Genomic DNA, 230,686 nt, shown 5'->3' on the forward strand with positions numbered 1-230,686 from the left:
CGTTAGCGCGTTGCGCGTCAATTTCTTCACGGGTGGGACCTGCTTTTGCTTCTGCTAAAGTTGCTTCTGCGGCTAGCCGTTCGCCCTTTGCATTATCCAATGCGGCTTGAGCTTCTACTAACAATCTTTTAGCAAGAGCTCCTTGTTGCACGAGGTCGGTGGAACGTTGTAAGTTATCTTGTGCTTCTTTTTCCCGTGCTACAGCAGAACTTAAGGCTGCTTGACGCTGAGCAACAATCTCAGGACGAGTCCCTACTTCCAGTCTTGCTAGATTGCTGCGCTGTTGTGCTAGCTGTGCTTGTGCTTGTGAAATTGCCAAGCGCTGGTCGGTATCATCTAATATAGCCACAGTCATTCCGGGAGTGACGCGATCGCCAGGTTGCACCAAAACTTGTCGAATCACACCGCTTGTCTGTGCTCTAATAGTTGCTTGTTGGGTAGATTCTACTTGACCTAAAAGCTGAATGCGTCTTGTTCCAGTCCCTGGAGAGAGTTGTACAACCTCTACGGGACGGGGCGGTGGTGTTTTAGCTGTTGGTTTGGGTGCAACAGTTGGCGGAGAGAACACTCGCCAAAGCGCAATACCAGATGTTGTGAATGAAAGTACTAGCACTATCCAAAGCCAGTTTTTTTTAGGACGAGCAGACTTTGGGTCTGGTTGTCCGGGAGTGTCTGGTTTATTATCTGTAGTAGTAACTTCAGGTTCAAAAGTTTTCATAATTTGTGAGTAGTTAGTGGTTGGTGGTTAGTTGTTAGTGGTTAGTAGAGCAACTAACCACTAACAACTAACCGCTAACTGCTAGGATTTTCTTGGGGGTTAGTTGTGCTTTTAGCTGGAATTGTCCAGAAGTAAACGGTTCTACCGTCTACTTGCAATGTCTTCTCTGGTTTCCAGTCACCCATATCGAAGGCATGAGATACAATTCGCGTACCGGGTTTGAGTTGCTTAAACAACTGAGGTCTTAACTTAACATTCAGTTCGGGTAACAAGTAAAGAGTTACCACTGTTGCTTCACTAAAGTCAGTGGTAAAAAGGTCTTGTTGGCGGAACGTTACTTTGTCGGTGACTCCTGCCTTTTTCGCGTTCTCGTTAGCCTCTTTGATCCGTTCTGGGTCAATATCTATACCAATGCCTCTGGTGCCAAATTTTTTGGCGGCGGTAATGGGAATTCGTCCATCACCACTGCCAAGGTCATACAGAACGTCATTTTTAGTTACCTTGGCGACTTCCAGCATTTTATCTACGACTTCTGGTGGTGTCGGTACATAGACCACATCAGGTTGCTTTTGTGCTGTTTCAGTTGTGGGAGAGGACTGCTGAACTTCAATAGCAGAAGAAGAGGTTTCGCTTTTTTCTTGAGAACTAACGGATTGCGGGCTACAACTAGCTAGTAACAGGCTGCTGACACTAACGGTTGTTAAGAAGACTTTGAAGAACGATCGCGATTGTCCAAAAGACAGCAGCAAAGCTGAGCGCATAATACTTTCTCCATTCACTTACAAGTTTGTGGAAGTAGAACGTTTGCGGTTAAAAAACAGCAAAGGAATACCCGTTAATAGGACTACGACTCCAATGCTGCCTCCAATACCTGCGTAAGTTACGCTTGAGTAAAGTAGATAACCACAAATGATGCAAAATAGCAACGGTATTAAGGGATAAGCTGGTACGCGAAACGGACGGGGTACATTTGGTTCTCGAGAACGCAGGACAAGCAGTGCAATTCCAGACAGCAGAAAAAAGAACCAAAACACTGGAGCTGTATAGTCTACCATTGTTGCAAATCCTTTGCGCGTTACAGCACCAAGTATGACTAGCCCTACAGAAATTGCCCCTTGAACTAATAAAGCATTAATTGGGGTACTTCCGCGCTCCTGCCACCTTCCCATAAAGCCAAATATGGAAAAGTCCTGTCCTAAGGCATAGTTAGTCCGTGCCCCAGTAAAAATAGTTGCATTGGCAGCACCTAAAGCTGAGACAGCAACGATAACACTCACAAACCTTGCGCCATTTTCTCCTACAGCGCGACGCATCAAATCAGCTGCAGGTGCTTCCGATCCTGCCAAGCCTGTCAATCCCAAACCATGTAGATATGCGAAATTAATCAATACGTAGATCGCTGTGATGAGAGCAATACTGCCCAGTAGCACCCGTACCATGTTGCGTTTGCCTTGGCGTACTTCTGCTGAAATGTAGGCTGCTTCATTCCACCCACCATAGGTCAGGAGTACAAAGACCATTGCCAACCCTAATTGCGTTTGGGGAGGTGCAGCTGTTGGATTACTCACTTCTACAGGCTGAGCGAAAGCAGTACCAAAAATGACAACAAGTAGCAAGCCCAAAACTTTTGCTATTGTGAGCCAGTTTTGCGCCCGCTTGCCTTGCTGCACCCCAAGAACGTTTAAACCTGTAAGACAAAGGACTACCCCGGCGGCGTAAATTGCTGAAGAGTATTCTCCCAAACGGAGCAATTGTGAAGCATAATCTCCAAATACAAACGCCATGAGAACAATGGAACCTGTTTGGATAACAGTCATTCTTGCCCAAGCAAAAAGAAACGCGGGAATTTTACCAAAAGCACGCAACAAGTAATGATATGTTCCACCAACATGGGGATAGGCTGTTGTCAATTCCGCGTAGCAAAGCGCACCTATGAAGGACATCGCCCCACCAAGTAACCACACGAACAGTGCAACTCCTGTATTTGCTGTATTTCCCGCCACTAAGGCTGGGGTTTGAAAGATGCCTGCACCTACAACCATACCTACAATCAAGGCGATCGCATCAATGGTTGAGAGTGTAGGTTTTGGCGCTGATACTTTTGTTACCATAAAATCCATAACCTGGATATTTCCCGTCGTTAGCCAGGAAAAAACATCTTTAAAGCTTAGGTTGCAATGGGACTCGTTTGCAATCTATCTGGATAGAGGTTAGGGGTTAGAGTTTAGCGTAAGAACAACCAATATTCATTTTTCTTTACCTTGGTGTATAAAGGTCGCTCGTAATTGCTTAAGTATGGTTAAGCTATATGAATTTGTAGTGAAAGTTTTGTGAAAAAAAATTTATATTTAAATTATACTTCGGTTGGGTAATAGGACCGGAGACAAAAGGTACTACTACCCCTTCTCCCCCAGTCCCCAATCCTCAATCCCCAATCGCTTGTTGATTTTTCAAAAAGTTCAAAAACCTGCGACAGTTCGCTCTCACAACTTTCCACTGGCTCGCAGTATGTAAAAGGATAAATGCTAAAAATGTGTAAGCAACCCAAAAATGCGAACTTCTTCCTAAACTGACAAGTTCGGAATTTTGTGGGAACAAGTCTGGTAACACGAAACCAAAAAATTTGACATTATTATTTTTGTATGAGTTAGAAAGAAAAAAACCAGTTACGGGAACCGCCCACATAAAAATATAAAGGCTGGTGTGGAGGGAGACTGTTTTCAACCATTGTTTGCTGAACTTTGGGGGGCGCTTTGTGTACTTGTTCCACCAAACCCGCAGCAGAATAAATATTCGTAAAGTCAACAATGCCATCGTTAGAACTGCAATAGATTTATGAAAATCGTAGAGAGAATTTCGGAACAACAGTTCTCTCGGTAATCTTGCCATAAACGAACCAGTGACAAATAGCACTAAATAGCTACTTGCCATGACCCAATGCAAAGACATCAGTTGTTTAAACGCAGAGTTGACTCTAGATGGAGCTATATTTTTTTTGGCTGGCTGTAGCGTGCTCATAAATTCGGAGATTATTGCTTGTATGCAGTTGTGCGTTACATTTCTTAGTATGTTCGCGCTGCATGAACGAGCTATGAAACTTTTATGAACACTTTTTTAGAATTCCTTTACAAATTATTGGTTGATTGTTCGATCTTCTCCATCGACTGGGTTTTCTTCAGGTGCTTCCTCTTCTGGCTTCCCAGAAACCATAACAAATTCAGTTTCTCTAATGGAATCTTTGCCCCATCGATCCAAAACGTCTTTAATCAGGACTTCTTGCACCCATATTTTAGCAACAACAGTTAGGGGGAGTGCCAAAAACAAGCCCAGAAAGCCAAAAAATGTGACGAAAAACAACTGGGATATTAAAGTGATCGCTGGTAGTAGCGACACTTGATGCGCCATGACAACAGGCGTGATAAAGTTACTTTCTACTTGCTGAATGATAAAATAAAGGATGAAAACGGCAAGGACTTTCCACGGAGCATCTAGCAGAGCGATCGCCATTGCTGGCACAACACTTAGAGTTGGACCGAGATTGGGGATTAAATTTAAAAATCCTGCTAAAATACCCAACGCAAGAGCCGATCGCACGCGAAATATTGATAAGCCAATCACACTCATCAGCCCTACGACACTCATGGCAATGAAAGCACCCGTAACCCATCCCTCTAGAGAGACTTCACATTGATCTAAAATTCCATCAACGCGCCGTCGATAAAAAGAAGGAAACACCCTGACAAAAACTTTGCGGTAAGCCAAAGGATCGGATAAAAACATCCCTGTTAAAACTAAAACCAGCAAAATCTTCAGTACAACTTCCAAAGAACCTGAGACAAAAGCGAAGGAACTTCCTACCACACGGTTAATTATGGGCTGTGCTTCTTTAATTAAGGTATTAATGTCAGGTATATACTGAGTCAGTTGTTGGGGAAGGCGATCTCTCAATTGATCCAACCAGGTATTAAAAAGCTCCAATCCTCTGGGAACTTGTTTTGTCAGTTCTTGAAATTGGTCGGCAAATGGTGGCACAATCAGCCAGAAAAAGCTGATGACTAGAGCGATAAAGACACCAACAGAAAGCAGTACAGAGATTCCGCGTTTGAGCCCTAACTGTTGGAATCGTCGAGCCAAACGATTTAAGGTAGTTGCCAATACAACTGCAGCAAATATCAGTAACAGAGCTTCCCGAATTTGCCATAAAATATACAAAGCAAGAACGATGGCAAGTAAGCCAATCCACTGACCTAAATTCACGCCTGACTCCTGGCTCCTCACGAGCTGCGGTACCTTGAAGCAGTTAGTTTTCCAATTATCAGCTTTTTGCTGACAGCTTGCAAACAAGCTAGCTGATTCTAGCAAGTTCTGTGCTTTCAGGTTGATAAGCTAATTTTGTTTTTGCTTCCAGAGTAAAAGACCCGCCATGATGACCGATGGCAAGAAAACGATAATCAAAGCATTGGTCACTGTTGCTGGAATGAGCGGACTTCCAGGAGCGTACTTAATCAAAACAGAGAGCAAGGCAGAGAAGAAGAATACCTTAAACACAAATCCAAGCTGATTTTGCATAATCATGGCACAAGTACGGCAATTTGTATTGATTTTGTCGTGAAGATACTAAATAGGAGCCGAGCACCCTGTCTTTACAATAATGGTTAATGGTTAGTAGGAACAATATAAGAATGCCAGTAGAAACTAATAAAAAACGTCAAATCAAACCACCAAGGATACGTCAATTTGGTGGTAGCTTGTTGATTCTTTTGACTCTTCTTTTATTACTTAACTTTATTGTTCCCAACTTTTTTGGTCCTAGGTTACCACAGGTACCCTACAGCGACTTTATCACCCAGGTACAAGCAGGTAAGGTCGATCGCGCAATTGTGGGTAATGAGAGCATTGAGTATGTACTTAAAACTCAAGACTCGGATGGGAAACCAGTTCAACAGGTACTTGGTACAACACCAATTGCGATCGACTTGGACTTACCAAAAATTCTTCGTGACAATCATGTAGAGTTTGCTGCACCACCACCCAACCAAAATGGTTGGATTGGAACTCTCCTCAGTTGGGTTGCGCCACCGTTAATTTTCTTTGGGATTTGGGGCTTTCTACTCAATCGTCAGGGAGGTGGTCCCGCAGCGCTTACAGTAGGTAAAAGCAAAGCTCGGATTTATTCGGAAGGCAGCACTGGTGTAAAATTTATTGATGTTGCTGGTGTTGATGAAGCTAAAGCTGAATTAGAAGAAATTGTTGATTTTCTCAAAAATGCCGATAAATACACTCGATTGGGAGCCAAAATTCCCAAAGGTGTTTTGCTTGTAGGACCTCCAGGAACGGGTAAAACACTCCTAGCAAAAGCCATTGCTGGTGAAGCTGCTGTACCTTTCTTTAGCATTTCTGGCTCTGAGTTTATCGAACTCTTTGTTGGTGTGGGTGCTGCACGAGTGCGCGATCTCTTTGAGCAAGCCAAGCAACAAGCTCCGTGTATTGTCTTTATTGATGAATTAGATGCACTGGGTAAGTCTCGCGGCGGTGCTAGTCCTTTCAGTGGTGGTAACGATGAGCGGGAACAAACCCTCAACCAGCTACTTACTGAAATGGATGGTTTTGATGCCAACACGGGTGTTATTATCATTGCTGCCACCAACCGTCCTGAAGTTCTCGATGCAGCATTGCGCCGTCCGGGTCGTTTTGACCGTCAGGTTGTTGTCGATCGCCCTGACAAAATTGGTCGAGAAGCGATTCTTAAAGTTCATGCCAGAAATGTCAAGTTGTCTGAAGATGTGGATTTGGGGAACATCGCTATTAAAACACCAGGATTTGCTGGTGCAGATTTAGCGAATCTTGTCAATGAGGCTGCGCTCCTGGCTGCACGCCAAAATCGACAGGCGGTGATAATGGCTGACTTTAATGAAGCGATTGAGCGTGTTGTCGCTGGTTTGGAAAAACGCTCTCGCGTGTTGAATGAAACAGAGAAGAAAACAGTTGCGTATCATGAAGTGGGTCATGCCATTATCGGTGCTTTAATGCCCGGTTCTGGTAAAGTTGAGAAAATCTCTGTTGTGCCTCGCGGTGTAGGAGCGTTGGGTTATACAATCCAGATGCCGGAAGAAGATCGCTTCTTGATGATAGAAGATGAAATTCGAGGTCGCATTGCAACCCTGTTGGGTGGACGCTCTGCTGAAGAAACTGTTTTTGGTAAGGTGTCAACTGGTGCAAGTGATGACATTCAAAAGGCGACTGACTTGGCTGAACGTTATGTCACTTTGTATGGGATGAGCGATCGTTTGGGTCCTGTGGCGTTTGAGAAGATTCAACAACAGTTTCTGGAAGGTTACGGTAACCCGCGTCGTTCCATTAGCCCAAAAGTCGCGGAAGAAATTGACCGTGAGGTGAAGCAAATTGTGGATAATGCCCACCATATTGCTTTGACTATTCTGCATGAAAATCGGGAGCTATTGGAGCAAACAGCACAGGAATTATTGCAAAAAGAAATTCTCGAAGGTAGCACATTGCGGGAACGTCTTGCTCTGGCAAAAGTACCTGCTGAGTTAGGTGAATGGTTGCGGAGTGGGAAAATATCTGAGGATAAGCCTTTGATGCAAACGCTGTTGGTTTAGGTTTTTTAAGCGCACCCCCGACGCAGACGGACGCAGATAGTTTTCTGTTTCATCTGCGTTTTTTGAAGTTTGTAATTTTGTATTTGAAAGCGATTGCCAAGTCGGATTGCGATCGCTTTTTATTTTATATGCGGTATTAATCAACGAGGTCTAAGAGCTATGAAGCTTATTTTATCTGCATCTTAGCCCTTTTATCGCCCCTTCAGAATTTTTTCTCCTTTCTCTTCAATTAGTGGGTTGCTACCTCAATTTGTAACAAGAAGTAGCAGCCCACTTAACTATATTTTCTATAACCAAGAAACGAGGACATAAAAGCAAGACCGTATCTGTATTCACTTAGACTTTTTACATAAAATTTAACAACAATAAATATTGAAATTATATTATTTAGTGTATTTACTTAAATATCAAAAAAAGCTATTATTTAGCTCTAATAAATCTTTGATAAAATAACATGAATAATAGATGCATATCGACCAGATACTTGCACGCGGTATTGGCTGGGTTTCTGGGAAGTATGGTATTGGCTATATTGAGCCACAAAACCCTTGCTCAAAGTTATATTGTGCCAGATAATACTTTAGGCAATGAATCTTCTCAAATTATATTTAACTTTAGATATGGTGAATTACCATCTGAAATAATTACTGGAGGTGCGACTCGTGGAATTAATCTATTCCACAGTTTTCAAGAATTTAATGTCAGAGCAGGTAGAGGAGCATATTTTTACGTTCCTAACCCCAATATTCAAAATATTTTCGCACGGGTAAGTGGTAATAATCCCTCGGAAGTTTTAGGTGTACTTGGTACGAGCGCAGCATCTGAACCTAATTTATATTTAATAAATCCCAATGGTATTTTTTTTGGTAAAAATGCTCAACTAGATGTCACTGGTTCATTTGTAGCCACTACAGCCAACGCTATTCAATTCCCTGGTGGTGCTGAATTTTCTCGAAATTCAGCCGTTACACCTCAAAACAAATTACTCAGTGTAAATCCGACAGCCTTCTTATTTAATCAAATTGCAAATCAACGTACAAACTCAATTGAACATCGTGGTTATTTAGAAGTCCCTGAAAATAAAAATTTAATACTGCTGGGGGGTAATATTGCGCCTACACAACAATCTACGGGGAATATCTTAACGGACGGTGGAACTCTTTTAGGTGGGCGTGTAGAGATTGGTGGATTAAATGCACCGGGAACTATAGGACTCACAGTTGATGGTAATAAATTAGCTTTAAGTTTCCCTCAAGATACTAAGAAGCCAGATATTTCATTGCAAAATGGATCTGTTATATATGGATTTGGAGATAGAGATACACGAGATATTGTAGTTAATGCAAATAATTTTAATCTAATTAACTTTAGTGGTTTAATAACCTTGACAAATCCCGAACAACTAAGTTCAGAAACTCAAACAGGTAATATTTATATTAATGCCATTGGCAGTGTGAATATAGTTAAAGATAGTACGATTAGAAATTTTGCTTTCACGCTTACAAATGCTCCTAGTATTAATATTACTGCTCAATCTTTGAATATTCAAGGTAGTAAAATTGATATAGCTAGTAATCCCAGTAATCCAGGAAGTATTAATTTACTAATAAAAGATACAATTTCACTATTTGGTAAAGATATTGATGGCAAATCTAGTGTAATCTATAGCTACCTTGGAGATTTGGTACAAAATAACTCAGGATTAATAAATATCATCAAAAGCAGTAATATTAACATTCAAGCAACAAATCTTTTCCTGGCAGATGGTGCAAGTATATTAGCAGGTAGTGTCGATCGGGGCAATGTTGGAGGAGATATTACTATCAAAGCCTTCAATGCAGTTACTTTACAAGATAAAGCAAGAATAGCAACATTTAACAATATAGACTATCCCACAGGAAATATATCAATTATTAGCAATTCCTTAGCTCTCAATAATAATTCTCTTATTTTTACTGAAAATCTGGATACTGGTAATGCAGGAGATATCAACATTGTCAGCCAAAATGTCAATATAGATAAATCTCGCATAATTTCCGGTTCAGAATCGTCTGGTAAAGTTGCTAACGCAGGTAATATTAACATTGATACCGCAAAAATTATTTTAACCAATAGTGGATTTGTAAGAACCGAGTCTAATAATTTGAATCCCGGAGTAAGCACCAAACGTAGGGGTAATATTAATGTTAAAGCTAGTGAGTTAATAAAAATAGATGCTCAAGACCCAATGGCACTTGCGGATCAAGGTACCGGTTTTATCACACGTATCGGGAGTAGTAGGAGTTCTGGAGATATCACATTAAGCACTAAAAATTTGATTGTGAGAGATGGTGGTACAATTAATACGGGCTTTAGTAATAATTTAGGTGGTAATACTGGTAATATAAAAATTGATGCTTCTGAATCAATTCAATTATATAGCTCTGGTAATTATCTGAGTACTATATCATCCACTCTGATAAACAACGATGACACATCTTTTGTCAGTAAAAATGGTAATCTAAATATTAATACTAACCGTTTATATCTCCAAGGAGGGCAGATTTTATCAGCTAATCTTGGTCAGGGAAATGCAGGTAATATCTTAATTTTTACTAATGATAGTGTTTTTATTAAGAAAGGAGATATTGTCTCTGGTAAGATTGGTATAGGTAATGGAGGAAATATTTCTATTTTCAGTAATGATGCCGTAACTGTGGAAAACGGAAGTATATCATCTTCCACTGCGGGACAGGGAAATGCAGGAAATCTTGATATTCAAACAAGAAAACTGAATGTAAGTAACCAGGGTGTAATTAGTTCAGAAGTTATTAAATTCCCAGAACTTTTAATGGGTGGAAAAGGTAAGGCTGGAACTATTCGTATTGACGCCGCTGATGCAGTGATTGTTTCCGGATCGGATACCGACACAGGTAGGGCTGCAACAATAAGTACGGCAACCAGAGTAGGAGCAACTGGTCAGGGTGGAGATATTATTATCAATACAGGTCTTTTTCGTTTAGAAAATGGCGGGCTTGTCAGAGCAGATACTGAAAACTCCAGCAACGGAGGTAATATGACTATTAATGCTCGCTTATTTGAAGCTTTCACTGGTGGAATAGTTTCTTCATTAACTACTGGCAGTGGTAAAGCTGGTAATATCACTATCAATACTGCCAATGATATCACTATTTCTGGGATCAACTCAAAGACGGGCTTTGTTGCGGGTTTACTTACAGGCACAACTCCCAACTCTAGCGGTAATGGTGGGGAAATTTTTCTCACTGCAAATAATTTGAATCTCACTGAAGAAGCGCAGATTTCTGCACGCAGTCAGGGGCTGGGCGATGCAGGTAATATCAACATTAAACTTAGAGAAAATTACATTGCTAATAACGGGACTATCAGTGCTAATGCTAAAGAATCTGGTGGTGGTAATATTGATATCACTGCGAGAAGAATAACTTTGCGAAATGACAGCGATATCCGCACTGAGTTGTCCAGTGGTAACGGTAAAGGTGGTAATATTTTCCTCACTGCCGATACAATCATTACTTTAGAAGATAGCGACATTCTTGCTTTTGCACCAGAAGGGCAAGGTGGCAATATTGCATTTAACACTCGTGCTGTGTTTAATGATTCTCTCTATAAACCTATACAACTAGCATCTGATAGAAATAGCTTGCAATCCCTCAATAATAATGGACGCTCTGATATTAACGCCAGTGGTGCAATTGCAGGAAATATTATTGGTGTGCCTGATATTAGCTTTATCCAAAATGGTCTCACAGAATTACAAACCAATCCCATTGATACTAACACCTTAATTGCTAACAGTTGCATTGCTCGCAGTTCCAAACAAGAAGGCAGTTTTACTATTACGGGGACTGGTGGTTTACCAAATCGTCCTGGTGAAGCTATGGCTTCTAATTATCCCACAGGCGATGTGCAGAGTGTCACGAATAGCAGTGCAGTTAATTCGTGGAAAAAAGGCGACCCAATTATAGAACCACAAGGGGTGTATCGATTAACTAATGGGAATTTGGTGATGAGTCGCGAATGTCGTTGATGTGAAAGCTGGCATATAAATAATTGAGAATAGGTGGCAAGAACCTAAAAAACTAAGTGGACATAAATTCCTATTATCAAGCGTTTAGCAATCCTTTTAAGGATGTAATCCCAAAAGCACCTGCTGAGTTGGGTGAATGGTTGCGGAGTGGGAGGATATCTGAGGATAAGCCTTTGATGCAAACTCTGTTGGTTTAAGTGTTTGAATCGCACCCCCAACGCAGATCTATACTATTTTATCGGCGTTTTCCAAAGGTTGTCATTTGATGCTTAATAGCGATCGCTCATTGACAAAGGCGATCGCTATTCATTTTAATCAACTCGCTTTCCAAACATTACACTGTCATATAACGTTTTTCTATAAGGGAAAGATACTCCAATTCAACTGGAGTAAACACAACCGGGCGCTCTAATAGGAGAAGTATTTCGCGTTCAAATGGATCTAAGTTACACTTTCTCAGCTTTTGCAAGCGCTTGTACACTTGTACTAGCTGGGGTTCTGTCTCCATAGGTACAATCTCAACCTGCTGGTGCTTTAAAGTGTACCTGTACATAATCATAATATCTACGTCTCGCACCCAAATATCAACTGTGCGATCGCTAACAGCACAAATCTTTCCCAATCGATTGTGGATTTGAGTGCGATGGGGAGCAACAATCTTAACTAACGCACCCTCTACTAACTGAAGATGATGGGCTATGTGGAGGTCATAATTGTGTTTGAAATGAATTCCAGAGCGAACATCGTTCTCTAATTCTTCAATGACACCAGTTGAATGAGATAACTGTGTGATTTTCAGAGACTGCTCGGCAAACAGAGGACCATTGTTCATAACTGTTCTACAGTGAGTATCTGTGTGAGTAGAGTCTGTTTTACCAATGTTAGCGGTATTAACAGTGTATGTTTGCTTTCCTCGCTGTACTTTTCTTTCTTTGTTAAGTTTTGTATCTGTGTGATTCACACAGATAGATTTTCGGAGGTGACTGACCATTTGATTGCCCACAAAACACCTTCGAGCGATCTCCCGATCGCTCCATTGACTCCACTCAGGATCGTTCAGCAGTGTGAGAATTGCCCGTCTCTTGTCTTCTCTGGAACGAGGGAGAGCAGGTTTATGGTCGGCATTGGCTCCGACTGAGTACAAAACTGCGTCACGCCTTGAGCCTTGGTAAATCGTGCAAGCGATCGCGTCAGAATCCAGATTGTGATGGGCATGCCACCGATGGAAACCATCGGCTAACCAATAGAATTCGCCGTCATAGAAAACGACGATCGGCTCTAATTGTTGTCTGTCTTCTATTTGTTCTTCTAGCAGTTTGACATGTTGCCAGTTGATAGCTGCTCTTGGCTGAGTTCCACCATCGCGTCGAATTTCATCAAGTGCTAAATACTGAGGCAAGATTTCTTGATTTTCACCAGTTGTCAATAGCAAGTTGATTGAGGTGTCCAATACTCTGTTCATGAGTTCACCTCAAAGCGATCGTGTCTTCGTGCGAGTCTGGCTTGAGCTTTTTTATTAGCTTCAAGCCCCTGGTGGTTTGGCAAAAAGTCAAACTTTGTTTTTGCTCTATGTGTCATCATGGTTATAAATCGTAAAAAACTACCGCCCCGTCCTTGTTATTGGTCGGGGTTTTTCGTCAGATTCATCAGAATTGACAAGCTCGTTTTTTTCGCAATGTCACGATGCACTCGCCTTGTTAGGGAGGACAGCGTTATGAGATTATTGATTTAGCTAGCCCGTTAGGAGCCTCACAGGATAAAAAGTGCAGTGTATGGAATTTTCACTACTGTTGTTCGATCGGCGTATCTATTATAGGAGTGCAAAATAGAAAAGTCAATTGTATAACAGATAATATAAATAGAAAGTTGATATTATTAAGGAAACAAGACCAAGCATGGCAGGGGAAAAGTACGCACCAGGAGAACATCCTAACAGCAAAGCTAATCTCATTTACCACGAAGGTAGACCCAAAGCTTTTGGTGCAAAAAAATTAAAACGAAATCTAAGTGTTACTGAAGAAGGGTGGGAAGGGCTACAGCCAATAATCAAAGAAGCTGGCTGCTCCAGTGTATCAGAGTTTTTGGAAAAATTGGGCAGGGGACAGCTGAAGGTTTCTGCATGAGGCTAGGAAAATCATTCTTTCCTAACCCCTCACCCCCTACTTAGAAATCCCTAACTCCTCTGCCAGATTTTAATCGTTTTATCTAAACTCCCACTGACTAAAAGTTCTCCAGAACTTGTGAATGCAACTGCTGTGACAGTGTGTGTATGACCTGCAAAAGTACCCAGTAATTCACCTGTTTCTAGATGCCACAACTTGATGGTTTTATCGGCACTGCCACTGGCGATAATGTCTCCGTCAGGACTGAGTGCGATCGCATACACGCCATCTCTATGTCCTTTCAGAGTCCGCAGTAATTCTCCAGTTTCTAAATGCCAAATTTTAATCGTTTTATCGCGACTGCCACTGACTAAAATTTTGCCATCTGCACTTGTTGCCAAAGCACGAACGATGTGAGCGTGACCTGTCAGCGAGTGTACTAACTCTGAGTCAAAAGTTGGGACTCCACCCCTTTGACGGGAGATCCGCCACACTTTGATTTTGCGGTAGCTACCGGTGATGAGTGTTTTGCCGTCAGAACTGAGAACTAGGGAATGGGCTGCAGTATCATCTAAAGAGAGAGCAGTCGTCACCTGACGTTCTGTCAAATCCCAAAACATAATTTTGCGATCGTCTCCCCCTGTTGCTAATGTCTGCCCATCAGGAGTAAAGGCAACGCAGCGTACCATTCCATTATGCTTGTGCATAATATCTATTAAGTCTTGTGCGCCTACGTGCCAAATTTTGATAGTAGAGTCTGCACCCCCACTGACCAAAATTTGTCCGTCCGGACTGAAAGCCAGAGCATTCACTTCATCTACTAAACCGGAAACAGTCCAAGGATATTCTGATAAAGTCCCTACTAATTCACCTCTGGTTAAATCCCACAGCTTGGTCTCTCCACGGCTACCACTGGCTACTATAGGTAAAGCATCACCTTTATGACCCCTGTAGCTAAAAGCAAGACAATTAATTCCCCGAATATGCCCCTTTAGGGTCTGCCAGCATTCCCAGTCTCCAATTATACTTTTTAGAGTATGCTCGGGCGGAAGTGTTTGTGTAGTTTCCGCTATGGCAAAGTCGTCTAATATTTGTCTTGTGTCTTTTTTAGTAGATAAAGATTCTAAATACCAACCCAATCCCCCAGCGTATAGTAAATGACTTGGAGTGATATGAAGCTTTGGCTCGCTCAACTCAATGTGTTCCGTTGGCAGAAAACCTGCGATGACTGCTTGTTTTTCGTAGCCTCGTTTACCTGTAAAAGGATAAAATAAGCACAGGAAAAGCAGGACTTTGTGATTTTTTAAATCCTCTTGGGTGATAGACCATCTTATTTTGTCTTTTTTTATACCATTAAAGCTTTCTCCATCAGCAGCATGAACTTGAATACTGACTTTGGGGTTGCTGGCAAGTATGTAATGAAATTTACTTTCTCCACGTAAATTGCCTTCATCGTCCAAAACCATATTTTTGACAACATCTTGAGGTACTTTTTTAATTTGTTTCCCCAAGCGATCGCTTATCACGCGGTCTACAATTTGCTCTCGAAGAAGGTAATCTTCTGCTTGTTGCTGAAAGTATTGTGGAAAAGGGATTGCCCAATCAGGAGGCTCGGGATATTCAGGCGGTGTAGCAGGGGGATTTTTGGCAACAATTTCTGCTTGTTGGCGAGCAATTTCCAGCAGTTTTGCCAATGATTCGCCCCAAAAAGCCATAATCTCGCTGTGGCACCCTTTGACTTGACTTTCTAACAAAGACAAGTCGTAAGTTTTAGGTTTTTTTACTCTTTGAAGGAAATCAGCTTGTTGGGACTTGAGCAAGCTAATCCAGTCCATTTGAATTGCTGGGGGGCAGTGTTGCATACCTACGTTATGTTATGGCAGGGCAATCGCTAAGTTAGTGTATCAACTGTGGTTCGTCAAAAATTCAGTAATTCCAGTAGTTAATTTAACACAATCATTTGTATGTGTAGATACCAAATGTTTTGTTATTTGAAACCGACTGCTATGTGCTACGGTGATGGGTTTTGCCTCCTCATAAGAATGTAATGGTTGTTAATTCTAGCAACTCAGAGAACAATATACTGTTTCTCAAGAAGCATTTTTGCCTAAAACTATGTTTTCAAAATTCAAGGTGAGGGGTTAGGGGCTAGGGATGGGGAATTTTCCCCTAAATGAGTTTTTAGCAGATAGATGATGAAAATAACAGTATTCCTTGATAAAGGAAACCCTTATAAACCAAACCACTGATGGACGGACGAGTACATTGGACAACAACAGGCTTGGAGCTATGACCTGATAACGGCAATCGTTACGAAATTATTTATGGAGAGCTGTTTGTGACGAGAGTACCACATTCGGGACATCAAAAAACCAGTGACCCATGACCCGGTCAAGAGTCTCTTACTGAATCTTGACCATAAGGAGCGATCGCTTGCAACACGTTTTGCAAAAAACGCTTCACTGTACGCTCTTATTTCCACATTTAGTTAAATTCTATGCAACTTCATCAGCCCTTATCTTTATCTTTCGATTTTTTGAGATAAGCTTTCGCCCAAGCGTACCGTTCGCTATTTTTTTTGAGTAAGTATGCTGCTGCAGTATGTCTTTTTTCTTCATCTTTTGTATTCTTAACCACTCGCTTGATTTCATCATCGATATCTTCAGTTTTAGCACCACGTTGGATTGCTTCTTTAAACCAAGAATCTCCATTCGGATAATCACCTTTGTCATAGGCAATAGCTCCCATTAACGTGTAAGGCTGATAACTGAGCGCATGATATTTCATAGCTTTTCTCGCGCAACTTTCAGCAGCATCTAATTTGCCGATATCTCTGAATGCTGCACCTCTAGTTACTAAAATTGCTGATTTGAGAGTATTGTCTTTTACGTGGTTTAAGTCTAAGTCAGTTAATTGTAAAGCTTGCTCTGGTTCGTTTGCTTTACGCCAATAACTACTGGCAGTTGGAATATGCCATTTATTTCCCGTGTGCTGAAATTCTTGTACATAAAACTCTGCTTCAATGGTGTAATATTTTAGAGCAACTTTTCCATCACGAGATAATAAATCTTGTTCTACAAGTTGGAAAAATAGTATGGGGTCTAATCTCTCGTTTCTCTCCAGTTTTAGTAAAATATGATAGAATGGATGTAATGTTAATTTATTGACCAAATCTATTAAACCATACTTTTTCTTGAGAATGGTAAAATGATGTTTTTGAAAAATATTAATAATATCTTCATAGCGATTGTTTTTCAGCCATTCAATTTCTACTTCATTTAGAATTTCTCCCGATTTTATTTTAGACTTCAGAACACAAGCGTATTGTTGATTTGCAATCGCGATCGTTTCAGTCAGTTTTCGATTCCTCAGAAAGTTAAGATCTTGTTCGCTTAACTTACTGTCTAACTCAAGCCTTTTGAGAACTTTATACAGGTGGCTCTTAGGAGAGCAATCGTCATATCCTGTAGCTTGATACTTAACTTTTAAGGCAGCAAATTCTCGTGCTTTTTCTAATTCTTGAGCCATAGCAATTGTTTCGTGAAGCCCTTGCTGTTCCAGCCAGCGAACCTCTGATTCACTTAAGTTATTGTTTTCATCAATTTTTTGTAGTAGGGAATATAATGGACTTACTAATGATAAATTATCGATACTTTTTGCTTGATATTTATCTATTAAGTAGGCAAATTTATCCTTTCTTTCTGACTCTTGTTGTTCAAAAATTTTGGCAGTATCCAAGAGTTGGTTATTTAGGAGAAAATTGTATTCGACCTCAGTTAAACGTTCTGATAAATCTAACTTTTTCAGTATTTTATACAGGATACTATCAGAATAGGAACCTTGATATTGAGTGGCTTTATACTTAGACTTAAGTTGAGCAAATCGCTCAATGTCCTGAGCGATCGCATTCGTCCGAAATAGACTATTTGAACTTAGCCAATGAACTTCTTCAGAAGTAAGAGATTGTCCTGATTCCATTTTCCAAAGAATGAAATACAGGGGACTAGATTGCCAAGGAGTATCATGATTTGTAGCTTTGTACTTGGACTTTAATTGTGAAAATTCTACTTCTAATTTGACAAAATCTTTTAATTTATTTTCTTGTTCTTTACATATAAATTCTAGTTTTTGCTCTTTCAACCATTCAAGCTCTAATGTATTGAGTTTAATTCCTAAGTCAACTTTTCTCAGTATAAGATACAGAAGACTGGTAGGGGATAAATCTTGATATTGAGTTGCTTGGTATTTAGACTTGAGGGTAGTAAAGTGTTTAATCCGGTTTCGGTCGTCTTTATGCATATACTAGCACCCGCTATACTACTGAAAGTTACGTGTCAATCGCTACTATAGCAACACTAATAAAAAAGGGCGAGATCGATACCCTCTCTCCCTTCTCTCCTTTGTGTTCCCCGATCGTGTAAATTTGTGTAAAATCCTACCAGATATCAATCCTGGTATTTTTGCACCCATTGGGATGCTTCCCCTTGACCTAAGTTTCCCGAGCCGCATTCTTAATTTCTTCAAAGTCAAGTGTGCAGTTTTCTGCCTGGACTGCTATTTATTCCTTCATTACAATCAGAAGCACGTATTGCAAGAAAGCTGCTAGTAGTTAGTTGCTACTAATTAGTAACTAAACCGTTGCTGCTGTCCGCATTAAATCGCTATCCACTATCTACTAACGGTTAGCGGTCTTCAGCTAGAACATCTTAACAATTCATGAGTTAAGTGAAGGCTCAGTTACAGATATTATGAGTAATCGTACTGCATTTACTGCCGCAATCAAGAGTATGCAAAAGAAAATGATGACAATAAACTTCAAAGATTTGATGATGAGCCAAGATTTACCACAGCGAGCAACGTTAAAACTTCTTGTCATTGATGACCACCAGTTAATTTTAGGTGGCACCCTTGATGTGTTGCGCCAACAGTACCCAACGGCTGAATTCCTCACAGCTAAAACTGCACAAGATGCTGTTAACCAATTATTAAACTCTCAGCCCGATCTGGTTGTTGTAGACCTTTCGATTCCGGAAAAACCAGGGATGACAGCCCAAATTGATACGGGTTTGCAACTTTTACAAAACTTAATGAAAAACTATCCCAATCTTAATCTTATGGTGCAAAGCAGTTACGTTAAGGCTTTAGCACGAATCAGACACGATATAGATAATCATCAAGGAGGGTTTACAGTCTCTGATAAAGGGCTTTCCGAACAGGAAATGTTAACTCGAATACACCTTGCTATTGAGGGAGGAACTCATACACGAGATTTAGGAAGAAGAATAGAAGTTAAACCGGAGTGGTTAGAGCTTTTGAGGTTGGCTTTTGAAGAAGGATTAACAGATAAAGCGATCGCAGACAGGATGGTTGTGGCTGAACGCACGGTACGCAATTACTGGACTAAAGTCCAAGACGTTTTGGGTGTTTACCCTGAAGACTGCAAGAAAGATGGCAAGAATATCAGAATTGAAACTGAAATTAGGGCTAGAGAAGAAGGTTTGATTGATTAGGTTACTAAGAGTATGCAGCCTGGTATTTGGAAGTTATTAAAAGAAAAATTTACTATTTGGCGTCTGGGAGGACGCCTGGGATTAGTTGTTGTTTTATTGGTCATAATAGCTCGTCTGAGCGGTTGGCTGCAATTCTTAGAGTGGGGAATTTTTGATACTTTTCTAAGTTGGCGTCCCTACGAATCAATAGATGAACGAATTTTGATTGTTGGTATTAATGAAGCTGATATCGAAAGTGTAGGAACATATCCAATACCGGATGGAGAAATCACTGAAGTTATTAAAAAAGTGCAGGTTGACAAACCGATAGCAATTGGACTTGATATTGCAAGAAATGTACCCGTAGAACCCGGTAATACGGAACTTGCCGAATTTGCAAAGCGAAGCAAAAAATTGATTGGTATTGAGAAAATCTTGCTACCCGGTCGATTTTCTTCAATACCAAATTTACCTTCTGAACAAGTTGGGTTTTCGGATATTATTCCCGATAAAGATATTAAATACAGGCGCATTCTCCTTGGAACACCAAATCCCTTAGATCCAGATGACTATAAATTTTCTTTTTCTCTGCGTTTAGCAGAAGCTTATTTATCTCAGAAAGGTATTCCTCTTGAAAATGGAAAACTCGATCGCCATGCAATCAGGTTTGCCAATACTGAACTTCCCCGCTTTTTGCCCAACTTTGGTGGGTATGTGGGAACTGATGCAGGAGGGGTTCAAGTTCTTCTCAACTTTCGTAATGGGAAAGAAAGATTTAGAACAGTATCGCTTCACGATATCAAAACGGGAAATTTTCAGCCCGAATGGATACGCGATCGCATTGTCATGATTGGTATGACAGCTATTAGTGCTCCTGACTTATTTAGTACCTCAGCAGTTTCTGGATTGCAGCTTCACGGACAAATTTATGGAGTTGAATTTCATGCTCATGCTGTCAGTCAAATTATTAATGCTGTTTTGGAATCACGACCACTCATAAAAACTTGGTCGGAGGAGTGGGAATATATATGGATATTAGGTTGGGGTTTCATTACCATTAGTCTGAATTTGACGATCGAATCCCCGTGGCGCAAGCTGTTTGCTATTAGTGTAATTAATATTGGTCTAATTACAATAAGTTATTATGTATTGCTTGTTTGGGGTTGGTGGATACCTGTAGCACCAATTTTATTAATTTTAGGAATAAATTTTGTTGGTTTTCTTAGTGCTTGCTATCAATACGAACAATCGTTAAAAGCTCAAATCGGGATACGACAACACACTATTGAGATGGCATTTACAGAAATCCACAATGGACCATTACAAACCTTAGCTGCGCTATTAAGGAATGTACAAAATCACGATTTATCTAAAGAAGAATTACTAACTGATTTAAAAAATTTAAATTTAGAAATTAGAGATATTGGTGAATACTTAACACAACAAACTCTGAATCTAGAAGAAAGCCTTCGTTTGGGAAGTGGCTTAAAAATAGATTTAAAACGTCCAATTCATGAAATTTTCTATGAAGTATACAGTAGTACTATTGAACGAAATCTTCCCTACTTTCAAACCCTCAAAGCCAAAGTTCGCTCCTTTGAACCTCTCGAAGAGCAATTTTTAACTATTGAACGCAAGCGAGAACTTTGTCAATTTCTTGAAGAAGCTTTATGTAATGTTGGAAAACACGCTAAGGGAGTTACGCGTTTGTCTGCTACAGGAACAAAACAACAAGGATGGTATAGTCTAAAGATTAAAGATAATGGATTGGGTATCCGTTCCAACTATGAAAGCAAAGGAACCAAAGATAGTAAAAATTTAGCAAAACAACTAGGAGGATATTTTAACCGAGAGCGTGCAACTCCTAAAGGAACTGTATGTGAGTTAACTTGGCCTCTTGCTGGTAGCAGGAGTTGGATTTCAACAATGAAGTTTAGGCTGAAGGCTTATTTCCAGAGAAAATTGAGATTTTTGACAAAAACTTTTCAACGCAGCGTATGAGCAATCAACTTTTAAACCCCTGGTTAGTAACTGGCTGTGTCCTGACCATATCTTTAACGACGGCTTCCTTAGCTATAGCGCGTTACGTACCTCCTCGCGATCAAAAACCTCCTGGTGAGTATTCTCGAACAGGAGGTGGAAGGGGATGTCCGGAAGATAAGATACCCTTAACAATACTTGCTCCTAAAAAACATATTGGCGAAACAACTTCTCGTTATCCTACATTTGCTTGGTTTGTCTCCAATTCTTATGAAGTAGACTTCCGAATTTTTGAGTTTGATGCCAATAATCAACCCTCAAAACCAATAGGTAAACCAGTACTATTGCCAAACTCTTCAGGAGTTAACAAGTACTCCTTACCAGAGAATCAGCAAGGGTTAACTGTAGGGCAAAAATACCTTTGGCAAGCTGCAATCAAGTGTCAGCAAGGATATTTAGTAGAAAGGGCAGAGTTTAAGGTAGTAGAAATGCCTGCTTCTTTATCAAAAAAACTTTCTATGACAGAAGATGCAGCTAAAAAAGCAGACTTATATGCTGAAGCAGGTTTGTGGTATAACGCTCTAGATGAAGCTCTTAAAGTTTCTCAGGAGAAAAAAATAGCAAAGATAGTTACAACTCTTCTGCAAGACCTAGTAACATTAGAAGAACCTAGTAGAACAGACAAATTAACTGATGCCGAACGTCAAGAGGTGCAGAAACGAGGCGATCTCTTAAAGCAAATTGCCGATAGCAATCCATCAAATTAATTTTGATAAGTAAGTTGGCTCAGATCCCTGACTTCCGTGAGAAGTTAAGGATCTGGCTCCTCACAGCCCATTGGCTGCTATAATTTAGACAAGTAGCGATAAGTTCAATACAAGGCTACTCAATACTAAAGTTGACTTGTTGTCAAAAATTGCCCGTTTAGGATAGGGTAGAAAGAGTATTTTCTCCAAGAGTTATTAACGAGGGAAAACTATGCTTAGTGAAATTAGGCAAAAGGCAATTGTTAAGCCCGGAGGTATAGTAGAAATCTCGTCTTCGGAACTTCCATCAGGCGCAATTGTAGAAGTTATTGTACTTTTAGAGTCAGACTCAGAGAAACCAGAAAAATCTTTGACTAGTTTTATTGGATTGGCTAAAGGTAACTTTGCCACACCACAAGAAGTCGATTTGTTTATTCGGAACGAGCGAGATGCATGGGAATCATAGATGCTATTCAAGGTAACAGAGTTTATCTTGATACAAATATCTGGATTTATGCTTTAGAAGGATATCCCGAATATTTTCAAGATTTGACTCAGCTATTTCAACGAATTACTCAAGGTGATTTGACTGCTGTCACGAGTGAATTGTCATTGGCTGAGGCATTAGTAAAACCTTTTCAGAATCAGAACTTAAGACAACAACAGATATATAAACAATTTATCAGTAACTCAAAAAATTTATCAGTGATTTCTATTTCTCGCGATATTTTAATAGAAGCCTCGCAATTACGTGCCAATGTCAACATCAAATTACCTGATGCAATTCACGCCGCAACAGCAAAGTTAACACTGTGTTCAACTTTCTTAACCAATGATAAACGCTTTCAAAGTGTCCCTAATATATCAGTGGTGTTGCTCTCTCAAACTTATTCTCCCTAAAATCGATCAAAGCCAATTTCCGATCGTAATGAATGGTGCCCAGTAAGCAGGATTATCATATTGGTCGTTAATATCTTCTATTTTTTTAGCCTGAATTAATTTTCGTTGAGCTGCACTCAACGCTTGTGCTTTACTCATTCCTGATTTGATGCCACTATAAAATTCAGTCATCAATTTTGACGTTGATGCATCTGAAACCGACCACAAAGTTGCTAAAGCGCTTCTTACTCCAGCTTGCACTGCGACACCAGCTAAACCAAGAGAAGCACGTTCATCTCCCAAAGCTGTTTGACAAGCAGTTAACGCAAGCAATTCTACTGCACGAGAACCGCCATTGATTTGACGGAGTGAAGCTTCTAACTCATTAATCGTGAGTTTGTAGCCGTTTCCAGTTACGATAAAAGTGTCTTCTGGAATTGTACCAAACTGAGCATGAGTCGCAATGTGAACAATTGGATAAACTGTTTTATTTAGTTCTCGATCTAACTTTTCTCGATTAAATTCTTCATTAATTAGCGGTTTATTGTCTGGAAATTGCTTCTTTAACGTATCAATTTCATATTGGACATTGGGTAATGCAGAGTATGTTGTTCCATCAACTTCTACTTGTTTAGTCAAACCCAAAATCAAGGCTCGCTTTTCTAGCTGATTTAGAGCTTTAGGTGCGGTTAATTTCAAACTAGGAGTGTTGGCAAGATCGTAATTCTCTACTAAAAATTTCTTTTGTTCCTTGTCATAGAGGGCTGCCATTGGAATAATACGTAAGATACCATCTTGAACGAAAACTAATGTTTTTATCTGTTCTTGTTTCAAATTATCTTTAAAAGGACGAATAAACCAATCATACAAATTTTGTGCATGAGTACTGTCGTATTGACCTGGATTTAAAATTCCTTCTTCAAGACCCTGACGAAATTTCTGAATTTCCGTTATTACATTTTCCCTGCTTTCTTTTATCCACTGAAGCTTTCTTTCTCCACTTGGTAAACTAAGTAGAATAGCTATGTTCTTGTCTAGAAAAATAGAACTAAAGACAGCAGTGCTCTTTCCTAAAAGTTCATCTACATTTTTGTCATTAGTGACTGTTAATATACAGTCGTTACCAAAGAAATTTTGTAATTCTGCCAGTTTTAAAGAATCAATGGTTTCAAGTGCATTCTTTAATTGTTCTTTGCGATTTTCAGTATTAGACGATGGTAATGAAGCTTCTTCTAGCCTTAATTGTGCTAACTCAAGATAAAGAGGCTTAATAACATCCTGAAAATCAAATTGTAAATCTCGTTCTGCTGAGAGAATGTCGCTGCGAATTTGTTCTAAAAGAGTGTATGCTCGTTGGTATGATGGTAATGCTTCTGACTCTTTGTCTTGTGCTTTCAAAATGCGTCCCCTTTGCCATTCCCACAAATACACACTATCTCTGGCTTGCATCTTTTGGTCTGCTGACCACAATGCTTTTTGAGTGAAGTCTAAAGCTTGTTTATATTCCTGACGACATTCATAGAAATGACCTAGCGATCCAAAGGCAAAAGACTGAGAACGAGAATCTTGCAACTTTTGCGAAGTTTCTACTGCATTTAGGAGCAGTGAGTTTGCTTGTGACTCTGGTAGTCTTCTCTTTGAAGAGCATGCAATTAATGACGATGATGCATCTTTTGAATTCTCAGGTAAATTAGCTAAATCTATTGCGGCATAGATTTTATTTCGAGATAATGGTAATTTGTCAAGCAGATTTAAAGCTGCTTGTATGTGAGTCTCAGATTGAGAGTTTTCCCGTGTCGATTTTGGAGACGCGGAGGTCAAATTTTTCTCATCTTGAAGATGGCGATCCAGTTGAATTAAATTTAGCAATACTTGCATTTGACCGACTTTATCGTCTTGCTGACGGGCAAGGCGCAGGCTAGATTGAAAGGAGTCCCATGCTTTTTTGTAATATGCGATCGCATTTTTCTGAAACTCATTAGCCTTGGAGATACCCAATTGCTTTGCAGAATCAGCACGAATTTTCTCCCGTTGTGCCTTATTTAAGTAAGCATTACCCAGACTATTTAAGACTTTTGACTTGTAAACTGGCTCTGTAATTTTCTCTGCTTGCTCTAAATGCTTAATAGCGTCGTCATACTTACCCCTCAGACGGTAAGCTTCTCCCAAACTTCCGAGTGCAGCAACTTCACCAAGCTTATCTGTTTGCTGGCGGGCTATTTGTAAAGCGCTTCCTGGCAAACAATTTGATTGTTCTTGCGGTTTTGTGTCAGATTTTGGTTGCTTCTCAGGTATACCACATAGTAATGCGATCGCTTTCCCTGGTTGTCCCAAATTACTATAAGTTTGTGCCTGTTCGGTCAGCATTCGCCCGTATTGTTGCAAGTTTCCAGAGTTGCGGTAGTACTTTGTCACCTGTTCCCAATAGCTCAGTGCTTCTTCACTATCTCCCAACTGCTGATAGGCTCTTGCCAAGTTTTCACTAACAATGGCTTCGTTGTTTTGATTTTTGCTTTGTTGGTAGAAATTTAAAGCTGTTTTCCAGGGTGCGATCGCACCTCGAAAGTCTGCTGCTTTGTATCGCTCAATACCTTGCTGCACGAGTTGGCTGGCATCGGGAGTTTGAGCGATTATGCTTTCAATTTGAGCAAAAGATAAGCAAAAGACGAGACTAACAAGAAAGAGTGTCCCTAGGACTTGATGTTGAGTAGACTTGCGATACGGGTTTAGCACAGGCTTACTCCAGCAGTAGATGACATATAAATTACCAGCTTTTTCTGTGTTTACAACTAATTAGCAAAATTTTTTGACAAAATACTGGTTGTTGCACGAGATTCGGAGAAGTCGGGGTTCTGAATCAACACGCAACTAAAGCTTAATCAAGTTTCAAAAGTTCTTACAAGAATAAGTCCTGCAGCAATAGTTGCAGAAAACAGCAATGTAAGATCGATTATGCAATTTCTCATTCTGAAGTTAGCAAATCTACAGGCAGAATATAGTGAATGATTTTTCAAAAATTTTTTCGATGATGCTCATCAAAGATTAAATTTTGTCTTTTCAAGCTAATTGCAGAGCTTTTGTATCTTCTTTGTAGAAATTAACATTCTTTACTAAGCACAAGCTTGCCATTTGGCAATTGGTATACCCCAGCTGGTTCGATAATTGGGTCGCCAATTTGCCAACGTCGTTCTTGTGTAGGTAATTTTGTTGACTCTACTTCACTAGATACTGGTTGCACATCTCCAGTGGAATAGGAAGGAAGTGAAGCATCACCGGGGCGTGTTGGTAAACCACCAGAACCGGTGATGAAGAAAGAACCGTGTTGTTGTTGATTTCTACGGGCTATGCAACTATTGGCGATAAGAGTATTGGTGTCGATGGCGTTTTGGGGAAGTTCGCCGAGGTTGTTTTGAATAGAACTATTGTCGGGGGAGTTAATATTGATAATGCCAGAAACACCATATCTTGAACTAGCAGTAATATCGCTTTCTTTTGTTTCCTGAGAACGAAATTCCGTGCCAAATATTCCTTGAGTGTTAATTTGAACTCTGCCACCGTTGCCTTCAAAGGCATTGGCTCTGATATCACTGTCTTCGTTGGGAATGGCAATGATAAATTTTGAGTTGATATTTACGTTACCACCATTGCCCTGTTCTCCGGCGGTTGCAGACACAAGGCTTCCACGACGTAGTAGCAGTAAATTTGCATTATTAATGAAAATGTTACCACCATCTTGGGATGTTGTTTCAGCGATGATTTTGGCGTTGTCTCTCAGTTCGGCTCTATTGGCATTAACATGAATCTCACCAGCAACACCACTACCTTGACTGTTGACAGAGATTTGGGCGCGATCGCTCACATTTAATTGCCTAGCATTTACTTGAATATTGCCACCGCGAGCGGAAGCTGTTGAGGTTGTGTTGGCAAATAGTCCGCTAGCTGCGCCTTGATTCTCAAATATTTTATCTTGCTGTGATGGTTGATAAGTTGGATCGATACCAGAGAGAATTATGCGATTGCTATTCAGGCGAATACTACCAGCTTGCCCTTGATTAGTTGCTGTTGTAATAATTTGTCCGCCTTGGGTGGCTTCAAAGCTATTAGAATTAATTGTTACATCACCACCTTGAAAACCAGAGGAGGTTTGAGCATTAACTACCGCACCGTTAGTAATTTGAAAAGTATCAGCGTTAACGCTAATTGAACCACCTTGTCCGTTTGCATTCCTTAAAGTTGCACTATACAGTCCACTCGAAAACTCACTTATATCATTCTTACCATTCAAAAATATGCGATTTCGAGCAGTAATATTAATATTTCCAGCTCTACCTTGTCCAAAGGTGGTAGTGCTAAGTAATGCTCCATTAGTAACAGCTAATGATTCTGTATTAACACGAATATTACCTCCATTGCCAGTACTATTATTTGCAACAATACTGAAAGCCGCACTGTTCAATCTACTATCTTCAAAGCTTCGGAAGCCGTCAAAGGATATGTTTTCACGAGCGTTGATAATAAGATCGCCAGCATCGCCTGTTCCAAAAGTACTAGCTTGAAGTTGACTGCCATTAGCGACAGATAGCGAACCAGTATCAATGCGAATTATTCCACCTTTGCCGTTACCAAAACGCCCAGGATTAGAAACATTGCCAACAATATTTGAGATAATTGCTCCTTTATCCAAGGATATGCGATCGCGAGTATTGATAAAAATATTGCCCGCATCTCCTTCGCCTTGAGTACTAGCTCTAAGTTGAGAATTCCCTGTAAGAGATAGGAATGCTGCATCAATATGAATATTTCCACCGTTACCTTTTCCACCGTTATTACTTGTAATCACCTGTGCCCCATTATCAACGGAAAGACGGCTTGTATTTATCTCAATATTCCCACCTTTACCTACTGCTGTTCGCTCTACACTAGTAAAGGCAGAACTAGGAATTTGTCCTGTTGAATTTATTCCATCAAACAAAACAAAATCACGAGCATTAATCAAAATATTTCCAGCATTACCTCTGTTTCTAGTACCTGTTTGAAGTTGAGCGCCATCAGTGACTGATAGCGAACCTGCTTGAATCTTAATATCACCGCCGTTGCCTTGCCCAGTTAATTCAACAGTACTCAAAACACTACTTAATAAGTTACCATTCTTACTGGTTCCAGCAAAAGACACTTCATCCTTGGCATGGATAGTTATATTGCCTGCGTCTCCCATACCCCATGTAGAGACTCTTAGTTGAGCGCCATTAGTCAGCGTAAGTGAGCCAGTCTCAATCGCAATGTCGCCACCTTTACCCAATCTTTGAGGATTGAAAATCTCGCTAAAAATACCGCTAGGAAATAACCCATTTGCACTTGCACCATTGGTCGTGACACGCTCGCGAGCAGTAATCCACACGTTACCTGCTTTTCCTTCTCCAAATGTACTAGCTTGAATTTGTCCCCCATTGAATAGAGATAAGGAACCTGAATTAACTTTGATATCACCTGCAATACCTGAGCCAATGGAGCGATTATAAAACCCACTGTTGGGATTGTAACGCCAGCTAATTTCGGGTATTATAGCTGCACGTTCAGAAAAAATGGGGTCGCTACCTGAAATAGTGACGCTAGCGTCACCATTAACAGTTATCTTACCTGCTTGTCCGCTCCCGTCAGTACTTGCCTGCAATTGTCCACCGCTAAGAGCTTCCAAAGAATTCGTATTGATGGTGATGTTACCCCCATTTCCGGTAGCGCTCGTGCGACTATCTAAAACTGCTCCTTCTAAAATACGGAAAGCGGAAGTATCAACAGTAATATTTCCTCCCGAATTTCCAGATTCAGTAAAAGTTAGAATTGCGCTAGGACGACCAGTAGTATTAGTGCTACCAGCGATATTCACAGCATCAGTAGCACGAATTTGAACATTACCCGCATTACCTTTGCCTTTGGTAACAGCAACTAGTTGCGCTCCATTTGTTAGAGAAAATATACTTGTGGCAATGCGAATATCTCCCCCTTGTCCGATGCCATTTTCCCCCACACTCGTAATGATGGCACTGTTGAAATTTTTTTCATCAGGGTCGCTACCATCTAGCAATACACGATCGCGTGCTTCAACAATCACATTGCCAGCCTTACCCGTTCCATAAGTTCCAGATGTTAACCTTCCTCCATTTGTTAAAGAAAGCGTACCAGTAGAGAGATTAATATCTCCCCCCTGTCCAGTGGCTCCTGTTTCCACGCTGCTAAAAATATTTGCCGTATCTACAAAAACAGAGTTAAGCGCATTAATCCTAACATTACCTGCACTACCCTTTCCAAGGGTAGCAGTAGTTAAAATTGCATCCTTAAGATTAAAAGAGCTAGTGAAGATGCTGATGTCTCCCCCTTTACCATCACCAGTTTCTTCTACAGTGCTAGAAATAATTGCTGAATCTACTGATAGAGTGTTCTGTGCATTAATAATGATATTCCCTGCATTACCTTTTCCCTGAGTGTCTGCATTTAGCTGCCCCACATTTAACAATAGGGAGTTTGTATAAATGCTAATATTGCCACCCGTACCAATGCCTGTTTCCTCTATTTGACTAAGCAAACGCCCCCCCTTACTTAAAGAAACGTTATTTCTAGCTTCAATCGTGATATTTCCTGCATCGCCGTTGCCATACGTAGTGGTAGAGAGTACTGCTCTATTAGTAACAGAGAGGTTCCCCGTTTTGATATTAATATTTCCACCCTTCCCAGCAGCTGGTCCCCATACACTATTGAAAACATTTGCATTATCAAAAGAAGCTCTATCTTGCGCTTCCAGCAAAATATTGCCTGCATCTCCAAAATTAAGGGTACTAGCATTGAGAGTTGCATCATCAGATAATTCTAAAATTTTAGTAGAGATGCGGATATCGCCTCCCTTTCCTCTGCCAGTTCGTTCCACACGGCTGGAAACACTAGTATCATCGCCCTTAAATGTTACGCGATCGCCTACCTCTATTATGATATTGCCCGCATTGCCGATACCAAACGTGCTAGAAGCCATTTGAGCACCATCAGAGAGTTCCAGGATATTGGTAGAGATACGAATATCACCTCCTTGACCCTCTGCTTGTCGGTTATTATTTCCTCCTAAACTGCTAAAAATAGCTGTATTGCTGAAGTTGGTTGCGCTATTACCTGTAAGAGAAATGCGATCGCGTGCCTCAATTACAATATTTCCTGCATTTCCAACACCAAGTGCAGGAGTTATTAATTGAGCGCCATCCGACATTTCCAAGGTATTAGTGGAAATGAGGATATCACCTCCCTCACCCCTACCAGTTGACCTGACACCACTATCAACAGTCGTGTTATCACCACTAAATACAACGCGATCGCGAGCATTTATGTTGATGTTCCCAGCATTTCCAACTCCAGAGGTTCTGCTTATCAAACTTGAATCGCCCAGTACGAACAACGAGGCAGATGTGATATTTATATTGCCGCCATTACCTGTTTCACCTGGACTAACATCGCTGCGAATAGAACTATCAGATTCAAGCCTAACAGTGCCTGAAACATTTATGGTAATATCTCCCGCTTGATTGTTTGCTAAACCGACATCACCAATAATTCCTGCAAAAATGTTGCTACCTGCCAAAATATCTAAATTTTGAGCGTTGATTGCTACATCTCCACCGCCACCAGCCGAAACATTAACGAGCGAATTGTTAACCAGAGAAACATTTGCTTTTTGCACTACTTCTGGAAATTGTAATTTTAATCCTTGGCTGGCAAAATCTAAGCCTATACTACCTGCATCTGCTAATCCGCCTAACTCTATTCGCCCACCCAACGCCGCTAAAATACCTCCATCTAAGCGAACATTGCCACCTGCAAGCAATAAACTCTCACCATCGCGAACTCTCAATAATCCTCGATTTTCTATTGTCCCATTCTGATTAATCTGATGAAAAAATAAAGCCGAAGGGTTTACCGTTAACACCCCTGGGGTCTGAGGGTTTATCGCACTAAAATTTCCTTGATTTCCAAATTGAACCCCATTAGCAGTTGTCGCTATCAACGAAGCACCGACATCTAGACGAGCGTTTTCTCCAAAAACAATACCATTGGGATTTATCAAAAATAGGTTGGCATTGGAACGCACAAGATTACTGCCAATGATTTGACGGGTTCCCAAAGTCCCTAAAATATTTGAGCGATTACTTCCTGTCACCCGCGCCAAAATATTCTGGATGCTAGGATCGAAAACAAAGAAGTAAGCGCCTCGATTTTCACCAATGTTAAATTCTTGAAAACTGTGAAATAAATTTTGTCCCCGTTGCGCTCCACCTGCAATTACCTCATTAGAAGTACCGTTAAAGTTGACTGTGACTCTAGATGCCTCTGAACCCAGTGTATTGTCCGGTACTATGTTACTTTGAGCAAAAGCTGGGTTGATGAGAGATGCAATTCCAACGGTCAACTTTGCCATCGCCACAACGCTTCTCCAAAAAACTGAGTGATGCAATGCTGCAAGATAACCACGATGAGATCGCCTCAATTTTTCACTCCAGACCCATTTTGTCACCTTTTCTTCTCCCACACTCACAATTTTTAGAGATAAATTAATAACTCAACTAATATTTAGAGTAGAGTTTTGTATAATCAAATATACTGAATTTTATGTCTTAAATTCTCACCCATTAGCTTTATCCAAAAAAACTTTCAGTGCGTTCTAGATAACTTTCTGGTGCAGTGCGGGACTCCTTACGGCTCATGTTAAAAATTATTGATAGCCCCTATCAACAGCCAAATTAGTGACATTCACGACTCATCACAAGTTGCCCGTTATCCAGATGGTAAACACCAGTTGCTTCGATGATTGGTTCGCCTTTTTGTCAACTAGAGAAAAAGAGGAGCACAATCAACTCGCACCATCCCCCAAGGTCAATTCACCAGATGGTATATCAACAACTAACCTACGATTTATGAGCCATTGACGACCCAGTAAAATTTCCGTTAAATCTTTACCAACATGAACGGGAATATCCAATTCTTGACCATCCAATTTAACTTTACCAATATAGATTTTAAATCTTACATCCCCACCTGCGGTTCGCATGATTTGTTGGTCAACATACTTCCAACTTAGTGCGTCTAAATCTTGTTTATCAATTGCCAACCAGCCGGAAAAACCTGTATCCAACATCGCATCAACTGATAATTCTAATCCATCCGATGCTATCAAATCAATTTCAAAAAGTAGCGCTTCCTCATCACCAAACTTCCCAGAGATCGTCATACTGTACCGCAAACTCCAGTCTCATTAATTCGGAAAGTATGGTGTATCTTACCAGGATGCTTTTCACGACACTGCTGCCAAGCTGCTGACAAATCTTTATCTACAAAATATTCTCCACTCTCTGGTTCGACGGTAACATACCAGTTGTAGTGAGTTTCAATTAATTCCGATTTAACCCTATCAAAAATCGGCTTGCAGCGCTGGTAGAGTTTTTCTCCATCAGCTTCCCAATCGGCTTCTTGTTCAGGAGTCCACTGGATTTCGGGAAATATTCTTCCCCTACGGACAACACGACTAGACTTGATTGGGCTCATACTTTCCATCTACAATATACTGTCAACTTAAATATTTATTATATCGTTAGTCTTATCAGAAGTACGCTCAACTTAGCTAGAAAATGAACTTATGTGCGCTGTATCGCCAGCCGCATTTTGTCTGATTTTCTTCATGACTAACGGCTCATGTTGAAAATTATCGATGGCTTCTATCAACAGCCAAATTAGTGACATTCACGACTCATCACGAGTCGCCCGTTATCCAGATGGTAAACACCAGTAGCTTCGATGATTGGATCGCCTTTTTGCCATAACGGAGGTTCTGAATTGCCTATTTTACTATTCTCAATACCATGCACTTCACCAGTAGGATATACAGACATATTTGCATCGCCTGGGCGATTTGGTAATCCACCAGAACCAACGATAGTAAATGACCCTTTCTTAAGCTGACTGCGAACGATACAACTATTTGCAATGAGTGCGTTAGTGTCGATGAGGTTTTGTGGTAACTCTGTGAGGCTGTTTTGGATCGACGTTGTATCTGGGAGTCGGATAATTCCAGAAACCCTACCAGTAGCATTGACATCCACACGTTGATTTCCATCTAAAGTACGGGGTTCTGTATCGCGGGGAGCAGGACGATAGTTTTCGCCGAAGAAGGCACGGGTATCAAGAGTAATATTACCGCCTTTTCCATCTCGAGCAAAAGCAAGAATGTCGCTGTCATCAAAGGCGATGATAGAGTTGGCGGTGACGCGAATATCGCCCCCATTGCCTGCACCACTAAATACAGAGGTAAAAATGTCACTGTCACCGAACAGACGAATATCTCGAGCGTTGATATCAACAGAGCCACCTGAAGAAAGTTGAGAAGAGGTAAAAATACTACCATTTCTGGCATTTAGACTCTCATTTACACGAATAGTAATATTGCCAGCTTGACCCTGATTGGAAGATACGGTTGATAAATATGCGCGATCGCGGATATTTAAGATTCGAGTTGTCAGTGTTACATCCCCTGCTTTTGCACTTGAATCAATACCTATAGTTTCGCTTCCTAAAGCGCTGGGTCGTCCGCTAGCAGAGACTCCTTCTATGTCTACTCTATCTGCAGTTACCTCAATGTTTCCACCGCGACCCCGCCCAAGGGTAGAAGCTGATACTTCTGCACCATTCTGAATTAGCAACACAGGAGTAGTCACTGTTAAGGAACCAGCCTCTCCTGTGGCTCTTTGTCCAGATTGAGTAAATAAGCCACTGGAAAACTCACCGATACTAGATGTACCAATAAGTTGTACTTGTTTAGAAGCATTGACAGTCAAATTTCCGCCTTTACCTGAGTCACGGGTACCAGCATCAACCCGTGCTCCATGCTTTAGGAATAATATAGGAGTGGTAATAGTTATGTTTCCTGCATCTCCTGTTCCCAGTGTTTCTGAAAATAAGCCACTAGGAGCCAGCTGATTTCCAACAGCAGAAGTACCAATAAGTTGCACCTCCCGATCGGCGTTGACAGTTAAATTGCCCCCTTTAGCTGCACCAAAGGTGCCAACTGATACCTGCGCCCCATCCTTCAGCAATAACACTGGAGTGTTAATCCTCAAATTTCCTGCTTGTCCTTTTTCTCTTGTTGCAGCAAACAAGCCGCTACCATACCGACCATCAGCAGATGTGCCAATCATTTCTATAGATTCAGAAGCATTAACAGTTAAATTTCCACCTTTGCCCGAGCCAGTAGTGTTAGCATTGACTTGTCCACCATCTCGAACAAGCAATACAGGAGTATTAATCGTCACATCTCCAGCATTTCCTGAGCTTAAAGCTCCAGTTACTATAGCACTAGGACTATCAGTAGAGGTACCAGTCACTTGAACTTCCTTGGAAGCGTTGACATTCAAATTTCCACCTTTGCCAGCACCATAGGTGCTACCATCAACTTTTGCTCCATGCTGAACCAGTAACACTGGTGTGGTTATTGTTAAGGAACCAGCCTCTCCTATTGCTGTTCCAGTAGTTCGAGTAAATAAGCCACTGGAAGACTCTCCATTAGCCGTAGCACCAATTAGCTGTACCTGTTTGGAGGTATTAACAGTTAAATTTCCACCTTTGCCTGAACCACGGGTACCAACATCAACCCGTGCTCCGTCTTGAACCAGCAGTACAGGAGTAGTAATTGTGATATCTCCTGCATTTCCCGTTCCTTGTGTTTCAGAAAATAATCCAGTGGTAAATTGACTATCTGTAGACTCACCAATCAGTTGAACTTTTTGAGAAGCGTTAACAATCAAATTTCCACCTTTACCCGCGCCGAAGGTACCAACTGAAATCTGTGCCCCATCTTTCAGCAATAACAGGGGAGTATTAATTCTCAAATCTCCTGCCTGTCCTGTTGCTCTTTTACTAGCTGAAGCGCCTAAAACAATAGCATTATCACTGGAGGTGCCACCTACAAGTTGGACTGATTCAGAGGCATTGACAGTTAAAACCCCTCCTTTACCGGAACCACTCGTACCAGTACCAACTCCAGCTCCACTCCGAACTAGCAATACAGGAGTAGTAATTGTTATATCTCCTGCATTTCCTGTTCCTAATGTTTCAGAATACAATCCACTAGGCAGACTATTATTAGACTCACCTATCAGTTGCACTTCCTTAGAAGCGTTAACGATTAAATTTCCCCCTTTGCCCGATCCAAAAACACCTACTGAAATTTGTGCTCCATCCCGAACAAGAAGAGTAGGAGTATTGATTATCATATCTCCCGCTTGTCCTGTTGCTGTTTCCGTAACTCGAACACGTAAACCACTGAGGAACCGACCGTCAGCAGATGACCTAGCGACTTGCACAGATTCAGAGGCATTGACAGTCAAACCGCCTCCTGTACCTGACCCCGTAGTATTTGCGCTTATAAATGAACCATTAGCAAGTACCACGTTTCTGCCTTGCATTTGAATACTGCCACCACTATTGCCATCGGCAAAAGCAACACTCTCTTGACCCAGACGAATATCCTGAAAGTTCTCAACACCCTCATAACCTAGAACATAACCACTGTTACTTGGTATCAGACTTACAAAACTACCACCACCAACTCCTCCTAGCTCAATTCGTCCATCCGGTGCTCTGAGAGTCCCTTCTTCTAGAACTATGTCTCCACCTACAAGCCCCAAAGTTCTCCCTGGAGAGACTTTCAAACCGGGTGCTATATTGAAAAAATCAGCAAAAATCGACAAAATACCATAACCTGATTCATTGACGATCGCTTTAGGACTTTCTCCAAATTGCAAACCAAGAGGAACACCTATAGACAGCAAGGGGGCATTTTGTGGTGCAGTTGCATTAAATTCCTTTCCATCTGCAAATTTTAGGCTACTGGCTGTACTTGCCAGAAATGAACCACCAATATTCAAACGAGCATTGTTACCAAAGATGATGCCGTTGGGATTGATTAGAAACAGGCTGGCGTTACCGTTTGCTGCAATTAAACCATCAATACTAGAGACAGACCCACCCGTGACTCGACTGAAGATATTTTGAATATCTAAAGCGTTGAAAAAGTAAGCAATGCTTCGTGTGGGAACAGAGAACTCACGAAAGCTGTGAAACAAGTTACTTCGAGCTTGGGTTCCGCCCCCAATAATTCTGATGTTGTCAATGCTAGTGACTTGAGAGTTATTAGGTAGGGTGTCATCGGCAATGATTTGGGCACTCGTGGGAATTTGTTGAAATGCGATCGCTCCTATACCCATCGTCAAGCCAATTATTTGTCTTACCCGGTAATGACAATCCTTTTTTCTTCCTAATAACTGACGCAGCAACATTGTACCTCACGTAGCTTTTCTATTTTTGCAGTCTCATAACCCAATCAATCATCAAAATATCACTATCTAGCTTTTTAGAGAATGCATAAAAGTGTAATTTTGAATTTTTACTTATCATTTTTGGGAGTCTCCCAATTTGGCTCATTATACTGAATCCGCGTCTTATACCCCCCTTTATAATTTAGTCCGCGAAGGCGGACTTTGTTTGGATAGACGCGATTTTAATCGCAAACGTGTTTTTTCCAAATTTGGATGCTCCCTCGTTTTTTGTAATACCAAATTTTCTGTTTAAAGATTAAAAAAATCTGCAACAACTTCATAGAACAGTAATTATCCCTGAAGTATACTCTTTTCTGTAAGATCTATTGCAGTTTTCTGCATACACCGTTAGAATATTTTGCATTTCAGCATACACAAAGAGTGAATGAATTGTTTCAGCGGTTTTTTTAAGCTATGAATAACAAGAACAGTTCATAGCTTGACCAATATATAGCAATCCTAAACATTTGTAAAAAATTGGAATGGCTAATAGCTAATGGCTAATAGCTAATGGCTTTTTGACTATTAGCAGCCTTCACTCTTATTTTTATATTTCATTTAGGACTGCTATAGCAGTTTTATCTGATTTATGTAACTGCAATAGACAAGACAGAAATGAGATAATTTATCCAAAAATTAGGATTGCTATAAAAGTCAATTAACTGTTTTTTCGCTTTTATTCATCAATTAACGCGAGGAATTCATTGTGAAAGCAATTAAAAATGAAAAGTATTTATTTCCTAATACTTCTCATGTTTTTCTTAAAAAAAAGTTTTTTGCAGTGTCTATTGCTACATTTATATTTTCAATATCTTATGCTAATTATAATATAAAAATAAATCCTACAATAAAAGCTGCTAAAAATTCGTGTCAAATTTGGGTAAAAATGAACGAAAAAGACAAATTAACGTCGATAGAAGAAATTAAAATAGGAAATTATTTGTATAACTCACAATTGCAATCCAAAAGGGAGAAATTTCAAGATTTTTTTCAAAAAGAAAAATTGCAAATGGTGTAACTTACCGCGTAAAAGAGAGCAATAAGACAGCTAAATAATTGTTAATAACTTAAAAGTCTTATAGAATTGCCATAAAACGATCTCGACATCAATGCCTTTTTAGCTGATACGGAATACCGGAGGCGCGATAAGCGGAGCATAACCGAAGACAGCCGAATTGCTGCCAAACAAGAAACACAACAAGCTCAACAAGAAACACAACAAGCCAAACAAGCAGCACAACAAGCTCAACATGAGGCACAACAAGCCAAACAAGAAGCAGATGAAGCAAAAAAAAGAGCAGAAAAATTAGCAGAACGCTTGCGCCAATTGGGCATAGATTTAGATGAGGTGGAGTAACAATTCCTGTAGACGGAACACCTTTTCAGGACTGATTGATGGTAGTACTATCAAACAAAATCGAACAACCACCCGCACGGCATCATAAATAGAGAATGGAGATAGCAATATCATGAATGACTGGAATTTGCCTCGGTAAGGCGGATGCCGTTGCGGACAGGTGCGGTTTAAAATGAAATTACCAAGGTGAAAGATTTAGCTACAGCGTTGGAAAACCGACAACAACGGCATATAAATGTGCTACCGATCTTAGCAAAATCATACCATAAAAAGAAATACAATGCAAAATGCAGTTTTCTGCAATAGGACTTACACCACTGAGCAACGCTCCATGATAAATCGTGCATTCAAACTAGCATAAACAGTAAATGAATACCTCTGTCTATTTCTGTATTCTCTAAATTGAAGCAACAGTTAAGTACGGTGGGGTGAAGAAACATAACTTTAGAAAAATCGGTGGCTCATTACAAAGTTGCGAACAGCTCAGGAGGTGACACAACAGAAATAAATCTAGCACAAGTACAAAATTAAAGTCTTTAACATTCAGGAGTGTAAAAGTATTATGAATGCAATAGTACAGGCTTTTAAGCACGCACAAATCTTCAGACGTCAGGAGAACGATCGCGAACCTTCTGAGGTTGTTGTCCGAGATCCACGCATCATTGAACAGACTAACAGCATCAAGACTCAGAAAAAGCCAGAATCAACTTATGATGCGATCGCAACAAAAACACCTCTTACTACGCCCAACGACAGCCATCAAGAAAAGCCAGAACCACCTCTAGATGAGGCTCGTGAAGAGGTTCCAAATGAGCCACCTCCAAGTCTACCTAACGCATGGATCTACGACGGGCAAGTATACGATTTATCTGACTTCATCAAACGGCATCCCGGCGGTGAATTTTTCATCGGACGCATGAAAAATAGAGATATCACGATACTAGTTAATATTTTTCATCCCAATCCGCAGAAAGTTAAAAAAATCCTCAAGAAATATGCCTTGAATAGAGAAGCTGTACCCGAAGATGTTCATCCCAAATACGCGGCTCCAGAATTCTTATTTCATGAAGGGTTTGATGGCTGGAGAGATACTCCCAAGTTTGATTTCGACAGTCAAGAGCGACTTCTCGATCGGATTAAAACAAGACTAAACACGCCAGAAATGAAAAAGAAAATCGCCCACATGGACTTTATGTTTGACGCGATCGCTCTCATTTTAGGCATCATTTACATACTCGTGCAAGTACTACGACTGGGCTTCACACAGTATATGCCAATTTATTTGTTTGTTCCACTTATGGTGGCGCTAAGAATCTCACTAGCAGGTGCGGGTCACTATTTTATCCATCGACCACAAGTTGGGCTGAACAAAGCACTCGAGCAGGTTTTTGATATTAACTATGTTCCAATGGCTTTTGTAGTCACTGATGGTCACAGCTTAATGCATCATCCATGCACTCAGAGCGAAGTTGATATCAAGAGAAATGTATTCACCGCTATGTTGGAACTTCCTCGTTTTTATCGGGTTCCAGTTCACACCATACATAAATTGGCACACGTTCTCACTGGTATGCTCGTTCGAGCTTCTGAGATATGTATATTGGGGTTCAAGTTTGGTGTAAAGGACTTATACGGTTCTTGGCAAAGAAGTCTTCTCCATTATGTCGGTCTTATTGCCATGCGTATACTTCTTCTGGGCGAGTTAATTTTGTTTGCGATACATGGCGATATCGTGGCTTGGTTTGCCCAATTTATTCTCACCGTATGGATCAGCACTTTTATGATTGTCGCTAGTCATGATTTTGAAGAGATAGAAAAAGACGACGCTATTAAACAAGCAGAAGATTGGGCAGTATTCCAAATTCAAAACTCCTACGATTTGACTATGATTGGCAACAAGTATGTTGACTGCTTTCTATCAGCAGGTCTCAGCCCACATCGAGTACACCACGTACTTCCTTATCAAAAAAGTGGCTTTGCAAATATCATCAGTGAAGATATTGTTCGAGAAGAGGCAGCGAAATATAACGTTGTGTGGTCAAAACCAAAGAATTTCTTCCTCGATCGCCTTCCCATCTTGCTAAGACATTACTTGTTTCATTCATCAAGAATGGCAAAAGAAAACAACTTTACACTCTTAAAAGAGCACTTTCATCCACAAGCATTACTGAGATCGATGAAATATGTTCTCGAAGGTATTGTTGGTATCGGTTCGATCTGAAGAGAAAAAAGTATTACAGATTCTGCGATTTGTCAGCCAAATAACGCAAGTATAAGTCAGGAGAAAGACTGCATGAATACCAAGACTACCCTAAAACAGCAAAACCAAACAGGTCATTATCCTTTGATGCAGCCGATTCAAACTCAAGCAACACAGGGTCTTGAACGGCTTAATATCAATACCTCCAAGCAATTTTTGCCCACCATAGAGAGTATAGCAACTGGTACTCCTAACAACGTCATTCGACAATCTGATGCTGCTAATTTTGTTGCTAACCTTCCAAAGTTGGCACAAAATCAATTTCGGATTGCTAAGCTTTATAATAATACTCGAATCGATACAAGACAGCTAGCTATTAACTTGATGTCTGAAGAAGCGATCGCCCTTCTTGGGAGCGGTAATAGCATTCAGTCTCGCATGCAGATGTACATGGAGTATGGTGTTCCTCTAGCTGAGCGAGTTGCAAGAAAAGCATTAGAATCGGCGGCTTCAAGTCTAGAGAGTAGCGATCCTTTGCGATCGGAGCCGACAATTGAAGATTCTATCGGTCTTATTGTGTTTGTATCGAGTACGGGTTTCGTTGCACCAGGAGTCGATACAGAATTGATTAAGAGGCTTGGACTCAGACGAGACACAGCAAGAGTTACAGTGAATTTTATGGGTTGTGCAGCTGCAATGAATGGACTGCGTGTTGCTTGCGATCGCGTGCGAGCTTACCCAACGCACAAAGCCCTTTTAGTCTGTCTTGAACTTAGCTCCATCAATGCAGTGTTTGAAGATGATATCAATGATGTGATTATTCATAGCATTTTTAGTGATGGATGTGCTGCGGTGGTGATTGGAGCTTGTGAAACAGAACAAGCGATCGGTAAAGGTAAAGTGGTGATTAAAGATCACCTAAGTTATCTTGTTGAAAATACTGAAGACGGTATTGTTCTTGGTATACGGGATAATGGGATTACTTGTCAGCTTTCGCGTCAGTTACCCGATTATATTAAGACTGGTGTGAATTCAGTTATCGAACGTTTTCTCGCAAGCCATTCGCTGAATAAAGAAAATATCGATCTGTGGGCTATTCACCCTGGCGGTACGCGCATTATTGAGAACGCACAGCATTCTCTTGGGTTGAGCGATAATCAAGTTGCTGATAGTTGGGAGATACTCCGTCAGTATGGCAATATGTTGAGTCCCTCGGTATTATTTGTTATGGAACGAATGTTACTCAGATGTCAGGATTTTCTTAGTATCGAGCGAGAATCAGTGGCGTTGGAAAATCCAAATCTTGATGGGAAAAATTCAACAGAAACAATGAAAGCGTTAACTGGAATTGCCTTTTCGTTTGCACCGGGAATTGGAGTAGAAGGTATTCTGTTTCAGAAGGTTTAGATGAACTAGCTAGAAAATGGAGACTGGTGATTGGGGATTGGGAACTGGGAAAGAAACATTTTCCTGTTTGATTGTGGAATTTTTCCGGGAATGATTGTTTTGATATTAGCAGCAAGTACTCATGTAAATATGCTGAAAATTCTTCCAATGACTCATAACAATCCTCACTAGTTAACTTTAATTATACTGACTTAACTCAATTGCAGCATACCTCTCCAAACGCTCTTACGCTCTTTGTTATCTGACAAGAAAAAACTATCATCACACAGGAAGAATAGAAGTATGAAATTTCTGCAATTTTTATTAGAAATCTCATGGCGGAATATTTTGATTGCAACAGTCACGGGTTTAATGAGTGGTGTTTTTAATGCAATGCTCATTTCACTTATCAATCGTTCTGTCAGTCAAGCATCATTTCCTGATGCATTATTATATTTTGCCGCGTTAGGTTTCAGTGCTCTCCTTACCAGTGTCATCACGCAATTTCTGCTCATCCGTCTCTCGCAAAATGCAATCTACCAATTGCGGGTGAGGTTAAGCCAAAATATCTTATTTTCTCCTTTACAACATTTAGAAAGACTTGGGGAAAGTCGTTTACTCGCTACTTTGACTGATGATGTGCGCGTCCTTTCCCACGCTGTGTCTGCAATTCCTAGCATTTGTATCGATCTCGCTACTGTCATTGGATGCTTTGTGTACTTGGCTTTAATTTCAAACATTATATTTGCGGCGTCGTTTACTACATCTGTTCTGGCAATGTGGTGTGTTCAAACTATACTTGGCAAAGCACAGGGTTTATTTTCGCTAGCACGTGAAGAGGAGGATAATTTATACAAACATTTTCAAGGTCTGACTAGAGGTACTAAAGAACTGAAACTGCATAAGTCGAGACGAGAAGATTTTTACTCTAAGAGCTTGCAAGGAAGTGCATCATTATTACGGTATAAAAATACGACCGCAATGCAAATTTTTGCGATCGCTAATGGGTTAGGGCAGTTTATGCAACTTTCTAGTTTAGCTATAGTTCTGTTTGTATTACCCTGGTTAATTGATATTCCACTTTCACTACTAGCAACCTATGTTTTAACTATGACCTATTTGTCTCTTCCTCTTCAGAACTTGTTGCGTAGGTTACCCGATTTATTACAAGGAAATGTTGCTCTACAAAAAATTGAAATGATGAAGCTGTCATTAACAGAAAAAACCGAAATTGCTACTCAAATCAATACTTACGCGATCGCGCAACCAGATCGAGTTGAGTTTAAACTCGAACTCGACCAAGTTACTTATTTGTATCACCCTAATGGTCATGAGAAAGAGTTTTTGTCAGAGCCAAACGATCCATCTTTGCCCATGCGATCGAGACATCAGCACAAACCAAAACATCAACCGGGAGATATGCCTCCTCCCCCCCACGATGAGAAAGGATTTCGCCTCGGTCCCATCAGTCTAACTTTGCAGTCTGGAGAAATAACATTTATTATAGGAGGCAATGGTAGTGGCAAGTCAACGTTAGCCAAATTAATTACAGGGTTGTATCCACCTAATACTGGTTCAATTTATCTCAACGGACTACTCATCACAGATCGGAATCAGGAATGGTATCGCCAACATTTCTCTGCTGTATTCTCTGACTTTTATCTTTTTGATAGCTGTTTGGGATTCGATCGAACAGATCTCGATCGACAAGTTGAAATTTATCTCAAGCAATTGCAGTTAGACCACAAGGTTCAAGTGAGAAATGGTGTTTTATCAACAACTAGTTTATCTCAAGGACAGAGAAAGCGCCTTGCTTTACTAACAGCTTATTTAGAAGATCGCCCTATTTATTTATTCGATGAGTGGGCATCTGACCAAGAGCCGCACTTCCGAGACTTGTTTTACAGACAAAGCCTTATGGAACTTAAAGAGAAGGGTAAGGCAGTTATAGTTATCACTCATGATGACCGTTACTTTCACCTCGCCGACCAAATTATTAAGCTAGATTATGGTAAGGTAGAATCCGATCGCGTTCCGAAAACTAATTACCTAAAGTAAGCTCGACAGTGACCCGATGGCACAAAACTATAGCAGAAAAAGAATGCCGTGATTAGAAAAAATGTGCATAAATGTGAAGCTCCTTTGGAGTAAAAATTATGGAAATTTCTGAACAAGAACTTTCTCAAAAAATTTGTGATGATGTGACTCAAATTGAAGTTGATTTAGAGACTGCCTTGAAAGAAATACTTGAACAAGCTGGCAGCAAAATTAAGCCAGAGAAACAAGAGGAGATTAAGAAAGAGATGGAAGGAACAAAGCAAGTTCTCGAACGCTTCAAAAGTAGATATGGTTAGCTGTTCTTGGCAATACTTGCTGGAAAAAGTCTGTAGGAGCAAACATGGCATTAAATCCTTTTGAATTAAACGATTACTCGAATCAAACAGCGTTAAGTGATTCCACATCTTCACTCCAACCCGTCAAGAAGCAGGGCATACCAAAATGGTGGCTGAAATTACTCACCTTATTCCTGCTTGCAGGCGGTAGTTATCTCGCTTACAATCAGCTCGTTAAGCAACAACAGCGAGCAAATCACCGACCACCAATAATCTCTTTAGAACGAGGTTCTTTTTCGATTACTGTCTCAGCCAATGGTACTGTTGAACCGGAACAGGCAATCAACATCAGCCCTAAAAATGCAGGTATTCTCAAAAGCCTACAGGTTAAAGAGAGCGATCGCGTTAGCAAAGGGCAGGTGTTAGCTCGCATGGATGATTCCAATCTACAGGGACAATTGACGCAAGAGCAAGGGAGACTAGCACAAGCTCAGGCAAATCTACGCAAGCTAAAAGCAGGGAACCGTCCTCAAGAAATCGCTCAGTCTCAGGCTAGATTGGAGGAACTGCAAGCAAAATTAGACAAACTCATAAAAGGAAATCGCCCTCAGGATATTGCTCAAGCACAAGCCCGCTTAGACCAAGCTAAAGCTAGGTTATACAAAGCAGACGATGAGTTTCGCCGCACGGAGAAACTTTATCAGGCTGGAGCAATTTCCCTACAAACCTTAAACCAGAAATCTGCAGATCGCGACAGCGCTCTAGCCCAAGTCACAGAAGCACAACAAGCACTGTCTCTGCAAAAAGCAGGAACTCGTCAAGAAGAAATCAACCAAGCCCGTGCAGAGGTAAAACAGCAACAGCAAGCCTTAAGTCTCCTGAAAGCAGGAACCCGTCAGGAAGAAATTGACCAAGCTCGTGCAGAGGTGAAATCTGCTCGCGGTGCGCTGCAAAACATCCAAACCCAGATTGATGATACACTTATTCGCGCACCTTTTGATGGAGTTATCATTCGCAAGTATGCCGATCCCGGTGCTTTTGTCACGCCAATGACGGCAAGCAGTTCTGTTTCTTCCGCAACTTCATCATCGATTCTGGCATTGGCTGATGTCAATCAGGTGGTGTCAAACGTGTCGGAAAGCAACATTTCCCAGATTCGTGTCGGTCAGCAAGCAATTATCAAGGCAGATGCTTATCCTGGAAAAACGTTTCCAGGACGAGTCTCACAAATCGCTGCTCAAGCCACAGTAGAGCAAAATGTTACGAGCTTTGAAGTGAAAGTCGCTCTTCTCTCAGGTGCAGATCGGTTGTTGCGTTCTGGAATGAATGTATCTGTGGAGTTTAAAGTTGGTCAGTTGCAGAATGCGATCGCTGTACCGACGGTTGCAGTTACACGCCAGCAGAACGTCACGGGTGTTTTTGTTGTGCGTAAAGGTCAACTCCCTAAATTTACTCCCATCACAACCGGAGCAACGGTGAATAATCGTACTGAGGTGAAGACGGGACTCGATGGAACAGAACACATATTAATCAGCCCCCCGCCCGAACCTAAAGATCGACCTGGTTTTTCTTTTCCAAATCTTTTCGGAGGCTCTAATGGGCCGAAAGAAGGTCCTCCTGGACCGCCACCTGGTGGTGGTGGACCTCCTCCTCATTAATTTAATCAAAACCATGAAAATTTCTTTCCGCTTACCTCAAAGTATGGCGACCGAGCGGCGTAGCACGACTGTGCCGACTATCGAAATTATCACAATGGCGGTTGAGGCGTTATGGAGTAACAAACTTCGTACCGGATTGACGATGTTGGGTGTAATTATTGGCATTGCTTCTGTGATTGCAATTACTTCCGTTGGACAGGGCGTACAAAAAGCGACCGAACAGCAAATTCAGGCGTTGGGAACTGATGTTTTACAAATTTTTCCAGGGTCAGCTAAAACGGGTGGTATCAGTCAAGGGATGGGTTCTAGCTCGACACTAACTTGGGAAGATGCTAAAGCAATTCAAGAGCAGGCTCCTGCTGCTAAAGTTGTTTCCGCCTACCTACAACGTCCGGGACAAGTCGTTTATGGAAAGTTAAATCACTCGACCAATATTGTGGGAATTGATTTAAACTATCTTGAAGCGAGAAATACTCAACTTACACAAGGCAGGTTTTTTACTTCCGAAGAAATGGACACAGCTAAACCAGTTGCTGTTCTGGGTTCTTCAGTATGGGAGGAACTATTTGATAGCAGTAAAAATGTTGTGGGCGAACAGATTCGGATTCAACGTAATATTTACGAAGTTATTGGCATATTTGAGAAGAAGGGTTCGGAAGGTTCGATGGATCGGGACGATCAAGTGTTTATTCCTCTCACCAATATGTCAAGTCGAATCGTGGGGAATAATGCTTTGAAAGGGTTTGCTGTCAATGGAATTTATGTGAAAGTAGGCGATCGCGACCGATCGCAAACAGCGCAATTTCAGGTTGTGAACCTTCTACGGTTGCGCCACAATCTCAGTCCATCGCAGTCTGATGATTTTAGCATTAGGAATCGCACGGACATTGTTAACGCTTTTACAACTGTGGTGGGTTTGTTTACAGTTATGGTAGTGGCGATCGCAAGCATTTCTCTATTAGTAGGAGGTATTGGTATCGCTAACATCATGTTGGTGTCGGTTATCGAACGGACGCGAGAGATTGGTATTCGTAAAGCAGTTGGAGCAACTAACTCTGCGATTTTGAATCAGTTTTTAGCCGAATCTGTTGTGATTTCTACTGCGGGAGGAGGTATTGGCATAGGAATTGGCATTGCGATCGCCTTTAGCTCTGCCATGCTTTTGCACTTTCCCTTTGTGGTTTCTGTTTGGTCAGTTGTGTGTGGGTTTGGATTATCGTTCATTGTTGGGTTGTTGGCTGGAGTGATTCCGGCTCGGAATGCTGCTCGGTTAGACCCCATTGCTGCATTAAGGAGTGATTGATATGGCTACTATGATTTGGATGCAGGCGATTACCAAAACCTATCGCTTAGGTGAAGTGAATGTACCCGTGCTGAAGCGGATTGATTTAGAGATTGAGCAAGGAGAGTATGTTGCCATTATGGGTACGTCTGGTTCGGGTAAGTCCACACTGATGAACCTTATTGGCTGCTTAGATCGTCCGACGGATGGTCACTATGTCTTTGAGGGTAGGAATTTAACGACTCTTAGCAATGATAAATTGGCACATATTCGCAATCAGAGGATTGGGTTTGTTTTTCAGCAATTTAATTTGTTACCGCGTTCTACCGCGCTTGAGAATGTTATGTTGCCAATGATTTATGCTAATGTCCCCAAGCAAAAACGCCGCCAACAAGCAATCCAAGCACTGACACGGGTGGGATTGGGCGATCGCTTGTTCAATCGTCCCAGTCAACTTTCAGGAGGACAACAGCAACGGGTAGCGATCGCTCGTGCTTTGGTTAACCGACCGGCGCTTGTGTTAGCAGATGAGCCAACGGGTGCGTTAGACACGGAAACCTCTCAAGAAGTAATGGATTTACTGACTGAACTCAACCAACAACACATTACGATTGTAATTGTCACCCATGCTCCTGAAATTGCTGCTCAAACAAGACGAGTGATTCGAGTTCAAGATGGTCTAATTGTATAATTGCTGACTAATGATCTGTTACTAACAACTAACCACTAACTGTACGTTTGTTCATTTTTAAAGAGCAAGATTTAATTAAGCTTTACAGGGCTTATAATCCAAGCGATGCAACTGCCTCAGGCATTTTTGTCTCCCACAGAGCTTTTGGCTATTTTATGATTTATGCTATCCCTATGCCTTAAATAATCGCCTCTGTGAGCCTTCTGTGATGGTCATAAAGTTGACTAACAAATAACGGCTTACTTAAAAATCTCTTTCACGAATGCATTAAGGCTTTAATTCCTCTTCGATCGAAATAAGCGAACGTACAGCACTAACAACTTTTTTAGGAGTTTGATTTCCATGAAAATTAATCGATTGTTGATCTTAACTGCTGTTCCTTTAACGATTGGGGCTTGTAGTTTTTTAGCACCACCACCAAATGGTACAGGCGGATTGCAACCACCACCTCGTATTGATTTTAATACTGCTGCTAAAAAACTAGGAGTGACTGAAGTTCAATTGAAAGCAGCCTTAAAAGTGCCTGAGAAACTACCGATAGAGCCTTCATCTACTCCTCCACCACCTCCCGATATTAAAGGTGCTGCAACAAAATTAGGCATAAGCGAGAGAAAATTGATAGAGGTTTTGGGGATTCCGCCCCATCCGCCAAACGCTCAGCCTTCTACAACAAAATAGTTTGATTATGAAATTTCGCTCTGTTAGGATTTTCTTCATTGTTGTAACGTTGTTGTTTGTATGGTCTTGCGCCAATCAACCGCTCGCATCTATGCTTCAAGCGCCCTCTCCTGCTGCAACAGTGGCAAAAAATCTGCCAACAGTAACAGGTGTAGATCTTAGACACCTACCAATCGGTGATGGGCGAATTTCGGTGCAACCTAAAGTAGGTTCTGTGTGGTCGTGCAGAACTCGTTTTAGAAACAAAGGAGGAGCACACGCTAGTGGAGACTGGATTCAAGCAGACGGCACTTATAACTTGACAGCTAAGCCAACAGTTAATGGTGCAGTTCATTGGCCAAGTCAGTTCACAATTACACTTCAAAATAACATTCGTACAATTACTGGGAACAGACTCCCAAAAAGTGTGACTGGTAAGTTTCCTATCTCACCTGATGATGATGCTTACGCCTACGATCGCAATCCCAATTCAATTACGGCTGAAGCATACCAAATCAAGTTACCAGCCATACCTCAAGCAACAGAGGAGCCATCATGCTTGCCATTAGGAGCGATCGGTGTGTTAACAAACGGTGGATATTTTTTCAATGCTCTTGATGCGCGTGGTGAAGATGCTGTAGCCCACGAAATCCAAGATAGTTGTCAAGGACATCCAGAGAGAGGTGGTGCATACCACTACCATAGCGTTACGACCTGTCTGGAGGCTCAGAGCAAAGAGCATTCGGCTTTACTAGGTTATGCATTCGATGGATTTGGTATCTACGGTCATTACGATAAGAATGGTAAAGTGCTTACCAACACCGATCTTGATGCATGCCACGGTCATACTCACGAAATTGAATGGGATGGGAAGAAGCAGAAGCTATACCATTACCATGCTACTTGGGAGTATCCTTACACGGTCGGATGCTACCGAGGTAAGCCGAATTCTGTTACAAAAATTCGCCGTTAGTTAGTAGTCGGTAGATTCAAACTGAACAAAATATTAAAATGAAGGTGTGTTATTTATGGTCAAAGAAAACAAGTCTTTACCCGTAGATTTAGACGATACTGAAAAGGAAAAATTACGTCAAATTGCAATGAAGTGGGGAGTCAGTTTATCGGCTGCAATTAAGAAGTTAATTAAAGAGGCTCCTTTGTGAGAGCTAAAACAGTAATTCACGATTTTAGTCAATAGGCATCTCCGAAAAAGACGTAGGGCGCGGCGACCTTGCGCCCCTACCAAAACTTTTGGGGAAATTTATCTGTTTAGAGGGAGCGATCGCAGTGAGTACGTACCTACATTTCAAATTCTCCGCAATGCAATAAAAGACCTCGCCGATATACTCAGCGACTATACTCGAAGAATCACCCAACATAATTACTCAACAACACAGTTCTTATGAGTCAAAGCATTGATGAACGAGTCCGTTGGACAACAAGAGACTTAGAACTATTGCCCGATAACGGCAATCGATATGAAATTATTGATGGAGAGCTATTTGTGACGAGAGCACCACATTGGAAACATCAAAAAACTTGTAACAACGTTGGAGCAGAACTGAGGGCTTGGTCGCTGTCAACGGGATTGGGCGAGGCTGTCCCCACCCCAGGACTCATTTTTACTGATGCGGATAATGTCATTCCTGATGTAGTATGGGTGAGTAAGGAACGTCTCCCGCTCTTACTTGACGATGCCGGACATTTGACAGGAGCGCCAGAACTTATTGTGGAAGTCCTCTCACCAGGTATAGACAATGAGCAGCGTGACCGCGAGACAAAACTAAAGCTATATACTTCCAGAGGAGTACGGGAATATTGGATTTTAGATTGGCGATTGCAGCAAGTAGAGGTATATCGAAGGGAAAGAGCAGTTCTCAAATTAGTCACAACACTATTTGCTACAGATGAACTCACCTCACCCCTACTACCGAACTTTACCTGTCCTGTTGCACGGTTCTTTATTTAGCTCAATTTATAACTATTGAGGACATTCGCGACTCAAGACAAGCTTTCCCGAAGGCAAATAATACACATTTTGTGGTTCTAGAATCGGGTCACCCTTTTGCCAAGGACGCGATCTATTCTCAGTTTGTACGTTACGAACATCACCTGTGGAATAAACTGAAACGGCAATATCCCCAGGACGGTTGGGCAAACCACCAGAACCCGTAACGGTGAATGTATTTTCTTGTTTACCACGGCGAGCAATGCAACTATTAGCAATCAGGGCATTGGTATCAATTGGAGTTTGCACTAATTCTGCCAAATTGTTTTGAATATAGCTAGTGTCGGGGATAAAAGTGTTTCCTGATGAAAGTTCTCCAGTTGCATTAATATCGGCGCGATTATTACCATTTAAGAAGTTGTTTGAAGGGTTGGGTTTAATTTGAGAAGAAGCGGGATTAAAATTAAAACCGAAGTAAGCAGGTGTATTGAGAGTAATGTTTCCTCCCTTTCCTTGTTGAGCAAAAGCAAAGAGATCGCTGTCATCAAAGGCGATAATCGCTGATGCTGTTATGTCTATATTACCGCCATTAGCATTGCTACTCGCTTGAGTCGATATATCGCTATTATTACTAAGGAGTAATCTATCGGCAATTCGGAGGGTAATATTTCCACCAGATAAACTAGTCGAGCTTGCTACTGAAGGTGTATTCAACGCGAGTATAGATGAATTGCGATCGAGAGTAAAGGAATTAGCGCTTATCATGATGTTTCCAGCATTTCCTTGTCCTTGAGATTCAGTACTGAGCTGCGCTCCATTGTTGAAAAATATTTTAGAAGTTTTAATATCAATCTCACCAGCATTTCCTTCTCCTGTCTTCCCTACTCCACTATCGATTGAACTGTTATCAACAAAAACAGTATCTTTGGCAGTTATTCTCATATTCCCTCCATTTCCTTTTCCAAAAATACTCGTACTTAAACGAGCACCATTAGCGATCGAGATGGCATTGGCTTCAAGTTTAATATTGCTGCCATTAGCCCTTGCTCCAGGAGCCACAGCAGTCACAATAGAACTGTTAAAACCATCAAAAGATATAGAATCAGTAGCTTGAATGGAGAGAGTACCTGCTTCCCCTATAGAATTAGAGTAAGAACGAGCTAATAATGCAGATCCATTAGTAAAAGAAACATTTTTAGCGAAGATCGAAATAGTACCGACTTTTCCTTCTGCTGACGTTCCATTGGGTTGTCCCAAACTACTCTCAATAATACTCCCATTAGCTGCAGAAAAAAGGTCTCTAGCTTCGAGGGAAATATTTCCTGCATTTCCCTGTCTTGTATTACTATTAGCTATTAGAGAATTATTATTTAGAAAGATTTGCGGGGATTTAATTTCAATTTTTCCTGCATTCCCTTCTCCCAAAAAGTTAAATTCTTGTGCAAAGAGTACACTGCTATTGATGCTACTTCGATCCAAAATAATTTTTTCATTAGCATTAATCTGAATATTTCCAGCGTCTCCCTTTGTTAAACTGCTAGCTTCAACAAAAGCATCGTTAAGTAATGAGATTTTTTTCGCATTAATACTAATATTGCCACCTTTTCCTTGAGCGTTAGGAAGTAGTACACTCTCAATTTGCCCACTATCAGAAACCACTTCATTTTTTGCTTCAATCTTTACATTACCAGCATTACCTTTCCCAGAGCTACTAACGCTGATATTACCATTATTGCCAATCGTTAGATTACCAGTAGATATCTCAATATTCCCTCCTCTTCCTTGAGTATCTGGGGTGAGTAAAGTACTGTCAATTCGTCCACCATCTAAAACAATGCTCTCAGTAGCATTGATAACAATATCTCCTGCTTTAGTGTCTTGGGAACCTAAACTACCAGTAATACTTGCACTTAAAGCACTCCCCTCTCTCAGTTCTAAATTCTTGCTGTTAATTGCGATCGCTGAAAGCGGTGGCTCTTGCACTATCGCGCCTCCTCCGGAAAGAACACTGACACTTGCACCTTTACTCAAGAAAACATTGCTTCTTTCCACATTCTCAGGAAAACTCAAACTTATATTTTTACCATCCTCATTCAATATAACTGTTCCTGCACTAGCTAATCCTCCTAGCTCTACTCTTCCACCATTTGCGATCGCTACTCCTCCATCCATCCTCACATTACCACCTACCAACAGCAAACTCGTGCCATCGGGAACGCGCAGCAAACCAGAATTATTCTGAATAGATACCGTTTGATTAATTCGATTAAAAAATAATGCTCCTGGATTAATAGTTAATAACGACGAAGGAGCTTCTGGATTCGTAGCACTAAAAAATCCTTGATTTCCAAACTGAACATCGTTGGCAGTGGTTGCAATAAAGGAACCTTGTACATTTAGTCTAGCATTTTCCCCAAATATAATTCCATTAGGATTAATGAGAAATAAGTTAGGTTTGGAGTTGCCAAAAGTTCCCAGTGTACCCAAAATTTCAGAGCGGTTTCCACCTGTAACTCGTGTTAATATATTTTGAATCCTCCCATTAGAATTGAAAAAATAAACTCCTCTTTGCTTACCAACGTTAAATTCTTTAAAACTATGAAACAAGTTAATTGCGCGAATAGCACCACCAGTAATGACCTCAATTGGTTGTCCCTGAAAATTCTGTATGATTTGAGATGATTCACTCCCAAGCGTGTCATCTGCTTGAATATTACTGGGAGTACTCTGAGACAAAACTTTATCGGTAAATAGATTTAGTAATAATAATGTTAAAAATAATACGGGTTTAAACTGCCAATAACCCCAAGACTGCTTGGTGTCAGGAAAATAGGAATTACGATCGGAAACAATTATTTCGCGCTTTGCACTTTTCTGTCTGGTGAATTGCATATTTTAACAAGCCAAGTTGCTAATGTTGGTATTTTAGTATGCATAAACAGTGAATGCAATTTCCTTATGATTCTTTAATGATATTTATTAAATACATAGCTAATTCAAGAAACTTCTTACATTAACTCATAGTTTTTCTAAATGAATTCAGAACTCAAATGTGAATTTCAAGAATGTGCTGTGGCGTGAGTACTAAGACTATTAGAGAAACAAGGAGACGCTCGTGATTACCCAGTCTATTCGTAACATTCTATTCGCAATGACTTTAGCATTACCCACACTACCACTTGCTAACCAAAATGCGCTTGCAAATGACCGTCGTGATTTCGTTATTTATAACAATAATGAATTAGAAATTACAAAATTGTATGTTTCTTCTGGGAGTTCAAAGTACTGGGGTTCAAACCTTATCCAATCAGATATTGTTAGTGGTAGTTCTGGAAAAATAACGTTTGGTAATAACAGTAACCAATGTGTCTATGATATCAAAGCGGTTTACACTGACAAGACTTATGATGTTAGTCGCGCTAATCTTTGCCAAACTTATGGAATAACCTTCTATGGTCACGGTGGCGATTACCGATAGATTTATCTGTTTAGAGGAAGCGATCGCTATTAGGAGATCGCCTCTTCTGCAATACGTATTAACCCTCAATGACTTCAAATCGAAATATTGTCTCTCTTCTATCCAGGATATGGTAAAAAATTCAGATCTTGAATAAAGCGATAGTCTCGCTAATTTTTACTAAGTAAAGAATAAAGCACATCTACATATTGAGTAACTCTAAAATTTACAAACAGTAACGTTGTCTTTAAAACCTATCTTGCCATGATTTAGGATGACGTTTGCTGTGAAAGCAAGCAATAACAGAAATGATGTCTTGCTCGAACACGTAAAGGATTCCATAGGGGAAACGTCAAACTAATGCTCGTCGCACTTGTTTGTGGATGATAGGATAGATCGGAGGATTACGTCCAATTCCAGATAAACAAGTATCGACTGCTCGGACAAACTCAGAGCCTAAACCTGAAGTATGTGCTTCGTACCACTCGAAAGCGTCTTGAATATCCAGTTCTGCTTCAGGACGTGTATCTGCTATACACGTTAGCGAAACTTACCAAAGGTATCGCTGTGTTTATTCCCTGTAACTATCGACACTCTCGACTCATCACCAATCGACCATTTGAGAGTCGATAAACCCCTTGCGGTTCGATGATAGGGTCGCCTTTTTTCCAAAGACGCGATGTCTTTTCATCTATGACATTGCGTACATCACCTGTAGAATAATTTGATACCGACGCTTCACTAGGGCGGTTGGGTAAACCACCTGCACCCGTGATAATGAAACTACCCTGTTGTTTCGTCTGACTCCGAACTATGCAACTATTGGCGATAAGTGTGTTGGTGTCGATCGCATTTGTAGGAAGAGCGGTGAGGCTGTTTTGAATTGAACTGTTATCAGGAGAATTAACATTAATAGTTCCCGGTAAGCCAAGGTTTGAACTTGCAGTAATATCATTTGTTTGATTTGATGGTTGGGAACGCGCTTCAATACCAAAAATTCCACGTGCATTAATGTTTACATTACCACCTGTACCCCTAAAGGCATTGGCTGTGATGTCGTTGTTTTCATTAGGAAATGCGATGAGGAAGGGTGTATTAATTGTGATGTTGCCACCATTACCACCTGCTTGGGCTGTTCCTGCGGTAGTGGAAATTTGGCTTCCATTGCGTAGAAATAAGTATTGTCCAAGGTTTAAATTGATATTGCCTCCGTCAGTAGAAGTTGTTTGGGCAGTAATTTGACCATTATTGAGGCGGGCAACATTAGCAGTAATATTAATATCGCCTGCTGTACCTTTTCCCTGGCTGCTACTGCTGATAAATCCACCATCTGCAACGTTCAACAACGGCGTTTCAATTGTGAGACTTCCACCATTACCTGTACTTCTTTCAGATGCAGCAGCAGTGATTTTGCTAGTTCTTTGTCTTTCCAATGTACCTGTAGAGACACCTGCGACATTTACAGATTCGCTAGCGCGGATGAAGATTTTTCCTGCGTCACCTTCTCCTGTAGTTTGAACAAAAACTTCTGCACCATCTTTTACACTTAATGTTCTCGTTTCAATCGTCAAATTTCCACCTTTTCCTACAGGCGATCTGCCGTTGCGAGGGTCTATAATATTTGCTTCGATTCTTCCATCTGTTTGAACACCTGCAAAAATACCTGTGTTGTAAAAGTTAGGTTTCTCTGTTTCAAATAAATCTATTTCATCAGCACGAATAAAAACATTACCAGCATCACCATCACCAAAGGTTGCTGCTTGTATTTTGCTGCCATCACTCACACTTAAGCGCCTAGTTTCAATAGTTAAGTTACCTCCTCTCCCTTTACCGAGTAAATCTATTTGAGCGAATAAACCACCAGGATAACCGACTGAACCCGTATTACTTGTATCACCTTCACGTTTAAGAATTTGTCCACTTAATTCCACAGACTCAGTAGCGATGATTTTAAAATCACCTACATTTCCCTCGCCCAATACACTAGGTCCTATTTGTGAGTCTCTAACAATTAACCTTCCTGTTTTGACAGTGATATTTCCAGAGTTACCTCTGGCGCTTTGTAGAACGTCAGATTCTAAGTTACCATCACTTAATATTTCTAATAAATCTTTAGCTTCAACTGTAATGTTTCCTCCATTTCCTTGTCCAGAAGTGTTAGCAACGATTCCTGCTCTATTTGCAATATTTAAAGACCCAGTAGTAATGTCTATACTTCCAGCATTTCCTACCGCACTGCTCTGAACATTGTTGTAAATATATGATGCAGCATCTAGAAAAATTGCATCACGAACTGTGACGGAAATATTACCTGAATCACCTTTACCAGAAGTAGTAGAACTTATCTCTCCACCATCTTTTACAAAAACATTTCCAGCTTGAACTTTGATATCCCCAGAACGCCCAATTGCACCAGCACCAAGATTGGCAAACACACCACTGTTTTTCCCAATAGTCAATGCATCTCGCACGTTAATATTTAACGTGCCACCAATACCTTGCCCACCCGGACGTGTGTTAGAGGCTCCGTTGACACCAAACTGTAATCGCCCATCATTCATTAGAGACAGCGATCCTGCAGTAATACTTATATTGCCACCATTTCCTATAGCTCCAGCAAGTACATTGCTATATACACTGCTGTAATTTCCATCGCTATCTACCCCATCAAAAGTAACTGCATCCCTAGCTTGAATCGTGACGTTTCCCGCATTCCCGCGTCCGCGAGTAAAGGAATTAATTTGAGCGCCATTTTTTACCGCAAGTACACCTGTTGTGATATCTATATTTCCAGCATTTCCTACTGCACTGCTACTCTGAACATTGTTGGAAATATATGATGATGCAGCATCTAGAAAAATTGCATCACGAGCTGTGACGGAAATATTACCTGAATCACCTTTACCAGAAGTAGTAGAACTTATCTCTCCACCATCTTTTACAAAAACATTTCCAGCTTGAACTTTGATATCCCCAGAACGCCCAATTGCACCAGCACCAAGATTGGCAAACACACCACTGTTTTTCCCAATAGTCAATGCATCTCGCACGTTAATATTTAACGTGCCACCAATACCTTGCCCACCCGGAAGTGTGTTAGAAGCTCCGTTAACACCAACCTGTATTCGCCCACCGTTCGACAGAGACAATGAGCTTGCAGTAATATTTATATTGCCGCCATTTCCTATAGCTCCAGATTCTACAGTGCTAGATACACTGCTTTCATTCCCATCACTATTCGCCCCATCAAAAGTAATTGCATTCCTGGCTTGAATGGTTATATTTCCCGCATTCCCTTGTCCGCGAGTAAAGCTATTGATTTGAGCGCCATTTGTCGCAGAAAAGGAACCTGTAGTAATACTTATGCCACCACTGTTACCAACAGCATTACTTTGCTGTACGTTGCTATAAATACCACTGGTATCTAGAGAAATAGTGTCAAGAACTGTTATAGAAATTTTTCCCGAATCTCCTTTACCCAAAGTACTGGAAATTATCTCTCCACCATCTTTGACAAAAAGATTTCCAGCTTGAATGTTGACATCTCCACCGCGTCCAGTTGCATCAGTACCAAGATTGGCAAATACACCACTGTCTTTGCCAATAGTCAATGCATCTCGCACATTAATATTTACAGTACCACCAATACCTTGCCCACCAGGAAAGGTTCTAGAGGCTTCACGGATACCGCTATTTAAGTACCCACCATTTGTCAGGGATAATGAACCAGCAGTGATACTGATATTGCCACCATTACCCACTCCACCTGCTAAAACATTACTATATAAAGCACTGAGATTTCCATTACTATCTATCCCATCAAAAGTGACTGCATCCCTAGCTTGAATGGTTATATTGCCTGCATTTCCTTGTCCGCGAGTAAAGCTATTTATTTGAGCGCCATTGATGACAGAAAGCGAAGCAGTAGTAATACTTATGCCACCACTGTTACCAACAGCATCTCTTTGCTGTATGTTATTATAAATACCTTCGGTGTCTAGAGAAATAGTGTCAAGAACTGTTATAGAAATTTTCCCCGAATCTCCTTCACCAAAAGTACTGGAAATTATCTCTCCACCATCTCTGATAAACAAGTTCCCAGCTTGAATGTTGACATCTCCACCGCGTCCAATTGCACCAGCACCAAGATTAGCAAATACACCACTATCTTTCCCAATGGTCAATGCATCTCGCACGTTGACATTTAAAGTACCGCCATTACCTCGACCACCCAGAAGTGTATCAGATGCTTCACGAACACCCACTCCTAATAGTCCACCATTTGTTAAAAATAACGACCTAGCAGTAATATTTATACTGCCACCGTTACCTATAGCTCCAGGTTCTACATCACTAAATGAAGCGCTTGGAAATCCGTCGCTATCTATCCCATCAAAAATGACTGCATCCCTGGCTTGAATTGTAATATTTCCCGCATTTCCTCGTCCGCGAGTCAAAGAATCTATTTGAGCGCCACCTGTTACTTCAAGGGAACCAGTGTTAATTGTTATATCACCAGCATTACCTACTGCTTCTGCTCGAACTGAGTTGAAAATTAAGCTATTTGTCCCTGCAAGTTTTATTTGCCCTATTGCATCAACTTTGATGTTCCCTGCCTGAGTTCCTGTTGTCCCTAAACCTTGCCCGATACCTCCAAGAATTTGACTACCTTCTAAAATCTTTAAATTTCGGGCATTAACCGCAATACTACCACCACTATCACCAGTAACATCAACTACAGCCCTGTTGGTAAGAGATATATCTCCTCGTTGCACTCTGTCTGGAAAAGTTAAACTGAAATTCTTCCCATTTTCTTGAATTCCAATGCTTCCCGCTTCTACCAATCCTCCTAACTCGATTCTTCCACCAGAAGCGATCGCCCATCCCCTATCCATGCTGACATTACCACCAACAAGCAGCAAACTCTTACCATCTAGAACGCGCAAACCAAGTACATCATCACCCGCAAGGTCTTTTCCTGCATCTGCAATTGAATTATTCTGAATCGATGCAGTTTGATTAATTTGATTAAAAAACAACGATCCTGGGTTAATCGTCAGTAACGACGAAGGTGTTTCTGGATTGGTAGCACTAAAAGTCCCTAAATTTTCAAACTGAATCCCGTTCGCTGTCGTCGCCACAAACGAACCATTCACATCCAAACTGGCATTTTGCCCAAAGATTATTCCATTTGGGTTAATTAGAAACAGATTGGCATTACCTAATACACCAAGCGTTCCTCGAATATTGGAGGGATTGTTCCCCGTCACGCGACTCAAAATATTCTGGATGCCAACAGGATTGGTGAAGTACACACCCTGTTGATTACCAACATTAAATTCGCTAAAACTGTGGAATAGGTTTGCTCCTCGAATCGCTCCGCTATCAATGCGATCGCTAAGCTGATTGTTGATAAGAATATTGGGAGTAACAACAGAGCTTTCAGCACCCAGAGTGGTATCAGGTGCGATCTGGGCTAGAGCACAATTTCTAGAGTTGGTGCTGACTCCACAAAACACCAATGTACTGACCAGCAATAATTTCCAGTTCCGTCGCTGCCAACACTGAACCATAAAAGTCCCCCAAAATCATATCAGCGATTAATTGCTAACCTCTCACCGCCGATTGCGTTTAAATAGACCACACTGTTTAAACTACACATTATTGACGATACCATCTTTTTTGGAAAATTGAATTGCCTATAACTGCAACAAATAATACATTTTCCCGGTGCAAATTTAGAAGTTTTACGTATAAGTTAAGACTGGAAATTGTGAAGTCATAAATTATAACTTGAGTAAAATTTTCAACAATTCTACTAATTTTTGCGATAACTTGGTGAGGTTATTTTGAATGGAACTGGTGTCAGGTGCGGAAATATTTCCAGAAGCGATCGCACCCGTTGCGTTCACATCTACACAATTATTGCCATCAAGTGTTTGCCCCTTTGTGACTCGTTGTGCAGCCCGATAGCCAAAACCGAAAAAGGCTTTTGTCTTGAGGGTAATATTACCGCCTCAACCATCAAGGGCAAAAGCAAGAATATCGCTAAATAGATGTAAAAAATAATACGATTTTAAACTGCCAATAACCCCAATCCTGCTTGGTGTCAGGAAAATAGAGATTACAATCAGAAAAAATTAGTTCGCACTTTGCACTTTTCTGTCTAGTGAATTGCATATTTTAACAAGCCAAGTTGATAATGTTGGTATTTTAGTATGCAGAAACTGTGAATGCAATTTCCTGATGATTCTTTGATGATATTTATTAAACACATAGCTAATTCAAGAAACTTCTTACATTAACTCATAGTTTTTCTAAATGAATTCAGAACTCAAATGTGAATTTCAAGAATGTGCTGTGGCGTGAGTACTAAGACTATTAGAGAAAAAAGGAGACCATCGTGATTACCCACTCCAACCGCTAAAACATTCCTCGATGAAGCACTGAAATTTCTATTACTATCTTTCCCATCAAAAGTGACTGTATCCCTAGTTTGAATCGGACCCTTTTGAAATTACTAATGGTAGAAATATACTAGAAGTTAGTCTTTCAGTTGATGACCTTTCCTCTACTACTAACGCAACATATAATGCTACCCTGAGTGGCTCTCTTATCTGAGCATTAAAAATATTGACTAAAAATAAACATTTATGTATGTGTCATATAACTCACTTGCAAAGGAAAAACTAATGTGATATTTTGCGTTTTAAGTCTCAGTAAAAATACTAGTTTAAAAATTTGCTAAATTCATAAAAAAATAATGGATATCATTAACTTTTAAAATAGCTTGTAAGTTTGCCAGCGATGGCTCGCAAGTCTTTTAGCATAACTATTTTTGCTAGGGAGTGTTGTTAATAGTACAGGAGAGTCTACAGTTGGATAATATTGTTATGCGCCTGATGCCAAAACGACAACAGCATATTGTAGGTACTGGCTGTTGCAAATATATAAATTTGGCAATATCCGTTACCGTAAGTCTTTCTACTTTTATTTGCCTATTTCCCACTGCATTTGCTCAATCTGCACCACCGCCGGGAGTAACGATTCCTCCTGAAACTCCTGATACAATTGAGCGCATAACTCCTCAACCCAACGAATCACCAAGCCCCCTTCCTCAAGAACCTCCAACAGAACCACCAAAACCCAGTCTTGAAACTCCTCCCACTCAAGAATCACCTGAAGCCACATTTGGGGAAGAGAGTCGCATTCCCATTAAGAAAATAGAGGTACTGGGAAGTACAGTGTTGCAAGACAAGATTCAAAAATTAATCGAACCCTTGGAAAAGAAGGGAAAAGTCACTTTTGAAGAATTGCTTCAACTGCGTTCTAACATTACTCAAGTGTATCTAGACAACGGTTATGTGACTAGTGGAGCATTCTTGCCAAATAATCAAGATATCAGTAGTGGAACGATTAAAATCCAAGTTGTTGAGGGAGAGTTAGAGAATATTGAACTAAGTGGATTAAATAGATTACAAAGAGGGTATGTGCGATCGCGTTTGCGAAGAGCCACCTCAAAGCCATTAAACCAAAAGCGTTTGGAAGAAGCGCTACAACTTCTACAACTCGATCCTCTCATCAGTCGGGTGAATGCAGAACTCACAGCCGGTAGTACGCCTGGACGAAATATATTAGAAGTACAAATACAAGAAGCACAAGCCTTTCACGCTGGGGTTTCTATAGATAACACTCAGTCCCCTAGTATTGGTTCGTTACAAGGAAGCGTTTTTATTGCCCATGATAATGTACTTGGTTTTGGCGATCGCTTTAATGCCGAATACGGTAGAACAGAAGGCTTGAATCTTTACGATATTAACTACACTATTCCCATCAACTCCCTAAATGGGACTATTGGATTCCGATATAGCAATACAGACAGTCGTATTATAGAAGACCCATTTGAAGAACTAGATATTAAAAGTGAGACACAGACATATTCTCTAAGTGTTCGTCAACCTTTATACAGAACTCCAACCTCCGAATTTGCTCTCGGTCTATCCTTAGACTTGCGTCGAAACCAAACCTTCATACTTGATGATATTCCCTATTCCTTTTCAGAAGGTCCTGAAAATGGCGAATCAAAAGTGACAGTCATTCGCTTTTCTCAAGATTGGGTGAATCGTAACGCCAATAGAGTCTTAGCCGCACGTTCTCAATTTAGCTTGGGTATAAATGCTTTTGATGCTACAAATAACGATACGGGTACAGATGGTCAATTCTTTTCCTGGTTGGGACAATTTCAGTGGGTACAGAGGCTATCACCAAGAACCTTATTATTAGCACGACTGAACGCACAATTGACAGGAGACTCATTACTCTCTCTAGAAAAGTTAAGTATTGGTGGATTCGATACAGTCAGAGGATATCGCCAAAACCAACTTGTTGCGGATAACGGTGTAGCAGGTTCACTTGAAGTTCGCTTTCCCCCAATTGCTAGCTACACTGCATTGCAGTTAGCACCCTTTTTCGATATTGGTACAACTTGGAACAATCAAGCAGAAAATCCCGCTCCACAGACAATAGCTAGTTTAGGTTTAGGGTTAATTTGGCAACCTTCCCGGAGTTTGTATTTACGTTTGGACTATGGAGTCCCTTTAATAGATGTTGATAACCAAGGAGACTCACTGCAAGATAAGGGGTTGCATTTTTCTTTGCGGTATCAGGCGTTTTAATTGTTTTGCTAATTGCTAATTGCTAATTGCTTCATTCTAACCATTAGCCATTAGCCATTAGCTCGAGTAAACTTTCTACCAAAAGTGTGAGTCACAAGTACCGGGGATCTGTAACGATTGCGTTGAAGGGATACAGAGTAATTATGCAGATTCAAACGCCAGATTGGGTTAAACACGCTGTTTTCTATCAAATCTTTCCAGATCGCTTTGCAAAAAGCAAACAACCCCGCAAACGATTGTTACGGAGTGCTCGTTGGGAAGATTGGGAAGCTATGCCAACACTCCAAGGTTACAAGGGAGGAGATCTCTGGGGCGTGATGGAACAATTAGACTATCTACAAGATCTGGGAATAAATGCCATTTACTTCACCCCTATCTTTCAATCTGCAAGCAATCACCGCTACCACACTCACGATTATTATCAGGTAGACCCCATGTTGGGGGGTAATCCTGCTTTTAAGGAATTGTTAGAAGCCGCCCATCAACGCAATATTAAAGTCGTGTTGGATGGGGTGTTCAATCACTCCAGCCGTGGCTTTTTCTTTTTCCACGATGTTTTAGAAAATGGTCCTCATTCCCCTTGGGTGGATTGGTTTAAAATCCATGATTGGCCCGTTTCTCCCTACAATGGCGAATATCCTGCTAACTATGAAGGTTGGGCAGATAATCGGGCATTGCCAGTATTTAACCATGATAACCCGGAAGTGCGGGAATATATTATGGAAATTGCTGAATATTGGATAAAATTTGGTATGGATGGCTGGCGGTTAGATGTTCCATTTGAGGTAAAAACCCCCGGCTTTTGGCAAGAGTTCCGCGATCGCGTTAAGGCCATCAATCCCGATGCCTATATTGTCGGTGAAGTCTGGCATGATGCTCGTGAATGGTTGGATGGTACCCAATTTGATGGGGTGATGAATTATTTGTTTGCAGGACCAACAATTGCATTTACGGCAGGCGATCGCGTAGTTTTAGAACAAGTGCAAGGGCGTTCTTACGATCCCCATCCACCTTTGTTTGCCAAAGAGTATGCTGAAAAAATGCAGCACCTCCTGCAGCTTTATCCTTGGGAAATTGCACTTACCCAATTGAATTTGTTAGCCAGTCATGATACAGCAAGATTGCTAACGATTGCGGGAGGGGATAAACCAAGCATTGAATTAGCAACTTTACTCTTACTGACCTTTCCCGGTGCGCCCAGTATTTACTACGGTGACGAAGTTGGCTTACCTGGGGCTATAGATCCAGACTCTCGCCGTGGCTTTCCTCTAGAAGCAAATTGGGACACAGAAATTCTCCAGACGCATCGGGAACTGATAGCACTACGTCACGCCTATCCGAGCCTGCGTACTGGTGAGTATAGAGTTCTTTATGCTCAAGGAGCACTTTACGTCTTTGCTCGGATTTTAGGAACTGAAGAATCGATCGTTGCGGTGAATGCAGGAACTGCGCCAACAAAAGGAGATGTAGATACTAGCAGTTTAAGCAGTCAACCAAACAAGCTTCTCTTTGGTACTGCTGAGTTTGAGTGGAATGTAAAAGGCGAAACCAAGCAGCTTGTCTTAAATCTTCCAGCACGTTCCGGTTGCATTCTCGGGAATTCATAATTAAATTCTGTAGAATGGGGTTCCAGGAACCCCAATAAAAAAATACTCAACATTCTCTTGTGGAACGGGCGGTCCGGCTCGTTCCACCCAATGCATAATTTTATAGATTGGAAGTTTCTTATGATTCAGCTGCAACAAATGCAGGAATCAACACGGTATCGACAACATGAATCACGCCATTGTCAGTAAGAATGTCAGTTTTAACGACGTTAGCGTCATTCACTGTGACTTGACCGTCAGCAGTCTTGATTCCCACAATTGACCCTTCCAATGTTTCTGCATGGTCAATTTGAATCAAGTCGTCGGACCTGACATCGCCTGAGGCGACATGATAAGCTAAAATCCTTTTGAGCTTGTGTGTATCTTGGAGCAGCTCATCTAAGGTTCCTTGTGGTAACTTGGCGAATGCCTCATCCGTAGGTGCAAATACTGTAAAAGGTCCGGGACTAGAAAGAGTGTCAACTAGTCCAGCTGCTTCAACAGCTTTTACCAAAGTAGTGAAATTTCCGGCTTTAATAGCAGTTTCTACAAGGTTAGCCATAAGACACGTTAGCTTAAATTTGTTAGCGTAATGTTACAAATTATTTATAGAGCGATAAAAATGTCTCAACCTCTATCAAGGGAAAGGTTACGTGTCAAATCGGCTATCATTGGTAGGCTAATAACTTCAATTGTGACTGCTAAACTGAGATAATGACTTCCAAAAAAACAGTAATTATGCTAAAGCGTTCTAAATTTGAGACAACTCAATCTCAGATTATGTACCGTGCTGAAGAGCTCATCAATGCAGCTTCAAATCGCTACCGCATTACAGTTCAAGTGGCAAATCGTGCTAAGCGTCGGCGATATGAGGACTTTGATAGTGCGGATGATGCTATGATGAAACCCGTGCTTCGGGCCATCGTTGAGATGTCTGATGAACTGACGCAACCAGAAATTATCGGCGAAGTTTAATATGATGTCAGTTGGGAGAAGTCGAAAGTTGGGCGCGATAAGCTGGGTACGGCTTGGCTTCGCGAGCGCACTCATAAGTGCTATTGTTCTAAGTTTAAGCGTGGGTTTGCAACCAGTGTCTGCTCAAAGAGTCAACGCTGGTGATGCTTGGCGGTTAGTTTACCAACAATTGCCAGACTTTCCACGGGAAAACCAGTACACCAGTAAAGAGACTGGAAAAAAGGCTGAGAATAATACTCTGGTTAGCCGCCTGATAGCGTATCACCTTTATGTGAAAACACGTGCGCCAAATTTTCGATTGGATTGGAAGCTGACTTTGGCAGACTACCTCGGTGCCAATGAGGTGATGTATGAAGGGGCGTATCCGGGAACTGATACTTTGCGGCAAAATCCCCTAGATGGTGACAAGGCGGCGATCGCACGTCTGAACCGCCGTCAGCGAGATGCTTTGATACAAGCTTTGGTAAATGTTTTCAGTCCGAATTCCCAAAGTCCACCAACTGCTACCCCAGACAATTCATCACAGCCAGGAGAATCAGCACCAACCCGTTCGCGATCGCCCCAACCAGGCGACGCTCAACTACTAAAATAGTTTGCTAATAGCTAATGGCTAATAGCTAATTGCTCATAACCATTAGCCATTAGCTATTAGCCATTAACCATTAAACATTAGCCAAAATGCAACGCGTTCTGAAAAGCGGATTGGGTTGGCGTATTGGCTGGAATCCAACCGCACAAGAGTTTAAAGGGTTAGTTGGTACAGATGACTGGGCTATTGAATTAACTGAAGCCGAGTTGAATGATTTTTGTCGGTTGCTGGCTCAGCTAGCAGACAGCATGCAACAAATTGCCAATGAATTAATGGATGAGGAAAAAATTGCTTGTGAAGCCGAAAGCGATCTCATGTGGATGGAAGTGGAAGGTTATCCTCATGCTTACAGTCTACGCTTTATTCTCAATACGGGACGTGGTGTAGAAGGTAAATGGGAATCTTTCGCAGTTTCTGGTTTGCTACAAGCAACTGGGATGCTCAAGGTTTTTTAGACCGATCTCTTGATTTCCTCAATCTTAATTGCTATTATTGAGAGGTTGACTGCGGGGCGTAGCGCAGCTTGGTAGCGCGCCACTTTGGGGTAGTGGAGGTCGTGGGTTCGAATCCCGCCGCTCCGATTGCAGAAGCTGATTACTTATCACTTTTGTTCTTTACCTAAGATACACAAGGTATACCTTAGGTACAAAGATGGAAGTGTTAAAAGAGAAGCGTCAAAAGGGTTCTGTCTGTGTAGAGGTGTTTAAAAACCGTATTCGTTTACGGTGGACTCATGAAAGAGAAAGGCACTGTCTCTACCCAGGACTCCCTAATAATGAAATTAGCTATAAGGCAGCACTTAAGTTAGCCTCTCGGCTCGAACTAGATATAGCTTGTGATAATTTTGACCCGACGTTAGCTAAGTATAAATCCTCTGAGCAAAGTAAAAAAGAAAAGAAAGTTAAACAAGAAATAGATGTAAAACCATCTTTGTCTGTGGTCAGTCTCTTCAACCAATTTACAGACCACAAATCCAGGTATCTGTACCGTCGCAGCCTGGAGAAATATTATTCTTTGACAACTTATTTAAAGAAGTACTTCCAAAATACTTTAGCAAGTGCGATCGCTCCAAAAGATGCTGAAGCTTTTATTGAGTGGTTGAAGCCGAAACTCGAACCTATTACGCTCAAAGAAAGAATTGTTCTGTTACGTGCTTGTTGGAATTGGGCAATTAAAGAATCCCTACTAACAAACAATCCTTGGGAAGACTTACCCAGTCGAATTAAAATACCACCGAGACAGCAGCCCAAACCTTTTTCTAAAAAAGAGTTGTCAAAGATATTAGCTGCTTTTGAATCCCACGAATACTACAATCATTATCTGAGTTACGTTACATTTCGTATGTTAACGGGTGTCAGGGTAAGTGAAGCATCTGGATTGAGATGGTCAGATGTCCGTGATGATTTTAGCAGCATTTGGATTGGTTCTAGTTTGGCTAGGGGCGATCGCAAAAGTACAAAAACAAATAAAGCCAGAACTATTCCATGCAACCAGCAATTAAAAGACCTGTTAAAGTCCATAAAACCTAAAGATGCTAAACCAGATGATTTAGTCTTTCCAAGTAGAGAGGGTTCGTATATTGACGACAATAACTTTAACAAACGTGCTTGGAAGACCTGTCTTGCTATTGGTCGCACACTACCGATGATATAGTTCAGAAAAAAATAGCGCTTAAACTTAGAAAACTCCATACTGTAGTGAAAAAAGGAGATAAAGTTGAAAAGCTGTTTGTTTTTGCTTCGGATCGGAACAAGACTAGTGCTTTTAAATTCTGCCGTAGCGCTTTAACAGAAGACCTTAAAACGGTGTATAACGGGCATTTATTAGCATTTACCAACGTTACCGTTGACTTGCGTACAGGGGAGCAACTTCCTCATGATAAGAAACATTTCCTAACAAGTGCTATTCCAGTTCCTTACGAAAAGAATTCAGACTGCCCGGAAGAATTTAGACAGTTTGTAATAGACGCTTACGGGGAAGAATATCTACCTTTGATTCGAGCGCTTACATCAATGTACCTCGATCCTACTAGCCCTAATGGATACTTCACTCATATAATTGGACCTTCTGGTTCTGGTAAAGGTACGTTGCTAAGATTCTGGCAATCAATGTTCGCTGAAGAAAACGTGCGATCGCTAAATTCGTTTAAAGAATTAGGTAACCCAGAAGGTAGACATCAGCATTTACACCAGTTTCCGATGTTATGAGGTACAGTTAGTATTAATAAAATCAAAAGATAAGACTGTCATGAAAGCATATTCAGTAGATATTCGAGAAAAAATAGTGGCAGCACATATTGAGGAAAAAATCTCGATTCGTCAAGTAGCACTCAGATTTGCAGTGAGCAAAAGTTTAGTACAAAAGCTAGTAAAGCAACAAAAAAGTCATGGTAATTTACAACCATTAAAACCGGGTAAGCCACGATTTAGTCATCTGACAAATGCGGAATTAGAGTTAAGAGAACTAGTGTCAGAGAATCCGGATGCAACAATAGTGGAATTCTGTGAATTATTTGCGGCAAAGACAGGTAATTGGGTGAGTCAGTATGAAACTACCAGCTTTTGTTAAGCTCTTTTTTTGTTTTTACTGTTGTTAAAGCGTTTGTACCTTTATCTAAAGATTATAGACATCAACTTTGCTATCCTCAGTTGGTAAATTGTCATGAGAGTAGAGGTATAGATATAACTGGACTTCCAAGCCTATCGTGGGGTATTAGACGTAGAGTGGATCAAAGTTGGCATTTTGCTGAAGCACTTAATTTAGGAAACGCTAGTGTTCGATATAGCAGATGTATGAACGAGCACCATTTTGAGCATCGTATTAGACCTCATAGGTTGATTCCTTTTATATAGACGATACTAGTTTAGGTATCTATAGCCATAACGACGTTAGATCACTATCTGCACGTAAGACATATACACTGAAACCACCCTTAGTTATAATGTACACGAAGCGTAAATATACTGATTTTGCAAGCTTTACTTAGAACTAAAGCAGAGAGTATAGTTGTACCTTTATCTTTTATGGTGTGGTATGAGACTAAAGTTACTAGTTAAAAAACTGTGGTATCTGTATATTCTATTTTTATCACCAGTTGAAACTGTTGAAGATGTGTGGACTCAATACGATAAGAATATAATTACTTTAACTGAAGGGAAAAAAGAACATATTATTCAGACTAGAGATAATAGCTCAAAAACTCTTATACGTATTTTTCTAGTAACGTTAGTTAGTTTCACACTCGCTCAGGTATTAGGACGAAAGTTGCCTTATCTTAAGGAAGAAAGTGTTAAAGCTTATCTTAAGCTAGCTTCAGTTTTTATATTTGGTTTTGCGACCTTAAACAGACTTACAGAAATCAAATATTTTGATGGAACTGGATGGCTTGATAAAACCAACACATCATTTTTTAAGCTTCTTTACTTTACTGGTTTTGGATTAGGTATATTTGCTTTATCTTTAGATAACTCTATCCAAAACTCAATAAGTGCAATCTGCCACAACCTATGTACACTTTGGAACTCAATACCGTGTAACGAATTTACAGTTAGGTGCGATCGCTGATGACCCTGATGTGACTTTTATAGATTTAAAAGAATTTGGTTTAATCTGTACACTAACTTATTAAGATGCGCCAAACAACTCTAAAAACTCATCTACTACTTCATCGGCATTGTTTAAACACTCTGTTGCACTAAAACGAGTAGATTTGATTCCTTCTCTATCAAATAATCGGTCTCTTTGGTAGTCTTCAGAAGGTCGCTGATGGAATTCCCACCCGTCTACTTCAAGAATTCTAGGGGAACCTTTATAAAAAACTAGAAAATCTGTCTCTTTAGTTTCTATACAATTTATCCTATTACGGATTCTACATTTAGCATTAACAAAGAAAAGAACACGTCTTTTCTCTAAAGCTTTAGCAATTTCAAACTCAGCCTGAGAACGAAAGTTTAAACCATTCTCTGAGTGGTAGTAATCAGACCTAGAATTATTTGAGACAGATTTTTTTGGCAGAACTAATCCCATCTCACCGCTTATTTGTTTATAAGCGTTAGTTAACTTTTCTGCCCAAGATGCATCAACCCGAATCTCCCATAAATGCTGAGTCCCCGAACCATCTGGTTGACCTTTGTAAGTTAGAGTTATACCTTGAGGAAAAGAATAGAACCCTGGTTTTCTGACATTTGCAGTTAACCAATCGGAAGACCATTCTGTAGTAGGCATTATTTTACTCAACATTTTGAGCATTTGGTAAGTTCTCAACTCGTACACAAGAGTTGGAGATTCTAAGTTACTTAACGAAGTGGTTCTTTTGCTTAATTCTATACTGGTACTTTTAGTACTATTATCACTTGATGGCTCAACCTGTTGCTTCTGTTGGTTTAATTTAGCAATCGCTTCTACAAGTGTTTTTCCAGAAGACTTAGGAACATCGCGCACTGGTGTCTCTGAATCTTTTTTAATGCTAGCAAGCAATTCCACAAGTCCAGGCTTCTTGGGCTTAACTCCAGTCACTCTACTCGTTCTCCTAATAAATTAATGTTTACGGTAGAATTACCCAGGCAAAATAATCTAATTTAAAGAATGATAGCTCTCTACTATATAATATTTATACTGCTAATCAATATCATTTACTGACATAAAATAAAAATCAACAATCCAGAATTGTTTTCTAGAGTAAGTGCGACCACCTCCAATATTCCTCAAATAATGAAAATTGTTTTTCTACTTTTAGTTAATAATTTTACAAGTCATTTATTGTAGTATATATTTACTATAATAAAGGATTTTCTCATGCTAAGAGCAAGGGATTTATCTCTCATTAAAGAGATTTTTCTACAAGTAGAGAACTCTGCATCAGGGAGTAGAAGAATTACAAACCTCAACATAAAAGGTTTTGATGAGCCTACTATTATCGATCGTGTTGATTTATTAATTGAATGGAACTACTTAAAAGGATACGTAAATAAAACTTTGCTTGGTATTACGGGATACGGTATAGATGGAATCACAATGAGTGGGTACGATTATTTGGACAAAATTAGGTGATAGTTGCTTAGCCGAAAGTTTCTGCTAGGTGTACGATCGCTTCTCTCTGAAATTTAAGAACTCCTTGTACAAAGCCAACCCCGAATGGACTGGGGTCGGCTTAACTTTTTTCTAAAGTCTTGTTAGGTGCGATCGCTGATTTCTCTGAGATAACTTTTATAGTTTAAAGACACAGCTCTCTCAGAGTTTATGATATGCTGGTATTCATAGTGAAGTTCTCACAAAGGCACTAGCCCTCATTCTATTGGCTTAGAAGGAGAGCTTTATTATGGCTATACTATTAATACCCTACAAGGAGGGTTTACATGGCTGACCTAATTAAGGTCTTGCTACGAGTTCTTAAATCTCGTAGTGCTTTTTGGAGGTTTGTTGTCATCCTTTGCTTGGTTCTGACAACTATATCCGTTCTAACAACACTAATTTTAATTGTGTTGTTTACATTGGGTAAGTTCTAAACTTACGTTTCTTTTATCATCCCAGACTACCGATCAAGAGTTATTCGCAGTAACTCTTGGTCTTTCTTAACCAAACTTAAGCAATACCGAGTACAGTATATGTGTCTCAGCTTGTTTTATCTTATCTTGGAATATCTTATCTGTGGGTGATGAATACAGAATAACACAAAAAAGATGAAATAGAAAATAGCAGCTATTTTGAAAACTGAGTTTTCAAAAGATGGAATACAAACCTTACAGAGACCGTACTCCAATTCACTTTACCTACTTAACACTCTGATTAGTAATATAAGGCAAAATAATTAATCTACTAATTTTTTATAACTTCCACTTAATACTCGTAGATTAGACGCTACTAAGTGCGATCGCACATGCGTAAGTTTTAACTAATGGCAAACCTATGATAGTTCATTTTCGTAAAATATCTCACATTGCCAGATACCCAACTTCTGTAAGTATTTAAGATATTCTGAGTTAATCATTGTTATCTCCCTTGGTTTCAATAGATACGTAATGAATTTTTCAGTAAATTCTTCAACAGTACTTGGTGGATGTGAAAGGTTTAGATTAAGAACGAACTCATGAATAGTTTTAGCTTGAGATTGTTCAAGGAAGTGACTTGTTTAGGGGTATATGATGGAGTACTAGCTGGTGCTAATAGTGGCTTTTTGTCTGATTGACTAGGTTCAAGATACTCTGGGGCATACTTATCTAAGTAATCCATCGCATCATCAGATATAGATAATTCTTCTTCTAAAGCATAAGTTAGCTCCTGCATTACTCCTTCGTGACCAATCTGCCTTGCGTATGACCTGAAGTTGCTACCTTCGAGAACGTGTGCCAAACATTTCTTCTTGACTGCTGCCAAATTACGTTTCTTCTCCCTACCTTTTTCAAAAGCAGAATAGATTACATACGCAGCTACTAGTCCACCAGTTACTGGTCCTGCCATCATTCCAAAAGCAGCGGCAGCAGCAAAACCACCAAATACGTGTATTTGTAGATTATCGGAACCTACTTGCTGCAACGCTAGCTCAGACCATTCTTCGTTATCTTTGTGAAAGCTTTCTAAATTAAAATTAGTCATAATTAAAAACGATTGTGTTTGAATGGCGTACCTCCTAAGATGCACATTTTATAACCCTCATATAGCAAGGCTTTCAGAAAATGAAAAAAATGTGCGTCTTTCATATATTACTAGCGGCGATTTTCACGGCTAGTCGGAGGCTGACATCTTGCACCTTCTCAACAACAGAGTGGTGGGTAGTGCCCACCCTACGAAAGAATAAGCTTTTTGGGCTTTGATTTTTGCAATAAGGCGATGCTGCAAGATGTGAGGTACCTGAGACTTGAACTCAGGGGTCGAGGAGGATCGATCGCACCTTCTGCTACGCCTATTTTTTAATGTTCCTTGCTGCTTGCTACCAGGAATTTATGGAGCATATTGATAGAAATCATCGTGTGGACAAGAATCTCAACCATGAATAGTGTTGCGATCGTACCAAACACATTGCTCCAGTTGACATACTGGAAAACGCCTAACATCAGGTATTGGATTGCTTTATCCCAAGGTATACCAGGCATTATAGGGTAATACCAAATGCAAACCAAAGCATCTACAACATAAGCGACAATACAGTACAAGGTCATATTGTCTAGAAACCCACCTATAAAATTGTTCAGAGCTTTCTTTGCATTTTTTATAGATCGTGGGTCACTGTCTTTAACAGATATTGTCCCACTCGAATCAGAAGCCCGAACCACTGCTGAGAGAAACCCGTGATGTCTCCACAGGACTCCAGGTAACACCTGCAAAAGTTGTATTGGTAACCAGACTAAAAAACCACTTATCCAAACAAAGGATTTCTGCTGAACTCCCGGTTTGCACTACAATGACCTCAATGTAACAGCTGCACGTAAGAAAGCAGACTTAATCGAGCACGATATCGCTTTTGGGGCTTTCGAGCCAACACACGTTAAATACAAAAACCCGGATTTGAAGGAAAGTCAGGTACTTTCCTAGAAAAATTAGATCCGACCTCACCGCGATCGCGCTTTTCGAGAAATTCACTCAAAGTTTTAGGGCAGTAGAGTGAGAAATATAGGATTAGCTATACTAGGGAAAAAATCGATCGCTGAACAGATCTCTCTTATTATACATAGGCATGGCTATATTCAACGCTGACTTGCTAAATGCCAAGATTGGAGTCAAGTTTAACTCTTTATTAGTTCTCTCTTTCTTCGTCGGTATTCTTCTTAGCAGCCTGATGCTATCAAGTGTTCTGCAACAGAGAGCGGAGTATGAGATTAACGTTAAGGCTGATTTGCTCATGCAAACAATGAACTCATTACGGCATTATACTCAAGATCGTGTCAATCCACTGCTTGCGCCTCAATTAAAAACTGGTTCCACCTTTATTCCCGAAGCAATTCCAACTTTTTCAGTAAGAGAGGTTTCGGAATACTTACGCAAAGATGACAAATATCACGACTTTTTCTATAAAGATGCTGCTCTCAATCCTACTAATCCTAGAGACCAAGCTGATAGTTTTGAAACTGCATTGGTAGAACGTTTTCGCCGACAACCAGAAATCAAGGAACTTTCGGGTTTTCGCTCTACACCAGAGGGGAAAAAGTTTTATACAGCTCATCCATTTAAAATAGAAGAAAATCGCTGTCTTGAGTGCCATTCTCGTCCTGACATTGCACCAAAAAGTTTATTAGCCACTTATGGAGAACATGGGTTTGGTTGGCAGCTGAATGAGGTTATTGCGGCTCAAATGGTCTATGTTCCTTCAGAAAAGGTCTTTGATGAAACTTGGCGGGCTTTCTTTTCTGTTATGCTCGTTATCATGACTATCTTTTTTGCTGTCATATTGTTGATTAATTTCTTATTAAAGAAAGTTGTTATCCAAAGAATTAAAAATATTGCAAAAACAGCTAATGCTGTAAGCACGGGTGAGATAAATGCTAACTTTGAAGAACAATCAAAAGATGAAATTGGTTTACTAGCGATCGCTTTTGAACGCATGAGATCCAGTTTGTTGATTGCCATGGATTTGCTAAAGCAACACAAAACTTAATCCGTTAATTATCCAGTACCTGCTGTTTGAAAGCCAATGCTAGTTGAGGATTTGGAAGTTGAGCAGCTAGACTTTCGACAAAAGTTGCGCGAGAGTGTTCTCCAGAACTAAGAGTTTGTTGAATGAGAATATGAGCAATTGGTCCGATCGCTTGGGTTAACGCTTGCTCGCACTGACGGATAAAATTTTCATCTAATACTTGATATTGCTCTATTAACATTTCTACCCTATCTTCCAGTTTCAAAAGCGGCTGTGTTAGCTCCAAATGGACTTGTTTCTGAAATTGCTCTTGCTGAGATGGAGACAGATGACGCCTCAATTGCTCGATTAATTCCCTTCGATTCCCCACCTGTGCCAACACATTTTGTAGCAGAATGGGAGCAATCGGTCCAATAAGATCGAGTAAAACCTTTTCCAATTTATAGATTTGGGATGATGTCAATACAAAATGCAAAGGTTCGGCTATGTTAAGCCAGATAGGAGGTTCGACAGCAGGATTTTGACAGATGGTAGGTAACCAAGAAGCACCGGGAAAATCAGCTTCCAAGCTTTTTAATTGCTGACGGGCGTACCGCACGGCTCGATATAAAGACAAACGTTCGAGAGCAAAAGCAGAGAGAAAGTGTCTAAAAAATTCTTGTGCTACCCGGTTGGGTACGGGTTCTCGCATGACAATAACGGTAGGAATATGTAATTTTTCTAAAGAATTTGCTAAGCCTAAGCCGTCACAGGAATTGAAAATTGCCAGTTTTAACCCATTGGCAATGGCTACCTTGAGCGCTTCTTGCAACTGTTGAATTGTTAAACTGTTATTAGTGGGATTTTCGTTGAGATAAATCCTGCCTGTTTCGCCTTCGGTTTGACTGTGTCCGGCAAAAAAGAGAATATCCCAGCCTCGATCGTTCCGAAGTTGCTGGTTTAATTGTTCGTAGGAAGGGTTCACAAGAAACTCAATTTTTGCCTCTTGTAAATCTTGAAGAAATCTTTGTTCCGCCTTTAAATCTACTCCTTTGCTACTGCCTAAAATCGCCAAGAGTCTGACTTTTGTTGTATCTCGCTTAGCCTGCCCTTCACGCTGGTATTCAGGTTGACTCAGTGCTGGTTCTGCTTGGGGATATTCGCCAAAAAACTGCCAACAATGCCAGGGTAACCGACGCAGTAAGTCATCGTTGGTTTCAATCATGACATGGATTTCTGATGATGAGTCCAGTCGAGATCGCACTTGGCTATCGACATTCAGAAACCCTGGTGAGTGAAGCCAAGCATTTATGCTCTGTTCTAGTTGATAACAAACTTGATGAAAGCTATCTTGCGAAATATTGGTAACGCCTTCTAGGTCAATTTCTAGCTCATCATCCACATCCACCTCTACCAATTGGGCAACGGATTGTTTGCGGATGTCCTTCATACTCGCCATCCGATTGCAAAGGTGTTTGTAAATTAATTGCCAGTTACTGTAGAGTTCTGCCAAAATTGGTGCTGCGGGTAGGCTACCAATAAACTGCTGGGGTCGAGAATAGCCCGATACCCACAATTGAACGGTTACTCTAGGAAAGCCACTGTTTAGATCTCCATCTCCCAAGTTGATAACGACAGCCTTAAGCGTTGGCGGAGGCATTTTTCTCCATTTGCGATCGCAAATGACTTACCTCACCAATTCTAGCAAGGTTTTATTGTACTAAACCCGCACGTAAAGCTCGAACAGCAGCCTGAGTACGGTCAGCTACACAGAGTTTGCTCAAAATACTTCTAACATGAGTTTTTACAGTCCCAATTGTCAGGTGAAGCTTTTGGGCAATTTCTGCATTATCGCACCCAGAAACAATCAACTCCAAAACATCCATTTCCCGTTCGGTCAGTGGATAAGTTTCCAGTGTTTTCTCAACTTCTGGGTCTACAGCATTAATCATGACCCGTTTGCCCGTCATTCCTCCATTGCGATCGGGGAAATCATGACGAATTTGTTGCAAAATAATATCTGCAATTGTTGGGTCAATCCAAGAACTACCTGTATGAATTGTTTTTACTGCCTCTACCAGTTTATCTGTTGCAATATCCTTCATACAGTAAGAATCTGCTCCTGCTGCAAAAGCTGCTAAAACAGCTTCATCACTATTTTGCATTGTGAGAATCAGCAGTTTTGTTGTGTAGTCTTGTGTCTGAGCTTGATATTGCCTAAACTGACGTGTCAGTTCAATTCCATCCATATCAGGCAAACCAATGTCGATAGTGGCAACATCTGGATGCAAGGTTTTCAAAAGCTGTAGCCCTTCCCTTGCATTGGAAGCCTCACCAACAATCTTCATTTCTGCCTGAGTTTGTAAAGCAGCCCGTAAACCTATCCGGGTAAGGTTGTGGTCTTCAATGACGACGACCTTGATTTCACTCATAGCCAATCACCTCTACCCATTATACATGGATATTCTAATAGGGATTTTATACAAAAAGAAAGATGTCAACAAACTTCATCCCCCCCAAGCTATAAAAATTAATGCAAATGGGCATGGAATAAGGGCCGAGGGATAAGTTATTTCTGACTGTGTCACAGACCCTGTTTTTGGCAGAGTGGCGATCGTCATCAACTAACTGCGTTTTTCAATTACACCTCTTAAAAAAATACGATTATAATTTTTAATGGCGTTTTTGGCAAGTTACCAAAAATTGGTGGGCTTACCCCTACCGATACTACCTAAAATTTTTTGTGAATAATTTAAAATTCTTAATACTAGGAATGATATTTGATTTATAAAATACCCGTACAATGGCTACAAAAAGCATTTATGTAGTAGGCATTTTTTACCATACAGTACTTAAAATTTTTCACAAAGGATTTAGAGACTGCTACAGCTTCAATACTTAGTCTGTGGATTAACGCCGATTGCGAGCTTGCAATATTACTTATTATAAATAAAACAGTGTTTGCCGATTGTTTCAGCAAACACTGTTATACACAAATCTCTGTTATTTTAGTTAGTCGATCGCTCTCTTAACATCATCTTTCAAGTTTTCCACGCTATGGCGAACTTGAGCTTCAGCTTGCTTTGCTTTACCTTCAGCTTTGTCATTGGGGTTACCTGTGATTTCACCCACAACTTCTTGAATTTTACCTTCTATATTTTTAGCAGTTGCTTCTATGCGATTTTCGATACTCATATTAACTCCTTACTTTTGATTTGTTAGTAGCCTGTTTTCTATCTATAAATATCTTATTTAAAAAATATTTGTCTGTCAGTCTATCCTAAGTTTATGATTAAGCAAAAAGATTTTGTCCGCGCAACAGATTATTTATGTTATTTAACTCATCTGCAAGATTTAAAATTATAGATATTAGAGAGACACAGATAGTAAAGTTACCTCTTTCCTGGGATAAGTATATTCTATCTTGCGGTAGATAATTTCATGACTGCTTGGCTCGTGTAAAATAACCTAACAACCACCTGTACCGGGAGGCAAAGCTTCTAGCGAAGGCATTTTCAGACTCCGCTAGGGAACAAGGCGAAAATAAAATACCCGGCTTCTTGAAGAAGTCGGGTATGTTGTAGGCAAAATGAGTATATTAATGACAAAAAAAATGATGACCGGGTGTTGTCCCAATCATCCCACAGTACCTATGTAACCGAAAAACTCAGACAAAAAGATTAAACAATTCCCGGACCTCTGCCTCGTTTGTCGTCATCATTTGTTAACTGACCTTCTTTATCTTCATTAACTTCTTTCAGTTCTGCTGCACGATGAGTGGTATCCTCCTTAGCTTCTTGACTCGCATCACCAGGAACTTCATAATACATTTCCGGTTCTATTGCGTAATTATTTAGCAAACCTTCTCTGTCTACTGTATAACCGTCTGTAGAATGTACGCTATCAGAATGTGTTTGGTCGTCAGTAGGTGCGCTTGCCTCTCTCTGTTCATTAGGAAGTGTTTTGTATAATTCTCCCTCTCTTTCTTTGCGAGCTGCTGTTTCAGCAGGTACGATTCCTCTATCGTATGTATCCATTTCAACTCGTTCAGAGCTATCTACAGCTTTGTTATTCTTTTCAGTAGTCATATATTATGTCCTCACTAAATTTTTGATTCACCATTTATACTAAATAAATTAAATCTTTTAACAATTGAAATCTAGTGCCTAAAGAGGTGGAGCTTAAAATCTTGAGAAGTGTTACCAGTTAAACAGAATTAAGTTTTTTCTATCCTATGATGTATTTTTTTTGCTATTCATTTAATTTTTATTAAGCTCTTGATGTCAAAAGTATTTTTAATAAAAAGCTTAACCAAATATAGCTGCTTAGTACTATTTTCCAAGTAAATAAACTACAAATATAGGGGCGCAATACTTTGCACCCCTACCAACAGTGTGGTTCATTTAGGCAAAAACCACTGTCAAAATTTAGTAACGAGCGATCGCTAACCCTTGATTAATTACTAGTACAGCGGGACGTAAATAAGGCAGCCATTAGTAACAGATAAAAAGCTTACAAAAAAAGCTTTTGCGCCTTCTGCCCTCTGCCTCCGTACTTCTGCCTTCATGTGCTAGTTATCAGTCACTCTAAATCTTTTACCGTTGGTCCGTGCAGTATTTTTCCGTCAGAGTTGAAACGGGAACCATGACAGGGGCAATCCCAACTTTTCTCTGCACTGTTCCAGGCAACAACACAACCTAAATGAGGACACACCGCAGAGACTGCATGAATTTCTCCTCCTTCATCTCTGTAAGCTGCTACCTTTTTGCCATTAACAGTGACTATTTTTCCTTCACCATTGGCAACATCAACGCAAGAATGACCAATTCCTTTAATACGATCGCCTACCCAATGAACGCCTACATCAAGGTTCTGCTTAACCCCTTCCAAACTCACAAATGGCGTTGCACGGGTTGCATCGTAAAGTTCAGCCCAAGGATTCTCTATACCCAATATTCTGTCTGCAAGTAGCATTCCAGATAATGTTCCCTTTGTCATTCCCCAAAGGCTAAAACCAGTGGCTACATATACATGGTTGTTGAATGGTGTCAACTTACCAATATAAGGCAAGCGATCGAAGGAAACAGCATCTTGAGTTGACCAACGATACTCAAAAGAATCAATCCCAAAGCGAGAACGTGCAAATGCTTCCAAATCGAGGTACTTTTCTTCCGTGTTAGTCACAGTACCCACTTTATGACCTCCACCACCAACAAGAAGGAGTAAACCATTTTGGTAGGGAGTGGTACGAATTGAGTAATATGTTTCCCCAATGCCAATATACATTCCTTTGGGTGCTTTGGATGCCTCAATCCTGGCACCAATAATGTAAGAACGCTTGGGATAAGTTTTGGCGAAAAACAAGCCCTGGTCTAGGATTGGCAAATTTGTCGTAATAATGACATCCCGTGCTAGAACAGTTCCCTTATCGGTAATGACTTGACAGGGGCTCTCTTCATCAACCTTTTGTACTCGCGTGTTCTCAAACACATAGCTACCATTTCCTGCAATGCTTTTAGCAAGGTGCAGTAAATATTTGCGTGAGTGAAACTGCGCTTGGTTGTCAAATTTAATTGCACCAGCAATAGGAAAAGGTAAGGAAGTTTGCCGTACAAAAGAAGCAGGAAGCCCTAATTTAAGTGCAGCTTCTACTTCTTTCTCAATTTGGTTGAGTTGATCTTGAGATTCTGTAAAAGAATAAGCACTTTGGCGGCTGAAGTCACAATCTATTTGTTCTTCTTCCACAAAAGCCGCGATACGTTCTAATGCTGCTTGATTTGACTGTGCGTAAACTCTAGCTTTTTCTTCGCCAAATTTCTCGATTAACTCTGCATAAATCAATTGATGAAGCGAGGTGATTTTAGCAGTTGTATGACCGCTGACACCTGTTGCTATGCGATTCGATTCAATCACAGCAACAGTTTTGCCAGCACGCTTTAACAATGTAGCAGCAGTGATTCCAGCGATACCTGCTCCAACGATCGCAACATCTACTGTTACAGTATTAAGGAGTGGTGAAAAGTTGTTCTCTGATGTTGAGTCTATCCAATAGGAGATAGCTTTTCCAAGTATTTTTTGCATGGGTTTTAGGGTTAATTGTGAGTGGTTAGTTGTTAGTTGTTATTCGTTAGTGGTTTGCTCGCCATGCAATCCACCAACCACCAACCACCAACCACTGACAGGTTATCTAACTAAGCCTGCTCGCAAAGCAAGCACCGCAACTTGCGTGCGATCGCTTACACAAAGCTTATTCAAAAGGTTGCGGACGTGAGTTTTGACAGTACCTACAGTGATATAAAGTTTTTCGGCAATATCTGCATTACTACATCCATCTACAATAAGTCTGAGGACGTCTAACTCGCGAGCTGTTAAGGGATAGCTTGGAATAATCTGGCTTTCCTCAGCTGATAAACCATTGATAGAAACTGTTGTATTTTCAGAACCTGATTGAGTTTCTGCGTAAGTTTTATTGCTATGTTGCAAGATAATACGAGCAATGGTCGGATCGATCCAAGAATTGCCTTCATAAGTTGACCGCAATGCATCAGCCAGTTTATTAATACTGCCATCTTTCATATAATAAGAATCTGCCCCAGCCGCAAAAGCTGCTAGCACGGTTTCCTCATTATCCTGCATTGTCATAATCAAAATCTTGGTTTCTGGTATCTCGCTTGCTTCCTCAGAATTGTTGAAGTGCTGGATCAACTCAATGCCACTCATATCAGGTAGATCGACATCGACTATAGCAACGTCTGGTCTTGTTGATTTCAGAAGCTTTAAACCTGACCTTGCATCCTTGGCTTCACCAATCACCTCAATTCCATTTTGTTGCTTCAAAGCAGCTACTATACCGATCCGAGTTAGCTCGTGATCTTCAATTAAAACAACACGAATTGTATTCATGGTCAAGCCTCAATTCTTTTTAAGTAACAAGATGCACAAATCGACTCTTTTGTATTTGTCGAGTGATAGTAAAAGCATTCTAAAAGGCTAAAACCGTTTCAGTCTATCTCTCCGAGGCACTGTCTCTAAAAGCAACAGTTTGTCCGCTTGATGCAGGTAGAGTCATTCGCAAGAAAGTTTAGATGTATCTTACAATTAATCCCTTTGATAATCACTTCCTATCTACATCGGATAACGTATTTATGCCAAAAGGCATAGAAGATGCAAGCAAAGGAACAATAATTTACAATGGAGTAAAAATTCCTCTTGCCGAGCCCCTAACCCCTAGCCCCTATTTTCAGGATAGATTAACCTGATTAACGTGAGTTTATTTAGGGAAAAAATAATGTCACCACCACAGTTGCTTACCGATCCTTTCCTGCAACTTCCAACCGAAAGTTCGGTACGAGTTGTGTGGTTTACTGAATTTGCTGGTTCCGGGCATATAGTTGCTTACGGTAAGAATCTAGCTCATACTGCTATTGCTAAAACGACCAAACTCAGTCGGGTACGCGAAGACCAAAATTCACGTGTCGCAACCCAATCACGGGATGGACAAATTTACCAACATCCTGTCATGCGCGATATTTGGCGTCATGAGGCTGAGGTAAAAGATTTAACTCCTAACATACGCGTTTCTTACCACGTTACAAGTGTGAGAGAAGATGGCGAAAGCGTTAGTAGCAAAGTGTTTACCCTTGCACCTGCACCACAGCCGGGAACGCCCCTAAAAATTTTGCTGACTTCCGACCATCAAATCAAGCCTATGGTAGCAGCCAATTTACAGAAAGTTGTGGAAACTGTTGGTTACGTAGATGCTGTTTGGTTTGCTGGTGATTTAGCAAATATTCCAGACCGCGCTTCCGAATGGTTTGATGATAATCGTGGGGGTGCGTTCTTTCCTTGTTTGCAAGGTCGTGCCAAATTTGAAATGAGCAAAAATGGGACTACAACATTTTATACTGGAGGTGAAATCATTCAACACGCCCCAATGTTTACTTGCATTGGCAATCATGAGATTATGGGACGCTTTGGGTGTGAAAGTTTAAATACGGAATTTGATAAGACAATTCCTCGCTCAATTGCTCAAAATTTATACGGCAAAGACTCGCTGAAAAACAATTCTTTTAATACCGATACTTACGAAGAACTTTTTACCCTACCTCAAAGTCCAGAAGGAGGAAAAACTTACTACTCGGTCACTTTGGGTGATGTGGGATTAATAGTGTTATATGCTACAAATATGTGGCGCACTCATCTCTTAGATGCAGATGCTAGAGGCAGATACAACGAAAGTGCAAAAGATTTAAATAAACCAGAGAATTGGGGTTACGGACAGCATATTTATGAGGCGATCGCAAAAGGCAGTACGCAGTACAATTGGCTGGTACAAGAATTAAATAGCCCTGAATTTCAGCAAGCAAAGTACAAAGTGGTGATGCTGCACCACCCGCCTCATTCGCTTGGTGATAACGTGGTTCCAGCATATACCGAGCCAGTACAAATCATAGAACGCGATACATTGGGCAATATTAAAGCAGTACGTTACGAGTACCCTAAAGAGGCTGATTACCTCATTCGCGATGTTATGCCTTTATTAGAAGCCGCAGGCGTACAGTTAGTATTTTACGGGCATTCCCATTTGTGGAACCGCTTTGTCAGTTCCACTCAAGTACATTTTATCGAAACATCAAATGTTGGTAATTCATACGGTGCGGCTTGGGGCGATCGCAAGCGAAAAGTTCCCATAGGTTATCGAGAGGATTATGTCGAACTTGGAGATCCATATGGTTTAGAACCCGTAATACCAACAATTCATCCCTTTCTGGGGGAAGATGGTCATCCAACACCATATATTGCCAGCAATGACTTTACTGTTTTCAGCATCTTTGATACGGGTACGGCTACGGTCAGCAGTTACTTGTTTGATACCAGCAAGCCAGATTCAGAAGTCATTAAGTTTGATGAGTTTGAGTTAAAGCAATCGTAGTTCTAACCAGTGGTCTGTCCCATTAATTTTGCTAGGCTTTCACAACTCCGCACACCTCGTTCCCAGGCTCAGCCTGGGAACGAGATAAAAACGTTTCACTCCTCAAAACTTTTGCGACAGAGCACTAGTAGTCCACCACATAAGTTTTAATGGGTAAAACGATGTTCAAGCTCATCCTCTTTTTCTCTTCCTCTGCGCCCTCTGCGCCTCTGCGGTTTTTCAATCAACCCTCAAAATTAATGTGGTGAACCACTAGTAGTAGGATATACAATAATAGCCTACAGGTTCTTTTTTATTTGATACACTTAACAATACCGTAAAATCCACTAGCTTCTACTTGTATGTTGTTTGCATGAAAACCTGCTGTTGATACAATATATCGCAATTCTTCAGGTGAAAAAAACCGAAACACGATACTAGGATATGGTTTGAGAAAAGTGGTTGCTAACAGTTTCCCTCCAGGACGTAACGCTTGGTAAATATTGCGAATTCCTTCAGTCGCATCATTCCAACAATGCATGGCAGCCCCAGCATAGATAGCATCTATAGAATTTGGTGCTAGAGGTAGTGCTTCTACATCAGCGCGGGCGATCGCAATTTCTGACGGTGATATGCCTTCTAATTGCATTTGTTGTTGCAACTCGCTCAGCATTGTTTCAGAGTAATCTAGAGCTAAGATTTGTTCGCACTTTCCCCACTTTGCCAAACGACGTGCCATAATGCCCGTACCACAGCTGACGTCTGCTACAATTCCAGGATTTTGACCGAAGAATTCCGTACACAGTCTAAATTCAGCATCTATACCGCCGGAGTTCCGCAGTCCCACTGCCCAAAGTGGGGGTAAAATTCTTTCATATAAAAAAGAAACAATTGGAGAACGAAACAACTCTGTACGTAAAGGTTTTGTCTCCGTAATGGAGTTGTCTTGTTGTCTTTGTAAAGCTTTATAAGTCAAATCCATAACAGAGGGAGTTTTTGCTAATTCTTCCTGGAAAGAATTATGGCACCTGTTACATGGCTGTGGAACTGCGGTTAAAGTTTTGCGGCATAAAGGACAAGCAATGATTTCCTGTAGTGTGGACATAAGGTTTTTTCTGCTTTAGGATTTATTATCTACATTTAAAATTTTCATACAAGTAGTACTCGTTTTGTTTATTAAGGTATTGGAAAACGCAAGCAAATATGGAAAACTATCAATTAAAACCAGAAAATTGGTCGCAAGAAAGTTATATTAAAGCTTACAAATTTGCAGCACAAGCGCATCAAGGTCAGGAGATGCCCGGTTCAAACATACCTTACATTATGCACTTAAGCTTTGTAAGTATGGAAGTCATTGCAGCTTTAAATGTAGAAAAAGAATCTAACGGAGATCTTGCAATTCAATGTGCGCTTTTGCATGACACCATCGAAGATACCGATATAACTTTTGAGCAAATCAATATCGAATTTGGTGAAGCCGTAGCTAAAGGTGTACTTGCCTTAACTAAAAATAATACCATCGCAAAATATCTTCAGATGGAAGATAGTTTAACAAGGATAAAGCAAGAACCGAAAGAAATATGGATGGTAAAGTTAGCAGATAGAATCAGCAACTTACAAGCACCTCCACATTATTGGACTTCAGATAAAATTGTGCGATATCGAGAAGAAGGTATTCTAATTTATGACGCTTTAAAGGATGCAAGCCCGTTTTTAGCGTCGCGATTGGCTTGTAAAATTGAAGATTATAAAGTATTTATCAATTGATACTTTAGATAAAATCCAAGACAAGACTCATTTTAGAATCAGAATGGTAGGATGTTAATTTGAATTTCTACTATTTTTTTGCACCTATAATTATATGTTGGACGGATCTAATTACGAAGCATTCAAAGAGTTCGAGCGTGATGGATTTAATCGGGTGGCGTTTGAATACGATCGCTCTACTGCTCAAGTGACTTCTCAAGTCAATGAAGTCATACTAGACGCTGTCGGAATAGGATACGGTTGGCGATTGCTGGATGTTGCTTGCGGGACTGGACGGTTGAGTGCTGCAGCAGTGAGGCGACAGGCAATAGTGACTGGATTAGATTATGCAGAAAATATGGTTACCATTGCTCGAAAGCGATGTCCTGAAGCCGAATTTCATACAGGAGATGCTGAGAACCTCCCTTTTGAGTCAGACCAATTTGATGCGGTTATCTGCAGCTTGGGGCTTCTCCATTTTCCCAATCCCGAGCAAGCAATTGCTGAAGCTTTTCGGGTGCTTAGATCCGGAGGGTACTATGCCTTCACTTGTTGGACACCACCAGCACGGAATCCATTCATGAGTTTAATCTTGGGGTCAATTCAGGCAAAAGGTACTATGAAGTTAAACCTCCCTCCAGGACCACCCTTGTTCCGCTTTGGTGAAGAAGCTGAATGCGAAAGGGTTTTGAGCGCAAAAGGATTTACTTCAGTTTCTATCGCTGAATTACCTGTAGTGTGGTTTTTTTCTACGCCAGAGGATGTAATGCCAAATACGATCGCAACTTCAGCAAGACTGGGACCAATGCTTGCAATGCAAAGCGAGGAGCAACGACACAATATTGAGAGCGCTATTATTGCTGGTGCTCGTTCCTACGCCACAGATGGTGGGATTGAAATTCCCGCTTCTGTAGTGCTGTCTGTCGCTTGCAAACCATGACACGATTGAACTGATGGCAGTATAACAGTGAAAGTTGCCCCCTTGCCCTCACCGTCACTCTCAGCCCGCACTGTCCCACCGTGAAGCTCGACTAAGTGACGGGCGATCGCCAGACCCAGCCCCAAGCCCCCAAACTGCCTTGTGGTTGAACCGTCGGCTTGGCGGAAGCGTTCAAAGACGTGTGGCAGGAATTCTGCCTTGATACCTACACCTGTGTCGCGCACTATAATCTCGACAAATGAGTTAGCCTGAGAGAGACTCACCTCCACCCGTCCACCTTGAGGCGTGAATTTAATTGCGTTCGCAAGGAGATTCCATACTACCTGCAGGAGGCGATTTTGGTCTCCCACGACAGGTTCTACGGTAGCAAGTTGTAGCTGCAAATCTATGTTTTTCACTTCAGCAGCATGGCGCACCGAATCGAGCGCACTGACAATCACGGTAGCTAAGTTCAGTAACTCTGGTTCGAGGCGGAGTTTCCCGACGACGATTCGCGATGTGTCAAGGAGGTCGTTCACCAGTTGTGCTTGAGCTTTTGCATTGCGCTCGATGGTAGCGATCGCTTGCTGTGTCTTTTCTTGGTTGAGCTTTCCGGTACCCAGCAACTGGGACCAGCCGGAAATAGCATTGAGAGGAGTTCTAAGTTCGTGGGAGACGGTAATTAAGAACTCATCTTTGAGGCGGCTAGCGGTTTCCGCCTCAGCCCGTGCTGCTTCGGCTTGTGCTAAATTTTCGTCCCGCTCCCGCTCCCGTTGCGACAAAAGGTCAGCTGAAAATTCTAGGGCTTCGCCTAACAAAGCGACTTCCTGAATGGGTGAGGGACTGATACGAGGATATTCACCTTTGGCTAGAGCTTCTGCAGCACGAGCAGCCTCAGCGATACCCTGAGAAATCCATCGCGAGAGGATGAGCGTTCCCACGCCACTGACTAGGAGCAAAGCCAAGCCCGATCCAACGACGAACCACATTGCACGGCGAGCCGGACTTTCAATGACTTCAATAGGAACGACGACGGCGGTCGTCCAGCCAGAGAAATTGGCTCGTTTGAAGGCAACGTACACTGGCGTTCCCTCTAAGGTAGTTTCGCGGAAAACTCCCTCTGTTGTTGCTGCGATTCGCTTCAGAAAAGAAGGGGTACCCGGATGTCCCACAAAGCGTTCGGGATTGCGAGTTCGGGCTACAACAACACCGTAACCGTCAACGACAGTACGCGTCCACTCGCCATCAACAGTGGTTTGGGTCTTGACCAGACGAGTGAGCGCTTCTGAGGTGATGAGGGCGGTCAGCACATACCGTAGCTTACCACTGCGTATAACTGGAACGCGGACGGGGAAAGCCCATTTTTGCTTGAGACGTGCAAAGGCGAGGTAACCTACTGTTGGCTGGAGTGTTTTGACAACGCGTCGCACACTTTCAGGCTCATTTGCCAAGGGCAGTGGGGTACCGAAGGGACGAAAAGTATTGAAGACCTGACGTTTATCTGGTGTTAGGAGGATCGCGCCCAACCAAGTCGGTTGCGTTTGCACTGTGCGCTGCGCCTCTTGATAAAAAGCTTTTAATTCACCTCGGTCGAGTCGATCGGAAGTTGCCAGTACTTGGAGTACCCTGGTTGTACTTGAAACCTCACGTTCTATATCTTGAGTGAGGTTGCGTGCTGCTAGAACCAAGCGGCGCTCTGATGCTGCACGCTCTTTCAGCGAGAGTCTGTGTACGACAGCAACGGCAAAAAGAACAACTGGGAGTAATGCCCCTGCTACGAGCAACACAAGATGCCACTTAAGAGCCAGCCTGTGACCGCCCCAAGGCTTAAAGTTGTCATTTATACTTCTTTTTTGCCACCCGATTCCTAAATTTAAGGGAAATTCGGTTTTTTTCGATCTTGTCACGCTCTTTTGCTGAAAGCACACCAAGTTATCTGTGTACTATAATCATTTGGATTATAACCCGGTTTTCTGTCTCATAAGAAAAATGCATTGCCATGAACAACTGTAGATTCTTTTAAGTATAAATACTGAAATATTGTGTATTGTTTCTGTTGCTAGTAAACTGCAAACTGACAATGACTGTTTAGCCGAGTTTCACCGGAAAGCGCAAATCACCCACAGGTATGCAAGCAAAAGAAGATTTTCTGAGTATTTATGACTTGCCGTACTAAATTAACAAATGTAACTGAGAACCTTGTTGAGTTTTACTGACCTCAATTCGAGCTTGGAAAGCTTCTTTCAGGTGGGGCATATGAGTTACAGTTAAGATGCAAGCGAAATCAGAAGCGATCGCATTAATTGCTGCAATCAGGCGATCGCATCCTTCGGAATCCTGCGTACCAAAACCTTCATCCACAATCAGCAATTGCAACGACGCTCCAGCCCGTTGCGCCAGTAATTTTGCCAAAGCTAAACGGATAGCAAAATTAATTCTAAAAGCTTCTCCACCAGAATAAGTTTCATAAGCTCGCGTTCCTTGTGCATCTGCAATCAAAATATCCAAAGTATCGATCAGCTTGACATTTTTCTTTGTGGATTTTCCACTGCGTCCAGCTTTCTGTGTCACAAATTGAACGTGCAACTGGTTAGCACTCAACCGCGAGAGCAATTGATTTGTCTCAGCTTCTAATTGAGGCAAAACATTCTCAATCATCAATGCTTGGATACCATTTTTACCAAAGGCTTGCGCCAATTCCTGATAAATCCGATATTGCTGTTTTGTTTCTTGCAATTGCTGCTGCTGTTGCTCGTACTGAAGTTGTAGCGCTTCAAGTTGGTGGGCTAGCTGCTGTAACCGTCCTAAATGCGAGAGTTGTTCGTCAAGCTGACGCCTGCGAGAAGCTAATTGCTGCTCTAACTCTTGTATTTGAGTTGTTGGATTTGCTGTTTCTTGCAATTGGCGAACAAGACTGTCTATTTCAGAATGAAGTTTTTGCCGCTCGGCCAATCTCCCTTGTAAAGCTACCTCGATCTCTTGGAGTCTTGCACGAAGCTGCGGGTACTGCTGTTGTGCTGCTTGGAGATGTTGATACTGTAATTGCCAAGATTGCATTTTGCGTACTGCCAAGCGAACCTGGTTGTGCCGCTCTGTATCATAGCCAATTTCAGCAATGTACTTTTCAAGACCAGCAATTTGTTTGGCACACTCAGATTCAGTTGCTTCTTGCTGAACTCTAGTTTGCAACCCTTGAATTTGCCCCTGAATTTCCGGTTTTCGTAACTGTATTTGAGCTTGACGCTTGGCAGCATCTTTCATTTGACTGAGCCTAATTTCTGCCCACCGCCATCGTTCCACCTCATTACGTGCAAGGGCATGATCCTGTTCGCTGTAGTTGAGCTGTTGTAAGTACTGCTCCAATTGCTGCAATTCGGCTTGTAGATCGTGAGCGTAATCACCTACTTCTAACGCTTGCTCGAGTTGCTGCTTCTCAACAACTATTTGTTGTAGCTGTTCTTCGATATCACTTGTTGCCTGCAATTGTGCTGCTAATTGCCCTCTTTGTTCGCGTAAAGTATCGTAAGGAGATAATTGTTGTGATATATCCCGGTATTCCTGTCTGAGAACCTGAATTTCTCTATCCGATACAGCCATTCGTTCCCGAACTATCCACAATTCATCCTCAGCATCTTTGTACTCAATTTTAGTTTTATCGACTACACGATTCCAATGATGTTCATCCAAAGGACGCTCGCACAAAGGACATAAAGCATTGGGTGTTTGGAGCATTTGCAGTTTTTGCTGTAATTCTCCCAAAAGTCTTTCATAATCTCGTTGGTGAGCTTGCAAGCGCTCTATCAGGTGGCGTCTCTCCTGTCCTTTCTCCTGAACTCTTTGCAAATAAACCCGCTTTTTTTCTAGCTCCTCAATATGGATTGCGACTTCCATCACGGCTTGTTGCAGTTGCGGTTGTCGCTGTGAAGCCCGTTGCAATTGGTTTTCTGTGGAGCCTAGTTGTTCGAGCCGAGCCACTAACCCAGCGTGCGCTCGATCTATTTGGGTTTGCAAGGAAGCTCGCTTTTGCAGCAGAGGAGACACCTGTAGCTGCAGTCGATCGAGCTGCTCGAGACGGTTGCGTGCAGCAGCCAGTTGTGCCAAAGCGACCTCTACTTCTTCTGATTTCCCAAGAATTTGTTGCAAATCCTGCTCTTGTTGCTGCAAAGCGGCGAGTTGCGCCTCGCTGTGTTGCAGCTGGCGTTCGAGTTCGTGAATTTGTTTTGTCAGTTGCTGCTGGTTTTTTTGACGTGCTTGTTGGGCGCGAGTATACTCTTCAAATCTTGCACCCATCACTTCTTCTTGAGATTGTAGATTTTGATACTCCTCATACCCGGCTTTAATCTCAGCTTCTTGGCTTAATAACTTTTCTAAAACAGATAACTGAGCGCTAATAGCTGCGCGGTCTTGTTGAAGGCGATCGCAATCCTGGGTTAGATTTTGGTATTGTTGCCTGACAAAGTTAAGCTGTTGTTCTTTGTTTTGCCTCTGGTGTTGCACAACCTGCAAACTTTGCAATTGAATCGTATCAAATGCTTGGACTTGTTGGAGCTGGTTAATGTCAGCTTCCAATTCAGCTTGTTTTTGGACGATCGCCTCACGAGAAAGCAGTTGATTTTTTAGAGACTCCAAGCAACGTTCTAATTCCTCAGCCCGTGCTTTAAACTGACGCGATAGGTCTTTTGCCCGTTCTTCTAATTCATCATATTGATTGAGTTTTAATAACTCTGCCAGTATCTCTTTACGTTCGTTAGGTCGCTTGAGCATAAATTCATCAGCACGACCCTGGCGGAGATAAGCTGAGTTAATAAATGTATCGTAATCTAGCTTAATGTGTTCTAAAATGATATCCTGTGTTGCCCGTACACCTTTACCCGTCAACGGGCGAAAGCCATTTGGTGTTTCTATTTGAAATTCCAAACCACTATTTCCACCGCGCTGTCGGGTACGAATCACGCGATAATTTTGTTGGTTGGTTTCAAAAATAAAATCAACTCTAACGTCTTTAGACCCTGTGTGGATAACGTCATCTTCAGATACAGCTCTGCTTTCACCCCATATCGCCCAGGTGATAGCTTCGAGGAGGGAAGATTTTCCCGCACCATTAGAACCACAAACACACGCTGTATGTAAACCGCGAAAATCTAGAATGGCATCGCGGTAACTGAGAAAGTTTTTAAGTGTAAGTTGTCTTGGGATCATTGAGGCTTCAGCGCGACACCTTATTTTAAAGAAGCAAGCAGTACAGATGCTCTCTCTGTTAGTTTAACTAGGTTATTATCATGTTTCTAGTCTCTAATAAAGCAAATTTACGAATGTTAACAATATTATGAGTTCATTTTTTCCCTCGGGCAAAAGCTTTTTGCAATTTTCAACGAAGGCTACCTTCGCTCGCTCAGAAGTGAAAACTTAAAAGAAGGTAGACCGGGTTTACATAACTCCAGACTTATAATTTGAGGATATAAAAATATTTTTGCGACGTTGCATACAGGCAAAAGCTTTTTTGTAGTTGCTAAAAAAGAATCTGCGGAGGCAAATCTGTTTCCTTTAATAACGAAGTAAAATTTGTCAAGAGTGTTAGCTATGTTTTTTGGGACAGAAGTGATGGAAAGTTTACATTTTAACTCAGAAAATTCAAATTTTCTCCAGGAAAATTAGAGATTTCGGTAAAAATCACCCCAGACATGACAAGCTGTTTTTCCAGATTCATAGTTCTTCTCTCGGTGTCACAGGCGTAATTTCACCATTAGGTAATAGCATAGCAATCGGTAGAATCAAACTAGTACAGTTCGGCGTAAATAAAGCAACCATTAGTGACAGAGAAAAATCTTACAGTTAAAGCTTTTGCGCCTTCTGCCACGCCACTTGCTGTAGCCTGTGAAACCCGTCCACCGCAGTGGCTCCTCTGCCATCGTACTTCTGCCTTCGTGTACTAGGCGTTCCGATCGACCAAACTTGGTTATTTTCATCATAGACTGTATTCTTTGACACTCCCACGACTTCACGTCATGGGATTCTTGTTTCAGCAAATCAACTTGCGTTTCAGGTACACTTCATTCTTCTCAGACAGATGTCGTTCAAAATTTTAGGAACAGTTTCAAACAATTTACGTCATTTACGCCTTTCGTTACTGTTCGTTGGTACAATTTAACGTTACAAAAAGAATAACGTGGAACAATTGCATATTCTTCCCATGTCATAGTGAACTCACCCTCGGAATACTCCTAGAGATAGGTTGGAAAAAGGTCAGAAACAATCTCAGTAACAGCACGTCATAAAAACTAACAAGAAACGACAGGACCCCTGCTTTATGACTCGTTTTATTAATTGGAAATCTGGAGCCGCCGCATTGATGGCGATGACTATTACAACAGGTGCTATTGTACCTATATTGCCTTTGGCTCCTGCTAATGCACAGGTATTACCCAGACAACAATCCCGATACGTTTCTATTCCTGCGGGAGTTGTCATTCCTACTACCTATGACAAAGAGAAAATTTTGGTCACCCCTGAAGAGAAAGCAGCAATCACTCTCAAGGTAGCAAGAAATATTGTCGATCGCTCTGGTAATGTCTTAATTCCAGAAGGAACGGAAATTGTCGGACAAATGCAACCAGCCAGCAGAAGCTCTCGAAAAGGTAGCCGATTTGAAGCACAAGAATTGGTTTTCCGTAACGGCGAGCGCCAATCTGTAAATGCAACTTCTCAAGTCATTACGAGAACGGAAAAAATCAAGAAAGGAGCTGATTCAGGCAAAATTCTTCAAGATGCTGCTATTGGTGCAGGTGCAGCCAGCGTCATTTCACTGCTAACAGGTAACCGTCGAATTGAAGCGTTAGAACCTATTATTGGTGCAGGTGCAGGTGCAGCCGCCAGCGTTTTGTTGCGGAAGAAGGAAGTCGAAGTTGTGGTTGTTGAACCCCAAGAAGGAGATTTAGATTTGACACTGCGTTCTAACTTGCAGTTATCTCGCAGCGATCGATACAATAACTACTAGACTTAACTCTGTTTAAGTCCGTGAATTTCATCATGAGAAATGCGATCGCACCTACGGTAGAGTTTGCGATCGCTTGACTTTTTTATAACCGTTGGTAAAAATTTCCGTATTCTTACTCGAACAAAGTAACTTTGGCTTCATTTATACTGAAATTGCAATCATCAAAGAAAGAGATTCTCAAACAACTAGGGTAGGCATTACTAGAGATAAAGTGAGACAAAAGTAGGTCATTGAAAGACAATTATTCTCATACAGAGTCTGAGAATCAAGAAGGTTATCTTAAGTGCGTGCATTTCCTAAAAGCCCAAAAATAATTGTAGTAGTTCTACGTATTTTTTGATTTTTTTGCAACTATTTTGTCAGGATAGCGTCTAAATAATTCATAATTGCCTTATCAATGGCTAATTACGAACTGAAAAGCTCGGAATTATCGGATTAATAGTTATCAGTAAATCTAAGAATTAAGGGTGGAAAATTATTAATACTTCTACCAAAGTAACTAATATTAAGTCATAGCTGATAACTAAAAATTGGAACTTTTGAAGTCAAAAATTGTCAAATTAACTAACAGAAACACAAAAAAGGTTGGGGAGCAAAAATAAAATGTTTGGTCATACTCGTTGGCAAGCTGGATGTGCTGCATTCATGACATTAGGTATTACAGCAGGCACAATCGCACCTTTAATTACACCTACAGCCTCTTTGGCTCAAACAAGCTTTTCAGACGTTTCATATAACTACTGGGCATCACAGTTCATTCAAGAACTAGCACAGCGCGGCGTTATTGCTGGATTTCCTGATGGGACTTTCCGTCCAGATCAAGCAGTCACGCGTGCTCAATTTGCAGCCATGATCCGTAAAGCTTTCCAAAAATCAGCAGAACGGCAAGCTGTTCGATTCTATGATGTGCCTAGCAATTACTGGGCATACATGGCAATTAATGAAGCCTATACAACAGGTTTCTTATCTGGTTATCCCGGCAATCGTTTTGAGCCCAATCAAAACATTCCCCGCCAGCAGGTATTAGTTTCACTGGCTAACGGTCTGGACTATGTTGCTAACAACAGTACTGAAAGCACTTTGCAGTACTACAACGACGCTTACGATATTTCTAGCTATGCTCGGACTCCCGTTGCAGCAGCAACTGAGAAGCGCTTGGTAGTTAACTATCCCAACGTCAAGTCTTTACAACCACAAGCAGTAGCAACACGAGCACAGGTAGCAGCTTTCATCTATCAAGCGTTAGTTAGCACCGGTCAAGTTTCAGCTATTAACTCACCCTATATCGTAGCGGCTGGTAATACAACTCCACCCAAACCGGTAGCCGTGACCATTCCTGAGGGAACTGTTATTCCCGTGAAATACGACAAGGCTGAAAAAATTCTGGTTACCAAGGACGAAACAGCACCTTTAACCCTCACTGTTGGGCAAAACGTAGTTACCGACAGGGGAACTTTGGTCATTCCTGCTGGTAGCCAAGTCGTAGGTAAACTCAAACCAGCGAAAAACGGTTCTCAATTCGTTGCGGAGAAACTCGTTCTTACCAACGGTCAGGAATATCAATTGAGCGCCACTTCTGAAGTGATTACCAAGACTGAAACTATTAAGAAAGGGACTAGCACAAAAGCAATTGTGAAGAATGCAGCCCTCGGTGCGGGTGCTGCAGCAGCAGTATCAGCCGTAACTGGCGATCGCGCTATTGCGACAGAAGAAGTTCTCGGTGGTGCGGCTATTGGTGGATTGCTCGGGCTGTTCTTTGGTAAGAAGAGCGTTGACTTAGTTGTTATTGACCCAGATACCGACCTGCAAATGACTGTAGAAAGAAATTTGCAGATTTCATTAAGATAGGTTAATTGCTAATAGCTAATGGCTAATAGCTAATGGTCAATTTTCTATTAGCCATTAGCCATTAGCAACCAAACAATAACAGTGGTTCCACGTGCATTTAGGGATGTAATATCGGTGTTTAATGCAGGGCTGAAAACTTGAATTTCGCCCTGCATTTGTTCTATGAGTTGTTTGGCAATTGATAGTCCCAATCCTGTTCCGGGAATTTGAGTCTGGGCTTGTACTCCTCGATAATGCCTTTCCCCAAGATGCTCCAAATCTTGAGGTGGAATACCGGGTCCCGTATCACTAATGGCAATTCCTTGAAATGATGGTTTTTCTTGCCCTGCTTGAACTAAAATCTTACCTCCAGCTGGAGTGTACTTTAAGGCGTTATCAATAATATTGCTTAATACTTCTTCTAGTGATTTGCGGTTGACACGTACTAGAGGTAAATGAGGAGGAATTTCTACTACTAATTGTAAATTTCTTTCTTGAGCGATGGCACTGGCGGATACTAATAAGGGTTCTAATATATCCATTATTGAGCAATCTGTTTCTTTCTCCCCCGTACCGGGTAGCAACAGTGAAGTTTTTGGCTCTTTTTGTACGTTGGCTTCAACATAAACTTCTTTTGAGGGTAATGCCACTGACCCCAAATCTTCTGCTGTTAAATCGATCACTTCATCAAATTTTTGCAACAATTCTTTAAGGCGATCGCTCTCTCGCACTATGCTATTTGCTACTTCTTGGTTGATATCCCCCGGACGCAGTCGTTTGAGAAGCAGCTTGCCAAAGGTTCGCAATGCAGTTAATGGATTGCGTAACTGGTGGAGTAAATTATCGAGTAAATCTTGCTGCTTTTCTTGCAGAATTTGCTGTTGGTGTAACTGCTGTTCCAACCATGCTCTCTGTCTATCTATAACACAAGCTAAAGAGAGTGTTTGAGCGATGCGCTCAATTTCGCCCCTTTCCTGCTCGTTCCATTGCCGATCTTCCCTAACTGTTACGAGCAGCCCTAACATCATATCCTGGCCGATCAGAGGCAAGACAATGCGATCGCCGTCTATGAAGTATTCGTCTGCGGAATGAGACTCTGACGCCTCAGTTGTTGAGGTTTCTCGTGTGGTCGCAGGAAATTCTTCTGCTGCTTTCAATAGCTTCTGATTCTTTTTGGTTTCTCCCAATCTCCGGGCTTTACCTGTAGAAGAATGGGGAATTCTTTTCATGACAGTCAAAGCTGAACTATATGAAACCTCATCGGGGTTTGAAATAGACATGGGCAACACTAAAGCATTATCTTGCTGCCGTTCCACTGCTGTCTCTGGGTAAAACACCACAGGTATTAGCTTCGCCTCTTGTGTCGTTGAAGCCTCTACCAATTCTTGTGTTAAATAAACGACACTCAATGATGCTTCCAGTGCTTGGGCTAACAGTGCCATCTGCTCTCGGCATAGAGCAACAAACTCAGAACTGGTAGACATTGACATTACTTTGGTTGGGGGTTAGGGATTGGGAGTGGAGGTTACAGTTATGGTAAGAAAAGGAACTGGAAAAAACTTTTCTTTAACAAAGCTTAACTCAATTTGACCTGTCTTGGCTCGTTCCAACGGAGTACACTCGATCGCTGTGTATATTTTCTGTTGCTAGCGAAATTATCTTTCTTGTATCAAAAGGTTAACAACTCTTGAAATTTTGAACTAGAACTTTTATAATTACGACGGATTTTGTAGCTATCACTACAATAATCTATAGCTTTCAAGAGGAGGAAAGAAGGTTGGCAAGGAGACGAAAAAGGAAGAGCCGTCGTCGTCAAGAAGGGCGACGAATTTTAGAACACGTGCCCCAATATAGCATCGAAAGCGGCGAAGAGAAACCTGTGACAGCAGCAAGAAGATTTATTCAAGCTGAGGGAATCTTGCCACCTGCGTTGCTACTCGTAAAGCGAAACGAACACACCACAGATCGTTACTTCTGGGCTGAGAAAGGTCTGTTTGGTGCTCAGTATGTTGAAGAAAATCATTTCTTATTTCCCAGCCTGAGAACGTTAGAACCTTCTCCAGGTCAAGAACCAGTAGCTGTTGCCAGTCGCTGAACCATCAATGGCTATCATAGGATCTGAGTTGGACTCATGACAACAATTAACTGGCAAAAATGCTGTGTATATTCAGAATTTTCATGTTTTTTTAAGAATATGGCTCATTTGCCAGTGAGGAGCAAGCCTAATTTGGACAATCAACTTCAATCAAACTATTTGCTTGGTTAATGAGTTGATTCTGCGTGCAAGAGCGGATAAGAGAGGAAAATGAACGTTTTTGGATGTGAGCAGACCATAGATTGTGCTCTTTACGAGCGATGTAACTTCTCCCAACAGTATGCAGGGAGAACATTTTACACAAGGAACGTTCTATCTCCTCTCTTAAGTTCTTTTTTTTATGGGGTTGTTACAAGTCCGTCTCTTATTCTTTATAGAGATAGTCTTTGGTGTACGGCTATGACTCGCAATTTTTTAAACTCAATGCCCGTTGAAGCTCAATGAGTTCATCTCGATGAGCAACAACAGTAATTTTACTTGGGAAGCGTTCGTTGCCCTTGGTTTCTTCCAATTTCAACGAAACCTTCTCAAGTTTTTTGGCTTTTTTCCAGTAAAAAGTACCGCTTAAAGGTGAAAGCAGTACCATTCCTACAAAAACTTGATTGAGATTGGGGAATAGAAAAGATAAGACTAGCGATAGGCAAAGAATACCTGTAGCAGCTAAAAGCGTTAAAAATACAGCTAAAAACCAGCTAGGTCTAACATAACCTTCAAAGGTTACTTGGTTGTGTTCTGGGTCTACCGCTGCCACTCGGTAAGACCGAGACTGAAAGTAATCCTTTAATAAAGGCATTAAAGTGTTTTCGTCGTCTGCTGAAACCAGGTGTGCTGTTTCCATACGGTCTTTGGTCGAAGCTCGAATAAAGAAAAACAGCCCGACAGATAATAGTAAGGTCAACAGTAACGTGGATGGCAAAATGGCAGTATCCATAAATCGGTAAGTGTTACTTTTAAGTTGGAGGGGACTTATTCATTATCAAGTAACTGAGCGCAAGTCACATAACAACAGTATAAATTGTGATTAGTAATACCATAAACTACTAACCACCAACCACTAACTAGTTGAATTGTGATTAGTAATACCATAAACTACTAACCACTAACGACTAACTACTAACTAGTTGATTCGTTCTCTCATCAATGTATTGGTGCCACAAACGAGCTAAACTCGCAGCTTGCGATTGCCATTCTGGGGAAACTTGGTACATTCTCCTTGGACGTCCGCGTCCTTCAAGTTTTTTCCAATATCCAGTGATTGCCTTCTGGTCTTCGAGAAACTTAATTGCACTATAAAGTACAGTATCAGAGAGTCTGTATGTTGGATATTCGGTTTCCAGGCGTTGGATCAACTCTGTTCCGTAGGATTCTCCTTGTAGTAAAACGTACAAGATATAGCAAATAGCTAATTCTTGACAGAGATACGTTGGCGGAGGATTTTCAAAGAATTTATATATATCCTCAAGTTTCATGGTTAGTAAATGGCTAAAAAATGCCTAAGGGTCAAGCTTCTAATCCCACATGGGTGTCTGAGATGCTACCCCGAAAACTTTAAGAATATTGTGGTACTTAGGCTGTAATACCAAAGAACAAAAAGTGATAAGTCGTAGGATGGATGCGCCATTTATAGAGGTATACAGGTGGATACCTCTACCCAAGCTTTTGGCGTTTTGTTGAGGAGCTATTCGACAACAGCATAACAGCTGTCCTCGATTTAGGTTGATGCAGATGGCGTAAAAACTGCTTAAGCATAAAATCCCGCCTAAGCAATTTTAAAGGGAAAATGCATTTTTGATGAACAACTTAACCAAAACTTTGTCGGACAGTAATTATCCGAGGGTAATGCTAAAGATTAGATATAGTTTTCAGTAAAGAAGGTTGACAAACATATCAATACGCTTAAGTAGATTTCCGATATCAATCTCTATATAGTTATTCTACAAAAATATCAGAGTGAGGGAGATACCCATAAAGCCAACATAAAGCAGTTTTAAGCCTAAAAGCGCGATTTTCCAGAGAAATCGCGCTTCTTGGTTAGCAAGTTTTACCCCAAACTATGTCTTCTTCGTTTTTTATTTGTCAGAAAATGAATGAAATCTTGTTCAATAACAACAAAGCCACTGCTTGAGTTCTAAAAAACAAAGCAGTTCCCTAAATTTTTGAAAACATTATTTTTTACTGTAACATAGGATAATCAGCAATTAACATTTTTCTTTTCAGAAAAAAGTAAGAAGTTGAGGGAATACCTTGCTATCCCTTCATAATGGTTTCAATATCCGGGTATAACTACTGGGGAAAGTTCATGTTAAATTGAACAAGCGCCCAGGATATTAGTAATGTTAAGTATGTCAGACATCTCTGGAATCCGGGCGATCGCCCAAGCGTTTCGCCTGACAGGTTGGATTAGCTTTTGGACTCAGTTAGTACTGGGCATTGTCTCTGGCGGGATTTTGCTAAGTGCAACTTTTGTAGGCAGGGGAACTAACAACAGTAATAATCCGGGAACTGGATTTGGTGCTTTTTTTGCGGTTGCTGGACTCATTGCCTTAGGTGTAGGCATTTATTTAGCATTTCGTCTCATTAGTACTGGTAGGAGATTGGACTCTGCCAACCCTAACAACCGTCCTCGAAAAATTGAAAGCGTTCAAGTCCTACAGTTTGCACTCGTGGTGCATCTAACAGGAATGCTGCTGACTCTTTTAGGAGCGCAAGCGATCGCCGGTACACTGATTCTCAAATCATTAACATTGCCGCAATTTGGTGTTGGAGTATACACTCAAATTGACCCCAGCCGAATTATCCAACCTCTAGATATCTTTGTCGTGCAAGCAAATACCAACACGGTAACAGCACATTTTGCAGGTCTTGTTTCTTCCATTTGGCTGCTTTACCGTCTTTCTAAACCACAGCCTTAGGGATTGGGGACAAGAGAGACCGGGAAGACCAGGAAGACAAGGGGGTGCGACTTATCTTCAATCTCCATCCCCATTGACAAATGACAAATGACAAATGACAAATAACAAATGACTATTAATAATTGAGTAGATCTGTGTTAGACATTAGGCAAATACGGGAAAATCCACAATTAGTGCAGGAACGGTTAAATACTCGTGGTGGAAACTACGATGTTCAACCGCTGATGGAGTTAGATACACAGCAGCGCGAATTAGAAGCCAAGCGAAATCAACTCCAAGCACGCAGTAACGAAATTGCTAAGCTAATTCCTGAAAAGATAAAAGCTGGTAGCGACCCTAAAGGACCGGAAATTAAAGGTCTGCGGGATGAAGGGAGTTCAATTAAAGCTGAACTTGGGAAAATAGAACCCCAAGAAAAAGAACTGCTAGCCAAAATTAAAGAATCTTTACTGGCAATACCTAACTTACCTAGCGACTCCACCCCCATCGGTGAGAATGAGGAAAACAACGTTGAAGTCCGTCGTTGGGGCGATGAATACCTTCCCAAAAACCAAAATATTCTTCCTCATTGGGAAATTGGCGAAAAGTTAGGAATTTTTAATACCGAGCGGGCTGTAAAAATAGCACAAAGCCGCTTTATCACCTTAATAGGCGCTGGTGCAGCACTGGAGAGAGCTTTAATTCAATTTATGCTCGATCGCCAGATAGCCGCAGGCTATGTAGAAATCATGCCTCCTATTTTGGTCAATAGCGATTCCATGACAGCGACAGGGCAATTGCCTAAATTTGCCGAAGAAAGCTTTAAATGTCAAGCAGATGATTTATGGCTAATTCCTACAGCAGAAGTCCCCGTCACCAATCTCTATCGTGGAGAAATTATTGATGGAGAGCAATTGCCCATATACCACTGTTCTTATACTCCCTGTTTTCGTCGAGAAGCAGGTAGCTACGGGCGGGATATGCGAGGATTAATTCGACTGCATCAATTTAATAAAGTTGAAATGGTCAAGTTCGTCCATCCGAGTTCCTCTAATGAAGAACTGGAAAAAATGGTGGAGAACGCTGAAGCTATTTTACAAGCATTGCAGTTGCCATACCGAGTTTTATCCTTATGTACTGGGGATTTAGGTTTTCACTCTGCCAAAACCTATGACTTAGAGGTTTGGCTTCCCTCTTCGGGTAAGTATCGGGAAATTTCCAGTTGTTCAAACATCTTAGATTACCAAGCACGACGGGGTGACATTCGCTTTAAAGAAAGCGGAAAAAAAGGAACTCAATTCGTTCACACCCTCAATGGTTCGGGATTGGCAGTAGGGCGGACAATGGCAGCGATTTTGGAAAACTACCAACAAGAAGATGGAACGGTACGGATACCGGAAGCGCTACAGCCTTACTTGCGACGAGAGGTGTTGTAATGGAAGACTGGCTAATTGCTAATGGCTAATGGCTAATGGCTAATGGCTGATGGCTAATGGCTAATGGCTGATGGCTGATGGCTATTTCCTTTTCGGTTTAAAATTCTACCTCTGTATGTAGGGGTGGGCAATGCCCACCTACTTCGTAGGTAATCGTAGAAGCAGTTCGATTAGCTATTAGCCATTAGCCATTAGCAATTAGCAATTAGCAATTAGCCATTAGCTATTAGCCATTAGCCGTTAGCATAAAATAGAAGTAGCTGAATCAGTTCATTACATTATCTATGTCATTTTTTGCCGCATTAGCAGCGATCGCAGTTTTAGCTGTTTTAATTTTGGTCCACGAATTCGGCCATTTCATTGCAGCAAGGTCTCAGGGGATTCACGTCAACCGTTTCTCTTTAGGCTTTGGTCCAATTCTTTGGAAATATCAAGGAGTGGAGACTGAATATGCTATTCGTGCCATTCCATTGGGTGGTTTTGTCGGTTTTCCTGACGACGATCCGGATAGCACCATTCCGCCTAACGATCCCAATTTGTTGCGGAACCGTCCTGTTTTAGATAGAGCGATTGTTATTAGTGCAGGAGTGATAGCTAATTTATTATTTGCTTACCTCCTCCTTACGACACAGGTTTTTGTTATTGGTACAGCACAAGCAACTCAACCTGGGGTTTTAATCCAACAATTAGCACCAAAGGTGAGTTCTGTAGCAGCAAAAGCTGGGCTTGAACCAAAAGATGTCATACTAGCAGCCGATAACAGAGAATTTGAAACTTCAATCCAAGAGATAGAGGCTTTAAGAAACATTATTAAAACTCACCCAGGTCAGCCAATCCAATTAAAAATTGCCCGTGGCGACAAAACGTTATCTTTAACTATTGTTCCTGAAGCAAATGCAAATGGGGATGGCACTATTGGTGTAGAACTTTCTCCTAATGGTAAAGTTGAGCGTCGGCGCGTCAGCAATCCGCTCAAAGCTTTGAGCATTGGTGCGGCTGAATTTCAACGGATTGTTTCCATGACATTCTTGGGTTTTGGGCAATTGATTACAAACTTCCAGGAAACCGCAAATCAAGTTGCTGGTCCTGTGAAGATTGTCGAAATAGGGGCTAACATTGCTCAAAATGATGCTGGTAGTTTATTCTTCTTTGCTGCTCTCATCAGTATTAACCTAGCTATCATCAACATATTGCCTTTACCAGCTTTGGATGGCGGACAACTCGCTTTTCTCCTTGTTGAAGGCTTGCGAGGTAAACCTTTACCCAACCGCATTCAAGAAGGTGTCATGCAAACTGGTTTAGTGCTACTTTTAGGATTAGGTATTTTTCTCATACTTAAAGAAACTACCCAATTGGAGTGGGTGCAAAAGTTATTCCAGTGATTGGTATCCGCAAACGGTCATCAAAAAAGCAACGAGCAATAGAAATTCTCGTTCGTCTGAAGCGCCTCTATCCCGACGCGACTTGTTCTTTAAATTATGCAAGCCCAGTACAACTGCTTGTTGCTACTATTCTCTCCGCACAATGTACTGATGAGCGGGTCAATCAAGTAACACCAGCGCTATTTAGTAAGTTCCCTGATGCAGCGAGTTTGGCAAATGCTGACTTGGAAGAGTTGGAAAATCTAGTCCGTTCCACTGGTTTCTACCGCAATAAGGCAAAGAATATCAAATCTGCTTGCCAAACGATCGTGAGCGAATTTGGTTCTCAAGTCCCAAAGCGCATGGAGGACTTACTAAAACTTTCTGGTGTAGCTCGGAAGACAGCAAATGTTGTTCTCGCTCATGCTTATGGAATCAATTCTGGGGTAACAGTTGATACTCATGTTAAACGTCTCACCCAACGTTTGGGTTTAACGGAACATTCCGATCCCATCCGCATTGAACGAGATTTGATGGGTTTATTACCTCAACCAGACTGGGAAAATTGGTCTATCCGGCTCATTTATCACGGTCGCGCCATTTGTAAAGCACGATCGCCCGCTTGTGAGGCTTGTGAACTCTCTGACCTCTGTCCTTGTGCTTTTCACGTTCCGCAGGAAAAGGTAAAGGCAAAAATTGTAGAAAACTAGCGGTCTACCGCATTCATTTTGCGGAGCCGTAGAGGCTAGGTATCACCTCGTTCCCAGGCAGAGCCTGGGAATGCCTTAATAAGACAGAGAGATTACTGTCTTTTACGTTATTTTTAAAACAAAGATGAATTACGAGTGATAAATTAGCTATTATTTATGTAATTATATAAAATGGAGAATGCTGTCTAAAAAGTAAGCTACCAAAATAATATGGCAAAAAAGAGCATGATTGAGCGCGAGAAAAAACGCGCTAAATTGGTACAAAAGTACGCTGCAAAAAGAGAAGCGTTGCTGGACGAATTTAAAGAGGCAGAATCTCCTTTAGATAAGCTGGAGATTCATCGGCAAATTCAACAACTTCCCCGCAATAGCGCTCCTACCCGCCGTCGCAACCGCTGCTGGTTAACAGGTCGTCCAAGAGGCGTTTACCGTGACTTTGGGCTATCTCGGAACGTCCTTCGGGAATGGGCGCACGAAGGTCTTTTGCCTGGAGTGGTTAAGTCTAGCTGGTAGTTAGTCGTCAGTAGTTAGTAGTTAGTGGCGCTTTTAAACAACTAACCACTAACAACTAACAACTAACAACTAACCAAAATCATTGACCGCAACATTTATCAATGCCCAAGCTTTCCAAAAGTAAATCGCTGACGGCGTTAGCAATAGCAAACTCTCCGTAAAAACTTTTGGAAAAATCAAACGACTGCATTTCAGTAACAATGGCAATTACCAGAGAACCCAAGTCGTTTTCCCCCTCCATTCTCTGGCGCACAAAAATCTGTGCAGCTCTTTGGGCAATTTTTTGATTCACTGCCTCTGGGATAAATTCTTCATCTAACCACCGATGTAAGCTCAGTTGCAACCACTCTCCCTCAAGTACGGGATTTTGAGCCGGTGGTAAAGTGATAGGTGGGATTGATTCGTTCATATCTTTATCACTCAATCGGCATAATTAAAGTTAACTCATTAGACGTGTCACTGGTTACTAGTCACCGATCCCTGGTTACTGGTTATTATGAATTATGATATCGCCACTATTGTTCAAGGTTACGCTCAAGGCTATTTTCTCATGGCTGATGAGGATAATGTCTTGGGATGGTATGGAAGTCGCGATCGCACTCTCATTCCTCTAGATAACAGATTTCGCTACCCCAAGTCCCTGAGGCGAGCATTAAATCAAGAGCGTTTCAGCATTGCAATTAACCGTGATTTTAAATCTGTTGTAGCAAACTGTGCTGACAGAGAAACAACATGGATTTCGCCAGAGTTAAAAAAGATTTATTGGGAACTTTACCAAGCAGGATGGGCGTATAGTTTTGAAACTTGGCAAGGGGACGAACTTGCTGGAGGTATTTTAGGGATTGTGATTGGGGGTGCTTTTATTGGGGAGTCGATGTTTTACCGCATTCCCGAAGGATCGAAAGTGGCGATGGTAAAGTTAGTAGAGAGATTGCGGGAAAGACAATTTGTACTCTTTGACGCCCAAATGATGAATCCTCATTTGGAAAGGTTTGGGGCTTATGGCATTAATGATGATGAGTATCAAATTTTGCTGAAAAAAGCTTTGTTTCGGAGGTGTTCTTTGGATTAACTATTTCCGGTTAAATTTTTTTCTCCGTCACTAAAGTCAAACTTATCCAATCGCCCTTGTCACTGTAGCTGCGAATCATCCGCTGGCGCAAATCTGGTTGAATAAGCCAACCCACTTCAAGAAACAACGGCTGACGCACTGACAGTTTGAGTGGAGACGTTGCTGATGCACCATTAGGTAAGAGCAAGACTTGTACCTGTTTTTGGGGGTCTTGGTCAAAGTGGATGATAGAGTTTTTAACAGTAGCTGTTGAGGAGATCGTGCGCTCGCCAAAAGTTAAACTTTGGATAAGTCGTCCATTCCCATCTAGCTGTAGTTGCATTTTTGTAGAATAATTTTCAGGAGAACGCCAATCGGGATATATCGTGACTGCTTCGCCTTGCCATTCTCCGAGTAAATTGTCCACTGTCAGCTGGGGCTTTTGTGGTGGTTGAGTTCCTGCTAGGTGTTCTCTAATTAAGGTTAATTGAGCTAACTCAAGATTTTTATCATACAACTGAACGAGACGCAGGCGTTGGTTTTCATAAATCAAACCAAATTCAGCACCAAATTCAGAAAATGGTGCGAGTTGAATTGAACCTTGGGAAAACGCCCCGTTCTTAAAAAACAGTACACTTCGTGCAAGCGTGCTGTATTCTAAGACTTTCTCACTTCCCCCAAGACGAATTGTTTGACGAATTTTCTGGTTGTTATCTAGCCCTTCCAAAGTCACTACACTTGGGGTATCTTCCAAAATGTCACCCTGAGGAGAGAAGCGAGTAAAAGACCCTTGCCATTCGCCTAGATTTTGTAGTAGGGCTGTCCATTGCGAGTGCATAGTTAAGCGATGATAAGAAGTGATAAGTTTAAGAATAAATCTTTAATTCACCAAAAATTTAACTTTTAGCAAAACGACGAACAGCAAAGAGACTTCCCAATAATCCCACCACAGCACCAAAATTCAAGAGAATGATGGGTAATAACAGAGTTTGCAGTACGCTCAGTTGCAAACCATTGGTGAGAAACTGAATAAATTCGGGTTGATTGGCCAACCAACGACTGAGAAACTGTTGAAGACAGCTAATAAATCCCCAAGCGATCGCACCTCCTAAAATACCGAAAACGATTCCTTGCAGCACAAACGGTAAATAAATCCAAACTGAAGTCGCCCCTACGAGTTGCATGATTTCAATTTCCCGCCGTCGTGCTATGACAATTAGGCGAATAGTCGTTGAAGTCACAGCAACTGCGGTCAACGTCAAGATTATGGTAATCGCCAATGAAACCCAATTTAAACCTTGATGCAATTGGGCAATACGTTTCAACGCTTCATCTACATACTGCACTGTCTCAACTCCCTGTAACTTAGCCAGTTGTGTCGCTAAAGTTGGGACAACAGAAGAGTTTTGCGCCTTGACTTTTAACTCATCAACTAAAGGGTTTTCGCCAAGCTGTTGAGTCGCACTCTCAATATTAGAAATACCTAGTTCTTTAACTAACTTAGTCCAAGCTTGATCTTTTGTAATCTTCTGAATACTAGCGACTTCTGGCATATTGGCTACAAGTGGCTCGAGTGTTTCTATGCGAGCACTTGGTTCGAGGTAGACGGATACTTCGAGTTGGGTACCAAACTGGTTCAGTAATTTTTCTAACTGCCAAGATGTTTGCAAGCTCATGCCGAATAAAAACAATAATACCGTGACGGTACTGACAGCCGCCCAGTTCATCCATCCACCACGTCGCAAACCGAGAAAAGTCTCTTTAAGTAGGTAATCAAACTTGGTAAAAAATTTAAACACTTCAAACCCCAGAGTTTGTGCAAGGAGAAATAATGCTATCTCTTATACTCGCAATTAGCGAGTTTTGCAAACAGAGGTTGTGCTAAGTCTCTACGCATATTAAATATCACTCAAACTTTTTTGCAGCCTTTGGATACCAGCTTCAATTTGAGAAATGGTCAAATTGCCATAACCCAGAATCACTTGATGTTGGTGGCGCTCTTGAAAGACAGTATGAGCAGTGACAGGGTAAATTCGCACTCCTTGGGATTCAAGTTTTTGTAAAGTTTTTTTACAAAAGTTGATTTTAGGAAAAGACGCAACGAAATGCAGCCCGGTAGAATCTCCAAATATTTTGACTCGATCGGCAAACCGATCTATCAGATTTTGTTTGAGAATTTGTCGTCGCTTTTGATAGAGCTTTTTCATTCTGGCAATATGTCGTTCCAAATAACCATCCTGAATAAATTGGGCCAAGATAAGTTGTTCAAAATATGCAGTGTGTTGGTCTTTCAACCGTTTAAAGTAACGACACCTTTCTACCAAAGAGACTGGTAGTACTATATACCCTATACGTAAAGCAGGCGAGAGAATCTTACTAAAAGTACCAATATAAATGACACGTTCGGGATCTAGCCCTTGCAAGGAACTGACTGGAGTCCCTTCATAGCGAAACTCGCTGTCATAGTCATCTTCGACGATAAAGCAGTCCGTAGACTTGGCATATTCGAGTAAGGAAATTCGTCGTTGAATGGTCAGAACGCTACCTAGGGGAAACTGGTGGGAAGGCGTGACAAAGATAAAACTTGGTTTTTTGTCAGGAGGTAGGAGGTGAGTCTGCAAGCCTTGCTCATCAACTGGAACGGGAAAGAGTTCTGCCTGCAAAGCAATAAATATTTTCTGGAGCTCGCGAGTCACCGGATCTTCAAGAATAACTCGACTTCCTGGCTTTAAAAGCAGTTCCCCTACTAGCGAAAATGCTTGAGTTGCTCCACTTGTGATGACAATTTGTTCGGGATTGCAGATGACACCTCTTGTTTTCCAAAGATATTTTGAGAGCACGGATCGTAACTCAACGCATCCCTCTGGTTGTCCGTAACCAAGTAGAGCGTTTGGTATCTCCGTAAAGACTTGCTTGGCTAGCTGTCCCCAGAGTTTGCGGGGAAAGGAATCTAGGGCTGGAAGCCCGGAGCGAAAATCAATGATGTCAATTCCGCCAGTTTCTTTGTCTGAGAGGGACATCGGGGAATCTGTCAGGAGGCTGGTCATTTTTTCTTCGGTGTGTCTTTGAGTTGGTAAGAATTCCCAACAAGCCCCCCGAGCTACATAAGTCCCCGATCCCGATCGCCCTTCCAAGTAGCCTTCTGCAATGAGTTGGTCGTAAGCTTCTAAAATGACATTTCTGGACACTCCCAAGCTTGCAGCCAAAGAGCGGGTTGCAGGGAGACGCTGTTCGGCTTTTAGTTCTGCGTTTAAAATTTTGTTGCGTAATTCCAAATAGATCTGCCGAATCAAGGGGATGTTCGATGTGCGATCGATCGGTAACCACAGCATAAAAGTCTACTAGCAAAAATTGGTACTTAAAAAATTTACCAAAAGTGGCTCTACTATAAACCAATTGAGTTGGGTAGCTTACAAAGAAGGCTCAATTATCGTTTAATTGGTTTATGTTTGAAGCACAAAGTTTTTTAGCTTTCCTTGCAACATCAACATTGCTTATTTTTGCTCCCGGTCCAGATATGCTGCTCGTGATTAGTCGGGGTTTTTCTCAAGGATCTCTAGCAGCAATTGTTTCAGCATTGGGAGCAACGACAGGCATTTTTGTTCATACCTGTTTGGCTGCTTTTGGTATGTCAGTTTTACTTCAAACTTCCAAGACACTTTTTCTCGTTGTCAAACTAGTTGGAGCAGTTTACCTTATTTATCTTGGAATTAAATTGATACAAGACAAACCAAACAGTCTTGCTTTAAAGCAACAAATGCCAGTCAGTATGCGTGTTGTTTACGCTCAGGGCGTTTTCTCTAGTGTTTTAAATCCCAAATTAGCGTTATTTATATTAGCCTTTCTGCCACAGTTTGTATCTTCACCAAACCACTCTACGATTCAAATAATTATCTTGGGGTTGATACTTGGTACTCAAGCCCTGATGATTTTCTCTCTAATTGGTATTTTTTCAAGCAACATAGCAACCTTATTTATACGGAATTCTCAATTTTCCAATTACTTACGTATAGCGACTGGCGGAACACTGGCATTTCTTGGTTTAAATCTTGCTGTATAGGAAGTAATAGCAGTCTCAAATCATTCCAACTCCTTTGTTTTAAGGTGAGTTCGCTAAAGCCAAAATAGACTTCACCCCAAACCCTTCTCCTATGAGGATGCTGTTAGCGAATGATAGGTCAGATCCCTCACCTCGTTCCCAGGCTGAGCCTGGGAACAAGAAATTGCATGGTCAGTATGAATTGAGACTTATAAGAACGGGCGAAATACACATAACTCCGGAAGATGCGGCAAATGTCATAATGGGTCTTACAAGGACGCAGTAAAGGAACTGGAATTGTTAAGATAAGTTTAGACGCTGTTTGTTGCGGTTCTGAACTTATAAGACCTATCTCAAGATAAGCGAGTTACAAAATCATGCCTATAGAAATTGCTGTTGAAAAGAAAAAGTTACAAAATCCACCATTAGAAATGCATTATTTGGGCGATCGCGTCCTTCGCCAACCTGCAAAGCGAATCTCCAAAGTCGATGAGGAACTGCGCCAAATCATCCGCGAAATGTTACAAACCATGTATAGCAAAGATGGTATTGGTTTGGCAGCACCCCAAGTAGGAATCAACAAACAACTGATTGTGATTGACTGCGATCCAGAAAACCCAGCCAATCCCCCCTTGGTATTAATTAACCCCACCATCAAAAAAGTCAGCCGCGATTTGTGTGTTGCTCAAGAAGGTTGTTTGAGCATACCGGGCGTATACCTTGATGTGAAGCGTCCTCAAGTGGTAGAAATCTCTTACAAAGATGAAAGCGGGCGTCCCCAGTCGTTAAAGGCGGGAGATTTACTCGGACGATGCATTCAGCATGAAATAGATCACCTGAACGGGGTAGTATTTGTAGACAGAGTAGATAACTCTTTGGCTTTAGCACAGGAGTTATCCAAACATGGCTTTTCGCATCAAGCAGTAAAACCAGTAGCATAGGTGGGTTGATAGTGAACGTAATAACTCCAAAAAGTGGTTTGTTTTTAGCAGGTTCTTGTATTGCAGCCATAGCGGCGGTTGGTTCAATTTTTGAACTGTCTTCCGGACAACCAGATTTAGGGACTCAAACGACTGCGATTATCTTGGCACTTAGCATTCCACTAACAGGATTATTTTTTGTTGCTGCAGTGAAGGATGCTAAAGCTAATATTAAATAAGCATCAGGTACAAAACGAGGAAAAAGGAAAAAGAAAATATAAATCATTTTTCTTTTTTTCTTTTACCTTTTACTTCCAGAATTGCTAAAAATTTACGACTGATTGTTGAAGTATAAGTAGGGTGGGCAAAGCTCACCCTATTTGTTATTTGGTAAGCTTTGTCTTCATCCTTGAGACTTTACTCGTGATTCTTTAACCTTAATTCTTGTACCTTATAATACAATTTACATTTTATATAAAAAGTTATTATATTCACTAACAAAAGCTTTTGTACCTTATTCAAACATAAGGTGTCGTGAAAATTTCATAAATTGTATGAACAACACAGATATCAGTGAAGTGGGTAAACAGGTGAGCTTTGCCTACGTTTTTTTCAACGGTTATGGATTTTTTCCATCAAAAGTTGTGGCTAATTGGTTGGGTCTTGAATCCCTTCCAGATTGGGAACACGATACTATTTTGGATTTATTAGCTGTAGACCAAATTGCAGCTTGTGCCAAACTAGATAATCAATTAGCTCAAAAATATTTAACTTTTTTCAATTTACGAGGAACCCATACAGAAAAGTTTGCCACCAAAGGTTTTGGTCTCAATGTAGAGATACTAAAAACTGTAGTGAACTGTCAAAAAGCGATCGCACCACCATATATTCCACTGTCTTAAAGTCAGAGGGAAGAGGGTAGCAGCCAGTTGCTAAAGGCAACTATGCTGAAAGCGAACAACCAACAACTAACCACTAACCAGTTAAACTTCCAAACGACGAACCATCCCCATGCCCATGGTGGTTTTGCGTCCTGCGCCGCAGTAGAGAGCAAAATCCGCTAGGGCATTGATATGTTTAATGATGCAGGTATCGACTTGACCTAAAATCCGATAATTAATTTCGCCCACACAGCCGATAAATTTACTGCGTGAGTCAACTGCTACAGCTGTACGAATGTTAAAGAAACTGGGGAAAATGAATTCTGTGAGATTGGATTCTAAAGGAATACCGCTGTATTTGTTCCAACGTTGAAGCAAACTGTTAAAGACGCATTCTCTAGTTGGTAAAGCGGTATCAAAATGACCTTGACGAAAGTTAGTAGGAGTACAGAAACTAAGGGCAATTTGACGTTGGCTATCGGAAGCTTGCTCGTACAATTGGGCGTAGGTTATAGCGTTTGCCCAAGGTTGTGTTGTGTGAGGTGTCCCAAGGATAGTGGTAATGTATAAGTCAGCAGGACCGAGATGCCAAGGATGAGCCGGGTTAAGATTGAGCCAAAGTTGGGTGAGTTGAGCCAAAAGAGTGTCATCTAATAAAGATATGCGCCACCAACAGCTTGTTCCAGTTGGTATTGGTTTTTGGTGTTCCCACTGCAATGTTGGGTCTAGGGTCTTATTTTTGTGACTGGCGTTGGTTTTGATTTGTAAGGGACTGATGGTAAAAGCTTTGTCAGATGTGGAGTCATGAAGGCAATCGCCCAGTTTTCGATCTACAGAACTCACAAGATTGAGAAACAGTGCGTGAAGATGTCTGCCGGTGAGAAATTGTGGTGGAATGGGAGACTGAGGAAGCAAGTGTAGAACTAGACTGTGAGGCATAGAATTTTTCTCTCTGTAAAGTAATGATAGAGAGTTTTATGAAATCAAATCGCGTCGTACCGCTTCTGAAATGATGCGCCGCAAGTAACTCACTCTATCTTCCGGACACAACCCGTATAATGCTTCATGCACATCTTGCGGGAGTCTAATACCTGTGACTTTCTTTGAGAGAGGGATGTTTTCTATCTCACCGTAAGCTTGAAACTGCTTGCTAATAAACGCTTTTGTTTGAACCGGATTGGGATTGCCTTTTGACATACTGCATCTAGATGCGATCGCAACTTCATCATTATGACATAAATCCCAGTTAACCGCGATTAATAGGTTTTATTGTCATTGGGTCATTTCCTAAAAATTTGGCTTCGGGATTGTATCCCCTGTTAACAGGGAACACAATTGAACTATGAGGGACAACAGAAAAATGCAACCCTCACAGGAGGCAATAAATTGACAGATCCAAATCAAAGGCGCAATGGGAGAGGCAACGGTTGGATGCCCGTCTTCCGCATCTTTCAATTCCAGTTAAAACAACGTACCTGGGTTGAGATAGATCCCGTGTCGGGACAAGAAACTCCCGTAGATAGAGAGGACATTTTGGATGACCTCGACATCCGAGGGGACGACGAAGAGGAAAACGGCACTAGCCAACGCTAATCCCTAAACCTCCAAGTAGCCCCCAACTAGCCCTTGGGGGCTTTCCTAATTGCAGTTTATCCTAGGAGCAGATATGCAGAAAATAGTTTACCCTATTGAATATCGAGTTATTCAACGCAACATCACCCCAGAAAAGTCTTACTGGCACTTCCTTAAGGGAAGAGTATTTTACAATCCTTTAAATTTGCCAAGCGAGGGTGATATTGAATTCATGTTTGGTACAACAAAAAAGAAAGTTGCCATTGAGTTATTCCGAATCAATGGAGGTAAGCCAGGGTATTACTTGGCAAACTTGTTAGAGAATAAATACTACTACTGCGGACTTAACTGGGAAGATGTGAAAAATACTTTATTGGGTCTTGGCATTGGTCGAGAAGATCCTGCAGCGTAAGTTGAAAAAAGACATATAGCGATTGTCAATAGATGCAATACAAAAGAACGGCTATAATCTCTTAAAAGATAAGATAGCCGTTTTTCAACTATCAGTACTGAAGTCCGTAATTTCAGATAAAAGCTTGCCAGTATTTTAAGAGTAAGTTTGCAGAGCTTTTGCCTGAAATGCAAATTTTTTCCTCATAACATTTCACAAAGCGATCGCTATATGCGATCCCCCTAGCGCCCCTAACTTATTTAGGGGAGAGGCATTTGTCTTAAATATTAGGGAATTTGGCTCAGTATATATGAATCATATTCGTTAGAATTTTTCATTTTAGCAAATAAGATTAGTAGTTTACTCCCCTATTTTTTGTTTTTGTAAAAATCCGGATAAAGTTTAGAAAACATGGATTATAAATAGAGTCGGCTCAATACCTAAGAGGTTGTCCGAGAAGTATCAGATTGTATGCACGGTTCCCCCTAGCACCTCGATAAATTGGGGGGAAATACTCTCCATGCGTTCCCCTTAAAAATTTGGGGAATATTCCTGCAATTCCCTTAACAAAAGGGGATTTAGGGGACTCTGTGAACATTAATACATCACTAAAAACTTTCAGACATCCTCTAACTCACAAATATTAAAGTTTAAAGGTACGCGCATCATGTTAAACACCATTAAACGTAAAATACAGGCGCTTTACTCTGATTTGATTTATGAAATAAAGCGTTGGAAGTATAAGAAAAATTTGCCAGCATTAGAAGACAGAGATCGCTGGATTGTTGATACTCTTAAGCGTGATGGCGTTTGTGTAACAACAATTGCAGATTTAGGATTAAATTCAAGCTTGGAATTGCTCAAAGCTGCTAAGCGTCAGTTGTCTCGCATGGAAAAACCAAATAATGAGCATCTAGATGAAAAATGGCCGCAAATTTACACAGTTACAGGATTACCAGAGTTCTCTCGTTGGGCGACAGAAAAAAGGCTACTGAGCATCATCGAAAATTATATAGGTCTTCCTATTACTTTTCATGGCGTGCATTTACGGAAAGATTTTCCCAGCGAGCATCAATTTGGTACATTGTTATGGCACAGTGATGCAGAAGATCGTCGTCTAATCAAGATTTTTGTTTACTTGCATGATGTTGAAGAACAGCATGGACCATTTCAATATATTCCACGCTCTTTAACTTCTTTATTGAGTTGGCAATACTACCGACTTTATTACGAACTTTGGAAGTCAAGCTATATGGGCATAGATGATAAAGATGTAGAAAAAGCTATTCCCAAATCAGCTTGGAAATCTTGTCCCGGTTCAGCAGGTACGATTGTTATGGTAGATACGAAAAATGTTTTACATCACGGGACAATCCGCATGCAAGCTCGCTCAACACTATTCTTTTGCTACACCGCTAACCCCCCAGAGCGACCAGACCTTTGCACTCAATTTTGGGATGACACCTATCCCAGAGCCGAGTTACTTTTTTGACATACTCACCGACCTGAAGGTGCGGTGATTCTTTACGCTTCATCGACTGACGCGACTGTTGTCGTCTTACTCTGTCTCGACGTACATTTAAGGTCGTGCCGATGCCCCATGCCGACCATTTCTATATTTTTAGCTGCGTTTTCATCTCTATCGTGTTCAGTACCGCAATTTAGGCAAACCACTGAACGAATTGAGAGATCTACTTTACCCCACCGATACCCACAGCAAGAGCAAGTCTGGCTAGTGGGTTCCCATCTGTTAATTGCTCTGAAATCTCGACTAAGTTTTTCAGATTTAGCCTCACACAATACCCGAAATTCTCGCCAGCCTTGCAAACTAATCACCCTTGCCAACTTGCAATTTTTAACCATCCCTGACACATTTAAATCTTCCAAAACAATAGTTTGGTTTTCACTAACCACCTTGGTTGATAGCTTGTGTAGAAAATCTTTTCGGGTATCTGCTTGTTTGTTGTGTTTTTTGGCGATTCTTAGACGGGTGCGCTCACGGCGCTTAGAGCCCTTTTCTTGCCTTGCTAGTTTGCGTTGTAGTTTGCGTATCTTGCGGTCTTTCTTTGAGTAGTCTGGGCTGATTGCTTTTTCCCCATTACTCATAACTGCAAAGGTTTTTACACCTAAGTCAATACCAATGCTTTGGTTTTTGGCATCAACATGAATAGGTTCAATCTCTACAACAAAGCTAAGAAAATAGCGATTAGCGCAGTCTTTGATGACTGTCACGCTTGATGGGGATGACGGTAAACTTCTAGACCAAATCGGCTTAACATTACCGATTTTGGCTAAATAGACTTCCAAGCCTTTAATTGAAAATCCACCAATTCTAAACCTTGCTGATTGCCGTCCTGCTTTCTTTTTAAACCGTGGAGTACCAACTTTTTTGAGGCAGCGCGTTGCGGGGGTTCCAAGCGTTGTAGCGACTGCCGTACCTTTCCGCTTACCTTTGAGTGAATCAAAAAAGTTTTTGTAGGCGACTCCTAAATCAGCTACAGATTGCTGCAATGGGATATTAGAAACATCAGACAACCATGCTCTCTCCTCAGTCTTTTTAGCTTGCGTAATCACTAACTTTTGCAAGTCGTTGTTACTCGGCAGCTTTTCAGAAGAATTGCAGATAGCAAGAGCATCGTTCCAAACCACACGAACACAACCGAACAACTGAGCTAAACTCTGCTGTTGCTGGTCTGTTGGGTAGAAACGATACTGATACCTTGCTTTCACTATTTTTCCCTAAATTTGTTACTATTGTATATCATATCAATATACAAAGCAATGAATAAAAGTGTATTTTTTCGATTAACAGAAGAAGAGTTAGAGCACCTCGAAGAATATTGCAAAGCCTCTGGAAGAACAAAATCTGATGTACTCAGAGAGTTGATTAGGAAATTAAAAATCAATAAAAAGCCGTGCTAGAAGCACGGGGCTTGTATCCCATTAATTTTGGTCAGAGGATTTAGTGACACAAAACTCTAACTGTTAACTAGACGCAATTGCCATACCAATACTGCGTAGGTTTTGCGTGGAAACACGAAAATGGGTAGGTTGGGGAGCCACTCGCGTGTGGGGGTTCCCCCCGTTGAGCGATGTGGCGTTTGAGGAACGAAACCCAACATTTACAGGTATTTATTGAGTTTCTCCATGGCGATCCAAAGCCACAAAAATTCTCAGCCCTTGTAGTATTGATTGCCATACAACTTTCTTTGTATTGCGATTTCCTCAAAATACTCCACTCGTCAGGAGCATCCCAACGTGGAAAAAATGCGCTTGCGGTTGAAATTGCAGCTACACAAACGCTCGTCAGCCTACGCGGACTCATCGCAGAGCCTGCGGAAGCTCGCGTCGTTTGTTTAGCAAGAGAATTCTATTTTCGCAGTGGCGTTTCAAATTCCCTCACATTAGAAATGTGGGGCTATACAAACAAAGCCCCTTCGGGTTCGCCCTCCGGGTTCGCCAGTCGCCTACGGCGGGAAACCCGCCTACAGGGCTGGACTCACCGCCTGCGCGGGCTAATTAGATGCATCGTTATACAGAAATGGTATATCCCTCTTCCATATTTAATTTGTATGTTAAACCGCAGAGACGCAGAGGGCACAGAGTAAGAGAGTCCATTTAATTGAAAGAGGGCGAGGATATTCATCTATAAATCGCTCCTCCTTCATATTTCAATCTTGTTGCTAAGTTTCATTTAATTGAAAGTTACGCCTAGAAAAACGCTTTGCTCTATAGAAGTCAGTTTCAATCCCGTTACCGGGTTTCATTTAATTAAAAGTCACAGCTTTTGGTACAAAACGAGCGATCGCTCTCTGGTTTCAATCCCGTTACCGGGTTTCATTTAATTGAAAGTAACACATTGCCAGCATGCAATAACGGCACTTTTGCAGAGTTTCAATCCCGTTACCGGGTTTCATTTAATTGAAAGAAAGTTCTAGACCTTTGCTCGGGTATAGGAGGGTTGTTTCAATCCCGTTACCGGGTTTTATTTAATTGAAGCTGTCATATTGCCGACAAATGTGGGACAATAATAACATGAAATCATTGAAGTTTAAGCTGTACGAACACAAGCGGAATAGACACCTCAAGCGAACGATTAACGCGTCAGGGGCTATCTACAACCATTGCATTGCCCTGCATCATCGGTACTACAAGATGTGGGGCAAGCACTTGAATTGTGCAAAGCTTCAATCTCATATTGCTAAATTGCGAAAGCGGAACCCGTTTTGGCAATTGGTGGGTTCTCAAGCAGCACAGGACATCTGTCAGCGCATTGAGAAAGCGTACCAATTATTTTTCAAGTACAACAAAAAGGGGGTTCGTCCACCAGGATTCAAGAAAATCAAGAAGTACAGATCCTTCACTCTCAAACAAGCAGGATACAAGTTTCTGGGTGCCAATCGGATCAAGATTGGAAATCGAGTCTATCAATTTTGGAAATCCAGAGAAATTGAAGGAACGGTCAAAACATTAACCATTAAACGGACACCACTGGGCGAACTGTTTATGGTGATCGTAGTTGACAATACAAACAGTCCGCAAATCAAATTCGAGACAGGTAAAATTGCTGGGTTTGATTTTGGACTTAAGACATTCCTCACTTGTTCGGATGGTACAAAAATTGAGTCTCCTCAATTTTTAAAACAGTCTTTCAACGCCATCAAGAAAGCGAGCAGACAGCATTCCAAAAAGTTAAAAGGTTCTTCCAATCGAGAACGAGCTAGAAAAAATTTGGTACGCAAATACGAAGGCGTGACTAATGCTAGATGCCACTGGTTTTGGAAGTTAGCTCACGACTTAACCAATAAGTTTGACGTGCTTTGTTTCGAGACACTCAACCTCAAAGGAATGCAACGTCTTTGGGGTCGCAAAATATCAGATTTAGCTTTTGGAGAATTTCTCCAAATTCTAGAGTGGGTTGCCACTATCAAAGGCAAACAAGTTGTATTTATAGATCGCTGGTATCCGTCTACCAAGACTTGCTCTCATTGCGGATACGTTCTAGAAAATCTGGATTTGTCTGTCAGACAGTGGCGCTGCCGGTCTTGTCAATCGTTGAATGGGAGAGACGAAAACGCCGCTAAAAATATTTGTACAGTTGGGGCATCAACTGTTGGGTTAGACGACGTAAGACGGGCTATGTCCGCAGTTGTTGCTTGAGCCTAGAATCCGCGCACTTTTAGGGCGCGGAGTATGTCAAACTCATGTTGTATTTTATCGCGGGCTGGAATATCTTGGTTAATCTGGACGACTGGTGAGGCTGGCAAGGATAGCCACCAACTCGACTGGTTCAAAAGGTTCAGCAATATGTACTGCATATCCCTCGTGAATTGCTCGTCCCCGATCTGCGTCACTCCTCGTTAGCGCAATCGCTGGGATTTGTCTTCTTTGTACTGCCTCAACACTTTTTATTTGCTGGATAAGTCTATAACTCTCCTCACCAAGTCCCCTGATATCAACAATGAGTGCATCAAGTTGCATTTGCTCTACTGCTGTCAAAGCAGCAGTGATATTCCCAACTGCTATAACCCGTGCTGCACGTTCTTCTATCATTCTTTGGAGGAGATCGCGAACTGCTGTTTCACTGGAAACTATTAGAACGTGTAAACCTTGCAATCGCAAGTAGCCAAATTCGTATTCAGGTTTATGCGTTTTTCCCCAAGCACACATTAACTCCGTAATGGGTCCCAAGCTTTCGCCATAGGAGGTCAGTGAGTATTCTACACGAGGAGGAACTTCACGATAAGCTTCGCGACAAATCAATCCATCTCTTTCGAGTTCTCGCAATTGCCCAGTTAAAACCTTCTGGGTAATTCCAGGAATTAACTGTTTTAATTCTCCAAATCGCTTTGCGTCTCGTCTCAACCACCACAAAATAACACATTTCCACTTACCGCCAATCACTTCTAGTGTCACTTCAACCGGGCAGTTATACTCTGTTTTTGGCATACTCGCAATTCCATTAGTATCTATTTGGTAACTATTGATGGCTCGTGCTATTCCTTATCCAAGATAAAGTTACAAGAGGAGCAAATCTCAATAAAAAATTCCTAAGAAATCTAAAATAAAGCTTAAAAAAAGCAAGATTAATTTGCTTTTAGCAACAATCAACAAGATTTCTCAGCCAACATTTTGTAAATTCAACTTGTTCAAGGTGTACGAGAACTAACCTTAGAGTTTAGGAGAAAGATCTCTTGAAAAATTTGCTATGGAGAAAAAATTACCACACTCCACAGTGAAAACAGATGAGCAATTGTGGTAGAGCATTTGTTTGAGAGCACGATCGGTCTTGATATTGCTCATCTCGCCAATACGTTTCAGTATGGGTGCAGGTAGGGTAAGCAAAATAGAAGGCTCCGTCAAACAAACACTCAAGTGAATGAGCACTTAATAACTTGCAAAGTTCAAAAATCCAGAGGAAATTATGAGTTTTTTACAAAACAAAGTAGCTATCATCACAGGTGCTAGTAGCGGTATTGGGGCAGCGATTGCTCAAGAACTTGATGCTGCAGGTATGAAGCTAGTTCTGAGTGCGCGATCGCAAGATAAGCTTGAGAAACTGGCTGCATCACTAAACAATGCTAGCGTTCTTGCAGGAGCTATCACAGATGTAGATATGCCTCAAAAACTGGTTGATTTTGCCCTTCAAACTTTTGGTCAACTTGATGTGGTTCTGAACAATGCAGGTGGGATGACTGTAGGCTCCATTGAAGAAGTAGACATCGAAGCTGTTTGCCAGATGGTTCGCTTAAACGTTGAGTCTGTTTATAGAATGGCTTACACGGCTCTACGACACTTCAAAAAAGTTGGAAGCGGCTTTTTAATTAACACCTCAAGCATTTCTGGATTGAAAACAGTACCTCGTTACGGCGCATACAATGGTACAAAGTATGCCGTTGAAGCCTTTACCGATGCTTTACGAATGGAACTGGCTGGTACTGGCATTAAAGTTGCTGCGATCGCTCCAGGGACAGTAGATACGGGGCTTTATGACCATTGGAATGCAGAAGACAAATCCTTCATTAATTCTGGCGGTGTTTTGTTACCAGAAGATATTGCTCATTGCGTCCGCTTTATCCTAGAGCAGCCAGAGCACGTTCTTATTCCCCGTCTGTTGGTAGTTCCCAGAGACCAACCTGTTTAACGCAACCACGGAAGTCCCCGCCCTCAAGCGAAGGTAGGGTGGGGATGGACAGTGCCAAATCAACATCGAATCATTTGGTGACACTCCCACCTCTAGAAGAGGCGGGATTTTTCAAGAATAAACCAGGTCTTGAATATCCCACAGACTCCAATGGATTGATATGACTCCTAGAAAGAGAAATTTCAAGATTGCCCAATTGCTGTTGATTACTGCTGCGATCGCAGCTATGTTTCCAGATAACTTGAAATGCTTTTGAAACTTCTAAAGCATGAATTCTGTGATACCAACCATAAGCAATAAATTCTTCTGGCTCATCCGATATCTGAAGAAAATTAGTACCATACATCCCAGTTTTTTCGCTCCCCTTAACAATATATTCATCATTGTCAACAGGCTCATAAGGACCAGCAATGTTGTCAGCAATATACCAATATAGAGATGAATTAGTGACTCTTTTATGCTTCACTTTTTGCAGCCAATTGGGATTGAAGAACTGCTTAAAGCACGAAAAGAATAGATTGTACTTTCCGTTCTTGTAAATGACTTGGGGTCGTTCTAAGTGGTAGTAAGGCCAATCGGAAGCATTTACAGGTGCTTCTACAGCAGGTGGTAATAATTTGTAAGGACCAGAAATTTTGTCTGCTACTGCTAGACCCACACAGCCTTGAAAATTACCACTGACTTTAGAGCCAGCACAAATGAACATATAATAATTGCCAGTATGCTCATCCTTAAAAATATAAGGGTCTCGCCAGTGAAAATGTCCCGTCCAGTTACTTCTTCCATACCACGAATCATCCTTTTCTGGCATTAACAAAGGGCGATGAGAATAACGTGAAAAATGTATGCCATCGGTTGATGTTGCTAAGCCTATAGCTTCATTCCTCAAGTGAGGTGGTTCTTTACCACCTGCTGAGTAAAACAGGTAGTAGACACCATCTTCTTTATAGGTACAACCCGCACACACTCTTCCCGACTCCCAGTCATTAGCTGGTTCCGGCTCAAGAATGGTTCCTAGATATTGCCACTGCTTCATATCAGTAGAAATTGCACCGCAAATTTTACTGATTGTCCACCAAGGGATTTGTCCTTCTAGTCCTTCTAAGTAGAAAAGACGATAAATATCGCCATCCTTAAGTATCCAAGGGTCCCAAACCATCGGTTGACCTCGGCGCAGCGATCGCAAAACTCCCGTGACAGTTTCGCCTATCCTAATTTGAAGAGGCTCAATTATACCTGTAGGTGCCAAATGCTCGTTTTTTATGGGTAGAGGCTCAAGAATACTGATGATTTTCTGTTGTAACTTATTTAGTCTCATTTGAATGCGAATTTGCTTGTTAGCTTTACTGAGTTATTTCCCTAGCTGGTAATTGCTCTAACTTAAGTAGAGGAATGAGAAACCAACAGAACGCTGTAAATGCAGCACTGATCGTGACAAGGGCGGAAACTGGAACATCCCAACCATATAAGTAACCGCCCAAGATGGAACCGGGTTGTTTGGCAAGATTGTACACAGACATGAGCAGTGCATAGGTCGCACCTTCTACACCAACAGGACAAGCTCTAGCTGCAATTTCTAGTACACCTAGCATGGCAATCATGGCAAAAAATCCAAAAAATAGGCTCACCAAGATAGCTGTTTGCTGATTCTGTATAAATAACAAACCAATTGTAGAAACAGCAGTTAAGCCAACAGCAAGATTGAGCAGCGACCGCCGTGAAATCTTAAAGGCAAAGATTCCAAAAACGATCGCACCCAAACCATTGGCGAAAGCTTCAAATGTACCTAAAAGACCTATGAATTGAGCATCAAACTTTAAAGTATCCTTGTAATAATATATAAGGTAATTTACGAGGGGCGGAACGAGAGAGAATTCAAGGCAAGCAATAAAACCAATAACAGCAAGAAGCTGTCGTGACTTGAGTGCTGACCAAAGGGATTTGATGCTACTTGCGATCGCAACTGTTTGCTGCTGCTTTTTTTCATCCGCAAGTAATACTACGGTCGCGACGACACCAATCAGCGGTACAATTGCAGTGAGCAAAAAAGCGGTTGATAAATTAGAGTTTTGAGCCAGCCAACCACTGATATAGTATAGAAGCGCTTTACCAAAACCCAAAGCAGTCCATTGAGATGCCTGTAAGACTGCTGTATTGTTTAAAATCCTACCTTGAACGACCATTATTTTGTCTGTTAGTACGTCGCTAAAGGCTATAGATAAATTGACTAACAGCACGCCAATCGCCAGTAGAGAAATTGTGTTAAATTGAAAGCGACTTAACCCTAATAAAACAGCAATTGCTAGCGTATAGCAAATTAGAAAATAGCTTTTAAACTGATAGCCAAATATGGGAATAGCATCTGCAATAATTCCATAAAGTGGTCTGATTAACCAGGGTGTAAAAATTAAACTGCTAAAGGTTGCTAATTGTGCTGGAGAAAGTCCCAGACTCTCTTTAAGGTAGATAGTTAGGGGAAGACCGAAAAATCCTGGAAGACTTCCATAAGTTTGGATTAAATAAAACAAGACCATGATGCAAATTACTCGCTGCACGGTCATTCGATCTTCCTTACCATTGTTTGACATAAGTTGCATCTATCCCTGCTCTGATTAAGACGCTAAACCAAACTCCATAGCTGAGAGGTTGGTTTCTGTGTCAACCACTTTCTCTAACTGAAATCCACACTTCTCAAACAACTCCTGAAAATGTCGTCGCGTGCGCCATCCACCCCCAGGGACTGCAACATTCACCTGTACCGCAAAAACTCCAGGCATAATACCATCAGGAGCTACTTTTGGTTCATCTAAATCGGGAACGAAAGCCTGTAAAAGAATAATTTTTCCGTGAGTTGGGAGAGCTTGCTTGCAATTGTGCAATATCTTCATCGCATCTTCGTCATTCCATGCTGAGATAAAATATTTCATGACGATCGCATCCGCACCGCTTGGTACTGATTCAAAGACATTTCCCGAGATGATTTGCACCGCCTCTTTATCAACCCCTTGCTTTTCCAAATAAGCGATCGCCGTTTCAGCCACATAAGGAACTTCAAACAACATTCCTTTACAGCCAAAGCGCTTGACAATGCGAGCAATGAGCCCACCCTGTCCGCCTCCTACGTCCATCACGGTACCAAAGCGACTGAAGTCATAAACATCTAACAATGCGTCAACAGCATGATCGGTTAAAAAACTCATCGCATTGATAAACGTATCGCCGCTCCATTCGTTATCCCGGCAAAACTCATAAACTCCTTTACCGTTTGCTCTCTCAAAGGGTACTTCACCCGTATGCAAAGCATTTTCAAGGACTTTCCATGCATCCCACTGAGCGGGTTCTGTAATATGCATGGCAAAATGTCCGATGGATGGTCCCTTATTGGTAACGAGAAGGGCTGATAATTCAGTAGGAGCAAAAACTCGCCCTGGCTTTTCCTCCAAGACTTCTAAATGTGCTAAAGCTCTAAGGACAAAATAGAGCCTTTCAGGTTGTGTTTTCGTCTTTTGAGCTATGCTATCAAGGCTCTGCTCTCCCTCATTCTCTAAGAAATTAAATATTTCCAAGCGGGTAGCAATGTAAATGCACTGGCTTTTTATAAAAGCCAGAACCATATCGAAAAGTTTTTTCTTAGCTTCCATTGAAGAAGCTTTTTTGATTGGGGTAGTAGTCATGAGTTAATCAATAAGAAATAGGTAACGCATACTGCCATTTCAGAGCTTATCAACTTACTTTATGTAAACTCGCTTCAGATGGCGTTCTCGATCCTGATACTGTGTTCGCGAATGTAGCATGCGGAAATTGTCCCAAATTAGCAAGGCATTCTTGGACCACTTGATAGAGATTTTTTCGTTGTCAAAGAACTGTAGAAAGCGGTTAGTAATGTTGTTTAAATGTGGAGCGTTGTCACGTTTAATGCTGCTGAAGTTGAACCTAATTATGGGTTGTTCGCAGGACTCTACATCATAGAGCGGATGTTTGACGATGTTATTACTTGGAGTTACAAAATCAAAGTGGTTGTTTGTGATGTATTCACGCTCTTCATTTGTCAGTGAGTGTACAAAAGAGTAACCATCCGCTAGAAGTGTATGTCCGCCACCGCAACTTGGAGGGTTCACACACCACAGACATTGATAGTGTAAGGGTATCTGCTCATACTCATAGCCCTCAGTGTGTGGTTCAACGTCGCTTGTAGTGAAAGCAGGGTATCGCTCTCCTAAATTCGGCTCGACCTTGATAGAAAACACATATTCGCCGTTGTATTTGTGTGGGATAAGAGTCCCAAAGTTCTGCACGAATCCCAGGTAGTCAAAACCATCGGGGATTTCTTCAAGATATACATATCCCTGCTCTTTCAGCAGATAGTGGTGGTTAGCAATAGCAATATCGCCCGTGATGTTACTATCGGTAGCAGTTTCAAAAGAACTCATCGCCATGAGTGAGAACTCCCCCAGTACACCCTTATAGAAATACGTAGCCCAATACTATCAAAAGCCAAGCATCAGATAAACAGAAAAAGAACTCAATCACCGCCCAATTCTACAAGTTTACCAATGTTAAAATCTATCTTCGTCCAGCCCTTAAGTTGTCGTAAGTTGTTAAGCAATAGCAAGGCAATTTGCCAGTGGTGTACCATCAAAAACGGCAATGGGTCATGCAACTCGTAAATAGCATCAGTTCCTCGTAAAATATTCCTTATCCAAGATTGCAGTTGAGCAAAAGAACGAATGCCCGTCAGCCGCCAGACTTCATGATACAACCAGTATGTAGGTTTACTGTTTGGCACTGGAGCGAGGGGTTCGGCTAAAGGTTCTGTACCTAAATAAGCGTCTGCAACTTGAGGATGGTTGTAAAACATTGTAATCGCCGAATGGGTTCTAGGATTGCACTCAATTGCATAAACCTTCCCATCATCAGCTTGGATAAAATCAAAAGAAACTTGTCCGGTCAATCCTAGCCCTTTGACAAAATGCCTTACCCACTCCTGAATTTTAGGATTCTTAACATTCTCATAATTCACCTGAAAAGCCGAAGATTCCGAACAGCAGTGCAGTTTTAAATCTCCATTTCGGACTGTGCTGTGAGTGCAAAATTCTTTGCCAGGAATAAACTCTTGCATAATCCAAGGCTTCTCCAAGCTGATTGGCAAACTCTTCACAAATGCTGCTGTTTCTTCAGGTGTATTGCAAGGTAGTTTTGTAAGATCTAAACGACGTACAGAGTCGTAGGGAAGGCTTTTGAGAATATACTTGCGAGTTTCTTGAGAAAAATCGAAATTCAACACTTGCTCTGGGTTGGTAATCTTAAATGATTTGGGAACCGATAAACCCAAAGCTCGTGCTTTCTCACTAAAAGCAAATTTATCATCTAGCATTTTCGTCACATCAGCATCAAAATGCAAGACTTCACAATAAGGTGATAGTGCTGGCTTGGCTAGAGAATCGTAGTAACTAGCAACTGGGCTGGTGACAGGAACATAAACATCGATATTTTCTCGCTTAACGATGTCTACTAAGGTTTGAATATATTCCTCGGGCTCGTCTTGTGGAGTAGGAGTGGTGTAAAAGCGAGACACAGCATTAGAAAATCGGTGTCCTGATAACCAATACTTATGGGTTTCTATGAGAACAACCCTGTGTCCCGCAGCACTAAAGAAACGTGCAAGCTGCAAGGCTTTCGTCATTTTACCACCGCTAATAAGGATATTTTTAGCGCCTGCAACTGTCGTTTCTTGGGTACTGAAAAGACGGCTTAAGAAACTCCAAATTAAAGAAATCAGAACGATCGCTACGTTAATAGGTAGCGCTAACAAGAGCAATGTTAAAGCGCCTAAGTTTTGGAACAGGGCAATAAAACGTGTTTTTACACAAAAGGGTGGTGTTGCTGGTACTGGTGAAGAAAAAGAAATCGATTGTGTCATAAAAGGTGTTGGTTAGGTGTTAGTTGTTAGTTGTTAGTTGCTAATTGTTTTAACCACTAACCACTAACCACTAACTAGATCCGTCTGATGATAGTTAACCCATCTCTTAATGGCAATAGAACTTGTTCAACACGCGGATCGTCAGCAACGGTACGATTAAAGTTGGCGATCGCTTCACCATTTGGAGTACGGTTTTCGGGAGAGAGATACACTTGACCTTGTAATAGGGTATTATCCACGCAGATAAATCCCCCAGGAACTAGCAAATCTTTTTCCAACAGGGTATGAAAGTACTTTACATACTCCTTCTTATCAGCGTCTACAAACACAAAGTCAAATTTCTGACCATCAGCTGCCAGTTTCTGCAAAATTTCTAATGCGCCACCCACTTCTACACGAATTTTCTCCCCATGGGGGGATGCTTGAAAAGCAGAGCGGGCAAATTCTGCCGTGTATTGGTCAATTTCACAAGCAACGAGTTCTCCATCAGAGGGTAGAGCTTCTGCCATTGCCAACGCAGAATAGCCAGTGAACATACCTATTTCCAGTATCTTCTTGGCTTTGGTCATGTACACAAACATTTTGAGAATTTGTCCTTCCACATGACCCGAGAGCATTTCCTGTTCGAGTTCCCGTACCGTAGTCCCTTCGTCAAAGCGCTGACCCCAAGCTTCACAAGCAGTTTTCTCTGCTAACGCGGCTAAAGCCGGAGATTCACTTGTGGTGCATTCTTCTAGGTAAGGGTCTAAACCAGCTGACAAGCGGTATGCTACATCGATCTCTGCTGCTAACTGACTGGATGTTTTTCCATCTAGGGTTAGCAAAACAGTTTCTAGCTGTTTTGCTAAAATTCCCAATGGTGTAACAGGTCGAGCAATTGGTTTTTCAGCAACTTGAGATTGAGACATTAAACTTCGCTCCCAACGAGTTTTGGCTTATAGGTAGCTGGATACATTTCTACACCCTCACCACCACGAGGATAGTTTTGGCACAGCTGTTTGTGTTCCGATATAGCAGCTGCTAGTTCCTCACGAGTTAAATCGTTCATAAAGAAGCAATTGCCAATGGGTTTTGGCATTGCTGCTCTTAACAGACCGTCTCGTGTCAGGATAATCGATTGAGTTGCACGCCACATGAGTTCTTCATCCATTAGGGGATGATCTAGAGCGAGACCGAGACGGCTCATCAAACCTAGAATGCGATCGCGTTCTTCGCTGGTAATATAACCTCGTTGTGCGGCTAATGTTGCTGATAAAGCCATGTCAATGTTGACTGCATGACCGTGGAATATGGGAATGCGAGGAGCCAATTCCAAAGTGGGACTCCAAGTGTGACCGTAAGCAATAACGCGATCGAGGTCTAACTCATGGAGGTTGGGAATTTCCAACTCCAACATAGTTTTGATAGCTTCATAAGTCGCTTTATGAGCTATATCCCTAATTTCTGGTTCAGCATGAACGTAACCAAAATGAGTGCGAAGTAATTCCTCACCATACTCATCTAACAAATCGAAGACCTCTTTGTTAGCAACCACAGCAATTTTCACAAGTTCCGCCATACCATTACGGACTTGTGCTGTGGGAAGAGTTTGCAGAAAGGAAAAATCCAGGAAAACTTTTTTAGAGGCGTGATAAGCCCCCAAGCGGTTTTTCAGCTTTTTGTGATTAACCGCTACCTTAATAGCCACACTTGCATCAATCAATCCGATGAGTGTTGTAGGAATGCGAATGTAGTTAGAACTTCGACGATAAGCCGAACAAGCAAAACCCGCTACATCTGTAATCAATCCACCACCAATTACCAGTACGGGTTCCTTACGAACCAAACCAAAATCAGCAAAAGCATCTACAATTGTCTCAAATGATTCAATAGTCTTGTTTGACTCAGCGATCGTAATAGGGAAAAGCGTGAGGTCAATGCCGTAATACTCGAAATATTCCTGTATTTGGCTGCTATATAGCCTGTTTACGTTAGTATCTACAACAGCTAAACAACGTCCAAATTCCTTATAGACTTCTGCCAACTCAGTATTTTTGATTGAGAAAACCCCATCAACGTAAACTAGGCTATACTCAATCTTTTCGTAAGCTTCTACATGAAAAGCGCTTTCAGTAGCTTCAAACTTTGTGTGTACGTTACTCATTCTTTTCGATCCTAAGTTGACAATATCTCCTAATTTAATTAGGAGACTATTCGCAAAATAATTCAAATCTGCATACTATCTAACCCCAGATATACCTTTGAATAAATCACCCAAAAGATATATCCAATACAACAGAAAAACCTATACGAACTCTAACTTCTTACCCAAATAGGGTTTCAATCTTACTTTTTTGAAGTTTGTCCTGAATCTGCCAAGCCTTCTTATTAGCCAAATCACTTGCATCAGGTTACTTGCTGCTATACGCATAGATTCCAATACAAGAATAGGGTAGAGAGTTGTCAATCCTTTTTTTTTAACTAATTTAATACGATTTACCCAAACCCGATATCCTGTTTTATCATAAATATTTAATACTTAATCTAAATTTTTGGAAAAATCGAAAAATAAATCAAATTTTTGGAAAAATCGAAAAATAAATCATACGGATTTTAGAAGTTGTATTTATTACCTTTTTTCTAATTCTCATAATTAAAATAAACTTGATTGTTTAGCAGATATAAATATTTTTGCTTATTGGTCTAATACAGTCATTAGACGAACTGGGGATAGGGTTACCCTATCCAGATTCCGCACCCTCAACTGACTCATAGGAGGAGCATCCCAAAGAGTGCTATTTGCGCTCAGAATAGAATTCACCGACGGCAGGCGCTATCTCAGGAGGGGAGACGCTACGCGAACAACGGGGGAAACCCCCTCCGGGTTTCCCACGCCCTAGCAACTGGTGAGTCCAGCCCTGATAGCGCAGCGTGCTTTACCGTTTTTTCCATCTCTCTCAGGATAGACTTATCGCCAATTCTCAATCCCCTATGGGGAACATACTACAGATTGATGAGAAAACGGTTCATTGTAGATATAAAGTTGAGTGTACTTTTTTAAAGTTATTTATGTTGAACTCAACTTTACCAAAAACTATTCAAGATATTCTAGAAAAACAGAATGAACCAAACGCTGTCTTTAGTAGTTTGCTAGCAGCACTTGGAGAAGAGTTAAAATGCGATCGCTGTTTTCTCTATCTGAGAAATCCAGAACTCAAACTAGGAAAAATTGCTCACTGCTGGCGGCGAAGCCCTGAAATTCCAAATCTCATACAGCCTGAGTGGGAACCAGAACCAGAGTCTTTACCAAAAGAAGATCCTCTCTTTGCCGCTGCTTTACGAAAAGACACCTCGGTTTACGTAGAAGATGTAGAAACAGCCAATCCAGAAGTCGTCAATCGTGAGTTTGAGCGAAAACATCTCGGACATCGGGCGCTGATACACTCTCACTTAGTCTGGAACAATCAACTCTGGGGAATCTTGCAGCCCTGCATATTTGGGAACAAAAGAGAATGGTCAACCTTCGATCGTACTGTTATCACCCAACTCGAACGGGAGTTACCACCTTTAGCAGCTGCTTACGTTCAAGCGACTTTTAACCAATATTGAAACCCGCATTTGCTTGGACGGTTTTCCCCCACTCTTATTGCCGTTATCTCACCTAGAGTTTCGCCACAATTTAAATATGCTCTTATTTAAAAAGGCGAACTATGTTTCCATTTTCTTTTTGGTATAACAACTCTTGCTATGGTGGGGAAACAGTTTCTCGCAAAGCCCGCCTTGAACGCAAACTGAAATTTCTAAAGACTATGCGAGATGATTTAGAAACTAAACTTGCTGGTCTGAATGCTGCTATTAGTAACGTAGAGCAGCAGATAACTCAGGAAGATGTGACTCAAGTGTAAAGATAGTTAGTAGTTAGTTGTTAGTGGTTAGTTGTATTTTTAACGACTAACCACTCACTACCAACGACTGACGAGTCAAAATTCAACACGCTGTGCAGTACCAAAGACGCTGAGCGTTTGATAGGTCTGTAATTGTCCCGTTGGAGTAGGAACTACAAAACCAGGTTTCTTGCTAAAAATGACTTCAGTTTGAATTGTGCTTGTTCTTGAGCCTTCCGCAAGAAAAACCATTGGTAGCAACAAGGTTAAGCTTTCAAAACCTTCATCTACCAAATTATTTTTCAGCATCACTGTGACAATCCGACCCAGTTTAGTATCTTCTACTTGGATTTCCGAACCGCTGAAATTAAGGTTTTGGTTATGAGTCGTGAAAGTGAAGAGAGGCTCTCCGGTAAAACTGCTAGTTGAATAAGTAACCTGTAAATCGTAACCTTGTAACTCAAAGAGATTTGGTTCTAAAGTTGATGGAGTTGTTTCTTGTGTAGTTATTATCATTTTTCCAGCTATAATTTTTCACAGCTTATCTTGTTCTTCCAGTATGGGGAACTTTATAAAAAATTTGTAGTACCCTCTCAGGTACTTTGTATGAGCAAAGCAGTCTGAAAAGGCTGTATTTTTATTTCTATTTGAAGAATAATTAACCCTCTTATGTCAGCGCGAGAGAATAATTGAAGCGAATAGAATTTGCTGCTATACCAACAAAGTAACTCCGGTTGTGGATTCGCGAATAAACCCACAGTACGAGAGCCTCAAAGAGAAAAAGTAAGCTCAATTCTCCCTTGTTATTAAAATAAAGACGCAAACACATTTTGATAGTTTTTTCCCTCTACATAAGCAGTATTGGGTGAGAAAGTAGTTACTATTGCTAGTACCTTAACGACAAATAGAAGGAAATTAGAGCTTCCCAGTGGAAATATTATTGACAATAATAGAAAGAAATATAATATTCGTTCAGATGGATATGTGGAATTTATCAGGTGGCGATTGTTTGTTCAGCTTAGCGGCTCATGATAGTTTTATCTCCTCCATATTGATTCGTCCCAATGTTCATCAGGCACTTACAGTTTCACGGGACAATACTTTAAAACTGTGGGATCTTAATAGCGGTCAATGTTTGCGTACTTTTGAGGGTCATAGAGACTGGGTCGTTTCCACTGTCATTCATCCCAATGGTCACCAAGCACTCTCTGCATCATGGGACAATACTTTGAAGCTATGGGATTTAGAGAGCGGGGAATGCTTGCACACTTTTTCTGGTCATGCGTTTACCTGCGTTACAGTAAAAGTTTTTGTGACTTTTACTATTAAATGTAGTATGGACAAATTATAGATAAAAAAAGACTTGTCTAGTTATATCCGATCGCAAGAAATGAGAAAAAGGCACGCAATAGGGTGGTGATGGGTTTGACCCTGCACTCTGTAACAGAGGCAATCAGTGTAAACTCTATTTTAATCTTGCTACGGATATAACTCTGGAGAACAAGAATGATTCTTCTCAATGCACCTCAAGTTTTAGCGATCGCTGGAGAGAATGCGGTTCCCATCTCACAATTACCAAAGGTGTGGCAAGACATTGCTACGGGAGAGCCTAGCTTTGGACTGACAAGCCGCCAGAGCTATGTTGAGATGGCGCAGTTGTTCCAGTACAAGTTAGAACAGGGTGATGTTGACCTGTTTGACGAACGCCCAGAACTGGCTCGTCTCAAGCCAGCATTTACTGAGATATTTGGACAGTTAGCAAAAGAAACACTAGAATTTTACGGACAAGACTTTAAGATTGAGCGATACCCCGATTTTTCAGAAGTCGTTCGTGAATTTGAGTCAAAAGGAACGGAGTGGGCGAACGAACTGAAGGTCGCTCGAATCGCACAAGAACTGTTTCAAGAATTTGGTTACGAACTTCCTGCAAGCTTTTACCAAGTTCACCTTGCGCCTATTTACAGAGATACTGTATTTGAAGAACGTGCTCTGAGATTCGATCCCCGCGATCGCGAACACAAACGTGGATGGGATGCCGTGTTGCATGCAGGAAAAGTCTTTGCAGTGCAAATGAAAATACAAAGCATCGCTTCCAAATACGGTTTTACCTATCAACATGGTTGCGGCTGCGAGTCTCACTTATCTTCTATTGACCAAGCACGGGGCGCATTTGAGTACGAATTGAATCCTGAAAAGCGCCAACGTTGGATTCGCAGTTTTATCTGGACAGCATGGTACGAATACGCCTTTTTCCCCATAGTACCCAACACCAGATACTTGGTTTAATTTGGCTAGACTGAGGAGCAAACGATACCTTAAGCCCGTGTTCCCTATATCTTAAGGTAGTCTAGCGCTAAAGCTCTCTCCTATATTAGGAGAGAGCTTTTTTTGCATTTCATTAATTGTGTGTCAGAGCCAATTTATTTCCTATAAAGTTTTGGCGGTGTGATAGCTCGTAATAGATCGGGAGAAGGTACAGCATCCTTAACATTTATCTTGCGAGGAATAACTTTTTCTTGAAAATAAAAGTCAGCAACTTGCTGTTGTTCAGCAATGATAGAAGGTGTGAGTGCTCTTAACCGACGAACGGCTCTACGTGTCACTGTTTCTAAAACTGATGGCTCAATTTTTACTTCAGAAGCAAGCGCTTTAGCCGCTTCCGCTGGGTTGTTATCAGCCCATTCTCCTATTTTGTTTGCTTCTTCTAAAAACGCTCGCACCAATTCGGGATTTTCCGAGACAAATTGACGTCTGGCAATATAAAATCCATTCAAGGTATTAATACCACTTGCATTTCTCAAATTCCGAATAGGAATACTTTTTTCCACAAGAGCTAAAAAGGGATCGCCAGCGACCCACACCTCAACCTTGTCTTGAATAAAAGCATCGCGGGCTTCCGAGGGAGTTAAACCAACGACTTGAACATCACTAATTTTTAAATTTGCCTCTTTCAATGCTTTTGCTAGTAAATAATGGGCATTCGATCCCCTCTGAAAGGCAACTTTTTTGCCTTTTAAATCTGACAATTTTTTAATCGGAGAATTCGCTCTTACCACAATACCCTGACCCAAACCTTTACTAGGTGTGCGTCCGGCAATATAAATAACTTCTGTGATACCCGCTGCTTGGGAAAATATTGGTGGTGTCTCTCCTACACTACCGATATCTACTTTACCTGCATTCATTGCTTCTATTAACTGCGGTCCTGCAGGAAATGGACCTACCCAATTCACCGTTACACCTAATGCCTTAAACCGTGGCTCGACAGCTTTTTTAGCTTTAACTATATCCCCAGAGGTTTGGTAAGCCAAATTAATGACTTTTGACTTAAATCCTCCTGGTTTTGTTTGTGCTTGAGTACTTTGGATTTGATTACCTGCCAAAGATGTAGATAGTGCAAAAAATCCTACCATCGTATATTGCACAATCCGCTTTAATGCCGTGCGACGTTGTGGAAGAAATGGTATTTTCATAACTTTTCAAACAGCCTCTTAGATGCTCAAAAAAATTTTCCCTGCCTTCGGTCCGGCAGAGTAACAGCCATAAATTTTGGTTTTTTTCACCAAGGTTATCAATAGATTAGAAGTCAAAATATCTTAAAATCGATTGATTTACCGTATTTTTAGTGATACCAAAAAATCTTTCCATAGTTTGATGTAAAATGCAAGTAGTTCACCAGACATGAATGCTACGAAAAGGAAAAGACCTCAACCCCAATTCCATCTTTATCTATACAGTTCAATTCTCTATGAATTTAAGAGGCGGGTAAGGATGCCTACCTCTTAACATAGATGCGAGAATTTAGTATACAAATCTTAATCTTTAGGCTATCAAGTTAAACGTTTCAGCAAAATCTGCACAGGTTGAGCAAAATTAATCAAGCTTTTGACAAGAAGTGAAGGCTACACTCAACGTGTTCCTGCACTAGAAATTGTGATTGGTTGTTTATGACATACTCTCAAAATCAACGATCTATCTTGACCCGTCGTTACTTTTTAGGTCTTGCAGGACTGACCGCAGGTGGAGCAGCCTTTGTTACAGGTTACCATGCTTTATTCAATCAGTCTGGAGTACGGGCAAAGAAATCCGGACAACATTTGCCCGAACCAGAATTGTTACGCGTGCAACGCCTCGAACCTGATTTTGTAGAAGCTGAGATTGTCGCTAGCCACGCGTCTGTTGTTTTAGCAGGAATCAGAGTACAACCTTAATAGTATAATCCACCCATTCCACTTACACACCTATCCCTTTCAAATACTTGCAAGGCAAGATGCAGAATCTGGCACTTGGCTACCTGAACCATTCCGGGCATGGCGCGATAATATTAACGTACCCGGTCACTCCAAAGTGCGAATCGCTGTACCGTTCCGCGATTTTACTGGCAAAACCGTGTTTCATTGCCATATTTCTGAACACGAAGACAGAGGAATGATGGGAATACTTGAGGTTGAGGCATAACCTTTCATCTATTGAAGGTCAATGTGAGTAGCTCACGAACCTTATCTGGGACCTACCTCAGTACTTCCATCTGGCAAAATAGTATACCAGCAAAAAATGTATTAATTTTCACTAACCTATTTACTTAGAAACATGGGCGTACTGAGATAACGTTCGCCAAAAGAAGGCTGTATCATCACGATCAAACGCCCTGCATTTTCCGGACGTTGAGCAACCTGTATTGCCGCACACAAAGCAGCACCAGAAGAAATACCAGACAACAAACCCTCCTCTGTTGCTAGTCTTCGCCCGAAAGCCATTGCTTGCTCGTCACTCACTTTAATCACTTCATCGATCAAATCTCTGCGGAGAACCTCTGGGATAAATCCTGCACCAATACCTTGAATTTTATGCGCTCCTGGTTCACCTCCAGATAAAACTGGGCTGTTCGCTGGTTCTACTGCGATCGCTTTAAAACTGGGCTTGCGTTCTTTAATAACTTCAGTAATTCCAGTAATTGTTCCGCCCGTACCAACACCTGCAATAATAAAATCCACTTCCCCATCTGTATCTGCCCAAATTTCCTCAGCTGTGGTTTGTTTGTGAATTTTGGGATTAGCAGGATTGCAAAACTGTTGCAACATAACAGCGCCTGGAGTGGTAGCAACAATTTCTTCTGCTTTGCGAATTGCTCCTCGCATGCCCTCAGTTCCCGGAGTCAATTCCAAAGAAGCACCATAAGCTTGTAACATAGCACGTCGCTCCTGGCTCATAGTTTCAGGCATTGTCAGAATCAAACGATAACCGCGTGCGGCTGCTACCATCGCCAGCCCAATCCCCGTATTACCAGATGTAGGCTCCACTAAAATATTTTTTCCGGGCTCAATCACCCCCCCTTCCTCTGCTGCTTTTACCATACTTGCAGCAATACGATCTTTTACGGAGGCGGCGGGATTCATCCCCTCTAGTTTCACCACAATTTGAGCCACACATCCTTCAGACTGAGGTATTTTATTTAACTGAACTAAAGGAGTTCGTCCAATGACTTCTGTAATATCACGAGCAATTCGCATTCATCTGCTCCTAAAAATAAATTGGGGACAAGGGAGATAACGGGGATGAGGGGGATGAGGGGGATGAGGAAGAACTACTAATAACTATTCCAAATTTCTAATCCACAATTTGCTCATCCAAAAGTGTCAAGCCCTAATTGTATTATCTGTACGGGTTTTATGATGGCTATTTATTAAGGTTTTAGCTGTAGCGAATGAGTGTATAGCAAAAAAACTTGAGTACACAAATGCTAGAACCTCTTTTTAGAAAAACTAGTACCCAACAACTAAAAGACTAGAACCCATAACCCCAAATAATCTTACAACTCTTATTGAGTAAACCTTCCACAGATTGAGTACAACTCTAATTAATTTAATTAACTTGAATCCAGTTGAGTAAAAGTACTCTGAAACAGCCCTCCTGATATAAAAGCTATAGGATTTACGCAGAGATTCCCCTCTACCCCCCTATATTCTAAAGCGAAAGCTAAGGAGATAGGGGGGGCTTCTTCAAACAGTTAACCATTAACTACTAACTGTTAACTGATATATGAAATCTAAATTTGTTCAATTCTTCACGGTTTGTTTTGTTACCTTTGTCGTACTTTCTCCAGCGCTAGTGGTGTTTAGCATAATTTGGGAACGACATACAGAACTCGTGCAAATACGAGCATTAAGCTGTGAAATCGATAAGAGTCGTGAAAACTCAGTTCAATTAGCACCCATGCAAAAAAGTAAAAACTCTTATCCCGATAAATCTCAAACACAATTATTTGATACTAAATTTACTAACCAATCCTTAATTTCTTTAGAAAAACATCAAATTGTTACAATATTACAATTTCTTTTTCTATTTTTTCCTATCTTTATAGGAGTGTTCGTTATCTTATACGATAAGTATCTTATTTATCGAACAGTTACCTTTCAGCAAAAAGTAGAAATGCTGGAAAGGATTTGGCAACAAAATATTGAGCAATAAAAAGTTATGTCAGAACCAATTTCAGAACCAATTTCCGAGCAGTCTTTAGAAGAACGTCATAAATTGTATTGCGAACTTATTGAGAAATTGCTCCGTTGTCCTAACGGTCAAGAACCAGAAATTTTAGAAGCTCATTTAGAATTAATCGATCCTGGTTTAATACAAACAATGTTACAGGTAGCCACTGGATTTGCACATCAAGGCAATCAAGATGGTGCAAAATTTCTCATCCATGTTACAAAAGAACTTTCCAAACAACTCGGACTCTATCCTGAAATTCCAAATACCAAAGAAGTAGGAAAGGAGTAACAAAGAACAATGCTCTTGACTGAAATTGACGCAGGGCTCATCGCGTTAGAATTTCTCATGGCTGAGTGGAATATCTCTGATGAGGACAGACAGTGGTTTGTCATTGTTAATTCTCGTCTTATCGGTCAGTCTTGGTATGTTGTGGAACTATCTGTAGCAGGGCTACCCGATCGCTGGTACATTCAAGTCTACGATACTGGAGTATGCGATCCAAACTATACCTTTATCTCTCCTATTCGTGGTTTGGAAGGGTATGATGACCTGAAAGATTTGCCCTATCTCGTCGCTGAGGTGTTGGTGTCGGAACGCAATATTCGGTGACGGCGACAAAATAATTCGTAATTCGTAATAAAAAGAATTCAAGTATGAATTACGATTGCTAAGGGAGCGCCCTCTTTTAGCAAATTGTCCTCAGAATAGAATTCTAAAACTACACAAACAAAGCCTCCCTACGTGGACTTGAGAGCGAGTCTGCGTAGGTGAGCTTAGTCTGTAAAGCCGCGATTTCAATCGCTGATTTTCTTTAAAATTCTTTCAATAATCTATTGAAAGATTATGTATTTTGTTAATTTTTAAACTATAGTTAAACTTGGTATTTTTCACTCTTATTAAAAATAAAAAATAAATTCTTAAATTTGTAATGATTTCAATACTTTTTCATGGAAATATAACAAACTTATGTTATATTAAGTAAAGTGATAATCCCTACAAATATCACCTTCTGTAATGATTAGTGAAGACATTCTAACCCAAGAATTTCTCCGGGTCGTCAATCACTATTACCCAAAAGTAGGGGAATTATTAGACGGTTGCTATGTGAAAGTTATCTCTACTTACTGGGGACGACCTCCCAAGCGCTTGCTATATTTGGGAATTTATTGCTCTGACAACATAATGCACCACGTGCAATCTCATAAGGAAATACTCCGAGAAATTGCAGAAAACATGGGGCTTGTTCAGGTAGTTTTCCTAAACGCAACGCGGCTGCTACGCGATCCAATGTCCAAGCTGAAAGACGCACATCCTCGCTTGTGGTTGGATTTGCACTGGGTTTCTACCTAGGAAGACAGTTAGGACGCTTGCAATGAAAACTGGACTTTTTTGTAACTACGAAAACCATCACCAAAACTCCCATCTTGCTATTAAAGAGCAAGTTACGCTGATACAATACGCTGAAAGTTTGGGTTTTCAAGAAGCCTGGATTTCAGAGCATCATTTCAGTGAATTCAATCTCAGCTCGTCAATTATGGTGTTGATAGCACACTTAGCAGGTGTGACTTCAACAATCAAGCTGGGTACGGCTGCGGTTTTATTACCGTTTCATAACCCAATCCGAGTGGCGGAAGACATTGCTACATTGGACAATCTGTGTAATGGAAGGCTCTTATTTGGAGTCGCCAAAGGGGGACCATTTCCAGATCAAAACAAGCATTTCGCCATACCTATGAGTGAATCTCGCCCCAAAATGCTTGAGGCGATGGCTTTGATTCATCAGCTTTTGTATGAAACGGATGTATCGTTCAAGGGACGGTACTATCAGTGCGATCGCATTACAGTTTACCCAAAACCATTGCAAAAAGAAGTTCCAGTTTATATCGCAAGCGGTGATGAAGATGCTATTGCTTTCGCAGCACAACATTCCTTTGCTTTGATGGGAGGACCCCCGTTTTCCCTTGAAAGATTGAAGAAAACAGTTAGCCAATATCGTACCTTAAATTTCGGTGGTACTGAGAACTTGATGCTAGCACGCTTTTTCTATGTCGCTAAGACTTATGATGAAGCCGTCAGTGAGGCTTTACCTTTCATTCGCAAATTCAGTATGAAAATGAAAGCCAACACTGCTCGAGTGATACAGAACAGCCCAAATCAAAACCTGAAGCCTTTCGATCGCACAAACATCTGCTTTGATGAGGACTACTTAATTGAAAACTCTATTATTGGAGACGTTAAGACTTGTCGCGATAAAATCAAAAGATTTCAGGATGAACTGAATTTAGGGACTTTAGCACTGAAACCTTCATCTTTTAATTTGCAAAAAAATCTAGAGAGTTTAACGCGCTACAACCAAGAAGTGCGGAACTACGTCTAGAGCTTAAACTTAAGGCACTTAAATAAACCTTAGCTATTAGCTAGAAGGGGTAAGTTATGATGAAGAGACCCTTCCTCCCCCCGGAAGATATGCCACCCACTGAAGCAACGCAAATAGATAGAATCCTGCGTTGGCAATTAGAACGCTCCACGGGTAGATGCTTCTTTGAAGCATGCGATCGCATCACGCGAGCATTACTCTATAGTTGTCAGTGGTATATTACCACAAACGATGGTATTTTGACCTTAGTTATCGATTGTCCTGATATAGTTACCTATTGGCATATAGTCAGCAATATTCCACAGATAGGAAATCGGCTAGAGAGGTTTGCTAGCAATGCAAAAATTACTGTCCATCCTCCCTTTGGCAAAGGCGCACCGATTGAAGTGAGTGTGAATGAGATATCAGCTTATAGAGATTGGCTTTAATCAGTAACCAACTACCAGTAACCAGTAACCAGTAATAATAGGTTACTGGTTTTGTTGTACTGACGTGAGATATATAGACAACATTACAAAAACTCAGCCGCTCATAGTCGATGGAATGCTATGATTAGGTGTTTGTCGTAGATACCATTAAAACTATAACTTCGGGTTGATTGAGGGTAGAATATGACCCAAGCTTTATCAAAAACAGTAACATTTGATGAATTTATCGAATGGTATCCAGAAAATTCAGACCACAAATACGAATTACATGATGGTGTAATTGTTGAAATGCCTAAACCGACAGGACCGCATTCGGAAGTTGCAGGGTTGCTCAACGGCGAGTTATTTATAGAAATTCGCCGCTCTTCACTACCTTACTTCATTCCCAAAGAATGTGTTATTAAACCAAGAGATAATAGTGGTTATGAACCCGATATTATTGTTTTAGATAAACAACAAGTTTCCAATCATGAATCTCGTTGGAAAAAAGAGTCTATCATTACACGAGGCGATTCGGTTCGACTAGTAGTTGAAGTGGTTTCAACTAACTGGGAAGATGATTACGCTTTGAAATTAGAGGAATATGAATTGTTTGGCATTTGCGAATACTGGATTGTGGATTACCTTGCTCTTGGTGGTAGGCGATTTATTGGCAATCCCAAGCAAAAAACTATTTCAGTTTACTCATTGGTTGAGGGTATTTATCAACTTAACCAGTTTAGAGGTGACGACCGCATCGTGTCTCCAACATTTCCTGGGCTGACTTTAACTGCAAGACAAGTTTTTGATGCAGGTAGTAGTATACCGTAAGTTTGGTCAGATTCCTGACTTATTGTTTCCAGGCTTTTGAAAATGAGAGATTTAAACTCAGTTATTCCACCAATAGAATCCTTAAGGAAGTCAGGAATCTAACTTTTCACAAATGATTTAAGGCTGCTTATTTGCAAGTTTACTTAATAACCAGCTATACCAATTATCCAATCCCGTACCAGTCAATGCGGAAACTTGAAAAATACGAATGTGAGGATTGACTTGTTGGGCGTACTCTATACACCGATGAACGTCAAACTGTACGTAAGGCAGTAAATCAATTTTAGTCAGAATCATAACCTCACTTGCACGAAAGATGTGAGGATATTTTATTGGTTTATCTTCTCCTTCTGTGACTGAGAGAATCACAGCTTTAGCATTTTCACCCAAATCAAATAAGGCGGGACAAACTAAATTACCTACATTCTCAATCATTACAACCGAATTTAACGGAGGATTGAGTTGTTGCAGTCCCCTTTCTACCATTGCTGCTTCTAGGTGACAGCCCGTTCCCGTATTAATTTGTACAACTTTACAACCCGTTGCTTGAATTTTCTTGGCGTCGTTAGCAGTTTCTTGATCGCCTTCAATAACGCTAACGGTTAACTGGTGCTTCAAATCATTGATAGTTCTGGTTAATAAAGTTGTTTTTCCCGAACCTGGAGAACTCATAAGATTTAAAGCCAGAATATTTCGACCTTTAAACCAACCTCGATTTTGTGCTGCTATCAGGTTATTTTTTGCTAAGATATTTTGCTCTAATGATATAGTGGTGCCGTGAGTGTTGGCATGAATGTGAGAAGCTTCTTTTAAACTATCGCGATCGTGAGAATGGGAGATAACTGTTCCATCCGGTAAAGTGTGAGTGTGAAAATGCGGATGAGTATTCCCATTACCAGTTATTGGCTGTACTTCTTCCGTTTCAGGATTAATCATTGTGACTTCAGCATCATCAGAACAACCGCAAGTGACACACATAAATAATTTAAAATAAAAAGTTCAAAATTAAATTTCTATCTCTTTGATTTTTAATTCTGTACCTGCTATTACATCTAAATGTGTGCTGCCACACTGACAATTTCCAAAAGGCTTTGCTAGAGGAATTTCTGAGCCGCATTGGCAACAACGTGCCAATCCCGCAGGTTCTACAATTTCTAACTTTGCACCTTCTAAAATAGTTCCTTGAGTACAAACATCAAAACAAAACCTCACAGCATCGGGCATAATGGCAGAAAGTTTGCCAATTTCTAGTAAAACTCGCTGCACTTTTTTCCCTTGAGCGTGTTCGGATACAATGGCGACAATGTTTTGAGTAATTCCTAACTCATGCATATAATTATTAACAATAAATTTAACCCCTGTCTTGCGGGTTTCGATTGTATAGCCACGAATTCTATTCGTTTAGGTTGGTAAAAAAGTTTTGGGCGAATGGAATTCACCACTACACAAACGAAGTCCCTCTGGGTATCTCCTTACGGAGACGCTTCGCGATGCGAAGCTATGCCCGCAAGGGCTATACGCTAGTTCCCTACGGCGGGAAACCCGCCTGCAGGACTAGACTCACCGCCTGCGCGGACTAACAAAGAATTCTTTATCAAAGATTATCAAGTTATTTCTAATGAGAAAGTTTGATGAACTACAAATATTAAAGTTTATAGAATTCCCAATACAGGAGGCGGAGCCTCCTTGAAGTTATTTCCAGGCTAAGCCTGGAAACGAGGATTTGCAACGGTAATAGGCATTGGGCATCGAGCATGGGGGATCGGTTCCCAGTACTTCTTCCTTGTCGTCCTTGTCCCCCTTGTCTCGTCCTCAATTCCGCCGCGTGTTTCCCGTGCTTGGAGTCTTTTGCTCTGAAGTTTCAACCTTGGGTTTTTGATATTTCCCTGGATACTTCTTCTGAAAATATTCTTCCATAACTTGCAAAACTATCGGAGCAGAAACACTACCACCACCTCCGCCAGAGTGTTCGGCAAATGCTAACACTACAATTTCTGGCTTATCAGCTGGAGCATATCCTCCAAACCAAGCGTGGTTGGCTTTCTCACGACCCTTCCATGCTTCCGCAGTACCGCTTTTACCAGCAGCGGGAGGAATTGTTTCGACTCTAAGAGCAGCACCAGTGCCTTCAGATACCACCTTCCGCAATCCATCACGGAGAACTTTGATTGTTGATGGTTTCATATTTAAAGAGGTGCGCCAGTTAGATGCTACCTCGTTATCTTTCAGCAAATGAGGCTTAACCCGGTATCCACCATTGGCTGGAACAGCAAACATCGCTGCAACTTGTAGTGGTGTCGTTTGTAAAGCACCTTGACCGATAGACATATTGATGCTGTCGCCTACCGTCCAAGGCATTTTCCAAACTCTTCGCTTCCATGCTTCGTCTGGAACGTTCCCTTTGGCTTCTTCGGATTCAAACTCAATACCTGTTTTCTCGCCAAATCCGTATTTGCGAGTCCATTCAATGAGAGTTCGACCGCCAACACCCCGACCAATTTGGTAGAAGAAAGTGTCGCTACTCCATGCTAAAGCACCTGCAAATCCCAGAGGACCGAATCCCTTGTGGTTCCACTCGCCGAAAGTCACCCCACCAACACTGAGAGAACCAAAAGTTTGTAGCACTGTGTTGGGAGAATATTTTCCTGACTCCAGCCCAGCTGTTGCAGTGACAACTTTAAAAGTACTCGCGGGTGGGTAAACGCTGCTGACTGCACGATTGAGCAAAGGAAAACCTTTACCTTGTACGCTTTCCCAATCTTTTTTAGAGAGTCTTTGCTTGGAGAAAATATTTGGATCGAAGCCGGGGTGAGATACCATTGCTAAAACACCCCCAGTATTTGGGTCAAGCGCCACAATAGCACCATTACGACCCTTTAACGCTTTTTCTGCTGCTAATTGTGCGTTAAGATCTAAAGTCAAATGAAGGTCATTGCCCGATTTGGCTTGTTTTTCTCCCAAGACACGTATCGATCGCCCTCTACTATCTACTTCTACTTGCTGACCGCCCCATTCACCTCGTAATGTTTTTTCATAAGCCTTTTCCACTCCCATTTGACCGATAACATCGCCGAGTCGGTAACCGTCTTTTTTCTTTTCTTCCAACTGTTCGGCTGTGAGTTCTCGTGTATAACCCAATACGTGAGCTAAGGCTTGACCGTAGGGATAATAACGGACTGCTTCCGTATGAACTTCCACACCCGGTAGTTCGTTTTCATACTCTTTTAAAGCAGTAATTTCTGCTTCGCTGAGGTCGCGAGCAATCCGCACCAGAGAAGAATTGGCACCCGCTTCTTCTAATTTATCGACAATTTCTTCTTCGGTCATATCGAGAATTTTTGACAAGCGCGGACTCACAACCGACCATGCTGGTTTTGTATGTGCCATTGGCCACAAGTATACAGAACGCGGATAGCGAGTTGTGGCTATAACTTTACCATTGCGATCGAAGATGTTCCCCCGTTCTGGTTGTTTGGGAATTATCCGCACCCGGTTTGACTCTGCTCTTTGCCGAAGTTTTGGACCTTCAAGAACTTGTAAGTATGCCAAGCGAGCGCCGATACCCGTAACTAATAATAAAGGTAGTAATATAAAAGATAAGGGCTGGTACGATCGCCCAACAGTACGTATATCTCTTTCTTTTGTTGGCTGAGAGGATTGCAACAAAGTCATAATAGTTAAAACATAACAATTGCAAGACTGGCGTTATCTGTATACAATGACGCTCATCCCAGATCCGAAAAAATTAACACTAAAGGACGATCGCTCAGCCCTGACTGGTCTTTTATTCCCAAATGCATTTGTAGAAAGCTTTTGTGCGAGGCTCAGCCTGGGAACGAGGGCGATCGCCGACGATCGCCCTTCAGGTGAAAAGCTGAACCACGGCTGGCTTAGTCACTTTCCCCATAGCATTGCGAGGTAATTCTTCAACTGACAGAATTCGAGTTGGTACTTTATAAACTGCCAATCTTTCTTTTGCCCAACTTCTAAAAGCTTCCAATGTTAACCGATCTGAGTGTTGCAAAACTAACGCTGCACAAACCCGTTCGCCCCATTCTGGATCTTTAACCCCAACAACTGCACACTCTTGAATATCTGGATGGGTTCGCAACACTTCCTCTATTTCCAGTGCAGAAACTTTATACCCTCCTGTTTTGATAATATCCACGCTCATCCGTCCTAAAATGCGGTAGTTACCGTTCTCAACTACGGCAAGATCTCCAGTTAAAAACCAGCCATCTTGGAAGGCTTTTGCTGTTGCTTCGGGGTTTTGCCAGTACTCCAAAAACACTCCAGGTCCTTTGACTTGGATCTCTCCTGGTGTCCCTGGTGGAACTAACACTCCACTTTCATCGACTAATCTGACTTCCACTTGCGGCAAAGGTGTTCCTACATATCCCGCATACCGTTGACCCTGTAAAGGGTTTGATAGCGCCATACCAATTTCAGTCATGCCATAACGCTCAAGCAGAAAGTGGTTGCCGATCGTTTTCCATTTTTCTAAAACTTGAACTGGTAACGCTGCTGAACCGGAAACCATCAAGCGCATTTTAGCACAGCCTTCTGACATCTTTTTTTGGCGCTCGCTAGAAGCTGCTTCCCAAGCAGCAATTAACTTGACATAAATGGTAGGAACTGCCATAAACAGGGTTAAGTCGCCCTGAGAAATTCGGTTCCACACGATGTCGGCATCAAATTTGCCCAGTATATGGCACTCCGCCCCAGCCCATAAAGCACAGGTTAGTACGTTAATAATCCCGTGAATGTGATGTAATGGGAGTACGTGCAAAATGCCATCGCTAGATGTCCATCCCCAAGCAACAATCAAGCTAGTCACTTGTGCTTGAATATTGTCATGAGTTGTCACCACACCTTTCGGTTTACCTGTTGTACCGCTCGTATAGAGAATTAATGCACGTCTGGAGATTTCTACTTGTGGGAGGCTACAGACATCAGACGATCGGATGTCTGACGTCAGAATAAATCGCAAATTTTGTGCTTCCGCAATGGGGCGCAATATACTCTCAAAATTTGAGTGAGCAACAATCATTGATGCTCCCGAATGTGTAATGACATACTCTAATTCCGGTCGCGGGTGGGAATTACACAGTGGTACAGCTATACCCCCCGCCCGCCAAATACCCCATTGAGTAGCTGCATACTGAAATCCAGGCGGAATTAGGAAGGCTACTCGCTGCTCCTGTAAATCTTCTGCATCTTGTAGCAGACTTGTTGCAATTTGACTGGAGGTGTGGAGCAAATCCCGGTACGTAAATGCTCCTTCAGTTGTCACGATCGCTATTTTCTCGTTATGTTCTTCAGCACGGGCTATCAATGGGAGATTCATGTTGTTTACCGATTGAGATGATTGACTGGAGGTTTAGGGGGACACCAAAAGAGATTCTTGCTAGACACCCCAAGGGATTCAAGAATTCCTCGCATCACAGAAGTGCAATACATCCAGTGACCTAAATCGTCATACATCCGATCGGGGTTAAACTCCAGGTTGTAATGTATCACATTGGGGAGGTCTGAAAACTCATGACTGGATTGAGGAGAAAGGAGCAACAGATGAAAAGACTTTCCCTGACATTGTTTTTCCAGCTTGTTTATGAGATCCATCACACCACCCCGATCGGCAAGACCCGTGCGAACGAAAAGCGCCTTATCGCAGTTTTGGAGCGTGTACCAAAATCTTTCGGAACGTGCTGTATACCGCTCGCGCATCCGTTCAAAGACAGGAGACAAATCTTGAAGGGGGTTGTCCGTGTCCTCAACTTCATGAGCAAAGGACAAACCCGTCCATTTACTGTGGTAGATTCTGTGTGCCTCTGGATTGTAATGTAGGAAGCGAGGGTTCCATATATCATAAAAACCGTTTTCGATGATATCCGCAATATCTGCAATATTGGTAGTGCGCGTGAGATCGAAGGGAAAAGCGGGACCATCGTACTCCATCTTGTATAACATCATCCGCACGGCACAGCGATCGCCCAACGGGATAATTGCGACACGGCTGATATCTGATAATTTGCATTTGTATTGGAAGGCTACAGCAGACTTGGGTGGTATTTTTACCCGGCTTTCCAACCCATAAGGACCTATCATCATGGTACGGAAGGGGATCTCGGGATGAAACGGATCTTCATAAACACCTCCTGATATGGCTTTCAATACGCTACGCACCTCTTGCCACATAGGATGGATGTTGTACTCGTGGTCTGATTCGTTAATCACCCAGAGACGTTGCTCGTTCTCTTGCACAATTCCCAATTGCTCGTTATGGAACAAAACTTGTGAGTTCGGCGTTGAAAAAAGATTGAAAGCAGCACTGTATTCCAGGTTAGCACCAGGGGGAATATTCACTGTAGTTTCAATCGTGCCATCCTCTTGCACGGCAAAGAAAGGGAGTATTCCTTGATAAACAAATTTCGTAATGTAGACACCAGGTATCAATCCTGCCTTACTTTGCAGTGTAGTTTGGAATTCCTGCCAATAGGGAGCGATGGTATAGCTGTAAGGTGATGAGTTGACAATCTGCAAACGCTTCTCTTCAATAGAGGCAAAAACTTGGAAGCCCCCATCGTCGAGGTAGATAGAGGCTTTGTTTGACTGCTGGAAACTTTTTTTTTCTTTTATCAACTCCTCTCGATCGATTTCAAATAAGCGCAAGTCAATCGCCTGATACATGAGACGGTGAGCGATCGTATTGGGATGAGATGGATCGAAAGACGTCCCCTCCTTCCATTTTCCTTGTCCGTCATCCAGGATTGCCAACCAATCCAGTACCGGAACGCCCCAATTGAGCATGCGGTTTTGCGTCCCCTTAAGTAGCGAGTGATGTTCTGGAGAATAGTTGTCATGGGGATAAACCCCTCCCAGAATTGGACGTGCGCCTATTTCCCGTGTCATTTTCACAAGCTGCTGCAAGCCACTTTCAAAGCGCCTTTGAACTGCGCGTCGTTCCTGGGGGGGACAATAAGCTAACCCTTCATTACCCAAAGATAGGGCAATAATAACCACATCTGGTTTTTCTGGCGTAACAACTGACGCAAAACGCTCGATTGTTCGGCTGACATTTGCCCCTACCTCCGATACATTCACAAGTTGGTGTCCGTATGTTTGTTGCAAAGCCTGTCCCAACAGCCAAGCCCAACCTTTCAACAACCAAGCTTTATGACCTCGTGCAACGGAACTCCCTATCACAACGATTTTTAGTCCTTCAGAGACTTCCTGTAAAGACATTTCAACAGTAGGTTCTTTAACATACCCAAAGGGGTAAGGCTGCAAATAACCAAATGCACCATCATCCACAACGATGCTGCTGTATCGATCGCCTCTATCAACAGGTACCCAACGGTTCCGTCCAAAAGCTTCCCATCTTGCGTTGCCTTGAGAATCAATATGTACATATTTATACTCAATTTTCTGGGAATTGCTTAACGCTCTTTCTGCAGTGCTTGGGGGATCGCCTGAGTTCAAAATAGACCCAAAATTGATTTCCGTATCTGTCCACCATAATGGATAGTGATCGGCAGTTGTCCGCAGGCGAACGCATTTTGTAACATCCCACAATCCCAATTCAGGAGTAGAACCAACCAGACCGATAGATTCGCCCGCTTGCGTGTGTGCAATAATCTGGAATTGATACATAAATTTTTGGCTAATTTAGAAATATACGATGCCTGACACCGAAGCGCTCAATCCTCATAGAGCTTAGGGGTAAGGGAAAAGAAATTTACTTTCACCTTGAAGTCATCCACAAGATTTAGGATAAAGGCTGATATTTAAGAACTGGTAATGGTGCCAACAATATACTGTCCTTAAATTGCGTTTTATATATTAAGAATTGTAAAATATCCTTACCCCTCGTTCCCAGGCTCAGCCTGGGAATGCCTTAGTAGAGGCTCCGCCTCCCCCAACATCTCTACCTCCAACAATCCCACCTGACCAATGTAATTCCGATAGCTAGAATATCGCCAATGAGCAGGTTCATCCACATAACCACGCTTAACAGGATTGTTATGAATATAACCCAACTTTTGTCTGAACATTTCCTCGTCTAAAATAGCTTGAGGATGAAAGCCTTCCTGCCAAAGTTGATATTCTTGGTCGTGCTTATATTTAAGTTTGTAGAATTCAAGCTGATTAAGGATATAATTATTATTATCTTTCTTAAGTAAATCAATAATAGAACGAGCCGTAAATGATTTAAAATTGCATATTTCTTTTGATAAACTTGCAGCAGATGCAATTAAATGAAGATGATTCTCCATAATGACGTAGGCATGAAGAGTTAATCGTTGACGCTGATGGAGAAATTTAAGAGAGTCTAAAATAATTTGTGCAATTTCTACTTGGCTGAATAAGGGTATCCAGTTAACTATGGTGCAGGTGAGAAAATGGGGTTGAGTTCCCAGTACTTGATAGCGGCTGCGTCCCATTATTTTACTTTATGTATGTAGTGAGGTGGTGAGGCGGAGCCTCTAGGAAGGCATTCCCAGGCTCAGCCACCGGATCGAGGAATGTAAGGAACAATTATCAACTAAATGACTTATGCGATCGCGTATGGTAGTGTTTGCGATTTTTGTATTTGTTGAATAACAACAATCGCTGTTCCTATTACCACAATCAATAAAAGCATTCCTCCTGCTCCATGCACAAGCCCTACTGCATACGAGGTTTTTGCTATAGCAGCACACTTGGTAGCACAAACCTGTTGAAAGTGACTTATCAATAAAGTATTTCCTAATTCCAGTATTTTATCAGTGATGATAGGAGCTACTGTAAAAAAGAACTGTCCCATAAGATAAAAAACCTGCTATTTTTTCTTTTATTACTTTAGCTTTTTGTATCATTAGGAATAGACAATACATACAATCTTTAAATTCAAATATCTTACCTAAGTAAATTTTGAAAATCACTTATAGCTTATTAGATATAAATCGGCTTTTACTGAATGAGTTTAATGTCGCTTTAATAAGGTTTGCGATCGCAATCTGAGATTAAGAAATTACGTAGATGATACAGCGCTTGTTCTGAGTTTTATGTTGAAAGCTTTTTGATTCTTTAAGTGTGTTTGCTTTCGTAAAATTTAGTTATGAGGAGCGGAGGCGGAGCCTCCCTTGAGGCATTCCCAGGCTGAGCCTGGGAACGAGGTAGCGATCGCTGTCAACGGCGAATCAGAGCAAGCTGTGGTAGCGGAAGGGTGACAGTAAAGGTAGTTCCTACACCAAGTTCGCTCTCGACAGCAATTGTCCCTCCGTATAAATCAACACACTTTTTTACGATCGCCAGCCCCAATCCAGTACCGGGAATATTTTTAACATTTGCAGCACGATGGAATAAGCTAAAAAGCGTTTCTTTGTCTTCTAAAGGAATGCCTATGCCACGATCTTGTATTTTGAAGATAGCTTCGTTGTCTGCACACTGTAATATAAAGTGAATTGTGCTGTCTGTTGGTGAATACTTGATGGCATTGGAAAGCAAGTTGCTCAAGATGTGGCGGATTAAAATTTCATCAACGCAAGCCTCACAGCAATTTCCATAAGTTACAAAAGAGATCGCATGCTTGCTATTCATACTTAAAAGAATTTCTTCTGCTAAATCCCTACACAATTCTGTTAAATCCAGAATTTCGGGACTTGCTTTAAATCTTCCCAAATCTGCACGACCAATGACCAACACATCATCTAACAATTGAGTCATTGTTTTAACTGTTTGTTTAATTTGCTGAAAAAATTGCTTTTTTCTATCTTTAGAGAGTTGCTCGCCATAAATTTCAATCATTTGTGCTGATGATAAAATAACTTGTAGGGGAGAGCGAAACTCGTGGGATACCATTGAAACAAAGCGAGATTTTAGTTCATTAAGTTCTCTTTCTTTTTGTAAAGAAGAACGAATTTCTGTCTCCAAACATCTTCTTTGTTCAACCTCCATAAGGAGTTTTTTGTTAGCAGCAGACAATTGCTTTGAGAGAAGACGCGATCGCAACAAAACTTCAATTCTAGAAAGCAATTCTAATTTTTGTATTGGTGTAACAATTAACTCATCAACACTTTGCCAGAGGTAACGAGTCCTCATACCCACACTTTGCCGTGAAGTCACTAAGAGAAATGGCAGTAAGACTGGCGATTCCGCATTTTTTCTCTCTTGTATTTGCCGATCGATACTTTCAAGTGTTACTCCACATAAGATACACAAATCAAAAGACTGCTCCCATAGAGCAGATGTTTTCCCTTGGCTTGTGTCAACATCAGGTACTATGACTTCATACCTTGTTTTCAGCGAATGAGCCAATAAACGGCGATTTTCCTTGTTTTCGAGCAAGAGCAAAATCCGTCTCACAGTTCTTCTCCTAGAAAACTGCGGATTATTTCTATCAATCCTTGAAACATACTAACTTGTATTACCCCAATGCCTGTACTAAGATAATGCGATCGCGATGAATCAACTTTCTGTGCTTGTCATTCTAGCAGCAGTGTCAACAATAGAAACTCTAGTTTATGGATGAAATTTTGATTTTTACTTTATTGCGAATCATTACCTATCCATTCTGGTGTCCTGCTAAAAATTCGTCGCACACTATGAAGGGGTTTGCTAACTTGGACTCCATAACGAGTGATTTCAATTTCCCGCAAAGTTTTTTCAAAATCTGATAACCGTTTCTTAAGCACCCCAATTGCCTTTCGCATTTGACCTTGAACTTCTATGTAACGCAAGAACACGATGTTATCAGTTAAGTGGCTAATACCCCATTCAGAGGTATGAAATTCTCCTGTTATATGCTCCGTTTCATTAATTAGCAGCACTGTGACACCCATGTTCTGCAAATACTTACATAGAGCATGAAGATGCCTGACTAAATTTTCCCCTTGTAAAGAGAGCCTGTAGCCTGCAATACTATCAAGCATAACTATTTTGGCCTGTTTCACTTCTACCTCATGCCGCACCAAACGCGCAAATTCATCGGGTGCTAATCGCAACAGTTGTACTTCTACAATTGACAATGTCTCTTTCTGTTGCATGTCATATAAGGGGATGTTTACAGACTCAGAACGATGTAGCAAAGAATTTTCTGCTTCCTCAAAAGTATAAATAACCGCTCGTTCGCCCCTTAGAGCAGCTTCTTTCATAAACTGCAAACCTAAAGTGGTTTTTCCAACACCCGTTGCTCCCGTTATGAGCGTGACCGTACCTCTTTCCAACCCTCCATGCAGCATTTCATCAAGTTCTGAAATACCAGAAGAAATCGTTTGAGCAACAAACTCCTGCTTGTAAACTTCCGGTTGTAAACGCGGAAAAACTTCCATACCGGTCTTCGTCAACCGCATGGAGTGAAAACTGTGCTGAAAGTCCGAACCTCGAAACTTAGCCACACAAAGACTTCTGTCTAACTGAGAGTGGTTGAGGTGGATAACGCCATCACTGATAAATTGCAAGTCATCATCAGGAGTGCGCTCAGTTCCTTCTGAGGAGAACATCACAGTTGCACCTTGTGATAAAAGAAAGCGGATAAACGATAACACTTGCTTGCGAAATAGAAAAGCATCGCTAGATAGGTAGCGGAACTGAGTGATAGCATCAAGAAAAACTCGTTGAGGTTTTTTAGTTTCTACTGCTTCAACGATTCTTTTTGTGGTGGGTTCTCGTTCAACTTCAGCAGGAGAAAATATATCGTAGGTTTGTACTTGGGTAAAAAATTCAGTATTTGGGCTAAGGTCGAGAAAGGTAATCGGTTCAGCATCTATATTTAACGATTTGGCATTGTCACGAATTTGCTCGGCTGATTCCCCCAACGTAATGTACAAACAGCTTTCCCCTTGTGCAACTCCAACCGCTAGAAAATGCAATCCCAGGGTAGTTTTGCCTGTACCAGGCCCACCCCGTATGAGATAAGCTCGGTTTGCAAGTAGACCGCCATACAAAACTTCGTCCAGACCTGAAACTCCAGTAGACAGGCGTTGCTTAACCATTTGGTGGGTTATGAGGATTAAAAATTAAAATATTATTAATATTTTGAATTAATTAATAGAAATTAGTGAATTTATTAAGTTTCTTTACAGTAATGTATAGTCTTGTTAAGTAAGACAAAACTCTGCTGTTGAAGCTATCTCAGGAAATTTATCAAAATACTTGCCAGGAGGAGCATTTAACAAAGAAAGGCAGAGGCCTCTCCTTTTTCCACCTCTTAATGACTCCTTTTATGTATATAATTATACTTTTGTAAATGAGAATCTCTTACTTACGTATTCTTCATGAAATCTTATAAAACACTAAAACTGAGATCGCATAATATCTTATTTTATACAAAAGAAATCAAATCGTATGTTTGGGGACTTAAACAAGCTTTGGGTAAATTAGAAGAACTTTCTTTGTGAGATGCAAAATTTCAGCATAGCTGCCTTACTGACAGGCTGTTAAAAAGAACATAAACTTATGCTACCTCAATCCCCATCTTTAGCTTCCAAAGTTGATATTCTTATTGTTGACGATGAACCAACCAACTTACGAGTTTTATCTACAATTGTGCGATCGTATGGGTATCAAGTTAGACAAGCTATTAGCGGTATGGTTGCCCTGAGAGCAGTAGGCATACAGCGACCGGATCTGATTCTTCTTGATATTATGATGCCAGAAATGGATGGGTATCAGGTTTGCGAGCAGTTGAAATTAAATGCCGAGACTAGTGATATTCCCGTCATTTTTCTAAGTTCCTTAGTATCGGGAATGGATAAGGCAAAAGCATTTCAATTGGGAGGAGCAGACTATATCACCAAACCATTTCAAGTCGAAGAAGTTTTAGCAAGAATAGATTATCAACTAACACTTCGGACTCTACAAGTTCAGCTTCAGCAGAAAAACGAGCAACTCAGAGAGCAAAATGACCAACTCAGACAAGAAATAAAAATTCGCGAGCAAACGGAAGTAGAACTCCGATGTTCGCAAGCACAATTACAAGCCAGAACTCAGCAACTCCAGCAAGCTTTAGATGAACTGAAGTTAGCTCAAACAAAGCTTGTCCAAAGTGAAAAAATGTCTAGCTTGGGGCAAATAGCTGCAGGGATAGCTCACGAAATCAACAATCCTATCAGTTTTATCTATGGCAATCTAGATTACGCTTCTGAGTATACGGAAGTGCTAATAAATATTATCAAATTATACAGTAAGTATTATCCTCAGCCACATCCAGAAATTTTAAAGACAATACAAGTTTGCGAACTCGATTTTGTGCTTAAAGATTTTCCCAAGGTACTTGAGTCGATGCAAGTAGGAGCAGAAAGAATTCGAGATATTGTCTTGTCAATGCGTTATTTTTCAGGTTATGACCAGGCTTATACTCAGCAAGGCGATCTTCACAAATGTTTAGATAGTACACTCGTCATCCTACAAAGCCGTCTCAAAGAACAACCCAACCGAGTCGCAATTGAAGTGAAGAAAGAATATGGCAAAATTCCTCCAGCCAATTGTTACCCAGGACAATTAAATCAGGTTTTTATGAATCTTTTCAGCAATGCGATTGATGCTATAGAAGAGAAGTCAAGAATTTGGGAAGAACCTTTTCAGCCTGCCATAAAAATTTGTACCCAGTTAAGCAATTCTTATCAAGAATCTCAAGACAGAGATAAAAAATGGGTTGAAATTCGGATTGCTGATAATGGAATCGGTATTGCACCTCACATTCAAAGTTCCATATTCGATCCCTTTTTTACCACAAAGCCTGTAGGAAAAGGAACAGGGCTGGGATTATCTATCAGTTACTCTATAATCGTAGAGCAACATGGCGGTCAATTGCAGTGTAACTCGCAAATAGGACAAGGAACAGAAATAGTCATACGCCTTCCTGTAGAAGTCCCGCAAGCAGTAAAATCTGGGTATCATTAACTAGATATGATGCCGCAAAGAGGATCTCACCGTTGCCGTTGGAAGGTGTTGAGAGGAATTGCGAGTGCTTCCTAGAATTCTGCCATAGGTGTTATTTTCTATGTTCCCGATTTCTGCCCGTTGGATTCAAGATTTTGAAAAGCATTTATACCGTCGCCAACACTTTATTCTTTACGGTAACATTCACGATCAATTTCTCTGGCAGGGTAGTTATCAGAACATGGAGGTCTTCCTCAATAACTATTTCCTCAAGCAGGGCTTCGATCTGATTGTTCGTTACGATCCGATAGATGGTCTGACTTTTCCTCAACCAGAGATGCGCCCCATATTTGAGGAATTGGCGCGACAACGACTCGCAGAACAACAACTCGAACGCTTGGGACAGTCCGCCACTCCAAGTGCGATCGCAGATCCCATGCAGCCCCCATCTCGTGCTAATCCTGGAACGGTGGTACAACAACGGCTGACTAGCAGTTACCTGTCACCAGAAATTACTTTTAGTCATTTGCGGGCAGTTCTATCTCAACCAAAAACCTCAGTCGTGGCGATCGCGGATTTAGGGGATATGCTCACTACCGATCCAGAACGCCACTCAGCAGACGAACGCCATCTTTTGATGTTGCTCAAAAAATGCACGTTGGAAGCATCGGTCATTGCTGAAGGTAATCTCACTGGCTATCGCAACACTCTCATTCTCCTAGCCAGTGACCTCAGACGAGTACCACCTTGGTTCTATACTGGCAATCCTTTTGTAGCTTTAGTTCAAGTGACCCGTCCCAATAAAGAAGAACGCCAGCAGTTTATCTTGCGCTTTGGACAACAGGGATTTTACGGCGGACATCTGTTAAATGCTCAACGTCCCAGTTTGCAACAACCTTCAGACCTAGAACTTGCTGCAGAGGAATTTGCTGCCTTAACTGAAGATTATCAAACGATGGATCTAGAAGCTATCCGTCACACCTCTTGGCGAGAACGTATACCACTCAATGCCAAAACCGTGTTGCGCCTGGTAGACTTTTATAAATTTGGACAACGCGATGAACCATTTGAGCAAATCAGTGCTGATAAAATTGCTTATGCCAGAGAAGAACTGTGCAAATTTGTGATCGGTCAACCCCGTGCGGTAGAAGCTGTTACCAATCTCCTAACTAGCGCAAAAGTAGGCATCAGTTTGAGTAATGTCAGCGGTCGCAATAACAAACCAAAAGGAATTTTCTTTTTTGTGGGTCCTACAGGTGTGGGTAAAACTGAGTTAGCCAAATCACTAACACGGCTGATTTTTGGAGATGAGCAAGCATTCGCCCGCTTTGATATGAGCGAGTACAAAGAAGAACACGCAGCAGAGAAGTTAACAGGCGCACCTCCTGGTTTCATAGGTCATGAAGAAGGAGGACAACTGACCAACCGGATTTTACAGCGTCCTTACAGCATTTTGCTGTTTGATGAAATCGAAAAAGCTCATCCCAGAGTTTTAGATAAATTTCTCCAAATTCTAGAAGATGGTCGCCTTACAGATGACAAAGGACAGACAGTTTATTTCAATCAAACTGTAATTATATTTACTAGTAATATTGGCGCTTCTGACCTAACAGACCCACACACCGGAACGATTATTCGTAACGGTATCATGACTGAGGTACAACGCCAAGGTGTCGATTCCTTCACCTATGCTCAGGTAGAAGCTCATTTTCGTGCTGAAGTTCATTGGCACTTTACCAGTCGCATTGGTCGTGCTGAATTGTTGAACCGTTTGGGCGACAGTATCGTCGTGTTTGATTTGCTACGTCCGGAGTTTGTTTGGCAAATTGGGCAGAAGTTTCTCCGGCTGCTAGCAGAATCTGCTTGGGATAAATATCAGTTGCAGGTACTGTTTCAACCGATAGTCTTAGAAGTATTGAACGTGTATATGCAACAAGATGACAATTTGCTATTTGGCGGACGGCGAATTAAAACCTTACTGGAAACTTTGGTTGAGCGTCCGCTTAATCGCTGGATCTTTGAGAATTACTCCGATTTAAATTCCTTGGCAGGAAAACGGTTAATTGTGAGCCTGGAACACAACGGTGCGTTATCGGTGATGGAAGCAGTTTTCACGGTCTAGAACCGCGATAAGCCATAGCTCTCTCACCTCTTATCTGGTGCGTACTCTGCGTCTCGCGGTTAAATAGAGTACTCGCTCGCTGCTTGCTGGGCACAAAATCCACCGTGTCCAGATCCCCGAGTGCTTTGAGAAGTCGGGGATCTAAACTTCTTACGAATGATTTAGGATTGCTATATAAAATCTACCTTTTTGCAGTTTTTGAAAAATTAAACTTAAACTAATAAACTACATTTTGCGTGCTAATTTTATGTATTTTGGTAGAAGATGTGATGTGATGTAAATCAGCCCAAAGCATAAACCATATTTCAATAGAAATTGTTAGATTAAATTCAAAGGTTTTACCAATTTGAAAAAAGAATGCAACGCACAGATTTTGTAAGAGTGCAACGTAAAGCACCCTTACGCAATAATGTTGTGCAAATGTAACTGTAAAAATTAATTCTCCAAACTTTTAAGCAGTTCTTATAACTGGTAAAAACCTTAGAAGAGAAAACACAAATCTGAAAAATCAAAGCATTCAATTCTGAAAATTTCTCTTCCCTAACCTCCAACTCCTAACCCCCACTCTCTATTTTTAAGATAACTATGCAGTTCCAAACTCGACCTATTAGTGTTATACCTCGTGTCGGTGGTGTTCGCCCCAGTCATGTCCCCAAAAGGAGCAATACCCGTAGCGAATCTCGTTTACGTAACCAACAACCGCCTAGATATACTCTTAGTGAATCGAGTTCTACAGTTTCAGCAAATGCATCTTTGAAAGATGTGGGTGGGCTTAAGGAAGTTCTTCAAGAACTGAAAGAATTGATTGCCATCCCTTTAAAACGTCCCGATCTCCTTGCTCAAATTGGTTTAGAACCCACACGGGGCGTTTTGTTAGTTGGACCACCTGGGACTGGTAAAACTTTAACAGCCCGCGCCTTGGCGAAAGAATTAGGAGTTAACTGCATTGCTGTAGTCGGACCAGAAGTTATCGGTAAATATTACGGTGAAGCAGAACAAAGACTGCGGGGTATTTTTGAACAAGCTGCTAAGAAGGCTCCTTGCATAGTCTTTATTGATGAAATTGACAGCCTTGCTCCAGACCGCAGCAAGGTAGAAGGGGAAGTAGAAAAACGTCTGGTTGCACAGCTTTTGAGCCTCATGGATGGCTTTGCTCAAACAAAAGGCGTCATTGTGTTGGCTGCTACTAATCGCCCCAATCACCTCGATCCAGCCTTGCGCCGTCCTGGAAGATTTGACCGGGAAGTGCTGTTTCGCGTGCCAAACCAACAAGGGCGTTTGGAAATCTTACAGATATTAACTCGCTCAATGCCTCTAGATGAGACAGTAGATTTAGAGACGATCGCAGATCTAACTGTGGGATTTGTGGGTGCAGACTTGAAAGCTATCTGTCAGAAAGCTGCTTACAGTGCTTTACGCCGTCAAGTTCCTTCAATAGCAGACCCAATTCCCGAACAGTTGACCGTACATCAGTCAGATTTTTTACAAGCATTCCAAGAAATTAAACCTGCTGTTTTACGTGCGGTTGAAGTTGAATCCCCGAATGTCACTTGGGAAGCCATTGGGGGGTTGGAGGAAATTAAACAAACCTTGAGGGAGTCTGTAGAAGGTGCATTGTTACATCCAGAACTTTATCTGCAAACAAAAGCCCGACCCCCCAAAGGGATTTTATTATGGGGACCGCCAGGAACAGGTAAAACCATGTTGGCTAAAGCTGTTGCTTCCCAAGCCAGAGCTAATTTTATCTGTGTCAATGGGCCAGAATTATTGAGTAAGTGGGTAGGTGCTAGCGAACAAGCAGTGCGAGAACTGTTTGCCAAAGCAAGACAAGCCGCTCCCTGTGTTGTCTTTATTGATGAAATTGATACTTTAGCACCAACAAGAGGGCGTTATAACGGTGATTCAGGAGTGAGCGATCGCGTTGTTGGACAATTGCTAACAGAGTTAGACGGTTTACAGGCAAGTTCTACCATTCTGGTGATTGCTGCTACCAATCGTCCCGATGCTTTAGATCCCGCTTTGTTAAGGGCTGGACGGTTAGATTTACAGTTAAAAGTAGATTTACCCAATTTGGAGAGTCGTTGGGCAATTTTGCAAGTTTACAATCAAGAACGTCCCTTGCAAAATGTAAATTTAGCTTACTGGGCGGCAGTCACTGAGGGTTGGAACGGGGCAGATTTGGCATTGCTCGGCGATCGCGCTGCTGTGGAAGCCATCCGTCGCTATCGTTCTCAAGGAATGATGGCTCCAGGGGCAATTCAAATCACAAATGAAGATTTTAATTACGCTCACCAAGTTTTGAGCCAACAGCGTCGAGTATAAAAACATACCTTTTATTCAGAACGTACCACACGAAACCCAAGACTGGAATAGCGGAAACTGGCATCATAACAAAAACGATAGACGCAGCGGCAATCATCTGCCAAGCTGTACCAGGAACCGCCTCTCACTGAATGCTTCGTTGGGTGTCCGCCTTGTACCCAAGCACTACCATCAGTGGGCGCTCCATTATAGTTTTCATGCCAGTGGTCTTGGCACCACTCCCAGACTAAGCCGTGCATATCCTGTAAACCCCAGGCATTTGGTTTCTTTTGTCCGACAAGTTGGGTTTGCTGGCGGGAGTTCCAGGTGTACCAGGCGTAGTCCCGTAATGGTTGTTTGCTATTGCCGAAACTGTAAAGCGTTTGCGTACCAGCACGACAAGCATATTCCCATTCAGCTTCCGTGGGGAGGCGATAGGATTTATTTGTGAGTTCTCCAAGGCGATCGCAAAATTCTTGTGCCTGCCACCATGATATGCTTTCCACCGGACGCAGCAGGCTACTGAAATGAGAAGGATTAGTCTGCATGACTGCCTGCCATTGCTCCTGGGTAATCGGAGTTTTGCTCATGTAAAAGGCAGGTACATTCACCCGATGCTGGGGCATTTCTGGACGCAACCACTTGATGACTTCTGAGCGTTTAAACCAAGTTTCCAGTTTTAAAACCTGCTCGATGTCTTCCGTTGCAGTTCCCATGAAAAAACTGCCGCCAGGAATGGCGATCGTATCCAGCATAGAACCACCAGGAAGACGTTCTTGGTAGTTAGAGTTTCGGTTGGCTTGGATGATAGCTTGTTTCTGCTCTTGAGTTGCTGGAGTCAACTGCTGGTATGGCTCTTTTGCTTGCATTTGAATATTTGCCACCGGAATTGTAGCGCATCCAGTCGCACCGGCTTCTGTAGGGATAATTTTACGAAAGCTAGGGGAAAGAGGCAACAGAACTGTAACTCTACCTAAATCTGCAGTTGGATCGAGACTTGCAAGCACTTGAGTTGCCGTCCAACGTTGTGTATAATCTTTAACCAAACAACCTTTGACGATCGTCGCAAAGGGAGTTGGGAGTTCTGGAAGTGCTGGTTCTTCGTGTATGATTCGCTGCATCAACTCACCAGAGTTGTTGCTGGCAAAGGGATGTACACCTGTCAGTATTTCGGCGATGACGGTTCCCAGAGACCACAAATCCCACGCAAAAGAAATCTTGCCTTTGTATGATTCTGGAGGTGCATAAGCGATAGTACCCACCTGATTGGTAGGAGAGGTATCGCTGCCATTGCGATTTTCTAAGAGTCGGGAAATACCGAAATCTGTCAACTTCCACTGTCCATCGACTTGCATGATGTTAGCAGGTTTTAGGTCGCGATGAACGATGCCTTTGTTATGTAAATACTGCAACGATCCTGCTAAATTTTTGACAATTGCTTTAACTTCTGAAAGCGGTAAACTACCCTGTTGTAACCGCTTTGTTAATGAATTTTGGGCTAATTCCATCACTAAACCAAGACACTCAATTCCTTTGAGCCATCCTTGTTCGGGGCTGAATCCCTCCAAAAGTCCGGGATGTTTTAGGGAAATAGCAGTTTGTAACTCGGCAATCTGACGTTGCTGCTCGCCCTCATTTGAGAAAATTTTAATGGCAACTTCCCGAATAACGCGATCGGCAATGACTTCATCTGCTAAAAATACAGCCCCAAATGCTCCCGCACCCAACAGCTTTTTCAGGCGATACTTGGGAGTAAACCACTCATCTTCAAACATTTGCCACAACTGATTGGGATGCATGGTTTACTTCCTTTCAAGTAAGTCGGTATAAATTATGTTAAATGGCTGAGGTTGTTCTTTGTCATTAGTTGAGTGTAAATTTTACACCTATTGTTACATTTATTAATATATTGCTTGTATTTCTGCCGATCGAATCGAGTAGGGCTTTTGCTTATACTCACCTGTACTTAGGCAGTGTAGGTACCTCACTTTGCCCTAAATTGGTTGTATTGCTGCTACCATTATCAGTATCAGGAGTTGTCCCCCATACATAATTTTTGATAGCTGCTACGTATGCCACGCGTTGCTGTCGCTGTTCGAGCCAGACTTCGTCGAGGTGCGATCGCGTCTCTAAAAGAAAGTTTGCAACCATCTGTCGCCGTTCTAGCACTTCTTGTTGACGTTGCGATCGCGCAGCATTCCATTGTTCTCTGAGAGACATAGGTCTGTATTGTAATGTATGAGTCACCAAGTACAATACATTATTATCTCAAATATTTGAGAGTATGAAACGTATCTCGGCTCAATCTCTACAATACTGAGTCAAAAATCTGTTGAGCGGTTAAGTTTAACTGCGGAAACGCAGGCGATACGATCCGGTCTGTTCCTTTAAATGGTGTCATTTCATATTCCCCGTCAATTAATTCGCACACAAAAATAGTAGGGACTTTGGGATTGCCGATAAATTTACGTCCGCCTAATGCAGCATAGTCCACAATCCAGTATTCTGGAATCCCCATACCTTCATAGTCACGAAGTTTATCGTAGTAGTCATCTTGCCAATTGCTACTAACTACTTCAACTATTAGTTTGACTGAAGTCGCGTTTTGAATAATTGATTCAGTTTCCCAACGTGTCTCAGTATCGATAGTTTCTTGATTCAAAATAATGATGTCCGGTTCGTACCCAGACTTATCGCGCTGAGGTTTAATAATAGATTCTCTAGGGATAAACCAAATATCAGTTTTCCCAATCTCACTAATGGTTGTCAATAACTTTCCAACAAGCGAACCCGTTAATTTTGAATGCTTCCCTTTAGGCTTAGGCATCTCGACAATTACACCATCATGCAATTCGTAACGTAATACTGAGTTTTCAGGATACCATTCGATAAACTCATCAAAAGTGTATATTTTTGGTTCGGTTTGTGCTTGTGTTTGGGTTTGAGTCATGGCGAAGTCTCAAAAAGTTGGAGGGAGAAGAGTTTTACCAGAAGAAAAGCAGAGGGCGCGAGGCTTGTGCCAGAAAGACAGCAAATTTTTTTTATTTTATTGTGCTACTCCTTCCCCTTACTAAATACTCCGACTGCGCGATCGCTTCTCACTTGATAGGACACCAGGTTTTGGGACAAGTGAAGGTAGATGAAAAGTTAAACGAAATTACAGCTATGTTTATGGTAAGCTCCTTTTCCAGAATAATTCATTTGTGTTACGGTGAGAGAAATTGATTCCAAAATTTGATGAAAATGGGAATTTACCCCCTGGTGTGCATTTTTGCGAATGGGAGGAGTTTCAAGAAAAATTTGCGACCAACTTGACTCGACAGCGGATGATAAGGGGTTTAGAACTGGCAATGACTCAATTACAAGAAGCAGGTTGTAGAATCATTTATATAGATGGTAGTTTCGTCACTAGCAAACCCACACCAGGTGATTTTGATGCTTGTTGGGAAGACGATGGAGTTGATATAAATTATCTGGAATCGATTGCTCCCACTTTATACAATTTTGCGCTGCGACGTGCCGAACAAAAAAGTCGGTATAAGGGGGAGATTTTTCCTGCAAGTTACCCAGCGAATGAAACTGGTACAGTATACATAGATTTTTTTCAATTTGATACAAGAACGAATACACCCAAGGGAATTATTGCTATTGATTTGGTCAGGTGGAAACCATGATGATAAAAAACGAGCAACAATATCAAAATGCGAAAGAATGGTTGCGGAAATTTGAGCAGTCTGTGGTAGAATTTGAGAGTAATGAAGAGTTGAAAGCAGACCCCAAACGTTGGAAATTACATAGAGATTCTTATCAGAGCCAAGTTGACGAATTAAAGGAAGAAGTTGCTGAATATGAAAGGCTTATTAATTGCGATCCGGACAAGTCAATAACGGTAAAAGTTGAAAGTTTAAATAAGTTACCGAATGTTTTAATCAAAGCTCGAATAGCTGCAAAAATGAATACTTCCCAATTAGCGGAAATTTTAGGAATTGACGAAGAAAGGGTTAAGGAATACGAGGATACAGATTATCAATGCGCTAGTTTTATAGAGATTTTAGAAGTTGCCACAGCTTTGGGTGTGGAATTAGAAAATGCTGTTGTCAAAATAGATTTTGAGGAAATAGAAGAAGTTAAGCAAACTGCAAAGAAATGGCGAAAATCAGCCAGAAGTATCGAAAGTAAGGCTTTTTGACACTCCCACACCTCCGCTTCGCCTTCATGTGTGGGATGCTTCTTTCATCCAGCCAATTTACTTAGCTTAAACAAAAAGAAGCCCCACATCTGACCCGTTCGCGGAAGCGTGCCGTTAGGCATAGGGCAGTGTGGGATGAATTTCTTAAAGCCAAGAGCCTCCTAAGCAGTAGCCGGATTGTCTTGGAAGCCTACACTTACTGCGAAGCAGAAGTGTAGGAGATGTCACAGGAGTTTAATTGCCAGGGAGTGGGTAACCTATTGTAGTGGCGCAAGGGATTGCGCCACTACAGAGGTAAAATCTTTTTCGGAAATCGCCTAAATACTCCGACTGCGCGATCGCTTTTCACTTGGCAATTTTTCAGCTTTACGAAGGTTGCGATTGGGGTTTTTCCCTTGCCATAATACTTCACCCATCCTGACACCAAATTTGTCTTCTAAAACATCATGCATTTCGGTGAGCATTTGTTCGGCTTCATCGCAGACCGCAGAGGTATTCCCATCTACAGCAGTAACGCTGTGCTTGACATAACCATCTACGTCATAAAACACCTGTCCGGCAATGGGGACACTGACGCTAATTGCTTTACCTGTATTGGTGGTAGCTCCTAAAATGATAGATGTGGCGGGGTGGTTTGGATGCTCGGGTTGATGAAAGGTAATGCTGAAACCCATTTCTTGTAAGGTTTGAGAAATACTATCGGCAATATAATCTCGCTTCTCTGCTTGTAGTTGTGCTGTACTGGCAGTTTCGACAATTGTTTGCGAACGCTGGCTAAGTTCCGTTAATTGGGAAATCACTTGTTTGGTTTGACCGTGAGAAATGGCTTGTTGGATTGCATTGATTTGGGTTTCTATTTCTGCTACTGCTCCTGCTTGCCACTGCATGACAACTGGGTCAGCTTTCAAACCCGTAACCGTGATTTTAAGTTCTGCGAGCTGTCGGTTAGTTTGTGTTTGTAAGTGGCGGGAATCTGTCTGACCTTGAACAATTTGACGCAGGTGTTTTTGAACAAGTGCTGTTGCTTCTGCTAGAGGTCGGCGTACTTTAGCTGGATCTCCTGCAGAAATTGCTTGTCGTACATTTTGAAAGACTTGCTGTAATTGCTGCCGACCTGCTGCATCAAATTTTAGGGCTTGGGCTTCTGGAGTTTGAGCGACTCGCCGTTCTAGTTCTTCTAATTCAAACTGTTGTCGCTCAATATCAACCTGCCGTTGTTTTTCTGCTTCATCTCGGCGTTTGCGCTGCAGTGCAAGATGCATAGCCTGTTCGATTTTAATGAGTTCTTCTGAAATGGCTAGCAGTTGAATTTCTGAATCTGCCCGTGCGATCGCTTCAAGTTGATTCTGACAGCGATATTGCAATACCACTGCTTCTTGAACATAAATGTTTGTCCACTGCGAATTTACGTCTGACAGCAACCTCTGTACGCGAATTTGAGTTTGGCAACGGGATTCTTCTAGTTGCCGAAGTCGTTCCCGTTCTTCTGCTTCTTGTCGTCTTTGTGCTTCTATTGCTGCCCGACGCTGACGTTCCGCTTCTAAAATTTTTTGCTTCCACTGGGCAATTTCTGCTTCTGAAAACTTGGGACTGCCACTCATAATAATTCGTAATTTCTAAGTCGTAATTTTTAGTTGGAGAATGTAATTCCTCGGCTTTGCATTTTTGCTGCAAACTCATCTCGGAAGCCTTTACGAGCAGGAACGCCTGTAAAATAAAATGAGCCAGTGACATCAATGCCAAATTCTATTCCGGCTGAGCGATCGCCTTGTGCTAATTCTTGCATTAAAATCTGCTGATATCGTTCTGTCAGCGCCAACAATCTCTGGTTGCTAGACCCTCGCCAGAGTAAGTCACCGTGTAAAGACTCAATATAAGTTCCATCAACTAGCAAATCGATGCAAGCCAGTAATGATTTTTGAGCATCTGTTCCCTGCTGCTGGAGATGCTCCAAACGATATCCCGTGTAGCACGTTATACCCAGATTTTTAAATTTATGCACCCTAGCGATTAAATTGACTAAAGGGGCTGCTTGTAGCATTGGTTCCCCACCAGAGAGAGTGATTCCCTCAATATCTGGTTGTGATAAAATCCAGTCTGTTAATTCGGTTAGAGAAATTGATTCTCCCTTTGCTTTTTCCCACGATTCAGGAACTATACAACCCGGACAAGCAAACTCGCAGCCTTGTACCCAAATGACTGCTCTTTTGTATGGACCTAAGACTGTTACTGGAGATTGATAGCGGAAAATTTGTAAATTATTATACATAAAGGGATAAAATTAATTGATTGAACCACAACAGACGCATAGTACGCAGAGGTTAGATCTGAGGGAGCTATTAATTTCCTAAAATTTATATCTAAAGCTTTACAGAAGTGTAGTAATGTTACGTTCATTAATAATTAAAAGTATACATGAATTATGAAAACATTGGTTGACATTACTTAGTCCTCATGCTCTAAACCGTCTTTCTAGCAAAAATTGATAGGCAATTTCAAAATCAATGGCAAAAATGCGGGGGTCGATGATGTGAGTAAATCCTTGAAGGCGATAGCGACGAATAGCTTGCATGGTGGCTTGATTGCTCAGAAGTGCTAGTTCAGAACCGTTCCAACCTTCTGTGCGTACAGCCCAAGCTGCTAAGTTAAGATCGGCGGCTATTGGTCGATCGCGATTGTGAACTTGCAAGATTTCAAACCGACTGGTGACATCGGGTAAGTCTACCTTCAGTTGCAAGTCCAGACGACCTGCTCTTAATAAGGCTGGGTCAATGATGTCCGGTCTGTTTGTAGCAGCGATAATTATCACATTATTACAAGCTTGGATGCCATCCATTTCGGTTAGGAGTTGACCGACGACGCGATCGCTCACTCCAAAGTCTCCTTCGTTACCCCCTCTGACGGGAGCAATCACATCAATTTCATCAAGAAAAATGATACATGGTGATACCTGTCTGGCTCTGGTAAACAACTCTCGTACTGCTTGCTCGGATGCTCCCACCCACTTGCTGTGTAATTCCGGTCCGTTAACGGCAATAAAATTGGCTCTAGCTTGAGATGCTACTGCTTTAGCTAAAAGAGTCTTACCAGTTCCGGGCGGTCCCCAAAGTAAAATTCCACGGGGAGGTATTGCTCTTAACTGACGATAGAGTTCGGGATAAAGCAAAGCTCCTTCAACAGATTCCTGCAAGATAGCCTTGATACTCTCCAAACCACCAATTTGCTCCCAAGTGATATTGGGGGTTTCAATTGTTAGCGGACGGAGAATAGAAGGTTTAACTTCTTTTAAAGCTTGAAGAAAATCTTGCTGACTGATACTGAGATTCTCTGGTACGGGAGAGTCTAGAGGGGGATTGAAGCGGTGCAAGGCGTTGTAGGCTGACTTTTGACAAAGCGATCGCAAGTCTGCACCCACAAAGCCAATTGCTAAATCGGCGATGACTCCTAAATCTACAGACCCATCTAAAGGCATTGTACTCGTGTGAATCTGAAGAATTTCCCAGCGACCCTTGCGATCCGGAACGCGGAAATAAACTTCACGGTCAAATCTACCGGGACGACGCAGTGCGGGATCGACGCGATCGGGACAGTTGGTTGCTGCCAAAATGACTACACCATTGAGTTGAGCAAAGCCATCCATCAGACTGAGAAGTTGGGCAACAACGCGCTTTTCTACCTCCCCCTCGACTTTGGCTCGTTCCGGTGCTAGGCTATCAATTTCGTCGATAAAAATGAGGCAAGGAGCAGACAGGGTGGCTTTTTGGAAAATCTGCCGCAGTCGTAATTCTGCTTCGCCATAATATTTGCCAATAATCTCAGGACCAGCAATGGCAATGTAGTTGACACCAAGTTCTTCGGCTATGGCACGCACAGTCAAGGTTTTACCTGTTCCTGGCGGTCCGACTAACAACACACCCCGCGTTGGTTCTAATCCCAGTTTGGCTAACAAGTCTGGACGCTTCAGTGGTAGAGCAACCAAATCGTGCAGTTCTGCCAGCACTTCCCTTAAACCGCCAACGGCTTGCAATGATGCCTTGACGGCAGGTTCTGGGTGAGGGGTGGGAGGGGAAATTGGCGACAGAGATTTATGCCTGGGTGTTCTAGGAATCCGCATAGCTTTTACAGTGACCAGTGACCGGTGATGCTGGGAGGAGCAGTTTCACGGCAGACAAGACCGCACTGCCTCCCCAAGTTAGCTGTAAACAGCCATTTTCAGGTACATAGACCACAATTGTAGTAAATAAGTAGTTAGCGACCTCCCGATGCTCGGCTTTGTAGTTGTGCTAACACTTGTGCTGGTGAGAGACCTGTCATTGCAGGCAGTTGTAATAGTTGTGCTGGTGGGAGATTTGTTAGTGCAGATAGTTGGGCAAGTTGGGCTGGTGAAAGACCTGTCATGGCTGATAGTTGGCTGACTTGGGCTGGTGTCAGACCGGGTAAGGATACACCTCCAGGAAGTTGTTGCCCCATTCCTGGTATCTGTCCTGCACCTCCTGCCCCGACATGACCTTGATTGGCTATACTTAGTTGACTGATGAGTTGAGTAAGTTGGGTAACTAAGACAGTCAGTTGCTGTACTAATCCAGCTAATTGTTGCACTACAACTTCCGTAGATGCACCACCTGCGTGTCCTCCTTGTGCAGCACCACCGACTAGTCCACCAACTCCAGGTAGACCGGAAGCTATTCCACCAACTACAGGTAGACCGGAAGCTAGTCCACCGACTTGATTGAGTAATCCTCCGGCTAATCCGTCTTTGCCACCACCTTGACCTGTCAAACTATTGACTACTCCGCCAGCTACGGGTAGACCGGAAGCTAGCCCACCAACTTGATTGAGTAATCCTCCGGCTAATCCATCTTTGCCACCACCTTGACCTGTTAAACCTCCAGCCACTCCGCCAACTACTGGTAAACCTCCAGCCACTCCGCCGACTTGATTGAGTAATTCTCCTAACACTCCGCCTCCTAAATTTTGATGAGTTAAACCACCGACTAATTCCCCAACACTGGGGTCTTGACCAGCTACTCCGCCTACCAGTCCGGCGGCTTGTCCAACGAATCCCTCATTGTCACCTTCGTCTGTAACCTGACCTGCAACACTTGTTACCGGGCTGATGAATCCACTTTGTGCAGATTGTGACGATGATTGTTGGGAATCTGATAGGTTGCTTTCGGATTGTGACGAAGCACCAGTCAATCCCCCATATTGGGATGTAAGATTGGAAAGCGTTGGTTTATGGATTTGGAGTTGCAGATAATCGATTAAGTGTGCGGCATTTGTACCGTTTGATGTTGTAATTGAAATCGTATGCGATCCTTGGCAAATACTTGTTAGAGGGATTTGGCTTTGCTTGAGTTTGCCCTGGTCTGCTCCGGGCATCCTAGCAATGAGTTGTCCGTCTAAAAAGATATTGTCTTCTCCAGAACCGTAGCGATCGTAACATAAGACTAACTGTCCGTCAGTATAACTTTCTAGTAAAGAAAAGTGAATATTGAGTTGACTGGTTGAATTGGGGATTTGGTTGGCATTGGGTGGAACTATGCAAGAGGGTATTGTAGGACAGTTAAGGGGGTCGGGATCTGTACCTACTATATAGTTATATTCAATAGTCCATGGACCTGTAGGGGCTGGTATTCCAGCTTGACCTGGGGAGCCAATCTGCCAGAGAACAGTTTGGGGATCGGACATAGCAGTACTGATTGGGTCAGGTTGCTTGGATGTCAGAGGGTTTTCCCGAACTGGCAGTTGAGTTAGAGGTTGCTCAAAACTGAGTTGTGATTGAGGCGAAGGATTTGTGTTTTGTCCCTGTTGACCGGAGAAATTACCTGTCGTTTCTTGAAATAAATCCACACCTTGTCCCCATTGTCCGCCTTGCCCCCATTGCCCCCATTGTCCCCATTGTTCCCCCTGTCCGCCTTGCCCCCATTGCCCCCATTGTCCGCCTTGTCCCTCAGGTATGACCTCAGAAGTATTTTCCTGAATGGGTTCTGCTTGAACTTCTATTGACTGTTGGGCTGCAAGTGCCTGAATCTCTCTAGAAGTTAGGACGCGATCCCAGACATGAACTTCAGCAATTTTGCCACGGAAGAAACAGGGGCTTGCTCCCCACTGTTCTGTGGCACCTGCACCGACACGGGTAGGATTGCGATCGTTGGGTTGGTATTGCACGCCCATTTCTCGCGCCACTTCTCGCCCGTTGACAAAGAAAGCCATTGTTTGCGAGTTGCGATCGTAGGTTCCTGCGAGATGTGTCCAAGTACCTATTTTTGCTTGTGTACCGTTTAGTACTTGCCAGAAAGCTTTTGGTTCGCCATTGCCCAACCAAAATTGCCATTGCCGCGCAGGTGTGATGCAAAAAAGATACCCTTTGCGTCCTGCCAAAGGAGAGCCACCGACCGAGGTCATAATAGACTGATAACCTGAACCTCCCTGAACCATAACCCACATTTCTATAGTAAAACTGGGAGGGTTAAGTTCGGGAGCGTAAGGCATATCTAACTTGTCATCTACTCCATCAAATGTGGGAGCGTTGGGAAAAGAATCAATCGGAGGTGTTTGCTGCATAGTTTCTTGAGAGGGCATTGCCTGCTGTTTTGTTCTTTTAGCAGGAGGGATGACGCTCTGAAGAGGATAAGTGATTGATACACCTGCAGCTGCAATCCTCAGTTTTTCTATTGACAGCATCTGCTCCTCCCTGTCAGCACTGCCATTGTTTCAATAGCGATGCCATGGCAGATCGCCTGATGTTAGATTTTACTCTCAATTGGCTCGGTAAATAATTAAACTATGTTAAGTGACTTTTTACAGTTTGGTAATGAAACTTTGGTAAATTAAGAGTTCCAATAATTTTCTTGACGAAGTTTTACAGGTGTCCCTTTTTGCACAGATAACAGCAGACACCTGGGTTGCACTCAAAGGCGCACGTCCGGTTCACGTTGGGAGAGACCGGAGATAATAAAATTAATAGCAGATTGAAACCACCGTTTTCCCAATGTCCGTTAGAGCGCCAATCTATATCCGCTCGAATGTTGGGTTTCACTGAGTTCAATCCAACCTACAAGGTCTTTATGTTTACATAAGCTGCCTAGGAACGTTGTTCCGTTAAAATTTGATAAGCACAATCAAAGTCCTCTGGTGTAATGCGGATAGTATTGGGATCGGTCATTCCTTGAGAACGATAGCGGCGAATAGATTCTACCGCCGCTCTATCGCCTAGTAATGATAAGTCAGCACCATTCCAACCTTCTGTAATTTCTGCCCAGTAAGTTAAGTCTACATTCTGTAAAGGACGGTCTTGGTTGTGGACTTGCAAAATCGCCAAACGGCTTTCTTGATTTGGTAAGTCTACTTTTAACTGCAAATCCAAACGCCCAGACCTAACTAACGCGGGGTCGATCGCATCGGGACGATTGGTAGCAGCAATTAACAGGATGGTAGCACCTGTCTGCAAACCATCTAATTCTGTCAGCAATTGTCCCACAACGCGATCGCTCACTCCCGAATCGCCTGTATAACTTCCCCTAATTGGGGTCAAGGTGTCGATTTCGTCAATAAAGATAACGCACGGTGCTGCAAGTCTTGCTTTGGTAAATAATTCTCGCACTGCTTGTTCGCTTGCACCTACCCACTTATTGAGTAATTCCGGACCGTTGACGCAGATAAAATTTGCTCTAGCTTGAGAAGCAACGGCTTTTGCTAACAAAGTTTTGCCGGTTCCGGGTGGTCCCCAAAGTAAAATACCTTTGGGTGCTTTCGCTTTGGTTTTTAAATATAATTCTGGATGTAACAGTGCGCCTTCTACCGATTCCCTCAAGGTTTGTTTGATGTTCTCCAACCCGCCAATTTCTTCCCAGGAAATATTGGGAGATTCGACTTCCACCGCACGTAAAACAGCTGGTTTAATTTCTTTAATGGCTGCTAGGAAATCTAATTGATTCACCGTCATGGAATCGGGAATTTGCTCGTCTATAGAGGGGACATAACGGCGCAAAGCATTGTAAGCAGATTTTTGACATAAGGCTTTTAAATCCGCACCTACAAATCCGACACTCAGATCTGCGATCGCTTCTAAGTTTACTGTCTCATCTAGGGGCATCGAACGAGTTAATATTTGTAATATTTCCAGGCGTCCCTGACGGTCTGGTACTCGAAATTGGACTTCGCGATCGAATCTTCCGGGGCGGCGTAAAGCTGGGTCGAGATGTTCGGGACGGTTTGTTGCAGCTAGCACAATAACCCCTTTCGTTTGGGCAAAACCATCCATCAGACTGAGAAGTTGGGCGACTAAGCGTTTTTCTACTTCTCCTTCTACTTTGCTGCGGTCTGGGGCGAGGCTGTCAATTTCATCTATAAAAACTATACAAGGAGCATTTTTAGCAGCTTTTTCAAATAGCGATCGCAATCTTTGTTCTGCTTCACCGTAGTATTTGCCAATCACTTCCGGTCCTACTATGGCGATGTAGTTGACACCCAGTTCTTCTGCAAGAGCGCGGGCGGTGAGTGTTTTACCCGTACCGGGAGGACCGACTAAAAGAACACCGCGTGTAGGTTCTAGTCCGAGTTTGGCTAAAATTTCCGGACGTTTTAGAGGGAGGGCGATTAATTCTTTCAGTTCTTGGAGGACTTGTTCAAGTCCGCCTACATCTTTGAGGGAGTGATTTGTAGTGTTTTCCGTGGGTGTTACCGGGTCTGGTACAGGAGCAGAAGCGGGTGGTTGGGTGCGAATTCGACTGGTTCCTATATCGGTACGCGGAATACTACCAGCACGCGGAATATTGCTTAACGAACGAGTGCTAACTTGCACGTCAGCTTTGATTTCTCCGTTTTGAATTTTTTCTTCTATGGTTTTTGCTAGTTCTAATAAATCTTCAAAGCCTTTGAAAAAATTGCTCATAACTTATTGCAAGGCATAACATAACTCATCTTAATATGTTTCTCTACAAATAGAGCGGTTTTATTCTAATAGCAATACTGGTAGGTTTTGCTGGACAAAGAAAAAGGTGTAGTTGGGTTTCGTTCCTCAACCCAGCCTACTAATATTCTCAACCTTTGCCGTATTGACTCTAATGGTTTCAAAATAAAAGACTTGCTGCTGTTTTAATTCTATCTAAAGGTTCTACAGATCGCGGTAAAGTAGGTAAGCGAATAATATTTTGTTTGATAAATAAACTTTTATCTATTTCGAAACCAGAGTGATAGCGATTGTGGACGATATAACGTTGAGGGACACCCATTTTGGCTAAAGAATCTGTTAGACGTGTTTGTTCGGCGATAATTGCTGCTTCTGCTTGAATGACACCAATAAATTCTGTATGATTTGGATCTTGTAATTTTTTCTGGGCTTGCACAACTTGTTGGCGTAATTTTCGCAGTCGTCCCATAAAATCAACTCGACCTAAAACACTTTGATATTTCATCCATAATTTAAATATCCATGCCAACCAATCTGCTAGTGCAGAGGGCATTTCTAAAAAGCGGAGTAGATGACCTGTAGGGGCTGTGTCTAAAATAATTAAATCTTGCTGTTTGCGGTCTAATAACTCCATGATAGTAACGAGGGATAGCATTTCATCAATCCCAGGTAAAGCCTGCGCTACAAGTTGTCGCCAAGCTTCGGGAGTATAAACAATTTTGATTGCTCCTGGTTCGCTTCCTTCACCACTCATCATTGCAGCTAATTCCCAAAGGTAGTCATTGCGGAACTGTTCTAATATAATTTTGGCATCGATTTCTTGACCGCTTAAATTAGAGGTTAATTGGGTAGGTTCGTGTCCTAATTTCTGACCGAAAGCATCTCCTAAGGAATGAGCGGGGTCGATAGAAATGAGACAAATATTTTTATCGGGATAGCGATTGGCTAATTCCCATCCAATGGCTGCTGCTACCGTAGTTTTTCCAACTCCACCTTTACCACCAATAAGAATGAGTTGTCTGCCTTCGATAATAAAGTCAGTAAAACTAGGAAGTATTTTGACAGGAAATTGTATAACTGGTGGGGGGATAAGGGCAACAGTATCAATTTTTTGAACTTGGCTAATGAGATTATCTAGTGCTGTACCCCCAAGGGGTTCAGTGAAGAGTTGCGGTACGGTATATACAGACTGTTTTTCTGATAGATTAAGGAATTTTGCTAATAAATTTTGTTGCTCGCTATAGCGGTCTAAATCCGTCTTGGCATCTCTTAAGATTTTATTAATAAACAACCCACTGCAAGATATATCTAGTTCCTGCAAGTTATCTAAAAATCTCTCTGTTTCTAAAAGACTCATTGGTTCTGCGATCGCCACTACCAAGCAAGCAGTAAAATTGACATCCTGCAATAACTTTTTGCCTTCCGCTAATTCAGATTTCATTTTTGCTAAGAAATCATCAACTTCATCAGGTATATAACGTCCCGTAAAAGTTTTCGCGATCGCGCGATGTTTTTCTTGAAATAATTCTAAAGAATTTAAGACGACATCTAAAAAATCTTTAATTCCTAATAAATTTAAAGTATGCCCCGAAGGAGCCATGTCTACTACAATGCGATCGACAGTTTTTTCTGCTAGCAACCGTTGGATTTCCAATAATCCCATAACTTCATCTATACCAGGCCAATTTAAATCCCAAACAGGTGTTAAATCTTCCCCTTCGACAAAGCTTCCTCTTTCAACTAACAGTTCTAAATAATTTCCGTATTTTGCCTTAAATTCTAATAGTAATTGCTTTGCATCCAATGCTCGAACACTTAAATTTGGTAAATCGGGTAAAAGTGTAGCTTGTTCTACTACTTTTATTTGCAATACATCGCCTAAAGAATGGGCTGGGTCTGTAGAAATTAGTAATATACTCTCGTTAGAAAATAATGTAGCCCAGCGTCGAGCAAAAGCACAGGCGAGTGTAGTTTTTCCAACTCCACCTTTGCCGCTAAACATGGCTAAGTGAAGTGAGTCATATTGATTAATCTTATCCGTGAATTGGTAATTTGAGGTCATGTGTATATTTTTATTATAATTTTGCGCCTTTGTGCCTTTGCATGAGACAAAAAATATCCAGACACAAAATTTAACAATTAAATAAAATGATAAGGAGGTAGCGGTTCTCCTAAATGTAACTCCCAACGCGGACAAGCCTCTTGCCAAGTTAAATATTGTTCTGCTAGTAGATCTTCATCTTGACTCCTTACTAAAAGATAAATTCGGGGTTCTTTGTCCTCCTGTTGAACAATCTTAGATTCGTAAATTTGACTGATTGTCTCAACTATATTTTCCCACTCTGTTGTTTGAATAGCAGAAAAGTCTTGCTGTGTTTGATAGCGTTGTTTTTTAGCTAAAAAATACTGTCTCCCCCCTGATGCTGTTGGTGTAGTTGTTTCATCTAAAGTCCGAGGGATAAACTTTAAAATATATTCACTTTTCCCATTCATTACGTGTAACTTTTCTAGATATTCCTCTGCGCGAGATTCTAGATACGTTAATAAGTTATCTTGTGAAGTAAAAGAAGTACCAAACCGGAGAGGTAAAACTGTCGTTTGACGAAAGACTTCACAAATAACGCGATCGTGTGACAAGACTGCTTTAATTAATATTTCGTCATTACTTTGTAATAATTCTATGGAAATAGCAGGTTCCACTAGCGCAGAAATGCCAGATGTGCTAATTAAAAGTACACTATTACTGATGCCTGCGGGTAATTTTAGGTCAGTAACTGGTGTTTTTAAAAAAGCATAAACGTAAAGGTTTTCAGTCACCATGTATAATACAGTCAATCATCTAAAAATTTATTATGAAAAACCTTCGCAATCGCGGACTAAATAGACCTAAAATCAGTACAATGCCTCGCTTCAAATCTGAAACATCTGAGCAATTAAAGCTTTACAAAATGGTATCAGATCGGCAGCGTCTTCAGCAAGAACTGAAATTTATGGCTGAACGTATGGAACAATTGAAACAGCACCTCAGCGATTTAGATACTCAAATAGAGGAAACTGAGCAATCCATTCAAAATTTGCGTCAATCACCTTCGAGCCAGTCTCAAACGACACGCGTTATTCCGACTCGCAATACAACTAATGAAAAGGGTTCCCAAAGGGGTCATAAGGTTTACGAGTCGAATAATTTTGAAACTTTCTACTTAGATATTTAATTAAAGTTCAGCTTCTGCTGCTTCTTCTTCCATGGCTTGAATTTGCAGCAAAAGCTCCTCTTCTTGAATTTCAAACTCTTCTTCAGATATTTCTCCAATATCAAATGCTAGTTGCAAAGCTAACAAACGTTTGTGTAAATTTTCTTTTTCATCCAATTCAGCACTAGCACGTTCTAGAAGTTGTTCTCCTATCCAGGTTATGCCTTCAAGGGGACCCATGACAGGAAATAATAAGATTTTCAAAAACATAACTTTGGTTACACTTAAGAAAGTTGGGCAAATGTATAAGGTGCAGTAAAGTTGTTATAGCGAATTCGCAAGCGATCGCTCAATTGTTTGTCAATAGCTTCTACCTTTTCACTAAACAAAGCTTCACTATCCCAAGGAATTAAATAAGCTGCATTATAAATCATTTCTTCTGTCATCGTATCATTTTCCACGATTTCTTCTGCTAAACCATTTAATTCATCTTGAAAAGCTTGGATAATCGCTTCTTTACGAGCTTCTAAACCCTTCTCAATCATCTGACCAATTTCGATGACTTCTTCCATTTTCAGAGTTTTACCTTCCATTGCATCGCGCTTTTCTCGCAACTCCGGATTTGACTCTAGCAATGCTTGGATTTCCTCCTGGCTGTTCCACAGAACTTTGACGCTCACTTCCCGGTGTCCATCTAATTTTTGAAATAACGCCTCTAATTCTTCTTTATAGGGAACTAGCAACTGTTCGTTAACAGTGTCCCATGTTTTCACAACTAATCCAAAGCGTAGTGGTAAATGGGTACGAAATCCCAGATTCATCGCTTCTTCTAAAACTTTTTCATGGCATAGTAAATTGCGTCGGGAAGCAAGATACTTTGCTTGTTTTGCTTCTGAATATAAAAAGTTAAATCCCTCTATAGAATAGTTCTGAACTATTTGTTTATCTATTCCTTCGAGAATGACATTATCGGAAATTGCTTGGGGGAAAATTCCGTAAAGATAAAGCCCTGAAGTCATAAATGTTTCCCAGTTATTTTTAAAAATTTACAAACTCAAATTTAGATTGGTTTTGAAGTCAATACTAACCGTAATTTTGCATGAATTAAATTTAAATTAGCCAAACCTAAATCCACTTCACCGTGCAATACTATACCAATGTTTAAAAGCCGATCTAGTAATTCTAAGATGGACGGTTTTTGGCTGGGTTCTCCTGGGTAATAAGTTCCCGGTGCAGGTAAAAGAGTACCTAGTTCTCCCAAATCTACATTTAAATCCTCTGGTTCTATTTCAAAAATTTTGCACAAGTGCAATACTTGTTCTTCTAGTTTTTGTAAACTTTCTGCTGCTTGGTCTAACTGTGAATCACTCAGAAGTTGTTCATCCATCCGCCGAATCACTTGTGCTTCCATTAGCTGGCGAATAAGTTCCAGCACAGTTAACAATAGAGAAGCTAAACCTGCTTTACTGTTTAGTTTGTGAACATTAGGAATTTCTTCTGTCGAACTTTCCGACGATTTGCCAACTAACGTCATCTCAAAAATTTTTCCTATAAAAAATTTTCTTAAATCAGCTACCAAAAATTTTCTCTAAAAATCTTCTCCTTCCCCTTGTCTTTGGCTTGGTAAGCTTGTCCCAAAATCTACCTGACTCATAGCTAAAGCCTTGAGCGATCGCATTTCTGCTTCTAAGCTTCGCAGCCTATCTTGAAGTTGGCGGTTTTCCTCAATCAAAGTCTGGGTTTTCCCACTGAGATGGGGATCGCCTTCCCACCAATTTATTCCCATTTCTTTTGCTTTATCTACCGAAGAAATTAACAGCCGAATTCGGATATGCAACAACTCGGTAGAGGCGATAGAAACAGAAATATCACCTGCTATTACAATTCCCTTATCTAAAATCCGTTCCAGAATATCTGCCAAAGTCGAACCTTGGGTAGAGGTGTTAATTGTTCGACTGGAGTTAGCTTTAGAACTAGATGGTATTGGTGTTGATGTCACGATTTAATTAGCTCTTTTTTGATATACAAAGTAGTTTCCTCTATCCAAAAAGTATTTACATAACAGAACACACTAGAAATTTATAGCTTAACTCGTAGCAATTGTCACTATTTTCATAAATTTCTTCAAATTAATTTTTATTGCAAATCGATATTTTTTCTTAACAGTTAGATAAAAAATTATTAAATCCCTTGAATTTTTGGTATTGTCTCAATTATTAAGTTTATTTTAAAATTTTTTCGAGTTTATTAGTGTATATTGATTGCAAGCAAATCTATTGAGATTAAATTCGCTTTCCAACTTAGGGATTCGTAAGTAATTACAATAGACTGTTTACAGTTTTTAAATTTGCTTTATGAATTGCAATAATATTTTTTTTAATTAATTCATAATTTGGATTAATGCAAAGTTCTCTATTGAGAGGCATTAGGGTAAGCTTGTGTGCTGAAAAGTTACAGAGTTTTTATCCTCATCTCGCAGCATTAACTCTCTCTATATTTTCCGGTTCGTCTAAATTGCTCATTCATAATGTAATAGCTAAATAAATTAGCGATCGCTAGTTAATTTAGCTATCTAAAGTATTTCCAGTGTTTTGCAGTCATTCTCTGCAAGTAGGAGTTAACGATCGCATGCAAAATCAACAGATAAATTCCTTGCCCTACGTTCTTAAATTTAACGGACAAGACGACCATATTGTTTTGTCCAAAATGAATATAGATTATTCGTCAGGTTTCACGATAGAAGCATGGGTTTATTACAACAGCTTTAAGTTTTGGTCGCGGATCGTAGACTTTGGTAATGGTGTAGACAAACACAATATCGTATTTGCAAATGTTGGTCATACCAATACACTTGCCATACAAACCAAAAAAGGTACAGCAATAGAAAAAATTACAGCTAACAACGCCCTTGAAACTGGAAAGTGGATGCACTTAGCAGCAACAGTTGATAGCTCTGGTCATGGTAAACTCTACAAAAACGGTGTAGAAATTCAATCTGGAAAAATTCATCTTCCAGAAAACCTAAACCGAAGCCTTAATTACATCGGGCGGAGTAACTGGACACATGATGGTTATTTTGATGGAAGGATGGCAGAAGTACGCCTCTGGAACCGCACGCGTTCGGTGGAAGAATTGCAACAAGACTTAAACCGTCGTTTAGAAGGTAAAGAAGCTGGATTAGTAGGATATTGGCCTTTAAATGAAGGAACTGGCGATCTTGTTAGTCATAATGGCAAAATTATCGGTGGTGTCTGGCATCAAGAAATCTATTTTCCCACAGGCGATCGCGCCCATCACCTACAATCTATTCTTTCTTTTCGCGGTCTCAGTCAGTATATAGAAATTAAAGACCCCTTTGCAGACGATGGAGAATTTACCCTGTCCTTGTGGGTGAAACCTTCCATCCTCAATGATGGCAGTAACTACAGCATAATTGGCAACTATGCGCCTGAAAATCAGTATAACAAACCAGCGTTATGGTTAACCGCAGATAAATCGGGACTAGCTTATGACTCTTACGACTCCACCGGTCAGCGTTATCGCGAACAATTAGATAACTTTTTTGTCGTTAAAAATCAATGGGTACATATTACCTGGGTAAAACAAGGAACGGAGTATAAGTTTTATCGTGATGGGAAGTTGTTTGCTACTAAACCTGCTCCTAATAAAATTTATACTAATAGAAATACGACCTATTGGATAGGACGAGAGAGCAATTTCTGGTGGGGTAAAATTGCTGCATTATCAGTTTGGAATTGCCCTCGCACTCCAGATGAAATTCAAGCCAGTTTATATCAAAAACTGTCAGGAAAAGAATCAGGCTTAGTGGGTTATTGGCCTTTAGATGAGGGAACTGGCGATAAGCTAGCTAATAAAGTCATTAGTAAAGATGGAACTATAGTTGATGCTACCTGGGAAGAAGCAAAATTAACACTGATTAATCCTCAGACAAATCAACCAACAACGACTCAATTTGTTCTTACTTTTAACGGACAGAGTACTTGCATTAATTGTGGCGATCGCATCAATTTAGCCAACACCAGTTTTACCATAGAATTTTGGGCAAAACGCAACTCAACAAAAGCCTGGTCAGTCATTATTAACCAGGGTAACAAAAAGCAAAATCAAGATTTGCACATAGGCTATCGTAGCAACGATGTCTTTACCTTAGCTTTTTATGGTGATGATTTAAATACAGAAATAAATGTCACAGATACTGAATGGCATCACTGGGCTTGTGTTTATGACGCCACAACTAAAAAGCAAATCATTTATCGAGATAGCGAAAAACTTCTTGAGAGAACGGCTAAAGACGACTATAAAGGCACGGGAACTTTATATATTGGTGTTGTAGAGGGTAAAGAGTCATTTTTCTCAGGTCAATTGACAGAAGTGCGAATTTGGAAAAAACCCCGTACTGCTGAAGACATTAAAGCCGATATGTCCCGCCGTTTAACTGGAAATGAATTAGGATTAATAGCATATTGGCCCTTGAATGAAGGAAAAGGTAATATCGCCAATGACAAAATGAATATTGCCAATCAAGCAACCATTTATGGAGCAGCTTGGCAAAAGGAAGCCACCATCATTAAAGCCGTTAACGCGACACCTTCTTGGTCTAGTTTACTTTCATTTGATGGAGTCGATGATTTTGTCGAAGTACCTTATGCAGCCAACCTCAATCCCAGTCAGTTTACCTTATTGTGTTGGGTAAAAGTAGAAAAAGGGCAAGGAACTTGGCGTTCTGTTATTACTTCACGAGATGATTCTCCAGCCAAGGGATATATTCTCTATGCAGGTGATAATAACAGATGGCAATTTTGGGTAGGATCGAGTACTCAAAGCAGTTGGATTATTGTCAATGGTTCGGACGTAGTTTTAAATACTTGGACATCAGTAGCAGCAACTTATGATGGTAGCAGAGCAAAACTGTATATTAATGGAGAATTAGTAGGGGAAACAGTAGCTAATTATGGAATCAATTCAAAACGCCCCTTACGAATAGGTGCTGGTGCAACTGAAGGAATTCAAAAATACTTTTTCTCCGGAAAAATTGCGGAAGTTCAACTTTGGGATAAAGTTTGTACTCTAGAAGAACTGCAAAAGAATATGCAGGGTTCTCTTGTTGGTAACGAATCAGGCTTAGTTAGTTATTGGCCTCTCAATGAAAGTAAGGGCAATAAGGTTTCTGACAAAACTAGTTATGGCAATCACGGTCAAATTACAGGTGCAACTTGGGAAGCAAAAACAAAAGAATTAGCTGATGAATCTTTATCAGTAAAATCGGTTCTCAATTTTCAAGCGGATTTTGTAGAAATTCAAGATCCATTTGACAATAACAAGGAATTTACCCTGTCCTTATGGGTGAAGCCAAAAGCGATCGATGATGGCAAATGTTATGGTTTGCTTGGGAAAGATGAAAATAAATTCTGCAAACCCAGTTTGTGGTTATGTTCCAAGAATTCAGCCTTGGTTTATGACTCCTACGACACCACAGGAAAACGTTACCGAGAACTCTTAGATAACTTTTTTACAGAAAAAGCTCAATGGGTACATATTACCTGGGTAAAACGGGGAACAGAGTATAAGTTTTACCGTAATGGACAATTATTTGCTACTAAACCAGCACCAGAAATATTTTATACGAATAAAGAAACAGGTTATTGGTTTGGGCTTGCCGATAATTTCTGGGTTGGTGAAATGACTGAACTGAGTATTTGGAACTGTGCTCGATTGGATGCCGATATTAAAAATAGTCTGGGCGAGCGTTTAACAGGGAAAGAACCAGGATTAGTAGGTTATTGGGCTTTAAATGAAGGTTCTGGTGACACTGCCAAAGATGTCACAAGCCGTAATAATAATGGTAAAATTACGGGAGCTATTTGGGATTGGCAATTATTCTTTGTTAATGAAATACTAACTCCGCCTAAACCATCTGCCCTCGAACAGAATAATATCGACCTTGCTTATAAAGTCGGTGAATTAGAACAAAAGAATATCGAACAAGAAAAACAACTATCTGAACTTAAGCAGAAAAATGCTGAACTCGATAAGAAAGTTGCTGAATCAGAACAAAAGAACGCTGAACGAGATAAACAACTATCGGAAGTCAAGCAAAAAAATCTTGACCAAGATAAGAAAATTGCTGAATCAGAACAAAAGAACGCCGAACAAGACCAACAATTATCGGAGCTTAAGCAGAAAAATCTTGACCAAGATAAAAAAATTGCTGAGTTAGAAAAAAAGAATACCGAACAAGAGACACAACTATCAGAAATCAAGCAAAAAAACTCTGAGTTAGAACATAAAGATACTGAACTGACACAGAAGCTGTCTGAATTATCTCCAAAAGTTGTTGTGCTCGAGCCAAAACCAGTCATTCCTCAAAATGAGTGGCAGCAATTACAAAAACTTCAACCTGCAGATTTAAAGAGCGAATCATACTTTGGCGAAGAAACAGCATTTTGTGGAGAATGGGCGATCGCAGGCGCACGCAAAGCCAACAGAGCCGATATTGAAGATGCTGGGATCGCGTACATTTTCCAACTACAGAACAAGATGTGGCTGCAAAAACAGCGACTCCAGCCTCATGATATCCGTATGGGCGATCGATTTGGTAGTGCTGTCGCGATCGATTCGCAATGGGCGATTGTCGGCGCACGCAAAGCGGATGCTGGAATTATAAAGGACGCTGGGGCTGCGTATATTTACCAATTAGAAAATGGCATCTGGCAACAAAAGCAGAAACTGCAACCACAAGATCTGAATGTTAACAGTTCCTTTGGTAAGGGAATTGCCATCAGTAGAAACTGGGCGATCGTCGGCGCAGCTCGTGCCAAATTAGCCAACATTCAAGATGCTGGCGCAGCTTATGTGTTCCACCTAGAAAACGGAGTATGGCAGCAAACACAAAAACTGCAACCACAAGATTTAGGTTTTAATCAATGCTTTGGCAATGTCATTGCCATGACAGCAGAATGGGCGATCGTCGGCGGCGGCGATCGCTACAGTTCCGCTAGTGTAAAACGCCCCGGAGGAGCCTATGTTTACCATCTAGAAGACGGCGTATGGCGGCAAAAACAGAAACTGCAATCACCCCAATTAGGAATTAATGACCTATTTGGCTATTCCGTCGCCATTTCAGGAGAATATGCCTTGGTAGGAGCCGTCAACACTCCTGTCGCCAATGTATCGGGGACTGGAAGCGTTTATATCTACAAATTAATAGAAGGAGTTTGGCAACCACAACAAACACTGCAACCATCCCAACCCAAATACTGTGCTTTCTTTGGGGCAACAGTTGCGATCGCCAATGACATAGCCGTTATTGGCTCAACCCGCGCAGATTCCTCCAAACTCAAAGCCACAGGTGACGCTCATATTTTCAAACTAGAAAAAGGAGTATGGCAACTCAAAGAAAAACTCCAACCCACAGACTTACACTACGAAAGCTACTTTGGATTTTCTAGCCCAACAGATAGGGAATGGATTTTTACAACTGCTGCTTGGGCAAACACTCCAACCGCGAAACGAGCGGGTGCTGTTTATGTCTTCGCATCTCGGTAAGCTACCTGTATTTTCACATCACACCCAAAGACACAAAAGCGCAAAAACTCTCTGCGTCCTCTGCGCCTCTGCGGTTCCTTCAATCACTCGTTCACTCATCAAACAGCCATATGCCAAACACCCAAATTAACTACCTACCCTACGTCCTTAAGTTTGACGGACAAAGCGATCGCATCATCTTACCCGAACTCAATATTAACTACTCCCAGGGTTTAACAGTAGAAGCTTGGATATATTACAACAGCTTCACATCAGGTGCATCGATCGTTGATTTCAGCAATGGCGCTCTTAACAATACCATTATCTTTGCCAATCAAGGAGCTACCGATACTTTATGTTTGCAAATTAACAACCAACAAATTCTTGCCGAAAAAGCTTTAGAAACAGGTAAATGGCTGCATCTAGCAGCCACAGTTGATGCTGCAGGAAATGTCAAAATTTATAAGAACAGTCAAGAAATTCAATCGGGAAAAATCCAACTCCCAGAAAGCGTCAACCGAACTCAAAATTTCATTGGCAATAGTCACGCTTCCGAAGATGGATATTTTAACGGACGGCTGTCAGAAGTGCGTTTGTGGAAACATGCACGTTTGCCAGAAGAACTGCAAAGAGATATGCACCGCCGTCTTGAAGGCAATGAAACAGGGCTTGTTGGTTATTGGCCTTTGAACGAAGGAAGCGGCTGTACAGCCAGCCAGGATGGACAAATTAAAGGTGCAACTTGGCATCAGCAAATCTTTTTTCCTATTGCCAGCCCTTTAAGTTATCCCCAGCCTGTTCTCTCTTTTCACGGACAGAGCGATTATATAGAAATTAAAGACCCGTTTGTTAACAACAAAGAATTTACGATTTCCTTGTGGGTTAAGCCCAGCGTACTCAATGATGGTTGGCATGGTTTGATAGGTAAGCAAGGCGATCTATATCGCAAACCTGGGTTGTGGTTGTGTCCCAGTAATTCAGGATTGTCTTACGATTCTTACGACTTAAATGGTAAGCGTTATGGGGAAACATTAAATAACTTTTTTGAAGTGGAAAATGAGTGGATACATATTACTTGGGTCAAACAAGCAACAGAATACAGGTTTTATCGTAACGGCGAACTGTTTGCTACATACCCCGCACCTGAATTCTTTTACACTAACAAGTACACCAGTTATTGGATAGGTCGAGTTGATAATTTCTGGTGGGGTGAAATTGCGGAAGTTTCTATCTGGAGTTCTCCTCGAACGCAAGAGGAAATTAAAGCGAGTAGATATGAACATTTAGTAGGAAACGAACCAGGATTGGTAAGTTATTGGCCTTTTAATGAAGGTATTGGTCAGACAGTTAGCGACCGCACCAGTTGCAGCAATGTTGGTACAATTATCGGAGCCATTTGGCAAGAGGAATACTCCATAAAAGCCTTTGAGCAAAAGGCAAACTTTATAGAATATGCTCTAGAGTTTGATGGTGTAGACGATTATATAGAACTATTTCCAGAGAGCCTTCCTTCAGGCAATCAAATTACTGTAACCTTTTGGGCTCAAGGTGGGAGTCGCTTGCCAAAAAATGCTACTGTCATTGAAGCGATCGCAGAAGATCGTCAAAGAGTTTTAAGTATCCAAGTTCCCAATGTCGATGGGATGGTTTATTTTGATTGTGGCTGCGATGTCACCCAACCCAATGAAAATTACGATCGCATCGAAAAAGCAGCCCAACTTTATGAATATCAAGGTGAATGGATGCATTGGGCATTTGTGAAAAATGCCACAGTGGGAGATATGGAAATTTACCGTAATGGATTACTCTGGCATAGTGGTAAGGAAAAAAGAAAACCTCTGCCCAAAACGAGAGTTGCGAATATAGGAAGATTAGCTCGTGCTGCTTCCGCTCATTATCACGGTACTCTAGCTGAACTTGCTATTTGGAATCAAGCCAAAACGGCAGCCGAAATTCAAGCAAATATTGGCAAAGCCTTACATGGGAACGAACCTAATTTAGTCGCTTATTGGCCTTTACAAGATGGCTGCGGTGATTTAGCCAGTAATAAAGCGAGCCAGCAGAATTATGGTAAGATTAAAGGTGCTAAATGGCAGGAAAAAATTGTTAACAATCGAGCCTTACATTTGCCATATAGTTTATATTTCCAAAGGTTTGATAATCACATACAAATTAAAGATCCTTTTGAGAACGATACAGAATTTACAATGTCTTTTTGGGTCAAGCCAAGCTTACTGAACGATGGAGCTTGGCACGCCTTAATCGGTCATCAAGGAGATAAGTATCGCAAACCTGGAATATGGATGACGCCAGATAAATCGGGATTGATGTACGAGTCATACGATCTAACAGGTAAGCGTTATTTTGCGTTAATAGATAACTTCTTTGAAGCCAAAGAAAAGTGGATTCATATAACATGGGTCAAACAAGGAACCGAATACAGATTCTACCGTGATGGCGAACTTTTATTAACTCAACCTGCGCCAGAAAAATTTTTTCATAACAAAGAGACGGGGTACTGGATTGGCAAAGTTGATAATTTTTGGGCTGGTGTAATTGCCGAATTTACAGTTTGGAATTATGCCCGTTCTACCGCTGAAATTAAAGGTAATATCTACACTCGGCTGAGAGGAAACGAATTGGGGTTGGTTGGTTATTGGTCTTTAAACGAAGGGATTGGCGACATAGTGAGAGATAAAAGCGATCGCGCCAATAACGGTAAAATTTACTTCGCCACTTGGACACAACAAAACTTTATCAAACCTGCAGCCATCAGGGACGAACCAAACGTCATCAAATCTGCTTTGAAGTTTGACGGTCATGATGACCACATTTCATTACCCAGAATGGACTTTGATTATTCCCAAGGTTTCACAATCGAAGCGTGGGTTTATTACAACAGCTTCAAAAAATCCTCACGAGTCATCGACTTTGGTAATGGTATCGACAAAGATAACATTATCTTTGCCAATCGGGAAACAGATAACGATCTGATTTTAGAAATCAAACGTGATGGCGTAGGGCAAAGGATCGCAGCCGCAAATGTATTAGAACCTGGTAGGTGGATGCACTTAGCAGCAACAGTCAGTGCTGATGGAACTGGCAAACTTTACAGGAACGGTGAACAAGTCCAATCTGGAGCAATTCACCTACCCAACAATGCCAATAGAACTTTGAACTACATCGCTCGGAGCAACTACACGTTTGATGATTATTTTGACGGTATGATGTCGGAAGTACGCCTTTGGAAAAAGGCTCGTAATCAAGAAGAATTGCTCAAGGATATGCAACGTCGTTTGTTAGGAAATGAGGAAGGTTTGATTGGTTATTGGTCATTGAATGAAGGACGTGGCAATAAAGTTTTAGATAAGACTACCAATAGCAACACGGGTATGATTCATGGGGCTATTTGGCCGCAGTCCTACGAATCGGATTACTTGCAACCCGTTTTGACATTTGATGGCAAGGATGATTATGTAGAAGTTCCAGAGCATACTAACCTTAGCAATCAAGTCACAGTTTCAGCTTGGGCGAGAAGCAATACCCCAACGTGGAACCAATACGGTTGTTTGGTTTCCAAACGCAATCCTTTTAGTTTGCACCCCGAAGCTGGTGGCAAAACTTTTCATTTTTATATCCGTTCTGGTGTATGGAAATGTGCTAGTTTTACACCGAACATAGACATTACCCAGTGGCACCATTACGCAGGTACGTTTGATGGCAGAACTATTCGTTTGTATATCGATGGTGAAGAGGTAGCTCGCACGGAAGCACCAGGACAATTAAATAATGATAACGGTCGTTTGTATATAGGGAGGGATGTTGAGTCGCCATCTCGATATTTCAACGGTCAAATTTCTGAAGTTCAAGTCTGGGATAAAGCACTTACCCCAGCAGAACTGCAAGAGCACATGCACCGTTCTCTGGTGGGGAATGAGCGAGGGTTAATTGGGTATTGGCCTTTAAATGAAGGGTCTGGAGATAAAGTTTTAGATCGTTCTCACCGTGCTTTGCATGGAAAAGTTTTTGGCGCAGCTTGGGATGGACAAATCTTCTTTGAGAATGAACCGTTAATTACCAGACGGGGATGGCAGCAAGTACAAAAGTTACAACCCACTGACTTAAACAGTAACGCTTTCTTTGGCGAAGAAGCAGCAATTAGTGGCGAGTGGGCGATCGTCAGTGCTCGCAAAGCAAATGGATCGCGTTTGCTAGAAGCTGGAGCCGCTTACATTCTCCAATTGCAGAACAAGATGTGGCATCTCAAGCAAAAGTTGCAACCTCATGACTCTCGTGTGGGCGATCAATTTGGGTGTGATGTCGATATTAGTGGGGAATGGGCAATTGTCGGAGCGAGAAAAGCAGATACTGTGGGAATGCAAGATACTGGAGCTGCTTATGCTTTTCGTTTGGAAAACAGGGTATGGCAGCAGGTACAGAAACTGCAACCCATTGACTTGGCTGCTCGCGATTACTTTGGCAAAGGTGTAGTTATGAGTGGCGATTGGGCTTTTATTGGGGCTTACAATGCCAGAGCTAACAGCATTCAAGGGGCTGGAGCAGTGTATGTTTTCCATTTGGAAAATGGAATGTGGCAGCAGGTACAGAAGTTGCAACCAAAGGATTTGGGTATTAACCAATGCTTTGGGAACTCTATGGCTATTAGCGGGGAGTGGGCAATTATCGGTGGTGGCGATCGCTACGCCTCTGCTAATGTTAAACGTCCGGTTGGAGGTGCTTATATATACCGTTTGGAAAATGGTGTGTGGCAACTCAAACAGAAGTTGCAATCTGCTCAAGTTGATGGTAAGGATTTATTTGGGTACTCTGTAGCGATCGCAGGAGAACATGCTTTTGTCGGGGCAGTCGGTACTAAAGTTGGCAATGTTCTCGCTGCTGGCAATGTTTATACGTACCAATTGGAGAAAGGAGTCTGGCAAATTAAACAAAAACTGCAAGCCGAGTATCCCAAGTATTGTGGATTTTTTGGTGCGACAGTGGCGATCGCTAAAGATGTGGCGATCGTTGGTTCCACCCGTGCCAATTCTGCCAAAATTATTGATACTGGAGATGCTTGCGTTTTCCATTTAGAAAAAGGTCTGTGGCAGCAAAAACAGAAACTGCAACCAGCCGATTTGCATTACGAAAACTACTTTGGTTTCTGCACTCCCATTGATGGTGAGTGGGTTTTTAGCACTGCTGCTTGGGCAAACAATTCCCACTTCCGCAGGGTAGGTGCTATCTACATTTTCCAAGGTCGTTAAAGAATTTTAGATTTTGGATTTTGGATTGAACAATTTTCAATTTGGAATTCCTGAAGTGAGTCAGCAAACAGGTGAATGGAGAAAGCAATTTGCCTGTTTGCTTGCATACAACATTTTTCTAAAGCTTTGCTGTTGAGACCCTGTCTAGGAACGATCCATTTAAGTTGAGAGATGCCACGCTTCAAGTCATCGGTTATTATGATATCAGGTGTTAAAAAGCATAAAGATTAGAAAAGTTGTTGATGATACAAATCGAAGCCATACTAGCAGAGGATTAATTATATGACTATTAAAGAACTCTTGCTCCAAGAAATTGAATCCTCACCAGAGTCTCTCTTAGAAGCAACTCTTGATTTTCTACGCTTTTTGAAAACAAAGCGAGTAGCAGAAAAAAAAGATACGCAACCCCCACACATTCAACTAGAAACAGCAGGTTCTGAAACCTTAAATCAACCACAAGAAAACCCGATAGATAGTTCTCAACTACCCTACCGTCCAGCTTCTGGCCGTTCCATCCTCAGACACGCAGGCACTTGGGCAGGCGATGACTTCGATGAGTGTCTTCACTCTGTTTACGCAACTCGTGGCAAAGCTAAGTTCGATTATGACTTAAATCCTTTTGAGTAATGTATTTACTAGATACAAATCACTGTAGTGCTATCATTCTTGGCGAACCAAACGTCATTCGTCGAATAACTGAGGTTGGAGAATTAAACATTGCTACTTGCGTAATTGTGCAGGGAGAACTTACATATATGATGGAAAATTCTGCACAAAAGGAAACGAATCTCGCTTCTTTTACCGAATTTCTTGAAGATATACGCATCTATAATGTAACAGAGGGCACGGCTAATATTTACGGTCAGATCAAAGCTGGTTTGATGAGACAATTTGGTCCCAAGGAAAAAAGCAAGCGGAGAAAAACTCAGGTAACAGACCTAGGCTTTGATGAAAATGACCTTTGGATTGCGGCTGTAGCCTTACAACACAGTCTTACCGTTGTATCAGCTGATAGCGACTTTCAGAGAATTCAACAAGTTAGAACATTGTCTGTTCAGTCTTGGTTGTAAATTTTATGCGCTGGGAGAGATTGAGAATATGTCTCCACAAGAATTGGAAAAACTAATTCAGCAACATGGTGAAGCTGCCAAGGCATACGAAAATGAGGCTGTTCAAATTGGCTACACCTATATAATTCCAAACTTTGGTTTTGATGCAGTCATGCAGAACACTCTGGATTTACTACTAGCTCCTAGAAAAGACTGGAATCATGGAGTGGTGGATATTCGAGTTTTTACAAAGCCTCACGACTATATACCCTTTGACTCGAACGAAGAAACTACAGAAATCGAAATTATTGATTTCTGCTCACTTATCCGAAATATTTATCCTCATGAGTATCCTTATTACGAATTACCCGAATGGTGGACTGAGGAAGATATGCAAGCAGCCGCTGAGGTGCTCGATCCACTTGACTTTGCAATTTGGATACAAGATACATTTCGTCCTGATGAGTCAGAAGAAGAGATACTTGATATGTGGTTGAAGTCCGTGCAACCTTACTTAGGCGAGGAGGTTCTCTTTTACAAGATGGAAGATGATAATAACTCCAATTGTGGTTTTGCTCCATATCTGTTTGTTGGAGATCGCTGTCTTATTCTTGTTGTACGATGTTGGCAGCTATGATAGTCATAATGCGATGTCAGTTATAAATTTCTCACAAACGATGACTATTAAAGAACTCCGGCTCCAAGAAATTGAATCCTCTCCAGAGTCTCTCTTACAAGAAACTCTTGATTTTCTACGCTTTTTAAAACCAAGCGAGTAGCAGAAAAAAAAGATACGCAACCTTACCGTCCAGCTTCTGGTCGTTCCATCCTCAGACACGCAGGAACTTGGGCAGACGGTGACTCCCATGAGTGTCTTCAGTAACAGGGGAAATTCGGCAAGGAGCGATCGCGACTTATTCGTAATTCAGGATCTACTTAATTAAAACCTCGGCAGACTTCTTTGCATCTTTGCGCCTTGCTCATTCCACTGTGAGTGAGGTTGTTGCCAAGTTAGGTTTAGATGCGACACGACGAGAGTGAAAAGCAACTCCACTGACTGTCTGTACTGTTACATTGAAGTTTGTTAGCAGAAATAGCTAAAATTTAATTTAATTAACTCTTTTAGGTAGAGCCGAATCAAAAACCTGCTGTGCGGTAAAGTTAAGCTGGGGGAAGGTAGGGGAAACAATCAAGTCATTACCTGTAAATTTAGTAATTTGGTACTCATCTCCAACAAGCTGGCATACTAAGAAAGTAGGTTGTTTAGGGTCCCCAATGAATTTTTTACCCCCTAGCCCTTTATAATCAGCAATCCAGTATTCAGGAATGCCCATTTCCTCATAGTCCCCAAACTTATCGTAGTAATCATCCCGCCAATTGGTACTGACAACTTCCACTACTAAAGGTACGGATGCTGCTTGAGTAACTGTTGACTCTTTTTGGAAAAGAGGTTCGTTAGGGAGATTATCTAAATTTAGCAACACTATATCTGGAGAGTAAGTAGACTCGGCACCAGGAGTTTTAACAAATGTAGTTTTAGGTATCCCATAAGGTAAGTTGAGCCGATCAATCTCTAATGTTAGCTTGCGTGATAAAAATACGATGACTTTTTCATGGTCCCCAGTTGGTGGTGCCATTTCAACAATTACTGCTTTATGTAGCTCGTAGCGCTTCCCGTCGTTGGGGAACCACTCGATAAATTCTTCGTAGGTTACAGGTTTAGTTACCGCTTGGCTCATAAGTTTACCTCCCACATATATTTGACTTTAACAGAGAGCGATTAACCATCCGTCAGATACGGATGGCTGGTTGTCTACGCCTTTGAAAATAAACTTAGCTGCCGAGAGTTACCAAAGCTACTAACCCTCACCTTGCTAGTCTAAAAGCATGGCTTGTTTGAATTCGCTAACAAAGTCATAAAAGATGGGCAAGCCTCTGAGTCATAAAATCAAGAGATAAAATAAGGATTGCAACTGGTCTGACGGTCTTGGAGACAAACCCCAATATGGTACACGCAACATCCAATACACTGACATTGGAGGAGTTTCTACATTTACCAGCAACGAAACCAGCCAGTGAGTACATTGATGGTCAAATTATTCAAAAACCCATGCCACAAGGGAAACATAGTTTAATTCAAGGAGAGCTTGTCCCTACCATCAATATTGCAGTCAAGCCTAAGCGTTTGGCTCGTGCATTTCCCGAGTTACGTTGCACTTTTGGCGATCGCTCAATTGTACCGGATATTGCAGTTTTTGTATGGGATAGGATTCCGCGTGATAAGAAAGGGGAAGTTGCCAACGCATTTTCCATCCCGCCAGATTGGACAATTGAAATTTTGTCTCCCGATCGACGCCAGACAAAAGTCACGAAAAATATTCTTTATTGTTTGAAGTATGGGACTCAAATGGGTTGGTCGATCGATCCGGAAGAGCAAACGGTGTTTGTTTATCGTCCCAAGCAAGAAACTGAGGTTTTTGATGAACCAGATGCGCTGTTGCCCGTACCATCTTTTGCAAGTGAGCTAAAACTGACAGTTAAAGAATTGTTTGCTTGGTTGTTAGAATAAGCAGTTACCCTATCAGGTAATCTTCATCAACCTGATTCCACGCATCTTGTTCGCAAATCAAGATTTCATATTTTGCCCATTCCCTAACTCTTCGCAATGGGTGATTCAGAAATTTTTTGGCTATTTCTGCTTCTTTGTCTTCTCTTCGTGATCTTTGCGACGCCAGGTGCTTCAAGCCGGGGAACCCTAGTCGAGCACTGGCTTGTCTTTGCGGTTCCATACAAAAGGGGGTAAAAAGCAGTTTTGTCACAATTCCCATCAAAAAGACTATGCTAACCATACGATCGCTTCTAAAAGCTTAATTGACCAACTAGAACAAAAGGGTCTAACTTGGAAAGGATACTTTGAAGATATTCCATCGCCTGGTTCTGTTGCTGTTGTTGCCCCCAGTTTAAACCGCGTGCTGTATGCATCCAAGCATAATGGTTTTATGAACTTCAAGAAAGTCCAAGACGACCCGAATTTGTCGAGTAAAATAGTAGGGCTTGACCAGTTAACCACTGACCTAAAAAGCGGAAAAGTTCCCAACTACAGCCACATCATCTTTAACCAGTGTCATGAAATGCATGGTTTGCAGGAATGTTCTAACCTGAAACAACTGATTCAAACTGGCGATGCAACGATCGGTCAATTTGTCAACAAAATTACTAGTTCCAAGCTCTGGGCTGCTTCTGGTAACAATGCAATTATTATTACTTGGGATGAAGATAGCAATCCGCGTGATAAAGCTGAAATTCAAGGTTGCTGTGGTTTTGACCCTAGGAGTAAAGCTAACTTTGGCGGTGGTCACATTGCCACAATTGTAATTACCAATCACGGTTCACGCGGTGTTGCAGACAACACACCTTACAATCACTACTCACTGTTACGAACTACAGAGGACGCTTTTGGCATCTACGAATACTTAAACTTTGCAGGCGATACAGCTAAAGGAGTTAAGCCGATGACGCCCCTGTTTGCAAACAAAAAAGTTGCTAAAAGCTAGAATGTGTTTTTATTCAAAATTTTACGAAACACAATCTTGTCAGCACCTGCGGTGTAGAAGTCTCGGATGCGAGCCTCTTCCTCGTAGCCGCATTTTATGTAGAATGCCCGCGTGCGATCGAAGCTTGCTAAAGTTTCCACCAGTAGCATTCTCCCACCGCGTGCTTTCAAAGTTTCTTCAACGTAGCGCATCAGTTTCCCACCTCTTCCTTTTCCCTGGTGGTCGGAGCGAATGGCTATCAATTGTAGGTTCCAAGTTTGCTCGGTCATCCGTTCGGGCTCACAGTAAGCGACTCCCACTGGTCCATCTTCGTCATCGTCGTCGGTGACCCAAAAAGCATCGCTGTCGCTGTTACCGTCGAGGTAGTCAGCCAGCATTTTGCGAAGCACCTCGATCTCGTTCGGCTCGAAACCGATTGTCTTGGCTACAGCAATCAGCGCCTCTGCATCTTCGGGTTTTGTAGGTCGGATCATGGTAAACTTTAGTGTGTGCTTATTTTTACTTAATCTTGAAGATTTAGCTTCTCTTACATTTAGTCACATTTTTGACATCAATATTTCTAAGTGCAAAATTTACGTTAAAACATTGTGACTTCAAACTCTAAATCACCAAGCCTAATTTTACTGCCAACTGTAAGTAAGGCGGGTGCTGAGGGTTGGTTCGCTTCTTGGGATAAGAGTTGCAGCCCGTTAACAAATGTACCGTTACGACTGGCAAGATCCACAATCTGAAGTTTTTGATTGACCCACTGCACGATCGCATGATGCCGCGATATAGTCATTATCTGGTCAGGTTCGTAGCCGCTCAAATCGATGTCAACAACGATATGAGGCGGATGATTGCGCCCAATGAGCGATCGCAATCGATTCAGTGGAAAACTACTCTGAGCTTTTGGACCATTACGTACCACTAGGTAAGCCGTATCGGGAGTCAGTTGGCTCAGTCCAGGAATAGGATCGCAACCCAGACCAGCAAACATTATGAACCTCCTAAAAAGGATGAAGGATAAAGGATAAACGATGAAATATGAACGAGAAAGGGTGAAGGATTAAGAAGTAAAATATAATTCATAATTCATAATTCATAATTCAGTTGACGCGTCGATCTCAGTAAACCAGTGGTTTGGTGTGCGGTAAGTTTACCTGTTTTGTGAAGATTATCCAATTGCTGAGAGGCTTCATTGGCAATTGTTGTCTGACCCGATTTTAAAGCCGCTACCTGAATCTGACTCAGGAGTTCCCCTGTAAGCAGAGGATCGTGTGTCAAGGTGAGTTCGGTACTGTAGCGATTGATATCCCAGCAAAGGCGATCGCGATCCACCTCTTGATTAACTTGCTGTGCTTCTCGATAGGAGGGAGTCACTTGCAGTGAAAGAGCAGGAGAAGGAGAGGGGGAAGATGATAACTGAACTTGGGCGATCGCGTAATTCCCTGGTAGTTGATTTGCACTCAATGCAGGTACTTCTAAAGCCAACAGTACATCTGTGGCAGTATCTACTCGTAAGTTTCGTAGGTGAATCTCTTGGGAGGTGGTTTCTGTCAAAGGAAGGTAATCAGGACGTAACCGACAGCATCTTTTCAGCTTAACTCCGGTTGCCAAATTCAAATTCAAAGTCGCGTCTGTCACTGCAATTGCTTGTACAGCCTGCAACCGCTCTTGAAGTTGGGGCGTCAGCAACGTTGGATTATCTGCATACATGAATGTTCCTTGTCCGCGATCGCTCAAGCTGACGAGTAAGGCTGAATTAAAATCGGCAGCATTTCCCAATCCTACCGTACATAAGCTGATGCCATCTTCTGCCATTTTCTTGGCTTGCTCGATCAAAATGGCTGCATCCTCCAAAACCGCTCCTTGTCCGGTCGTTGGATGTCCATCTGTAATTAAAATTCCTACCCTTGCTCTGCCAGTATCTGAAGATAATTCAGACTGAATCCAACTCAAAGCTAGATCTGTCCTGGTGACTCCTTCAGCAACTAACTTCTTGAGAACAGACTGTAGCTGGTCAAGTTGACTGTTTTGCAGATTTTGTACCAGAGGAGTTACCCAATCTGCAAAGCTAGCAATAGAAAGGCGATCGCTTGCTCGTAACTGAGCCGCTAACGCCTGAGTTGCTGCTTTTGCCCCTTCCCACTTTTCACCTTGCATTGATGCACTAGTGTCTAGAGCAATTGCCAATTGCAATGGTAAGTTTGCCGCTTGTCTTGGGGTATCGCCTGACGACGGTAAAATCCGAACTCGCAGAATATGTTCTGAGAGTTGCGAACTCACTTTAGCAGGGCGGTCCCAGTCAAGTTGCAAGTTGAACATAACACCCAAAATAATCTAGTAACGCCGCATCTCGTTCAAGAACTTGTTTTGATATCGTAAAAACTCTTGGCGTGATTCTTGAGAACGGCGCTTGTGGTCTGCATGAATATCCTTCCGCAAATTCTCAAGTTCCTGAATCCGATGCTGTCGATCTTTGAGAAACTCGCCTTGATATCTGAGATACTCGGTGTGCCATTCCTTAAAGCGACGTTCACCATCCCGCACCAGCATTTGTCGATAGTGTTCGTGAGATAGTAAGTGCGGAGGAACATTAGAAAGATCTGCCATGATTAAAGACCTCAAAGTAAAGGGTCATGGAAAGGAATCAGAAGGTTAAGAAGCTTATGAAATTCTTCTTCAGCTTAGCTTGCCCTCTGCCTCCTGTCTTCTAGTACTATACCCGTTTCCATTGCTTGCTCAACCATTGCCTCCGAGCTTCACCAGCTAGCATTTTCGCTGTAGCACCATGAGCGCGGGCGCGATCGCTCGCTGACAAGTCCAAACGGCTTAAAGTTTGGCAAGCCCGGAAACTAGCGATCGTTGCACCTGTACGAACTTGGCGCATGGTACGAATGAGAATCACCGTTTCACCTCCGAACGTTTAGTACTGGCTGTGCTTGCTGTTGGCAGTTCTTGAAACAAATCCTGTAGAATTAGCTTTGATTCGTTTACAGGCAGTTTAGAACGAGAAAGTAAGACATCCATACAGATATCTCGAAAGTCACTACTCTTGATATGCACGGGAATATTTTGGTTTTTGCAGACTTTAGCAACAATTAAACAAGCCCGCAAACCTGAAGCCCTTTCATTTTTTGTGCGCTGCTGAAAACACTTGACCAAATGGACGATGAGTAGGGCATCCTTACGAGCCAACCCTGCTTTTTGGATGAGAATTTCCTGTTGGGTTGTCTCGTCTGGTTCGGGAATATCTATTGTGACTAAGCGATCCATGAGAGCGTCTTGAGTAGCGTGTACCCCGCAATACTCCTCTGGATTGGAGGTAAATATGGCGCGGAACTCAGGATGGACGCGAATATATTCCTGGCGATTGTTAGCCGCCGCAGGTAACACTAGGAGCTTTTCTTCCAATGCCGAAAGCAAGACGTTATTGACTTCAGGACGAGAACGATTGAATTCATCGTAGACTAAGGTAAAACCCTCACGGCAAGCTGTCGTTAAGCGGGAATCTACCCAGGATTCACGGAATTCATCCTCCATCTTGACAACGTTATGGATGTAGTTGTCTACAACCTTCTTGCGGCTATAGCCTCGTTGATTGCCGATTAAATCGGAAGATTTGTATTCATCGTCCCCAAACACTAGTAAAATAGGACGTTCTAGCATATTCGCTAGATGTACTGCCAGTGTGGTTTTGCCCGTACCTGCAGGACCGCGTAGATGTACGGAAAACCCTGTTTGCAGGTAGCGCAAAGCACGCTTGGTCAGATGGCTGACTTTTGGCGTTTCGATGAAATTTTGTGATTTGATTTGGAGAACTGTAGCCACAACTAACTCCAATTGCGATCGTTAGAGTTGACCCCTTGAGTTAGGGGGTTCGCTCTTACTGGTGAAATATCAGATTGGATACTTCCAAATGAGGGTGCTGTTCCCCAAACGTAATCTTGCAAAGCAGCGACAAAAGCGGCTCGTTCTTGAGCTTGTTCTGTCCAAGTTTCTTGTTGCTGCATTCGCGTTGCTTCTAAGAAAGCAGCGACTTCGGCTTGCAAGGTTGTATGGAAATTGTTTAACGACTCGCGCATGACAGCAGCCATAGCAGTGCGTTCGGCGGTTGCGTTGTGCAGAAATTCTGCTGTTTCTGCTGCTAAGTTTTGACAAAACTCTTCGAGCCAAGCTCGTTGGTACTGATGCAACGCTGCCATTTCTGCCTGAATTTGCTGTCGAGTTTCTAGCACGTTTTGTTGACGTTGGCGAACTTCTTGTTCGCGTTGCTGCCGTGCAGCATACCATTGTTCTCTAAGAGACACAACTTAAGCTCCTTCCCGCTATACCTTAAAAAAAGTAGAAATTAATTTTTTCTCTATCCACTTTCAATTTTTAAATACTGAAAAGGCCTGCTACTGCGGTTCGGCAACAGGCAGATTAACTGAAGTTAGATCGAATGGGCGATCGTCGCCTAACTTAGGCAGCTGGTACAGCAGCTTGAGCAGTCAAGCCAACCGCTTCAGCGTACTTCAAATAAGTTTCTACGGATGCAATGACCACCCGTGCTTCTACTGCTAGCAGTTCAATACCAACTAAAGACACCCTTGCCCATAAATCGATGACGACACCTTTATCAAGGATGCGATCGATAACTTCTGCGAGGCTGGAGGATGAGTTTACTTTTTCAACGGCCATGATTATGATGACTCCACAATTTTAGATAAATTTTAAAAACCCGTTGTCGAGGGAGCCTGCAACAGACTTCTCAGTTTTTGCAAGCAATAAGTTTTTCCAGATTCAATGTCAGGTTTTTCTTCAGACATTAACAACTTGAGTCACATTTATGACTCCTCGCTATTATTACCTATATAATTTTGATTTTGATGTTAATTTTTTTTACTCGTATAGCAATAATTCTCAATCATTTATAACAATACCTTTGCTAATTATTAAAGCTGAAGATAAGCTGAAGGTGCGTGAATGTGACCCAAGCAGGAGATGGTGTGAAAACTACGAGCTAATAAAAATGGCTGGTGATTTTTTGGGAACACAAATCGATTGGCTGTATGAGTGACAGAGTTTTGAGTAACATTCATAAAGTCTTCTTAACCCCTTTATTCGGCGATTTGTTAGGTGATGTTGGAGGAGGGGTTGAAGAGGTTTAGTGGGTTATCTTTATATGTGTTGGTTAATGTGGAAGTTGAACTGTGGAAGACGAAGAATTTTTGCCAAGGTTAGAAGTTGAAGAATTGTTGGCAAGATATGCTTTAGGGGAGAGAGACTTTGAAGCGAGTGATTTGAGTGGAGTTGATTTGAGTGGGATTGATTTGGCAGCTAAAGCGAAGAGAGGTATTATCTATAACAAACGAATCAACCTTAGTTCTTGCAATCTCAGTCATGCAAACCTAAGTGGTGCCAATCTCTATCGTGCCTTTATGATATTTGCCAATTTAGAGAGTGTCAACTTGGAGGGAGCGAACTTGTGGGAAGCTCAGTTGGAGGGGGCTCAATTAAAGGGTGCCAATCTTAGGGGAACCAATCTCGGTGCTACCAATTTCGCTGGTGCTGACTTCACTAATGCTGATTTGAGCGGCGCTTCATGGGGATTTAATGCCAAAGATGCTTTTTTTAAGAATACCATCATGCCTGATGGTACTGTTATGACTGGAAGAGGATGAGTCAAGCAACGCAATAGAAGTTGATAACGCGTCCCAAAATGCATATATCTCGGCAGGAACCCTTGTAGGAGAGCCACTAGTGCATAAATTACTGAGCAAGTGGGTATATTGAGATTTATAAAACAATTTTAATATAATCTCGTGCCCTTTACGCGAATTCTGAGTTTCTAATACTGCCATCAGGCATAATTGTTTGACAAAAAAACACATCAGTGAAATCTGCATTTTTTATGATAGAGCCCTTAAAATTTGCATTGTGAAGACAAGCGCCTCTTAAATCGGCTTCTTCTAAATTTGTATGACTCAAATTCGCTCCTGAGAGATTGGTAAGGCTTAGCTTTGAGCAGCGCAAATTGAATCCACTCAAGTCCACACCAGCTAAATTAGCCCCACTAAAGTCCACTTGTTGTCCAAAAGCTTTTGCTAGCATCATTTGAGTAATGCTAGAATAAGCGACGGAAACTGAATAAGAGTCAGGACAAAAATCCAGTACAGTTGCCACTTCTTCACCCAAAACTAGAACATAGGCGTAAGAGTTATCTGTGCCTTCTGCAAAAGCATAAAACCAATTTGGTTTTATGTATTCACTACGGTATTCTGATGTTGCTAGAGCTTCTGTATATTGTATGGCTTCTTGCAAACGAATAAATTCTTTACTACTCACAAAACATTGATCCCATCCTCTTGGTTCTTTCATTCCATTATGCCATTCATACAATTCATATAGTTCTTCCGGAAATGTGAATGGTAAATCCTTGGTTATTTCATCAATTTCTTCTCTTGTCAACCCCGGATAAAATTCACCTTCAAATTGGATTCTTTTTAATGCTTCTATAAGAGGAGATTTATCTTTGATAACAGGACTATTTAATTGAGCTAAATAATTTGTATTTTTTCTACTAAAATAAGCTTCATTTAAATTGATTCCATTAGGAAATACACTTTGATTATTATAAATAATTTCCTTTAAAGAAGTACCAGTTAGATTGGTATCTTTTAAATTGGCACCTCGTAAGTCACAAAAACGCAGATTTGTATTTTCTAAAATTGCTCCTTGTAAATTGGCATTAACTAAATTGGTGCGTTCTAAATTAGCATTTTTTAGATTTACGTAATTAAGGTTTGCATTTTTAAGATTAGCATATTTTAAATTTGCACCATTTAAGATAGCGCCTTTCAAATTAGCCTTTATTAAATTAGCATATGCTAATTTGATATTTATCAACTCAGAGTAACACAAAACAGCATCCTGTAAATTAGTACGAACTAAATTTTGTTCATTGAGAATAGTACCAGCACAAATTAAGTAGGCGTCTTCCAAACTTGTATTGGGAGGAAACTTGGTTTTCAAGTCATACAGTAATCCCTTAAGACTTGTATTGGTTAAATTAACAGTACTTAAATCTAATCCTCTAAAGTTAGTGCGATCGCAATTTGCTCCTTGAAGGTTAACGTGGGTTAAAATAGTATCTTTGAAATCTGTGAGTGTTAAATCTGCATGGCTTAGATCGGCACCCGTTAAGTTTGTACCTGTAAAAGATTCAATGCGAGCATGCCTCAGTTGAGCATATTGAAGATTTGAATTTTGAAATCCAACGATAGCGACATTAGTAAGATTAGCGTTAGTAAAATTGCTGTTATTAATACTAATATATAGTTTGGTATTACTCAGATTACTATTGCTAAAATCAGTAGCTTCAATATATGTTCTGTAGAACAGAGCATGGCTTAAATTTGCATAGCTTAGATTCACATTATTGATTTGAGTATTAGCAACTTCAGCCTTATGAAGATTAACTCCACAAAAATTAGAATCTGTTACTTCACAGCTATTCCAACGAGAACTTACTAGTACAGCATTCATGAAGTTAACTCGATCTACATTAATATTATCAAGAAAGGCAGAGGGCAGGAGGCAGGAGGCAGAAGGGAATACTGGCTCCGCTCTCTGCGAGTGACCAAAGGGAACAAGGGTTTAAGACCCCGACTGAACTCCGTTCAGTCGCTACCATTTAGGAGGGGTCTGAATCCCCTTCTAAATGGAACCTTCTGCCCTCTGCCTTCGTACTTCTGCCTTCTTCAATAAATGACCCGTTATTTAATATTGATTCTGCAAAATTAACATAATTTATTCTTCCGGATTCAAAGCTACCATAATGTCTATAAATACCACTTAAATTAACATCACTAAGATTGCTTACTATCCATTTTAATGGACTGTATTTAGAAAAATCTCGTTCTCCAGCTGCGTAACGTTTTAGTATTTCTTCAAGATTCATGGTCTTAAATAATTTGTAATGGCATAAGTACAGGAGGAGGAACTTCCAAGAAAGGTATTCTTGGGTTGGCGTAGAAACGAGGGTGAGACTGCGGTCAACGGTCACTAAAAAAAAGAATTCCCAGGCTCAGCCTGGGAACGAGGGTGACACACTATCGTCACTAGTCGCTGTTTAATAAGCGTCCTGTAATTCGTAGAAGTCGGGTGAGACGTAATCCTTACGTAAAGGCCAACCAACCCAATCTTCTGGCATCAAAAGCCGCTTGAGGTTGGGGTGTCCTTCATAAACAATGCCGTACATATCAAAAGATTCGCGTTCTTGCCAGTCTGCTGTCTTCCAAATCCAGTAAACTGAAGGGACTCTGGGATTTTCTCTAGGCAAAAATACCTTCAGTCTGACTTCTTCCGGGCGATCGGCATTATCACTGACTTTAACCAAATGATACATACTGACTAACTGTTGCCCCGGTCCCAAGTCAATGCCACACTGACATTGAAGGTAGTTGAATCCGTAAGCGTACAGAGCAGTACAGAGGGGCAGTAAAAAATCTGGCTCTACCTTAATGACCTCTATACCATTGTGGTCTGCTTCTAATGACTCATGAGCGAATTCATTTTCTGCCAACCACTGGGACACTTTACCTGCTTTTACCAGTGACTGTTCGCCAGCTGGTACTGGTTTTGATTCTTCTTCAGCCACGGTTTGTTTCCTCCTTCGCTTTTTCTGTCAGGAGCGCAGGTGGTACTGGGAGACCGATCGCTTCTGATAATTCCTTCGGTGGTGCAACACGGGTATCAGAAAGCAAGTACTGACCCGTATGAATTTGCTCGGTTGGGTTGAGTTTGTGAGTTGTGCTGTAATAGCGGTGCTTTTGCTTGGTGCGATTCCGCTCTTGCATGGAATCATCCGCTATTTTCTTCCGCAATTTGATAATCGCGTCAATAATTGCTTCCGGACGTGGCGGACAACCGGGTAAGTAAACGTCTACCGGAATTAGTTTATCAACTCCACGTACTGCAGAGGGAGAGTCCACACTGAACATCCCGCCAGTAATCGTACAAGCGCCCATGGCAATCACGTACTTGGGTTCTGGCATTTGTTCGTAAAGACGTACCAACTGGGGTGCCATCTTCATAGTGATTGTGCCTGCTGTAATAATTAGGTCAGCTTGGCGGGGACTCGAACGGGGAATCAAACCAAAGCGGTCAAAGTCAAATCGGGAACCAATGAGAGCTGCAAATTCAATGAAGCAGCAAGCAGTGCCAAATAGCAAAGGCCACAAGCTTGAAAGCCTTACCCAATCGTAAAGGTCGTCAACAGTAGTCAGAATAACATTTTCTGACAAATCTTGGGTGACTGTAGGACGCTCAATCGGGTTGAGGATGCGCTCTTTCTGCTGCTGCTCTATATTTGTATCTAAGACCATTCCAAAGCTCCTTTACGCCATGCGTAAACTAGGGCAACTACAAGAATTGCTATAAAAATGAGGGCTTCAATAAATGCCAACAGCCCGAGGCGATTGAAAGCTACTGCCCAAGGGTATAAAAACACAGTTTCTACGTCAAAAACGACGAAGACAAGAGCAAACATGTAGTAGCGGATGTTGAACTGAATCCAGGCTCCACCGATGGGTTCCATACCAGATTCATAGGTGGTGCGCCGTTCTGGGTTGCGACCGCTCGGTCGCAGGAGCTTAGACGCTGATAGAGCCAAGGCAGGCACTAGGCTACAGATAATGAGGAAGCCTAGGAGGTACTCGTAACCGCTGAGGACAAACACAATAATTTTCTACCGCTTTAGGTGCAATTAAGTCTGTTAACCTTATTTCACATTATATCTATATTGATTTTCTTAAATGCCCAATCAGCAGAACTTGCGATGATTTGATTCGTATTGGCTTAATATAGAAAATTCTTAAGGAACGATGAAGGAGCGCGATAAAAGGTTATACTCCCTTTTAGAGTATAAAATTACACTTTATTGTGTACCGTAAAGCTTTCACTTTATACTTCATAACTTTATCCTTTATACTTGAGCTGGCACTTGTGTCATAATTTTTAACATATGTTTAATATTTCCTTTTCACTAATGCCAGAGCCATGAGCGAACAAGCTGTTGCCAACACTGAGTTAGACAGATACGAATGCCGCGCCTGCGGCTACGTTTACGAACCCCAGAAAGGTGACGACAAGCACGATATTGCCCCCGGTACGTCCTTTGCTGAATTACCCAACAGCTGGAAGTGTCCGGTTTGTAGTGCCAAGAAAGTTGCTTTTACCAACATCGGTCCTGCAGGTACTGCATCGGGCTTCCAAGAAAATCTTAAGTATGGCTTGGGTGTCAATACCTTGACTCCAGGACAGAAAAACTTGCTGATTTTTGGTGCATTGGCTATTGCTTTCTTGTTGTTTATGAGTCTTTATGGCTTAAAGTAAAAATGCTCTTCTTCGCCGAGGTCTGCATTTTGACAGAATTAGGTAAACAAATTTAGATTAGAAACTGACAAATACAAATGTTTTCAATTGCAAAATCTTGGCAGCGTTTATTAGCTTTATTTGCAGTTATCCTCGCGTGCGTGGGATGTAGTAAGGTTCCTTCAACTGCTTACAACCCGTGGGAAGTGGTTTCCGTGCCAACAGAGGCAAAACTCCTCGATATTGCCTTTAGCGACCCCCAACACGGTTTTTTGGTAGGTAGCAATGCAACTCTGTTAGAAACTAAAGATGGTGGTTCCACTTGGCAACCGATAGAATTACAATTGGAAGACCAACGATATCGTTTTAACACTGTTAGTTTCTCCGACAAGGAGGGATGGATAGCAGGAGAGCCTTCTTTATTACTCCATACCACTGATGCAGGTCATTCCTGGTCGCGCATTCCTCTTAATGAAAAGCTACCGGGTAACCCCATTAAGATTGTCGCCTTAGGACAGTACTCTGCTGAAATGGCAACGGATGTAGGAGCTATATACAAAACTACTGATGCAGGGCTGAATTGGAAAGCTCAGGTAGAGCAAGCTGTTGGGGTTGTTCGTAACATGAAACGCTCTCCTGATGGGAAATACGTTGCTGTTTCTGCTAAGGGGAACTTCTACTCCACTTGGGAACCAGGGCAAACTGCTTGGGTTCCTCACAACCGCAATAGTTCTCGACGCGTGGAAAACATGGGATTCACGAGCGATGGCCAACTGTGGATGCTAGCACGGGGCGGTCAAATTCAGTTTAGTGACCCAGCAGACCCAGAAAAGTGGCAAGATGCTAAATTCCCAGAACTATCCACAAGCTGGGGCTTGCTGGATTTGGCTTATCGCGACAGCGACGAAATTTGGCTGGGTGGCGGTAGCGGTAATTTAATGCGTAGCCCTGACGGTGGCAAAACTTGGGAAAAAGACCGCGATGTTGAAACAATCCCCGCAAATCTCTACAAAATTGTTTTTTTCAATCCGAAACAAGGTTTTGCGATCGGCGATCGCGGTGTTTTACTAAAATATAATTCCAGTGTTGCAAGTACTGCCAAGTCTGAAGCAGCCTAGGTATTTCTCCTGTTTTCTGAGAAAGAGGTTACAGTGTGTAACTCTTTCTTAACTTTGTAGGATAATGATCTCATTAGCAATCTTTTTGAAGGTAGGGATATAAATGTCAGGCACTACTGGGGAACGTCCATTTTCGGACATCATTACTAGCATTCGTTACTGGGTAATCCACAGCATCACCATTCCCGCACTTTTTGTTGCAGGTTGGTTATTTGTCAGCACGGGCTTGGCATATGACGTTTTCGGAACACCCCGTCCTAACGAGTACTACACACAAGTACGGCAAGAGTTGCCAATTGTGAATAACCGTTTTGATGCAAAACAACAGGTACAGCAATTTAGTAACACAAAGTAGTTTTAAATTATGACAAGCGGAAATAACATCAATCAACCGATTACCTATCCCATTTTTACAGTTAGATGGCTTGCCGTTCACACCCTAGCAGTGCCAACCGTCTTCTTTTTAGGTGCCATTGCTGCAATGCAGTTTATTCAACGCTAGGAGTAAATCATGGATAGAAATACCAATCCCAACAATCAGCCGGTTGAGTTGAACCGGACTTCATTGTATTTAGGACTACTACTCGTCTTTGTTCTGGGGATTCTGTTTTCCAGTTACTTCTTTAACTAACTGGAACAACGGTTATCCGTGGAGCGCTGGATGTCTGAAATTGTGTTGTGTATTTGTTAAGGGAGGAAAAAGCAGTGTCTGGAAGTGGTAGAATTCCCCTCTGGGTTGTAGCTACAATCGCAGGGTTAGGCGTAATTACTGTTGTAGGTATTTTCTTCTACGGCGCATACGCTGGTCTCGGTTCTTCTATTTAAGTCATAGTTAATGGTTAGTGGTTAGTCGCTAGTAGTTGGTGGTTTATTTTTACCAATAACTCCTAACGACTAACCACTTACTATTTGCTACTTAACCGATATCGTCACGTTCAATGTAAAGCAACATAAACGCCGATACGATACCAGGAATTACCAAACCTGTCAGGGGTACAAGGATGGAAGGTAAGAATGAAGCTGAGTACATACAGAATCCTTTTAAATTAAGCAACAATTCATTTAGGAGCTTACTGCAAATTCTGCCCCATTTTTTTGAACTCTAAAGATTTTTAACAAATTTAGCCTCAGCCTCCTTCCTTCCCAAGCGGTTCTTGGGAGCGATCGCATGGAGGTTCCGTCTCCTGAAGTGGAGTCTGTAGCCCCGCAGTATGCATTCTCAGGCTTCACCTCGGAACGATCGCAAAAGCCCTCTGGTAGAGGTACAGTACCTTGCGCTCCCGAGTTCTTCAAATTCCTAAAAGCTCATCCGGATGAACATTTGGTAAGTCTGGAGGAACAACAGTTCTTTGTATGGAAACTTTGTCACTCTCTTGTTTGGTAGCCATGTCTACCGCGATCGCTTCTAAGCGAATTTCCAGACACCCATAAGGAACGTTGATATGAATGAGTTCTTCCATACCTCCTGAAATCAGAGGTAGGAAATTTATCAACCAACGGGGACCGTCTATTAACTGGCGAGTTTGGCAATCTTCTACCCAGAATTTTACAGCTAATTCAGGGCGTCGTTCGGCGAGCCGCACGCGTAACATGACAGATTTCCCAGAAATCAGTTCGCCTTTTGGTAAGTGTATTTGGGGAACAGGTAGAGATTCTGCGATCGCCGATACCACAGGTAAGAGGATAGGTAAATCTGATGCGGTTTGTTCATCTTGCTGTGATGTTGAACTATCAGCTAATGACTCATCAAAATTATCATCTACTACGATTTCTCGTGCTATCGAGGTTAAGCGTGCTTTGCTGTATTGGGTAGTGGTAACGACTGCGTTATCCGTTGGTTTTACAGATATTTCATCAGCGACTGCTACAACGTCTGTTCCCGTTTTTTCCCGTACAACTATATTCTCTTCCGCATCTTGGTATCCCTGTGGCTGTACTTCCTTTTGTGGCTGCTCGGAGTCCTCCTGTCCCCGCGTCTCCTTTTCTTCTTCTACCGAGATAGGGACGGTATCGATATCATAATAGTCTTGGTCGCTTAAATTAATTGGTTCAGGTAGACTATACCCTTGACTTTGCATCCACTTTTTAATAAGGGGAGATGTGTGAGGATCGTCTGTGACTATTAATTCAGAACTGGATGCCGGAAAAATTTCAATGAGCGATCGCTTTTGAAATTCGATTTCTTCTTCTACCAATGGCGATGAATCTTGCTCTGGAGATTCAGATTGAGCTTGTATCTCTTGCTCACTAGGTTGAGAGATATTTTGTTCGAGAGGCTCATTTTGAATTTGCGTGTTTTCTCCTTCTAATTGAGCGGAATCTTCATTGATAGTTTCAGCGATGGCGTGTTGATTGTTAACAGGTGGTTGAAAATTAAATAACTCTAAAGATTTACTCTCAATTTTTTGCCCGTCATCGATAAACACTTTTATTCGTCTTAAATATGGCAAAGCCGTGCTTCGAGTTCTTACGTAACCAATATCATCTGAACTAGATAAACCAGGAGCGAGCGTCTTATTTTGCAGCGAAGCGATTCTGGGCAATTGAGGTACGGATCGACGGTTAGAATCCTTGTTAACTTTAGGTGGTAGCGTCTTTTGAGGAATGGGTTTGACAGCACTAGTGTCAGATATTTTCCCTGTTTTAACGAGATTAAAAAATTCCAAACCTATAGATGCATTTGACTTTTTAGTTTCAGACGCAGCCAGCACTTCTAGTTCTTGAGTCTCTTCTACAGTGTCTGGTTCCTTATAAGATGCAGCGCTAATTGCTAACAAATCTGCCACATCTGCTGTAATTGTAAAGGACTCTCTGGCTAACAATAGAGTATTGCTATCAAGCGAGATAGTGCCATACAAACTCATTTCTGCTAAAATCAGCTTAGATGCACATTCAATGGGAATTTCAACAGAGCATCTAATATCAAAGGGTAATAACTTTTCTGGTAAAGATTGACGCACTCTTCTGATTAATTCAGAACCTTGTGGAGAATATAATTCTATTCTAATTTCCCCACTATAAATTCTTTCATAATGAGTTGATTCTTTTAACTTGACATATCCATTAACTGTCAGAGTTTGCCCCCAAGATACAGTGTAAATTTCCCTATCCAAAGTCAGAGAAAGGGGACATTCGAGTACAGATGTTAGAGAATCTTCAGCAGTTTCTTCTCCCTCAAGAACTGCTTCCGAATCTGGTAAAGCTAATTCAATCAAATTATTTAAAATTTGCTCTGCCGTGTCTCCTTTGAGCCATACCGGGTTAACAGGCTGAATATCTTCTTCTTGTTCGCTCTCGCTGTCAGCAGCAAGGACTTCCTTACTGTCTTGTCCTGCTTGTCCAAGTGTGACTTTAGGAAGAACTTGCAACCGCAGATCCTGTTGCCAAGATGTACCGAGAACATCTGACATCAAATCGCTCGAACAACGCATCTCCCAAATTCCAGGCTTAAGGTAGGTAAAAGGAATCACAGCCATCAAACCATCAGAATTTATGCGCCGCGATCGCCTTTGGATGCGCCGCTTGGGTGGCATTTCTAAAGTCGAGGTATGAGCGATCCGTACCTCCACATCCATGTTGGTACGGTTCGAGCGAGCGACAATTCTGTATCGCCCCTCGAGAATTTCCTCGCTGGGTGATTCCAACGGACGCCACGAGCGATCGCCTTGTTGCTGAATGAGAAATTGCCAGTTTTCCATTGTGACTGATGCAGGAACTATAAAGCCGCCTTAGGTATGACTTGCAAGAGCTTGCTGACAGTTTAGCTTAATGCACCACCAAAAGTGTTGTTTTTTTATCCAAGTATTTGCAAGATTTCTGTAAGGTAACAGCAATTTAAATAAAGTCAACACGTCCACGCATATCTTCTACACCTAACCACTCCCATATTAGGACTGAGCTACGTAAGTCAATAACAGCAGATATTGATAATTTGAGCTTACAATATAAGGGATGTCATCACTTTGGGTTAGAATCATAACTTATGTCCGAACAGCAGCTTCTAGATGCAGAGGAAATTGCTATCCCCGACATTAGCCAATTGGAAATCGAAGATGACAAACCGGTGGATAACTTTCAAAGTGAAAAGCAACAACGGCTGCTAGTAGAGCCACTCTACAGTAACCCAGTGCTGACAACTCCTTTCATAGCAGCCGCAAACGTGGGACTATTCTACTCACGCAAGCAAGATCCACTCGTACCAGATGCGTTTATCAGTTTGAACGTGCAAATGCCAGCAGATTGGAGTCAAAAGCAGAATCGCAGTTATTTTGTTTGGGAGTTTGGCAAAGCACCGGAAGTGGCGATCGAAATAGTTTCCAACCGCAAAGGCAAAGAATTGGGGGCGAAGAAAGAAGATTACGCTCGGGTTGGAATTCCATATTATGCAGTGTTTGACCCCCTGCAACAGATTCAAGAAGCCGAGCAAATGAACGGCGCATTATTGCGAGTATATGCGCTGACAGCAGGAAAATATGTAGAACTAGAATCACCTTTCTGGCTAGAAACAGTCGGGATAGGTTTAACTTTATGGACGGGTACGTTTGAAGAACAACCAGGGCTGTGGCTGCGGTGGTGCGATGTCAAGGGAGATGTCATTCCAACAGGAAAAGAGTTAAGCGAGCGAGAACGACAACGAGCTGAGCGAGAACAGCAACGAGCAACTCGATTGGCAGAACGGCTAAGAGAGATGGGCGTTGACCCGGATACAATTTAAAATATATGCGTTATATGAATCAAGCCGGAGAAACAAAAAATGAAACTAAAAGTTATTATTCATGAAGCAGAAGAAGGTGGATATTGGGCTGAAGTTCCAGCTATTCCCGGTTGTGCAACTCAAGGAGACACATTTGAAGAATTGCTAGAAAATTTATATGAAGCGATAGAAGGTTGTTTATCTGTTGATATTGATGCAGTACAGATAACCGATAAATCGAAAGTGATCGAAATTGCCGTATGAATTCAATGTCTGGCAAGGAGTTGACAAAGCTCTTAGAACGCAACGGTTGGATACTATTACGGGTTCAAGGTAGTCATCATATATACGGTAAACCAGGGATTGCTTCTCGAATTTCTGTACCAATTCATGGTAATAAAGGTTTAAAGGTAGGCTTACTTAGACATTTATTAAAAACTGCTGGTTTATTGGAAGGTTTATCACAAGAAAAACCCGTAGATGAAACACTTGATGAACAAGAAGATCGTAAGGAGTCAGAGTAGTAATCTCCGGTTTAGTAATTTCCCCCTCCCCGTATCTGCAATGTACGCATAAGTAGTTCTTTACCCCCCTTAATCCCCCCTTGGAAAGCAGGGCTGTTTCATTCTTTGTAGATAAAATCTGGAAACCTCAAAGTACTGTTTACAGTTTGTGAACTGCCCCAGGCAAAGAACGGAGAAATCAGAGTTTTAGGTTTTTCCTTTGGAAAATGAAACAGCCCTGCCCTTGGAAAGGGGGGAAACTAGATTACTAAATTTCCGGTTCCCTCTCCTTTTTAAGGTGTTAATAAGGGGAGGGCTAGTGGGGTAAGAACAAGTCTCATACCTTGATTTATAAGTTATGACAAACTTGTGTGTACACCGCAGCCTCCCGGTATGCGGAAAAGGGAAAAAGCGATTAAGCGCTAAAGTATTTAGCTACAGGGTGATAGGTAATAATCGCCGTTGTAGACTGTTCCGGATAAAGCTGTTCGCTTTCATCCATATACAAGTTAATGCGATCGCACCCCAACAACTCCAGTTGCTTGTACTGATCCTGAATATTCGGACAAGCCGGATACCCAAAACTATACCGCGAACCTTGATAGCGCTGTGCCAAAATCTCCCGAATGTTATCCGGTTCCTCAGCCCCAAAGCCCAATTCGCGACGAATGCGAGCGTGAGACCATTCAGCAAGCGCCTCGGCAACTTGCACGGCTAAACCGTGGAAATACAGGTAATCCGTGTATCGATTGCTAGCAAATAACTTTTGAGCAAACTCAGTAGCAACATGCCCAACAGTCACCGCCTGCATTGGGAACACGTCGATCGCTCCCGACTCTTTCGGTGCAAAGAAATCTGCAATACACAATCTTCTCCCAGACTTCTGTCTTGGAAACTCAAACTGAGCTATTACCTTAGCGTCCTTCGCGTCTTTGCGGTTCGTATCATAAAGATACAAACTATTCCCCCCAGCCTGACAAGGAAAATACCCGTAAACCACCTGCGGATGCAGTAGGTTTTCCCGAACAACTCGCTGCTTCCACTCCTCCAAAATTGGATAAACCTTCTCATCCAAGAAAGCTTGGTACTCCTCCTTAGATTGCTCCTTGGGTTTGCGGAACTGCCATTGTCCAGCAATTAACGCCTGTAAATCTAAATACCAGAACACTTCCTCCAAAGAAATGTCCTCCGGCTGAAGAATCTTTGTTCCCCAGAAAGGCGGAGTCGGACGTTTGATATCCACCGCCACTGCTTCAGAACGTCTGGTATCAACTTCTTGTGGTTCAGCAGGTGCTTTTTCTTTAACTGCTTTCTCTCCTGAATGTTTGCGACCATTTCCTGACACTTCATTTTCAGCAAATTCACCCAAAAATCCATGGAGATCGTCCCAACACCCACCAGATTTTGCTGGCATTAATTTATCCATGAAATTCAAGTCAGAAAATGCGTCTTTGCCATAAACGACTCGACCTTTATAAGTATTCTGGCAATCTTCATAGACAAACTTAGGTGTCAGCGCTGCACCACCCAAAATAACAGGAACTGTAATTCCTTTTTCGTTGAAAATCTCCAAGTTTTCTTTCATAAAGGCAGTGGATTTCACCAACAAACCACTCATGGCAATACAATCAGCTTTGTGCTTCTCGTATGCTTCAATGATGTTTTCCACCGGCTGCTTAATTCCCAAGTTAATCACCTTGTAACCGTTATTGGACAAGATGATATCCACTAAGTTTTTACCAATGTCGTGAACATCTCCTTTCACTGTTGCAATGATAAACGTACCCTTAGCATTATTACCAGATTCTGACTTTTCCATGAGAGGTTCGAGATAAGCAACCGCCGCTTTCATGGTTTCAGCAGACTGCAACACAAAGGGTAACTGCATTTGTCCGGAAGCAAACAAATCGCCTACCACTTTCATGCCATCTAGCAAGATGGTGTTGATAATATCTAAAGGAGGATAATTTTCTAAAGCCTTTGCCAGGTTTTTCTCCAAACCAATACGTTCGCCATCAATAATATGGCGCTTGAGACGTTCTTCAACCGGTAGACTTTCATCAACACCTTTGGCACGTTTTGTTGTGACTCCTTCAAACAGTGTTGTGAGTTCTGCTAAAGGATCGTAAGTACAAACATTCCCCTCAAAAGTCCGCTCATCGTAAATCAACTTGCGGCAAATTTCTTGATGGGGTTCCTCAATTTTTGCGAGAGGTAAAATTTTACTAGCACTGACGATCGCTGCATCCATTCCAGCTGCCATCGCCTCGTGTAGAAACATTGAGTTCAACACAACTCGTGCAGCAGGATTTAAACCAAAGGAAATATTGGATACTCCCAAAAGAACGTGACTTCCAGGCAATTCCTGACGGATGCGGCGAATCGCTTCAATAGTCGCTTTGCCGTTTTCACGGTCTTCTTCGATACCCGTGGAAATAGGGAGAGCCAGAGTATCAAAAAAGATTTCCCGTGCGTCAATTCCATATTCCACAGCTTGGCGGTAGGCACGTTGGGCGATCGCAAACTTTTTCTCGGCTGTTCGCGCCATCCCCTCTTCATCAATTGTACCGATAACAACACCCGCACCATATTTCTTCGCCAGTTCCAACACCTTGAGAAAACGGGGTTCTCCATCTTCATAGTTGGTAGAATTCAACAAACATTTACCACCAGCCACTTTTAACCCTGCTTCCATCTTTTCCCATTCGGTGGAATCCAGCATCAATGGCAGTGTCACATTATTAACCAATCGCGATACCAGCTCGTGCATATCACGCACGCCATCGCGCCCCACATAATCAACGTTAACATCAAGGATGTGTGCGCCTTCTTTGACTTGAGCTTTTGCCATGGAAACCAAGCCATCCCAATCTTCCGCATTCAGTAATTCGCGGCATTTTTTAGAACCACTGGCGTTGAGTCGTTCCCCAACAATCAAGAAGGAATTATCTTGAGTGTAGTTTTGAGTGCTGTAAATTGACGCTGCTGCTGCTTCTAACTCAGGATGTCTGAGCTTTGGCTTTAAATCTTTGGCTATTTCTGCTAATTGTTGAATGTGTTCCGGACGTGTCCCACAGCAACCCCCTATCACTTGGACACCCAAATCTTCAACAAAGTTCATCAAAGCCATCCGTAATTCCACAGGCGTTAAACGGTAGTAGGCTTGACCGCCTACGTTCTCTGGCAAACCAGCATTCGGAATACAGGAAACAATAAATGGTGAATGCTCGGAAAGGTACTTGATATGCGGTTTCATCAAGTCCGGTCCTGTTGCACAGTTAAGACCGAGAATATCAATTGGGTAGGGTTCTAAAATTGTCAGTACGGCGTTGATTTCCGTCCCTACGAGCATCGTACCCATGGATTCCATTGTCACCGACACCATCAACGGACGGCGATCGCCTTTCTTTGCAAAGACTTCCTCAATACCATTCAGCGCCGCTTTAATTTGCAGTACGTCTTGGCAAGTTTCAACGATAAACAGATCGACTCCACCATCAAAAAGCCCTTCCGCTTGTTCGGCAAAAGCAGCTTTCATGGTATCAAAATCAATATGCCCTAAAGTTGGCAGTTTGGTAGTTGGTCCGATGGAACCTGCGACAAAGCGGGGTTTTTCAGGGGTAGAAAATTCAGCCGCCACACTCTTGGCTAGTTCCGCAGCTGCTTTGCTCAGTTCATAAGCCTTGTCTGCCAAGTCATATTCTGCCAAAACAATAGAAGTACCGCCAAAGGTATCCGTCTCAATGACATCCGCACCAGCTGCAAGAAAATCACGATGAACTTTTGCAACGGCTTCCGGTTTTGTAAATACGAGGTACTCGTTACAACCTTCATACTCAGCACCACCGAAGTCCTCTGCAGTGAGATTTTGGCTTTGCAAGTTAGTTCCCATTGCACCGTCAAAGACGAGAACTGGGCGATTGGAGCTATGCAAGCGTTCCAGGAAGGGATAAGTCATATTTCATCAGAGAAATTTAGGATAGTCAAAATCATATTTGACTTGATCTATTATTTTCTTAAATTTTAAGATTTCGGGAGTCCTGTCTAAAAAGTTTTCCGTATAAGAGCGATGTTCGTTAGCTGACTTTCCGGATTGAGTATAGAAAGAAACGATTGGCAGTCTGTTTCACAAGTCTTGATAGGTAAGTTTGCTTATAAGTCGCTTGCCTCCTGCTTATTGAGCTATGGTGGTGTACACAAGTCTTCTAAAGTGCGTTCTTGCAGTTTCGATCCCCCCTAGCCTAAAAAAGGAGAGAATTGGAATCAACTTTCCCTGTTATCTGGGTGTTTTATATTTTTTCTAGAGATCTTTATTCTCAAGTTGAGATGTACTGCAGTGACTTTTTATTTATTACACTTGTAATGAATATTTTTCCTCTTGGTTTAGTATTTTCCTGATGGACGATTAAAATTAAATAGCCTTTTGAAACGGGAGCATTTTAATTTGGAAAAAACACGTTTGCGATTGAAATCGCCGCTATACAAGCTAAGTCTACCTACGTGGATTTAATAAAAAGTCCGCGTAGGCGGGCTTTGTTTGTATAGCCTCAGAATTCTATTCTGAAGGCAATTGGCACTTTGGAATGCTCCCTTTTGAAACAATCATATTCATTGTAATTCATATTATGTTCATAAATATTTAAAAATATACACATTACAAAATTTTCTCTGAGAAGGGTACAAGTATAATAAAATGAGGTGCTAAGAATGGATGAATATATCCTAGTAGATTGCGGCTTTCATGATGAGTTAGAGGCATTGGCGACGATGCGCCAAAAGTGCTGCATCATTTATCGGGGTGTGGCAGATGAGGTTTTGGAGATACAAGACCAGATTGTGGATATTTATTCAGCCAATAAAGCTGACTTTCTTAGATTAAGAAATAGTACTGAAATTCGATTAGATCGAATTATATCAGTCAATGGCAAGCCGATCGCCTACTGCTCAAATTAACTGGTGCTTTCTGCTAAACAAGTCTCATGCTGAGAAGTTTACAGCTTATATAGAAGCTGGCTGTCAAGGATAAAATTTCGTGATTTAATCAATTTGTTACATACGGATTTCTGATTTATTGATTTTCGATCGGATTTAAGAGTGTATAAGTGGGTGTAGATAATACTGAATAAATATATAGCTTGAGCTTGCTTTTCAAAGAATCACAGAGTTTGCAGTCATACTTAATTTTGAAGGAGAAAAATGTAATATGCCCAATACTATGAATAATTCTCGAGACTTGCTACCTTCTAACATAGAAGAGATTCAATTAGGTGGTACCGAACAAGAAATACAACACAATCCCTTTTTAATAGCATGGTCAAAAATCACTACTTTTTTTAAAAAAGTTCAAGTAAAGAGCGATGTAAAATCCAAACAAGAGTCTCAAGCCACAGTAGATTATGTAAATTTTGGCAAAGAACAATATTATTACACTCGGTTTGCAGATCGAGTTGATCCATCTGTTTATTACACAATTTTCTTATCTCAAAAACGCTGAAACAGCGATTGGTGAATGGTGAGTAGTTAATTTTCATACTTAAAAGTAGGGAATGAGAAGAATAAATTTCTTTTTTCCACAAATAAACAATGGTGCAAGTATCGTATATCTAGATCGGATCTCTCATCTCGTTCTTAGGCTCCACCGGGGAATGCCTTTTAGGAGGCTCTCTCTGTCTCCCGAATTTAGAATGAACTATCTGAATCCAAAATTTTTTAAATATACTTTAAGAAATTACTTGAATGTGAAACGCACTACTGATGGGATAAGATGAATTTGCCCTAGCAACTTTGTAGAGACGTGCTGTTTCAAACGTAAAGACGTTTGAAAATTTAGCTTACAGACACTAGATATGTGGTGGAAAAGATGTAGGGGCGCAAGGCAAGAAAGAGCACCTCTACCAAGATTTTAGGGCAATGCATATTTAATTTCCAACAGATGTCCACTAATCAAGCAGTCTTGCTAGATATCTGTGGTTGCGTCCACAACTGCTTCTGCAGCTACCATTAAATGGTGTATAAAAGCAGCATATCCATTTGGACAGTGAGTTTTGATAATAGTTAAATCAATCTCAAAAGCTAAGTTCCATCTAATTTGAAGCGGACGTTGATTGCTACTTTCTTCAAGAAGATAAGTTGATTTTACGAGCGCTGTCTCTAAAAAATCTTTTGTATCATCTAAACTTTCTAAATTTTCAAGTTGTTCAATCTCTACACTTAAAATTTTAGAAACAGTTTGAGTATCAGCTACTAACCATGTCTCGAAATTTTTAATCGCTAAACCTCCTGCACTGCGATCGCTTATTGCTTGCTCGTTGACATCTAAATGATTTTCACGAACTTTATTCAAAGCACGCTCTAAGCGACGCTGTCTTTCAGACAGATTGTTATCCGCGTCAGCCACAATGACAATCATGTCTACTTCTTCGGGTTTCCATGAGATAACTACCTGTGCTAAATATTTTGGATCTAAGATTGAGTGTCCGGTTCGTCGCTTAAAACAACGGCTCTCACTGATTGATGGGTGTCTCTGTACAAAATCACAATCAGGAAGTCCAGCACTTTCAAGCTCTCTCCTAATTAAAGTATGAAGTGCTCCCTCATTATTTCTTTCAATCAATTTTCCACCATCTTCTGGTTTGATATAAGGAATACTTCCTCCCAGTTCTGCTTCACCTTCAGCAATTGTCGGGTAAGGTTTGAGCGTTACCGCTCTCCCCTCCCCTAAGAACCGTACATGAGACTTTCGCACTCATACGGCTCAAGCCTTACTTCAAACGAGTTTTCACTGGGGTTTTGTGTACCTGTTTATGGCACGCTTTGTGCAGGTGCTGGAGGTTTCCCACGTCGTCTGTTCCACCTTCTGCAACAGGTACTATGTGATGGGTTTCGATTTCCTCTCCATTGAATAATGGTTCGCCACATTCTGGACAAATCCAGTTTTGGTTTTCTGCTATCTTATATAATTTGGAACCCTTCTCAAAGCGAGATTTCCCAAATTTTTGGTGGCGTTTTCTCCAGTACTCTTTTAAGGAGGGGTCATCGGGACTAGCGTCGCCTTTGACTTTTATGTGGCGTTCGATAGGCGTATACGCGATTTGATATAGGACAAGTTCTTTATCCTTACCTTGTCGGTCACTTGTTGTACAAGCAAATACCCACTTGTTACCTTTAATGGTCTTAAAGTAACGCCAGCGTACCCATTTTGAGTTTTTATTGGGGTGTCTACGCTTTGCCCAACGCCAAAGGTATTGCCATACTCGGTGTGAGATATAGCCAAAAGTTTCCTTGCTGACTACCGCTTTGTAATAGTTAGCAAAACCTCTGAGAATTGGATTAAGCTTGTAAATAAGAACTTCCTGTTCTACACCATTCAGGTTTTTGATTTCCTTACCAATCCGCTTGCAGAAGGTTAACACCTTCTTTTTTGACGGCTTAATCAGGAGTTTTCCATCGTAGTGCCGGGAGTTGAACCCCAGGAAATCGAAGCCCTCTTCCATTGACGTGATTACCGTCTTCTCAGCGCTCAATTCAAGACCTCTCTTCGACATCCATGCTTGAATCAGGTTTTGGGCAGTTTCGAGACTTTCCTTGTCTTTTGCCGTGACGATGAAATCGTCGGCATATCGCACCACGCCAAATTTTGGGTTGGTGGCTTTTATATAGGTTTCTAAGCCATGCAGCCCAATATTGGCAAGTAAGGGTGAGATGACTCCTCCCTGTGGTGTGCCTTGTTCTGTGAGGTGAAGATGTCCTTGGAACACAAAACCCGCTTTTAACCATCCTTTGATGAGTTCCCGTTTTGGGAAGTTGCTCACCATGTTCAGAATGGACTCATGGGCAATGTTGTCGAAGAATCCCTTGATGTCAGCTTCTAGAACCCAATTGTGCCATCTTGAAAGCAAGTTGAAGCTTTGTTCTATTGCGTCTTGACAGCTTCTTCCCGGTCGGAAGCCATAACTGTTTTGTTCAAATACGGCTTCCCATTCGGGTTCGAGTGCGTTCAAAACCATTGCCTGTTCGATTCTGTCGCGCACGGTCGGGATGCCGAGCGGTCGAAACTTGCCGTTAGGCTTAGGTATTTCTACCCTTCGTGTTGGTTTAAGGTTTCCCCCTTGCCAATTGTTTACCAGAATCACCCGTTGCTCTGGGGTGTTGACGATTTCCTTGTCAATTCCTGCCGTTGCTTTTCCAAGATTTGTCTGGGTGATGCGTCGAACAGATAATAGTAAGTTGGCGTAGCTTCTTTGCATCAACTTCTGTAAGTTTCTCAGCTTACGGAAGTCCCCAAGCTGACTCGCACGAAAGATTCTTTGCCGTAGGTTTCTGACAGCTTTATTAACTTTTTTCCAATTAATATGGTTCCAGTTTACTAGCTGTTTCTTCAGTCCGTTTGAAGTCAGTTCTGACATCATCTAACTTGTCCTTAGATTAGATTCCTTTGTTTAGTTTCCTTCGTATAAGACCCAGAAGAAGTCTGCTTTTCCTTTCGGTCAGGAGTGATGTTTCAGCCCCTATCTGGTTTGCTACAAACCAGCATTCGCTTTTTCTTCCATCCTTTACCCTCCAGAGAGTTCCGTCTTTGTTACCTCAGACCTACTAAGAGTAATCGACCTCTCTTAGACTCTGTAGGGCTTACCCTGTTGTACCGTTTAGTTTTCTATCCTCTTTTAGGTGCTATCTATTCTGCGATGGAAGTTATGTTCATACGATTTATAGATGGACAAGCTATAAATCCGATCCATTTACCTTTTGGTCAGAGCTTATCAGCCCGATTTAGCTCCTTTTCGTATAACGCAGTTTATCTAATAGTTCACTCGCGTTCACCTTTAAAGGATTCCCCTTTGCCCCTGACCGCCTTAGGGCTGGCAGCTTCGGTTACTTTCGTGGTCTGCATTCCACCTCGTTCATTACTTACTTGAGGCGTGACCGGACTCTTATGAGCCTTTTACGCCGGGGTAGCGGGTATGAATCCGCTAGGGAAGTAGGCTTCCCGTACTAAACGACCTTTTCAGGTCGCGCAGCCCAATACGAATCGGACGATTCATACCGGATTGCCTCCAAATATATTACTAAACCAAAGCTCACCTAATGCTCCATCGTAAGCTTCCAGTGCTTTTTGGAAACGTATAGAGTCTGTGGGTAAGGCATGAACTTGAGTTTTACCTTCGTTATCTAACTCAACAGCACGGACTTCATGAGGTTCAACATAATTAAGCAGTACGGGAGAATGAGTTGTGATTAGAACCTGAACGGGCTTACCAGTGATTCCTTCTATAGAAACGATTTTTAATAATTCTACCATTTTATGTAGGAGCCAAGGATGAACTCCGTTCTCTATTTCTTCAAAACAAATGATACTTGGAGTATTTTCTTGATATAGTGCAGTCAGAAAAGCTAGGATTCTCAGTGTTCCATCTGATATGTCAGAAGCAGGAATATGGTGTTCTGAATATTTATCAATTAATTCCAGCAAAAAAGTTTGATTGGTTCCACGAGGCAAGACAATTCTTTGTATATTAGGAACAAGCCGCCTCAAGCGATCTTCCAATTCATCAAAACTTTTACGATTTGCGTGTAAAATATCAACTAAAGCATAAGCAATTCCTTGACCAGTCCTATCCATTGTGTCAATTAAGGAGGCTTGAATGGAGAGATTGACTGGTGCAAAATCATAAATGTTAACCTTTTTCAGGGCATTAGCGAGAAAGGAATCTCGGTATTCATTAACAACTAAAAATTCTCTTAGTTCCTGTGTATATTGAGTTGTTCGACTACGAGTCTTTTCAAAAGTCTTTATATCAATTCTGCGCTCTTGATAATTAAGCTGAAGTGATAGGTCTAAAAGATTTTTGGATTTGTTAGAAAGAGTGCTTTCTGCTGTTGATAGCGTACTGACTTCAAACAACAAATAATCTCGCTTTCCATGCCAAAATTTAGATTCAATGCTTTGCTGGTTCTTCTCTACAGTCGTTAAAGACTCTGCAAACAACTGTATGACTTCTGTAGTGTTTGTAGTAGATATTAGCCTTTGGAGAAAATTAGATAACACAGCAAGAGCTTCACAAATATTCGACTTTCCAGAACCATTAGGTCCAATGAATACGGTGAATGGTTCTAAATCGACTTCAGTATCAAAAAGGCTCTTATAGTGCTGAACTTTTATTTTAGATAGCATCGTGTTCAGAAATAAGCACGTTTAAATATTCTATCTTTTTTTGTCATATTATAAGAATGCTCATTGCTCTTTTAAGTAGCTATTATCACTACGTACAGTAAAAAGTATGAAAAAGCCATTGGCGGTCGCTCCTCAATCCCTTTTCTCTCGTTAAATTAGCAACTTGCAAAATTTTTGTCATAATTTAATTTTCTTGTAAGATAAATTTACATCGGATAAAACTTCGCCGATAATGATAACCTATCTGGAAACAGGGAAAGCAACAGTCCTCGAAAATTTACGAATTGTGCGAGGACCGTATTTACAACTGGGTAGTGAGTCTAGCATTGCAATCCGCTGGGCTACTGATACTCCAGTCCAAGGCAGGGTGTGGTATGGTGAGTCTCCTGAAAGGCTGTGCTTGGTACAGGACGAAACGACAATCGCCTGTAACCACGCAGTTAAGTTAAGTCAGCTTGCGCCAGATACAAAGTACTACTACGCAGTCGGAACACCAGAGGGATTGCTGGCTGGGAAAACAGAAGATTTCTTTTTCGTCACTGCACCATCACTAGACTTAGCACCTGAGGATATTCGACCCTTACGGATCTGTGTTTTAGGAGATGCAGGACGTGGAAATGATATAGCTGCAAGTGTACGGGATGGATACCTAAAATTTACAGGAAGTCGCCATACCGACCTCTGGTTGATGCTTGGTGACAACGCTTACGATACTGGAACCTATGAAGAGTACCAACGGGGAATATTTGACATGTATCCCCAACTTCTTCAAAGTAGTGTCTTGTGGACGGCAATTGGCAATCATGATGCAGGATCTGCTGATTCACTCTCACAGTCAGGTCCCTACTACGAGCTGTTCTCTATGCCAACTTGTGGGGAAGTAGGTGGTTTGCCATCTGGAACGGCAGCTTATTACTCTTTTGATTATGGCAATATCCACTTTATTTGCCTTGATTCCTATGGATGCGATCGCACCCCAGAAGGAGAAATGTTAAGTTGGCTGGTACGGGATCTTGCAGCAACAGATAAGGATTGGAAAATTGCATTTTGGCATCATCCTCCTTATACAAAAGGCTCACACGATTCGGATACCGAAATTGAACTCATAGAAATGAGAGAACAAACGCTTCCTATCGTAGAAGAAGCAGGAGTAGATATTGTGCTGACCGGTCACAGCCACTCCTACGAACGTTCTTACTTAATTGACGGACATTATGGTACCTCTGATACCTTCACCGAACAGATGAAAAAAGATGGAGGAAGTGGGAGAGAAGGTGAATCGGGCGCATATCAAAAACCCGTCCAAGCTTCTCATGCTGGAACAGTTTATATTGTTGCAGGGACTTCTGGTCTTGCCGATCGAGTATCCCCCCATCCAGCAATGTATACTTCACTCAGTATTCCTGGCTCGCTAGTAATAGATGCACACGGGAAAAGACTTCATGTCCAATTTATTGATAACGAGGGCAACGTTCGGGATGAGTTTACAATGGTGAAAACTTGCTCTTGAAGTCCAAGCTAGTTGTGATTTTCTTTATCAAATTCGCGGATGGGTAGCTGTTAGGAAAGAACTTACCCAAGAAATGCCTGAATTTCTGTTGGTGTAAGGTTTGGAGGCAATTTTCTAATCAGACACATCCGCGCTTCTCACCCAGACTGGATTTCAGCTATTTTGACTCTACTCAATTTCAATTTGCCGTGTTAAGATAAACCCATCCGCGATTCTGAACCATGACAACCACATAGAGATAAGTTTTCCAGATCCTACAGTTGCAACTTATACGAACCCCTTTTAGGGATTGAAACAAAAAGGAAAAGCCCAAGCCAAAAGGGTTTGGGAAGTTGCAACTTATACGAACCCCTTTTAGGGATTGAAACCCTCTGGATTGGACGGCTATTCAAGGGGAGATTGGGTTGCAACTTATACGAACCCCTTTTAGGGATTGAAACATAATGAAGCTACACCCAAGTACAACAAAATGGAAGTATGTTGCAACTTATACGAACCCCTTTTAGGGATTGAAACTGGCGAATACAAGTACGAAATAAAAACCCCCACGCGTTGCAACTTATACGAACCCCTTTTAGGGATTGAAACGGATAGTACAGCATTGCAATACAAATGTATACGCTGGTTGCAACTTATACGAACCCCTTTTAGGGATTGAAACAACCAAATTGAAAACCTGGGGCGACCCAGGCTTACGTTGCAACTTATACGAACCCCTTTTAGGGATTGAAACCTTTCTCCCAATACCCCACATACTGAGCAAGTCTTAGAGTTGCAACTTATACGAACCCCTTTTAGGGATTGAAACAACGAAGCGTATACATCAAAAACAGTTAGCTGGGTTGCAACTTATACGAACCCCTTTTAGGGATTGAAACCGGCTTCCTCTCTATACTTGGGTGAATGAGCTAGGTTGCAACTTATACGAACCCCTTTTAGGGATTGAAACTACGGTACTTGCTGACGAAGGTCTACAAAAAATTGTTGCAACTTATACGAACCCCTTTTAGGGATTGAAACAGTTTCAATCCTGGGAGGGGGTCAAAGAGCGAGATTGGTTGCAACTTATACGAACCCCTTTTAGGGATTGAAACTGTGGAAATCAATTACCGAACAATTGACTGATGAACGTTGCAACTTATACGAACCCCTTTTAGGGATTGAAACAGGACTTGGATCTGGTAGTTCACCAAGCAATCTCCGGGCGTTGCAACTTATACGAACCCCTTTTAGGGATTGAAACCTAATGGATAAGTTCCACCAGAAAAAGTAGTGGGTTGCAACTTATACGAACCCCTTTTAGGGATTGAAACTGGGCTTTCCATTTTTACACAGAGAGACGTAATGGTTGCAACTTATACGAACCCCTTTTAGGGATTGAAACCGGACGCTTCACCATAAGATTCAAAGTAAGGGGTTGCAACTTATACGAACCCCTTTTAGGGATTGAAACTTAGTCGTATGTGCAATATAAAATATGTGACTAGTTGCAACTTATACGAACCCCTTTTAGGGATTGAAACCTACAACAAGATTTGGCATACCCGACTGGGTTTCCACGTTGCAACTTATACGAACCCCTTTTAGGGATTGAAACCTAGTAGGTCTACCTACAGGCGGTGCTGTACGCGTTGCAACTTATACGAACCCCTTTTAGGGATTGAAACAAAAATCACAGGAGAAGAAAATGACGACTGTCGCTGGTTGCAACTTATACGAACCCCTTTTAGGGATTGAAACGGATTTGGGTTGTTTGGATCTAATTCTGGAGGTTGCAACTTATACGAACCCCTTTTAGGGATTGAAACTGGCTTGACTTGCACTCCTTCAAGCGATCGCTCCCATGTTGCAACTTATACGAACCCCTTTTAGGGATTGAAACTGAATGGAATCCCCGTATTTTATGTAAAGACGAACATTGCAACTTATACTCAATCATCTTAAGTCGGTACAAGCTTGGGATAGTGTTACATAATCCACTCGTTCTAAATCATCACGTTTGAGCCAGCTAGCAACAGTATATTTTTTTTCACCTTTAAATCTATTTAGCAAATAAAAATCAATAACTAAAACATCTTGCTCTTGCAAAAATTCGTTAGTAAAGGCATCTGGATCTTGGATTTGATCGGCTTTTAGTTTACGAAGATGGGAGCGAAATTTACAGAAACCATTTTCCGATCTGTACTCATCTTCATCTCTATTGTTGGAAGATTCTATTCTATTATTAGGAAATTGTATTATTAAATCATAATCTCCTTGCTCAGCATAAAGCCTTTCTATCGATTGACCATTATTATATAAATGATATCCACTATAACAGCCAACATCACTAGCGATAAAATAGATAGATTTTGTGTGTAACCATAGAGACATTGATTTGGCAGTCTCTTCAGTCAGGGAAATTATATTATTTGGTAATAATATGAATGGACTAATGATAGTCCAAGAATGTTTCCGAAGCTGCAACATTAAAAAACTAGGTAGCTCTACAATTTCAATTTCTCGCTCGTATACATCATGTTCCCAATTAATTACCTGTTTCATCTGACAAATAGCTTGACCAACTTGCTCAATTGTTGCTTTAACAAGAACACAAAACCCATTAAAATCATAGGTCATAATTCCTCTTCTGTTCTCTAAGGAAACATTTGATATATTACTGCTGGTTAAACTTTGCAAGTTCTCAAAATCATCACCACACACTTGCCATGGCATAATAGTTTAACTTAGATTTTTAGGATGCATTTATTATAATTATTTTGAATCTGAATAACAATAAAAAACACGTTTTCGATTGAAATTACCTCTATACAAGCTAAGTCTACCTAAGTGGACTTAATAAGAATTTCGCGTAGGCAAACTTTGTTTGTATAGCCTCAAAATTCTATTCTGAAGGCAATTGACGATCTTAGGGATGCTTCCAGAATAATTTGTATATCTCTTTTTTTATCCGAAATATAATTATTTATTATGCTAATATGAGTAAGTCTGTGAACATACTAATTACTAGTGTGTAATGGTGGCAAATATACTAAATAATATAATAAATTCAATAAATTAGTAATAGCAAATACACGGTTATTAAATAAATTAATAAGTAGAATTTACACTTAATTTAAGAGTTAAACATAACATTTCTGATAGTGTTTCAAATAAAATCAAGAGAGAGTGATATTATTAATAATGAATCTGTAACAATTCTAGTATAGCTATACATGGGTTTAGAGAGTTATTTGAGAAGGCACGAGGAAAATCCATGACACAAACACTTTCTCTAGTTATCTCAAAAAGAGGAGCTATAACTCAGTTGATTTATACCTATCTTACACAAGCTTTTTATGCTATTAATTTAATAAGATACCGCCTTCAATATCCTAAGGTGAAATTTGGTATTGGAATTAAGATACGAGGTAAATTTTCTATTGTTGGTAAGGGCAAAGTAGAAATAGGAGAGAATTGTGCTTTTATTAGTAGCGATAAAAATTTACCAAATAAAATTGTGACTCAAGATTCTGGTGCTAAAATATCTATCGGAAATAACTGCACCTTCTATGGAACAACTCTATCGGTAGAAGGTAATGGACAAATAGAAATAGGTAATAACTGCTATTTTGTTATTCACAGTTTGATCCCAAATAGTATTGAGGTTCAAGAGGCAGGAGCAAAGATAACTATTCGCGATCGCTGTTCTTTTAACGGAGCAAAAGTGATTGCTAAAAATTGTGTGGAGTTAAAAAAGCAATGTTTTGTAAGCGATAGCTTAATTGTTGATACTGACTACCATAGTGTTGAGATTAACCGTTGGGACCCCAATACACAAGTAAAAACTAAACCTATATGTGTAGGTGAAAATGTTTGGCTTGGTAGTCGAAGTGTTATCCTCAAAGGAGTCTCTATTGGTAACAATTCGGTAATTGGATTGGGGACAATTGTCAGACAGTCAGTTCCAGAAAATGTGGTGGTTATCGGAAATCCGCAAATAATTATCAAAAAGCTCGACACAAATATACTTCCCTACAAGTTCCCAGAAGATTTGTAACCATTCCTCGACTATCGCGGTACCAGGCTGTACTATCTTCATCTTCAGAAAATTAGCTAATGTGTGAAGATACAGCAATTCATAGGATGACTGACATGGAATCTTCTGAATCAAATGATATAGACCTAGACATTGTGATTCCCAGCCGTATACTTTTTCCTACTATGGTCTATTCTATCCCACAAAATCAGCTTGAAGTTAATGCTCCTATTAAATTGAATGTTCGGGTTGTCCAAAAAAATTCAAATTCCCTCACTCTCAACCGCTTTCAACCCTTTATTCCCGAGCTATTAACACCAGATGGACAAATTCTACCAGGAGATTTGATTCGCGAAGAGGTTGTGATTAACGATCGGCAAAACAGACTGTTCGGATTCAATCAGAGGAAAGAATTTAAATGGTGGAGAATCAGACATAACGCAGCCACACTTTTTTCTTTGAAAGCAAAACTTTTTTGGCAAAATAGCTCCCTAAAATTAAAAATTACAACTCTTCCTGATGACAACCAAAGTTCTGTTAGCCCTAAGTACTTTTGGTATTTTGATGTACTTGAAGCAAAAACCTATCAGCTGAGATTTATCTTGAATATTGATGGTGAAACAACATTGTCTGGTGAATCAGATATTGGACAACAAAGTACTGCACCTCATCCCCCTTCAGAAATGTTGGCAACCCCTTGGCTGAATCTTCGTTTAGTCCAACCCTTATCTACTGACAATTGTGCAGTTGAAGTGGATGGAGTCTTGTTCAAAATAGAGATGCCAGAGTCGGTGTTGAATATCCCTCCTAGATGGTGGAATATCCCTTTTCTGGGAACGAGAAATAAAACAGATGTCAAGCTAGGTATTCGCATTACTAATAATACATCAACGGCTCTTCGCTTCTACCAAGCAGGTTCTATTGAGGTAACTCTCATAAGTGATGACGGTCAAGAAATAAATTCTACTAGTGAGCCTATAAGACTTATACATAAAAAATTCAATTATTACTTACTTCAACCTGGAGAAAATGCGTTAATTAATTTAGATGGAATGCTTTTCTGGGATTCTGGTCAGCTTCAACTTGCTATTCCTAATAAAAGTCGTAACTACTTTGATGGCAAAGGAGCTTTTGACTATTTTCTCGATCTTAAACCTGGTAAATCGTATCAAATTCAACTGAGATACCGCGTTTCTGAAAGAGCAAAACTTGTAGAAGAAGAACTGTTAGAAAAGATCTGGACTGGGTGGATAGCTCTGCCCTTTATAGAATTTCGTCTGAGTAACTACTAGAGGAAAAATGAAGCGCAATCATTATATTCATTGATTTCTCTTCTGATTTCACGCTTAGGATAATGTCTTTTAGAACTCTCATATATTGGAGCTACAAAAAATGCGCTTTGTGCAAAATTCGATAGCTGGGGCTATACTGTTTTTAACTATGACTGTAATGGGTCAAGCAAGTGTTGCAGTTACTCGTATCCCCAGCTAACCTGGTGCTACGGAAAACTGGAGACCATCTCAAGGCTATAACGCAGGAGATGGTTTTTTTGGCACCGTAGAAGTAGACACAAGACTATGGAGCAACCCTCTCCCAGTAGGTGGCTCAAAATTATTTAACATTACACTTGCTTTGTCACCACGTAAAGAAAAATCAAGCCTGCTATCGTTGTTTTTGCTGTGGGTCAGTACCCAGTTTCTTCTCAACCCGTTGCAACTTCACATTCTTGTAGGTAGTTTACAGAATTAACGATCGCCATGCCTCAGTTTCAAACGAATGGACTTGAACTGTTCTACCAGATTCAAGGTACGGGGGAGCCTTTGCTCCTCATTTCCGGCTTTTTGTGCGACCATACCTACTGGTCACTGCTCATGCCATCCCTCACCAAACAATATCAAGTTATTCGATTGGATAATCGAGGTATGGGACGCAGTTCTACTTCTCAGTGCGCCTATAGCATAAAACACATGGCAACTGATGCTGCTGCGTTAATTGAACATCTTGGGCTCGACAAAGTACACGTAGCAGGTCATTCTATGGGCGGTCAAATTGCCCAAGAACTAGCTTTGGCACAACCAGAAAAGGTGTGTAGTTTGTTACTCCTCTCATCTTTAGCAAAAGGTGACGATCGCTTTAATGCCATTATCGAGACATGGGGAGATCTGGCTCGAATTTTAGATTTAGAACTTTATGAAAAAGTCATTTTGCCTTGGATATTTACAAATACGTTCTACTCTACCCCAGGAGCAATAGAAACAATTATTCAAATGGTACTCAATTATCCTTTTCCGCCCGTACCCCAAGAATTGTATTATCAAAGCCGAGCTATTACAAGCAGCGACATTCGCTTTCGCCTCAGTCATATTCATTGTCCTACTCTAGTTCTAGTCAGTAGACAGGATGTTCTAACTCCGGTAAAGTTTTCCGAGGAACTCTTGCAAGGCATTCCCAATGCCGAACTCGTTGTTCTTGATTCTGGAGGTCATGGTTTTATCATTGAGTCTCCAGAAACTGTAGCTCAATCCATGTGCAATTTTCTTGCAAAGGTATCTTAATCCGCCTTTCTGTCTGAAGGAAGCTCAAATGAATTTTTTTATTGTGTACGCTCACCCCGAACCTAAAAGTTTTAATGGTGCATTAACTAGCCATGCGAAAAAAGCCTTAGAAGACGCAGGACATAAGGCTATCGTTTCCGATTTATACGCTATGCAATTCAATCCAGTGTCCGATCGCCGTAATTTTACTTCTAAAACAAACCCTGACTATTACAAACAGCAAGCAGAAGAATTGCACGCAACAGAAGTGGATGGCTTTGCAGCGGACATCAAAGCAGAAATGGAAAAACTCGATTGGTGCGACGTGCTTATCTTTCAGTTTCCTTTATGGTGGTTTGGACTCCCTGCTATTTTAAAAGGTTGGGTTGATAAAGTTTTTGCATTGGGTAAAATTTATGGCAATGGCAAGTGGTATGACAATGGTGCGTTTAAAGGTAAAAAAGCCATGCTATCTCTTACAACTGGTGGTCCTTTAACGATGTACACCGAAATTGGTATTAATGGCGATATTCACACCATTCTTTATCCCATCAACCATGGAATTCTTCGCTTTGTAGGTTTTGATGTTTTACCACCTTTCATTGTTTGGGGTGCAAGTCGTCTCAGTGATGAACGCCGCCAAGTTTATTTGGAACAGTATCAAAATCGGTTGTTGACCATAGATCGAGTTCCTCCTATTGTCTATCCTTCTCTTGATGATTTTGATGAGAATTTTCAACTAAAAATGTCAGAAGTTAGTATTGATGAATAGCTAATGGCTAATGGCTAATGGCTAATGGCTAATGGCTGATGCCTGATGGTGGGGCTATCCTTATAAGGGGGTTTCTTAATTTAGGGAACTAAAATCTAAAAATATGAGCGGTAAATTTTTTGTTTTTGAAGGTGTGGAGGGTTGTGGTAAAACCAGCCAGATACAGCGCATTCAAGAGTGGCTGCAAAGCCTCAACATTTCTCCAATTGTGACTCGCGAACCGGGAGGAACGGAGTTAGGTTTGCACTTGCGTCAATTATTATTAGAAGCAGGATCTACTTCAATTACAGATAGGACGGAGTTACTTTTGTATGCAGCCGATCGCTCTCAACATATTGACCAAATTATTAAACCAGCCCTAGCAGAAGGAAAAGTGGTTTTGTGCGATCGCTACACTGACTCTACTATTGCTTATCAAGGTTGGGGACGTGGAATCAGTCTTGAAATGATAGAACAACTCAACCTTTTAGCAACTGGTGGACTGCAAAGTGATTTGACAATCTTACTTGATATTGACCCAGAAATTTCTTTCAGTCGAATCCTTGCCAAACGAAAATTAGACCGTATGGAACAAGCAGATTTAGCTTTTCACCATCGCGTTCGTCAGGGTTTCTTGTCACTAGCTGAAAAATTTCCAGACAGAATTGTTACGCTTGATGCCAATCAAGATATTGATAAAGTGACTGCGGATATTCAACGGTTACTGATAAGTCACACTTAAGATTGAGTTTGGTAGTTGGGGAATGGGGAATTGTTCACCCATTCTCTATATCGTTAGTCTTCAGTCACCTCATACACAAATCTTTTTGATTGACAAGTTATTTGCTATACATAAAATAAAAATAAAAAATTTCTTTATAAACTCTGTAGAACCATCCTAAATTCTCTTGTCTTGGCGATCTTAGCTTCTTGTCCCTAATAATTTTTACAACTTAAATTGGACTGTTATATATTATTCATAGAATATTTTCGATGCCTTGTTGTATCTTCGATCTTTAACACCGAGAATAACTAATATGGATCTAAATCAAATTAGCAGGGTTGCACTTCAACTATTAACTGAATTTGGACTCAAGCTGTTGGGTGCGATCGCGCTGTGGTTTGTTGGTCAGAAGTTAATCGATTTTGCACTCAAGCTGTTAAAGCGCGGTTTTAGAAGCCAGCACGTCGATCCGACAATTGTTAGCTATCTTGTCAATATTATTTCCGTAACGCTAAGAATTGTTCTAGTCGTTGCGCTTCTTGGTTTCTTTGGAATTGAGACAACTTCATTTGCAGCATTGTTAGCAGCCGCAGGTATTGCCATTGGTGCGGCTTGGGGTGGATTATTAGCAAACTTTGCAGCAGGTGCATTCTTAATTATCTTTAGACCTTTTAAAGTTGGTGACTTTATCTGCGCTGGAGGTGTTACGGGTACTGTGACAGAGATTGGATTGTTCACAACCTCAATCAACACTCCCGACAACGTACAAACAATTGTCGCCAACAATAAAATCTTCTCCGATAATATACAAAACTTTTCTGCGAATCCCTACCGTCGTGTTGACTTAGTTGCTCAACTCCATCACACTGTCAACCATAACGAAGCTATCGAGTTATTAAAGGGAAGAGTGAGCCAAATTCCCAACGTTCTTAGCAATCCAGCACCAGATGTAGAGATTTTAGAGTTCAATTTAGCCGGTCCCGTTCTAGCAGTGCGCCCCTACTGCAATAACGAGCATTACTGGCAAGTGTATTTTCAAACAAACAAAGTCATTCATGAAGCTTTTGGAGAGGCTGGTTACCCAATTCCCGAGCATCACTACACGGTAAGTCAGCTGTCTAACAATGGTGCTGATAACGCTTACATTCAACCACCAGTTGCTTATCAGTAAACTACAACGCCAAATATTTCACTGTTTTCTCTGGACTCACAATTAACGTGAAGTCCAGAGTTTTTATATTGCTAGCACAAATTAGTTTAACTACCAACAGGATGCTTGAAACGTCGCAAGCGTTCTGAGTAGCTTCTCATAACTTGCAATGCAAAAATAGGGGTTTCTTGAACGGCAAATAGAAAACTGGATCGATTGATAAATGCAAGCTCGCAGTCGGTTTTGGCAATAGCAGTGGAAGCTCTTGTATGTTCTGGAGTCACTAAGGCTCCTTCTCCAAAAACATCTCCTTCTTGTATGGTCTCAACCGATTTGCCATCAACATATAACTCTACCTCTCCGCTTACAATACCATACATATATTCCCCATACTCGCCTTCAGTAAAAATAACTTGACCTGCTGAGTAGGTCTTAAGTTCTGATTGTTTTTGAAAAATTCTAACGGTTTCTACTGGTTGAACCATAATTAATAAACCCTGTTTATTGTTTGTTCAGCCTAACAACTTACCCAGTTACTTATTATCACAAATCATGGACCCATTTTCACAGCTTATAGGACAACCACAAGCAGTCGAATTGCTAACACAAGCTGCAGTCAAACAAAGAATTGCTCCAGCATACCTGTTTGTGGGACCGGATGGAGTCGGAAAGAGTTTAGCGGCAAAGTGTTTTGTCGAGTTGCTCTTTAATGCACATCAAAACCGCATACGTCAAGGAAACCACCCCGATCTACTTTGGGTAGAACCAACTTATCAGCATCAGGGTCAACGTCTGACATCAAAAGAAGCCCAAGAGAAGGGGCTGAAGCGCAAAGCACCACCCGCGATTCGGCTCGAACAAATCAGGCAAATTATTGAATTTCTCAGTCGTCCGCCCTTGGAAGCATCTAGAAAGATTGTTGTGTTAGAGCAAGCAGAAACAATGGCTGAAGCAGCCGCTAACGCTCTACTAAAAACTTTAGAAGAACCGGGACGAGCAACGCTGATTTTAATTGCACCAACACCAGAATCTGTCTTGCCTACGATTGTATCTCGCTGTCAGCGCATTCCTTTTTACCGACTTAGTAACGGGGCTATGGCTGAGGTTTTGACAAAAACAGGACACAAAGATATTTTGCAATATCCTGCCGTCTTTAGCGTTGCATCTGGTAGTCCGGGAGATGCGATCGCATCCTATCAGCAATTGCAAGCTATTCCTGAGGAAATTTTGCAAGCCGTTACAAAATTTCCCTCATCTTATCGTGAAGCTTTGGAATTAGCCAAACAAATTGATAAGAATTTAGACACGGAAGCCCAATTATGGTTAGTGGATTATCTACAACAGTTTTACTGGGAACAATGGCGTCAACCTAGCATTATTCAACAGTTAGAACAAGCCCGCAAATCCTTGCTCAGTTATGCCCAACCGCGTCTTGTTTGGGAATGCATGTTTTTGTCACTTTGCAACAGTTATTAACTCTGACCGATGACCGATAATCATTTCCTCTTCTTGAACGGCTCGGAATACCAACTTTTTCAAAAGTCAGGGCTCTTTGTTTTTCATACATGATGTTAGAACTGTCATAGAAATAATATTTTTTATAAGTAGAAAAATATAGATGTTCTCATTAAATTTTTGGCGCGATTTCAGGCGATCGGTAAACAGATAAAATCTTTATCTTGCTGAATTTTAGCTGCATATTTTATGCTTCTAAATTTTCTTGCTTGAGAGGAAAGAACAAATACAATTGATGATATAACTAAAAAAGTATTAACAAAAATCATGTGACCTAGTTTACCTCTGTTTCTAAGAAAATATAAAGAATTTATACATTTCAAAAATCACATGGTCCCGCTTCTTTGTACCACTGGTACTAGTTTTGGGTATTGGAGAGTAAATTTGGTGTAAATTCTGTACGTTACTGTTGTACGCTAGCGTTCATGAAATTTCAGTTATATTAATTCATCAATTCCAAGTTGACATCAATATTTCCGTGCCAAAGAGATGTCTGAGAACAATGAGTAGCATAAATCACTGATAAAAGGTTATCTGTTGCTACTCTATTTGAATTAAATAACAAAATTGAGTGCATCATATTTGACTCGAATATGTAATGGCACTGTATTTGATGCGGACATACCGATGTAACTCATAGTGTTCCTAATGGCTAAAACAGTTCAAACACCAATCTACAATAGGCTTTTATCGGTACTGCCCGATGAAGTTTATCGAAAATTACTTCCTCACCTCGAAACTGTTCCTCTTAGCTTTAAGCAAGTTCTGTTTCAACCCGGACGATCTATAGACTACGTGTACTTCCCAATTCATGGTGTTGTTTCTTTACTGACAACAATGGCAGATGGGACTCAAGCTGAAGTGGGTTTAGTCGGCTACGAAGGGATGGTGGGTATTTCTCTAGCCTTGGGAATCCCAACGACACCTCTGAGGGGAGTTGTACAGATTCCAGGTGAGGCTGTGCGAATGCGTACAGATATTTTTACAGCAGCAGTGCGGGAGAAACCGCTATTGCAAGAGATTCTCCTGCGGTACACGCACGTGTTAATTGTACAAA

At 41.4% G+C, this 230,686-nt stretch carries 202 protein-coding genes, 1 tRNA gene, 1 pseudogene and 1 CRISPR repeat array (2 of these 205 only partly in view); of the genes and pseudogenes, 103 read left to right on the plus strand and 101 right to left on the minus strand.

The features are described 5' to 3' along the window. From AB0756_RS24925 to AB0756_RS24950, 6 genes are all read right to left on the minus strand, one after another. Positions 1-718, minus strand: the 5' portion of a protein-coding gene (locus AB0756_RS24925) for an efflux RND transporter periplasmic adaptor subunit (protein ID WP_038081706.1). 623 nt of this gene lie to the left of the window's left edge; 718 of the gene's 1,341 nt are visible here — the first part of the coding sequence; the start codon lies at positions 716-718; its stop codon lies off the left edge, out of view. 74 nt (positions 719-792) lie between these two features. Next, positions 793-1,479, minus strand: coding sequence for an SAM-dependent methyltransferase (locus tag AB0756_RS24930; protein ID WP_050046688.1), 687 nt, complete (start codon positions 1,477-1,479; stop codon positions 793-795). Positions 1,480-1,497: 18 nt separating this feature from the next. After that, positions 1,498-2,829 carry an APC family permease gene (locus AB0756_RS24935; RefSeq protein WP_082051932.1) on the minus strand — a complete coding sequence of 444 codons (1,332 nt, stop codon included), beginning with the start codon at positions 2,827-2,829 and terminating at the stop codon, positions 1,498-1,500. A 313-nt stretch (positions 2,830-3,142) separates the two neighbouring features. Next, positions 3,143-3,736: a cytochrome b gene (locus AB0756_RS24940; protein WP_038081709.1), complete on the minus strand. Its 594-nt coding sequence runs from the start codon at positions 3,734-3,736 to the stop codon at positions 3,143-3,145. A 114-nt stretch (positions 3,737-3,850) separates the two neighbouring features. Beyond that, positions 3,851-4,975, minus strand: coding sequence for an AI-2E family transporter (locus AB0756_RS24945; RefSeq protein WP_038081734.1), 1,125 nt, complete (start codon positions 4,973-4,975; stop codon positions 3,851-3,853). 129 nt (positions 4,976-5,104) lie between these two features. After that, the gene (locus AB0756_RS24950; protein ID WP_038081735.1) at positions 5,105-5,287 is read right to left on the minus strand and encodes a hypothetical protein; all 183 of its coding nucleotides are present in this window, start codon (positions 5,285-5,287) and stop codon (positions 5,105-5,107) included. 113 nt (positions 5,288-5,400) lie between these two features. Between AB0756_RS24950 and ftsH the strand changes: the two genes are divergently transcribed. Continuing rightward, the gene (ftsH, locus tag AB0756_RS24955; protein WP_038081711.1) at positions 5,401-7,338 is read left to right on the plus strand and encodes an ATP-dependent zinc metalloprotease FtsH; all 1,938 of its coding nucleotides are present in this window, start codon (positions 5,401-5,403) and stop codon (positions 7,336-7,338) included. A 517-nt stretch (positions 7,339-7,855) separates the two neighbouring features. Next, positions 7,856-11,386: a two-partner secretion domain-containing protein gene (locus tag AB0756_RS24960; protein ID WP_050046686.1), complete on the plus strand. Its 3,531-nt coding sequence runs from the start codon at positions 7,856-7,858 to the stop codon at positions 11,384-11,386. 334 nt (positions 11,387-11,720) lie between these two features. Here the strand turns inward: AB0756_RS24960 and AB0756_RS24965 are convergent, their stop codons facing one another. Together AB0756_RS24965 and AB0756_RS24970 are read right to left on the minus strand one after the other, a co-directional pair. Next, the gene (locus AB0756_RS24965; RefSeq protein WP_050046685.1) at positions 11,721-12,848 is read right to left on the minus strand and encodes a ParB/RepB/Spo0J family partition protein; all 1,128 of its coding nucleotides are present in this window, start codon (positions 12,846-12,848) and stop codon (positions 11,721-11,723) included. Further along, complete coding sequence (locus AB0756_RS24970) at positions 12,845-12,967, minus strand: hypothetical protein (RefSeq protein ID WP_408019912.1); 123 nt, start codon at positions 12,965-12,967, stop codon at positions 12,845-12,847. The genes AB0756_RS24965 and AB0756_RS24970 overlap by 4 nt, the downstream gene beginning before the upstream one ends. Before the next feature lie 314 nt (positions 12,968-13,281). On the opposite strand from AB0756_RS24970, the gene AB0756_RS24975 reads away from it, so the two are divergent. Next, positions 13,282-13,509: a hypothetical protein gene (locus AB0756_RS24975; protein WP_038081716.1), complete on the plus strand. Its 228-nt coding sequence runs from the start codon at positions 13,282-13,284 to the stop codon at positions 13,507-13,509. 50 nt (positions 13,510-13,559) lie between these two features. On the opposite strand, the gene AB0756_RS24980 is transcribed toward AB0756_RS24975, so the two are convergent. Both AB0756_RS24980 and AB0756_RS24985 read right to left on the minus strand, forming a co-directional pair. Beyond that, on the minus strand, positions 13,560-15,323 hold the full coding sequence (locus AB0756_RS24980) for a WD40 repeat domain-containing protein (RefSeq protein ID WP_038081718.1): 1,764 nt from the start codon (positions 15,321-15,323) through the stop codon (positions 13,560-13,562). A 673-nt stretch (positions 15,324-15,996) separates the two neighbouring features. Then, positions 15,997-17,628 carry a tetratricopeptide repeat protein gene (locus tag AB0756_RS24985; protein ID WP_336604390.1) on the minus strand — a complete coding sequence of 544 codons (1,632 nt, stop codon included), beginning with the start codon at positions 17,626-17,628 and terminating at the stop codon, positions 15,997-15,999. A 659-nt stretch (positions 17,629-18,287) separates the two neighbouring features. On the opposite strand from AB0756_RS24985, the gene AB0756_RS24990 reads away from it, so the two are divergent. From AB0756_RS24990 to AB0756_RS25010, 5 genes are all read left to right on the plus strand, one after another. Next, positions 18,288-18,998 (plus strand): response regulator transcription factor, encoded by a 711-nt coding sequence (locus tag AB0756_RS24990; protein ID WP_237265967.1) that lies wholly within the window; start codon positions 18,288-18,290, stop codon positions 18,996-18,998. A gap of 12 nt (positions 18,999-19,010) precedes the next feature. Beyond that, positions 19,011-20,978 (plus strand): sensor histidine kinase, encoded by a 1,968-nt coding sequence (locus AB0756_RS24995; RefSeq protein WP_038081721.1) that lies wholly within the window; start codon positions 19,011-19,013, stop codon positions 20,976-20,978. Next, positions 20,975-21,724 carry a DUF928 domain-containing protein gene (locus AB0756_RS25000; protein ID WP_038081723.1) on the plus strand — a complete coding sequence of 250 codons (750 nt, stop codon included), beginning with the start codon at positions 20,975-20,977 and terminating at the stop codon, positions 21,722-21,724. Before AB0756_RS24995 ends, AB0756_RS25000 begins: the two co-directional genes overlap by 4 nt. A 211-nt stretch (positions 21,725-21,935) precedes the next feature. Then, positions 21,936-22,169, plus strand: a complete 234-nt coding sequence (locus tag AB0756_RS25005; protein ID WP_038081725.1) for a hypothetical protein — start codon at positions 21,936-21,938, stop codon at positions 22,167-22,169. Beyond that, positions 22,157-22,603 (plus strand): type II toxin-antitoxin system VapC family toxin, encoded by a 447-nt coding sequence (locus AB0756_RS25010; RefSeq protein ID WP_038081726.1) that lies wholly within the window; start codon positions 22,157-22,159, stop codon positions 22,601-22,603. Before AB0756_RS25005 ends, AB0756_RS25010 begins: the two co-directional genes overlap by 13 nt. Positions 22,604-22,609: 6 nt before the next feature. Here AB0756_RS25010 and AB0756_RS25015 read toward each other — a convergent pair whose 3' ends face one another. The 6 genes from AB0756_RS25015 to AB0756_RS25040 form a co-directional block, all read right to left on the minus strand. Continuing rightward, entirely contained in the window at positions 22,610-25,315 is a 2,706-nt protein-coding gene (locus AB0756_RS25015; RefSeq protein WP_167844780.1) for a CHAT domain-containing protein, read from the minus strand. 364 nt (positions 25,316-25,679) lie between these two features. Beyond that, positions 25,680-31,130: a beta strand repeat-containing protein gene (locus tag AB0756_RS25020; protein WP_050046682.1), complete on the minus strand. Its 5,451-nt coding sequence runs from the start codon at positions 31,128-31,130 to the stop codon at positions 25,680-25,682. Positions 31,131-31,466: 336 nt separating this feature from the next. Further along, a complete protein-coding gene (locus AB0756_RS25025) occupies positions 31,467-31,844 on the minus strand; it encodes an aspartyl protease (RefSeq protein ID WP_038082080.1) in 378 nt (125 codons plus the stop codon). Further along, positions 31,841-32,158, minus strand: a complete 318-nt coding sequence (locus tag AB0756_RS25030) for a hypothetical protein (protein WP_038082287.1) — start codon at positions 32,156-32,158, stop codon at positions 31,841-31,843. The genes AB0756_RS25025 and AB0756_RS25030 overlap by 4 nt, the downstream gene beginning before the upstream one ends. A 72-nt stretch (positions 32,159-32,230) precedes the next feature. Further along, positions 32,231-32,353, minus strand: coding sequence for a hypothetical protein (locus tag AB0756_RS25035; protein WP_272899948.1), 123 nt, complete (start codon positions 32,351-32,353; stop codon positions 32,231-32,233). Then, positions 32,344-35,943 carry a two-partner secretion domain-containing protein gene (locus AB0756_RS25040; RefSeq protein ID WP_050046681.1) on the minus strand — a complete coding sequence of 1,200 codons (3,600 nt, stop codon included), beginning with the start codon at positions 35,941-35,943 and terminating at the stop codon, positions 32,344-32,346. The genes AB0756_RS25035 and AB0756_RS25040 overlap by 10 nt, the downstream gene beginning before the upstream one ends. A 745-nt stretch (positions 35,944-36,688) precedes the next feature. Here AB0756_RS25040 and AB0756_RS25045 point away from each other — a divergent pair. The 12 genes from AB0756_RS25045 (at position 36,689) to AB0756_RS25100 (ending at position 49,515) form a co-directional block, all read left to right on the plus strand. Beyond that, a complete protein-coding gene (locus AB0756_RS25045) occupies positions 36,689-37,000 on the plus strand; it encodes a hypothetical protein (protein ID WP_038082085.1) in 312 nt (103 codons plus the stop codon). 901 nt (positions 37,001-37,901) lie between these two features. Further along, complete coding sequence (locus AB0756_RS25050) at positions 37,902-39,560, plus strand: cytochrome b5-like heme/steroid binding domain-containing protein (RefSeq protein WP_050046680.1); 1,659 nt, start codon at positions 37,902-37,904, stop codon at positions 39,558-39,560. Between the two features lie 72 nt (positions 39,561-39,632). Then, a complete protein-coding gene (locus AB0756_RS25055; RefSeq protein WP_038082087.1) occupies positions 39,633-40,946 on the plus strand; it encodes a type III polyketide synthase in 1,314 nt (437 codons plus the stop codon). A gap of 282 nt (positions 40,947-41,228) precedes the next feature. Beyond that, positions 41,229-42,983: an ATP-binding cassette domain-containing protein gene (locus AB0756_RS25060; RefSeq protein WP_038082088.1), complete on the plus strand. Its 1,755-nt coding sequence runs from the start codon at positions 41,229-41,231 to the stop codon at positions 42,981-42,983. A gap of 98 nt (positions 42,984-43,081) precedes the next feature. Continuing rightward, complete coding sequence (locus tag AB0756_RS25065; RefSeq protein WP_038082089.1) at positions 43,082-43,279, plus strand: hypothetical protein; 198 nt, start codon at positions 43,082-43,084, stop codon at positions 43,277-43,279. 44 nt (positions 43,280-43,323) lie between these two features. Continuing rightward, the gene (locus AB0756_RS25070) at positions 43,324-44,916 is read left to right on the plus strand and encodes an efflux RND transporter periplasmic adaptor subunit (protein ID WP_050046677.1); all 1,593 of its coding nucleotides are present in this window, start codon (positions 43,324-43,326) and stop codon (positions 44,914-44,916) included. A gap of 13 nt (positions 44,917-44,929) precedes the next feature. Beyond that, positions 44,930-46,219, plus strand: coding sequence for an ABC transporter permease (locus AB0756_RS25075; protein ID WP_082051885.1), 1,290 nt, complete (start codon positions 44,930-44,932; stop codon positions 46,217-46,219). A gap of 1 nt (position 46,220) precedes the next feature. Beyond that, complete coding sequence (locus tag AB0756_RS25080) at positions 46,221-46,889, plus strand: ABC transporter ATP-binding protein (RefSeq protein WP_272899950.1); 669 nt, start codon at positions 46,221-46,223, stop codon at positions 46,887-46,889. Between the two features lie 342 nt (positions 46,890-47,231). Beyond that, on the plus strand, positions 47,232-47,567 hold the full coding sequence (locus AB0756_RS25085) for a hypothetical protein (protein ID WP_038082090.1): 336 nt from the start codon (positions 47,232-47,234) through the stop codon (positions 47,565-47,567). A gap of 7 nt (positions 47,568-47,574) precedes the next feature. Then, a complete protein-coding gene (locus AB0756_RS25090) occupies positions 47,575-48,519 on the plus strand; it encodes a YHYH protein (RefSeq protein WP_082051884.1) in 945 nt (314 codons plus the stop codon). Positions 48,520-48,574: 55 nt separating this feature from the next. Next, positions 48,575-48,709, plus strand: a complete 135-nt coding sequence (locus AB0756_RS25095; protein ID WP_038082092.1) for a histone H1 — start codon at positions 48,575-48,577, stop codon at positions 48,707-48,709. 239 nt (positions 48,710-48,948) lie between these two features. Further along, positions 48,949-49,515 carry a Uma2 family endonuclease gene (locus AB0756_RS25100; RefSeq protein ID WP_038082094.1) on the plus strand — a complete coding sequence of 189 codons (567 nt, stop codon included), beginning with the start codon at positions 48,949-48,951 and terminating at the stop codon, positions 49,513-49,515. Between the two features lie 12 nt (positions 49,516-49,527). On the opposite strand, the gene AB0756_RS25105 is transcribed toward AB0756_RS25100, so the two are convergent. Beyond that, positions 49,528-52,386 (minus strand): two-partner secretion domain-containing protein, encoded by a 2,859-nt coding sequence (locus AB0756_RS25105; RefSeq protein WP_038082095.1) that lies wholly within the window; start codon positions 52,384-52,386, stop codon positions 49,528-49,530. Between the two features lie 259 nt (positions 52,387-52,645). Between AB0756_RS25105 and AB0756_RS25110 the strand changes: the two genes are divergently transcribed. Next, entirely contained in the window at positions 52,646-52,972 is a 327-nt protein-coding gene (locus AB0756_RS25110) for a hypothetical protein (protein ID WP_408037085.1), read from the plus strand. Between the two features lie 226 nt (positions 52,973-53,198). Here AB0756_RS25110 and AB0756_RS25115 read toward each other — a convergent pair. Both AB0756_RS25115 and AB0756_RS25120 read right to left on the minus strand, forming a co-directional pair. Beyond that, positions 53,199-53,486 (minus strand): annotated as a pseudogene (locus AB0756_RS25115) (type II toxin-antitoxin system RelE/ParE family toxin). Between the two features lie 49 nt (positions 53,487-53,535). Continuing rightward, on the minus strand, positions 53,536-58,524 hold the full coding sequence (locus AB0756_RS25120) for a beta strand repeat-containing protein (RefSeq protein ID WP_408104016.1): 4,989 nt from the start codon (positions 58,522-58,524) through the stop codon (positions 53,536-53,538). A 1,329-nt stretch (positions 58,525-59,853) separates the two neighbouring features. On the opposite strand from AB0756_RS25120, the gene AB0756_RS25125 reads away from it, so the two are divergent. Both AB0756_RS25125 and AB0756_RS25130 read left to right on the plus strand, forming a co-directional pair. Continuing rightward, positions 59,854-61,626, plus strand: a complete 1,773-nt coding sequence (locus tag AB0756_RS25125; RefSeq protein ID WP_082051883.1) for a ShlB/FhaC/HecB family hemolysin secretion/activation protein — start codon at positions 59,854-59,856, stop codon at positions 61,624-61,626. 143 nt (positions 61,627-61,769) lie between these two features. Next, complete coding sequence (locus AB0756_RS25130) at positions 61,770-63,233, plus strand: glycoside hydrolase family 13 protein (RefSeq protein WP_038082100.1); 1,464 nt, start codon at positions 61,770-61,772, stop codon at positions 63,231-63,233. 118 nt (positions 63,234-63,351) lie between these two features. On the opposite strand, the gene AB0756_RS25135 is transcribed toward AB0756_RS25130, so the two are convergent. Beyond that, the gene (locus tag AB0756_RS25135; RefSeq protein WP_038082101.1) at positions 63,352-63,774 is read right to left on the minus strand and encodes a fasciclin domain-containing protein; all 423 of its coding nucleotides are present in this window, start codon (positions 63,772-63,774) and stop codon (positions 63,352-63,354) included. Between the two features lie 176 nt (positions 63,775-63,950). On the opposite strand from AB0756_RS25135, the gene AB0756_RS25140 reads away from it, so the two are divergent. The 8 genes from AB0756_RS25140 to AB0756_RS25175 all read left to right on the plus strand — a co-directional run bounded on the left by AB0756_RS25140 (position 63,951) and on the right by AB0756_RS25175 (position 68,340). Beyond that, positions 63,951-64,187, plus strand: a complete 237-nt coding sequence (locus AB0756_RS25140) for a DNA-directed RNA polymerase subunit omega (RefSeq protein WP_038082102.1) — start codon at positions 63,951-63,953, stop codon at positions 64,185-64,187. 4 nt (positions 64,188-64,191) lie between these two features. Then, positions 64,192-64,779 (plus strand): hypothetical protein, encoded by a 588-nt coding sequence (locus AB0756_RS25145; RefSeq protein WP_050046902.1) that lies wholly within the window; start codon positions 64,192-64,194, stop codon positions 64,777-64,779. An 86-nt stretch (positions 64,780-64,865) separates the two neighbouring features. Beyond that, positions 64,866-65,231 carry a DUF1818 family protein gene (locus tag AB0756_RS25150; RefSeq protein WP_038082103.1) on the plus strand — a complete coding sequence of 122 codons (366 nt, stop codon included), beginning with the start codon at positions 64,866-64,868 and terminating at the stop codon, positions 65,229-65,231. Positions 65,232-65,283: 52 nt separating this feature from the next. Beyond that, positions 65,284-65,357 (plus strand) — tRNA-Pro (locus tag AB0756_RS25155). A gap of 70 nt (positions 65,358-65,427) precedes the next feature. Further along, positions 65,428-66,429 (plus strand): site-specific integrase, encoded by a 1,002-nt coding sequence (locus tag AB0756_RS25160; protein ID WP_050046676.1) that lies wholly within the window; start codon positions 65,428-65,430, stop codon positions 66,427-66,429. A gap of 44 nt (positions 66,430-66,473) precedes the next feature. Beyond that, a complete protein-coding gene (locus tag AB0756_RS25165; protein WP_038082104.1) occupies positions 66,474-66,983 on the plus strand; it encodes a hypothetical protein in 510 nt (169 codons plus the stop codon). Between the two features lie 40 nt (positions 66,984-67,023). Next, complete coding sequence (locus AB0756_RS25170) at positions 67,024-67,344, plus strand: COG3415 family protein (RefSeq protein ID WP_408019914.1); 321 nt, start codon at positions 67,024-67,026, stop codon at positions 67,342-67,344. A gap of 465 nt (positions 67,345-67,809) precedes the next feature. Further along, on the plus strand, positions 67,810-68,340 hold the full coding sequence (locus AB0756_RS25175; protein ID WP_038082105.1) for a hypothetical protein: 531 nt from the start codon (positions 67,810-67,812) through the stop codon (positions 68,338-68,340). Positions 68,341-68,400: 60 nt separating this feature from the next. On the opposite strand, the gene AB0756_RS25180 is transcribed toward AB0756_RS25175, so the two are convergent. Beyond that, on the minus strand, positions 68,401-69,291 hold the full coding sequence (locus AB0756_RS25180; RefSeq protein WP_050046674.1) for a DUF559 domain-containing protein: 891 nt from the start codon (positions 69,289-69,291) through the stop codon (positions 68,401-68,403). A 279-nt stretch (positions 69,292-69,570) separates the two neighbouring features. Between AB0756_RS25180 and AB0756_RS25185 the strand changes: the two genes are divergently transcribed. Then, on the plus strand, positions 69,571-69,825 hold the full coding sequence (locus tag AB0756_RS25185; protein ID WP_038082106.1) for a DUF2513 domain-containing protein: 255 nt from the start codon (positions 69,571-69,573) through the stop codon (positions 69,823-69,825). A gap of 1,017 nt (positions 69,826-70,842) precedes the next feature. Here the strand turns inward: AB0756_RS25185 and AB0756_RS25190 are convergent. The 3 genes from AB0756_RS25190 to AB0756_RS25200 all read right to left on the minus strand — a co-directional run bounded on the left by AB0756_RS25190 (position 70,843) and on the right by AB0756_RS25200 (position 72,168). Beyond that, the gene (locus tag AB0756_RS25190; protein ID WP_038082107.1) at positions 70,843-71,367 is read right to left on the minus strand and encodes a hypothetical protein; all 525 of its coding nucleotides are present in this window, start codon (positions 71,365-71,367) and stop codon (positions 70,843-70,845) included. Between the two features lie 314 nt (positions 71,368-71,681). Beyond that, positions 71,682-71,930, minus strand: a complete 249-nt coding sequence (locus tag AB0756_RS25195) for a hypothetical protein (RefSeq protein ID WP_137986573.1) — start codon at positions 71,928-71,930, stop codon at positions 71,682-71,684. Between the two features lie 97 nt (positions 71,931-72,027). After that, the gene (locus AB0756_RS25200) at positions 72,028-72,168 is read right to left on the minus strand and encodes a hypothetical protein (protein WP_153021433.1); all 141 of its coding nucleotides are present in this window, start codon (positions 72,166-72,168) and stop codon (positions 72,028-72,030) included. Positions 72,169-72,445: 277 nt separating this feature from the next. Here AB0756_RS25200 and AB0756_RS25205 point away from each other — a divergent pair, with 277 nt between their 5' ends. Next, positions 72,446-73,363: a c-type heme family protein gene (locus AB0756_RS25205; protein WP_038082109.1), complete on the plus strand. Its 918-nt coding sequence runs from the start codon at positions 72,446-72,448 to the stop codon at positions 73,361-73,363. Positions 73,364-73,367: 4 nt separating this feature from the next. Here the strand turns inward: AB0756_RS25205 and AB0756_RS25210 are convergent, their stop codons facing one another. The 6 genes from AB0756_RS25210 to AB0756_RS25235 all read right to left on the minus strand — a co-directional run bounded on the left by AB0756_RS25210 (position 73,368) and on the right by AB0756_RS25235 (position 80,224). Then, positions 73,368-74,981, minus strand: a complete 1,614-nt coding sequence (locus AB0756_RS25210; protein WP_050046671.1) for a CHAT domain-containing protein — start codon at positions 74,979-74,981, stop codon at positions 73,368-73,370. A gap of 52 nt (positions 74,982-75,033) precedes the next feature. Then, positions 75,034-75,753, minus strand: a complete 720-nt coding sequence (locus AB0756_RS25215; RefSeq protein ID WP_038082112.1) for a response regulator — start codon at positions 75,751-75,753, stop codon at positions 75,034-75,036. A 580-nt stretch (positions 75,754-76,333) separates the two neighbouring features. Next, positions 76,334-76,516, minus strand: a complete 183-nt coding sequence (locus tag AB0756_RS25220; protein ID WP_038082116.1) for a CsbD family protein — start codon at positions 76,514-76,516, stop codon at positions 76,334-76,336. Between the two features lie 485 nt (positions 76,517-77,001). Then, complete coding sequence (locus AB0756_RS25225; RefSeq protein ID WP_038082119.1) at positions 77,002-77,409, minus strand: hypothetical protein; 408 nt, start codon at positions 77,407-77,409, stop codon at positions 77,002-77,004. Positions 77,410-77,902: 493 nt separating this feature from the next. After that, positions 77,903-79,402 (minus strand): FAD-dependent oxidoreductase, encoded by a 1,500-nt coding sequence (locus tag AB0756_RS25230; protein ID WP_038082121.1) that lies wholly within the window; start codon positions 79,400-79,402, stop codon positions 77,903-77,905. A gap of 102 nt (positions 79,403-79,504) precedes the next feature. Continuing rightward, the gene (locus tag AB0756_RS25235) at positions 79,505-80,224 is read right to left on the minus strand and encodes a response regulator (protein ID WP_038082123.1); all 720 of its coding nucleotides are present in this window, start codon (positions 80,222-80,224) and stop codon (positions 79,505-79,507) included. 385 nt (positions 80,225-80,609) lie between these two features. Here AB0756_RS25235 and AB0756_RS25240 point away from each other — a divergent pair, with 385 nt between their 5' ends. Next, positions 80,610-82,253 carry a fibronectin type III domain-containing protein gene (locus AB0756_RS25240; RefSeq protein WP_038082126.1) on the plus strand — a complete coding sequence of 548 codons (1,644 nt, stop codon included), beginning with the start codon at positions 80,610-80,612 and terminating at the stop codon, positions 82,251-82,253. 292 nt (positions 82,254-82,545) lie between these two features. Here the strand turns inward: AB0756_RS25240 and AB0756_RS25245 are convergent, their stop codons facing one another. Continuing rightward, entirely contained in the window at positions 82,546-83,337 is a 792-nt protein-coding gene (locus AB0756_RS25245) for a class I SAM-dependent methyltransferase (protein WP_050046670.1), read from the minus strand. A 98-nt stretch (positions 83,338-83,435) separates the two neighbouring features. Here AB0756_RS25245 and AB0756_RS25250 point away from each other — a divergent pair, with 98 nt between their 5' ends. Beyond that, a complete protein-coding gene (locus AB0756_RS25250) occupies positions 83,436-83,999 on the plus strand; it encodes an HD domain-containing protein (protein WP_038082128.1) in 564 nt (187 codons plus the stop codon). Between the two features lie 94 nt (positions 84,000-84,093). Next, positions 84,094-84,918: a class I SAM-dependent methyltransferase gene (locus AB0756_RS25255; protein ID WP_038082130.1), complete on the plus strand. Its 825-nt coding sequence runs from the start codon at positions 84,094-84,096 to the stop codon at positions 84,916-84,918. Here the strand turns inward: AB0756_RS25255 and AB0756_RS25260 are convergent. From AB0756_RS25260 to AB0756_RS25270, 3 genes are all read right to left on the minus strand, one after another. After that, positions 84,852-86,804, minus strand: a complete 1,953-nt coding sequence (locus AB0756_RS25260) for a sensor histidine kinase (RefSeq protein ID WP_050046669.1) — start codon at positions 86,802-86,804, stop codon at positions 84,852-84,854. The two genes, AB0756_RS25255 and AB0756_RS25260, sit on opposite strands and share 67 nt — an antisense overlap. 265 nt (positions 86,805-87,069) lie before the next feature. After that, positions 87,070-90,096, minus strand: a complete 3,027-nt coding sequence (gene sbcC / locus AB0756_RS25265; RefSeq protein WP_038082131.1) for an exonuclease subunit SbcC — start codon at positions 90,094-90,096, stop codon at positions 87,070-87,072. A gap of 633 nt (positions 90,097-90,729) precedes the next feature. Continuing rightward, on the minus strand, positions 90,730-90,885 hold the full coding sequence (locus tag AB0756_RS25270) for a hypothetical protein (protein WP_153021432.1): 156 nt from the start codon (positions 90,883-90,885) through the stop codon (positions 90,730-90,732). A gap of 319 nt (positions 90,886-91,204) precedes the next feature. Here AB0756_RS25270 and AB0756_RS25275 point away from each other — a divergent pair, with 319 nt between their 5' ends. Then, complete coding sequence (locus AB0756_RS25275) at positions 91,205-91,891, plus strand: hypothetical protein (RefSeq protein WP_038082132.1); 687 nt, start codon at positions 91,205-91,207, stop codon at positions 91,889-91,891. A gap of 603 nt (positions 91,892-92,494) precedes the next feature. Next, positions 92,495-93,739, plus strand: coding sequence for an S-layer homology domain-containing protein (locus AB0756_RS25280; protein ID WP_038082134.1), 1,245 nt, complete (start codon positions 92,495-92,497; stop codon positions 93,737-93,739). Positions 93,740-93,786: 47 nt separating this feature from the next. Here the strand turns inward: AB0756_RS25280 and AB0756_RS25285 are convergent, their stop codons facing one another. After that, entirely contained in the window at positions 93,787-95,208 is a 1,422-nt protein-coding gene (locus tag AB0756_RS25285; protein WP_408019915.1) for a sensor histidine kinase, read from the minus strand. Positions 95,209-95,495: 287 nt separating this feature from the next. Between AB0756_RS25285 and AB0756_RS25290 the strand changes: the two genes are divergently transcribed. Beyond that, positions 95,496-95,813 carry a DUF3155 domain-containing protein gene (locus AB0756_RS25290; protein ID WP_026134610.1) on the plus strand — a complete coding sequence of 106 codons (318 nt, stop codon included), beginning with the start codon at positions 95,496-95,498 and terminating at the stop codon, positions 95,811-95,813. Positions 95,814-96,210: 397 nt separating this feature from the next. On the opposite strand, the gene AB0756_RS25295 is transcribed toward AB0756_RS25290, so the two are convergent. Together AB0756_RS25295 and AB0756_RS25300 are read right to left on the minus strand one after the other, a co-directional pair. Beyond that, positions 96,211-96,744, minus strand: a complete 534-nt coding sequence (locus tag AB0756_RS25295; protein ID WP_038082138.1) for a cofactor assembly of complex C subunit B — start codon at positions 96,742-96,744, stop codon at positions 96,211-96,213. Positions 96,745-96,919: 175 nt separating this feature from the next. Continuing rightward, positions 96,920-97,282 carry a PadR family transcriptional regulator gene (locus AB0756_RS25300; RefSeq protein WP_038082139.1) on the minus strand — a complete coding sequence of 121 codons (363 nt, stop codon included), beginning with the start codon at positions 97,280-97,282 and terminating at the stop codon, positions 96,920-96,922. 873 nt (positions 97,283-98,155) lie between these two features. On the opposite strand from AB0756_RS25300, the gene AB0756_RS25305 reads away from it, so the two are divergent. The 5 genes from AB0756_RS25305 to rpsN all read left to right on the plus strand — a co-directional run bounded on the left by AB0756_RS25305 (position 98,156) and on the right by rpsN (position 102,724). Further along, complete coding sequence (locus AB0756_RS25305; protein WP_082051881.1) at positions 98,156-98,725, plus strand: DUF3611 family protein; 570 nt, start codon at positions 98,156-98,158, stop codon at positions 98,723-98,725. 134 nt (positions 98,726-98,859) lie between these two features. After that, positions 98,860-100,140, plus strand: coding sequence for a serine--tRNA ligase (gene serS / locus AB0756_RS25310; protein WP_038082142.1), 1,281 nt, complete (start codon positions 98,860-98,862; stop codon positions 100,138-100,140). A gap of 284 nt (positions 100,141-100,424) precedes the next feature. Beyond that, the gene (gene rseP / locus AB0756_RS25315) at positions 100,425-101,522 is read left to right on the plus strand and encodes an RIP metalloprotease RseP (protein WP_038082144.1); all 1,098 of its coding nucleotides are present in this window, start codon (positions 100,425-100,427) and stop codon (positions 101,520-101,522) included. Next, positions 101,498-102,211 (plus strand): endonuclease III, encoded by a 714-nt coding sequence (gene nth / locus AB0756_RS25320; protein WP_038082146.1) that lies wholly within the window; start codon positions 101,498-101,500, stop codon positions 102,209-102,211. Before rseP ends, nth begins: the two co-directional genes overlap by 25 nt. Before the next feature lie 210 nt (positions 102,212-102,421). Then, positions 102,422-102,724: a 30S ribosomal protein S14 gene (gene rpsN, locus AB0756_RS25325; RefSeq protein ID WP_038082149.1), complete on the plus strand. Its 303-nt coding sequence runs from the start codon at positions 102,422-102,424 to the stop codon at positions 102,722-102,724. A 79-nt stretch (positions 102,725-102,803) separates the two neighbouring features. Here the strand turns inward: rpsN and AB0756_RS25330 are convergent, their stop codons facing one another. Then, positions 102,804-103,133: a hypothetical protein gene (locus AB0756_RS25330; protein WP_038082150.1), complete on the minus strand. Its 330-nt coding sequence runs from the start codon at positions 103,131-103,133 to the stop codon at positions 102,804-102,806. Between the two features lie 87 nt (positions 103,134-103,220). Between AB0756_RS25330 and aat the strand changes: the two genes are divergently transcribed. Further along, positions 103,221-103,796 carry a leucyl/phenylalanyl-tRNA--protein transferase gene (gene aat, locus AB0756_RS25335; RefSeq protein WP_038082151.1) on the plus strand — a complete coding sequence of 192 codons (576 nt, stop codon included), beginning with the start codon at positions 103,221-103,223 and terminating at the stop codon, positions 103,794-103,796. A 10-nt stretch (positions 103,797-103,806) separates the two neighbouring features. Here aat and AB0756_RS25340 read toward each other — a convergent pair whose 3' ends face one another. The 3 genes from AB0756_RS25340 to pdxR all read right to left on the minus strand — a co-directional run bounded on the left by AB0756_RS25340 (position 103,807) and on the right by pdxR (position 107,107). Continuing rightward, a complete protein-coding gene (locus tag AB0756_RS25340) occupies positions 103,807-104,613 on the minus strand; it encodes a DUF3598 family protein (protein WP_038082153.1) in 807 nt (268 codons plus the stop codon). Positions 104,614-104,671: 58 nt separating this feature from the next. Further along, complete coding sequence (locus tag AB0756_RS25345) at positions 104,672-105,574, minus strand: cell division protein FtsX (protein ID WP_050046668.1); 903 nt, start codon at positions 105,572-105,574, stop codon at positions 104,672-104,674. A gap of 99 nt (positions 105,575-105,673) precedes the next feature. Further along, the gene (gene pdxR, locus AB0756_RS25350; RefSeq protein ID WP_038082155.1) at positions 105,674-107,107 is read right to left on the minus strand and encodes a MocR-like pyridoxine biosynthesis transcription factor PdxR; all 1,434 of its coding nucleotides are present in this window, start codon (positions 107,105-107,107) and stop codon (positions 105,674-105,676) included. A 113-nt stretch (positions 107,108-107,220) separates the two neighbouring features. On the opposite strand from pdxR, the gene AB0756_RS25355 reads away from it, so the two are divergent. From AB0756_RS25355 to AB0756_RS25370, 4 genes are all read left to right on the plus strand, one after another. Then, entirely contained in the window at positions 107,221-107,835 is a 615-nt protein-coding gene (locus tag AB0756_RS25355; RefSeq protein WP_038082156.1) for a LysE family translocator, read from the plus strand. Positions 107,836-108,191: 356 nt separating this feature from the next. Then, complete coding sequence (gene def, locus AB0756_RS25360) at positions 108,192-108,755, plus strand: peptide deformylase (protein ID WP_038082157.1); 564 nt, start codon at positions 108,192-108,194, stop codon at positions 108,753-108,755. A gap of 11 nt (positions 108,756-108,766) precedes the next feature. Then, positions 108,767-108,973, plus strand: coding sequence for a hypothetical protein (locus tag AB0756_RS25365; RefSeq protein WP_202048673.1), 207 nt, complete (start codon positions 108,767-108,769; stop codon positions 108,971-108,973). 315 nt (positions 108,974-109,288) lie between these two features. Beyond that, a complete protein-coding gene (locus AB0756_RS25370; RefSeq protein WP_038082158.1) occupies positions 109,289-109,636 on the plus strand; it encodes a hypothetical protein in 348 nt (115 codons plus the stop codon). A gap of 81 nt (positions 109,637-109,717) precedes the next feature. Here AB0756_RS25370 and cas6 read toward each other — a convergent pair whose 3' ends face one another. Together cas6 and AB0756_RS25380 are read right to left on the minus strand one after the other, a co-directional pair. Continuing rightward, positions 109,718-110,554: a CRISPR-associated endoribonuclease Cas6 gene (cas6, locus tag AB0756_RS25375; protein WP_038082159.1), complete on the minus strand. Its 837-nt coding sequence runs from the start codon at positions 110,552-110,554 to the stop codon at positions 109,718-109,720. 36 nt (positions 110,555-110,590) lie between these two features. Then, entirely contained in the window at positions 110,591-110,812 is a 222-nt protein-coding gene (locus AB0756_RS25380; protein WP_038082160.1) for a hypothetical protein, read from the minus strand. 138 nt (positions 110,813-110,950) lie between these two features. Between AB0756_RS25380 and AB0756_RS25385 the strand changes: the two genes are divergently transcribed. From AB0756_RS25385 to AB0756_RS25395, 3 genes are all read left to right on the plus strand, one after another. Beyond that, positions 110,951-111,208: a hypothetical protein gene (locus AB0756_RS25385; protein WP_038082161.1), complete on the plus strand. Its 258-nt coding sequence runs from the start codon at positions 110,951-110,953 to the stop codon at positions 111,206-111,208. Positions 111,209-111,281: 73 nt separating this feature from the next. Next, positions 111,282-111,599, plus strand: coding sequence for a hypothetical protein (locus AB0756_RS25390; protein ID WP_038082304.1), 318 nt, complete (start codon positions 111,282-111,284; stop codon positions 111,597-111,599). A 646-nt stretch (positions 111,600-112,245) separates the two neighbouring features. Beyond that, on the plus strand, positions 112,246-113,070 hold the full coding sequence (locus AB0756_RS25395) for a phytanoyl-CoA dioxygenase family protein (RefSeq protein WP_038082162.1): 825 nt from the start codon (positions 112,246-112,248) through the stop codon (positions 113,068-113,070). 32 nt (positions 113,071-113,102) lie between these two features. On the opposite strand, the gene AB0756_RS25400 is transcribed toward AB0756_RS25395, so the two are convergent. Then, positions 113,103-114,308 (minus strand): RNA-guided endonuclease InsQ/TnpB family protein, encoded by a 1,206-nt coding sequence (locus tag AB0756_RS25400; protein ID WP_038082164.1) that lies wholly within the window; start codon positions 114,306-114,308, stop codon positions 113,103-113,105. A gap of 51 nt (positions 114,309-114,359) precedes the next feature. On the opposite strand from AB0756_RS25400, the gene AB0756_RS25405 reads away from it, so the two are divergent. The 3 genes from AB0756_RS25405 to AB0756_RS25415 all read left to right on the plus strand — a co-directional run bounded on the left by AB0756_RS25405 (position 114,360) and on the right by AB0756_RS25415 (position 116,738). Beyond that, the gene (locus tag AB0756_RS25405) at positions 114,360-114,500 is read left to right on the plus strand and encodes a ribbon-helix-helix protein, CopG family (protein WP_038082165.1); all 141 of its coding nucleotides are present in this window, start codon (positions 114,360-114,362) and stop codon (positions 114,498-114,500) included. A 170-nt stretch (positions 114,501-114,670) separates the two neighbouring features. After that, a complete protein-coding gene (locus tag AB0756_RS25410; protein WP_038082166.1) occupies positions 114,671-115,186 on the plus strand; it encodes a hypothetical protein in 516 nt (171 codons plus the stop codon). 427 nt (positions 115,187-115,613) lie between these two features. Next, entirely contained in the window at positions 115,614-116,738 is a 1,125-nt protein-coding gene (locus AB0756_RS25415; RefSeq protein ID WP_408104017.1) for an RNA-guided endonuclease InsQ/TnpB family protein, read from the plus strand. Between the two features lie 78 nt (positions 116,739-116,816). Here AB0756_RS25415 and AB0756_RS40050 read toward each other — a convergent pair whose 3' ends face one another. Next, positions 116,817-117,527, minus strand: a complete 711-nt coding sequence (locus tag AB0756_RS40050; RefSeq protein ID WP_063779565.1) for a winged helix-turn-helix transcriptional regulator — start codon at positions 117,525-117,527, stop codon at positions 116,817-116,819. Positions 117,528-118,002: 475 nt separating this feature from the next. Between AB0756_RS40050 and AB0756_RS25430 the strand changes: the two genes are divergently transcribed. Beyond that, positions 118,003-118,722 carry an SDR family oxidoreductase gene (locus tag AB0756_RS25430; protein ID WP_038082168.1) on the plus strand — a complete coding sequence of 240 codons (720 nt, stop codon included), beginning with the start codon at positions 118,003-118,005 and terminating at the stop codon, positions 118,720-118,722. A gap of 70 nt (positions 118,723-118,792) precedes the next feature. On the opposite strand, the gene AB0756_RS25435 is transcribed toward AB0756_RS25430, so the two are convergent. From AB0756_RS25435 to AB0756_RS25465, 7 genes are all read right to left on the minus strand, one after another. Beyond that, the gene (locus AB0756_RS25435) at positions 118,793-120,040 is read right to left on the minus strand and encodes a family 43 glycosylhydrolase (RefSeq protein WP_050046665.1); all 1,248 of its coding nucleotides are present in this window, start codon (positions 120,038-120,040) and stop codon (positions 118,793-118,795) included. Between the two features lie 25 nt (positions 120,041-120,065). Continuing rightward, on the minus strand, positions 120,066-121,319 hold the full coding sequence (locus tag AB0756_RS25440; protein WP_050046664.1) for an MFS transporter: 1,254 nt from the start codon (positions 121,317-121,319) through the stop codon (positions 120,066-120,068). Between the two features lie 15 nt (positions 121,320-121,334). Further along, positions 121,335-122,396: a methyltransferase gene (locus AB0756_RS25445; protein ID WP_050046663.1), complete on the minus strand. Its 1,062-nt coding sequence runs from the start codon at positions 122,394-122,396 to the stop codon at positions 121,335-121,337. A gap of 54 nt (positions 122,397-122,450) precedes the next feature. After that, on the minus strand, positions 122,451-123,158 hold the full coding sequence (locus tag AB0756_RS25450) for a TauD/TfdA family dioxygenase (RefSeq protein ID WP_038082177.1): 708 nt from the start codon (positions 123,156-123,158) through the stop codon (positions 122,451-122,453). Between the two features lie 86 nt (positions 123,159-123,244). Continuing rightward, positions 123,245-124,642 (minus strand): ATP-grasp domain-containing protein, encoded by a 1,398-nt coding sequence (locus tag AB0756_RS25455; RefSeq protein WP_038082178.1) that lies wholly within the window; start codon positions 124,640-124,642, stop codon positions 123,245-123,247. Positions 124,643-124,716: 74 nt separating this feature from the next. Beyond that, positions 124,717-125,550 (minus strand): O-methyltransferase, encoded by an 834-nt coding sequence (locus tag AB0756_RS25460; RefSeq protein WP_038082179.1) that lies wholly within the window; start codon positions 125,548-125,550, stop codon positions 124,717-124,719. Next, on the minus strand, positions 125,550-126,785 hold the full coding sequence (locus AB0756_RS25465; RefSeq protein WP_038082180.1) for a sedoheptulose 7-phosphate cyclase: 1,236 nt from the start codon (positions 126,783-126,785) through the stop codon (positions 125,550-125,552). Before AB0756_RS25465 ends, AB0756_RS25460 begins: the two co-directional genes overlap by 1 nt. 905 nt (positions 126,786-127,690) lie before the next feature. Between AB0756_RS25465 and AB0756_RS25470 the strand changes: the two genes are divergently transcribed. Together AB0756_RS25470 and AB0756_RS25475 are read left to right on the plus strand one after the other, a co-directional pair. Beyond that, positions 127,691-128,230 (plus strand): GAF domain-containing protein, encoded by a 540-nt coding sequence (locus AB0756_RS25470; RefSeq protein ID WP_038082307.1) that lies wholly within the window; start codon positions 127,691-127,693, stop codon positions 128,228-128,230. Between the two features lie 101 nt (positions 128,231-128,331). Next, positions 128,332-128,526: a hypothetical protein gene (locus tag AB0756_RS25475; protein ID WP_038082181.1), complete on the plus strand. Its 195-nt coding sequence runs from the start codon at positions 128,332-128,334 to the stop codon at positions 128,524-128,526. Between the two features lie 75 nt (positions 128,527-128,601). Here the strand turns inward: AB0756_RS25475 and AB0756_RS25480 are convergent, their stop codons facing one another. Further along, on the minus strand, positions 128,602-129,021 hold the full coding sequence (locus AB0756_RS25480) for a hypothetical protein (protein ID WP_038082184.1): 420 nt from the start codon (positions 129,019-129,021) through the stop codon (positions 128,602-128,604). A 460-nt stretch (positions 129,022-129,481) separates the two neighbouring features. On the opposite strand from AB0756_RS25480, the gene AB0756_RS25485 reads away from it, so the two are divergent. Next, complete coding sequence (locus tag AB0756_RS25485) at positions 129,482-129,856, plus strand: WD40 repeat domain-containing protein (RefSeq protein WP_050046662.1); 375 nt, start codon at positions 129,482-129,484, stop codon at positions 129,854-129,856. A gap of 155 nt (positions 129,857-130,011) precedes the next feature. After that, a complete protein-coding gene (locus tag AB0756_RS25490; protein ID WP_038082187.1) occupies positions 130,012-130,791 on the plus strand; it encodes a hypothetical protein in 780 nt (259 codons plus the stop codon). 134 nt (positions 130,792-130,925) lie between these two features. Here AB0756_RS25490 and AB0756_RS25495 read toward each other — a convergent pair whose 3' ends face one another. After that, positions 130,926-131,978: an aliphatic sulfonate ABC transporter substrate-binding protein gene (locus tag AB0756_RS25495; protein ID WP_038082189.1), complete on the minus strand. Its 1,053-nt coding sequence runs from the start codon at positions 131,976-131,978 to the stop codon at positions 130,926-130,928. A 474-nt stretch (positions 131,979-132,452) separates the two neighbouring features. Between AB0756_RS25495 and AB0756_RS25500 the strand changes: the two genes are divergently transcribed. Then, positions 132,453-132,716 carry a twin-arginine translocation signal domain-containing protein gene (locus tag AB0756_RS25500; RefSeq protein WP_050046661.1) on the plus strand — a complete coding sequence of 88 codons (264 nt, stop codon included), beginning with the start codon at positions 132,453-132,455 and terminating at the stop codon, positions 132,714-132,716. Between the two features lie 43 nt (positions 132,717-132,759). Continuing rightward, entirely contained in the window at positions 132,760-132,963 is a 204-nt protein-coding gene (locus AB0756_RS25505; RefSeq protein WP_408019916.1) for a multicopper oxidase domain-containing protein, read from the plus strand. 116 nt (positions 132,964-133,079) lie between these two features. Here the strand turns inward: AB0756_RS25505 and cysK are convergent, their stop codons facing one another. Further along, a complete protein-coding gene (gene cysK / locus AB0756_RS25510; protein WP_038082192.1) occupies positions 133,080-134,015 on the minus strand; it encodes a cysteine synthase A in 936 nt (311 codons plus the stop codon). 529 nt (positions 134,016-134,544) lie between these two features. Between cysK and AB0756_RS25515 the strand changes: the two genes are divergently transcribed. The 7 genes from AB0756_RS25515 (at position 134,545) to AB0756_RS25545 (ending at position 138,609) form a co-directional block, all read left to right on the plus strand. Continuing rightward, positions 134,545-134,973, plus strand: a complete 429-nt coding sequence (locus tag AB0756_RS25515; protein WP_038082193.1) for a hypothetical protein — start codon at positions 134,545-134,547, stop codon at positions 134,971-134,973. Between the two features lie 6 nt (positions 134,974-134,979). After that, positions 134,980-135,282 (plus strand): hypothetical protein, encoded by a 303-nt coding sequence (locus AB0756_RS25520; RefSeq protein ID WP_050046660.1) that lies wholly within the window; start codon positions 134,980-134,982, stop codon positions 135,280-135,282. Positions 135,283-135,291: 9 nt separating this feature from the next. Further along, positions 135,292-135,603: a hypothetical protein gene (locus AB0756_RS25525; RefSeq protein WP_038082194.1), complete on the plus strand. Its 312-nt coding sequence runs from the start codon at positions 135,292-135,294 to the stop codon at positions 135,601-135,603. A gap of 405 nt (positions 135,604-136,008) precedes the next feature. Then, positions 136,009-136,344, plus strand: coding sequence for a hypothetical protein (locus AB0756_RS25530; RefSeq protein ID WP_038082196.1), 336 nt, complete (start codon positions 136,009-136,011; stop codon positions 136,342-136,344). Between the two features lie 22 nt (positions 136,345-136,366). After that, positions 136,367-137,371, plus strand: a complete 1,005-nt coding sequence (locus tag AB0756_RS25535) for an LLM class flavin-dependent oxidoreductase (RefSeq protein WP_038082197.1) — start codon at positions 136,367-136,369, stop codon at positions 137,369-137,371. 56 nt (positions 137,372-137,427) lie between these two features. Next, entirely contained in the window at positions 137,428-137,799 is a 372-nt protein-coding gene (locus AB0756_RS25540) for a hypothetical protein (protein WP_038082198.1), read from the plus strand. 183 nt (positions 137,800-137,982) lie between these two features. Further along, positions 137,983-138,609, plus strand: a complete 627-nt coding sequence (locus AB0756_RS25545) for a Uma2 family endonuclease (RefSeq protein WP_038082199.1) — start codon at positions 137,983-137,985, stop codon at positions 138,607-138,609. Between the two features lie 117 nt (positions 138,610-138,726). Here AB0756_RS25545 and hypB read toward each other — a convergent pair whose 3' ends face one another. The 9 genes from hypB to AB0756_RS25590 all read right to left on the minus strand — a co-directional run bounded on the left by hypB (position 138,727) and on the right by AB0756_RS25590 (position 150,584). After that, complete coding sequence (gene hypB, locus AB0756_RS25550) at positions 138,727-139,587, minus strand: hydrogenase nickel incorporation protein HypB (RefSeq protein WP_038082201.1); 861 nt, start codon at positions 139,585-139,587, stop codon at positions 138,727-138,729. Between the two features lie 27 nt (positions 139,588-139,614). Continuing rightward, positions 139,615-139,941 (minus strand): hydrogenase maturation nickel metallochaperone HypA, encoded by a 327-nt coding sequence (hypA, locus tag AB0756_RS25555; RefSeq protein WP_038082202.1) that lies wholly within the window; start codon positions 139,939-139,941, stop codon positions 139,615-139,617. A 480-nt stretch (positions 139,942-140,421) separates the two neighbouring features. Beyond that, positions 140,422-142,281 (minus strand): penicillin-binding protein 2, encoded by a 1,860-nt coding sequence (gene mrdA / locus AB0756_RS25560; protein ID WP_038082203.1) that lies wholly within the window; start codon positions 142,279-142,281, stop codon positions 140,422-140,424. A gap of 190 nt (positions 142,282-142,471) precedes the next feature. Beyond that, a complete protein-coding gene (locus AB0756_RS25565; protein WP_038082204.1) occupies positions 142,472-143,956 on the minus strand; it encodes an acyl-CoA synthetase in 1,485 nt (494 codons plus the stop codon). A gap of 5 nt (positions 143,957-143,961) precedes the next feature. Further along, positions 143,962-146,262 (minus strand): DUF1796 family putative cysteine peptidase, encoded by a 2,301-nt coding sequence (locus tag AB0756_RS25570; RefSeq protein WP_050046659.1) that lies wholly within the window; start codon positions 146,260-146,262, stop codon positions 143,962-143,964. Positions 146,263-146,471: 209 nt separating this feature from the next. After that, positions 146,472-147,053: an REP-associated tyrosine transposase gene (locus AB0756_RS25575; protein WP_050046658.1), complete on the minus strand. Its 582-nt coding sequence runs from the start codon at positions 147,051-147,053 to the stop codon at positions 146,472-146,474. Positions 147,054-147,163: 110 nt separating this feature from the next. Beyond that, positions 147,164-147,415 carry a hypothetical protein gene (locus tag AB0756_RS25580; protein ID WP_038082207.1) on the minus strand — a complete coding sequence of 84 codons (252 nt, stop codon included), beginning with the start codon at positions 147,413-147,415 and terminating at the stop codon, positions 147,164-147,166. 365 nt (positions 147,416-147,780) lie between these two features. Further along, positions 147,781-148,956: an ATP-binding response regulator gene (locus tag AB0756_RS25585; RefSeq protein ID WP_038082208.1), complete on the minus strand. Its 1,176-nt coding sequence runs from the start codon at positions 148,954-148,956 to the stop codon at positions 147,781-147,783. Between the two features lie 182 nt (positions 148,957-149,138). Next, on the minus strand, positions 149,139-150,584 hold the full coding sequence (locus AB0756_RS25590; RefSeq protein WP_038082210.1) for an ATPase domain-containing protein: 1,446 nt from the start codon (positions 150,582-150,584) through the stop codon (positions 149,139-149,141). A 463-nt stretch (positions 150,585-151,047) separates the two neighbouring features. Between AB0756_RS25590 and AB0756_RS25595 the strand changes: the two genes are divergently transcribed. From AB0756_RS25595 to AB0756_RS25605, 3 genes are all read left to right on the plus strand, one after another. After that, entirely contained in the window at positions 151,048-152,493 is a 1,446-nt protein-coding gene (locus AB0756_RS25595) for a hybrid sensor histidine kinase/response regulator (protein WP_038082212.1), read from the plus strand. 100 nt (positions 152,494-152,593) lie between these two features. Then, positions 152,594-154,594 carry an AAA family ATPase gene (locus AB0756_RS25600; protein ID WP_038082213.1) on the plus strand — a complete coding sequence of 667 codons (2,001 nt, stop codon included), beginning with the start codon at positions 152,594-152,596 and terminating at the stop codon, positions 154,592-154,594. A gap of 585 nt (positions 154,595-155,179) precedes the next feature. Beyond that, complete coding sequence (locus AB0756_RS25605) at positions 155,180-156,916, plus strand: AAA family ATPase (RefSeq protein WP_082051878.1); 1,737 nt, start codon at positions 155,180-155,182, stop codon at positions 156,914-156,916. An 11-nt stretch (positions 156,917-156,927) separates the two neighbouring features. Here the strand turns inward: AB0756_RS25605 and AB0756_RS25610 are convergent, their stop codons facing one another. From AB0756_RS25610 to AB0756_RS25620, 3 genes are all read right to left on the minus strand, one after another. Then, positions 156,928-158,694 carry a bifunctional serine/threonine-protein kinase/formylglycine-generating enzyme family protein gene (locus tag AB0756_RS25610; protein ID WP_038082214.1) on the minus strand — a complete coding sequence of 589 codons (1,767 nt, stop codon included), beginning with the start codon at positions 158,692-158,694 and terminating at the stop codon, positions 156,928-156,930. A 157-nt stretch (positions 158,695-158,851) separates the two neighbouring features. Next, a complete protein-coding gene (locus tag AB0756_RS25615) occupies positions 158,852-159,115 on the minus strand; it encodes a hypothetical protein (protein ID WP_038082216.1) in 264 nt (87 codons plus the stop codon). 88 nt (positions 159,116-159,203) lie between these two features. Continuing rightward, the gene (locus AB0756_RS25620; RefSeq protein WP_038082217.1) at positions 159,204-159,845 is read right to left on the minus strand and encodes a Uma2 family endonuclease; all 642 of its coding nucleotides are present in this window, start codon (positions 159,843-159,845) and stop codon (positions 159,204-159,206) included. A 271-nt stretch (positions 159,846-160,116) separates the two neighbouring features. Between AB0756_RS25620 and AB0756_RS25625 the strand changes: the two genes are divergently transcribed. Together AB0756_RS25625 and AB0756_RS25630 are read left to right on the plus strand one after the other, a co-directional pair. After that, entirely contained in the window at positions 160,117-160,569 is a 453-nt protein-coding gene (locus tag AB0756_RS25625) for a DUF6932 family protein (protein WP_038082222.1), read from the plus strand. Beyond that, entirely contained in the window at positions 160,566-161,084 is a 519-nt protein-coding gene (locus tag AB0756_RS25630; protein ID WP_336604391.1) for a DNA-binding protein, read from the plus strand. Before AB0756_RS25625 ends, AB0756_RS25630 begins: the two co-directional genes overlap by 4 nt. A 317-nt stretch (positions 161,085-161,401) precedes the next feature. On the opposite strand, the gene AB0756_RS25635 is transcribed toward AB0756_RS25630, so the two are convergent. The 7 genes from AB0756_RS25635 to AB0756_RS25665 form a co-directional block, all read right to left on the minus strand. Next, positions 161,402-162,685, minus strand: coding sequence for a hypothetical protein (locus AB0756_RS25635; RefSeq protein ID WP_038082225.1), 1,284 nt, complete (start codon positions 162,683-162,685; stop codon positions 161,402-161,404). A gap of 29 nt (positions 162,686-162,714) precedes the next feature. Beyond that, positions 162,715-163,353 carry a 4Fe-4S single cluster domain-containing protein gene (locus AB0756_RS25640; RefSeq protein ID WP_038082226.1) on the minus strand — a complete coding sequence of 213 codons (639 nt, stop codon included), beginning with the start codon at positions 163,351-163,353 and terminating at the stop codon, positions 162,715-162,717. Positions 163,354-163,536: 183 nt separating this feature from the next. Next, complete coding sequence (locus AB0756_RS25645; RefSeq protein ID WP_050046656.1) at positions 163,537-165,198, minus strand: AAA family ATPase; 1,662 nt, start codon at positions 165,196-165,198, stop codon at positions 163,537-163,539. Between the two features lie 134 nt (positions 165,199-165,332). Further along, a complete protein-coding gene (locus AB0756_RS25650; protein ID WP_050046655.1) occupies positions 165,333-167,771 on the minus strand; it encodes a LamG domain-containing protein in 2,439 nt (812 codons plus the stop codon). Positions 167,772-168,171: 400 nt separating this feature from the next. After that, positions 168,172-169,980 (minus strand): AAA family ATPase, encoded by a 1,809-nt coding sequence (locus tag AB0756_RS25655; RefSeq protein WP_038082229.1) that lies wholly within the window; start codon positions 169,978-169,980, stop codon positions 168,172-168,174. A gap of 178 nt (positions 169,981-170,158) precedes the next feature. Then, positions 170,159-172,060: an ArsA family ATPase gene (locus tag AB0756_RS25660; protein ID WP_237265969.1), complete on the minus strand. Its 1,902-nt coding sequence runs from the start codon at positions 172,058-172,060 to the stop codon at positions 170,159-170,161. A gap of 77 nt (positions 172,061-172,137) precedes the next feature. Then, a complete protein-coding gene (locus AB0756_RS25665) occupies positions 172,138-172,833 on the minus strand; it encodes a GvpL/GvpF family gas vesicle protein (protein WP_237265970.1) in 696 nt (231 codons plus the stop codon). A gap of 17 nt (positions 172,834-172,850) precedes the next feature. On the opposite strand from AB0756_RS25665, the gene AB0756_RS25670 reads away from it, so the two are divergent. Next, a complete protein-coding gene (locus tag AB0756_RS25670) occupies positions 172,851-173,210 on the plus strand; it encodes a hypothetical protein (protein WP_050046654.1) in 360 nt (119 codons plus the stop codon). Here AB0756_RS25670 and AB0756_RS25675 read toward each other — a convergent pair whose 3' ends face one another. The 4 genes from AB0756_RS25675 to gvpJ are packed head-to-tail and all read right to left on the minus strand — an operon-like array spanning position 173,211 to position 175,188. Then, a complete protein-coding gene (locus tag AB0756_RS25675) occupies positions 173,211-173,459 on the minus strand; it encodes a gas vesicle protein GvpG (RefSeq protein WP_038082233.1) in 249 nt (82 codons plus the stop codon). It abuts the gene before it with no gap. A 14-nt stretch (positions 173,460-173,473) separates the two neighbouring features. Further along, on the minus strand, positions 173,474-174,208 hold the full coding sequence (gvpF, locus tag AB0756_RS25680) for a gas vesicle protein GvpF (RefSeq protein ID WP_038082234.1): 735 nt from the start codon (positions 174,206-174,208) through the stop codon (positions 173,474-173,476). Positions 174,209-174,249: 41 nt separating this feature from the next. Continuing rightward, on the minus strand, positions 174,250-174,723 hold the full coding sequence (locus tag AB0756_RS25685; protein ID WP_038082236.1) for a gas vesicle protein K: 474 nt from the start codon (positions 174,721-174,723) through the stop codon (positions 174,250-174,252). A 54-nt stretch (positions 174,724-174,777) separates the two neighbouring features. After that, positions 174,778-175,188, minus strand: a complete 411-nt coding sequence (gene gvpJ, locus AB0756_RS25690; RefSeq protein ID WP_038082238.1) for a gas vesicle protein GvpJ — start codon at positions 175,186-175,188, stop codon at positions 174,778-174,780. Positions 175,189-175,775: 587 nt separating this feature from the next. Here gvpJ and AB0756_RS25695 point away from each other — a divergent pair. From AB0756_RS25695 to AB0756_RS25715, 5 genes are all read left to right on the plus strand, one after another. Further along, on the plus strand, positions 175,776-180,755 hold the full coding sequence (locus tag AB0756_RS25695) for a LamG-like jellyroll fold domain-containing protein (RefSeq protein ID WP_167844784.1): 4,980 nt from the start codon (positions 175,776-175,778) through the stop codon (positions 180,753-180,755). Positions 180,756-180,865: 110 nt separating this feature from the next. Beyond that, positions 180,866-185,998 (plus strand): LamG-like jellyroll fold domain-containing protein, encoded by a 5,133-nt coding sequence (locus AB0756_RS25700; RefSeq protein ID WP_038082241.1) that lies wholly within the window; start codon positions 180,866-180,868, stop codon positions 185,996-185,998. Between the two features lie 282 nt (positions 185,999-186,280). Next, positions 186,281-186,625: a hypothetical protein gene (locus tag AB0756_RS25705; RefSeq protein ID WP_038082242.1), complete on the plus strand. Its 345-nt coding sequence runs from the start codon at positions 186,281-186,283 to the stop codon at positions 186,623-186,625. Further along, a complete protein-coding gene (locus AB0756_RS25710) occupies positions 186,625-187,068 on the plus strand; it encodes a type II toxin-antitoxin system VapC family toxin (protein WP_038082243.1) in 444 nt (147 codons plus the stop codon). The genes AB0756_RS25705 and AB0756_RS25710 overlap by 1 nt, the downstream gene beginning before the upstream one ends. A 28-nt stretch (positions 187,069-187,096) precedes the next feature. Beyond that, on the plus strand, positions 187,097-187,684 hold the full coding sequence (locus tag AB0756_RS25715; RefSeq protein ID WP_038082245.1) for a hypothetical protein: 588 nt from the start codon (positions 187,097-187,099) through the stop codon (positions 187,682-187,684). Between the two features lie 472 nt (positions 187,685-188,156). On the opposite strand, the gene AB0756_RS25720 is transcribed toward AB0756_RS25715, so the two are convergent. Then, a complete protein-coding gene (locus AB0756_RS25720; RefSeq protein ID WP_038082246.1) occupies positions 188,157-188,786 on the minus strand; it encodes a Uma2 family endonuclease in 630 nt (209 codons plus the stop codon). 266 nt (positions 188,787-189,052) lie between these two features. On the opposite strand from AB0756_RS25720, the gene AB0756_RS25725 reads away from it, so the two are divergent. Both AB0756_RS25725 and AB0756_RS25730 read left to right on the plus strand, forming a co-directional pair. Continuing rightward, a complete protein-coding gene (locus AB0756_RS25725) occupies positions 189,053-189,616 on the plus strand; it encodes a Uma2 family endonuclease (protein ID WP_038082247.1) in 564 nt (187 codons plus the stop codon). A gap of 202 nt (positions 189,617-189,818) precedes the next feature. Further along, a complete protein-coding gene (locus AB0756_RS25730; protein ID WP_082051876.1) occupies positions 189,819-190,601 on the plus strand; it encodes an alkaline phosphatase family protein in 783 nt (260 codons plus the stop codon). On the opposite strand, the gene AB0756_RS25735 is transcribed toward AB0756_RS25730, so the two are convergent. From AB0756_RS25735 to AB0756_RS25775, 9 genes are all read right to left on the minus strand, one after another. Then, positions 190,598-191,074: a GNAT family N-acetyltransferase gene (locus AB0756_RS25735; protein WP_038082248.1), complete on the minus strand. Its 477-nt coding sequence runs from the start codon at positions 191,072-191,074 to the stop codon at positions 190,598-190,600. The genes AB0756_RS25730 and AB0756_RS25735 overlap by 4 nt on opposite strands. Before the next feature lie 104 nt (positions 191,075-191,178). Then, positions 191,179-191,580 (minus strand): FHA domain-containing protein, encoded by a 402-nt coding sequence (locus AB0756_RS25740; RefSeq protein WP_038082249.1) that lies wholly within the window; start codon positions 191,578-191,580, stop codon positions 191,179-191,181. Between the two features lie 95 nt (positions 191,581-191,675). Continuing rightward, the gene (locus AB0756_RS25745; protein WP_038082251.1) at positions 191,676-192,908 is read right to left on the minus strand and encodes a vWA domain-containing protein; all 1,233 of its coding nucleotides are present in this window, start codon (positions 192,906-192,908) and stop codon (positions 191,676-191,678) included. A 15-nt stretch (positions 192,909-192,923) separates the two neighbouring features. Then, entirely contained in the window at positions 192,924-193,196 is a 273-nt protein-coding gene (locus tag AB0756_RS25750; protein ID WP_038082252.1) for a hypothetical protein, read from the minus strand. 106 nt (positions 193,197-193,302) lie between these two features. Next, positions 193,303-193,491 carry a hypothetical protein gene (locus tag AB0756_RS25755; RefSeq protein WP_050046650.1) on the minus strand — a complete coding sequence of 63 codons (189 nt, stop codon included), beginning with the start codon at positions 193,489-193,491 and terminating at the stop codon, positions 193,303-193,305. Beyond that, positions 193,488-194,414, minus strand: a complete 927-nt coding sequence (gvpN, locus tag AB0756_RS25760) for a gas vesicle protein GvpN (RefSeq protein WP_038082315.1) — start codon at positions 194,412-194,414, stop codon at positions 193,488-193,490. The genes AB0756_RS25755 and gvpN overlap by 4 nt, the downstream gene beginning before the upstream one ends. A gap of 2 nt (positions 194,415-194,416) precedes the next feature. Further along, the gene (gene gvpC / locus AB0756_RS25765; protein WP_050046649.1) at positions 194,417-194,893 is read right to left on the minus strand and encodes a gas vesicle protein GvpC; all 477 of its coding nucleotides are present in this window, start codon (positions 194,891-194,893) and stop codon (positions 194,417-194,419) included. 154 nt (positions 194,894-195,047) lie between these two features. Further along, positions 195,048-195,266, minus strand: coding sequence for a gas vesicle structural protein GvpA (gvpA, locus tag AB0756_RS25770; protein ID WP_038082255.1), 219 nt, complete (start codon positions 195,264-195,266; stop codon positions 195,048-195,050). A gap of 254 nt (positions 195,267-195,520) precedes the next feature. Next, positions 195,521-195,667 carry a hypothetical protein gene (locus AB0756_RS25775; protein WP_153021430.1) on the minus strand — a complete coding sequence of 49 codons (147 nt, stop codon included), beginning with the start codon at positions 195,665-195,667 and terminating at the stop codon, positions 195,521-195,523. Between the two features lie 111 nt (positions 195,668-195,778). On the opposite strand from AB0756_RS25775, the gene AB0756_RS25780 reads away from it, so the two are divergent. Beyond that, positions 195,779-196,249: a pentapeptide repeat-containing protein gene (locus AB0756_RS25780; protein ID WP_050046648.1), complete on the plus strand. Its 471-nt coding sequence runs from the start codon at positions 195,779-195,781 to the stop codon at positions 196,247-196,249. A gap of 148 nt (positions 196,250-196,397) precedes the next feature. Here AB0756_RS25780 and AB0756_RS25785 read toward each other — a convergent pair whose 3' ends face one another. From AB0756_RS25785 to ndhC, 5 genes are all read right to left on the minus strand, one after another. Next, on the minus strand, positions 196,398-198,113 hold the full coding sequence (locus AB0756_RS25785; RefSeq protein ID WP_038082259.1) for a pentapeptide repeat-containing protein: 1,716 nt from the start codon (positions 198,111-198,113) through the stop codon (positions 196,398-196,400). A gap of 148 nt (positions 198,114-198,261) precedes the next feature. Then, a complete protein-coding gene (locus tag AB0756_RS25790) occupies positions 198,262-198,528 on the minus strand; it encodes a hypothetical protein (protein ID WP_038082260.1) in 267 nt (88 codons plus the stop codon). 171 nt (positions 198,529-198,699) lie between these two features. Then, positions 198,700-199,227, minus strand: a complete 528-nt coding sequence (locus AB0756_RS25795; RefSeq protein WP_038082261.1) for an NAD(P)H-quinone oxidoreductase subunit J — start codon at positions 199,225-199,227, stop codon at positions 198,700-198,702. Continuing rightward, a complete protein-coding gene (locus tag AB0756_RS25800; protein ID WP_038082264.1) occupies positions 199,220-199,954 on the minus strand; it encodes an NADH dehydrogenase subunit K in 735 nt (244 codons plus the stop codon). Before AB0756_RS25800 ends, AB0756_RS25795 begins: the two co-directional genes overlap by 8 nt. Then, on the minus strand, positions 199,945-200,307 hold the full coding sequence (gene ndhC / locus AB0756_RS25805; protein WP_038082265.1) for a photosynthetic/respiratory NAD(P)H-quinone oxidoreductase subunit C: 363 nt from the start codon (positions 200,305-200,307) through the stop codon (positions 199,945-199,947). The genes AB0756_RS25800 and ndhC overlap by 10 nt, the downstream gene beginning before the upstream one ends. Positions 200,308-200,627: 320 nt before the next feature. Here ndhC and AB0756_RS25810 point away from each other — a divergent pair, with 320 nt between their 5' ends. The 6 genes from AB0756_RS25810 (at position 200,628) to AB0756_RS25835 (ending at position 202,885) form a co-directional block, all read left to right on the plus strand. Beyond that, entirely contained in the window at positions 200,628-200,963 is a 336-nt protein-coding gene (locus AB0756_RS25810) for a rubredoxin (protein ID WP_038082266.1), read from the plus strand. Positions 200,964-201,040: 77 nt separating this feature from the next. Further along, positions 201,041-202,060 (plus strand): photosynthesis system II assembly factor Ycf48, encoded by a 1,020-nt coding sequence (locus AB0756_RS25815; protein ID WP_038082270.1) that lies wholly within the window; start codon positions 201,041-201,043, stop codon positions 202,058-202,060. A 103-nt stretch (positions 202,061-202,163) separates the two neighbouring features. After that, entirely contained in the window at positions 202,164-202,415 is a 252-nt protein-coding gene (gene psbE / locus AB0756_RS25820; protein ID WP_038082271.1) for a cytochrome b559 subunit alpha, read from the plus strand. Positions 202,416-202,424: 9 nt separating this feature from the next. Continuing rightward, positions 202,425-202,562, plus strand: a complete 138-nt coding sequence (psbF, locus tag AB0756_RS25825; RefSeq protein ID WP_038082272.1) for a cytochrome b559 subunit beta — start codon at positions 202,425-202,427, stop codon at positions 202,560-202,562. A gap of 9 nt (positions 202,563-202,571) precedes the next feature. Continuing rightward, on the plus strand, positions 202,572-202,691 hold the full coding sequence (locus tag AB0756_RS25830) for a photosystem II reaction center protein L (RefSeq protein WP_072040825.1): 120 nt from the start codon (positions 202,572-202,574) through the stop codon (positions 202,689-202,691). A gap of 74 nt (positions 202,692-202,765) precedes the next feature. Continuing rightward, the gene (locus AB0756_RS25835) at positions 202,766-202,885 is read left to right on the plus strand and encodes a photosystem II reaction center protein J (RefSeq protein ID WP_015209608.1); all 120 of its coding nucleotides are present in this window, start codon (positions 202,766-202,768) and stop codon (positions 202,883-202,885) included. A gap of 91 nt (positions 202,886-202,976) precedes the next feature. On the opposite strand, the gene psaI is transcribed toward AB0756_RS25835, so the two are convergent. Next, positions 202,977-203,090: a photosystem I reaction center subunit VIII gene (psaI, locus tag AB0756_RS25840; RefSeq protein ID WP_072040824.1), complete on the minus strand. Its 114-nt coding sequence runs from the start codon at positions 203,088-203,090 to the stop codon at positions 202,977-202,979. A gap of 259 nt (positions 203,091-203,349) precedes the next feature. Then, positions 203,350-205,758 (minus strand): hypothetical protein, encoded by a 2,409-nt coding sequence (locus tag AB0756_RS25845; RefSeq protein WP_038082274.1) that lies wholly within the window; start codon positions 205,756-205,758, stop codon positions 203,350-203,352. 284 nt (positions 205,759-206,042) lie between these two features. Here AB0756_RS25845 and AB0756_RS25850 point away from each other — a divergent pair, with 284 nt between their 5' ends. From AB0756_RS25850 to AB0756_RS25860, 3 genes are read left to right on the plus strand one after another with little or no spacing between them, the layout of a single operon-like run. Beyond that, a complete protein-coding gene (locus AB0756_RS25850) occupies positions 206,043-206,774 on the plus strand; it encodes a Uma2 family endonuclease (protein WP_038082275.1) in 732 nt (243 codons plus the stop codon). Positions 206,775-206,813: 39 nt separating this feature from the next. Further along, positions 206,814-207,017: a type II toxin-antitoxin system HicB family antitoxin gene (locus tag AB0756_RS25855; RefSeq protein WP_038082276.1), complete on the plus strand. Its 204-nt coding sequence runs from the start codon at positions 206,814-206,816 to the stop codon at positions 207,015-207,017. Positions 207,018-207,022: 5 nt separating this feature from the next. Continuing rightward, on the plus strand, positions 207,023-207,277 hold the full coding sequence (locus AB0756_RS25860) for a type II toxin-antitoxin system HicA family toxin (protein WP_237265972.1): 255 nt from the start codon (positions 207,023-207,025) through the stop codon (positions 207,275-207,277). A gap of 394 nt (positions 207,278-207,671) precedes the next feature. On the opposite strand, the gene metH is transcribed toward AB0756_RS25860, so the two are convergent. Beyond that, on the minus strand, positions 207,672-211,214 hold the full coding sequence (gene metH / locus AB0756_RS25865; protein WP_038082278.1) for a methionine synthase: 3,543 nt from the start codon (positions 211,212-211,214) through the stop codon (positions 207,672-207,674). A 749-nt stretch (positions 211,215-211,963) separates the two neighbouring features. Here metH and AB0756_RS25870 point away from each other — a divergent pair. Together AB0756_RS25870 and AB0756_RS25875 are read left to right on the plus strand one after the other, a co-directional pair. Continuing rightward, positions 211,964-212,209, plus strand: coding sequence for a hypothetical protein (locus AB0756_RS25870; protein ID WP_038082279.1), 246 nt, complete (start codon positions 211,964-211,966; stop codon positions 212,207-212,209). Positions 212,210-212,459: 250 nt separating this feature from the next. Beyond that, positions 212,460-212,750, plus strand: a complete 291-nt coding sequence (locus AB0756_RS25875; protein WP_038082280.1) for a hypothetical protein — start codon at positions 212,460-212,462, stop codon at positions 212,748-212,750. A 462-nt stretch (positions 212,751-213,212) separates the two neighbouring features. Here AB0756_RS25875 and AB0756_RS25880 read toward each other — a convergent pair whose 3' ends face one another. The 3 genes from AB0756_RS25880 to AB0756_RS25890 form a co-directional block, all read right to left on the minus strand. Further along, positions 213,213-214,001 (minus strand): hypothetical protein, encoded by a 789-nt coding sequence (locus AB0756_RS25880; protein ID WP_237265973.1) that lies wholly within the window; start codon positions 213,999-214,001, stop codon positions 213,213-213,215. A 16-nt stretch (positions 214,002-214,017) separates the two neighbouring features. Continuing rightward, positions 214,018-215,664 (minus strand): group II intron reverse transcriptase/maturase, encoded by a 1,647-nt coding sequence (gene ltrA / locus AB0756_RS25885; protein ID WP_038082281.1) that lies wholly within the window; start codon positions 215,662-215,664, stop codon positions 214,018-214,020. 629 nt (positions 215,665-216,293) lie between these two features. Further along, positions 216,294-217,427 carry an AAA family ATPase gene (locus AB0756_RS25890; protein ID WP_038082283.1) on the minus strand — a complete coding sequence of 378 codons (1,134 nt, stop codon included), beginning with the start codon at positions 217,425-217,427 and terminating at the stop codon, positions 216,294-216,296. Positions 217,428-217,659: 232 nt separating this feature from the next. Here AB0756_RS25890 and AB0756_RS25895 point away from each other — a divergent pair, with 232 nt between their 5' ends. Beyond that, positions 217,660-218,937, plus strand: a complete 1,278-nt coding sequence (locus AB0756_RS25895) for a purple acid phosphatase family protein (RefSeq protein WP_038082284.1) — start codon at positions 217,660-217,662, stop codon at positions 218,935-218,937. Positions 218,938-219,196: 259 nt separating this feature from the next. Next, a CRISPR array of direct repeats spans positions 219,197-220,819; the repeat unit is 37 nt; unit sequence GTTGCAACTTATACGAACCCCTTTTAGGGATTGAAAC. Positions 220,820-220,872: 53 nt separating this feature from the next. Here the strand turns inward: AB0756_RS25895 and AB0756_RS25900 are convergent. Next, complete coding sequence (locus AB0756_RS25900; RefSeq protein ID WP_408019752.1) at positions 220,873-221,652, minus strand: hypothetical protein; 780 nt, start codon at positions 221,650-221,652, stop codon at positions 220,873-220,875. 541 nt (positions 221,653-222,193) lie between these two features. Between AB0756_RS25900 and AB0756_RS25905 the strand changes: the two genes are divergently transcribed. The 6 genes from AB0756_RS25905 (at position 222,194) to AB0756_RS25930 (ending at position 228,135) form a co-directional block, all read left to right on the plus strand. Beyond that, positions 222,194-222,976, plus strand: a complete 783-nt coding sequence (locus AB0756_RS25905; protein ID WP_050046647.1) for a DapH/DapD/GlmU-related protein — start codon at positions 222,194-222,196, stop codon at positions 222,974-222,976. A 59-nt stretch (positions 222,977-223,035) separates the two neighbouring features. After that, entirely contained in the window at positions 223,036-224,247 is a 1,212-nt protein-coding gene (locus AB0756_RS25910) for a hypothetical protein (RefSeq protein ID WP_408104018.1), read from the plus strand. A gap of 465 nt (positions 224,248-224,712) precedes the next feature. After that, positions 224,713-225,510, plus strand: coding sequence for an alpha/beta fold hydrolase (locus AB0756_RS25915; RefSeq protein ID WP_038108404.1), 798 nt, complete (start codon positions 224,713-224,715; stop codon positions 225,508-225,510). Between the two features lie 28 nt (positions 225,511-225,538). Beyond that, positions 225,539-226,261, plus strand: coding sequence for an NAD(P)H-dependent oxidoreductase (locus AB0756_RS25920; protein ID WP_050046646.1), 723 nt, complete (start codon positions 225,539-225,541; stop codon positions 226,259-226,261). 103 nt (positions 226,262-226,364) lie between these two features. Continuing rightward, entirely contained in the window at positions 226,365-226,982 is a 618-nt protein-coding gene (gene tmk / locus AB0756_RS25925) for a dTMP kinase (RefSeq protein WP_038085083.1), read from the plus strand. 295 nt (positions 226,983-227,277) lie between these two features. Continuing rightward, positions 227,278-228,135 carry a mechanosensitive ion channel family protein gene (locus AB0756_RS25930; protein ID WP_038085085.1) on the plus strand — a complete coding sequence of 286 codons (858 nt, stop codon included), beginning with the start codon at positions 227,278-227,280 and terminating at the stop codon, positions 228,133-228,135. An 86-nt stretch (positions 228,136-228,221) separates the two neighbouring features. Here AB0756_RS25930 and AB0756_RS25935 read toward each other — a convergent pair whose 3' ends face one another. Continuing rightward, positions 228,222-228,599 carry a Crp/Fnr family transcriptional regulator gene (locus AB0756_RS25935; protein WP_038085088.1) on the minus strand — a complete coding sequence of 126 codons (378 nt, stop codon included), beginning with the start codon at positions 228,597-228,599 and terminating at the stop codon, positions 228,222-228,224. A 67-nt stretch (positions 228,600-228,666) separates the two neighbouring features. On the opposite strand from AB0756_RS25935, the gene AB0756_RS25940 reads away from it, so the two are divergent. Further along, positions 228,667-229,590, plus strand: coding sequence for a DNA polymerase III subunit delta' (locus AB0756_RS25940; RefSeq protein ID WP_038085090.1), 924 nt, complete (start codon positions 228,667-228,669; stop codon positions 229,588-229,590). Positions 229,591-230,277: 687 nt separating this feature from the next. Next, positions 230,278-230,686 carry the 5' portion of a Crp/Fnr family transcriptional regulator gene (locus AB0756_RS25945; RefSeq protein WP_038085092.1) on the plus strand. 305 nt of this gene lie beyond the right edge of the window, so 409 of the gene's 714 nt are visible here — the first part of the coding sequence; the start codon lies at positions 230,278-230,280; the stop codon falls past the right edge of the window.

Source organism: Tolypothrix campylonemoides VB511288_2 (assembly GCF_045999855.1).
In the GTDB taxonomy this organism is placed as follows: domain Bacteria; phylum Cyanobacteriota; class Cyanobacteriia; order Cyanobacteriales; family Nostocaceae; genus Scytonema; species Scytonema bouteillei_A.

Excerpts from the sequence above, each read along its gene's own strand:
- AB0756_RS24930 (WP_050046688.1), bottom strand. The coding sequence starts at position 1,479 with ATGCGCTCAGCTTTGCTGCTGTCTTTTGGACAATCGCGATCGTTCTTC.
- AB0756_RS24935 (WP_082051932.1), bottom strand. The coding sequence starts at position 2,829 with ATGGTAACAAAAGTATCAGCGCCAAAACCTACACTCTCAACCATTGAT.
- AB0756_RS24940 (WP_038081709.1), bottom strand. The coding sequence starts at position 3,736 with ATGAGCACGCTACAGCCAGCCAAAAAAAATATAGCTCCATCTAGAGTC.
- AB0756_RS24950 (WP_038081735.1), bottom strand. The coding sequence starts at position 5,287 with ATGCAAAATCAGCTTGGATTTGTGTTTAAGGTATTCTTCTTCTCTGCC.
- ftsH (WP_038081711.1), top strand. The coding sequence starts at position 5,401 with ATGCCAGTAGAAACTAATAAAAAACGTCAAATCAAACCACCAAGGATA.
- AB0756_RS24960 (WP_050046686.1), top strand. The coding sequence starts at position 7,856 with ATGGTATTGGCTATATTGAGCCACAAAACCCTTGCTCAAAGTTATATT.
- AB0756_RS24965 (WP_050046685.1), bottom strand. The coding sequence starts at position 12,848 with ATGAACAGAGTATTGGACACCTCAATCAACTTGCTATTGACAACTGGT.
- AB0756_RS24970 (WP_408019912.1), bottom strand. The coding sequence starts at position 12,967 with ATGATGACACATAGAGCAAAAACAAAGTTTGACTTTTTGCCAAACCAC.
- AB0756_RS24975 (WP_038081716.1), top strand. The coding sequence starts at position 13,282 with ATGGCAGGGGAAAAGTACGCACCAGGAGAACATCCTAACAGCAAAGCT.
- AB0756_RS24980 (WP_038081718.1), bottom strand. The coding sequence starts at position 15,323 with ATGGACTGGATTAGCTTGCTCAAGTCCCAACAAGCTGATTTCCTTCAA.
- AB0756_RS24990 (WP_237265967.1), top strand. The coding sequence starts at position 18,288 with ATGATGACAATAAACTTCAAAGATTTGATGATGAGCCAAGATTTACCA.
- AB0756_RS24995 (WP_038081721.1), top strand. The coding sequence starts at position 19,011 with ATGCAGCCTGGTATTTGGAAGTTATTAAAAGAAAAATTTACTATTTGG.
- AB0756_RS25000 (WP_038081723.1), top strand. The coding sequence starts at position 20,975 with ATGAGCAATCAACTTTTAAACCCCTGGTTAGTAACTGGCTGTGTCCTG.
- AB0756_RS25005 (WP_038081725.1), top strand. The coding sequence starts at position 21,936 with ATGCTTAGTGAAATTAGGCAAAAGGCAATTGTTAAGCCCGGAGGTATA.
- AB0756_RS25010 (WP_038081726.1), top strand. The coding sequence starts at position 22,157 with ATGGGAATCATAGATGCTATTCAAGGTAACAGAGTTTATCTTGATACA.
- AB0756_RS25025 (WP_038082080.1), bottom strand. The coding sequence starts at position 31,844 with ATGACGATCTCTGGGAAGTTTGGTGATGAGGAAGCGCTACTTTTTGAA.
- AB0756_RS25030 (WP_038082287.1), bottom strand. The coding sequence starts at position 32,158 with ATGAGCCCAATCAAGTCTAGTCGTGTTGTCCGTAGGGGAAGAATATTT.
- AB0756_RS25035 (WP_272899948.1), bottom strand. The coding sequence starts at position 32,353 with ATGTCACTAATTTGGCTGTTGATAGAAGCCATCGATAATTTTCAACAT.
- AB0756_RS25040 (WP_050046681.1), bottom strand. The coding sequence starts at position 35,943 with ATGTTGCTGCGTCAGTTATTAGGAAGAAAAAAGGATTGTCATTACCGG.
- AB0756_RS25050 (WP_050046680.1), top strand. The coding sequence starts at position 37,902 with ATGAATGCAATAGTACAGGCTTTTAAGCACGCACAAATCTTCAGACGT.
- AB0756_RS25055 (WP_038082087.1), top strand. The coding sequence starts at position 39,633 with ATGAATACCAAGACTACCCTAAAACAGCAAAACCAAACAGGTCATTAT.
- AB0756_RS25060 (WP_038082088.1), top strand. The coding sequence starts at position 41,229 with ATGAAATTTCTGCAATTTTTATTAGAAATCTCATGGCGGAATATTTTG.
- AB0756_RS25065 (WP_038082089.1), top strand. The coding sequence starts at position 43,082 with ATGGAAATTTCTGAACAAGAACTTTCTCAAAAAATTTGTGATGATGTG.
- AB0756_RS25070 (WP_050046677.1), top strand. The coding sequence starts at position 43,324 with ATGGCATTAAATCCTTTTGAATTAAACGATTACTCGAATCAAACAGCG.
- AB0756_RS25075 (WP_082051885.1), top strand. The coding sequence starts at position 44,930 with ATGAAAATTTCTTTCCGCTTACCTCAAAGTATGGCGACCGAGCGGCGT.
- AB0756_RS25080 (WP_272899950.1), top strand. The coding sequence starts at position 46,221 with ATGGCTACTATGATTTGGATGCAGGCGATTACCAAAACCTATCGCTTA.
- AB0756_RS25085 (WP_038082090.1), top strand. The coding sequence starts at position 47,232 with ATGAAAATTAATCGATTGTTGATCTTAACTGCTGTTCCTTTAACGATT.
- AB0756_RS25090 (WP_082051884.1), top strand. The coding sequence starts at position 47,575 with ATGAAATTTCGCTCTGTTAGGATTTTCTTCATTGTTGTAACGTTGTTG.
- AB0756_RS25095 (WP_038082092.1), top strand. The coding sequence starts at position 48,575 with ATGGTCAAAGAAAACAAGTCTTTACCCGTAGATTTAGACGATACTGAA.
- AB0756_RS25100 (WP_038082094.1), top strand. The coding sequence starts at position 48,949 with ATGAGTCAAAGCATTGATGAACGAGTCCGTTGGACAACAAGAGACTTA.
- AB0756_RS25105 (WP_038082095.1), bottom strand. The coding sequence starts at position 52,386 with ATGCAATTCACCAGACAGAAAAGTGCAAAGCGCGAAATAATTGTTTCC.
- AB0756_RS25110 (WP_408037085.1), top strand. The coding sequence starts at position 52,646 with ATGACTTTAGCATTACCCACACTACCACTTGCTAACCAAAATGCGCTT.
- AB0756_RS25120 (WP_408104016.1), bottom strand. The coding sequence starts at position 58,524 with ATGGTTCAGTGTTGGCAGCGACGGAACTGGAAATTATTGCTGGTCAGT.
- AB0756_RS25125 (WP_082051883.1), top strand. The coding sequence starts at position 59,854 with ATGCCAAAACGACAACAGCATATTGTAGGTACTGGCTGTTGCAAATAT.
- AB0756_RS25130 (WP_038082100.1), top strand. The coding sequence starts at position 61,770 with ATGCAGATTCAAACGCCAGATTGGGTTAAACACGCTGTTTTCTATCAA.
- AB0756_RS25135 (WP_038082101.1), bottom strand. The coding sequence starts at position 63,774 with ATGGCTAACCTTGTAGAAACTGCTATTAAAGCCGGAAATTTCACTACT.
- AB0756_RS25140 (WP_038082102.1), top strand. The coding sequence starts at position 63,951 with ATGCTAAAGCGTTCTAAATTTGAGACAACTCAATCTCAGATTATGTAC.
- AB0756_RS25145 (WP_050046902.1), top strand. The coding sequence starts at position 64,192 with ATGTCAGTTGGGAGAAGTCGAAAGTTGGGCGCGATAAGCTGGGTACGG.
- AB0756_RS25150 (WP_038082103.1), top strand. The coding sequence starts at position 64,866 with ATGCAACGCGTTCTGAAAAGCGGATTGGGTTGGCGTATTGGCTGGAAT.
- AB0756_RS25160 (WP_050046676.1), top strand. The coding sequence starts at position 65,428 with ATGGAAGTGTTAAAAGAGAAGCGTCAAAAGGGTTCTGTCTGTGTAGAG.
- AB0756_RS25170 (WP_408019914.1), top strand. The coding sequence starts at position 67,024 with ATGAAAGCATATTCAGTAGATATTCGAGAAAAAATAGTGGCAGCACAT.
- AB0756_RS25175 (WP_038082105.1), top strand. The coding sequence starts at position 67,810 with ATGAGACTAAAGTTACTAGTTAAAAAACTGTGGTATCTGTATATTCTA.
- AB0756_RS25185 (WP_038082106.1), top strand. The coding sequence starts at position 69,571 with ATGCTAAGAGCAAGGGATTTATCTCTCATTAAAGAGATTTTTCTACAA.
- AB0756_RS25190 (WP_038082107.1), bottom strand. The coding sequence starts at position 71,367 with ATGACTAATTTTAATTTAGAAAGCTTTCACAAAGATAACGAAGAATGG.
- AB0756_RS25195 (WP_137986573.1), bottom strand. The coding sequence starts at position 71,930 with ATGACCTTGTACTGTATTGTCGCTTATGTTGTAGATGCTTTGGTTTGC.
- AB0756_RS25205 (WP_038082109.1), top strand. The coding sequence starts at position 72,446 with ATGGCTATATTCAACGCTGACTTGCTAAATGCCAAGATTGGAGTCAAG.
- AB0756_RS25210 (WP_050046671.1), bottom strand. The coding sequence starts at position 74,981 with ATGCCTCCGCCAACGCTTAAGGCTGTCGTTATCAACTTGGGAGATGGA.
- AB0756_RS25215 (WP_038082112.1), bottom strand. The coding sequence starts at position 75,753 with ATGAGTGAAATCAAGGTCGTCGTCATTGAAGACCACAACCTTACCCGG.
- AB0756_RS25220 (WP_038082116.1), bottom strand. The coding sequence starts at position 76,516 with ATGAGTATCGAAAATCGCATAGAAGCAACTGCTAAAAATATAGAAGGT.
- AB0756_RS25225 (WP_038082119.1), bottom strand. The coding sequence starts at position 77,409 with ATGACTACTGAAAAGAATAACAAAGCTGTAGATAGCTCTGAACGAGTT.
- AB0756_RS25230 (WP_038082121.1), bottom strand. The coding sequence starts at position 79,402 with ATGCAAAAAATACTTGGAAAAGCTATCTCCTATTGGATAGACTCAACA.
- AB0756_RS25235 (WP_038082123.1), bottom strand. The coding sequence starts at position 80,224 with ATGAATACAATTCGTGTTGTTTTAATTGAAGATCACGAGCTAACTCGG.
- AB0756_RS25240 (WP_038082126.1), top strand. The coding sequence starts at position 80,610 with ATGTCACCACCACAGTTGCTTACCGATCCTTTCCTGCAACTTCCAACC.
- AB0756_RS25245 (WP_050046670.1), bottom strand. The coding sequence starts at position 83,337 with ATGTCCACACTACAGGAAATCATTGCTTGTCCTTTATGCCGCAAAACT.
- AB0756_RS25250 (WP_038082128.1), top strand. The coding sequence starts at position 83,436 with ATGGAAAACTATCAATTAAAACCAGAAAATTGGTCGCAAGAAAGTTAT.
- AB0756_RS25255 (WP_038082130.1), top strand. The coding sequence starts at position 84,094 with ATGTTGGACGGATCTAATTACGAAGCATTCAAAGAGTTCGAGCGTGAT.
- sbcC (WP_038082131.1), bottom strand. The coding sequence starts at position 90,096 with ATGATCCCAAGACAACTTACACTTAAAAACTTTCTCAGTTACCGCGAT.
- AB0756_RS25275 (WP_038082132.1), top strand. The coding sequence starts at position 91,205 with ATGACTCGTTTTATTAATTGGAAATCTGGAGCCGCCGCATTGATGGCG.
- AB0756_RS25280 (WP_038082134.1), top strand. The coding sequence starts at position 92,495 with ATGTTTGGTCATACTCGTTGGCAAGCTGGATGTGCTGCATTCATGACA.
- AB0756_RS25285 (WP_408019915.1), bottom strand. The coding sequence starts at position 95,208 with ATGTCAATGTCTACCAGTTCTGAGTTTGTTGCTCTATGCCGAGAGCAG.
- AB0756_RS25295 (WP_038082138.1), bottom strand. The coding sequence starts at position 96,744 with ATGGATACTGCCATTTTGCCATCCACGTTACTGTTGACCTTACTATTA.
- AB0756_RS25300 (WP_038082139.1), bottom strand. The coding sequence starts at position 97,282 with ATGAAACTTGAGGATATATATAAATTCTTTGAAAATCCTCCGCCAACG.
- AB0756_RS25305 (WP_082051881.1), top strand. The coding sequence starts at position 98,156 with ATGTCAGACATCTCTGGAATCCGGGCGATCGCCCAAGCGTTTCGCCTG.
- rseP (WP_038082144.1), top strand. The coding sequence starts at position 100,425 with ATGTCATTTTTTGCCGCATTAGCAGCGATCGCAGTTTTAGCTGTTTTA.
- rpsN (WP_038082149.1), top strand. The coding sequence starts at position 102,422 with ATGGCAAAAAAGAGCATGATTGAGCGCGAGAAAAAACGCGCTAAATTG.
- AB0756_RS25330 (WP_038082150.1), bottom strand. The coding sequence starts at position 103,133 with ATGAACGAATCAATCCCACCTATCACTTTACCACCGGCTCAAAATCCC.
- aat (WP_038082151.1), top strand. The coding sequence starts at position 103,221 with ATGAATTATGATATCGCCACTATTGTTCAAGGTTACGCTCAAGGCTAT.
- AB0756_RS25340 (WP_038082153.1), bottom strand. The coding sequence starts at position 104,613 with ATGCACTCGCAATGGACAGCCCTACTACAAAATCTAGGCGAATGGCAA.
- pdxR (WP_038082155.1), bottom strand. The coding sequence starts at position 107,107 with ATGCTGTGGTTACCGATCGATCGCACATCGAACATCCCCTTGATTCGG.
- AB0756_RS25355 (WP_038082156.1), top strand. The coding sequence starts at position 107,221 with ATGTTTGAAGCACAAAGTTTTTTAGCTTTCCTTGCAACATCAACATTG.
- def (WP_038082157.1), top strand. The coding sequence starts at position 108,192 with ATGCCTATAGAAATTGCTGTTGAAAAGAAAAAGTTACAAAATCCACCA.
- AB0756_RS25370 (WP_038082158.1), top strand. The coding sequence starts at position 109,289 with ATGAACAACACAGATATCAGTGAAGTGGGTAAACAGGTGAGCTTTGCC.
- cas6 (WP_038082159.1), bottom strand. The coding sequence starts at position 110,554 with ATGCCTCACAGTCTAGTTCTACACTTGCTTCCTCAGTCTCCCATTCCA.
- AB0756_RS25380 (WP_038082160.1), bottom strand. The coding sequence starts at position 110,812 with ATGTCAAAAGGCAATCCCAATCCGGTTCAAACAAAAGCGTTTATTAGC.
- AB0756_RS25390 (WP_038082304.1), top strand. The coding sequence starts at position 111,282 with ATGCAGAAAATAGTTTACCCTATTGAATATCGAGTTATTCAACGCAAC.
- AB0756_RS25395 (WP_038082162.1), top strand. The coding sequence starts at position 112,246 with ATGTTAAACACCATTAAACGTAAAATACAGGCGCTTTACTCTGATTTG.
- AB0756_RS25405 (WP_038082165.1), top strand. The coding sequence starts at position 114,360 with ATGAATAAAAGTGTATTTTTTCGATTAACAGAAGAAGAGTTAGAGCAC.
- AB0756_RS25410 (WP_038082166.1), top strand. The coding sequence starts at position 114,671 with ATGTGGCGTTTGAGGAACGAAACCCAACATTTACAGGTATTTATTGAG.
- AB0756_RS25415 (WP_408104017.1), top strand. The coding sequence starts at position 115,614 with ATGAAATCATTGAAGTTTAAGCTGTACGAACACAAGCGGAATAGACAC.
- AB0756_RS40050 (WP_063779565.1), bottom strand. The coding sequence starts at position 117,527 with ATGCCAAAAACAGAGTATAACTGCCCGGTTGAAGTGACACTAGAAGTG.
- AB0756_RS25430 (WP_038082168.1), top strand. The coding sequence starts at position 118,003 with ATGAGTTTTTTACAAAACAAAGTAGCTATCATCACAGGTGCTAGTAGC.
- AB0756_RS25435 (WP_050046665.1), bottom strand. The coding sequence starts at position 120,040 with ATGAGACTAAATAAGTTACAACAGAAAATCATCAGTATTCTTGAGCCT.
- AB0756_RS25440 (WP_050046664.1), bottom strand. The coding sequence starts at position 121,319 with ATGCAACTTATGTCAAACAATGGTAAGGAAGATCGAATGACCGTGCAG.
- AB0756_RS25445 (WP_050046663.1), bottom strand. The coding sequence starts at position 122,396 with ATGACTACTACCCCAATCAAAAAAGCTTCTTCAATGGAAGCTAAGAAA.
- AB0756_RS25450 (WP_038082177.1), bottom strand. The coding sequence starts at position 123,158 with ATGGCGATGAGTTCTTTTGAAACTGCTACCGATAGTAACATCACGGGC.
- AB0756_RS25455 (WP_038082178.1), bottom strand. The coding sequence starts at position 124,642 with ATGACACAATCGATTTCTTTTTCTTCACCAGTACCAGCAACACCACCC.
- AB0756_RS25460 (WP_038082179.1), bottom strand. The coding sequence starts at position 125,550 with ATGTCTCAATCTCAAGTTGCTGAAAAACCAATTGCTCGACCTGTTACA.
- AB0756_RS25465 (WP_038082180.1), bottom strand. The coding sequence starts at position 126,785 with ATGAGTAACGTACACACAAAGTTTGAAGCTACTGAAAGCGCTTTTCAT.
- AB0756_RS25470 (WP_038082307.1), top strand. The coding sequence starts at position 127,691 with ATGTTGAACTCAACTTTACCAAAAACTATTCAAGATATTCTAGAAAAA.
- AB0756_RS25475 (WP_038082181.1), top strand. The coding sequence starts at position 128,332 with ATGTTTCCATTTTCTTTTTGGTATAACAACTCTTGCTATGGTGGGGAA.
- AB0756_RS25480 (WP_038082184.1), bottom strand. The coding sequence starts at position 129,021 with ATGATAATAACTACACAAGAAACAACTCCATCAACTTTAGAACCAAAT.
- AB0756_RS25485 (WP_050046662.1), top strand. The coding sequence starts at position 129,482 with ATGGATATGTGGAATTTATCAGGTGGCGATTGTTTGTTCAGCTTAGCG.
- AB0756_RS25490 (WP_038082187.1), top strand. The coding sequence starts at position 130,012 with ATGATTCTTCTCAATGCACCTCAAGTTTTAGCGATCGCTGGAGAGAAT.
- AB0756_RS25495 (WP_038082189.1), bottom strand. The coding sequence starts at position 131,978 with ATGAAAATACCATTTCTTCCACAACGTCGCACGGCATTAAAGCGGATT.
- AB0756_RS25500 (WP_050046661.1), top strand. The coding sequence starts at position 132,453 with ATGACATACTCTCAAAATCAACGATCTATCTTGACCCGTCGTTACTTT.
- cysK (WP_038082192.1), bottom strand. The coding sequence starts at position 134,015 with ATGCGAATTGCTCGTGATATTACAGAAGTCATTGGACGAACTCCTTTA.
- AB0756_RS25515 (WP_038082193.1), top strand. The coding sequence starts at position 134,545 with ATGAAATCTAAATTTGTTCAATTCTTCACGGTTTGTTTTGTTACCTTT.
- AB0756_RS25520 (WP_050046660.1), top strand. The coding sequence starts at position 134,980 with ATGTCAGAACCAATTTCAGAACCAATTTCCGAGCAGTCTTTAGAAGAA.
- AB0756_RS25525 (WP_038082194.1), top strand. The coding sequence starts at position 135,292 with ATGCTCTTGACTGAAATTGACGCAGGGCTCATCGCGTTAGAATTTCTC.
- AB0756_RS25530 (WP_038082196.1), top strand. The coding sequence starts at position 136,009 with ATGATTAGTGAAGACATTCTAACCCAAGAATTTCTCCGGGTCGTCAAT.
- AB0756_RS25535 (WP_038082197.1), top strand. The coding sequence starts at position 136,367 with ATGAAAACTGGACTTTTTTGTAACTACGAAAACCATCACCAAAACTCC.
- AB0756_RS25540 (WP_038082198.1), top strand. The coding sequence starts at position 137,428 with ATGATGAAGAGACCCTTCCTCCCCCCGGAAGATATGCCACCCACTGAA.
- AB0756_RS25545 (WP_038082199.1), top strand. The coding sequence starts at position 137,983 with ATGACCCAAGCTTTATCAAAAACAGTAACATTTGATGAATTTATCGAA.
- hypB (WP_038082201.1), bottom strand. The coding sequence starts at position 139,587 with ATGTGTGTCACTTGCGGTTGTTCTGATGATGCTGAAGTCACAATGATT.
- hypA (WP_038082202.1), bottom strand. The coding sequence starts at position 139,941 with ATGCATGAGTTAGGAATTACTCAAAACATTGTCGCCATTGTATCCGAA.
- mrdA (WP_038082203.1), bottom strand. The coding sequence starts at position 142,281 with ATGACTTTGTTGCAATCCTCTCAGCCAACAAAAGAAAGAGATATACGT.
- AB0756_RS25565 (WP_038082204.1), bottom strand. The coding sequence starts at position 143,956 with ATGAATCTCCCATTGATAGCCCGTGCTGAAGAACATAACGAGAAAATA.
- AB0756_RS25570 (WP_050046659.1), bottom strand. The coding sequence starts at position 146,262 with ATGTATCAATTCCAGATTATTGCACACACGCAAGCGGGCGAATCTATC.
- AB0756_RS25575 (WP_050046658.1), bottom strand. The coding sequence starts at position 147,053 with ATGGGACGCAGCCGCTATCAAGTACTGGGAACTCAACCCCATTTTCTC.
- AB0756_RS25580 (WP_038082207.1), bottom strand. The coding sequence starts at position 147,415 with ATGGGACAGTTCTTTTTTACAGTAGCTCCTATCATCACTGATAAAATA.
- AB0756_RS25590 (WP_038082210.1), bottom strand. The coding sequence starts at position 150,584 with ATGGTTAAGCAACGCCTGTCTACTGGAGTTTCAGGTCTGGACGAAGTT.
- AB0756_RS25595 (WP_038082212.1), top strand. The coding sequence starts at position 151,048 with ATGCTACCTCAATCCCCATCTTTAGCTTCCAAAGTTGATATTCTTATT.
- AB0756_RS25600 (WP_038082213.1), top strand. The coding sequence starts at position 152,594 with ATGTTCCCGATTTCTGCCCGTTGGATTCAAGATTTTGAAAAGCATTTA.
- AB0756_RS25605 (WP_082051878.1), top strand. The coding sequence starts at position 155,180 with ATGCAGTTCCAAACTCGACCTATTAGTGTTATACCTCGTGTCGGTGGT.
- AB0756_RS25610 (WP_038082214.1), bottom strand. The coding sequence starts at position 158,694 with ATGCATCCCAATCAGTTGTGGCAAATGTTTGAAGATGAGTGGTTTACT.
- AB0756_RS25615 (WP_038082216.1), bottom strand. The coding sequence starts at position 159,115 with ATGTCTCTCAGAGAACAATGGAATGCTGCGCGATCGCAACGTCAACAA.
- AB0756_RS25620 (WP_038082217.1), bottom strand. The coding sequence starts at position 159,845 with ATGACTCAAACCCAAACACAAGCACAAACCGAACCAAAAATATACACT.
- AB0756_RS25630 (WP_336604391.1), top strand. The coding sequence starts at position 160,566 with ATGATGATAAAAAACGAGCAACAATATCAAAATGCGAAAGAATGGTTG.
- AB0756_RS25635 (WP_038082225.1), bottom strand. The coding sequence starts at position 162,685 with ATGAGTGGCAGTCCCAAGTTTTCAGAAGCAGAAATTGCCCAGTGGAAG.
- AB0756_RS25640 (WP_038082226.1), bottom strand. The coding sequence starts at position 163,353 with ATGTATAATAATTTACAAATTTTCCGCTATCAATCTCCAGTAACAGTC.
- AB0756_RS25645 (WP_050046656.1), bottom strand. The coding sequence starts at position 165,198 with ATGCGGATTCCTAGAACACCCAGGCATAAATCTCTGTCGCCAATTTCC.
- AB0756_RS25650 (WP_050046655.1), bottom strand. The coding sequence starts at position 167,771 with ATGCTGTCAATAGAAAAACTGAGGATTGCAGCTGCAGGTGTATCAATC.
- AB0756_RS25655 (WP_038082229.1), bottom strand. The coding sequence starts at position 169,980 with ATGAGCAATTTTTTCAAAGGCTTTGAAGATTTATTAGAACTAGCAAAA.
- AB0756_RS25660 (WP_237265969.1), bottom strand. The coding sequence starts at position 172,060 with ATGACCTCAAATTACCAATTCACGGATAAGATTAATCAATATGACTCA.
- AB0756_RS25670 (WP_050046654.1), top strand. The coding sequence starts at position 172,851 with ATGAAAAACCTTCGCAATCGCGGACTAAATAGACCTAAAATCAGTACA.
- AB0756_RS25675 (WP_038082233.1), bottom strand. The coding sequence starts at position 173,459 with ATGTTTTTGAAAATCTTATTATTTCCTGTCATGGGTCCCCTTGAAGGC.
- gvpF (WP_038082234.1), bottom strand. The coding sequence starts at position 174,208 with ATGACTTCAGGGCTTTATCTTTACGGAATTTTCCCCCAAGCAATTTCC.
- AB0756_RS25685 (WP_038082236.1), bottom strand. The coding sequence starts at position 174,723 with ATGACGTTAGTTGGCAAATCGTCGGAAAGTTCGACAGAAGAAATTCCT.
- AB0756_RS25700 (WP_038082241.1), top strand. The coding sequence starts at position 180,866 with ATGCCAAACACCCAAATTAACTACCTACCCTACGTCCTTAAGTTTGAC.
- AB0756_RS25705 (WP_038082242.1), top strand. The coding sequence starts at position 186,281 with ATGACTATTAAAGAACTCTTGCTCCAAGAAATTGAATCCTCACCAGAG.
- AB0756_RS25710 (WP_038082243.1), top strand. The coding sequence starts at position 186,625 with ATGTATTTACTAGATACAAATCACTGTAGTGCTATCATTCTTGGCGAA.
- AB0756_RS25715 (WP_038082245.1), top strand. The coding sequence starts at position 187,097 with ATGTCTCCACAAGAATTGGAAAAACTAATTCAGCAACATGGTGAAGCT.
- AB0756_RS25720 (WP_038082246.1), bottom strand. The coding sequence starts at position 188,786 with ATGAGCCAAGCGGTAACTAAACCTGTAACCTACGAAGAATTTATCGAG.
- AB0756_RS25725 (WP_038082247.1), top strand. The coding sequence starts at position 189,053 with ATGGTACACGCAACATCCAATACACTGACATTGGAGGAGTTTCTACAT.
- AB0756_RS25735 (WP_038082248.1), bottom strand. The coding sequence starts at position 191,074 with ATGATCCGACCTACAAAACCCGAAGATGCAGAGGCGCTGATTGCTGTA.
- AB0756_RS25740 (WP_038082249.1), bottom strand. The coding sequence starts at position 191,580 with ATGTTTGCTGGTCTGGGTTGCGATCCTATTCCTGGACTGAGCCAACTG.
- AB0756_RS25745 (WP_038082251.1), bottom strand. The coding sequence starts at position 192,908 with ATGTTCAACTTGCAACTTGACTGGGACCGCCCTGCTAAAGTGAGTTCG.
- AB0756_RS25750 (WP_038082252.1), bottom strand. The coding sequence starts at position 193,196 with ATGGCAGATCTTTCTAATGTTCCTCCGCACTTACTATCTCACGAACAC.
- gvpA (WP_038082255.1), bottom strand. The coding sequence starts at position 195,266 with ATGGCCGTTGAAAAAGTAAACTCATCCTCCAGCCTCGCAGAAGTTATC.
- AB0756_RS25775 (WP_153021430.1), bottom strand. The coding sequence starts at position 195,667 with ATGAATGTTACTCAAAACTCTGTCACTCATACAGCCAATCGATTTGTG.
- AB0756_RS25785 (WP_038082259.1), bottom strand. The coding sequence starts at position 198,113 with ATGAATGCTGTACTAGTAAGTTCTCGTTGGAATAGCTGTGAAGTAACA.
- AB0756_RS25790 (WP_038082260.1), bottom strand. The coding sequence starts at position 198,528 with ATGAATCTTGAAGAAATACTAAAACGTTACGCAGCTGGAGAACGAGAT.
- AB0756_RS25800 (WP_038082264.1), bottom strand. The coding sequence starts at position 199,954 with ATGGTCTTAGATACAAATATAGAGCAGCAGCAGAAAGAGCGCATCCTC.
- AB0756_RS25810 (WP_038082266.1), top strand. The coding sequence starts at position 200,628 with ATGAGCGAACAAGCTGTTGCCAACACTGAGTTAGACAGATACGAATGC.
- AB0756_RS25815 (WP_038082270.1), top strand. The coding sequence starts at position 201,041 with ATGTTTTCAATTGCAAAATCTTGGCAGCGTTTATTAGCTTTATTTGCA.
- psbE (WP_038082271.1), top strand. The coding sequence starts at position 202,164 with ATGTCAGGCACTACTGGGGAACGTCCATTTTCGGACATCATTACTAGC.
- psbF (WP_038082272.1), top strand. The coding sequence starts at position 202,425 with ATGACAAGCGGAAATAACATCAATCAACCGATTACCTATCCCATTTTT.
- AB0756_RS25830 (WP_072040825.1), top strand. The coding sequence starts at position 202,572 with ATGGATAGAAATACCAATCCCAACAATCAGCCGGTTGAGTTGAACCGG.
- psaI (WP_072040824.1), bottom strand. The coding sequence starts at position 203,090 with ATGTACTCAGCTTCATTCTTACCTTCCATCCTTGTACCCCTGACAGGT.
- AB0756_RS25845 (WP_038082274.1), bottom strand. The coding sequence starts at position 205,758 with ATGGAAAACTGGCAATTTCTCATTCAGCAACAAGGCGATCGCTCGTGG.
- AB0756_RS25850 (WP_038082275.1), top strand. The coding sequence starts at position 206,043 with ATGTCCGAACAGCAGCTTCTAGATGCAGAGGAAATTGCTATCCCCGAC.
- AB0756_RS25855 (WP_038082276.1), top strand. The coding sequence starts at position 206,814 with ATGAAACTAAAAGTTATTATTCATGAAGCAGAAGAAGGTGGATATTGG.
- AB0756_RS25860 (WP_237265972.1), top strand. The coding sequence starts at position 207,023 with ATGTCTGGCAAGGAGTTGACAAAGCTCTTAGAACGCAACGGTTGGATA.
- metH (WP_038082278.1), bottom strand. The coding sequence starts at position 211,214 with ATGACTTATCCCTTCCTGGAACGCTTGCATAGCTCCAATCGCCCAGTT.
- AB0756_RS25870 (WP_038082279.1), top strand. The coding sequence starts at position 211,964 with ATGGATGAATATATCCTAGTAGATTGCGGCTTTCATGATGAGTTAGAG.
- AB0756_RS25875 (WP_038082280.1), top strand. The coding sequence starts at position 212,460 with ATGCCCAATACTATGAATAATTCTCGAGACTTGCTACCTTCTAACATA.
- ltrA (WP_038082281.1), bottom strand. The coding sequence starts at position 215,664 with ATGATGTCAGAACTGACTTCAAACGGACTGAAGAAACAGCTAGTAAAC.
- AB0756_RS25890 (WP_038082283.1), bottom strand. The coding sequence starts at position 217,427 with ATGCTATCTAAAATAAAAGTTCAGCACTATAAGAGCCTTTTTGATACT.
- AB0756_RS25895 (WP_038082284.1), top strand. The coding sequence starts at position 217,660 with ATGATAACCTATCTGGAAACAGGGAAAGCAACAGTCCTCGAAAATTTA.
- AB0756_RS25900 (WP_408019752.1), bottom strand. The coding sequence starts at position 221,652 with ATGCCATGGCAAGTGTGTGGTGATGATTTTGAGAACTTGCAAAGTTTA.
- AB0756_RS25905 (WP_050046647.1), top strand. The coding sequence starts at position 222,194 with ATGACACAAACACTTTCTCTAGTTATCTCAAAAAGAGGAGCTATAACT.
- AB0756_RS25910 (WP_408104018.1), top strand. The coding sequence starts at position 223,036 with ATGTGTGAAGATACAGCAATTCATAGGATGACTGACATGGAATCTTCT.
- AB0756_RS25915 (WP_038108404.1), top strand. The coding sequence starts at position 224,713 with ATGCCTCAGTTTCAAACGAATGGACTTGAACTGTTCTACCAGATTCAA.
- AB0756_RS25920 (WP_050046646.1), top strand. The coding sequence starts at position 225,539 with ATGAATTTTTTTATTGTGTACGCTCACCCCGAACCTAAAAGTTTTAAT.
- tmk (WP_038085083.1), top strand. The coding sequence starts at position 226,365 with ATGAGCGGTAAATTTTTTGTTTTTGAAGGTGTGGAGGGTTGTGGTAAA.
- AB0756_RS25930 (WP_038085085.1), top strand. The coding sequence starts at position 227,278 with ATGGATCTAAATCAAATTAGCAGGGTTGCACTTCAACTATTAACTGAA.
- AB0756_RS25935 (WP_038085088.1), bottom strand. The coding sequence starts at position 228,599 with ATGGTTCAACCAGTAGAAACCGTTAGAATTTTTCAAAAACAATCAGAA.
- AB0756_RS25940 (WP_038085090.1), top strand. The coding sequence starts at position 228,667 with ATGGACCCATTTTCACAGCTTATAGGACAACCACAAGCAGTCGAATTG.